Annotated in this window: 184 protein-coding genes, 1 tRNA gene and 1 pseudogene (2 of these 186 cut by a window edge); 102 read left to right on the plus strand and 84 right to left on the minus strand. The window is 62.6% G+C overall.

Annotated elements, in window-relative coordinates:
• The 3 genes from D886_RS0104570 to gnd all read right to left on the minus strand — a co-directional run.
• Nucleotides 1-548, minus strand: the 5' portion of a protein-coding gene (locus tag D886_RS0104570) for a glycoside hydrolase family 15 protein (RefSeq protein ID WP_027592765.1). It extends 1249 nt beyond the left edge of the window; only the first 548 of its 1797 coding nucleotides appear in the window; it begins with the start codon at nt 546-548; the stop codon falls past the left edge of the window.
• 147 nt (nt 549-695) lie between these two features.
• Nucleotides 696-2201 (minus strand): glucose-6-phosphate dehydrogenase, encoded by a 1506-nt coding sequence (zwf, locus tag D886_RS0104575; protein WP_027592766.1) that lies wholly within the window; start codon nt 2199-2201, stop codon nt 696-698.
• Nucleotides 2198-3181 carry a phosphogluconate dehydrogenase (NAD(+)-dependent, decarboxylating) gene (gene gnd, locus D886_RS0104580; RefSeq protein WP_027592767.1) on the minus strand — a complete coding sequence of 328 codons (984 nt, stop codon included), beginning with the start codon at nt 3179-3181 and terminating at the stop codon, nt 2198-2200. Before gnd ends, zwf begins: the two co-directional genes overlap by 4 nt.
• A 201-nt stretch (nt 3182-3382) precedes the next feature.
• On the opposite strand from gnd, the gene D886_RS28340 reads away from it, so the two are divergent.
• The 10 genes from D886_RS28340 to D886_RS0104635 all read left to right on the plus strand — a co-directional run bounded on the left by D886_RS28340 (nt 3383) and on the right by D886_RS0104635 (nt 17630).
• Entirely contained in the window at nt 3383-3550 is a 168-nt protein-coding gene (locus D886_RS28340) for a DUF6026 family protein (RefSeq protein ID WP_177323874.1), read from the plus strand.
• A 94-nt stretch (nt 3551-3644) separates the two neighbouring features.
• A complete protein-coding gene (locus tag D886_RS0104595) occupies nt 3645-4118 on the plus strand; it encodes an SgcJ/EcaC family oxidoreductase (protein WP_081717453.1) in 474 nt (157 codons plus the stop codon).
• Nucleotides 4119-4629: 511 nt separating this feature from the next.
• Nucleotides 4630-6189 (plus strand): glycogen synthase GlgA, encoded by a 1560-nt coding sequence (glgA, locus tag D886_RS0104600; protein ID WP_027592769.1) that lies wholly within the window; start codon nt 4630-4632, stop codon nt 6187-6189.
• A 14-nt stretch (nt 6190-6203) separates the two neighbouring features.
• Nucleotides 6204-7946: a malto-oligosyltrehalose trehalohydrolase gene (gene treZ / locus D886_RS0104605; protein ID WP_027592770.1), complete on the plus strand. Its 1743-nt coding sequence runs from the start codon at nt 6204-6206 to the stop codon at nt 7944-7946.
• Complete coding sequence (gene malQ / locus D886_RS0104610; RefSeq protein ID WP_027592771.1) at nt 7943-10012, plus strand: 4-alpha-glucanotransferase; 2070 nt, start codon at nt 7943-7945, stop codon at nt 10010-10012. Before treZ ends, malQ begins: the two co-directional genes overlap by 4 nt.
• Nucleotides 10009-12783: a malto-oligosyltrehalose synthase gene (locus D886_RS0104615; RefSeq protein WP_027592772.1), complete on the plus strand. Its 2775-nt coding sequence runs from the start codon at nt 10009-10011 to the stop codon at nt 12781-12783. The genes malQ and D886_RS0104615 overlap by 4 nt, the downstream gene beginning before the upstream one ends.
• Before the next feature lie 14 nt (nt 12784-12797).
• The gene (locus tag D886_RS0104620) at nt 12798-13064 is read left to right on the plus strand and encodes a DUF2934 domain-containing protein (RefSeq protein WP_027592773.1); all 267 of its coding nucleotides are present in this window, start codon (nt 12798-12800) and stop codon (nt 13062-13064) included.
• 159 nt (nt 13065-13223) lie between these two features.
• Nucleotides 13224-15377 carry a glycogen debranching protein GlgX gene (glgX, locus tag D886_RS0104625; protein WP_027592774.1) on the plus strand — a complete coding sequence of 718 codons (2154 nt, stop codon included), beginning with the start codon at nt 13224-13226 and terminating at the stop codon, nt 15375-15377.
• 64 nt (nt 15378-15441) lie between these two features.
• The gene (locus tag D886_RS0104630) at nt 15442-16236 is read left to right on the plus strand and encodes an endonuclease/exonuclease/phosphatase family protein (RefSeq protein WP_027592775.1); all 795 of its coding nucleotides are present in this window, start codon (nt 15442-15444) and stop codon (nt 16234-16236) included.
• Between the two features lie 317 nt (nt 16237-16553).
• The gene (locus D886_RS0104635) at nt 16554-17630 is read left to right on the plus strand and encodes an autotransporter outer membrane beta-barrel domain-containing protein (RefSeq protein WP_027592776.1); all 1077 of its coding nucleotides are present in this window, start codon (nt 16554-16556) and stop codon (nt 17628-17630) included.
• A gap of 128 nt (nt 17631-17758) precedes the next feature.
• Here the strand turns inward: D886_RS0104635 and glgB are convergent, their stop codons facing one another.
• The 3 genes from glgB to D886_RS0104650 form a co-directional block, all read right to left on the minus strand.
• Complete coding sequence (glgB, locus tag D886_RS0104640; RefSeq protein WP_027592777.1) at nt 17759-19969, minus strand: 1,4-alpha-glucan branching protein GlgB; 2211 nt, start codon at nt 19967-19969, stop codon at nt 17759-17761.
• Nucleotides 19970-23287 carry a maltose alpha-D-glucosyltransferase gene (treS, locus tag D886_RS0104645; protein WP_027592778.1) on the minus strand — a complete coding sequence of 1106 codons (3318 nt, stop codon included), beginning with the start codon at nt 23285-23287 and terminating at the stop codon, nt 19970-19972. It lies immediately after the preceding gene.
• 212 nt (nt 23288-23499) lie between these two features.
• Nucleotides 23500-25518: an alpha-1,4-glucan--maltose-1-phosphate maltosyltransferase gene (locus D886_RS0104650; protein WP_027592779.1), complete on the minus strand. Its 2019-nt coding sequence runs from the start codon at nt 25516-25518 to the stop codon at nt 23500-23502.
• A 141-nt stretch (nt 25519-25659) separates the two neighbouring features.
• Between D886_RS0104650 and D886_RS28345 the strand changes: the two genes are divergently transcribed.
• From D886_RS28345 to D886_RS0104670, 4 genes are all read left to right on the plus strand, one after another.
• A complete protein-coding gene (locus tag D886_RS28345) occupies nt 25660-25821 on the plus strand; it encodes a hypothetical protein (protein ID WP_003251307.1) in 162 nt (53 codons plus the stop codon).
• A 97-nt stretch (nt 25822-25918) separates the two neighbouring features.
• Complete coding sequence (locus D886_RS0104660) at nt 25919-26128, plus strand: hypothetical protein (protein WP_256214928.1); 210 nt, start codon at nt 25919-25921, stop codon at nt 26126-26128.
• A 143-nt stretch (nt 26129-26271) separates the two neighbouring features.
• A complete protein-coding gene (locus tag D886_RS0104665; protein WP_027592781.1) occupies nt 26272-35007 on the plus strand; it encodes a neuraminidase-like domain-containing protein in 8736 nt (2911 codons plus the stop codon).
• A gap of 70 nt (nt 35008-35077) precedes the next feature.
• On the plus strand, nt 35078-35308 hold the full coding sequence (locus D886_RS0104670) for a hypothetical protein (RefSeq protein ID WP_027592782.1): 231 nt from the start codon (nt 35078-35080) through the stop codon (nt 35306-35308).
• 123 nt (nt 35309-35431) lie between these two features.
• On the opposite strand, the gene D886_RS0104675 is transcribed toward D886_RS0104670, so the two are convergent.
• Complete coding sequence (locus D886_RS0104675) at nt 35432-37108, minus strand: AMP-binding protein (protein WP_027592783.1); 1677 nt, start codon at nt 37106-37108, stop codon at nt 35432-35434.
• 239 nt (nt 37109-37347) lie between these two features.
• Between D886_RS0104675 and D886_RS0104680 the strand changes: the two genes are divergently transcribed.
• From D886_RS0104680 to D886_RS0104695, 4 genes are read left to right on the plus strand one after another with little or no spacing between them, the layout of a single operon-like run.
• Complete coding sequence (locus D886_RS0104680; RefSeq protein ID WP_027592784.1) at nt 37348-38511, plus strand: isovaleryl-CoA dehydrogenase; 1164 nt, start codon at nt 37348-37350, stop codon at nt 38509-38511.
• A gap of 19 nt (nt 38512-38530) precedes the next feature.
• On the plus strand, nt 38531-40138 hold the full coding sequence (locus D886_RS0104685) for a carboxyl transferase domain-containing protein (RefSeq protein ID WP_027592785.1): 1608 nt from the start codon (nt 38531-38533) through the stop codon (nt 40136-40138).
• Nucleotides 40139-40141: 3 nt separating this feature from the next.
• Nucleotides 40142-40957 carry a gamma-carboxygeranoyl-CoA hydratase gene (locus D886_RS0104690; protein ID WP_027592786.1) on the plus strand — a complete coding sequence of 272 codons (816 nt, stop codon included), beginning with the start codon at nt 40142-40144 and terminating at the stop codon, nt 40955-40957.
• Nucleotides 40954-42906 (plus strand): acetyl/propionyl/methylcrotonyl-CoA carboxylase subunit alpha, encoded by a 1953-nt coding sequence (locus tag D886_RS0104695; protein ID WP_027592787.1) that lies wholly within the window; start codon nt 40954-40956, stop codon nt 42904-42906. The genes D886_RS0104690 and D886_RS0104695 overlap by 4 nt, the downstream gene beginning before the upstream one ends.
• 192 nt (nt 42907-43098) lie before the next feature.
• Here D886_RS0104695 and D886_RS0104700 read toward each other — a convergent pair whose 3' ends face one another.
• Complete coding sequence (locus D886_RS0104700; RefSeq protein WP_033693983.1) at nt 43099-43797, minus strand: LexA family transcriptional regulator; 699 nt, start codon at nt 43795-43797, stop codon at nt 43099-43101.
• Nucleotides 43798-43885: 88 nt separating this feature from the next.
• Between D886_RS0104700 and D886_RS0104705 the strand changes: the two genes are divergently transcribed.
• Nucleotides 43886-44197: a DUF6124 family protein gene (locus D886_RS0104705; protein ID WP_027592789.1), complete on the plus strand. Its 312-nt coding sequence runs from the start codon at nt 43886-43888 to the stop codon at nt 44195-44197.
• A 435-nt stretch (nt 44198-44632) separates the two neighbouring features.
• Nucleotides 44633-45148, plus strand: a complete 516-nt coding sequence (locus D886_RS0104710) for a DUF4880 domain-containing protein (protein WP_027592790.1) — start codon at nt 44633-44635, stop codon at nt 45146-45148.
• A gap of 38 nt (nt 45149-45186) precedes the next feature.
• On the opposite strand, the gene D886_RS26755 is transcribed toward D886_RS0104710, so the two are convergent.
• Nucleotides 45187-45774, minus strand: a complete 588-nt coding sequence (locus tag D886_RS26755) for a DMT family transporter (protein WP_177323875.1) — start codon at nt 45772-45774, stop codon at nt 45187-45189.
• A gap of 47 nt (nt 45775-45821) precedes the next feature.
• Between D886_RS26755 and D886_RS28745 the strand changes: the two are divergent.
• Together D886_RS28745 and D886_RS28175 are read left to right on the plus strand one after the other, a co-directional pair.
• Nucleotides 45822-46082 (plus strand): annotated as a pseudogene (locus D886_RS28745) (type VI secretion system contractile sheath large subunit); the annotation flags it as partial.
• Nucleotides 46083-47697: 1615 nt separating this feature from the next.
• Nucleotides 47698-47838 carry a hypothetical protein gene (locus tag D886_RS28175; protein WP_155951408.1) on the plus strand — a complete coding sequence of 47 codons (141 nt, stop codon included), beginning with the start codon at nt 47698-47700 and terminating at the stop codon, nt 47836-47838.
• Here D886_RS28175 and D886_RS27400 read toward each other — a convergent pair.
• The 8 genes from D886_RS27400 to D886_RS0104760 all read right to left on the minus strand — a co-directional run bounded on the left by D886_RS27400 (nt 47826) and on the right by D886_RS0104760 (nt 53291).
• Nucleotides 47826-48455, minus strand: a complete 630-nt coding sequence (locus D886_RS27400) for an integrase arm-type DNA-binding domain-containing protein (protein WP_050580723.1) — start codon at nt 48453-48455, stop codon at nt 47826-47828. The genes D886_RS28175 and D886_RS27400 overlap by 13 nt on opposite strands.
• 229 nt (nt 48456-48684) lie before the next feature.
• Nucleotides 48685-48760: transfer RNA gene (locus D886_RS0104730), tRNA-Gly, on the minus strand.
• A gap of 63 nt (nt 48761-48823) precedes the next feature.
• Nucleotides 48824-49384, minus strand: coding sequence for a CDP-diacylglycerol--glycerol-3-phosphate 3-phosphatidyltransferase (gene pgsA / locus D886_RS0104735; protein ID WP_027592792.1), 561 nt, complete (start codon nt 49382-49384; stop codon nt 48824-48826).
• 33 nt (nt 49385-49417) lie between these two features.
• Nucleotides 49418-51241 carry an excinuclease ABC subunit UvrC gene (gene uvrC, locus D886_RS0104740; protein ID WP_027592793.1) on the minus strand — a complete coding sequence of 608 codons (1824 nt, stop codon included), beginning with the start codon at nt 51239-51241 and terminating at the stop codon, nt 49418-49420.
• Nucleotides 51242-51246: 5 nt separating this feature from the next.
• The gene (gene uvrY, locus D886_RS0104745; RefSeq protein ID WP_027592794.1) at nt 51247-51885 is read right to left on the minus strand and encodes a UvrY/SirA/GacA family response regulator transcription factor; all 639 of its coding nucleotides are present in this window, start codon (nt 51883-51885) and stop codon (nt 51247-51249) included.
• A 63-nt stretch (nt 51886-51948) separates the two neighbouring features.
• The gene (locus D886_RS0104750) at nt 51949-52338 is read right to left on the minus strand and encodes a helix-turn-helix domain-containing protein (protein WP_027592795.1); all 390 of its coding nucleotides are present in this window, start codon (nt 52336-52338) and stop codon (nt 51949-51951) included.
• Between the two features lie 121 nt (nt 52339-52459).
• Nucleotides 52460-52891: a GNAT family N-acetyltransferase gene (locus tag D886_RS0104755; protein ID WP_027592796.1), complete on the minus strand. Its 432-nt coding sequence runs from the start codon at nt 52889-52891 to the stop codon at nt 52460-52462.
• Between the two features lie 13 nt (nt 52892-52904).
• Complete coding sequence (locus D886_RS0104760; RefSeq protein ID WP_027592797.1) at nt 52905-53291, minus strand: DUF488 domain-containing protein; 387 nt, start codon at nt 53289-53291, stop codon at nt 52905-52907.
• Nucleotides 53292-53419: 128 nt separating this feature from the next.
• Here D886_RS0104760 and D886_RS0104765 point away from each other — a divergent pair, with 128 nt between their 5' ends.
• On the plus strand, nt 53420-55036 hold the full coding sequence (locus tag D886_RS0104765; RefSeq protein WP_027592798.1) for an inorganic phosphate transporter: 1617 nt from the start codon (nt 53420-53422) through the stop codon (nt 55034-55036).
• Nucleotides 55037-55141: 105 nt separating this feature from the next.
• Here the strand turns inward: D886_RS0104765 and D886_RS0104770 are convergent, their stop codons facing one another.
• The 3 genes from D886_RS0104770 to D886_RS0104780 all read right to left on the minus strand — a co-directional run bounded on the left by D886_RS0104770 (nt 55142) and on the right by D886_RS0104780 (nt 57908).
• The gene (locus D886_RS0104770) at nt 55142-55837 is read right to left on the minus strand and encodes a glutathione S-transferase N-terminal domain-containing protein (protein WP_027592799.1); all 696 of its coding nucleotides are present in this window, start codon (nt 55835-55837) and stop codon (nt 55142-55144) included.
• 87 nt (nt 55838-55924) lie between these two features.
• On the minus strand, nt 55925-56422 hold the full coding sequence (locus tag D886_RS0104775; protein WP_027592800.1) for a PaaI family thioesterase: 498 nt from the start codon (nt 56420-56422) through the stop codon (nt 55925-55927).
• Nucleotides 56423-56525: 103 nt separating this feature from the next.
• On the minus strand, nt 56526-57908 hold the full coding sequence (locus tag D886_RS0104780; RefSeq protein WP_027592801.1) for an amino acid permease: 1383 nt from the start codon (nt 57906-57908) through the stop codon (nt 56526-56528).
• Between the two features lie 255 nt (nt 57909-58163).
• Between D886_RS0104780 and gcvA the strand changes: the two genes are divergently transcribed.
• Together gcvA and D886_RS0104790 are read left to right on the plus strand one after the other, a co-directional pair.
• Nucleotides 58164-59060, plus strand: a complete 897-nt coding sequence (gene gcvA / locus D886_RS0104785) for a transcriptional regulator GcvA (RefSeq protein ID WP_027592802.1) — start codon at nt 58164-58166, stop codon at nt 59058-59060.
• A 132-nt stretch (nt 59061-59192) separates the two neighbouring features.
• The gene (locus tag D886_RS0104790; RefSeq protein WP_027592803.1) at nt 59193-60437 is read left to right on the plus strand and encodes an aspartate aminotransferase family protein; all 1245 of its coding nucleotides are present in this window, start codon (nt 59193-59195) and stop codon (nt 60435-60437) included.
• Between the two features lie 3 nt (nt 60438-60440).
• Here the strand turns inward: D886_RS0104790 and D886_RS0104795 are convergent, their stop codons facing one another.
• On the minus strand, nt 60441-60743 hold the full coding sequence (locus D886_RS0104795) for a hypothetical protein (RefSeq protein ID WP_027592804.1): 303 nt from the start codon (nt 60741-60743) through the stop codon (nt 60441-60443).
• A gap of 220 nt (nt 60744-60963) precedes the next feature.
• Here D886_RS0104795 and D886_RS0104800 point away from each other — a divergent pair, with 220 nt between their 5' ends.
• Both D886_RS0104800 and fusA read left to right on the plus strand, forming a co-directional pair.
• Nucleotides 60964-61389 carry a hypothetical protein gene (locus tag D886_RS0104800; protein ID WP_027592805.1) on the plus strand — a complete coding sequence of 142 codons (426 nt, stop codon included), beginning with the start codon at nt 60964-60966 and terminating at the stop codon, nt 61387-61389.
• Between the two features lie 73 nt (nt 61390-61462).
• Nucleotides 61463-63574: an elongation factor G gene (gene fusA, locus D886_RS0104805; protein ID WP_027592806.1), complete on the plus strand. Its 2112-nt coding sequence runs from the start codon at nt 61463-61465 to the stop codon at nt 63572-63574.
• Nucleotides 63575-63778: 204 nt separating this feature from the next.
• Here the strand turns inward: fusA and D886_RS0104810 are convergent, their stop codons facing one another.
• Nucleotides 63779-65221, minus strand: coding sequence for a SulP family inorganic anion transporter (locus D886_RS0104810; protein WP_027592807.1), 1443 nt, complete (start codon nt 65219-65221; stop codon nt 63779-63781).
• Nucleotides 65222-65397: 176 nt separating this feature from the next.
• On the opposite strand from D886_RS0104810, the gene D886_RS0104815 reads away from it, so the two are divergent.
• From D886_RS0104815 to nuoN, 15 genes are all read left to right on the plus strand, one after another.
• Nucleotides 65398-66132, plus strand: coding sequence for a secretin N-terminal domain-containing protein (locus tag D886_RS0104815; RefSeq protein ID WP_027592808.1), 735 nt, complete (start codon nt 65398-65400; stop codon nt 66130-66132).
• 490 nt (nt 66133-66622) lie between these two features.
• The gene (aceA, locus tag D886_RS0104820) at nt 66623-67948 is read left to right on the plus strand and encodes an isocitrate lyase (protein ID WP_012273289.1); all 1326 of its coding nucleotides are present in this window, start codon (nt 66623-66625) and stop codon (nt 67946-67948) included.
• 906 nt (nt 67949-68854) lie between these two features.
• The gene (locus D886_RS0104825; protein WP_003251427.1) at nt 68855-69268 is read left to right on the plus strand and encodes an NADH-quinone oxidoreductase subunit A; all 414 of its coding nucleotides are present in this window, start codon (nt 68855-68857) and stop codon (nt 69266-69268) included.
• 10 nt (nt 69269-69278) lie between these two features.
• Nucleotides 69279-69956: an NADH-quinone oxidoreductase subunit B family protein gene (locus D886_RS0104830; RefSeq protein WP_012313769.1), complete on the plus strand. Its 678-nt coding sequence runs from the start codon at nt 69279-69281 to the stop codon at nt 69954-69956.
• A gap of 79 nt (nt 69957-70035) precedes the next feature.
• On the plus strand, nt 70036-71817 hold the full coding sequence (gene nuoC / locus D886_RS0104835) for an NADH-quinone oxidoreductase subunit C/D (protein ID WP_027592809.1): 1782 nt from the start codon (nt 70036-70038) through the stop codon (nt 71815-71817).
• A 2-nt stretch (nt 71818-71819) separates the two neighbouring features.
• On the plus strand, nt 71820-72317 hold the full coding sequence (gene nuoE / locus D886_RS0104840) for an NADH-quinone oxidoreductase subunit NuoE (RefSeq protein ID WP_027592810.1): 498 nt from the start codon (nt 71820-71822) through the stop codon (nt 72315-72317).
• The gene (gene nuoF / locus D886_RS0104845; RefSeq protein WP_027592811.1) at nt 72314-73693 is read left to right on the plus strand and encodes an NADH-quinone oxidoreductase subunit NuoF; all 1380 of its coding nucleotides are present in this window, start codon (nt 72314-72316) and stop codon (nt 73691-73693) included. Before nuoE ends, nuoF begins: the two co-directional genes overlap by 4 nt.
• Nucleotides 73694-73825: 132 nt before the next feature.
• Nucleotides 73826-76540, plus strand: coding sequence for an NADH-quinone oxidoreductase subunit NuoG (gene nuoG, locus D886_RS0104850; RefSeq protein WP_027592812.1), 2715 nt, complete (start codon nt 73826-73828; stop codon nt 76538-76540).
• Entirely contained in the window at nt 76537-77544 is a 1008-nt protein-coding gene (gene nuoH, locus D886_RS0104855) for an NADH-quinone oxidoreductase subunit NuoH (protein ID WP_027592813.1), read from the plus strand. The genes nuoG and nuoH overlap by 4 nt, the downstream gene beginning before the upstream one ends.
• Before the next feature lie 11 nt (nt 77545-77555).
• Nucleotides 77556-78104 carry an NADH-quinone oxidoreductase subunit NuoI gene (gene nuoI, locus D886_RS0104860; RefSeq protein WP_027592814.1) on the plus strand — a complete coding sequence of 183 codons (549 nt, stop codon included), beginning with the start codon at nt 77556-77558 and terminating at the stop codon, nt 78102-78104.
• A gap of 10 nt (nt 78105-78114) precedes the next feature.
• On the plus strand, nt 78115-78615 hold the full coding sequence (nuoJ, locus tag D886_RS0104865; RefSeq protein WP_027592815.1) for an NADH-quinone oxidoreductase subunit J: 501 nt from the start codon (nt 78115-78117) through the stop codon (nt 78613-78615).
• Between the two features lie 3 nt (nt 78616-78618).
• Entirely contained in the window at nt 78619-78927 is a 309-nt protein-coding gene (nuoK, locus tag D886_RS0104870; RefSeq protein WP_008096201.1) for an NADH-quinone oxidoreductase subunit NuoK, read from the plus strand.
• A complete protein-coding gene (nuoL, locus tag D886_RS0104875) occupies nt 78924-80777 on the plus strand; it encodes an NADH-quinone oxidoreductase subunit L (protein WP_027592816.1) in 1854 nt (617 codons plus the stop codon). Before nuoK ends, nuoL begins: the two co-directional genes overlap by 4 nt.
• Before the next feature lie 40 nt (nt 80778-80817).
• On the plus strand, nt 80818-82350 hold the full coding sequence (gene nuoM / locus D886_RS0104880; RefSeq protein WP_027592817.1) for an NADH-quinone oxidoreductase subunit M: 1533 nt from the start codon (nt 80818-80820) through the stop codon (nt 82348-82350).
• Between the two features lie 7 nt (nt 82351-82357).
• Nucleotides 82358-83827 (plus strand): NADH-quinone oxidoreductase subunit NuoN, encoded by a 1470-nt coding sequence (gene nuoN / locus D886_RS0104885; RefSeq protein ID WP_027592818.1) that lies wholly within the window; start codon nt 82358-82360, stop codon nt 83825-83827.
• Nucleotides 83828-83893: 66 nt separating this feature from the next.
• On the opposite strand, the gene D886_RS27640 is transcribed toward nuoN, so the two are convergent.
• Nucleotides 83894-84142 carry an ogr/Delta-like zinc finger family protein gene (locus D886_RS27640; protein ID WP_081717454.1) on the minus strand — a complete coding sequence of 83 codons (249 nt, stop codon included), beginning with the start codon at nt 84140-84142 and terminating at the stop codon, nt 83894-83896.
• Nucleotides 84143-84343: 201 nt separating this feature from the next.
• Between D886_RS27640 and D886_RS0104890 the strand changes: the two genes are divergently transcribed.
• Nucleotides 84344-84733 carry a helix-turn-helix domain-containing protein gene (locus tag D886_RS0104890; RefSeq protein WP_027592819.1) on the plus strand — a complete coding sequence of 130 codons (390 nt, stop codon included), beginning with the start codon at nt 84344-84346 and terminating at the stop codon, nt 84731-84733.
• On the opposite strand, the gene D886_RS0104895 is transcribed toward D886_RS0104890, so the two are convergent.
• From D886_RS0104895 to D886_RS0104900, 3 genes are read right to left on the minus strand one after another with little or no spacing between them, the layout of a single operon-like run.
• Nucleotides 84730-85092 (minus strand): hypothetical protein, encoded by a 363-nt coding sequence (locus D886_RS0104895; protein WP_027592820.1) that lies wholly within the window; start codon nt 85090-85092, stop codon nt 84730-84732. The genes D886_RS0104890 and D886_RS0104895 overlap by 4 nt on opposite strands.
• Complete coding sequence (locus D886_RS27645) at nt 85085-85456, minus strand: head completion/stabilization protein (protein WP_081717462.1); 372 nt, start codon at nt 85454-85456, stop codon at nt 85085-85087. Before D886_RS27645 ends, D886_RS0104895 begins: the two co-directional genes overlap by 8 nt.
• 12 nt (nt 85457-85468) lie before the next feature.
• Nucleotides 85469-85717, minus strand: coding sequence for a helix-turn-helix domain-containing protein (locus D886_RS0104900; protein WP_027592821.1), 249 nt, complete (start codon nt 85715-85717; stop codon nt 85469-85471).
• A 219-nt stretch (nt 85718-85936) separates the two neighbouring features.
• Between D886_RS0104900 and D886_RS0104905 the strand changes: the two genes are divergently transcribed.
• Nucleotides 85937-88003, plus strand: a complete 2067-nt coding sequence (locus D886_RS0104905; RefSeq protein WP_027592822.1) for a TonB-dependent receptor domain-containing protein — start codon at nt 85937-85939, stop codon at nt 88001-88003.
• 40 nt (nt 88004-88043) lie between these two features.
• Here the strand turns inward: D886_RS0104905 and D886_RS0104910 are convergent, their stop codons facing one another.
• Nucleotides 88044-88601, minus strand: a complete 558-nt coding sequence (locus D886_RS0104910) for an NADPH-dependent FMN reductase (RefSeq protein ID WP_027592823.1) — start codon at nt 88599-88601, stop codon at nt 88044-88046.
• A 157-nt stretch (nt 88602-88758) separates the two neighbouring features.
• On the opposite strand from D886_RS0104910, the gene D886_RS0104915 reads away from it, so the two are divergent.
• The gene (locus D886_RS0104915; protein WP_027592824.1) at nt 88759-88977 is read left to right on the plus strand and encodes a hypothetical protein; all 219 of its coding nucleotides are present in this window, start codon (nt 88759-88761) and stop codon (nt 88975-88977) included.
• Here D886_RS0104915 and D886_RS0104920 read toward each other — a convergent pair.
• The 4 genes from D886_RS0104920 to D886_RS0104935 form a co-directional block, all read right to left on the minus strand.
• On the minus strand, nt 88961-91210 hold the full coding sequence (locus D886_RS0104920) for an Orn/Lys/Arg decarboxylase N-terminal domain-containing protein (protein ID WP_027592825.1): 2250 nt from the start codon (nt 91208-91210) through the stop codon (nt 88961-88963). The two genes, D886_RS0104915 and D886_RS0104920, sit on opposite strands and share 17 nt — an antisense overlap.
• A gap of 71 nt (nt 91211-91281) precedes the next feature.
• Nucleotides 91282-92040: a DNA polymerase III subunit epsilon gene (dnaQ, locus tag D886_RS0104925; RefSeq protein ID WP_027592826.1), complete on the minus strand. Its 759-nt coding sequence runs from the start codon at nt 92038-92040 to the stop codon at nt 91282-91284.
• 59 nt (nt 92041-92099) lie between these two features.
• Nucleotides 92100-92546: a ribonuclease HI gene (rnhA, locus tag D886_RS0104930; RefSeq protein WP_027592827.1), complete on the minus strand. Its 447-nt coding sequence runs from the start codon at nt 92544-92546 to the stop codon at nt 92100-92102.
• 13 nt (nt 92547-92559) lie between these two features.
• A complete protein-coding gene (locus D886_RS0104935) occupies nt 92560-93333 on the minus strand; it encodes a class I SAM-dependent methyltransferase (protein WP_027592828.1) in 774 nt (257 codons plus the stop codon).
• A gap of 85 nt (nt 93334-93418) precedes the next feature.
• Here D886_RS0104935 and gloB point away from each other — a divergent pair, with 85 nt between their 5' ends.
• The 16 genes from gloB to D886_RS0105015 all read left to right on the plus strand — a co-directional run bounded on the left by gloB (nt 93419) and on the right by D886_RS0105015 (nt 117405).
• Complete coding sequence (gene gloB / locus D886_RS0104940; protein WP_027592829.1) at nt 93419-94198, plus strand: hydroxyacylglutathione hydrolase; 780 nt, start codon at nt 93419-93421, stop codon at nt 94196-94198.
• Nucleotides 94199-94298: 100 nt separating this feature from the next.
• The gene (locus D886_RS0104945; RefSeq protein ID WP_027592830.1) at nt 94299-95732 is read left to right on the plus strand and encodes a lytic transglycosylase domain-containing protein; all 1434 of its coding nucleotides are present in this window, start codon (nt 94299-94301) and stop codon (nt 95730-95732) included.
• Between the two features lie 177 nt (nt 95733-95909).
• Nucleotides 95910-97739 (plus strand): extracellular solute-binding protein, encoded by a 1830-nt coding sequence (locus D886_RS0104950; protein WP_218186926.1) that lies wholly within the window; start codon nt 95910-95912, stop codon nt 97737-97739.
• The gene (locus D886_RS0104955; protein WP_027592832.1) at nt 97736-99571 is read left to right on the plus strand and encodes an extracellular solute-binding protein; all 1836 of its coding nucleotides are present in this window, start codon (nt 97736-97738) and stop codon (nt 99569-99571) included. Before D886_RS0104950 ends, D886_RS0104955 begins: the two co-directional genes overlap by 4 nt.
• 1 nt (nt 99572) lies before the next feature.
• On the plus strand, nt 99573-100646 hold the full coding sequence (locus D886_RS0104960; RefSeq protein ID WP_027592833.1) for a microcin C ABC transporter permease YejB: 1074 nt from the start codon (nt 99573-99575) through the stop codon (nt 100644-100646).
• Between the two features lies 1 nt (nt 100647).
• The gene (locus tag D886_RS0104965) at nt 100648-101667 is read left to right on the plus strand and encodes an ABC transporter permease (protein ID WP_027592834.1); all 1020 of its coding nucleotides are present in this window, start codon (nt 100648-100650) and stop codon (nt 101665-101667) included.
• A 1-nt stretch (nt 101668) separates the two neighbouring features.
• The gene (locus D886_RS0104970) at nt 101669-103279 is read left to right on the plus strand and encodes an ABC transporter ATP-binding protein (protein WP_027592835.1); all 1611 of its coding nucleotides are present in this window, start codon (nt 101669-101671) and stop codon (nt 103277-103279) included.
• A 411-nt stretch (nt 103280-103690) separates the two neighbouring features.
• Nucleotides 103691-105733 carry a TonB-dependent siderophore receptor gene (locus tag D886_RS0104975; RefSeq protein WP_027592836.1) on the plus strand — a complete coding sequence of 681 codons (2043 nt, stop codon included), beginning with the start codon at nt 103691-103693 and terminating at the stop codon, nt 105731-105733.
• Complete coding sequence (locus D886_RS0104980) at nt 105720-107021, plus strand: ABC transporter substrate-binding protein (RefSeq protein ID WP_081717455.1); 1302 nt, start codon at nt 105720-105722, stop codon at nt 107019-107021. Before D886_RS0104975 ends, D886_RS0104980 begins: the two co-directional genes overlap by 14 nt.
• Nucleotides 107018-108352 carry a di-heme oxidoredictase family protein gene (locus D886_RS0104985; protein WP_027592838.1) on the plus strand — a complete coding sequence of 445 codons (1335 nt, stop codon included), beginning with the start codon at nt 107018-107020 and terminating at the stop codon, nt 108350-108352. Before D886_RS0104980 ends, D886_RS0104985 begins: the two co-directional genes overlap by 4 nt.
• Before the next feature lie 68 nt (nt 108353-108420).
• Nucleotides 108421-108936, plus strand: coding sequence for a sigma-70 family RNA polymerase sigma factor (locus D886_RS0104990; protein WP_027592839.1), 516 nt, complete (start codon nt 108421-108423; stop codon nt 108934-108936).
• On the plus strand, nt 108933-109895 hold the full coding sequence (locus tag D886_RS0104995) for a FecR domain-containing protein (protein WP_027592840.1): 963 nt from the start codon (nt 108933-108935) through the stop codon (nt 109893-109895). Before D886_RS0104990 ends, D886_RS0104995 begins: the two co-directional genes overlap by 4 nt.
• A gap of 91 nt (nt 109896-109986) precedes the next feature.
• Nucleotides 109987-112467, plus strand: a complete 2481-nt coding sequence (locus D886_RS0105000; RefSeq protein ID WP_027592841.1) for a TonB-dependent siderophore receptor — start codon at nt 109987-109989, stop codon at nt 112465-112467.
• 371 nt (nt 112468-112838) lie between these two features.
• Nucleotides 112839-115769: an aminotransferase gene (locus D886_RS0105005; protein WP_027592842.1), complete on the plus strand. Its 2931-nt coding sequence runs from the start codon at nt 112839-112841 to the stop codon at nt 115767-115769.
• 195 nt (nt 115770-115964) lie between these two features.
• Nucleotides 115965-116870 (plus strand): LysR family transcriptional regulator, encoded by a 906-nt coding sequence (locus tag D886_RS0105010; RefSeq protein ID WP_027592843.1) that lies wholly within the window; start codon nt 115965-115967, stop codon nt 116868-116870.
• 58 nt (nt 116871-116928) lie between these two features.
• Complete coding sequence (locus D886_RS0105015) at nt 116929-117405, plus strand: ester cyclase (RefSeq protein WP_027592844.1); 477 nt, start codon at nt 116929-116931, stop codon at nt 117403-117405.
• 15 nt (nt 117406-117420) lie between these two features.
• Here D886_RS0105015 and D886_RS0105020 read toward each other — a convergent pair whose 3' ends face one another.
• The 14 genes from D886_RS0105020 to D886_RS0105085 all read right to left on the minus strand — a co-directional run bounded on the left by D886_RS0105020 (nt 117421) and on the right by D886_RS0105085 (nt 131488).
• Nucleotides 117421-118113 carry a response regulator gene (locus D886_RS0105020; protein WP_027592845.1) on the minus strand — a complete coding sequence of 231 codons (693 nt, stop codon included), beginning with the start codon at nt 118111-118113 and terminating at the stop codon, nt 117421-117423.
• Nucleotides 118110-120764 carry a sensor histidine kinase KdpD gene (locus D886_RS0105025; RefSeq protein WP_027592846.1) on the minus strand — a complete coding sequence of 885 codons (2655 nt, stop codon included), beginning with the start codon at nt 120762-120764 and terminating at the stop codon, nt 118110-118112. Before D886_RS0105025 ends, D886_RS0105020 begins: the two co-directional genes overlap by 4 nt.
• A gap of 158 nt (nt 120765-120922) precedes the next feature.
• Nucleotides 120923-121474 carry a potassium-transporting ATPase subunit KdpC gene (gene kdpC / locus D886_RS0105030; RefSeq protein WP_027592847.1) on the minus strand — a complete coding sequence of 184 codons (552 nt, stop codon included), beginning with the start codon at nt 121472-121474 and terminating at the stop codon, nt 120923-120925.
• A gap of 10 nt (nt 121475-121484) precedes the next feature.
• Nucleotides 121485-123539: a potassium-transporting ATPase subunit KdpB gene (gene kdpB / locus D886_RS0105035; RefSeq protein WP_027592848.1), complete on the minus strand. Its 2055-nt coding sequence runs from the start codon at nt 123537-123539 to the stop codon at nt 121485-121487.
• A gap of 9 nt (nt 123540-123548) precedes the next feature.
• Nucleotides 123549-125243 (minus strand): potassium-transporting ATPase subunit KdpA, encoded by a 1695-nt coding sequence (kdpA, locus tag D886_RS0105040; RefSeq protein WP_027592849.1) that lies wholly within the window; start codon nt 125241-125243, stop codon nt 123549-123551.
• Between the two features lie 9 nt (nt 125244-125252).
• On the minus strand, nt 125253-125342 hold the full coding sequence (gene kdpF, locus D886_RS26765; RefSeq protein ID WP_033693985.1) for a K(+)-transporting ATPase subunit F: 90 nt from the start codon (nt 125340-125342) through the stop codon (nt 125253-125255).
• A 132-nt stretch (nt 125343-125474) separates the two neighbouring features.
• Entirely contained in the window at nt 125475-126521 is a 1047-nt protein-coding gene (locus tag D886_RS0105050) for an AI-2E family transporter (protein WP_027592850.1), read from the minus strand.
• Nucleotides 126522-126533: 12 nt separating this feature from the next.
• Nucleotides 126534-127328, minus strand: coding sequence for a DUF4892 domain-containing protein (locus tag D886_RS0105055; protein ID WP_027592851.1), 795 nt, complete (start codon nt 127326-127328; stop codon nt 126534-126536).
• A 109-nt stretch (nt 127329-127437) separates the two neighbouring features.
• Nucleotides 127438-128292 (minus strand): alpha/beta fold hydrolase, encoded by an 855-nt coding sequence (locus tag D886_RS0105060; protein ID WP_027592852.1) that lies wholly within the window; start codon nt 128290-128292, stop codon nt 127438-127440.
• Complete coding sequence (locus D886_RS0105065; RefSeq protein WP_027592853.1) at nt 128289-129077, minus strand: alpha/beta fold hydrolase; 789 nt, start codon at nt 129075-129077, stop codon at nt 128289-128291. Before D886_RS0105065 ends, D886_RS0105060 begins: the two co-directional genes overlap by 4 nt.
• Nucleotides 129078-129171: 94 nt before the next feature.
• Nucleotides 129172-129513, minus strand: a complete 342-nt coding sequence (locus tag D886_RS0105070) for a hypothetical protein (protein ID WP_027592854.1) — start codon at nt 129511-129513, stop codon at nt 129172-129174.
• 110 nt (nt 129514-129623) lie between these two features.
• Nucleotides 129624-130082 (minus strand): phosphohistidine phosphatase SixA, encoded by a 459-nt coding sequence (gene sixA, locus D886_RS0105075; RefSeq protein WP_027592855.1) that lies wholly within the window; start codon nt 130080-130082, stop codon nt 129624-129626.
• Complete coding sequence (locus tag D886_RS0105080; protein WP_027592856.1) at nt 130079-130426, minus strand: DUF4389 domain-containing protein; 348 nt, start codon at nt 130424-130426, stop codon at nt 130079-130081. Before D886_RS0105080 ends, sixA begins: the two co-directional genes overlap by 4 nt.
• A 36-nt stretch (nt 130427-130462) precedes the next feature.
• A complete protein-coding gene (locus tag D886_RS0105085; protein ID WP_027592857.1) occupies nt 130463-131488 on the minus strand; it encodes an NAD(P)H-dependent glycerol-3-phosphate dehydrogenase in 1026 nt (341 codons plus the stop codon).
• A gap of 137 nt (nt 131489-131625) precedes the next feature.
• On the opposite strand from D886_RS0105085, the gene D886_RS0105090 reads away from it, so the two are divergent.
• From D886_RS0105090 to fabB, 5 genes are all read left to right on the plus strand, one after another.
• A complete protein-coding gene (locus D886_RS0105090; protein ID WP_172960343.1) occupies nt 131626-133773 on the plus strand; it encodes a TonB-dependent siderophore receptor in 2148 nt (715 codons plus the stop codon).
• Nucleotides 133773-134663 (plus strand): ABC transporter substrate-binding protein, encoded by an 891-nt coding sequence (locus D886_RS0105095; RefSeq protein ID WP_027592859.1) that lies wholly within the window; start codon nt 133773-133775, stop codon nt 134661-134663. The genes D886_RS0105090 and D886_RS0105095 overlap by 1 nt, the downstream gene beginning before the upstream one ends.
• Nucleotides 134660-136591, plus strand: coding sequence for an ATP-binding protein (locus tag D886_RS0105100; protein ID WP_027592860.1), 1932 nt, complete (start codon nt 134660-134662; stop codon nt 136589-136591). Before D886_RS0105095 ends, D886_RS0105100 begins: the two co-directional genes overlap by 4 nt.
• Nucleotides 136592-136798: 207 nt before the next feature.
• Nucleotides 136799-137314, plus strand: coding sequence for a 3-hydroxyacyl-[acyl-carrier-protein] dehydratase FabA (fabA, locus tag D886_RS0105105; RefSeq protein WP_027592861.1), 516 nt, complete (start codon nt 136799-136801; stop codon nt 137312-137314).
• An 11-nt stretch (nt 137315-137325) separates the two neighbouring features.
• Nucleotides 137326-138546 carry a beta-ketoacyl-ACP synthase I gene (fabB, locus tag D886_RS0105110; RefSeq protein ID WP_027592862.1) on the plus strand — a complete coding sequence of 407 codons (1221 nt, stop codon included), beginning with the start codon at nt 137326-137328 and terminating at the stop codon, nt 138544-138546.
• Nucleotides 138547-138601: 55 nt separating this feature from the next.
• Here the strand turns inward: fabB and D886_RS0105115 are convergent, their stop codons facing one another.
• Nucleotides 138602-139606 (minus strand): amidohydrolase family protein, encoded by a 1005-nt coding sequence (locus tag D886_RS0105115; protein ID WP_027592863.1) that lies wholly within the window; start codon nt 139604-139606, stop codon nt 138602-138604.
• Nucleotides 139607-139721: 115 nt separating this feature from the next.
• Here D886_RS0105115 and D886_RS0105120 point away from each other — a divergent pair, with 115 nt between their 5' ends.
• Entirely contained in the window at nt 139722-140585 is an 864-nt protein-coding gene (locus D886_RS0105120; RefSeq protein ID WP_027592864.1) for a pirin family protein, read from the plus strand.
• Between the two features lie 229 nt (nt 140586-140814).
• Here the strand turns inward: D886_RS0105120 and D886_RS0105125 are convergent, their stop codons facing one another.
• The 4 genes from D886_RS0105125 to D886_RS0105140 all read right to left on the minus strand — a co-directional run bounded on the left by D886_RS0105125 (nt 140815) and on the right by D886_RS0105140 (nt 144535).
• The gene (locus tag D886_RS0105125; protein ID WP_027592865.1) at nt 140815-141540 is read right to left on the minus strand and encodes a dienelactone hydrolase family protein; all 726 of its coding nucleotides are present in this window, start codon (nt 141538-141540) and stop codon (nt 140815-140817) included.
• A gap of 64 nt (nt 141541-141604) precedes the next feature.
• The gene (htpG, locus tag D886_RS0105130) at nt 141605-143509 is read right to left on the minus strand and encodes a molecular chaperone HtpG (RefSeq protein WP_027592866.1); all 1905 of its coding nucleotides are present in this window, start codon (nt 143507-143509) and stop codon (nt 141605-141607) included.
• A 70-nt stretch (nt 143510-143579) separates the two neighbouring features.
• Nucleotides 143580-144062, minus strand: a complete 483-nt coding sequence (locus tag D886_RS0105135) for a PaaI family thioesterase (RefSeq protein WP_027592867.1) — start codon at nt 144060-144062, stop codon at nt 143580-143582.
• Nucleotides 144059-144535 (minus strand): PaaI family thioesterase, encoded by a 477-nt coding sequence (locus D886_RS0105140; protein ID WP_027592868.1) that lies wholly within the window; start codon nt 144533-144535, stop codon nt 144059-144061. Before D886_RS0105140 ends, D886_RS0105135 begins: the two co-directional genes overlap by 4 nt.
• A gap of 153 nt (nt 144536-144688) precedes the next feature.
• Between D886_RS0105140 and D886_RS0105145 the strand changes: the two genes are divergently transcribed.
• A complete protein-coding gene (locus D886_RS0105145) occupies nt 144689-144964 on the plus strand; it encodes a hypothetical protein (RefSeq protein ID WP_027592869.1) in 276 nt (91 codons plus the stop codon).
• Between the two features lie 67 nt (nt 144965-145031).
• Here the strand turns inward: D886_RS0105145 and D886_RS0105150 are convergent, their stop codons facing one another.
• From D886_RS0105150 to sdhC, 11 genes are all read right to left on the minus strand, one after another.
• The gene (locus D886_RS0105150) at nt 145032-145781 is read right to left on the minus strand and encodes a DUF599 domain-containing protein (protein ID WP_027592870.1); all 750 of its coding nucleotides are present in this window, start codon (nt 145779-145781) and stop codon (nt 145032-145034) included.
• A 223-nt stretch (nt 145782-146004) separates the two neighbouring features.
• Nucleotides 146005-147318, minus strand: a complete 1314-nt coding sequence (brnQ, locus tag D886_RS0105155) for a branched-chain amino acid transport system II carrier protein (protein WP_027592871.1) — start codon at nt 147316-147318, stop codon at nt 146005-146007.
• Nucleotides 147319-147813: 495 nt separating this feature from the next.
• Nucleotides 147814-148698 (minus strand): succinate--CoA ligase subunit alpha, encoded by an 885-nt coding sequence (gene sucD, locus D886_RS0105160; protein ID WP_003254203.1) that lies wholly within the window; start codon nt 148696-148698, stop codon nt 147814-147816.
• The gene (sucC, locus tag D886_RS0105165; protein ID WP_008091914.1) at nt 148698-149864 is read right to left on the minus strand and encodes an ADP-forming succinate--CoA ligase subunit beta; all 1167 of its coding nucleotides are present in this window, start codon (nt 149862-149864) and stop codon (nt 148698-148700) included. The genes sucD and sucC overlap by 1 nt, the downstream gene beginning before the upstream one ends.
• 172 nt (nt 149865-150036) lie before the next feature.
• Entirely contained in the window at nt 150037-151473 is a 1437-nt protein-coding gene (gene lpdA, locus D886_RS0105170) for a dihydrolipoyl dehydrogenase (RefSeq protein ID WP_027592872.1), read from the minus strand.
• A 93-nt stretch (nt 151474-151566) separates the two neighbouring features.
• Nucleotides 151567-152787 (minus strand): 2-oxoglutarate dehydrogenase complex dihydrolipoyllysine-residue succinyltransferase, encoded by a 1221-nt coding sequence (odhB, locus tag D886_RS0105175; RefSeq protein ID WP_027592873.1) that lies wholly within the window; start codon nt 152785-152787, stop codon nt 151567-151569.
• Nucleotides 152788-152829: 42 nt separating this feature from the next.
• Complete coding sequence (locus D886_RS0105180) at nt 152830-155661, minus strand: 2-oxoglutarate dehydrogenase E1 component (protein WP_027592874.1); 2832 nt, start codon at nt 155659-155661, stop codon at nt 152830-152832.
• 245 nt (nt 155662-155906) lie between these two features.
• Nucleotides 155907-156611 carry a succinate dehydrogenase iron-sulfur subunit gene (locus tag D886_RS0105185; protein ID WP_008091906.1) on the minus strand — a complete coding sequence of 235 codons (705 nt, stop codon included), beginning with the start codon at nt 156609-156611 and terminating at the stop codon, nt 155907-155909.
• A gap of 11 nt (nt 156612-156622) precedes the next feature.
• Nucleotides 156623-158395 carry a succinate dehydrogenase flavoprotein subunit gene (gene sdhA, locus D886_RS0105190; protein WP_027592875.1) on the minus strand — a complete coding sequence of 591 codons (1773 nt, stop codon included), beginning with the start codon at nt 158393-158395 and terminating at the stop codon, nt 156623-156625.
• Nucleotides 158396-158398: 3 nt separating this feature from the next.
• The gene (gene sdhD, locus D886_RS0105195; RefSeq protein WP_027592876.1) at nt 158399-158767 is read right to left on the minus strand and encodes a succinate dehydrogenase, hydrophobic membrane anchor protein; all 369 of its coding nucleotides are present in this window, start codon (nt 158765-158767) and stop codon (nt 158399-158401) included.
• Nucleotides 158761-159147, minus strand: a complete 387-nt coding sequence (sdhC, locus tag D886_RS0105200) for a succinate dehydrogenase, cytochrome b556 subunit (protein ID WP_077068487.1) — start codon at nt 159145-159147, stop codon at nt 158761-158763. The genes sdhD and sdhC overlap by 7 nt, the downstream gene beginning before the upstream one ends.
• Nucleotides 159148-159498: 351 nt before the next feature.
• Between sdhC and gltA the strand changes: the two genes are divergently transcribed.
• Nucleotides 159499-160788: a citrate synthase gene (gene gltA, locus D886_RS0105205; protein WP_027592878.1), complete on the plus strand. Its 1290-nt coding sequence runs from the start codon at nt 159499-159501 to the stop codon at nt 160786-160788.
• An 86-nt stretch (nt 160789-160874) separates the two neighbouring features.
• Here gltA and D886_RS0105210 read toward each other — a convergent pair whose 3' ends face one another.
• The 9 genes from D886_RS0105210 to D886_RS0105250 form a co-directional block, all read right to left on the minus strand.
• Nucleotides 160875-161480 (minus strand): START domain-containing protein, encoded by a 606-nt coding sequence (locus D886_RS0105210; RefSeq protein WP_027592879.1) that lies wholly within the window; start codon nt 161478-161480, stop codon nt 160875-160877.
• Nucleotides 161481-161513: 33 nt separating this feature from the next.
• Nucleotides 161514-161768, minus strand: a complete 255-nt coding sequence (locus D886_RS0105215; protein ID WP_027592880.1) for a YkgJ family cysteine cluster protein — start codon at nt 161766-161768, stop codon at nt 161514-161516.
• Between the two features lie 130 nt (nt 161769-161898).
• On the minus strand, nt 161899-162375 hold the full coding sequence (locus D886_RS0105220) for a hypothetical protein (protein WP_027592881.1): 477 nt from the start codon (nt 162373-162375) through the stop codon (nt 161899-161901).
• 61 nt (nt 162376-162436) lie between these two features.
• Nucleotides 162437-163879 carry a PLP-dependent aminotransferase family protein gene (locus tag D886_RS0105225; protein ID WP_027592882.1) on the minus strand — a complete coding sequence of 481 codons (1443 nt, stop codon included), beginning with the start codon at nt 163877-163879 and terminating at the stop codon, nt 162437-162439.
• Nucleotides 163880-164152: 273 nt separating this feature from the next.
• Complete coding sequence (locus D886_RS0105230) at nt 164153-164965, minus strand: OmpA family protein (RefSeq protein ID WP_027592883.1); 813 nt, start codon at nt 164963-164965, stop codon at nt 164153-164155.
• Nucleotides 164962-165315: a DUF4398 domain-containing protein gene (locus tag D886_RS0105235; protein WP_027592884.1), complete on the minus strand. Its 354-nt coding sequence runs from the start codon at nt 165313-165315 to the stop codon at nt 164962-164964. The genes D886_RS0105230 and D886_RS0105235 overlap by 4 nt, the downstream gene beginning before the upstream one ends.
• Nucleotides 165316-165324: 9 nt before the next feature.
• On the minus strand, nt 165325-166146 hold the full coding sequence (locus tag D886_RS0105240) for an ABC transporter substrate-binding protein (protein ID WP_027592885.1): 822 nt from the start codon (nt 166144-166146) through the stop codon (nt 165325-165327).
• A 235-nt stretch (nt 166147-166381) separates the two neighbouring features.
• Nucleotides 166382-167311 carry an electron transfer flavoprotein subunit alpha/FixB family protein gene (locus D886_RS0105245; protein ID WP_027592886.1) on the minus strand — a complete coding sequence of 310 codons (930 nt, stop codon included), beginning with the start codon at nt 167309-167311 and terminating at the stop codon, nt 166382-166384.
• Nucleotides 167312-168061 (minus strand): electron transfer flavoprotein subunit beta/FixA family protein, encoded by a 750-nt coding sequence (locus D886_RS0105250; protein ID WP_027592887.1) that lies wholly within the window; start codon nt 168059-168061, stop codon nt 167312-167314.
• A gap of 538 nt (nt 168062-168599) precedes the next feature.
• On the opposite strand from D886_RS0105250, the gene D886_RS0105255 reads away from it, so the two are divergent.
• Complete coding sequence (locus D886_RS0105255; protein ID WP_081717456.1) at nt 168600-170282, plus strand: electron transfer flavoprotein-ubiquinone oxidoreductase; 1683 nt, start codon at nt 168600-168602, stop codon at nt 170280-170282.
• Between the two features lie 72 nt (nt 170283-170354).
• Here D886_RS0105255 and D886_RS0105260 read toward each other — a convergent pair whose 3' ends face one another.
• The 5 genes from D886_RS0105260 to D886_RS0105280 all read right to left on the minus strand — a co-directional run bounded on the left by D886_RS0105260 (nt 170355) and on the right by D886_RS0105280 (nt 173673).
• Nucleotides 170355-170756 (minus strand): type II toxin-antitoxin system MqsA family antitoxin, encoded by a 402-nt coding sequence (locus D886_RS0105260; RefSeq protein WP_027592889.1) that lies wholly within the window; start codon nt 170754-170756, stop codon nt 170355-170357.
• 2 nt (nt 170757-170758) lie between these two features.
• Complete coding sequence (locus D886_RS0105265; protein ID WP_027592890.1) at nt 170759-171055, minus strand: type II toxin-antitoxin system MqsR family toxin; 297 nt, start codon at nt 171053-171055, stop codon at nt 170759-170761.
• Nucleotides 171056-171149: 94 nt separating this feature from the next.
• Entirely contained in the window at nt 171150-172475 is a 1326-nt protein-coding gene (locus D886_RS0105270; RefSeq protein WP_027592891.1) for an MFS transporter, read from the minus strand.
• Nucleotides 172476-172547: 72 nt separating this feature from the next.
• Entirely contained in the window at nt 172548-173027 is a 480-nt protein-coding gene (locus D886_RS0105275) for a response regulator (protein WP_027592892.1), read from the minus strand.
• Between the two features lie 169 nt (nt 173028-173196).
• The gene (locus tag D886_RS0105280) at nt 173197-173673 is read right to left on the minus strand and encodes a sigma-70 family RNA polymerase sigma factor (protein ID WP_027592893.1); all 477 of its coding nucleotides are present in this window, start codon (nt 173671-173673) and stop codon (nt 173197-173199) included.
• A gap of 229 nt (nt 173674-173902) precedes the next feature.
• On the opposite strand from D886_RS0105280, the gene D886_RS0105285 reads away from it, so the two are divergent.
• The 3 genes from D886_RS0105285 to D886_RS0105295 are packed head-to-tail and all read left to right on the plus strand — an operon-like array spanning nt 173903 to nt 178447.
• Nucleotides 173903-175075, plus strand: a complete 1173-nt coding sequence (locus D886_RS0105285; protein WP_027592894.1) for an efflux RND transporter periplasmic adaptor subunit — start codon at nt 173903-173905, stop codon at nt 175073-175075.
• Nucleotides 175076-177040, plus strand: coding sequence for a MacB family efflux pump subunit (locus D886_RS0105290; protein WP_027592895.1), 1965 nt, complete (start codon nt 175076-175078; stop codon nt 177038-177040). It abuts the gene before it with no gap.
• A 3-nt stretch (nt 177041-177043) separates the two neighbouring features.
• Nucleotides 177044-178447 carry an efflux transporter outer membrane subunit gene (locus tag D886_RS0105295; RefSeq protein ID WP_027592896.1) on the plus strand — a complete coding sequence of 468 codons (1404 nt, stop codon included), beginning with the start codon at nt 177044-177046 and terminating at the stop codon, nt 178445-178447.
• A 111-nt stretch (nt 178448-178558) separates the two neighbouring features.
• On the opposite strand, the gene D886_RS0105300 is transcribed toward D886_RS0105295, so the two are convergent.
• Nucleotides 178559-180184: a PvdJ/PvdD/PvdP-like protein gene (locus D886_RS0105300; protein ID WP_027592897.1), complete on the minus strand. Its 1626-nt coding sequence runs from the start codon at nt 180182-180184 to the stop codon at nt 178559-178561.
• A 198-nt stretch (nt 180185-180382) separates the two neighbouring features.
• Here D886_RS0105300 and pvdM point away from each other — a divergent pair, with 198 nt between their 5' ends.
• Entirely contained in the window at nt 180383-181729 is a 1347-nt protein-coding gene (pvdM, locus tag D886_RS0105305; RefSeq protein ID WP_027592898.1) for a pyoverdine-tailoring dipeptidase-like protein PvdM, read from the plus strand.
• 16 nt (nt 181730-181745) lie between these two features.
• On the plus strand, nt 181746-183035 hold the full coding sequence (locus tag D886_RS0105310; RefSeq protein ID WP_027592899.1) for an aminotransferase class V-fold PLP-dependent enzyme: 1290 nt from the start codon (nt 181746-181748) through the stop codon (nt 183033-183035).
• Between the two features lie 39 nt (nt 183036-183074).
• On the opposite strand, the gene D886_RS0105315 is transcribed toward D886_RS0105310, so the two are convergent.
• Nucleotides 183075-184037, minus strand: a complete 963-nt coding sequence (locus D886_RS0105315) for an alpha/beta hydrolase (RefSeq protein ID WP_027592900.1) — start codon at nt 184035-184037, stop codon at nt 183075-183077.
• 140 nt (nt 184038-184177) lie between these two features.
• Here D886_RS0105315 and D886_RS0105320 point away from each other — a divergent pair, with 140 nt between their 5' ends.
• Nucleotides 184178-185299 carry a cupin-like domain-containing protein gene (locus tag D886_RS0105320; protein WP_027592901.1) on the plus strand — a complete coding sequence of 374 codons (1122 nt, stop codon included), beginning with the start codon at nt 184178-184180 and terminating at the stop codon, nt 185297-185299.
• Nucleotides 185300-185685: 386 nt separating this feature from the next.
• Here the strand turns inward: D886_RS0105320 and D886_RS0105330 are convergent, their stop codons facing one another.
• The 3 genes from D886_RS0105330 to D886_RS0105340 all read right to left on the minus strand — a co-directional run bounded on the left by D886_RS0105330 (nt 185686) and on the right by D886_RS0105340 (nt 189244).
• Complete coding sequence (locus tag D886_RS0105330) at nt 185686-187077, minus strand: aspartate aminotransferase family protein (RefSeq protein ID WP_027592902.1); 1392 nt, start codon at nt 187075-187077, stop codon at nt 185686-185688.
• Nucleotides 187078-187241: 164 nt separating this feature from the next.
• Nucleotides 187242-188564, minus strand: a complete 1323-nt coding sequence (locus D886_RS0105335) for an ATP-binding protein (protein ID WP_027592903.1) — start codon at nt 188562-188564, stop codon at nt 187242-187244.
• Entirely contained in the window at nt 188561-189244 is a 684-nt protein-coding gene (locus tag D886_RS0105340; protein WP_027592904.1) for a response regulator transcription factor, read from the minus strand. Before D886_RS0105340 ends, D886_RS0105335 begins: the two co-directional genes overlap by 4 nt.
• A gap of 165 nt (nt 189245-189409) precedes the next feature.
• Between D886_RS0105340 and dsbD the strand changes: the two genes are divergently transcribed.
• The 8 genes from dsbD (at nt 189410) to D886_RS0105390 (ending at nt 198183) form a co-directional block, all read left to right on the plus strand.
• The gene (gene dsbD, locus D886_RS0105345) at nt 189410-191122 is read left to right on the plus strand and encodes a protein-disulfide reductase DsbD (RefSeq protein ID WP_027592905.1); all 1713 of its coding nucleotides are present in this window, start codon (nt 189410-189412) and stop codon (nt 191120-191122) included.
• Nucleotides 191122-191958, plus strand: coding sequence for a TlpA family protein disulfide reductase (locus D886_RS0105350; RefSeq protein ID WP_027592906.1), 837 nt, complete (start codon nt 191122-191124; stop codon nt 191956-191958). The genes dsbD and D886_RS0105350 overlap by 1 nt, the downstream gene beginning before the upstream one ends.
• A 1-nt stretch (nt 191959) precedes the next feature.
• The gene (gene dsbG / locus D886_RS0105355; RefSeq protein ID WP_027592907.1) at nt 191960-192721 is read left to right on the plus strand and encodes a thiol:disulfide interchange protein DsbG; all 762 of its coding nucleotides are present in this window, start codon (nt 191960-191962) and stop codon (nt 192719-192721) included.
• Between the two features lie 1147 nt (nt 192722-193868).
• Nucleotides 193869-194735 (plus strand): McbB family protein, encoded by an 867-nt coding sequence (locus D886_RS0105370; RefSeq protein ID WP_027592908.1) that lies wholly within the window; start codon nt 193869-193871, stop codon nt 194733-194735.
• Entirely contained in the window at nt 194732-195523 is a 792-nt protein-coding gene (locus D886_RS0105375) for a SagB/ThcOx family dehydrogenase (RefSeq protein WP_033693988.1), read from the plus strand. Before D886_RS0105370 ends, D886_RS0105375 begins: the two co-directional genes overlap by 4 nt.
• A gap of 3 nt (nt 195524-195526) precedes the next feature.
• The gene (locus tag D886_RS0105380) at nt 195527-196729 is read left to right on the plus strand and encodes a YcaO-like family protein (RefSeq protein WP_027592910.1); all 1203 of its coding nucleotides are present in this window, start codon (nt 195527-195529) and stop codon (nt 196727-196729) included.
• Complete coding sequence (locus D886_RS0105385) at nt 196726-197481, plus strand: ABC transporter permease (protein WP_027592911.1); 756 nt, start codon at nt 196726-196728, stop codon at nt 197479-197481. Before D886_RS0105380 ends, D886_RS0105385 begins: the two co-directional genes overlap by 4 nt.
• On the plus strand, nt 197482-198183 hold the full coding sequence (locus D886_RS0105390) for an ATP-binding cassette domain-containing protein (protein WP_027592912.1): 702 nt from the start codon (nt 197482-197484) through the stop codon (nt 198181-198183).
• A gap of 67 nt (nt 198184-198250) precedes the next feature.
• Here the strand turns inward: D886_RS0105390 and D886_RS0105395 are convergent, their stop codons facing one another.
• Nucleotides 198251-211204 carry a non-ribosomal peptide synthetase gene (locus tag D886_RS0105395; RefSeq protein ID WP_027592913.1) on the minus strand — a complete coding sequence of 4318 codons (12954 nt, stop codon included), beginning with the start codon at nt 211202-211204 and terminating at the stop codon, nt 198251-198253.
• A gap of 316 nt (nt 211205-211520) precedes the next feature.
• On the opposite strand from D886_RS0105395, the gene D886_RS0105405 reads away from it, so the two are divergent.
• Nucleotides 211521-212051 carry an RNA polymerase factor sigma-70 gene (locus D886_RS0105405; protein ID WP_027592914.1) on the plus strand — a complete coding sequence of 177 codons (531 nt, stop codon included), beginning with the start codon at nt 211521-211523 and terminating at the stop codon, nt 212049-212051.
• 40 nt (nt 212052-212091) lie between these two features.
• Here D886_RS0105405 and D886_RS0105410 read toward each other — a convergent pair whose 3' ends face one another.
• On the minus strand, nt 212092-213105 hold the full coding sequence (locus D886_RS0105410) for a GNAT family N-acetyltransferase (protein ID WP_027592915.1): 1014 nt from the start codon (nt 213103-213105) through the stop codon (nt 212092-212094).
• A 63-nt stretch (nt 213106-213168) separates the two neighbouring features.
• Nucleotides 213169-213969, minus strand: a complete 801-nt coding sequence (locus tag D886_RS0105415) for an ABC transporter substrate-binding protein (protein ID WP_027592916.1) — start codon at nt 213967-213969, stop codon at nt 213169-213171.
• 171 nt (nt 213970-214140) lie between these two features.
• Here D886_RS0105415 and D886_RS0105420 point away from each other — a divergent pair, with 171 nt between their 5' ends.
• Both D886_RS0105420 and D886_RS0105425 read left to right on the plus strand, forming a co-directional pair.
• Nucleotides 214141-214692 carry an exonuclease domain-containing protein gene (locus D886_RS0105420; RefSeq protein WP_027592917.1) on the plus strand — a complete coding sequence of 184 codons (552 nt, stop codon included), beginning with the start codon at nt 214141-214143 and terminating at the stop codon, nt 214690-214692.
• Between the two features lie 73 nt (nt 214693-214765).
• Nucleotides 214766-215050 carry a pyrimidine/purine nucleoside phosphorylase gene (locus tag D886_RS0105425; RefSeq protein WP_027592918.1) on the plus strand — a complete coding sequence of 95 codons (285 nt, stop codon included), beginning with the start codon at nt 214766-214768 and terminating at the stop codon, nt 215048-215050.
• Nucleotides 215051-215163: 113 nt separating this feature from the next.
• Here the strand turns inward: D886_RS0105425 and D886_RS0105430 are convergent, their stop codons facing one another.
• Nucleotides 215164-215856 carry an alpha/beta family hydrolase gene (locus D886_RS0105430; protein WP_027592919.1) on the minus strand — a complete coding sequence of 231 codons (693 nt, stop codon included), beginning with the start codon at nt 215854-215856 and terminating at the stop codon, nt 215164-215166.
• 49 nt (nt 215857-215905) lie between these two features.
• Here D886_RS0105430 and ccoN (D886_RS0105435) point away from each other — a divergent pair, with 49 nt between their 5' ends.
• From ccoN (D886_RS0105435) to fnrA, 15 genes are all read left to right on the plus strand, one after another.
• Entirely contained in the window at nt 215906-217330 is a 1425-nt protein-coding gene (gene ccoN, locus D886_RS0105435) for a cytochrome-c oxidase, cbb3-type subunit I (RefSeq protein ID WP_027592920.1), read from the plus strand.
• 13 nt (nt 217331-217343) lie between these two features.
• On the plus strand, nt 217344-217952 hold the full coding sequence (gene ccoO, locus D886_RS0105440) for a cytochrome-c oxidase, cbb3-type subunit II (RefSeq protein WP_027592921.1): 609 nt from the start codon (nt 217344-217346) through the stop codon (nt 217950-217952).
• A 5-nt stretch (nt 217953-217957) separates the two neighbouring features.
• Nucleotides 217958-218152, plus strand: a complete 195-nt coding sequence (locus D886_RS0105445; protein WP_027592922.1) for a cbb3-type cytochrome c oxidase subunit 3 — start codon at nt 217958-217960, stop codon at nt 218150-218152.
• Nucleotides 218149-219090, plus strand: coding sequence for a cytochrome-c oxidase, cbb3-type subunit III (gene ccoP / locus D886_RS0105450; RefSeq protein ID WP_027592923.1), 942 nt, complete (start codon nt 218149-218151; stop codon nt 219088-219090). Before D886_RS0105445 ends, ccoP (D886_RS0105450) begins: the two co-directional genes overlap by 4 nt.
• A gap of 454 nt (nt 219091-219544) precedes the next feature.
• Nucleotides 219545-220987: a cytochrome-c oxidase, cbb3-type subunit I gene (gene ccoN, locus D886_RS0105455; RefSeq protein ID WP_027592924.1), complete on the plus strand. Its 1443-nt coding sequence runs from the start codon at nt 219545-219547 to the stop codon at nt 220985-220987.
• Nucleotides 220987-221595: a cytochrome-c oxidase, cbb3-type subunit II gene (gene ccoO, locus D886_RS0105460; RefSeq protein ID WP_003254286.1), complete on the plus strand. Its 609-nt coding sequence runs from the start codon at nt 220987-220989 to the stop codon at nt 221593-221595. The genes ccoN (D886_RS0105455) and ccoO (D886_RS0105460) overlap by 1 nt, the downstream gene beginning before the upstream one ends.
• Before the next feature lie 5 nt (nt 221596-221600).
• Entirely contained in the window at nt 221601-221798 is a 198-nt protein-coding gene (locus D886_RS0105465; protein ID WP_027592925.1) for a CcoQ/FixQ family Cbb3-type cytochrome c oxidase assembly chaperone, read from the plus strand.
• A complete protein-coding gene (gene ccoP / locus D886_RS0105470) occupies nt 221795-222775 on the plus strand; it encodes a cytochrome-c oxidase, cbb3-type subunit III (protein WP_027592926.1) in 981 nt (326 codons plus the stop codon). Before D886_RS0105465 ends, ccoP (D886_RS0105470) begins: the two co-directional genes overlap by 4 nt.
• A 299-nt stretch (nt 222776-223074) precedes the next feature.
• Entirely contained in the window at nt 223075-224490 is a 1416-nt protein-coding gene (ccoG, locus tag D886_RS0105475; RefSeq protein WP_027592927.1) for a cytochrome c oxidase accessory protein CcoG, read from the plus strand.
• 15 nt (nt 224491-224505) lie between these two features.
• Nucleotides 224506-225033, plus strand: coding sequence for a FixH family protein (locus D886_RS0105480; RefSeq protein ID WP_027592928.1), 528 nt, complete (start codon nt 224506-224508; stop codon nt 225031-225033).
• Nucleotides 225034-225181: 148 nt separating this feature from the next.
• Nucleotides 225182-227626 carry a heavy metal translocating P-type ATPase gene (locus D886_RS0105485; RefSeq protein WP_027592929.1) on the plus strand — a complete coding sequence of 815 codons (2445 nt, stop codon included), beginning with the start codon at nt 225182-225184 and terminating at the stop codon, nt 227624-227626.
• Nucleotides 227627-227639: 13 nt separating this feature from the next.
• The gene (gene ccoS / locus D886_RS0105490; RefSeq protein ID WP_027592930.1) at nt 227640-227855 is read left to right on the plus strand and encodes a cbb3-type cytochrome oxidase assembly protein CcoS; all 216 of its coding nucleotides are present in this window, start codon (nt 227640-227642) and stop codon (nt 227853-227855) included.
• Nucleotides 227848-228531 (plus strand): sulfite exporter TauE/SafE family protein, encoded by a 684-nt coding sequence (locus D886_RS0105495; RefSeq protein WP_027592931.1) that lies wholly within the window; start codon nt 227848-227850, stop codon nt 228529-228531. Before ccoS ends, D886_RS0105495 begins: the two co-directional genes overlap by 8 nt.
• A gap of 310 nt (nt 228532-228841) precedes the next feature.
• Complete coding sequence (hemN, locus tag D886_RS0105500; protein ID WP_027592932.1) at nt 228842-230224, plus strand: oxygen-independent coproporphyrinogen III oxidase; 1383 nt, start codon at nt 228842-228844, stop codon at nt 230222-230224.
• A 186-nt stretch (nt 230225-230410) separates the two neighbouring features.
• Nucleotides 230411-230686, plus strand: partial view of a Crp/Fnr family transcriptional regulator FnrA gene (gene fnrA, locus D886_RS0105505; RefSeq protein WP_027592933.1) — the start only. It continues 459 nt past the right edge of the window; the window shows 276 of its 735 coding nt (coding positions 1-276); the start codon lies at nt 230411-230413; its stop codon lies beyond the right edge, outside the window.

A 230686-nucleotide genomic window follows, 5' to 3' on the forward strand; every position in this document is an offset into this window, starting at 1 on the left:
TGCGAGGGCTGGTGGCGCAGGCTGAAGACCTGGCGTTCACCGGCACGCACGCGAAAACGTGCAACGGTGTGGTGGTCGCGGGCATGCGGGGGCACGGTGCTGCTGAGGATCAACCGGTCTGGGCCGGCGACGGCGCTGAGGGTCAAGGGGTCGAGCCGTTCCACCCACGGCACGCTGCGGCCGTAGTCGAAACGCATCACCAGGTCCATTTCGAAGTTGGTTTCGCCAGCAAGCCCCTCGACGATGCGGATGACCGAGTTGACCTCGCCCAAAGGCATCAAGTCCAGCACGCGGGCCCGGCCTGAGGCGGTGACCCAGGTGGTTTCCAGCACCAGGGTGTCGTCCAGGTATTGCCGGCTGGTGTGTTCGACCGGGTCGCAGGGGGCCAGGCGCCAACGGCCGTTTTCATCGTTGCCCAACAGCGCTGCGAATACCGCCGGGGCGTCGAAGCGCGGCAGGCACAGCCAGTCGAGCGAGCCATCCCGGCTGACCAGGGCGGCACTGCGGCAATTGCCGAGCAGAGCGTAGTCTTCGATAGCTGCGGGCATTGGATCTCCTTCAATTGAGCCGGGGCTGTTGCCTGTACTGGCCTCTTCGCGGGCAAGCCCGCTCCTACAGGTTCTGCACAGTGCTCAAGACTGTGGGAGCGGGCTTGCCCGCGAAGAGGCCGGCACAGGCAACACCGCTTGATCAGGTCACCCCAGGCGGTGCCATTCTCGCTTGTCCCGGGTCAGCAGCTCATTGCCTGCCTCGGGCCCATCCTCACCCGCCGGGTATTCATGCACCTCCCCTTCCTTGGCCCAGGCATCGAGAAACGGCTGTACCGCGCGCCAGCCGTTCTCGATGTTGTCGGCGCGCTGGAACAAGGTCTGATCGCCGGTCAGGCAGTCGTAGATCAGCGTCTCGTAGCCCGTCGCCGGGGTCATCTTGAAGAAGTCTTTGTAGGCAAAACCCAGCTCGACATTCTCCATCACCAGCTCCGGCCCTGGGCGCTTGGCCTGCAAGTCGAACCACATGCCCTCATTGGGCTGGATCTGGATTTTCAGGTAGTTGGGTTTGGGCCGTTCCAGCTCCGACTCGCGAAACTGCGCATACGGCGCAGGCTTGAAGCAGATGGCGATCTCGGTGTCGCGCACGCTCATGCGCTTGCCGGTACGCAGGTAGAACGGCACGCCGGCCCAGCGCCAGTTGTCGATCATCACCTTCAACGCTACGTAGGTTTCGGTCTGGCTGTTTTCCGCTACGTTGGCCTCCTGGCGGTAACCGGCCAAGCGCTTGCGCCCCTGCTTGCCAGCGCTGTACTGACCGCGCACGGAGTTCTTCAGCGCCATCTTCGTCGACCACGGGCGAATGGCACCGATCACCTTGGCCTTTTCACCACGCACCGCATCGGCGCCAAAGGCGGCCGGTGGCTCCATGGCGACCATCGCCAACAGCTGGAACAAGTGGTTGGGGACCATGTCGCGCAGGGCCCCGGTGTTGTCATAGAACGCACCCCGGGTCTCGACGCCAACGGTCTCGGCGGCGGTGATTTGCACATGATCGATGTAGTGGTTGTTCCAGAACGACTCGAACAGGCCGTTGGAGAAGCGGCTGACCAGGATGTTCTGCACCGTCTCTTTACCCAGGTAATGGTCGATGCGGTAGATCTGCCGCTCGCCCATCACCTTCAGCAAACAGGCATTGAGTGCCTCGGCGCTAGCAAGGTCGGTCCCGAAAGGCTTCTCCACCACGACCCGACGGAAGCCCCCGCCGGACTCATCGAGCAAGCCGGCCTGGCCCAGGCGTTGGGCCACTTCGGGGAAGAAGCGTGGCGATGTCGCCAAGTAGAAAATCGCGTTGCCATGCCGGGTCGCGTCGATGCGCTTGGCGATGGCCTGGTAAGTGGCCGGGTCCAGAAAGTCGCCGGTCTGGTAGTCGAGCTGTTTGGCCAGGCGCGCCCAGAGCTTTTCGTCCAGGCACTTGGCGCCTCCCTCACTGCCCTTGTCCCGCTCCAGCATGAACGCGTGCAGGCGGTCGGCGAACGCTTCGGCAGTGGCCGCATTGTGGTCGACGCCGACAATGCGCAGGTTGCGGTCCAGCAACCCGTCGCGGCTAAGGTTGTACAGCGCCGGCATCAGCAGGCGCTTGACCAGGTCGCCATTGGCGCCAAACAGGAACAAGGTACAAGGCGGTGCAGCAGGGATCGTCTGTTTAGTCATTCGCCTTTATTCTCGACATGGCCACCGAAGCCCAGGCGCATGGCCGAGAGGATCTTGTCACCGTAAGTACCCTGCTGCTGGCGCGAGCGGAAGCGGGCGAACAGCGCGCTGGACAGCACTGGCACTGGCACGGCTTGCTCAACGGCGGCGTCGATGGTCCAGCGGCCTTCGCCACTGTCCGACACCGAACCACTGAACTGCGCCAACTGCGGGTCAGCCACCAAGGCGTCGGCGGTGAGGTCGAGCAGCCACGAGGTCACCACACTGCCACGACGCCAGACTTCAGCGATTTCGGCCACGTTGAGGTCGAAACGTTGTTCTTCCGGCAGCTCGTTGCCGCCTTTGCTGCGCAGCAAATCGAAGCCTTCGGCGTAGGCCTGCATCAGGCCGTATTCGATGCCGTTGTGGACCATTTTCACGTAGTGACCGGCGCCGGGCGGGCCGGCGTGAATGTAGCCATGCTCGGCGCGCTGGTGCTCGCCTTCGCGGCCATGGGTGCGTGGGATGTCGCCAACGCCGGGTGCCAACGCCTTGAACAGCGGCTCCAGGCGTTCAAACACGTCCTTTTCGCCACCGATCATCATGCAGTAGCCACGGTCCAGCCCCCACACACCACCTGAGGTACCGACGTCCAGGTAATGCAGGCCACGTTTGGCCAGTTCGCCCGCACGGCGCATGTCGTCTTTATAGAAGGTGTTGCCCCCGTCGATGATCGCATCGCCCGGTTCCAGCAGCTCGGCCAGTTGGGCGATGGTCTGCTCGGTAGGCTCCCCGGCCGGCAGCATCACCCACACCGCGCGCGGTGCCTTGAGTTTCTGTACCAGTGCACCGAGGTCGTGCGCACCTTGGGCTCCCTCGCCCTCCAGCCCCACAATGGCGTCACGGTTGCGGTCGTGCACCACGGTGCGGTGGCCGGCGCGCATCAGGCGCCTTGCAATATTGCCGCCCATGCGGCCCAGCCCGACGATTCCCAGTTGCATGAGCCGATGCTCCCCTTGCGAAATAGATGACGACTACAGTTCAGCGTTTCAGATTAGTCCAGCGTACCGCCGAAGGGTTCAGCGACGAACGGCAAGACCACGATAAACAAAAAAGTTCCCACGGGCGGTGAAAGAATTCAGAATGCGCCCCGCATGAAGCGACTACGCTTGAAAATGTCTCCACCAATTGCGAGGTGTGCAATGGGTACTTTGATGCCAGCGACTCCCATCCAGACACTCTACGTCTCAGTGCGCCGTGATGAACTGGCCCGCCTGAAGCAAGAACGCGATCAGCTGCAACAACGTGTCGCGCAACTCAGCCAAATGCTGGAACAAGCCAATATTGGCGAAAAATCCGTCAGCCGCTGACGAACTTTCTACTCGTTGACGGGGGCACGCCCTCCTTACCGTAGCATCCGCCGCAGGCCCGCTCCGGAGCCTGCATCCGCCGATGGATACGCGTATGTCCCCCGTTGCCTATTTGCTCCCTGCCGCCCTGCTCATCGCCTGCCTGCCGGCGCAGGCGAGCACGCCACAAACAAACCCGCCACAACAATGCCAGACGCTGACTGAGGCCGAGTCCCGCGCCTTGTTCGAGCAATGGAATGCCAGCCTGCAGACTGGCGATGCGGCGGCCGTCGCCAAACTGTACAGCGACGATGCGGTATTGCTGCCCACGGTGTCGAAGGTGCCTCGGCTGACCCCCGACGAGCGAATCGACTACTTTCAGCACTTTCTTGCTGATCGGCCAAGTGGCACGCTGGACACGCTTCACCTGACCCCTGGCTGCAACAAGATGACCCTGGCAGGGCTGTATACCTTCGACTTTGCCGCCAACGGCAAGCAGGTACCCGCGCGCTACACCTTCACCTACCGCTGGGACGGGCAGGCCTGGCTGATCAGCCACCACCATTCCTCACTGTTGCCACAAAGCTGAGGTCGCCTTAGCAAGACACCTGCAAATTGCGTGTTTTACCCGCCCCATAAGAGGGCGAGAAAACACGCGCGCGCCCCATGACGACGCGCCGCCCTTCCCGCCTGCCCCACCCTCGATCACCCCTGTTCACATCCAGTCACATTCGCCAACGTTTGCGTCTAAATCAGCCATAACGAAAGTGACCAGTGGGTCACCTTTTTTACTTCTTCTCTCCTACACTCAGCTTTCGGCCCGCCATTTGCTCAGAGGAAGAGTGACGTAGAAAAGTCGAACTTTCACAAACGGCGGTGGGTCAGCAATTAAGTAGGGCACGTGCAAAGGGGGCTTCCCCAGCCAGGGCCCGCCAACCCCAATCAGTCCAATCGCCGTCGGCCGGAATGCTGATCGCGTTGAGCCTGTGCGCACGACTCAGGGGCATGGATAGCACTACACAGTTTTGTATTAGAGAGAACCAACACGAGATAACACCACGGGTGCCAGCACCCGGCCAAGCATAGGGACGGAGAGAAGTATGATCAGTGCCGCTGTCGAGCCTCACGTAGATTCATTCAACCCGGACAACCGCGAGCCGCTTACCCCGGATTTCGCCACGACAGGCAAGGCACCCGGCGCCCAGCGCCAGCACAACCCGAACAAACGCAAGATTCTGTTCGTCACCTCGGAGATCGCCGACCTGGTCAAGACCGGCGGCCTGGGCGATGTCTCCGCCGCCCTGCCCCGCGCCTTGGCGCATTTGCATGATGTACGGGTACTGATCCCCGGCTACCGCCAGGTGATGGAAAGCGACAACCCGATTCACATTGTCGGCGAACTGGGCGGCCATGCGGCGCTGCCGCCGTGCAAGATCGGGCGTATGGACCTGGCTGACGGTCTGGTCATCTATGTGTTGATCTGCCCTGAGTTGTACCAGCGTGATGGCACTCCCTATGGTGCCAACAATGGTCGCGACTGGCCCGATAACCACATCCGCTTCGCCCGCCTGGGCCTGGCTGCCGCCGAAATTGCCGCAGGCGAAGGCATGATCCACTGGAAGCCCGAAGTGGTGCACGCCCACGACTGGCCTGCCGGCCTGGCCCCGGCCTACATGCATTGGCGCGGGCTGAACACGCCGACGTTGTTCACCATTCACAACCTGGCCTACCAGGGCGTCTATAGCCGTGGCTGCAGCCCGGAACTGGCGATCCCCGAGCATGCCATGCAGCAAGAAGGCATGGAGTTCTACGGCAAGTTGTCGTTCCTCAAGGCGGGCCTGGCCTACTCCAGCCACATCACCACGGTCAGCGCCACCTATGCCCGGGAAATCACCACGCCGGAGTTTGGCTGCGGCCTGGATGGTTTCCTCTCGGCCAAGGCCCAGCAAGGCCTGCTAGGTGGCATCCCCAACGGCATCGACGAAAGCTGGGATTCGGCCACCGACAAACACCTGCAACACAACTTCAGCATCAACGACTGGGCCGGCAAGGCGCGTAACGCCGAAGCGGTGCGCCAGTTGTTCGAGCTGGAACCTTCCGAAGGGCCGTTGTTTGCCGTGGTCTCGCGCCTGGTCTACCAGAAAGGCCTGGACCTGACCCTGGGCGTGGCCGACTACATCGTCGAGCAAGGCGGGCAGATCGCGATCATCGGCCGTGGCGAGCCGGAAGAAGAACAGGCCATGCGCGAACTGGCGCTGCGTCACCCAGGCCGCATCGGCGTGCGCATCGGCTTCAACGAAACCGATGCCCGGCGCATGTTCGCCGGCAGTGACTTCCTGCTGATGCCCTCGCGCTATGAGCCATGCGGCCTCAGCCAGATGTACGCGCAGCGCTTCGGTTCGCTGCCGGTGGCGCGTAATACCGGTGGCCTGGCCGATACCATCGAGTGCGGTGTCACCGGTTTCCTGTTCAACGAATCGACCGTCGAGAGCTACCGCGAGGCGCTCAGCCGCGCCTTCTATGTCTACGGCAAGAAAGACCTGCTCAACGCCATGCGCTGCCTGTCGATGACCCAGCCGTTCAACTGGTGCCAGGCGGTGGAACCCTACGCCCGCCTTTACGAGGACTTGGTCAAGCAGGCACAGGTCAGCCATTACTGAGCGGAGAACCGAAGATGCACAGGCATGGCGCACACTTGCTGGACGCCACGTCGGCGCGCTTCGCCCTCTGGGCGCCGGATGCGCGCAGCGTGAGCGTGGAACTGGAGCAGCAGCCTGCTGTAGCACTGCTGCCCGACAATGATGGCTGGTACACGGGGGTTGCCCCGTGTCAGGCCGGTGATCGGTATCGTTACCGGGTCGACGGCACATTGCTGGTCGCCGACCCCGCGTCGCGCTACCAGCCTGAAGGGGTGAAAGGGCCCAGCGAGGTGGTGGATGTTGCCAGCTATGCCTGGCAACACCCTTGGCAGGGCCGGCCGTGGCATGAGGCGGTCATCCAGGAATTGCACGTCGGCGTGCTGGACGGCTACACCGGGGTTGCCCGGCAGTTGCCGCGCCTGGCCGAAATCGGCATCAGCGCCATCGAGCTGATGCCGTTAGGGCAGTTCCCGGGCGAACGCAATTGGGGTTATGACGGCGTGCTGCCGTTCGCGCCGCAAAACACCTACGGCAGCCCGCAGCAACTGTGCGCGCTGGTCGACCAGGCGCACGGCGAAGGGTTGATGGTGTTGGTGGACGTGGTCTACAACCACTTTGGCCCGGATGGCAATTACCTGCACCAGTATGCCAGCCCGTTCTTTCGCGAAGACCGGCAAACGCCGTGGGGCGCGGCGATTGACTTCCGCCGCGCAGAAGTGCGTGAGTTTTTCATCCAGAACGCCTTGATGTGGCTGTGCGACTACCGCTGCGACGGCCTACGCCTGGATGCGGTGCATGCCATCGACCAGCCGGACTTTCTGGTCGAGCTGGCGCAGCGGGTGCGTGCTGCCGTGGCGCCCGGCCGGCATATCTGGCTGGTGCTGGAGAACGAGCACAACCAAGCCTTTTTGCTGGAGCAGGGTTTCGATGCCCAGTGGAACGATGACGGCCACAACGCCCTGCACGTGCTGCTCACCGGCGAGACCGAAGGCTACTACGCCGACTACAAACAGCGCCCCATCGACCAGTTGGCCCGCTGCCTGTCGGAAGGCTTCGTGTTCCAGGGCCAGGCCAACCGCCATGGCACACCGCGTGGCGAGCCAAGCGGGCATCTCGAGCCCAGCGCATTCGTGCTGTTCTTGCAAAACCACGACCAAATCGGCAATCGCGCACTGGGTGAGCGCCTGACCCGCCTCTGCCCGCCGCAGGCTTTGCGGGCAGCCACCGGCCTGTTGCTGCTGGCGCCAATGATCCCGTTGTTGTTCATGGGTGAGGATGATGGCAGTTGCAGCCCGTTCCTGTTCTTTACCGACTTCCATGACGAATTGGCCGATGCGGTGCGCGAAGGCCGCCGGGGCGAGTTCGCCCACTTCGCCGCCTTCGCCGACCCCGAGCAGCGTGAACGCATCCCCGACCCCAATGCCGCGCAAACCTTCGCTTCGTCACGGCCGCAAAACAAGGACGTCATTGCCGGTTGGCATGGCCTCTATCACCAGTTGCTCGACTTGCGCCGCCGCCACGTCATCCCGCACTTGCCGGGCAGCCGTGCGTTGGGCGCTGACGTGCACGGCGACAAAGCGCTGACCGCGCGCTGGCAGTTAGGCGACGGCAACACCTTGCGCATTGACCTCAACCTGGCCGCAAGCCCCCAAGCCGTCGCGCTGCCGCCCGCCGAAAGCCGGCTGTTCGACAGCAGTGACACCCGCCACCCCGATACGTCCCTGGCCGCGTACAGCTGCGTGGTCAGCCTGCTTTCCCCTGGCCAGGAGCGCCCATGAGCGAAACCGCCCTGCACCGTTTGGCGGCCCGCGTCGGGCTTAGCCGCGACTGGATCGATGCCAATGCCCGGCCGCAGCAAGTCAGCGATGACGTACTGCGCAATGTCCTCGAAGGCCTGGGCCACCCCGCCGCCGACGAAGCCGCCATCCAAGCCAGCCTGCGCGCCGTAGAGGCCGCCGAAGACAGCGAACACCTGCCGCCCTTGTTGACCGTCGAGCTTGGCCAACCCCTGGCGCTGGGCCGCTACTTCAGCGCCAACAGCACCGTGCGTTGCACCTTGGAAGACAACAGCCAGCGCACCTTCACCCTGGACAACCAGGGGCGCCTGCCTGCCGAGCTGCCCCTCGGCTACCACGCACTGGCGATCGACGGCCGCACCTGCACCGTGGCCGTGGCGCCTTCACGCTGCTACAGCCTGGCCGACAGCGTGGCGCAACCACCCCCACGCTGTTGGGGCCTGGCCGTGCAGTTGTACAGCCTGCGGCGCACTGGCGATGGTGGCTATGGCGACTGCCTGGCACTGGAACAACTGGCGCGCACCGCCGCCGAGCGCGGCGCCGATGCCTTGGCGATCAGCCCGATTCACGCGCTGTCAGCCATCGACCAGGAGCACTACAGCCCCTACTCGCCGTCCAGCCGCCTATTGCTCAATACCCTCTATGCCAGCCCGGCCGCCCTGTTCGGCGAGCGCGCCGTGCGCATGGCAATCGAAGCCTGCGGCCTGGAACAGGTGCTCGAAGACCTGGAGCAGCAGCCGCTGGTCGACTGGCCGCGCGCCGCTGCTGCTCGCCTGCGCCTGCTCGAAGCCCTGTACCAGGACTTCAGCCAGGGCGACCACCCGCTGCGCAAGGACTTCGACAGCTACCGCACGGCCGCTGGCCAAGCCCTGGAACACCATTGCCGCTTCGAAGTGTTGCAAGCGCAAGCGGTGGAGCATGGCCTGGGTGCTGACTGGCGCAATTGGCCCCGCGCCTGGCACGACCCCTACCACCCCGAAGTCGAGGCCTTTGCCAACGCCTACCCGGCCAAGGTCGAGTTCCACGCCTTTTGCCAGTGGCTGACCGAACGTAGCCTGCAACGCGCCCAGGAGGCCGCACGTGGCAATGGCATGACCATTGGCCTGATCGCCGACCTGGCGGTAGGTGCCGACGGCGCCGGCAGCCAGGCCTGGAGCCGCCAGGACGAGTTGCTGGCCAACCTCAAGGTCGGCGCGCCGCCCGACATTCTCAACCGTTCGGGGCAGGACTGGGGCATTTGCGCGTTCTCGCCCGAAGGCCTTAAACGCAACGGCTACCGCGCGTTCATCGAGATGCTGCGGGCCAACCTCGCCCACGCCGGCGGCCTGCGCATCGACCACGTCATGGGCCTGCGCCGGCTGTGGTTGATCCCGCGTGGCGCCAAACCCAGCGAAGGCGCTTACCTGAACTACCCGCTCGACGACCTGCTGCGCCTGTTGGCGCTGGAATCGGTTCGGCACCAGGCGGTCATCCTCGGCGAAGACCTCGGCACCGTGCCCGATGGCCTGCGCGAACAGCTGGCCGACAAGGCCGTGCTGGGCATGCGCGTGCTGCCTTTCGAACAGACCCAACCTGGCCACTTCAAGCCCATTCTCGACTGGCCCGACAGCGCCCTGGCCACCACCGGCACCCATGACCTGGCGCCGCTGGCCGGCTGGCTGGAAAACCACGACATCGACTGGTTCCATCGCCTGCACTTGATCGATGCCGCCACCGAACTGCAGTGGCGTCACGACCGCCAAAAAGAACACAACGGCCTGCGCCGTACCCTGGAGACCAACTACGGCCCGCTACCCGATAACGACGCGGTGATCGACGCCGCCATCCGCTACGTCGGCCACACCCGCGCCCCGCTGGTGCTGGTGCCCCTCGAAGACCTGCTGGGCTGCGACGAGCAACCCAACCTGCCTGGCACCACTGCAGGCCACCCCAACTGGCGCCGGCGCTTTGCCCTGCCGGTGCGCGAACTGCTCGACGACGAAGACGCCGCACGGCGCCTGGAACTGCTGGCCCAGGCCCGCGAACAAGCCTGGGAGCGTGACCGATGAAACCCCTGACCGCGACCTTACGCCTGCAATTTCACAGCGACTTCACCCTCGACCACGCGGTGCCGCTGGTGTCGTACTTCGCCCAGTTGGGCATCAGCCACCTGTATGCCTCGCCGATCCTCAAAGCCCGCGCCGGCTCACGCCATGGCTACGACGTGGTCGACCCGACCCAGGTCAACCCGGAGCTCGGCGGCGAGGCGGCGCTGCAGCGCCTGGTCGCTGCCCTGCGCCAGCACGGCATGGGGCTGATCCTGGACACCGTGTCCAACCACATGGCCGTGGGCGGTGCCGACAACCCCTGGTGGCAAAGCCTGCTGGCCTGGGGCCGGCGCAGCCCATATGCGGAGTTTTTCGACATTCAGTGGCACTCCAGCGACCCGCTGCTGGCCGGCCAGTTACTGCTGCCCTTCCTCGGCAGCGACTACGGCGCAGCCTTGAAGCAAGGCGAGATCCCGCTGACCTTCGACAAGCAGCACGGCGTGCTGGAAGTTGCCCATTACGACCATCGTTTCCCGATCTGCCCAATCGACTATGGCTGGATCCTTGCGCAAAGCCCTGAGCCCGCCTTGCAGGCGTTGGCCGCGCATTTCACCGCGCTGAGTGACAGTGCCCAACCGCTGAACGATGCCCTGCCCTTGCAGGCTGAGCTGGCACGCCTGGTAAACGACGGCGCCGACCTCGAATCGGCCCTGATCGCGTTCGATAGCCGCAGCGAAGCAGGCCTCAAACGCCTGCACCTGCTGCTTGAACGCCAGACCTATCGCCTGGCCAGCTGGCGCACCGCCGCCGACGACATCAACTGGCGGCGCTTCTTTGACATCAACGAGCTGGGCGGCCTGCGGGTCGAGCGCGCAGCAGTGTTCGAGGCCACCCACGCCAAGCTGTTCGAGCTGATCGAGCGCGGCCTGGTGGATGGCCTGCGCATCGACCATATCGACGGCCTAGCCGACCCCCGCGGCTATTGCCGCAAACTGCGCCGCCGGGTCGACAGCCTGTTAGCGCGGCGGCCGCTGAACGCGGCGCTGGAACACTTCCCTCTCTACGTGGAAAAAATCCTCGGCGCCGACGAGCACCTGCACCAGGACTGGCTTACCGACGGCACCACCGGCTACGAGTTCATGAACCAGGTCTCGCTGTTGCAACACGACCCGGCCGGCGAGGCGCCGTTAACCGAATTGTGGGCCAACGTCAGCGAGCGCCCAGACTTCCCCGAGGAAGTGCGCCTGGCACGCCACCTGGTGCTCAATGCCAGCCTGGCCGGTGACTGCGAATCGGTGGCCCAGGCCTTGCTGCAGGTGGCCCGCGACGACCTGATGACCCGCGACCTGACCCTAGGCGCAATCCGCCGGGCGTTGCAGGCGCTGGTCGCGCACTACCCGGTGTACCGCACCTACTTCAACGCCTGCGGCCGCCCTGCAGAAGATGAAGCCTTCTTCCAGCAAGCCCTGGCCAATGCCCGCCAAGACCTCAGCGAAGCGGACTGGCCGCTGCTCGACCAGCTCGAACAATGGCTCGGTGGCCAGCCCTGGCGCCGCCTGCCACCGGGCCGGCCACGCAAGCACTTGCGCCATGCCTGTGTGCGCTTCCAGCAACTGACCGCGCCCAGCGCCGCCAAGGCCGTGGAAGACACTGCCTTCTACCGCAGCGCCCGGTTGCTGTCGCGCAACGATGTGGGCTTCGAGGCCGAGCGTTTCAGCGCAGGCAGCGAAGTGTTCCATAACGAAGCCCAGCGGCGCCTGCGCGACTTCCCCGACAGCCTGTTGGCCACCGCCACCCACGACCACAAGCGCGGCGAAGACACTCGCGCCCGCCTGGCCGTGCTCAGCGAACGCGGCCCGTGGCTGGCCAGCCGGGTGGAGCATTGGCGCGAGTTGGCGGCGCCGCTGCGGGCGCAACTGGATGACGGCCTGGCCCCCAGCCCTGGCGATGAGCTGATGCTGCTGCAGACGTTGCTGGGCAGTTGGCCGCTAAACCTGGACCCGCACGATGACGGCGCCCTGCGCCAGTACGCCGAGCGCCTGCGGCAATGGCAACAGAAGGCCCTGCGTGAAGCCAAGTTGCGCAGCAGCTGGAATGCCCCGAACGAGGCCTACGAGGCCGCCTGCGCCAGCTACATCGACGGCCTGCTGCTGGATGACGAGAACCAGCAGTTGCGCAAGTCCGTGGCCGATGCCGCCCAGCTCATCGCCTGCCCTGGCGCACTCAATGGGTTGGTCCAGACGCTGTTGCGCATGACCGTGCCCGGCGTGCCCGACCTGTACCAGGGTAACGAATACTGGGACTTCAGCCTGGTCGACCCGGACAACCGCCGCCCCGTCGATTACGCGCTCAGGCGCCGCACCCTGGACGACGCCACTACCCCCGCCGAGTTGCTGGCGCACTGGCGCGACGGCCGCATCAAGCAGGCCTTGATCGCGCGGGTGCTGGACTGCCGCCAGGCGCATGCCGAGCTGTTCCGGCGTGGCGCCTACCTGCCGCTGAACGTGCAGGGTCGGCATGCCGACAAGGTGCTGGCCTTTGCCCGCCTGGGTGACGACGAACGCGCCATTGTCATTGCGCCACGCCTGGCCAGCAGCCTGCTCGGCGGCGCCCCTACACCGTTGATCCCGGCCCATAACTGGGACGATACCCGGCTGATACTGCCGTTTGCCTTGTCGCCTGCCAACTCGACGGGACTTTTCTCCAGTGCTGCGGTCATCCCTACAAAGGAGCTGCTGTTGAGCGCCGTACTGTCGGAATTTCCGGTCAATGTGTTGATACAACAATCTTGAGCATCAGGAGCGTCATGATGAGTGTCGATGAGAAACGTATCCGTGAATTTGCCTACCAGATCTGGGAATCGGAAGGTAAGCCTGTGGGTGAGGAGGAACGCCACTGGGAGATGGCGCGCAAGCTTGCCGAAGCTGAAGCACTTGCCCCCAAGGCAGCACCGCGCAAGAAAGCCGCGGCCAAGCCGAAGGCCCCCGCCGAGCCCAAGGTGGCCGCGTTGCCTGGGGTAAAACCAGCCGCTGCGAAAAAGCCCAGATCGGTGAAAAAGCCCTCTGCCGGTTAAACCTGCACCGGCCTCTTCGCGGGTAAACCCGCTCCCACAGGACCATAACAGCCTGATGTGTAGTGGTGGTCCTGTGGGAGCGGGCTTGCCCGCGAAGAGGCCAGCACAGAACCATACAGAACCAAAGCCCCCTTCCACCACGGTCACTCGAGGACTGCCATGAGCCCCCGTACCCCGAAGAAAACCCGCTCGGTCGCCCCCTCGCGCATTCGCGAAGGCATGCCCTTCCCCCTTGGCGCCACCTGGGACGGGCTTGGGGTCAACTTCGCCCTGTTCTCGGCCAACGCCACCAAGGTCGAGCTGTGCCTGTTCGACTCCACCGGCGAGCAGGAAATCGAACGCATCGAGCTGCCGGAATACACCGACGAGATCTACCACGGCTACCTGCCCGACGCGCACCCGGGGCTGGTCTACGGCTACCGCGTCTACGGCCCTTACGAGCCCAAGAACGGCCACCGTTTCAACCCCAACAAGCTGCTGATCGACCCGTACGCCAAACAACTGGTCGGCAGCCTGAAATGGTCCGAGGCGCTGTTCGGCTACACCATCGGCCACCCCGACGGCGACCTGTCGTTCGATGAACGCGACAGCGCGCCCTTCGTGCCCAAATGCAAAGTCATCGACCCGGCCTTCACCTGGGGCCGCGATCAGCGCGTGCAGGTGCCGTGGGAGCGCACCATCCTCTACGAAGCCCACACCCGCGGCATCAGCATGCGCCACCCGGCGGTGCCGGAAGAACTGCGCGGCACCTTCGCTGGCCTGGCCAACGACGAGCTGCTCAAGCACATCAAAGAGCTGGGCGTTTCCAGTATCGAGCTGCTGCCGATCCATGCCTTCGTCAACGACCAGCACCTGCTGGACAAAGGCCTGAACAATTACTGGGGCTACAACAGCATCGCCTTCTTCGCACCACACCCCCGTTACCTCGCTAGCGGCAAGATCGCCGAGTTCAAGGAGATGGTCGCGCACCTGCATGACGCCGGGTTGGAGGTGATCCTGGATGTGGTCTACAACCACACCGCCGAGGGCAACGAGCGTGGCCCGACGCTGTCCATGCGCGGCATCGACAACGCCTCCTACTACCGGCTGATGCCCGACGACAAGCGTTACTACATCAACGACTCCGGCACCGGCAATACCCTCGACCTGAGCCACCCGTGCGTGCTGCAGCTGGTCACCGACTCGCTGCGCTACTGGGCCGGCGAGATGCATGTGGATGGCTTCCGCTTCGACCTGGCCACCATCCTCGGCCGCTACCACGACGGCTATAGCGAACGCCACGGCTTCCTCGTCGCGTGCCGCCAGGACCCGATGCTGAGCCAGGTCAAACTGATTGCCGAACCTTGGGACTGCGGCCCTGGCGGCTATCAGGTGGGTAACTTCGCGCCGGGCTGGGCAGAGTGGAACGACCGCTTCCGCGACACCGTGCGGGCATTCTGGAAAGGTGACGAAGGCCAGTTGGCCGACTTCGCCTCGCGCATGACCGCGTCAGGGGACATGTTCAACAACCGTGGTCGGCGCCCCTATGCCTCGGTCAATTTCGTCACCGCCCACGATGGCTTCACCTTGCGCGACCTGGTGTCGTACAACGGCAAGCACAACGAGGACAACGACGAGAATAACCAGGACGGCACCGACAACAACCTGTCCTGGAACTGCGGCGCCGAAGGGCCTACCGAAGACCCTGAAATCAACGCCCTGCGCATGCGCCAGATGCGCAACTTCTTTGCCACCCTGCTGTTCGCCCAGGGCACGCCGATGATTGTCGCTGGCGACGAGTTCAGCCGCACCCAGCATGGCAACAACAACGCCTATTGCCAGGACAGCGAGATCGGCTGGGTCAACTGGGACCTGGACGAAGACGGCACCGCGCTGCTGGCCTTCGTCAAGCGCCTGACCCGGCTGCGCCTGGCCTACCCGGTGCTGCGCCGCTCACGCTTTTTGGTCGGCGATTACAACGAGGCGATCGGGGTCAAGGATGTCACCTGGCTGGCGCCGGATGGCAGCGAGATGAGCGTCGAGCAGTGGGAAGACCCCCATGGCCGCTGCCTGGGCATGCTGATCGACGGGCGTGCACAGGTCAGCGGCATCGCCCGGCCCGGCGCCGAGGCGACGGTGCTGCTGATCGTCAATGCCCACCACGATACCGTGCCGTTCCAGCTGCCGGCGGTGCCCGAAGGGGACTACTGGAGCTGCCTGGTCGACACGGATCGGCCAGAGCTGCGCAAGGGGCAGCACTTGCAGTTCGAGAGTACCTTCGAGGTGAAGGGGCGCTCGATGCTGTTGATGGTGTTGCAGCACGAGGAAGAGTGAACCCACCTACCCCAGGCAGGTCCTAGCATTAAACCGCCCCGATGATGACCTTGTGGGAGCCCCTGTGAAGCTCGAAGCCAGCAGCTCCGGTTTCGCCACTGTTGACCAGGCCCCAGCCGTGCACCGGCTGAGGGTGCTGACGGTCAACACCCACAAGGGCTTCACGGCCTTCAACCGGCGCTTCATCCTGCCGGAACTGCGCGAAGCGGTGCGCAGTACCCAGGCCGATATCGTGTTCTTGCAGGAGGTGCTCGGCAGCCACGATCGCCACGCCGCGCGCTACCCCGGCTGGTCGCAGACGTCCCAGTACGAATTTCTCGCTGACAGCATGTGGAGCGACTTCGCCTACGGCCGCAACGCCGTATACCCCGACGGCCACCACGGCAACGCCCTGCTGTCGAAATACCCGATCATCGAACACCGCAACCTCGACGTGTCGATCACCGGCCCCGAGCGTCGCGGCTTGCTGCATTGCGTCCTCGACGTGCCTGGCCCGCATCAGGTGCATGCCATCTGCGTGCACTTGTCGCTGCTGGAGAGCCATCGCCAACAGCAACTGCAGTTGCTGCGCAGGCTGCTCGAGTCTCTACCCGAAGGTGCACCCGTTATCATCGCTGGCGACTTCAACGACTGGAAGCTGCGCGGCAATCGCACCCTGGGCCTGCGCAACGACCTGCACGAAGCGTTCGAACGCCACCACGGCCACCTCGCACGTACCTACCCGGCGCGTATGCCGCTGCTGCGCCTGGACCGCATCTACCTGCGCAACGCGCAAAGCCATGCGCCGCAGATTCTGGGGCACAAACCCTGGACGCACCTCTCCGACCATCTGCCGCTGTCGGTCGAGGTCAAGCTGTAGCAATCATTCTTCATAGCCAGGCAGCGGCAAATAGCGAACCTTGCTATACCCGACTATTTAACTCAACAAATCAGCCACTTGAACCAAATCATGTGCAATGAACACAACCTTCACGCTTTCTTGACGCAAGCCGCTCCCTCTCCTTAGCTGAACATTATCTAGTTGTAAAGATCTCGCGCCGGGCCTCTAGCTCGCGCCTTCGTGCGCGTTTGCGAAAGCAGGCGTGCTGGTTTGGGTCGCCCACTGTTTTTGCCGTACAGCTCGTGACAACAGGCCAGGTCCTTGGGCTGTACCACAAAAATAAACGGAGATCCGCCATGAAAAGAACCTCGAATCCCTTGCGCTTCGACAGCATTTTCTACGCGGTTTCCACGTCGCTGCTTCTGGCAACCCCAGTGGAAACTTTCGCATTCGAACTGCAGGACGACCCAATCTCCCCCAGCTTCCTGCAGCAACCGGCGATGCCGCAGCTATCGCTCGACCCGGTCAGCGCCAGCGGCGTGAGCCTCGGCACATTGAACGCGTTTTCGGAGAAAATGACCGAACGCCACGGGCAGGCGGCACCGGACCTGGTCGCCAGCCAGTGGTCGCAGTTTTTCCCGGGTGCCACGCGCACCGGTGCACAACCGCCTGACCAGCTCGAAGCCCCCAGCCAGCAACTGCTGGTTGGCCCAGACCTGTTCCTGCGCGAGACCGGCGCAGGCAATGTGCACCGCGCGGGGATTTTTGTCGGCCACAACAACCTGCAAAGCAGCTTCAACGGTATTCGCCCGCTGCTGGGCGACAAGCAACGCAATGCGGTGAACCTGAGTGGCGAGAGCCTGGGGGTGTACTGGAGCATGACCCATGAACGGGGTTGGCACCTGGATGCCGTGGCCATGGGTTCGCGCATCGACATCAATGGCCGTGGCGAAAGCGGCCAGCGCCTGGACGACAGCGGCCATGCCATGACCTTCTCCCTGGAAGGCGGCTTCCCGATCGGCTTGGGCGGCGGTTGGGTGATCGAGCCACAGGCGCAGTTGATCAACCAACAGTTTTTCCCCGGCAGCCGCGTGCAGGAAGAGACGCTGCAGGCGTTCGACAGCCAGCCCAGCTGGAGCGGCCGGGTCGGTGCCAAATTGTCCGGGCGCTACGAAGTGCGCGGCATGCCCATTGAACCCTATGTACGCACCAACGTCTGGTATGACTTCAGCAATGCTGAAGAGGTGAAGCTGGACCAGGTCGACAAGATCTCCAGCTCGCGGTACTCGACCACTGTGGAATTAGGGTTGGGCCTGGTGGCCCGGGTGACGCCGAATGTGGCGCTGTTCGTGAGTGCGGATTACAGCAGCGATGTGGATGACAATGACCTCAATGGGCTGATCGGCAGCCTTGGGGTGCGGATGCGGTGGTGAAGGCTTAATGCGGCGGTGCCCTCTTCGCGGGTAAACCCGCTCCCACAGGTATATCACTGGTCCTGAGGGCAGTGAAGTACCTGTGGGAGCGGGTTTACCCGCGAAGAGGCCGTATCAGGCAAACCCTATCAGGCAGGCTTGAGGATCAACACGCCCAGCGGCGGCAAGTTGAGCGCCAGCGACAACGGCTGCCCATGGCTGGTGACGGCTTCGCTTACCACCGCCCCCAGGTTACCCACGTTGGACCCGGCATACAGTTCGGCATCGCTGTTGAGCAGCTCTTCCCAACGCTCGCCAAACGGCACGCCAATGCGATACCCCTCGCGCGGCACCGGGGTGAAGTTGGCCACCACCAGCAACGGCTCGCCATTGCTGCTCCAGCGCAGCCAGGCATACACGCTGTTTTGCGCGTCATCACCGATCAGCCACTGGAAGCCCTGGGGCTGGCAGTCCTGCTCATGCAGCGCAGGCACCTCGCGGTACAGGCGGTTAAGGTCGCCGACCAGGCGCTGCACGCCCTTGTGCTCAGGGTACTGCAGCAGGTACCAGTCCAGCTCGCTGTCGTGGTTCCACTCGCGCCACTGGCCAAATTCACAGCCCATGAACAACAGCTTCTTGCCCGGGTGCGCCCACATGAACGTGAGGTAGGCACGCAGGTTGGCGAACTTCTGCCAGCGGTCGCCTGGCATCTTGTCGATCAGCGAGTGCTTGCCGTGCACCACCTCATCGTGGGAAATCGGCAGGATGAAGTGCTCGGAATAGGCATAGATCAGCCCGAAACTCATCTCGTTGTGATGATAAGTGCGGTGAATCGGGTCGTTCTGGATGTAGTGCAAAGTGTCGTGCATCCAGCCCATGTTCCACTTGTAGGCAAAGCCCAGGCCGCCCTGCTGGATCGGCTGGCTGACGCCGGGCCAGGCGGTGGACTCCTCAGCGATGATCAACGCGCCTGGGGCTTCGTGCGCCGCGACGCCATTGAGGTGGCGGATGAAATCGATGGCCTCCAGGTTCTCGCGCCCACCATGGCGGTTAGGCACCCATTCGCCGGCCTTGCGCGAGTAGTCGCGGTACAGCATCGACGCCACCGCATCGACACGCAGGCCGTCGATGTGGAACTGCTTGAGCCAGAGCAATGCCGAGGCCAGCATGAAGCCACGCACCTCGTTGCGCCCAAGGTTGTAGATCAGCGTGTTCCAGTCCTGGTGGTAGCCCTCCAGGGGGTTTTCGTATTCGTACAGGGCCGTGCCGTCGAAGCGTGCCAGGCCGTGCTCGTCGGTAGGGAAATGCGCCGGTACCCAATCGAGGATCACGCCGATACCGCCTTGGTGGCAGGCATCGATGAAGGCGGCGAAGTCTTCGGCACTGCCGTAGCGTGAGGTGGGCGCGAACATCGACAGGGGCTGATAGCCCCAGGAGCCGCCGAACGGGTGCTCCATGATCGGCATCAGTTCGATGTGGGTGAAGCCCAGCGCCTGCACATAGGGCACCAGGCGTTCGGCCAGCTCGCGCCAGTTGTAGTAACGCGCCACCTCGCCGAGGTCATCCAGCTCGCACTGCCACGAGCCGACATGCAATTCGTAGATCGACAGGGGCGCGTTGTAGGCGTGACGTTGCGCACGCTGCGCCATCCAGTCGTGGTCTTGCCAAGGGTGGCTGAGCGCACCGGCGACCTTTGACGCGGTGCTCGGCGGCAGCTCGGTGGCACGGGCCAGCGGGTCGGCTTTCAGGGGCAGCACGCCCTCTTTGCCCAACACTTCGAACTTGTAGGTTTCACCCACGCCAAGCCGCGGCACGAACAGCTCCCACACCCCGGCGCTGTGGCGCAGGCGCATGGGGTGGCGGCGGCCGTCCCAATTGTTGAAGTCACCCACCACCGACACCCGCCGCGCATTCGGCGCCCACACCGAGAAGCACACGCCGTCGATGCCATCGGCCTGCATCGGCTGGGCACCAAAGCGCCCGGACAGGTCGCGGTGGTTGCCTTCGGCGAACAGGTAAAGGTCCATGTCACCCAACTGCGGGCCAAAGCTGTACGGGTCTTCGGTCACCTGCTCACCACCGGCCCAGCCGATCTGCAACAGGTAGGGCTGTGCGTCATCAAGGTGCGCGGTAAACAGCCCAGGCAAGCTGGCCTGCACCATTTCGGCGAGCACGCGGCCGTCGTGGCGCGACAGTACGCGGGCATTCAGGGCATTGGGCAGGAAAGCGCGGACCCACTGCCCGCCGGCGCCGTCGCCATGGGGGCCAAGTACCGCAAATGGATCGGCGTGCTCGGCGCGGGCCAGGGCGTCGAGGTCCCGTTGCCGAAGACCGCCGGTATCACGCGTGTTTGCATTCATCTATGACTCTCCCCAGGTACTGATCAGTCCATGCAAGCCATGCAAAGGCACGGCCAGCCAATTCGGTCGATTTTCAGCTTCGTATGTAATTTCGTACGCGGCCTTTTCCAGGCAGAACAATTCCAGCGCGGCGCGCTCGCCTTCGGCCTGTTGCCAGGCGTGGGGCATGGCAGCGGTAGCCAAGCCATAAGCCTCGACAAACGCATGGCGGGATTGGTGCAGGTAGTGCCTGGCAACCCGTTGCCGAGCCTTGCGCGCCGGGTCGGAAAGGTCCACCGCAGAGGCGTTGCGCAGAATCATCGCAGCAGCATAGTCGAAGGATCGCAGCACGCCGCTGACATCTTTGTAGGGGCTGTGACGCGCCCGGCGTTCTTCCAGTGGGCGCGCCGGTTCGCCCTCGAAATCGATCAGGTAAGCATCGCCCTGCACCACCAGTACCTGGCCCAGGTGCAGGTCGCCATGCACGCGCATCAACAGGCCGCCTTGGGCCTGGCGTGCGAGGTTGTCGATGTGCTGGGTCAGGCCGTCGCGCTGTTGCTGCAGGTCGTCGACCAACGCCTGGCTGTCGCTGTCCAGGCTGTCGCGGTGCTGGGCCAGCAGGTCGAGGGCGTGGGTCAGCTCGGCAGTGATCTGGGTGCTCCAGCGCTCGCTGTCCTGGGCATCGCTTGTGCGCGGCTGAAAGGCCGCATCTTCGGTTGGCGCTGCCAACAACACGTGCATCTCGCCCAGACGCTGGCCCAACAAGGCAGCAAAGCCATCGAGTTCGGCCAAAGCATCGGTGTGGGCTTCGCTGGCAGAACTGGTCGGTTCCATCTCGTCGCGGATGGCCCGTTCCAGGGTGTTCTGGGTCCAGGCCCAGGCATCGCCCTGATTGCTCAGGTAGCCCTGGGCGATCATCAACAGGTGCGGGGTGGCGTGCTCGTCCACACGGCAGACCCACCCCAGCAACGGCGAAATATTGGTAAAGCCCGCCGCAGTCAGGTAGGCGCTCATCTCAAGTTCTGGATGAATGCCTGGGTTGACCCGGCGAATCAGCTTGAGCACCACCCGATCGGCAACCACCACCGAGCTGTTGGACTGCTCGGCGCTAAGGTAGCGCACAGGGCTCTCTTCGGTGAGCCCCAGCTTGGCAAGCTGTTCAGTGCACTCGAAACGCAGCTCGCCCAGGCCATTGCCGCAGGGCAGCCGGTGGCGTTCCTGGCAGGCCCGCAGTACAGCGCGGATGAATGGTTCAAGGACGAAGGCGTCGGTGATCAAACCAACCTGTCGGCCACGGCGCACGCGCGACAATGCCAACTGCTGAGGCAAGGCACTGTTGATCTGCTCTTCGGGCAACAGGCCGAACGGCAGTTGATAGTGGTTGGCGACGCCATCGCTGAGCACTTCCAGTTCGCCGAGCAATACCGGCGTGGTGGCCGTGCCAAAACGCACGCCATAACGCAGGCGAACCTGGTCGATCGGCCCTTCCTTGCCGGCGAACCAGCGCCGTTTCGGCAGGTATTGCGGCAGGATCGAGCCTTCTAACATCTCGCTGGAAGGCGCCTCGAGCAGCTCTTCCAGGCGCTTGCGCAGCACCAGTGTGGTCAATTCGGGTAACCCCTCGGTGGCCTGAATATGCCAGCTGGGCATGCGGTCGTGCGACGCCAGCAGGAACCAGTAAAAAGCATAGGGCGGCAATGTCAGCAAAAACGGCAGCTGGCCGATCGGGGGAAAGGCGCTGCCGCCCAGCATCTCCACCGGTACTTTATCGGCGTATTGCGACAGCTCGAGTTCTGCGGCCTGGGCGGCGCGGGACACGTTGGCCACGCAAAGAATTACTTCGCTGTTGCCCTCTTGGTCGGTGTATTCGCGGATGTACGCGAGGATGCGCCGGTTGCTCGGCGTGAGCATGCGGATGCTGCCACGGCCAAACGCCTTCTGCTGGTTGCGCACCGCCAGCAGGCGGCGGTTCCAGTTGAGCAGCGAATGCGGGTCGTGGGACTGGGCCTCGACGTTGACCGTCTGGTAGCCGTACAGCGGGTCCATGATCGGTGGCAGCACCAGGCGCTGCGGGTCGGCGCGAGAGAACCCGCCATTGCGGTCCGGCGACCATTGCATGGGGGTGCGCACGCCGTCGCGGTCGCCCAGGTAGATGTTATCGCCCATGCCCAGTTCATCGCCGTAGTACAAGGTCGGTGTGCCGGGCATCGACAGCAGCAGGCTGGTCAGCAGTTCGATGCGCCGTCGGTCACGTTGCAACAGCGGCGCCAGGCGGCGGCGGATGCCAAGGTTGATGCGGGCGCGGCGGTCTTCGGCGTAGTAGTTCCACAGGTAGTCGCGTTCGCGGTCGGTGACCATCTCCAGGGTCAGCTCATCGTGGTTGCGCAGGAAAATCGCCCACTGGCTGTTGGCGGGGATTTCCGGGGTTTGGCGCAGGATGTCGGTGATCGGGAAGCGGTCCTCCATGGCCAGGGCCATGTACATGCGCGGCATCAGCGGGAAGTGAAAGGCCATGTGGCATTCGTCGCCATCGCCCTCGCCAAAGTACGGGCGGGTGTCTTCGGGCCATTGATTGGCTTCGGCCAGCAGCATGCGGTCGGGGTAGTTGGCGTCGATCTCGGCACGGATCGCCTTGAGCACCCGGTGGGTCTCGGGGAGGTTTTCGTTGTTGGTGCCGTCGCGCTCGATCAGGTAGGGGATGGCGTCCAGGCGCAGGCCGTCAACGCCCAGGTCGAGCCAGAAGCGCATCACCCCGATCACCGCCTTCAGCACCTGCGGGTTGTCGAAGTTCAGGTCTGGCTGGTGCGAATAGAAGCGGTGCCAGAAGTACTGGCCGGCGACTGGGTCCCAGGTCCAGTTGGACTTCTCGGTGTCGAGGAAGATGATGCGGGTGCCGTCGTACTTCTGGTCGTCATCCGACCACACGTAGAAGTCGCGCGCCTTGCTGCCCCGCTTGGCCAGGCGGGCGCGCTGGAACCACGGGTGCTGGTCGGAGGTGTGGTTGATGACCAGTTCGGTAATCACCCGCAGGCCGCGCTTGTGCGCCTCGGCGATGAAGCGCCGGGCATCGGCCATGCTGCCGTAGTCGGGGTGCACGGCTTTGTACTCGGCGATGTCGTAGCCGTCATCGCGCCGTGGCGAGGGGTAGAACGGCAGCAGCCAGAGCGTGTTGACGCCCAGTTCGGCGATGTAGTCGAGCTTGCTGATCAAGCCTGCGAAATCGCCGATGCCGTCGTTGTTGGCGTCGAAGAACGACTTGATGTGCAGCTGATAAATCACCGCGTCCTTGTACCACAGCGGGTCATCGATGAAGGCTGCTGGTCGGGAACGCTTGGCCATGGGTGACTCCTTTCAGTTCTGCGGATGCGCGCTACCTGGTTTTAGGGCTGCTGCGCAGCCCATCGCCGGCAAGCCAGCTCCCACAGGTTTTGTGCTGGTTTCACAGGCAGCACCGGGCCTGTCATTTGTCTGCAAAGCTTGCAGCCGACGCCGGCCCCTGTGGGAGCCGGCTTGCCGGCGATGGGCCGCACAGCGGCCCCCGGTTTGAAGGCCTAACGGGCCTTTTCTATTCGCCAGATACCAAACGGCTGATGCCAGGGCTCAATGCGCATCCATTGGGTCTTGCCATGCCACGTCCAGCGGTGGCCGTTCATCAGGTCTTCGCCAACAGTGTCGGCGTTGTCGTCCAGGCCCAACTCCCACAGCGGCAGCTCGAAGCTGGCTTCCTGGGCGTTGTGCGGGTCGAGGCTGATCGCCACCAAAATGAAGTTGTCGCGCTCGGGCGTACGCTTGGCGAAGTACAGGATGTTGTCGTTCCAGCAATTGAAAAACGCCACCCCAAGGTGAGTCTGCAAGGCGCGGTTCTGCCGGCGAATGCGGTTGAGCTGGGCGATTTCAGCAATGATGTTGCCGGGTTGGGTGAAATCACGCGGGCGGATTTCGTACTTTTCGGAGTCCAGGTATTCCTCTTTGCCGGGCAGCGGCGTGGCTTCGCACAGTTCGAAGCCCGAATACATACCCCACAACCCCGAGCCCATGGTCGCCAAGGCCGCGCGAATAAGAAAACCCGCCCGCCCCGAGGTGTGCAGGAAAAACGGGTTGATATCTGGCGTGTTGACGAAGAAATTGGGCCGGTAGCACAGGCTCCACGGCGGCTGGTTGAGCTCTTCGTAAAACTCGCGCAGCTCCTGCTTGCTGTTGCGCCAGGTGAAATAGGTGTAGCTCTGGGTGTAACCGACCTTACCCAGGCGCGCCATCATCGCCGGCTTGGTGAAGGCCTCGGCCAGAAAAATCACGTCCGGGTGCTGGCTGCGCACATTGGCTATCAGCCATTGCCAGAACGGCAACGGTTTGGTGTGCGGGTTATCGACGCGGAAGGTCTTCACGCCCTCCTCGACCCAGCCAACCACCACGTCACGCAGGGCCAACCACAGCGAAGGCACGGCCTCTGGGGCATAGAAGTCGACGTTGACGATGTCCTGGTACTTTTTCGGCGGGTTTTCCGCATAGCGGATGGTGCCGTCGGGGCGCCAGCTGAACCAGCCGGGGTGTTCTTTGAGCCAAGGGTGGTCTTGCGAGCACTGGATGGCGAAGTCCAGGGCGATTTCCAGGCCATGCTCTGCAGCCGCGGCCACCAGGCGGCGGAAGTCTTCGCGGCTGCCCAGTTCCGGGTGAATGGCGTCGTGGCCGCCTTCGGGGCTGCCGATGGCGTAAGGGCTGCCTGGGTCATTGGGCTCTGCCTGCAAGGCATTGTTGCGGCCCTTGCGGTGTTTTTTGCCAATCGGATGAATGGGCGGGAAGTACAGCACGTCAAAGCCCATGTCGCGGATCATCGGCAGGCGTTCGTGCACGTCGTTGAAGGTGCCATGGCGCTCGGGGCTGTCGGTGATCGAGCGCGGGAACAATTCATACCAGCTGGCGAACTGCGCCGCCGGGCGGTCGACGTCGACCGGGAATTCGCTGCTGCGCGTAAGGTAGCTGCGGTGCTCGGCTTCGGTCATCAGCCGTGTGGCTTCGGGGCCCAGCAACAGCGCCACCTGGTCATCCTCAGGCAGTGTCGGCAGCCGGGCCTGCAAGGCTTCGATCTGTTCACGCAAGAAGCCCTCGCTGCGCTCTGCGCCTTTGCCCAGCAGAAGACGGCCTTCCTCAAGCTCCAGCTTGACCTCGACGCCAGCGTGGTACTTCTTCTCCAGGTCGTGGCAATAGGTGGCGAACGGGTCGATCCACGCCTCGATGCTGAACAGGTGCGGGCCCAGCTCGGTTGGGGTGAACTCGCCCAGCCACAGGTCATTGCCGGGCGAATGCATAGGCACGCAGTGCCAGCGTCGGCTGTGGGCCTGGCGCCAGTTGAGCATCACAGCGAGGCGGTCATGGCCGTCGCTGTAAACCTTGCTGCTGACCGCGACCGCCTGGCCGCTGATGGCCTTGGTGGCGAACATGCCGCCGTCGAGCGCAGGTTGCGTGCTTTCGATCACGATGCGCGGCGCCAGCAGCGCCTGGGCCAGGCTGATGGCCTGGTCCGGGTGATCGTTCGCCATGGGCACGCTTTCGAAGGGCTCGTTTCGTGACATCGGACCTTGCTCCCTTAGGCTGGTGGCGGTAAGGGTTCAGAGCCGGGCGCGGGCGTAGGGGTTCAAATAAATTGAGCGAACGGCAGCCCCTGACAGTCAGAGCCTGCAGCACCTCTTCATTCACCCACGCGAGGTCAGGCCATGAACATTCCCATTCCACCGGAAACCCCCGATCCGAACATCGACGACCCCAGCTTGCCGCCACCCGTGCCGGAGGAGGACCCGGACGAGCTGCCGATCAAGCCGACCGTACCGCCGACGGTGGGCGACCCGCCGAGCCAGGAGCCACCGGTGAAGGCTTAAGGGTAGACCACCGCTACTGATATTTTTGCCAGTAGCGGTGCCTGCCGGTTGTGCTGATGATGAGTTCTCCTTACTGCGGGCAGGAGAACTCATCATTGTGGACATCACACGGCATGTAATCGACTGTTTCCAGAATGCTGGTGTGGTCGATCCCGACAAGGGCACTCGCCTTGCACACCTGGACAAGGACAAGTGTGAATTCGCGTTAATGTGGCTGGAGATATGCCACGGTATCCCTCTGGATCGCGATTACCGCACGCTAGGCGAGCTGGCCGAGGCGCTTGACGAGGCGATAAGGTTTCGCTGACACAGCCGGCTTATCAATGATTCCCCCTCTACGACCCACCCAACACCTGTCATTTTTGCTAGGTGTGCACGTTCTGCTCTCCCTATAGGCTTTGATCACTGGCCCTAGCCTGGGCCGCCGACCGCAGCGCAAGGGAGCTGGGTATGAACGACCTCACCACCGCGAACAGTAACGACACGCCCGCCGAGCGCTCGGACGCCGCCACCTACATGAACCTGTTTCCCGATACCCGGGAACGCTGCGCCCCAGCCTCGCCATGGGCAGACAATGAGCGGCCAGCCTACTTGGTCCATCTCAAGGGCCTGATAGAAGAACTGCAAAAAGAGGCAAAGGTCGCCGAGCCGGTGACGCTGCAGACTCGCCGCCCAGACCTGCTGCAACTCAAGCTGAGTAACAGGAACATCCGCAAAAGCCTGGCGAAGATCGACATCGTACTCGAGGTGCTCGAACGGCATGCGGGGGTGGCGCGCAAAGGCTTGCCAAGCGCTGTAGCCGAGGGCGTGTACAAGGGTAATGTTCCCTTCCACAACGCCTGGGAAGCGATCAAGGCCACCCTGGCCATGAAGCAGCTGCCCCTGTGGGACCTGCTGTACAGCGTGAACATGGGTATGCCCGCCTTCAGCTTCGATGCTGCAACGCTTAACGCCCAGCACAACGCCACGCTGCTGAGCAGCGGTTTCTCGCCGCAATTGCGGACCCTGCTGCTGCAGCCCGCCAGCGCGGCGAAGGACTTCTACAAGACGCAGTTCCACATCCCCGCCACGGGCCCGAAAGGCAACCTCGATACCACCTACCAACTGACCCGGGCACTGGGCCTGACACGCAGGGAGCTGCGCCGTCTGCTGGCCGTGAGTGCCCTCGGCAAACATAACACCTCGGTGACCCGCAGCCCTTACGTCATCAGCCAAACGGTGGCCGAGGCTTCGAGCAAAGCCTACGGCGCAGCGTTCATCAACGGTGGAGGCACCCCTCTGTATCTGGTGGAAGCCGGCGGGACCCAGAAGGCCGATGCGCCATCAAGCGGTGCAAAAAAAAACACCAAGAAGACCATCGCGATCGCTGGGATCAGCACCCAGCATATCGATCGCCTGCAACGCATCCTGCGCCTGCAGCGCGCACTTGGCCTGGCCCCCGACGAGGCCGATGCCCTGGTCATCGCGGCCTTGCGCGCCGAACGCCAACGCCCCGCCCAGTACCAGCTGACTGCCAGCACCCTGCGCGCAATGGGCCTGTTCCGCCATCTGCAACAAAAGTACCAGGTACAGCCGCTGCAGTTCGCAGCACTGCTGCACGAAATCCCCTGCTATGGCACCGAGCATCAGTTGTCGTTCTACGACAGCGTGTTCGCGCCCCGGCACGATAGCGAAGGGCAAAAACTGGCGGACGTCCTGGTGCTCGATGACCAGCCGTTCGACCCCACCACGGATGAGGGTGCCTTGACCGTCAAGCGCCTGGGGTTGGCGCTGCGAGTCGACCCCCTCGTGCTGCGCGCCATCCTCGACACCGTCACGACAGAACAAGAGCTGGACAAACCACAGCGCTCGCTTGCGGTGGTGTCGGCCTGCTACCGCCTGGCCACGCTCACGCGCCTGTTCGGCACCTCGCAGCTGGACGGCTGGATCGTCCTGAAGCTATTGATGAAGCAGTCCCCGGTTTACCAGCAGCAACTGGCCGGCCGCCCGAGCCTGGGGGCACAGCCGCAACCCTTGCAGGACGCGAAAAAGGTCGAGCTGTTCACCCAGCTGGTCGAGCAACTGCGGGCCCATGCACCCGCATACCGGCCCAGCGCGGGACTACCAGGCGGGCCAGACGATCCATCCGAAGCGCAGGATGTCGACGCACACTTCACTCAGTTGATCGCGTTGAACGACGCCGAAAAGGTGCAAATCTTCAACCGGGTCACGGCCCGGCTGAACCTGCTGGCGGACCTGCCCCTACCCGATCTCGTCGACGTGCTCGCCGACAAGCTGAACCACCTGGATGACACCACCAAGGTCGAGCTTGTCGCGCACGTCGCAGGCGCCTTGAAGTTACCACCAGCGCAGGCAGCGCTGGCTGGAAACGGGCAGGCTGCCAACGCACTAGCCCTGCGTTTGAGCGCACTGCCGCAGGACGCCAAGGCGAGCATCGCGAGCATCGCCAGCGCCGCCGTCGTTGTCACGCAACCGCAAGCGGACATTGTCGATGCCATCGCCGGGGTGATGGCAACGATGGAGTGGCTTGCCCAACAGAACGTCAACCCGCTGGACATGGCAGTGCTCCTCCACGACGGGCCACTGGAAGAGCCTAGGTTGAAAACCCTGTTCGACCTGTACGCGCCCATGGAGAAACCAGCCCTGGGCAAGACCGAGCTGCGCCAGGCCCTGAGCAACGCGCTAGGCCTGCCAAGCAAGGACCACCTGCTGCCACTGCTGCACTGGGTCGCAGTCGATGAAGACGTATTGGTAAACCGCATCGATGCCGTTCACCAAGAAGTGCAGAAGTCAAAAGGCAAACGCCAACCGCTCGAGTGTTTTACCGCAGACGACCGGGCGCAGTGGTTGACGTTGCAGCGCTACAGCCGCGCGGTCAGCCTGTTCGGCATCGGGCATGCCGCCCTTGACCAGATCATGCCGCACCACTTCAACCTCGGCGCCATCCCTCGCCCGCTCGATCTCACCACCCTGCACCAGCTTGGTGGCTACACGACACTGCTGGGCGGGCTGGCCACCGACAAGCACGAGCCGGACTTGTTGCGTTACCTCGAGCACGTGCGAACCCCGCTCGACGCCCCAGGCGAGGCCAAGGCCTGGGCCGACCTGGAAGCACTGCTAGGGCACGACCAGGGTGGCCTGGCCAAGCTCGGCATCCCTCTGCCCACCACGCTGCACGCCTTAGCCCGCGTACTGCAATTGACACAGCAAGCGAGCCGGCAAGGCTTGTCGGTGGATGGCTTGCTGGTCATCGGCGCACTCACCGCGTCGACCGATGACAACGCCTTCGAACAGGCGGCCATCGCGCTGCGCCAAAGCTGCTCCAGCCAGCAATGCCAGGCGTTGGATGCCCAGCTCAAGCTGGCCTGGCGCGATGCGCTGATGCAATGGATGCTGGTGCACTGGGCCGCCCCGCACAAGGACCTGAAGCGGATCAAAAGCCCTGAAGCCCTGGCCGATTACCTGCTGATCGACCTGCAGGTCTCTCACGAACCTCTTACCACCCGGGTGCTCTCGGCCATCGCCAGCCTGCAGCGCTACCTGCAGCAGATCCACTCACGCCTGGAGGACGGCTATGGCGACAAGGCAATCCCCCAGGCCATGCGCGACGAGTGGGATGATTTTTCTTGCAGTTTCGAGCGCTGGAAGCTGCGCAAAGATGCCCAGAACGAACCCCAGAACTTCATCGACCCCTCGCGCCGCGCGCGCACGAGCAGCGCCTTCGCCGAGCTTGAAACCCAGCTGGCCCAAGGTAAGTGCACACCGGCCGAAGTCCAGACCGCCCTGCTCGGCTACCTGAGTACCTTCGAGCACATCAGCAATATCCAGCCGCTTTCGGCGTACGCCAGCGGTATTGATCCTCTGAGCGATACCTACCACTTCATCGGCAAGAGCAATGTCGAGCCACCCGAGTACTACTGGCGCACGCTGGACATGAAACAACGCGACGCCGACAACGCACCGAGCATGCTGGCTTGGGGGGAGTGGCAGGAGATCACGCTGGCAATGAGTGGCGAGATGGTCAAGGGGCCATTGCTGGTGGACGAGGATATCAATAATAAAATCAACAAAAAGAGGGAGGAGTCTCCAACTGAAAAGAAAACCGCTGAGACCCTTGCAAAGGAACTTCTGGAGCTGGAAAAAAAAGCAGATGACGAACGCACGGAAGTCGACCTGATCCGTCCGGTCATCATCGCCGGCCGCCGGTATGTGGTGTGGGTCGAGCGTGACATTGCAGCAATTCCCATGGGACCGGACAAAAAAACGAGCGAGTACCATGCGCTGCGGGTGTGCTTTGCCTTCCAGCAGATCGACGGGAACTGGAGCCCGGCCAATGTGTTGATACGGCTGGATGGGCATGATGCGGCAGGACATTTTGATGAAGGTAAAGATAAAAAAGGCACTCAGAATAAATTCTTGAAGACCAAGAAGTTCCAGGCGGGTTTGATGGTGATGGTGAATCAACTGGGGGGGCGCGAAAATGACCCTTGGTTGATGGTGATGTTGTTCGATGTGGAGAAGGTCAAGGATTCGGAGGGCAACGTCAATACCAGCACCTGGGAGCGTGACAACGAATATTTCCTGATTGGCAAGGATCTCCTACTGCTCGACACCAAGACATTGGATGAGGACGATTCGAAAGGCAGGCCCATTGAGAAAAGACTGGTGAAAAACTGGATAACCCTTTTCCGTGACCCGCGCACGGTGCAGCATCCCTATATTGGGCCTCGACAGACCATAGAGGACCAAAAAAGCAAGCCGAAATGGAAAGGCATAGTGGGAACCCTTAATGTCAACGACATTATTAGTTTCAAAGCCCCCATCGAATTCGGCGAGCTCAATCCTAACAAAAAAAACAGAATAAACGAAAAAAAATACACAATCAGAATACCAATAACCTCCAAGTCCATTAGTTCGACTCAATACCCAGAGATCGCCTTGATACATGATAAACTCGGGGCTATTGGCACATTAAAAATCCTAGAGGCCATAGCTTTATACGCAACGACCATAACCGAGACGTACCACATCCACAAAACCGAAACAACCATAACGAACGAACTTGTCCAGAGTGTTATAATCACCACATATAGGATGAGCGACGACGAGAGTCCCGTAACGATATCCATCCCTCTATTTGACTCCAAATTCGACTCACACAACAAGCCCATACAGACCTTGCACACCAGCTCAAATTCCCACATCTCCTTTGACCGCTTAAACCCCAGCGAAGCTTACAAGGATTGTATTTTAGGCATAACCACAAGACACGAAAACCTCGATGAAACCTATGACATTAAACTTCAACACAAGAATCTGACCCCTGCATTCCCAACGCTTACAGCCACGGCATCGCCAACAACCGAAACCCTAGCTAACCTCAAACAACCTTTATCTATCGCAGACTCAAACACTCTCAAAGAATACAGTCTAACAGACCTAGAATCTGCCTTAACCAGCCCCACTCACTTGGACAATCTAAGCATAATAAAGCGCTCCATTTTGAGCGTCCGCTACACTTCAAACCCTGATTCCGAGGGCCCGCCCCAAGATGTTTCGAATCACTCTGCTGACAGGATTTCGGTCCATGCGGCCATCACGCGCGCGCAGCATGCAGGCCAGCTCAAGGCGGTCAGCGCGTACATCGCAATGGAAAAGTCCGCCATCCTGGCTGAAGTAAACGCGCCCCTTGACCCGTCCCTGCTGCAGCTTCTGGACTCGCTCATTCGCCTTCGGCACTTTCAACCTGAGGCCTGTGTTCGCATCCTGCTCCGTTTCGGCCCCGAGCATCCACCGGTCTTCACCGATGAAGTCTCCCTCGATGGCCAGAGCACGATTGCTTTTCAGCTCCCCATCAGCCGTGATCGGGCCATCTCAAGCTATTCATTTGACTTTGAGCTCTACTATCTTGCTAACCATTTGAAAACGACCCTGACTTACAAGCTGGTGGACGACGCCGACGATGCCGTGGACAGCGTACACATCAGACGTAACGCCGAGCAGGCCCTCTACCTGGATTTGTCCGAAGTCAATCAAGCGAACCCCGATAACGCCCTATCGGTCGATTACCTGCGCCTGAACACCCTGTTCGGCAAGCGCCTGGTCGCTGAGGCCACGCAGTCGGTCCAGCAGGTGCTGTCCTGGCCGACCCAGCACCTGCCCGAACCGCGCCTGGAACCTGGGGGCAGCAGCAGTACCGTCGACTTCCGCGGTGCCAATGGTATGTATTTCTGGGAACTGTTCTTCCATGCCCCGCTGCTGATTGCCTGGCTGCTACGTCAAAACCGCGACTACCGGGGTGCCTGGCAGTGGAGCACCGGCCACCTGTTCGACCCCTACCGTACCTGGAGAACGGACCAGAACACCCCACAGTACTGGTTGAGCAAGCCGATCCGAGATGGCCATGGCGCCTATCGAAAAAACACGAAAACCGACGATCCCGACCTGATCGCCTATGCCGAGCCCGAGCGCTACCGCAAAGCGCTACACCTGTTCGTGGTGGAAAACTGGCAACGCGAGGGCGACGAACTGTACCGCCAGCTCACCCTGGCCACGCTGGAGGCCGCCGCGCAATGCTACGACAAGGCCCTGCGCCTGATCGGCGTGTTGCCCGAGCACCTGTCGAGCGCCCCGGCCGATGCGCCAACGCTGGCACAAGCCACCCCGGACCGTTTCACCCCGCCGCTGAACAACAAACTGGTTGAACTGCGCAACCTGCTGCGCAACCGCCTGTTCAACCTGCGCCACGGCCTGAGCCTAGACGGCAAGCCCGTGCCGATCATGCTCGACCCCGACTTCCTGGAGCGCCTCGCCCAGGGCCACACCAGCGCCAGCGAGGGTCCGGTAGCCAGGCTCACGCCCCTGCAGGTGCCACCTTGCCGTTATGACGAGGCGCGCACATTCGCCCGGGAGGCCGTGGAACAGCTGATCGGCATGGGGCAGACCCTGCTGGGCTATTACCAGACCGAAGCCACCCAGCAGCTTGAATTGCTCAGCAAGCGCAACCTGATCAAACTGCTGGACTTCCCTTACCAGCTTCAGCAACAGGCGCTGGAGTTGGCCAAACGCGAGCGTGAGACGTTACTCAGCAGCAAAGCGATGGTGCAGCAACGTCTGGATTACTACCAGGAACTGAACGACGTCGGGGTTAAAAGCCTGGAGGAGTCTGCGCTCTCGCATTGGACCGATTCATATAACACCCGCATAGCCGCAGCTCCGTTCTATTACCTTACTTTCGCTCTGTCTTTTTTACCCACTATCGGTGGGGCTGCAATGGGTGGTTTTTCACCTGAAGAGGCACCCGAGGCGATCGCCAACCTACTCGAATCAGTATCAGAACTACTGGAAACGAAGGGTAACACCTTCGACAAGAGGGCTGAATTTCAACTCCGTGCCAAACAATGGCAGTACGAAGCCGGGCAAGCCACCCTCGAACTCACCGTCCTCGACAAACAACTGCGCGAAAGGGACGTGCAGCTCAAGGCCGCCCGCATTGCCCTGCAAGAAGCCCACGCCACCCGCGCAGCCCACCAGGCCGAATATGAGGTGATGACCTCGGTGTTCCCCAGCCGCACCACCTACCTGTGGCTGATCGGCCGGCTCTCGCAGATTTACGCCACCGCCTACGATGCCACGCTGTCACTGTGCCTGATGGCCGAGTCTTGCCTGCAGTATGAGCTGGGTGATTTCACGAGCACCTGGATCAAACCTGGCGCCTGGCTGGATAACTGGCGCGGCATGCTAGCCGGCGAGGCCCTGGCGCGGGACCTGATGCTGATGGACCTGTCGGCCATCCGCGAAAACCATCGGACACTGGACATTCATGCAGAGCTCTCCCTTGTCAATGACCTTGGGCTTACCAAAAAACAACTGCATCAGCAACTGCTTAAAGAAATCCCGATTCAGTTCAGCCTTGCCCCCCACCACTTCGATAAGCATTTCCCCGGCCATTACATGCGCAGGATCGAGCGCATCTTTCTCACGTTCACATACAGTCCGAAGACTAAACCTACCTCTCCCTCGGGCATGCTCTATCAGACCGCTAACAGGGTGTTGCTAAAGGATGATTCCGGCGGCGCTAACTACCTTTACGGCGTCGAAGGTGGCAACCTAGATAACATAAAGCTAAATCTGAGACCCGGCCAGAAGATTGCCATCTGGTCACATAAAGAGACCTTCCCCAACTATGACCTGCAACCCTCGATCCCCGATAAGTCTCGCTACCAGCCATTCGAAGGTACAGGATTGCTTTCCAGCTGGAGGCTCGAATTTCCGCGTGGCGCAAAAAATAATTCCAGTTTATTTGTGGGTGACACTTGTACGCTCGAGGATATTAATGTGCATATCATCTACTCAGCGCTGGACGGCTCGGCCGACTTTCGTAAGCATGTAAAAACTTTACTGCAGAAAACCGGTGTTAATGTCGTCGCCCCCCCCGCGCCGACTAAGAATCCATCGGGAACGACTAAAAATCCATCTGGAACGACTGAGAATCCACCTGGAACGACTGAGAATCCATCTGAAACGACTGAGAATCCATCTGGAACGACTGAGAATCCACCTGGAACACCTGACAACGGACAAAAGGCGAGCGATGACGCAGTCAATGCAAGCCTGGCTGCGCAGGGTCTTGAAATCCAGCGCCGAGCTAGCGCCTTGGCCGAGGCCATGACGGCTGATCTGGAGGCTGCTGCGTGGAGTCAGGCCGCGCAGGACGACGCCAACGCCGATGCACTCAAAGCCACCGAAGCTGCAGACCAACTGACGACGGCCAATACGGCGGTAACCGAAGCCCAAACCGCAGCCAGCAAAGCCAAGGCTGCCAGAGAAAAGGCCGACAACGCAACAACAGCGGATGACGCAGAAAAAGCGGCGAATAAAGCCAAAAGCGCGGCCGACGAGGCGAAAGCCGCAGCGAAGAAAGCCGCCGCCGCCCGCACGGCAGCCGAAGACGCTGACAGGCTTAAAAAAGATCAAGAGGCTGAACTGATCACCAAGAAAATTGCATACCTGGAAAAAAATATGAACAAGGAAATCAGAATCACCCGATGGACAGGGAACGGCAACGCCTATTACGACCGTGGCACCCTGATCAATATCGACAAAAAAAATAATAGATTCACATTAAAAAGCGAGGTTTATGACGAAAGCTACACATTCCCCATAACAGACGCGCCAGTTAATTAAGAACCCATCACGCTCAACGGCCCCAGACCGTAAATAGGCTATGCATTTAAACCAACACGAGGACACAACAATGAGCACAGAAAAAACAACACTTGAGGCATTCAAGATATTCTTAGACAATCAGCTAGACTACACAGGCGAAATCGACGAGAACACATCACTCTTGGACATTAACGGAGATGGTAAACGCTGGATCAAAGCCCTGCTTAGTGAGTTCGACGAGCTCGAAATTTCCATTAGCGATCTGTCCAAACTTGGGACCGTTGGTGAATTGCTGAATAAGATAAACGGGACTGAATAGCCCCCGTGCACCAGGCTGCGCACACACTGAGTGGTGTCTCAGTGTGTACGCAGCCTGGTGCACGGAGGGTCAGCGTCGGTTCATGTTCGCATTAGCTGTTATGAACAAGAAGGTTACTTTGAATCAACAGGTCCTGTTGATTTCCGAAACACTGATCTCCCGCATCCTGAACTTCTGCACCTTCCCCGTCACCGTCATCGGGAACTCGTCAACAAAGCGGATATGCCGCGGCACCTTGTAGTGCGCGATGCGTGCCTTGCACCAGCTCTGCAGCTCATCGACCGTGGCGCTGTGCCCGGGGTGCAGTTTGATCCAGGCCACGATTTCTTCGCCGTAACGGTTGCACGGGATGCCGATCACCTGGGCATCCGCGATTGCCGGGTGGGTATAGAAAAACTCCTCCAGCTCGCGCGGATAGATGTTCTCGCCGCCGCGGATGATCATGTCCTTGTTGCGCCCGACGATACGCACATACCCCTGTTCGTCCATGACCGCCAAGTCGCCCGAGTGCATCCAGCCGGCTGGGTCGATGGCATCCGCCGTGGCCTGCGGGTTGTCCCAATACCCGAGCATCACGCTGTAGCCCCGCGTGCACAGCTCGCCGATTTCGCCCCTGGCAACAATGCAGCCGTCGGCGTCCACCAGCTTGTTCTCCAACTGCGGCTGGGTGCGCCCGACCGTGGCCACACGCAGCTCAAGCTCGTCGTCCGGGCCGGTTTGCAGGGACACCGGGCTGGTCTCGGTCATGCCATAGGCAATTTGCACTTCAGCCATGTGCATCTGGTCGATTACCCGGCGCATCACTTCGATCGGGCAGGTGGCACCGGCCATGATGCCGCTGCGCAGGCTCGAGAGGTCCATGGCCTGACGGGCCGGGTGGTCGAGCATGGCGATGAACATGGTGGGCACGCCATAGAGGATGCTGGCGCGTTCTTCGGCCACGGCGCGCAGGGTGAGTTCGGCGTCGAAGGCGTCGTTGGGGTAGACCATGGTGCTGCCGTGGGTGATGCAACCGAGGTTGGCCATGACCATGCCGAAGCAGTGGTACAGCGGCACCGGGATGACCATGCGGTCGGCCGAGGTCAGGCCCAGGCTTTCGCCGACCATCAAGCCATTGTTGAGGATGTTGTAGTGGCTGAGCGTGGCGCCCTTGGGCGCGCCGGTGGTGCCGGAGGTGTACTGGATGTTCACCGGTTGGTCGAACTGCAGGCTCTGCTGCCGGGCCGTGAAGGCCTCGAGCGTGGTCTGCCCTGCCCGCTCGGCCAGCGCTTGCCAGGGCAAGAAGCCCTGCGGCGGTTGGGCAGCCAGGCTGATCACCCCGCGCAGCTCAGGCAGGCCTTCACTGGCCAATTCACCGGGGGCAACGCTGGCCAGCTCCGGCACCAGGCCCTGGACCATGGCGTGGTAATCCGACGTTTTGAAGGCATCGGCGCACACCAGCCAGCAGCAGCCGGACTGGCGCAGCACGTATTCCAGCTCGCCGACGCGATACGCCGGGTTGATGTTGACCAGGATCGCGCCAACCTTGGCGCTGGCCAGTTGCAGGATGCACCACTGGGCGCAGTTGGGCGACCAGATGCCCACGCGGTCGCCGGTGTTCACGCCCAGGGCCATCAAGGCGCGGGCGTGCACATCGACCTGTTCGGCCAACTGCCGCCAGCTGTAACGCAGGCCCTGGTGGCGCGCCACCAACGCTTCGCCATCGGCGCAGCGGGCCACGGTGGCATCGAAGGCCTGGCCGATGGTTTGGGTCAGCAAGGGCCGGTCCTGGCGACCGCGGGTATAGCTCGGTTGACTCATGGGTGTCCCTTCTTGTGGTTGTTCTGGGCACGACTGAAGCAAGCGGGAGATACTCTGGCGCAGATTTACGTTTACGTAAAGGTGATGAGGCGATTGACAGTGTCTGTTGGCAGGCTTACGTTAACGTAAAGGTGAGAACGACATCGCATCTATCGACCTAAGCCCGCTCCCACAGGGGACGATGAAAAGTCCATGAGCTACGGTGTTACCCAATTTCAAGAACAAGAAGGTGCCCCCGCATGCATTACCCCTCCCTGAACTTCGCCCTGGGCGAAACCATCGACATGCTCCGCGACCAGGTCAGCACCTTCGTCGCCGCCGAACTGGCGCCGCGCGCCGCGCAGATCGACCACGACAACCTGTTCCCCGCCGACATGTGGCGCAAGTTCGGTGACATGGGCCTGCTGGGCATCACCGTGTCGGAAGAGTACGGCGGCGCCGGCCTGGGCTACCTGGCCCACGTGGTGTCGATGGAAGAAATCAGCCGCGCCTCGGCCTCGGTCGCCCTGTCCTACGGCGCCCACTCCAACCTCTGCGTCAACCAGATCAACCGCAACGGCACCCATGAGCAAAAGCTCAAGTACCTGCCTAAGCTGATCAGCGGCGAGCACATCGGCGCCCTGGCCATGAGCGAACCTAACGCCGGCTCCGACGTGGTGTCGATGAAGCTGCGCGCCGAAAAACGCGGCGACCGCTACGTGCTCAACGGCAGCAAGACCTGGATCACCAACGGCCCCGACGCCAACACCTACGTGATCTATGCCAAGACCGACCTGGACAAGGGCGCGCACGGCATTACCGCGTTCATCGTTGAACGCGACTGGAAAGGCTTCAGCCGCAGCAACAAGTTCGACAAGCTGGGCATGCGCGGCTCCAACACCTGCGAGCTGTTCTTCGATGACGTCGAAGTACCGGAAGAAAACATCCTCGGCCAACTCAACGGCGGCGTGCGCGTGCTGATGAGCGGCCTGGACTACGAACGCGTGGTGCTGTCCGGCGGCCCGACCGGCATCATGCAAAGCTGCATGGACCTGGTGGTGCCCTACATCCATGACCGCAAGCAGTTTGGCCAAAGCATCGGCGAGTTCCAGCTGATCCAAGGCAAGATCGCCGACATGTACACCCAGCTCAACGCCAGCCGCGCCTACCTGTACGCCGTGGCCCAGGCCTGCGACCGCGGCGAGACCACCCGCAAGGACGCCGCCGGGGTCATCCTGTACACCGCCGAACGCGCCACGCAAATGGCCCTGGAAGCGATTCAGATTCTGGGCGGCAACGGCTACATCAACGAGTTCCCGGCGGGCCGCCTGCTGCGCGACGCCAAACTGTACGAAATCGGCGCTGGCACCAGCGAAATCCGCCGGATGTTGATCGGCCGCGAATTGTTCAACGAAACCCGCTGAGCACAAGGGACGGGCGCACATGGCTACCTTGCATACCCAGATCAACCCGCGATCGGCGGAATTCGCCGGCAACAGCGCGGCCATGCTCGAACAGGTCCAGGCCCTGCGTGGCCTGCTCGCGCACATTGCGCAGGGCGGCGGCCCCAAGGCCCAGGAACGGCACACCTCACGCGGCAAACTGCTGCCGCGTGAACGCATCGACCGCCTGCTGGACGCAGGCTCCCCCTTCCTTGAAATCGGCCAGCTGGCGGCCCACGAGGTGTATGGCGAAGACGTGCCGGCCGCCGGCGTGATTGCTGGCATTGGCCGGGTAGAAGGCGTGGAATGCATGATCGTGGCCAACGACGCCACGGTCAAAGGCGGCTCGTACTACCCGCTGACCGTCAAAAAGCACCTGCGCGCGCAGACCATCGCCCTGCAAAACCGCCTGCCGTGCATCTACCTGGTGGACTCCGGCGGCGCCAACCTGCCCCGCCAGGACGAAGTGTTCCCCGACCGCGAGCACTTCGGGCGCATTTTCTTCAACCAGGCCAACATGAGCGCGCTGGGCATCCCGCAGCTCGCCGTGGTCATGGGCTCGTGCACCGCCGGTGGCGCCTATGTGCCCGCCATGGCCGACGAAGCGATCATGGTGCGCCAGCAGGCCACCATCTTCCTGGCTGGCCCGCCGCTGGTGAAGGCCGCGACCGGTGAAGTGGTGAGTGCCGAAGACCTCGGCGGCGCCGACGTGCACTGCCGCATCAGCGGCGTGGCCGACCACTACGCCGACAATGACGAACACGCCCTGGCCCTGGCCCGGCGCAGCGTGGCCAACCTCAACTGGCACAAGCTGGGCAAACTGCAGTGCCAGGCGCCCATCGCCCCGCTGTACGCTGCCGATGAGCTGTACGGCGTGGTGCCGGCCGACGCCAAGCAACCGTTCGATGTGCGCGAGGTCATCGCCCGCCTGGTCGATGGCTCGGTGTTCGACGAGTTCAAGGCACTGTTCGGCACCACCTTGGTGTGCGGCTTCGCCCACCTGCACGGCTACCCGATCGCGATCCTGGCCAACAACGGCATTCTGTTTGCCGAAGCCGCGCAAAAAGGCGCGCACTTCATCGAGCTGGCTTGCCAGCGCGGCATCCCGCTGCTGTTCCTGCAGAACATCACCGGCTTCATGGTCGGCAAAAAGTACGAAGAAGGCGGCATCGCCAAGCACGGCGCCAAGCTGGTAACCGCAGTGGCCTGTGCCCAGGTGCCGAAGTTCACCGTGATCATCGGTGGCAGCTTCGGTGCCGGCAACTATGGCATGTGCGGCCGCGCTTACGACCCCCGCTTCCTGTGGATGTGGCCCAACGCACGCATCGGCGTGATGGGTGCCGAACAAGCCGCTGGCGTGCTGGCCCAGGTCAAGCGCGAACAAAGCGAGCGCAGCGGTCAGCCGTTCAGCGCCGAAGACGAAGCCAAGCTCAAGCAGCCGATCCTCGACCAGTACGAACACCAGGGCCACCCCTACTACTCCAGCGCCCGGCTGTGGGACGACGGCGTTATCGACCCGGCGCAAACCCGCGACGTGCTCGGCCTGGCGTTGTCTGCTGCGCTGAACGCCCCGATCGAACAGAGCCGCTTCGGCATTTTCCGGATGTGACCCATGAACGATTTCAGCACCCTAGAAGTGGTCAAGGACCCTCGCGGCTTCGCCACCCTGTGGCTCAGCCGCGAAGACAAGAACAACGCCTTCAACGCACAGATGATCCGCGAACTGATCGTCGCCCTCGGCCAGATCGCCGAAGACAGCAGCCTGCGTTTTCTGCTGCTGCGTGGCCGTGGCCGGCACTTCAGCGCCGGCGCCGACCTGGCCTGGATGCAGCAGTCTGCGCAATTGGACTTCAACACCAACCTCGATGACGCCCACGAGCTCGGCGAGCTGATGTACGCCCTGCACCGGCTCAAGGCGCCGACCCTGGCCGTGGTGCAAGGCGCGGCCTTTGGCGGCGCCCTGGGCCTGATCAGTTGCTGCGACATGGCCATCGGCGCCGAAGACGCCCAACTGTGCCTGTCGGAAGTGCGCATCGGCCTGGCCCCGGCCGTGATCAGCCCATTCGTGGTCAAGGCCATCGGCGAACGCGCTACCCGCCGCTACGCCCTCACCGCCGAGCGCTTCAGCGGCGTGCGGGCCCGTGAACTGGGCCTGCTGGCCGAGGTGTACCCCGCCCACGAGCTGGATGCCCACGTCGAGGCCTGGGTCGCCAACCTGCTGCTCAACAGCCCGCAAGCCCTGCGCGCCAGCAAAGACCTGCTACGCGAGGTCGACGACGGCGAGCTGAGCCCTGCCCTGCGCCGCTACTGCGAAAACACCATCGCCCGCATCCGCGTCAGCGCCGAAGGCCAGGAGGGCCTACGCGCCTTCCTCGAAAAGCGCCGCCCTGCCTGGCAAACCGACGACAACAAGGAGCCGCGCCCATGAGCCGCACCCCGTTGACCACCCTGCTGGTCGCCAACCGCGGTGAAATCGCCTGCCGGGTGATGCGCACCGCCAAGGCCATGGGCCTGACCACCGTCGCCGTGCACAGCGCCACCGACCGTGACGCCCGGCACAGCCGCGAGGCCGATATCCGCGTCGACCTCGGCGGCACCAAGGCCGCCGAAAGCTACCTGCAGGTCGACAAACTGCTGGCCGCCGCCAAAGCCAGCGGCGCCCAGGCCATCCACCCGGGCTATGGCTTTCTTTCAGAAAACGCTGGCTTTGCCCGCGCCATCGAACACGCCGGGCTGATCTTCCTCGGCCCACCGGCCAGCGCCATCGACGCGATGGGCAGCAAGTCAGCGGCCAAAGCACTGATGGAAGCTGCCGGCGTGCCCCTGGTACCGGGCTACCATGGCGAAGCTCAAGATTTGGAAACCTTCCGCGCCGCCGCCGAGCGCATCGGCTACCCGGTACTGCTGAAGGCCAGCGCCGGTGGAGGTGGCAAGGGCATGAAAGTGGTCGAGGACGAAAGCCAACTGGCCGACGCCCTGGCCTCGGCGCAGCGCGAGGCGCAATCGTCGTTCGGCGATGCCCGCATGCTGGTTGAAAAGTACGTACTCAAGCCCCGCCACGTAGAAATCCAGGTGTTCGCCGACCAGCACGGCAACTGCCTGTACCTCAACGAACGAGACTGCTCGATCCAGCGCCGCCACCAGAAGGTGGTCGAAGAAGCCCCCGCCCCCGGCTTGTCGCCCGAGCTGCGCCGGGCCATGGGCGAGGCCGCAGTGCGCGCCGCCCAAGCCATCGGCTATGTGGGTGCAGGCACGGTGGAATTCCTGCTCGATGCCCGTGGCGAATTCTTCTTCATGGAGATGAACACCCGCCTGCAGGTCGAGCACCCGGTCACCGAAGCCATCACCGGCCTCGACCTGGTGGCCTGGCAGATCCGCGTGGCCTGTGGCGAGGCGTTGCCGATCACGCAGGACCAGGTACCGCTGATTGGCCACGCCATCGAGGTGCGCCTGTATGCCGAGGACCCAGCCAACGAATTTCTGCCGGCCACTGGCACGCTGACGCTGTACCGCGAGTCGGCGCCGGGCGAAGGGCGCCGGGTCGACAGCGGGGTCAGCGAGGGGGACGTGGTGTCGCCGTTTTACGACCCGATGCTGGGCAAGCTGATTGCCTGGGGTGAAGACCGTGAGCAGGCACGCCTGCGCCTGCTGGCGATGCTCGATGAGTTTGCCATCGGCGGGCTGAAGACCAACATCGCCTTCCTGCGGCGCATCCTCGCGCACCCAGCGTTTGCCGACGCCGAGCTCGACACCGGGTTTATCCCACGTCACCAGGACGTTCTGCTGCCCGCCCCCCAAGCGCTGCCAGCGCCCTTCTGGGAAGCCGCCGCAGAAGCCTGGCTGCAAGGCCAGGCCGGCCAGCAACGGGACGACGACAAACGCTCGCCGTGGGCTGAACGCACTGGCCTGCGCCTGGGCTTGCCCGCGCGCAGCAGCCTGCACCTGACCAGCGCCGGGCAAGACCAGGCGGTGGCACTGGAACGTAGCGCGACATCCACCTGGCAACTCAACGGCGAGCAACTGGTACACGACCAGGCGGGCTTGCGCCGCCAGCACCTGGCGATACGCCGCGGAGCCACGTTGTACCTGCGCTGGGAAGGTGAAATGCATGCCATCGAAGCCTTCGACCCCATCGCCGAAGCCGAGGCCAGCCACAGCCACCAAGGCGGCCTGGGCGCGCCCATGAACGGCAGCATCGTGCGGGTATTGGTCGAGCCAGGCCAGGTGGTAGAAGCCGGCACAGCGCTGGTGGTGCTGGAGGCCATGAAGATGGAGCACAGCATTCGTGCGCCGCATGCCGGCACGGTGAAGGCGCTGTTCTGCCAGGAAGGGGATATGGTCAGCGAAGGGACCGTGCTGGTCGAGCTGGTGGAGTGAACCAAGGGGCCGCGCGCCCATGCCACAGGAATAATTGGCCCGAAACACCTGTAGGAGCAGCCTTGTGCTGCGACGCGCCGCGCGGGCGGCGCTCGATCTCACAGGCGCCACGACAACCCAGCCGTGCATCCAATAGCGGCCTTGCCTGGGCGCCGGGCCGTTCGGAAAGGGCTGCAAAGCAGCCCCAGTACGCTAGAAGCTGCCATGCACCCGCACAACCACCCCCAAAAACTCACAGCCGTCTTCGCATAACAGCGTTGGGTAATTGCTGTTCAATGCCTTCAGATACCGCTGCCCACCTTCCTCAGCCAGCTCACGGAAAATCGCCGGTTTGCCCGGCTGCCGAGCGATAACCAAACGCCCCGGCTCAACCTCCACCCCAGGGTCCACCAGCATCCGCATCCCCTGCGGCACACTGCGGCCACTGGCGGCGCTCATCGCTTCATTCTCAACGGTCAGCCAGAACGCCTTACCCTTGGCCAGGTAGTCCGTCTGCTCGAATACGCTCGCCTCTGCCCCCTCTAGCTCATCCCAGCCCAGCACCGGGTAGCGGAAGCACACGATGTATTGCATGAGGTCCAGGTCATCGTCGGTGTCATCCATGTCATAGCTGCCGCGGTCCTCGCCTACCTGGCCCACAATGCGCAGTTGCAAGCTGACGTTGTAGTGGGGCATGCCAATCTCGACGAACGTGCGGTTCATCGACTCGATCTTCGGCTGGCGCCGTTTGTTCACCCAATGCCCCACGCTGCCTTGAGACACGCCAACGCGTTCAGCAAGCTGTTCTTGGGTGAGCCCAAGCTCCTCCATCCGGTCACGGACGAGGGCAATCCATTTATCCATATTCATCGCTGGCACGATACGGACTGCCTTCAAGCGCTCAATAAACATCCTGTATTATTTATCAGAAAGCATGAAAATACTTAAGGTATTAGTATCGACCTGAACCTTTTCCCTATTGGCATTTGCAGGTATCAGGATGAAACCACCGAAAAACGAAGAAACAGATCTCGACAGCGAAGCGGCCCGCCGTGCCCTCGACTACTACCTCAACCCCAACCCGCCACGCCCCACCATCGAGAACAAAATCTGGACCCTGCACGAAGGCGTAACCGGTGACCAAGCCCAGGAGCACGCCATCGCCCTGCTCCGCTGCGCCGCCGCCACCGCACAAGAAACCGCCGTGCACCAGCACGGTACGCAGCGCGAGCTGACCTTCGCCTTGATGCACATGATGGACATGGCACGCGCACTGCTGGAGCACAAACGCACCGTGCAGACGGGTCTGTAGGTAAAAAATGAAGGGAGAGACGTGATGGCCGTGTAACGGCAATGGCCCCGATTGCCGGGACAAGGAAGCGCATCGGTAAAACTTTTTTACCGAATTAGCGAAATATCATTTGACTGGCAAATGATAACGATTATTATTGCACTCAGCTGATCGCGAGATCTGCTGGATAACCTGGAGCTTAGGTCGCTCTCAGATTATCTCCTCATCAGGCTAATCACGGTTTTTGACCCGGCTTTTTGCCGGGTCTTTTTTTTGGCTCTTCAGGCTAATGAAGATCGTGAATGGCCGGCATGATAGCAAAAGTGTGTCAGACCGTGAACGCTCATTACAAAACTTTGCGGAATCAGCACTTGAGAATCAATCTCGTTTCCACTACGCTGATTACGCATCAAGGAAGATGCCCCCATCCCTCCCCCATTGAGCAAGGAGCTGTCCATGACCCGTCTGCTGCTGCCCCTTGAGCACGAATCCCCTGCCGCCGCGCCCGATGCCGACAATGAACTGTTGCACGGCTTGAAACGGCTGCCTCGGCGTGTCCAGCAAGTGTTCCTGCTCAACCGCCTCGACCAACTGGACTTTGCCAGCATTGCTGCCCGGCTCGATTTGCCCTTGGCAAGCATCGAGCGGCATATGGACCAGGCACTGCAAGCAGGCCGCTCCCGCCGCGATGTGTTGGCGAGTGTTGCCGGGCAATGGTATGTGCGGTTACAGAGCCCCCAGGTGACCGCCTGCGAGCGAATCGACTTTCGCCGTTGGCTGGATGCGGACCAGGCTAACTTGCAGGCGTTTCACGATACAGAGCTGCGCTGGCGCAGCCTGCTGGCCCCAGCACGGCAGCTGGGCCATGACGGTTGGTACCGACAAGGCCGGGCGGCGCTGTCGCTGGGTGGGTGTTCGATTGCGGTTGGGCTGGGTGTGGCGGCGTTGGTGCTGTTTGGCTTTTGGGCCTGATGACGCTACGACATTCACATTCATTGGCTCGCGCTAACTCAGGCTACGAAGTGCAGCACCACCGCGCCCAGTAATACGAGACAGACGCCTGCAATCTGCATCAGCGTTAACCTGTCTTTGTAGAACAGATAACCCAGAATGGCCGCTATCCCGCCCGACATCGTACTTATCACAGTGACGATAGCTACAGCCCCAGTCAACGCACCGTACGAAAACGCCGTAAAACCCGCCAAGTTAAACAGGCTTGCGCAACAGAGCGCACAATAGCCTTTCAGGCCCGGTGAATCCGCAGGTTTGAGCTTGAACATGATGGGCGACAGAAACACCACCCCCACCAGATAGCTGATCCAAAGCATATTGACCGGGCCGATAGCAGGCAACGTGTATTTGCCTTGAACCCAGAAGCTGGTCCCGTACAACGCGGCAGCAACCAACGCAAAAACGTTCGCCGTCCCCGCCGACCTGTATTGCCTGCGGTCATTATTACCAGAGCCGCGCCCCACTATCGCAACGCCGCTGACGCATATCAGCAATCCCACCCATTGTATGGCAGTGATGTGTTCACCACCCATCCAGGCCAGTAACGTTGTAAACATGCCATAGGAGGTGACCAGTGGCGCGACCACGGCAGTCTTCCCTTGCGCAAACGCTCGCGAGAGAGCGACCGCCCCCATTGGCTGAAGAGGGCTTCATCACCCTGACCATGCGCAAGGACAGCGACAACGCGGCGTTCTTCTCTGCCAATTCGGTGCAGAAACCTAAGAACTTCCCCAAGACCCCCGAAGGCTTGCAGGCTCAGACCAACTACAAGCTCGGCACCCAGTTGCCCTATCTGTTCATCGTCAACCGCCTGGCTCACTACATCAAAGTGCTACAGCGCGAACAGATCGGCAGCTGGAAGGAGCGAAGCCGGCGCAGTCAGTACCTGCTTAACCCGCACGACACCCCCGACATGGCAGTTACGGCCCTTGGCTCGAAGGATATGCACCTTGGCGGAATCCGAAGTAACGGACATGTGATATCCGTAGAGGAGGACTTCCAGGGCATCCATCTTTTTGACGATACAATAGGATTTAGGCATGCCGTAGCCGAAAATCGTAAATCGATGACCTCCTTTATCGAGAGTGAACTCGATAAAATAAACAACGCCAAACTAAACGGGTTAGCGACCACACCACAAACCGGCTATGAGAAATCACTGAGCAACGCCACTGCCAAACTCACAGAGCTGGAAAACGAAGTGAGCACGCTCAAGAACCTGAAAAATGATTTTCGTGCTGGAATCGAGAAAAAATATCGCTCAGCACAATCCGCCTCGACGGAACTGGACGACCTCATCAGCGGAAAAAACAACGCAGATTTCTCGCTTGCCAAAGCAAAAGACGGCGATGAAATTAGTGGCCTCTTGAATGATTTTGAATATACATATCAGGATGAGCAGTTCAGTGGCATCACGGAGATCATTGACGCAGCAAGAATTAAAGCAGGTGCTATACCCGAGGGTGAAGCGAGCCTTGACTACTGGAAACGCTTGCTGACAGACCTGCAAGCGGATCTTAAAAAAAAGTACAACACCCTGCAAAGGGGCCACAATGCACAACTGGACCAGATTCAAAAAGCTGAACGTCAACTCAGCGTAAATTTCCACCACTATGAAGACAGCGTATTGGCTTCGCTGAGAAAAACACACGCTTCTTATAAAACCAGTTTGAAGGGCCTCACGGGCGCAACATCATTCAACCCCTCGGTCATTCCCGATCATACTGCTCCTGTATCGAGGTTGAATGCAATCGGCCATGGATACTCAGATAAAACCGGGTTGGCAGAATCACAAATAATCCGCTATGAACGTAGGGGCGGCAAAGCAAAGGGGATAAGAACATCACCCGAAAAATTCTACGGAATGCTGATCAATGATTTCAAAGAAAGAATGAAAGCCACGCCAGGAGAACTGCGCAGACTCACCCAAACCCCCTACAAATCCATTACTGCCACGGAATGGCATAATTTATTCAAGAAAAAATATGGAAGCATCCGCCTCATTAGCTGCAATTTGGCATTAGAGGTAAACGGCACTTCATTCGCTCGACGACTGAGCGCCATTTCCGGACTTCCGGTCAAAGCCTCAACAGAACGGATTTTTGCCACGATCACGGACAGCACAGCACTTTACACAAAATACAAATACGCGAAACTACTAAGAAAGACTAAAGGTAATTTCAGCCAATTCTTCAACGCTACGCTTTCGGAGCCAAGACATACGCTACATCTCCCCAAGCTTGACATGCCTGATTTTTACCGTTCCCCCACAAGACAGTACAGTAGTGGAATGTGGGAGGCACTGCCAGGGATTTCCTATAACATGCCTACCGTATCTGTAACCATTTGACGCAACAGACTAAGGTCTGTATGAAAAGTCTTGAGAAAGGTCAGGCAAGGTGAAAACAGCCGAGAAAGCGGAGTTTACGGGTTGTAAATGAGCACTGTAATCACACCCTCGACGGACCCACCCGTCGAGGGAAGGCCTTTCTCATTTCTGGAGGCCTTTCATGAAACTGGAACTCGCTCTATACCAGGCACTGATATCGATCAACGTCACAGACGACAAAGCCACGGCTGTCATCCAAGCACTGGAGAATGACTTGCTCACTCAACTTGCGACCAAAGCTGACCTGGCTCATCTGTTATGACGCACCTTCGGCTTGGGCAATGCCACGATGTCCAGGTCTGCAGCCGGGTTGCTGGCCAGCCCCTTCTCAACCATGGTGTAGCGAAACAACTGGTTCAGCCACGAGCGGCACTTCTCGGCAGTGGTCATCGCCTTGCGCCGCTCGATCTTACGCAGCACTTCCAGCACGTGCTGGCGAGACACTTCGATGATCGGCAGATCCCCCAGCCAAGGCAGAATGTCCTTGGTGAAGTGCCGCTCGATCTGCTCCAACGTGCTCTGCCGTCCACGCTTTAGGCTCAAAGCCCTGAAGACGTACCAGTTGTCGTAGACGGCGCGAAAGGCGTTCTCGGACGCAGAACAGGCTGCCAAGCGGGCTTCACGGCGGTTGGCGCGGGGATCAACGCCCTGGGCAACCAGTGCACGCGCCTGGTCCCGCGCCTCCCTGGCCTCCTTCAGGCTGACGGCCGGGTAGACGCCCATCGAGATGCGGGCCTGCTTGCCCAACCAGTAGAAACGGAAGTGCCACTGCTTGGCGCCCTTGGCACAGACGAACAGTGCAAGGCCAGCGGTGTCTTTGAGGGTGTAGTTCTTGCCGGTGGGCTTCGCCTGACGGACAGCGGTATCAGTCAATGGCATGTGTACATCTCCCGGTCTCGTAAGGTCGAGGAGATGTATATCGATGCCCAAGGCCCGGCTCAGCCATCAATCCGCTACGCCAACCACCCGGAATCGCTGTACTTAAAAATGTACTTAAATGTCGTGGCTGAAGGTGGATTCAGGCAGACTGCGCTGGAACGAAAAAAGACGCCGAAGCGTCTATTTTCAACGACTTACAGACTTCCTTGGAACTCTGTAGATCTATAATTGGAGCGGGAAACGAGACTCGAACTCGCGACCCCGACCTTGGCAAGGTCGTGCTCTACCAACTGAGCTATTCCCGCGTCGTGATGGGTGCCATTCTAGCGATATCTAAAACGGCGTCAACCCCTTGATTCAAAAAAGTTTTATTTTTGTTCCGAGCCTTCGCGCAAGTGCGGCCAGGCGGCCAGCAGGTAATGCGCCATCGACCACAGCGTCAGCCCTGCCGCCACCAGCAGCAGGCCGTAACCCAGAATCACCCACATCGTCACCGCAGGTGGGTTGCCCAGCAGAATGACCAGCGCCAGCATCTGCGCCGCGGTCTTCCACTTGCCGAGGTTGGACACCGCCACGTGCGCCCTCGCCCCCAGTTCGGCCATCCACTCGCGCAGCGCCGAAACGACGATCTCGCGGCCGATGATCACCGCTGCGGGCAAGGTCAGCCAGAAGTTGGCGTGTACCTGCACCAGCAGCACCAGCGCCACGGCGACCATCAGTTTGTCTGCCACTGGGTCCAGGAAGGCACCGAACGGCGTGCTCTGCTGCAGGCGACGCGCCAGGTAGCCGTCCAGCCAGTCGGTGGCGGCGGCAACGGCAAACACACTGCTGGCGGCCATATAGCTCCAGTGATAGGGCATATAGAACAGCAGGATGAAGATCGGGATGAGCAGGACGCGTAGAACGGTGAGCAGGTTTGGAATATTCATCGGTACGACTGGCTGCGGGTTGAGCCCGGCATTCTACTCGCTATGCAGGCTGGCATAAATCGACTCGGCAAGCTTTTTACTGATGCCGGGGGCTTTGGCGATCTCATCGATACTGGCGCGGTTGAGCTCTTGCAGGCCGCCGAAGTGTTTCAGCAGGTCGCGCCGGCGCTTGGGGCCGACCCCGGCCACGTCCTCTAGGCTGGACACGCGACGGGCCTTGCCGCGGCGCGCGCGGTGGCCGGTGATGGCGAAGCGGTGGGCTTCGTCGCGGATCTGCTGGATAAGGTGCAGCGCCGGTGAGTCGCCCTTGAGGGTGAACTCGTGGTGCACGTCGTTGAGGTACAGGGTTTCGAAACCGGCCTTGCGGGTCACGCCTTTGGCCACGCCGAGCAGGGTCAGGTCGGTGAAGGCCAGCTCCTGCATCACGTCGCGGGCCATGTTCAACTGGCCTTTGCCGCCGTCTACCAGCAAGACGTCGGGCAACTTGCCCTCGCCGTCCTTGATGCGCCCGTAGCGGCGGGTCAGGGCCTGGTGCATGGCGGCGTAGTCGTCACCGGCGGTGACGCCTTCGATGTTGAAGCGGCGGTAGTCGGACTTGATCGGGCCTTCGGGGCCGAACACCACGCAGCTGGCCACGGTGGCTTCGCCGCTGGAGTGGCTGATGTCGTAGCACTCCAGGCGCTGCGGCACTTCGTCCAGGCCCAGCACCTGGGCCAGGGCCTCGAAGCGCGCGGCCATGTGCTGGCGGTTGGCCAGGCGGGCGTTGAGGGCCTGTTCGGCGTTGGTCACGGCCAATTGCTGCCAGCGGGCCCGAGTGCCGCGCACCCGGTGGGTGATGGTCAGCTCGCGGCCGCGTAGGGTCTGCAGTGCTTCGCTGATGGCTTCGAAGTCTTCGTGCACCACGTTGACGATGAGTTCGCCAGGCAGCTCACGCTCAGCGTTGCCCACGTAGTACTGGGACAGGAACGCGGCCATGACTTCAGCCACCTCCTCCTCGATGCCCACCTGTGGGAAGAAGTTTTTGCTGCCCAGCACCCGCCCGCCACGCACGCTGATCAGGTGCACGCAGGCGCCACCGGGGTTGACGAAGGCCGCGATGACGTCGACGTCGCCGGTACCGCCTTCGATGTACTGCTGGTCCTGCACGCGGCGCAACAGGGCGATCTGGTCGCGCAGTTCGGCGGCCTTCTCGAAATTGAGGGCCATGGCGGCCTTCTCCATTTCGGCATTGAGCTCGTTACCCAACTGTTGGCTGCGGCCTTCGAGGAACATCACCGAGTGGCGGATATCGTCGGCGTACTCGTCTTTATCCACCAGGCCGACACACGGCCCTTTGCAGCGTTTGATCTGGTACTGCAGGCACGGCCGGGTGCGGTTGGCGTAGTAGCTGTCTTCGCACTGGCGCACCGAAAAGGCCTTTTGCAACAGGCTGAGGCTTTCGCGAATGGCGCCGGCGCTGGGGTACGGGCCGAAGTAACGGCCCTTGGCTTTTTTTGCACCGCGGTGGATGCCTAGGCGCGGGAAGTCGCCGTCAGACAGGAAGACATAAGGGTAAGACTTGTCGTCGCGCAACAGGATGTTGTACGGCGGCCGCCATTCCTTGATCAGGTTCTGCTCCAGCAGCAGCGCCTCGGTCTCGTTGGCGGTGATGGTGGTCTCGACCTGGGCGATACGGCCGACCAGCGCGGCGGTCTTGGGCGCCAGGCCGGTTTTGCGGAAATAGCTGGCCAGACGCTTCTTGAGGTTTTTGGCCTTGCCCACGTAGAGCAGCCGCGCCTCGGCGTCGAACATACGGTAGACGCCCGGGCGACCGCTGCAGGTCGCCAGGAACGCGCTGGCATCAAAAGCTTGGGGCATGAGGTTTACAGGCTTGCGTCAACCATACCGTGGCGAACGGCCAGCAAGGTCAGTTCGACGTCGCTGGTGACCGAGAGTTTTTCAAAGATCCGATAACGGTAAGTATTGACGGTCTTGGGCGAGAGGCACAACTTGTCCGAGATGATCTGCACCTTCTGGCAGCCGACGATCATCAAGGCGATCTGGATTTCCCGCTCGGACAAAGCATCAAACGGCGAGCCTTGCGGCTGGAACGACTTCAGCGCCAATTGCTGGGCGATTTGCGGGCTGATGTAGCGCTGGCCGGCAAAGGCCAGGCGAATGGCCTGGACCATTTCGTCGAGCCCGGCACCCTTGGTCAGGTAACCGGCCGCGCCGGCTTGCAGCAGGCGCGTGGGGAATGGGTCTTCCTCGCACACGGTGACAGCGACCACCTTGATGTCGGGGTGGCTGCGCAACAGTTTACGGGTAGCCTCCAGGCCACCGATGCCCGGCATTTTCACGTCCATCAGGACGACGTCCGGCTTCAGTTCCCGGGCCAGCTTCAGCGCCGCCTCCCCTGAATCCCCCTCACCCACCACCTGCAAGCCGTCGATGTCGGCCAGCATGCGTGTAATACCGGTTCGTACCAGATCGTGATCATCGACCACTAAGACCCTAATCAAGCACACACCTCGTCTACAGGGCGATTGGATCCCGCCACCTTAACAAAATTTTTCATGGCGGGCCTAACGCAAAACTTCTGTCAGATAGGCCTGACGGCCAAGTGTGAAAGGCCTCACTGTTTCACGGCTTTTAACCTCACCTGACAAACGCCCCAGCAAGTGCCAGAGCGCTGCTTGATCGGCGAGCGGCAATTGCCGAAAGGCCCCCAGCAATTCGGCCTCATCCTGGGTCATGTTTTCCAGCGGCGCGGGGGTGCGCACACCGCTGAGCACGTAGAGGGCATCCACGCCATGGGCGGCCACTGCGGCCAGGTAATCGGCACGCGGCGTGCGTTCGCCACTTTCGTACTTACCCTGGGCATTGGGCTCGACCCCGCCAATGTCACCAAACACCCGCTGGGTCATCCCCAACCGCTCACGTTCTTCCCGCAGTCGCGGACCGAATCCATTCATAGGGTGCATCTCCTTAGTCCCTAGACATCATCCAACGCCGCTCACCTTCCTGTAAGCAGCTGTAAATTCCTGGGTCCACTATGCCCATGGTCACCGGCCACGACAAGCCATCACTGAGCTATCAGTCGATTGCGCGCTGCATGCGCACGAAGCACTCATCCTCGCCCATTTCGACAAAGCCCCTGCGCTGATACAACTGCCTGGCCGGGTTGCTGCGGAACACCATCAAACGCAGCAGTGGCAGGCGCCGCTGCTGCGCCCAACCGGCGAGCGCCTCCAACACCCCACTGCCGATACCGCGCCCGCGGTGCTCGGGCAGCAGGTGCAACTCGCGAATGAACAGTGCCTGGCGGTCTTGGCTGAGGCTGCAGTAGCCCAGCAACGTGTCACCGTCCATCACCAGCCATTGCTCACGCCAGCTCCAGGCCTGGTCGAAGGCGTCTTCGAGCCACAACAGGTCGAACTCACGGTAGTACGGCAGCATGGCCCGGCGCGTAAGGTCGCGGGCAAAGCTGCGGTAGGCGTCGGTGGCAGGTACGAGGTTCATGGCCATTATTGTGCACTGCTCAGGTGGCGTAGCACACCGGCGAGCTGCCTGGGCCACGGCGTTCCAGCTCATCCTCCAGCCACTCGGCGAGCACCTGGGCATTGTTGTGCTCGGTGTTTTTGGCGGCATACAGCAAGGTCAGCGGCCCTTTGGCCGCCAGGTCCAGCAGTGGGTACCAGTGCTCGGGGTGAGCGGCCAGCTGTTGCTGGTAGCGCTGGGTGAAACCGGCGAAATCCACCTCCCCCTGGTGAAACGCCCTGCGCAATTCGTCCGAAGGTGCCACCTCGCGCAACCATTGGCCCTGCAAGTCTTCCTTGCGTTTGTTGCGCGGCCACAGGCGGTCGACCAGCACGCGCTGGCCATCTTCGTCGGCGGCCGCTTCGTAGACACGTTTGCAGCGGATCATGGCTTTCTCCCGCATTTACCGTCTGTCTTGAGCCTAGTGAATTCATTGACCGAGGTCACGGACCGGTCACGAATTGCTCCTAAGCTCACAGCCTTCGGCACCTTCGCCCGACGCCAACCGGAGCCCCCATGGCAACCCCGTCCCTGGCCAGCCAGCCGCCACTGGCCCAACGCGATTCCCGCCCGCAGCTGTCCCACAAGCCCGGGCGTGCCACCCTGGTTTTGTTCTTCGGCCTGCTACTGGCAGGCATCGCCTACACAGCCTGGAGCCTTAAACAGGACGTCAGCGCCAGCGGCACGGTGATCACCACCGTTACCCCCTTCCTGTTGTTGGGCCTGGCGCTGCTGATTGCCCTGGGCTTCGAGTTCGTCAACGGCTTCCATGACACCGCCAACGCCGTCGCCACGGTTATTTACACCCACTCTTTGCCGGCACCGGTGGCCGTGGTTTGGTCGGGGTTATGCAACTTCCTGGGGGTGCTGCTTTCCAGCGGCGCGGTGGCCTTTGGCATCATTGCCTTGTTGCCGGTCGAGCTGATTTTGCAGGTAGGTTCTTCGGCCGGTTTCGCCATGGTCTTCGCCCTGCTGCTGGCCGCGATCATCTGGAACCTGGGCACCTGGTGGCTGGGCTTGCCGGCGTCCTCCTCGCACACGCTGATTGGCTCGATTATCGGCGTAGGCGTGGCCAATGCGCTGATGCATGGGCGGGACGGCACCAGCGGCGTGGATTGGGCCCAAGCCAGCAAGGTGGGGTATGCCCTGCTGTTTTCGCCACTGATCGGCTTTGCCTGCGCGGCCCTGTTGCTGCTGGCGCTGCGCGCGCTGGTCAAGCGCAAAGAGCTGTACCAGGCACCGGAAGGCCAGACGCCGCCACCGTGGTGGATCCGTGGCGTACTGATCCTGACCTGCACCGGGGTATCGTTTGCCCATGGCTCCAACGATGGGCAAAAAGGCATGGGGCTGATCATGCTGATTCTGGTCGGCACGCTGCCGATGGCGTATGCACTGAACAAGACCATGCCCAGCGAGCAGGCCCTGCAGTTTTCGGCCGTGGCCGAAGTAACGCGCCAGGCCCTGGTGCGCCATGACCCGCAAGCGGCGCCCGCAGACCCGCGCCAAACCTTGACTGCGTTCATCGCCGAACCCAAGCCCAACCCGCAACTGGTACCAGCCCTGGCCGCCCTCACCGGCATGATCGGCGAAGAGGTGAAGGGTTACGGTTCGCTCAAGCGCGTGCCGGCCGAAGCCATGGCCAACGTACGCAATGACATGTACCTGACCAGCGAAGCCATCCGTTTGCTCGACAAGCACCAGCTGACAAACTTCGATGCCGACACCCGCAGCCATGTGCAACTGTTCAAGACACAGCTGGACGACGCCACGCGCTACATTCCTCTGTGGGTCAAGGTAGCTGTGGCCATCGCGCTGGGGCTGGGGACCATGGTCGGCTGGCGGCGCATCGTAGTGACAGTGGGCGAGAAGATCGGCAAGACCCACCTGAGCTATGCCCAAGGCGCATCGGCGGAGGTAGTTGCGATGTGCACCATCGGGGCGGCCGACATGTTCGGGCTGCCGGTCTCGACTACCCACGTGCTGAGCTCGGGTGTGGCCGGGACCATGGTCGCCAATGGCTCGGGGATTCAGCAGCGTACGTTGATCAACTTACTGATGGCCTGGGTGCTGACCCTGCCCGCGGCAATGCTGCTGGCAGGTAGCCTGTACTGGCTTCTTAACCAGATTTTCTAGGCTGCAATAAAGAACCTGTGGGAGCGGGCTTGCCCGCGAATGTGATGGTGGACCTACCACAGCATTCGCGGGCAAGCCCGCTCCCACAGGTTCAGGGATGCTCGATCATCCCGGGATTTTCAGGCCACGCTGAACCGCCGGCCGCTCCAAAAACGTCGCCAGCACCCGCTGCACTTCCTTGAACGCATCGAACCCGACCAGCTCACGGGCGTTGTAGCGCTCCACAAGGTTGCGTACCCAAGGGAAAATGGCGATGTCAGCGATGCTGTATTCGTCGACCATCCACTCGCGGCCTTGCAGGTGGCGGTCCAGCACACCCAGCAAGCGCTTCGATTCGTTGACGTAGCGATCCCGCGGGCGTTTGTCTTCGTATTCCTTGCCCGCAAAGAAATGGAAGAACCCGACCTGGCCGAACATCGGCCCGATGCCGCCCATCTGGAACATCAACCACTGCAGGGTCTGGTAACGGGTGGCGGGGTCCTGGCTGAGCAACTGCCCGCTCTTTTCCGCGAGGTACTGCAGGATCGCGCCCGACTCGAACAACGGAAGCGGCTGGCCGCCAGGGCCGTTCGGGTCGAGGATGGCGGGGATCTTGTTGTTGGCGCTGAGGGAGATGAACTCCGGGCTCAACTGGTCATCGTTGTCGAAACTGACCTTGTGCGGCTCGTACGCCAGGCCGATCTCTTCGAGCATGATCGACACCTTGACCCCATTCGGCGTCGGCAATGAATACAGCTGCAGGCGCTCGGGGTGCTGGGCGGGCCATTTGCGGGTGATGGGGAATGCGCTCAGATCGGTCATGGTCAACCTTGCCTGGGGAATGGAGCTGTCACTTTAGTGACATCCCGCGCGGCTGACCATCACCGCCCCTTCATCGACACAGGCGGCTCAAGCCTGGCCGTGGGCCTTGAGCTTGAGCTTTTCGGTGTCGACCCGAACGAACACCGAGTCCGCCGTCACCGTGAGTACATCGTCTGCCCAGACCTCACAGATAACCCGGCTCTTGCGCCCGACCTCGCCTTCTACGCGTGCCTTGAGCAGCAACTCAACACCCATGGGGGTCGGCTTCAGGTAACTGAGGTTGAGTGTGCCCGTGACGCAGTCGATACGCGGCAGGCTGCCCGGTTCGCGGCCTTCGTTGCGGTAGTGGTAGGCCATGGCGGTCCAGTTGGAGTGGCAATCGACCAGCATGGCCAGTAAGCCGCCATAAACCAGGCCGGGCCAGCCGATGAAGGTGCTGTCGGGCGCGTGGCGGCACAGCAGGTGGATGCCGTCGGCGTCCCAATGGCTTTGCAGGTGCAGGCCGCTAGGGTGGGAGCAGCCGCAGCCGTAGCAGGTGCCTTCCGGTGCAGCCAACTGCTGGAGGGAAAGGGTGTGCTCGTTCATACGCTTCCTGTGCTTGTTGGAATGGGAAGTGAGGCAAGCGTCGATGGTAGCGCCGTGCTGGGCCAGCGCCAATGAGAAAGGGGCGCCAAGCGCCCCCTCTGGATCAAGCAGTCTGTGCGACCACCTTGCCGCGCCGCTGGGTCAGCGACACCAGCAGGATGAACAGCGTCACCCCGGCAGTCATCAGCGTCTCGTAGCGGTAGGCATCGCTGAACAGCATGTAGCCCAGGACCATAACGATGGTGCCGATCACCAGCCAGGTCAGATAAGGGAACAGCCACATCTTAAGCTCCAGCGGCGTGCCCTCACGGTCTGCACGGGCTCGCATGCGCAGCTGAGACACGGCGATCACCAGGTACACCAGCAAGGCAATGGCGCCGGTGGTGGACAGCAGGAAACCGAACACCTTGCCGGGGAACACATAGTTGACGAAGCAACCGGCAAAGCCTGCCAGGGTCGAGAAGATGACCGCTACCGTTGGCACGCCAGCACCCGAAATGCGCTTGGTCATGCTCAGCGCCTGGCCACGGGCACCCAGGGAGTAGAGCATCCGCGAGGCCGTGTACAGGCCGGAGTTCATGCAGCTGGTGACCGCCACCAGCACCACCAGGTCGACCAGCAGCTTGGCGCCCGGCACGTTGAGCACTTCCAGCACCCGCTGGAACGAGCCCACCGCTTTCAGGGCCGGGTCGTTCCAGGCCACCAGCGACACCACCAGGAAGATCGAGGCCAGGTAGAAGATGGCGATGCGGTACACCACCAGGTTGGTGGCACGGCGGATCTTGTCTTTCGGGTTGGCTGTTTCGTCAGCGGCAATGGTGACGATCTCGGCGCCGAAGAACGAGAAGATGGTGATCAGCACGCCACCCAGGACAGTGCCAAAGCCATTGGGCATGAAGCCGCCATTGTCCCACAACCGGCTCACGCCCGAGACCTCGGCCAACGGCCAGAAGCCGAACACGGCCAGGCTGCAGACGATGATGAAGGCAACGATGGCAACCACCTTGACCAGCGCGAACCAGTACTCGAAGGCACCGAAGTTCTTCACGCTGATCAGGTTGGTACCCGACAGCACGACCATGATCAGGAAGGCGAACAACCACGAGGGCACGCCGGGGAAGTAGGCATGCAGGATGTCTGCGCCAGCAATCGCCTCGACCGGGATGATCAGCACCCAGAACCACCAGTACAACCAACCGATGGTGAAGCCTGCCCAAGGGCCGATGGCCTCGGAGGCGTAAGTGGAGAACGAGCCGCTGTTGGGGTTGGCGATGGCCATTTCGCCCAGCATACGCATCACCAGCAGCACCAGCAGGCCGGTCATGGCGTAGGAGATGAGGATGGCCGGGCCGGCGGTGGCAATGGCGTTGGAGGAACCGATGAACAGGCCGGCGCCGATGATGCCGGCGATGGAGATCATGGACACCTGACGGGACGTCAGGCCGTGCTGCAAGGACCGCTGTTTCTTGTTTTCTAGCGAAGCCATGGAGAACCCTCGAATGGGTCGCCGTCGTGGGACGGCTAAAAAATGGAGCAGAATTCTTATTAATTTCTGGTGTGCGTTTTTTGTTGTTTTGTAGATGCCGGCGGTGGCTACTTCCCTCCTCTTCGCACGACCGGTTGTAATCGTTGATCCAGGTCAGTATTAATCTATAGGCCTGGGTCAACAAACGACCTTTTCGAAGCACATGATTCCAATACGGAATGAACTTCTTCCTTTTTTGCTCGGTACGCGCCTGTCATGTCCAAACGCCTGATGCCCTCGACCACCGCCCTCCAGTGCTTCGAAGCGGCTGCCCGCCACCTGAGCTTCACCCGCGCGGCGCAAGAGCTGCACCTGACCCAGAGCGCGGTCAGCAAACAGGTCGCGCAACTGGAGGACATGCTGTCGCACTCGCTGTTCCAGCGCATTCGCCGGCGCCTGCACCTGACCCCGGCCGGTGCGCTGTACCTGACCGAGGTGAACAAGATCCTCACCCAGATCGACATCTCCAGCCGCTACATCCTCAGCTATGGCGATGAGACCGAAGTGCTGCGCATCGCCACCCAGCCGACCTTCGGCGCGCGCTGGCTGGTGCCCAGGCTAAAGGGGTTTGGTGATCGCTATCCGCGTATTCACCTGGATATCCGTAACGAACTGGAACCCTTCGACCTGGTGCAGTCCAAGGCCGACATCGCCTTCTTCTTCGGCCAGGGCACCTGGCCTGGGGCGACGTGTATCGAGCTGTTCAGCGAAGAAGTGGTGCCGGTGTGTGCCCCAGAGCTGCTCGCCAACCACCGTTTCACCAGCGCCGAAGCGCTGACCGAGCACCGCCTGCTGCAGTGTGTATCGCGCCCGGAGGCCTGGCATGAATGGTTTTTGGGGCTGGGGTTGCACAGCCAGAACAGCTACCACGGGCCGCGCTTCGACACGTTCTACCTGTGCATCCGGGCTGCAATCGCCGGCTGTGGCATTGCCCTGATTCCACGGTACCTGGTGGCGGAGGAGTTGAACGAAGGCAAGCTGGTGGTGGCTTGGGACCACCCAGTGCCGAGCAATGGCAGGCACTTCATCGCCCATGCCGAGCATGCGGCGGAGGTGCCGAAGGTCAGGGCCTTCGTGCAGTGGATTCGCGAGCGGGTGGCTGAAGGGGATTGAAGCCAGTGCAGATAACACAAAATCTTACAAGATCACGAATCCAAGGAATGATCGCAATCAAATAATTCGTTTGCGCAATACAGCCCCGGCACGCTTCGATAGTGGGAAACTCGAACAAGGTCCGCGTGCACCATGAATCAGGAAAGTATCAGCCAGTCCATTGCCATCGTTCACCCAATTACACTTTCCCACGGCAAGAATGCGGAAGTCTGGGACACCGACGGCAAACGTTATATCGACTTCGTCGGCGGTATCGGCGTACTCAACCTGGGCCATTGCAACCCAGCCGTGGTCGAAGCGATCCAGGCCCAGGCCACCCGCCTCACCCACTATGCCTTCAACGCAGCCCCCCACGGCCCGTACCTTGCCCTGATGGAGCGCCTCAGCGAGTTTGTCCCGGTCAGCTACCCGCTGGCCGGCATGCTTACCAACAGTGGCGCGGAAGCGGCGGAAAACGCCCTGAAAGTGGCCCGTGGCGCCACCGGCAAGCGCGCGATGATTGCTTTCGACGGTGGCTTCCATGGCCGCACCCTGGCAACCCTGAACCTCAATGGCAAGGTCGCCCCATACAAACAACGCGTCGGCGATCTGCCGGGCCCGGTCTACCACCTGCCCTACCCCAGTGCCGACACCGGCGTCACCTGCGAACAGGCACTCAAGGCCATGGACCGGCTGTTCAGCGTCGAACTGGCGGTTGAAGACGTGGCGGCTTTCATCCTCGAACCGGTCCAGGGTGAAGGCGGCTTCCTCGCCCTCGACCCGGCATTCGCCCAGGCACTGCGCCGCTTCTGCGACGAGCACGGCATTTTGATCATCATCGACGAGATCCAGTCGGGCTTTGGCCGTACCGGCCAGCGCTTTGCCTTCCCGCGCCTGGGCATCGAGCCCGACCTGCTGCTGCTGGCCAAAAGCATCGCGGGCGGCATGCCACTGGGTGCGGTCGTGGGCCGTAAAGAATTGATGGCATCGCTGCCCAAGGGTGGCCTGGGCGGGACCTATTCGGGCAACCCGATTGCCTGCGCAGCGGCGCTGGCGAGCCTGGCGCAGATGACCGACGAGAACGTCGCCACCTGGGGCGAACGCCAGGAACAGGCGATTGTCAGCCGCGTCGAGCGCTGGAAAGCCCAGTACCCGTTCATCGGGCGGCTGACCGGTGTCGGCGCGATGCGCGGCATCGAGTTCGTCAACGCCGATGGCAGCCCGGCACCGGCCCAGCTGGCCAAGGTCATGGAAGCAGCGCGGGCCAAAGGCCTGTTGCTGATGCCCAGCGGAAAGGCGCGGCATATCATCCGCCTGCTCGCACCACTGACCATCGAAGCCGAGGTGCTCGAAGAAGGCTTGGATATCCTCGAGCAGTGCCTGGCAGAGTTGAACTGAGGCTTACAGGCCCAGCTCTTCAGGGGTGAGCATGTCGGACTCGAAGGCAATCCAGCCCCCTTCGAGTTCGGCGTGGCCGTTGACGATCGGGCCGTAGTAGGTCAGGCCGTTTTCCAGGGTAACGCAGATGTGCGTGGCCGGCTTTTCGGGAGCTGCGAGCGTACCGACGAAATGCACCTTCTTCAGGGTTTCGGTCACCGCTTCAAGGCCCACGCGCATGCTGGGGTTTTCCGAGGCCTCGATGTCGCCCCCGCGGTCTTCAGCGCTGATGGTCACGGTGGCGGTGTACGGGAACTTGCTGCTCAAGCGGGGTTACCTCAATTAGATGTGTAGGCGTTTTGGCGCGTAGAGTACGGCAGCCTTTGTCTATTGTCTCTACTGGCCTCTTCGCGGGTGAACCCGCTCCCACAGGTACAGCGTCATGCCTGGCACCTGGGTGGCCGCCATCAACAGATCAAAATGGCCTCCCCCGCCCCGATCTGTTAGGGTGCCCGCCGATGCACGCCACACCACACGAGGATCCCGAGTGAGCGCCGAAGAACCCCTGATCGCCGACCTGTTCGAGGTCGACAAACGCCTGTCCCTCAAGCCCGTCGTGGACTTCAACACCTACCTGCGCAACGCGTTCGCCGAAGGCCCGTGCCAGTGCCATCGCTGCCGTGACGGTGGCGACCAGAGCAGCTACAGCCACGCGCACAACTTCACCCTCGAAGGTCGCCCGCTCAACCGCCGCTTCGCCAACACCGCAGGCAGTGACGTGCTGCTGGTGCTGAAAAAAGCCTGGCTGTCGTACCACAAAGAAGACCTCAACCTGGTCGGCGCGCTGGACATGGCCAAGCTCAAGACCTTCACCGACGGCGCCCTGCACGAGCGCTTGCTGGCCCTGCTGCCTGCTAGCGGCCTGGCCCGTGAAGTGGACGGCCAATGGCTGCTGCAGGCTCAGGCCGACTGACGGCCCGGCGGTAAAGCAGGATTCTTCCGGTCTGCTAACGTGGGAGAATCCGCCCATCCGCAGGTAGTCCGCCATGGCCCGTACAACGCCCATCGAGCTGTATCGCAATATCGGCATCGTCGCCCACGTGGATGCCGGCAAGACCACCACCACCGAGCGCATCCTGTTTTACACCGGGGTCAATCACAAGATGGGCGAGGTGCACGATGGCGCCGCGACCATGGACTGGATGGCCCAGGAACAGGAGCGAGGCATCACCATCACCTCGGCAGCCACCACGGCCTTCTGGCAGGGCTCGACCAAGCAGTTCCCCGACAAGTACCGCTTCAACATCATCGATACCCCTGGCCACGTCGACTTCACCATCGAGGTAGAACGCTCGCTGCGTGTGCTCGACGGCGCGGTGGTGGTGTTCAGCGGCGCCGACGGGGTCGAACCGCAATCGGAAACCGTGTGGCGCCAGGCCAACAAGTACCACGTACCGCGCCTGGCCTACATCAACAAGATGGACCGCCAGGGTGCCGACTTCCTGCGCGTGGTCAAGCAGATCGACAAGCGCCTGGGGCATCACCCGGTGCCGATCCAGCTGGCCATCGGCAGCGAAGAGCACTTTATCGGCCAGATCGACCTGGTGAAGATGAAGGCCATCTACTGGAACGATGCCGACAACGGCACCACCTACCGCGAAGAAGCGATCCCTACCGAGCTTCAGGCGCTCGCCGACGAATGGCGCGCGCACATGATCGAAGCCGCGGCAGAGGCCAACGATGAGCTGACCATGAAGTTTCTCGAAGGCGAGGAACTCAGCATCGACGAGATCAAGGCCGCCCTGCGCCAGCGCACCATTGCTAACGAAATTGTGCCGACCATCCTTGGCTCGTCGTTCAAGAACAAGGGCGTGCCGCTGATGCTCGATGCGGTCATCGACTACCTGCCCGCACCGTCGGAAATCCCGGCAATCAAGGGCACCCACCCGGACGATGAAGAACAGCACCTTGAGCGCCACGCCGACGACAAAGAGCCCTTCTCGGCCCTGGCCTTCAAGATTGCCACTGATCCGTTTGTCGGCACCCTCACCTTTGCCCGAGTGTATTCCGGGGTGCTCAGCTCCGGTAATGCCGTGCTCAACTCGGTCAAGGGCAAGAAGGAACGCATCGGCCGCATGGTGCAGATGCACGCCAACCAGCGCGCCGAAATCAAGGATGTGTGCGCCGGCGACATCGCCGCATTGATCGGCATGAAGGATGTCACCACCGGCGATACTTTGTGCGACATCGATAAGCCGATCATCCTAGAGCGCATGGACTTCCCCGACCCGGTGATCTCCGTAGCCGTGGAGCCTAAGACCAAGGCCGACCAAGAAAAAATGGGCATAGCCCTGGGCAAGCTGGCCCAGGAAGACCCTTCGTTCCGCGTGCGCACCGATGAGGAAACCGGCCAGACCATCATCTCCGGCATGGGCGAGTTGCACCTGGACATCATCGTCGATCGCATGCGCCGCGAGTTCAACGTCGAGGCCAATATCGGCAAGCCGCAGGTGGCCTATCGCGAGAAGATCCGCAACACCTGCGAGATCGAAGGCCGCTTCGTTCGCCAATCCGGCGGCCGCGGCCAATACGGCCACTGCTGGATCCGCTTCGCCCCGGGCGACGAAGGCAAGGAAGGCCTGGAATTCATCAACGAGATCGTCGGTGGCGTGGTACCTCGGGAGTACATCCCGGCCATCCAGAAAGGTATCGAAGAACAGATGAAGAATGGCGTGCTCGCCGGCTACCCACTGATCAACTTGAAGGCTGCCGTGTTCGACGGCTCCTACCACGACGTCGACTCCAACGAAATGGCCTACAAGATAGCCGCGTCCATGGCCACCAAGCAGCTCTCGCAAAAAGGCGGGGCAGTGCTGCTAGAGCCGGTGATGAAGGTTGAGGTGGTGACCCCCGAGGAATACCAGGGCGACATCATGGGCGACCTGAGCCGGCGCCGCGGGATGATCCAGGATGGCGACGAGACGCCAGCCGGCAAGGTGATACGCGCCGAAGTGCCGCTGGGCGAAATGTTCGGCTATGCCACTTCCATGCGCTCGATGACCCAGGGCCGCGCCAGCTACACGATGGAGTTCATCCGCTATGCCGAGGCACCGGCCAGCATTGCTGAAGGGATCGTGAGGAAGAACCGCGGGGAATAATTCATTCACCTGTACCGGCCCCTTCGCGGGCAAGCCCGCTCCCACAGGAACTCCATTCGCCTTGAATCCGGTGGCATACCTGTGGGATCAGTGCAGGCAGTAACCCTTCTCAGAGCTCACAGGGCCTCCATCCGCCTTGAATCCGGCCCATACCTGTGGGAGCGGACTTGCCCGCGAAGGGGCCGGTGCAGGCAATAACCCTTCTCAGAGCTGCTCGCCAGCCCGCTTCAACAGCTTCTTGCACCGCTCCGACAAGTGCACCACGCGTAGATGCTTGCCCGCCTTGGTATACCGCTCACGCAAGGTTTTTAGCGCCGCAACTGCCGAATAATCGACAAAGCTCAAATGCTGGCAGTCCAGCGTAACCTGCGCCGGATCCTTCGCCGTATCGAACTGGTTGAGGAACGAGGCGGTCGAGGCAAAGAACAACGTGCCATGTACCTGATAACGCTTGCCGCCGCCCGCTTCCTCATGGCTGTCGGCATACAGCTCCCGCGCATGCTGCCAGGCAAAGTTCACCGCCGCGATGACAATACCAAACAGTACCGCTACGGCCAGGTCGGTGAACACCGTGACGATGGTCACCGCAATAATCGCCAGCACATCGTTCACCGGCACCTTGTGCAACACGCGCAACGAAGCCCAGGCGAAGGTCTGCTGGGCAACCACGAACATCACCCCCACCAGGGCTGCCAGCGGAATACGCTCGATCAGCGGCGACAAGAACAACACGAACAGCAGGATCATCACCCCGGCAACCACGCCCGATAGCCGGCCGCGGCCATTGGAGCTGAGGTTGATCACCGTCTGCCCGATCATCGCGCAGCCGCCCATGCCACCGCACAGGCCCGAAACCATATTGGCGGCGCCCAGGGCCACGCACTCACGGTCTGGGAAGCCACGGCTTTCGGTGATTTCGTCGGTGAGGTTGAGCGTCAGCAGGGTCTCCAGCAGGCCGACCATGGCCATCAGCACCGCGTAGGGGGCGATGATTTTGAGCGTTTCAAGGTTCCACGGCACATCTGGCAGCGTCACTTGCGGCAGGCCACCGGCGATGTGCGCCATGTCGCCGAGGGTGCGGGTCGGCAAACCCAGCAGGTACACCAATAGGCCTACCCCCAGGATGGCCACCAGCGCGGGCGGTACGGCGCGGGTCAGCTTGGGCAGTATGTAGACCACCAGCATGGTCAGCGCCACCAGGCCGACCATCAGGTACAGCGGCGAACCGCTGAGCCACTGACCGCCCTGCTTGAAGTGCTCCAACTGAGCCAGGGCGATGACGATCGCCAGGCCGTTGACGAAGCCCAGCATCACTGGGTAAGGCACCAGGCGCACCAGCTTGCCCAGGCGCAGCAGGCCAAACAAGATCATCACCACCCCGCCAAGCAGCACCGTGGCCAGCAAGTACTGCACCCCGTGTTGCACCACCAACGCGATGATCACCACCGCCATCGATCCGGCAGCACCAGAAATCATGCCCGGACGGCCGCCAAACAGTGCAGTCAGGGTACAGATGATGAAAGCGCCATACAGGCCCATCAGCGGGTTGAGGTGCGCCACTAAGGCGAAGGCGATGCACTCAGGCACCAGGGCGAACGAAGTGGTCAGGCCGGCGAGCAGGTCGGCGCGCAGTCGTACGGGTTTCATGAAGTTCCTGTGAGGCGGTCCAGGCGGAGGGGCTGGCAATCGAGGGGCGCGATGTTACGGAATTTGTCTGACAGCGGCCACCGCTCAAAAGTGCAGGATGCCGCCCCTTGATGCATAACCTGCACAACCTGGGCAAATTTGCCATCATGTTGATACCCACTGCGGAGATCATGGACATGCCGCTACGCCCGCTTTTCACATCCTTGCTGCTGGCTGCCACCCTCAGCGCTCACGCCGCCACCGAAGTCCTCCCCTTGCAGTACCGCAGCAGCGCCGAACTGCTGCCCGCTGCACAATCGTTCATCGGCAAGGACGGCACCGTCAACGCCTTCGAGAACAAGCTGATCGTCAATGCCAGCCCGGAGCGCATCGACGACCTGCGCAGCCTGCTGCAACAGTTGGACACCGCGCCCAAGCGCCTGCTGATCAGCGTCGACAACAACGACAGCAACTTCCAGGACACCCGCGGCAACGCTCACGTCATCCGCTACGGCACCAGCAACCGCGAAGGCGGCATGCAGCAGGTTCAGGCCAGCGAAGGCCAGGCCGCGCTGATCCAGGTTGGCCAGAGCATCCCGGTCACCAGCACCAGTACCGACGGTTATGGGCGTATTCAAAGCAACACCGAATACCGCAATGTGACCCAAGGTTTCTACGTTACCCCCAGCCTGAGCGGCGAAACGGTTCGTCTGCAAATAAGCACCAATAATGACCGCATCAGCCAGGAACGAGCAGATGTAGTGAAAGTGCAAAGCACCGACACGACAGTCACCGGCAAGCTCGGGGAATGGATCACCTTGGCGGGGTTCAACCAGCAGAGCCAGTCCGATCGTAGCGCGTCAAGCCACACTTACAGTACCCAGCGCGGTGAAAACATGACTTTACGTGTAAAAGTCGACCTTCTGGACTGATCCCAGGCAATTCAAGGCCTCGACCAATGGCCTAGAAACTGACTGCCGAGTCGTATTAGACCAAAGATGTAGTAAGCGAAAAAAGTCACTACAAAACATTTGACAGGTACTTTTTCTCAAGGGCATGATGGCCTCGCTCCCGCTAATCAGGGGCCCTGGCAAGGGCCTTCGAGGCGTGCTCCTCCCACCCCTGGAGGCGCCTCGTGTCTATACGGCCCACAAGGCGGTTCGACGGGATTGCGACTGCAACGAAGAAGTTGTCCCGAGGGACGGAAGCGCATCACCGCAGTTCTGGCAATCGCGTAGCACCGCAGCAAGGCAACCACGAGCCGACCTGCAGCGCACACCTTCGCCTGGCCTGCACCCCCTTCCCCTTCGAGCCTTCGCGTTCGCCGCCGCACGCCCCCGAACAGGACAGCCGCCAGGCCTCTGATCTGCACCCGAGCATCAGCACAATTACCCCAAGATCGATGCGACGAGGTTTATTTCCATGGCACTGACACGCGAACAGCAAATTGCAGCCCTCGAGAAAGACTGGGCCGAAAACCCGCGCTGGAAAGGCGTGACCCGTACCTATACCGCCGCTGATGTCGTTCGCCTGCGTGGCTCCCTGCAGCCGGAGCACACCCTGGCCCGTCAGGGCGCAGAAAAACTGTGGAAGCTGGTCACCCAGGGTGCCCACCCGTCCTTCCGCCCAGAAAAAGATTTCGTCAACTGCATGGGCGCCCTGACCGGCGGCCAGGCAGTACAACAGGTCAAAGCCGGCATCCAGGCTATCTACCTGTCCGGCTGGCAAGTTGCCGCCGACAACAACTCGGCCGAGTCCATGTACCCCGACCAGTCGCTGTACCCAGTCGACTCGGTACCGACCGTGGTCAAGCGCATCAACAACTCGTTCCGCCGCGCCGACCAGATCCAGTGGAAAGCCGGCAAGAACCCGGGCGACGAAGGTTACATCGACTACTTCGCGCCAATCGTAGCTGACGCCGAAGCCGGTTTCGGCGGCGTACTGAACGCCTACGAGCTGATGAAGAACATGATCGAAGCAGGCGCCGCCGGCGTGCACTTCGAAGACCAGCTGGCCTCGGTGAAAAAATGCGGTCACATGGGTGGCAAGGTACTGGTACCCACCCAGGAAGCTGTACAGAAGCTGGTTGCCGCGCGCCTGGCAGCTGACGTTTCGGGCGTGCCGACCATCATTCTGGCCCGTACCGACGCCAACGCCGCCGACCTGCTGACCAGCGACTGCGACCCGTACGACCAACCGTTCGTGATCGGCGAGCGCACCCGTGAAGGCTTCTACAAAGTGCGTGCAGGCCTCGACCAGGCAATCTCCCGCGGCCTGGCCTACGCACCGTATGCCGACCTGATCTGGTGCGAAACCGCCAAGCCGGACCTGGACGAAGCCCGCCGCTTCGCCGAAGCGATCAAGAAGGAATATCCGGACCAGATCCTGTCGTACAACTGCTCGCCTTCCTTCAACTGGAAGAAAAACCTGGACGACGCGACCATCGCCAAGTTCCAACGCGAGCTGTCGGCCATGGGCTACAAACACCAGTTCATCACCCTGGCTGGCATTCACAACATGTGGCACGGCATGTTCAACCTGGCGCACGACTACGCCCGCAACGACATGACTGCCTACGTGAAGCTGCAGGAGCAGGAATTCGCTGATGCCAGCAAAGGCTACACCTTCGTTGCGCACCAGCAGGAAGTGGGCACTGGCTACTTCGATGACATGACCACCGTGATTCAAGGTGGGGCTTCGTCGGTGACTGCGCTGACCGGTTCGACTGAGGAAGAGCAGTTCCACTGATAACAGTGAACTGTTGAAGGAAGGCCCAGGGTTCGTGAGGACCCTGGGCTTTTTTTTTGAAGTGATCGTCACGAAAAATTCAGCGCGTATGAGATCGAGCGCCGCCCGCGCGGCGCTTCGCAGCACAAGGCTGCTCCTACATCTGTTTCGGGCCAATCAATCCTGTGGAATGCGCGCCCCCTCTTTGCGCATGGCACGATATTGTGTCGGGCAAACAAGGCGGTCGCGCGCAAATGCCACATGCCCACTGGCCCGAAACAAATGCAGGAGCAGCCTTGTGCTGCGAAGCGCCGCGCGGGCGGCGCTCGATTTGCGCATCACCAATAATCTCAAGACCTGCGCTTGGCAACCTCACTCACTTTCCGCTGGAGGCAAAGCAGGCCCCAGTATCCGGACTATGCTTGTGGCAACCCAACAGCAACCCACCCTCCACAACCTGAGCGACATCCACCGCTTCATCGGCCCGCCACGGCTTAACCGATAAAGTATTGATCCAGAGCGGTGCGCAAGGCGCTGGAAGCTGTTAGAACGAGCCTTTTTCGCATTTGCAAGTAGCCAACCCGCCCGGGCAACTTTGCAAGGCTCACAAGAGGAGAATTTCACCGCACCAAGCTCAATGCGATTAATTATCATTACATAACTAGGAATTCGTTACATCGCGCAAGAAACATAATTAACAAAAACGCGCGCAATGCCCGAAATTCAAGGCTTTCAGCCAGTTACGAAAGATTTTTGTTCTTAATCCTACGAATAAATTGCCACAGAAATTTTACTTGCACCGGGTTTACCCATAAAATCAGCGCGATTGATTCAGCTGCGACATTTGGTCACTGCATGTGCGACACCAGGTCGCCGCTCTACTTATTTCAGACTGCAGAGCTGGGTCTCTGTATAAGGATCTCTAGCATGTCCGATTCGGCAGGACTCATCGCCCACAACTGGGGCTTTGCCATCTTCCTTTTGGGTGTCGTCGGCCTGTGTGCCTTCATGCTCGGCCTGTCCAGCCTGCTCGGTAGCAAGGCCTGGGGCCGCGCCAAGAACGAACCCTTCGAATCCGGCATGCTGCCCGTCGGCAGCGCCCGCCTGCGCCTGTCCGCCAAATTCTATCTGGTCGCGATGCTGTTCGTGATCTTCGATATCGAAGCCCTCTTCCTCTTTGCATGGTCTGTGTCCGTCCGCGAAAGCGGCTGGACCGGGTTCGTCGAAGCGCTCGTTTTCATAGCAATTCTGTTGGCAGGTCTTGTCTACCTTTGGCGCGTCGGTGCTCTTGATTGGGCTCCCGAAGGTCGCCGCAAGCGGCAAGCGAAGCTGAAACAATGAGGCTTTGGCAATGCAATACAATCTCACCAGAATCGATCCGGATGCGCCCAACGAGCAGTACCCGGTAGGTGAACGGGAAACCGTCACCGACCAACTGCTCGAGGACCAGGTCCACAAGAACATCTACATGGGGAAACTCGAAGATGTGCTGCGTGGCGCGGTCAACTGGGGTCGCAAGAACTCCCTCTGGCCGTATAACTTCGGCCTGTCCTGCTGCTACGTGGAAATGACCACGGCCTTCACGGCGCCCCACGACATCGCCCGCTTCGGCGCCGAAGTCATCCGGGCCTCGCCGCGTCAGGCCGACTTCATGGTCATCGCCGGTACCTGCTTCATCAAGATGGCGCCGATCATTCAGCGCCTGTACGAGCAGATGCTCGAGCCGAAGTGGGTCATCTCCATGGGTTCGTGCGCCAACTCCGGTGGCATGTACGACATTTACTCGGTCGTTCAGGGGGTCGACAAGTTCCTCCCCGTGGATGTTTACGTGCCTGGCTGCCCGCCTCGCCCTGAAGCGTTCCTGCAAGGCTTGATGCTGCTGCAGGAGTCGATTGGCCAGGAGCGACGCCCGCTTTCCTGGGTTGTTGGTGATCAAGGCATTTACCGTGCCGAGATGCCTGCCCAGAAAGACCTGCGTCGTGAACAGCGTATCGCGGTAACCAACCTGCGCAGCCCCGACGAAGTCTGATCCAGCGACCTGCCGCCCGCTCCCCAAGGAGCCGGCGGCCTGGCTTCATTCTCTACGTTGACTCAAAGCGACCGAGACCATGACAGCGGACACCGCTATTTATATTCCGCCTTACAAGGCTGACGACCAGGATGTGGTCGTCGAATTGCACAACCGTTTTGGTGCCGACGCATTCGTCGCCCAGGAAACCCGCACCGGCATGCCGGTGCTGTGGGTAAAACGTGCACAGCTCAAAGAAGTACTCAGCTTCCTGCGCAACGTCGCCAAGCCGTACAGCATGCTGTACGACCTGCATGGCGTCGACGAGCGCCTGCGCACCCAGCGCCGCGGCCTGCCCGCCGCCGATTTCAGCGTGTTCTACCACCTGCTGTCGGTCGAGCGTAACAGCGACGTGATGATCAAGGTGTCGCTCAGCGAAGGCGACCTGAACCTGCCGACCGTGACTGGCATCTGGCCAAACGCCAACTGGTACGAGCGCGAAGTCTGGGACATGTTCGGCATCGACTTTGCCGGCCACCCGCACCTTAGCCGCATCATGATGCCGCCCACCTGGGAAGGCCACCCGCTGCGCAAGGACTACCCTGCCCGCGCCACCGAGTTCGACCCCTACAGCCTGACCCTGGCCAAGCAGCAGCTTGAAGAGGAATCGGCACGTTTCAACCCGGAAGCCTGGGGTATGAAGCGCCAGGGCGCCAACGAGGACTACATGTTCCTCAACCTCGGCCCCAACCACCCCTCTGCCCACGGTGCGTTCCGTATCGTCCTGCAGCTGGACGGTGAAGAGATCGTCGACTGCGTCCCGGACATCGGCTACCACCACCGTGGCGCCGAGAAGATGGCCGAGCGCCAGTCCTGGCACAGCTTCATCCCCTACACCGACCGTATCGACTACCTCGGCGGGGTGATGAACAACCTGCCGTACGTACTGGCGGTAGAGAAGCTGGCCGGCATCAAGGTGCCGCAGAAGGTCGACGTGATTCGCATCATGCTCGCCGAGTTCTTCCGCATCACCAGCCACCTGTTGTTCCTGGGTACCTACATCCAGGACGTCGGCGCCATGACCCCGGTGTTCTTCACCTTCACCGACCGCCAGCGCGCCTACACCGTGATCGAAGCAATCACCGGTTTCCGCCTGCACCCGGCCTGGTACCGCATCGGTGGCGTCGCCCACGACCTGCCGCGCGGCTGGGACAAGCTGGTCAAGGACTTCGTCGACTGGCTGCCTAAGCGCCTGGACGAATACACCAAGGCCGCCCTGCAGAACAGCATCCTCAAGGGCCGTACCGTCGGCGTCGCCGCGTACAACACCAAGGAAGCGCTGGAATGGGGCACCACCGGTGCCGGCCTGCGTTCCACTGGTTGCGACTTCGACCTGCGTAAAGCGCGCCCGTATTCTGGCTACGAAAACTTCGAGTTCGAAGTACCGCTGGCCCACAACGGCGATGCCTACGATCGCTGCATGGTCCGTGTCGAGGAGATGCGTCAGAGTATCCGCATCATCGACCAGTGCCTGCGCAACATGCCGGAAGGCCCGTACAAGGCGGATCACCCGCTGACCACGCCGCCGCCGAAAGAGCGCACCCTGCAGCACATCGAAACCTTGATCACGCACTTCCTGCAAGTCTCGTGGGGCCCGGTCATGCCGGCCAACGAGTCGTTCCAGATGATCGAAGCGACCAAGGGCATCAACAGTTACTACCTGACGAGCGATGGCGGCACCATGAGCTACCGCACCCGGATCCGTACCCCGAGCTACCCGCACCTGCAGCAGATCCCTTCGGTGATCAAAGGCAGCATGGTCGCCGACCTCATTGCGTACCTGGGCAGTATCGACTTCGTTATGGCTGACGTGGACCGCTAAGCATGAACAGCACGCTTATCCAGACAGACCGTTTCGCCCTGAGCGAAACCGAGCGCTCGGCCATCGAGCACGAGATGCATCACTACGAGGACCCGCGCGCGGCGTCCATCGAAGCCTTGAAGATTGTCCAAAAGGAACGTGGCTGGGTGCCGGACGGCGCCATTCACGCCATCGGCGAAGTGCTGGGCATCCCGGCCAGTGACGTCGAGGGCGTGGCTACGTTCTACAGCCAGATCTTCCGTCAGCCGGTCGGCCGCCACATCATCCGTGTGTGCGACAGCATGGTCTGCTACATCGGTGGCCACGAGTCGGTGGTCAGCCAGATCCAAAGCGAACTGGGCATCGGCCTCGGCCAGACCACCGCCGACGGGCGCTTCACCCTGCTGCCGGTCTGCTGCCTGGGCAACTGCGACAAGGCCCCGGCCCTGATGATCGACGATGACACCTTTGGCGACGTGCAGCCTACTGGCGTTTCCAAACTGCTGGAGGGTTACGTATGACCATTACTTCCTTCGGCCCGGCCAACCGCATCGCGCGTTCGGCCGAAACCCACCCACTGACCTGGCGTCTGCGTGACGACGGCGAGCCGGTCTGGCTTGCCGAGTACCAGGCCAAGAACGGCTACGCTGCTGCCCGCAAGGCACTGAGCGAGATGTCGCAAGACGACATCGTGCAGAACGTCAAAGACTCCGGCCTCAAGGGCCGCGGCGGCGCAGGCTTCCCCACGGGTGTGAAGTGGGGCCTGATGCCTAAAGACGAATCCATGAACATCCGCTACCTGCTGTGCAACGCGGACGAAATGGAGCCGAACACCTGGAAGGACCGCATGCTGATGGAGCAACAGCCCCATCTGCTGGTCGAGGGCATGCTGATCAGCGCCCGCGCCCTGAAGGCCTACCGCGGCTACATCTTCCTGCGTGGCGAGTACACCACCGCAGCGAAAAACCTAAACCGCGCCATCGACGAAGCCAAGGCCGCTGGCCTCCTGGGCAAGAACATCCTGGGCTCGGGCTTTGACTTCGAGCTGTTCGTGCACACCGGTGCCGGCCGCTACATCTGCGGTGAAGAAACCGCACTGATCAACTCGCTGGAAGGCCGTCGCGCCAACCCACGTTCCAAGCCGCCCTTCCCTGCCGCCGTTGGCGTATGGGGCAAGCCGACCTGCGTGAACAACGTCGAGACCCTGTGCAACGTGCCGGCCATCGTCGCCAACGGCAACGACTGGTACAAGTCGCTGGCCCGCGAAGGCAGCGAAGACCACGGCACCAAGCTGATGGGCTTCTCCGGCAAGGTGAAAAACCCTGGCCTGTGGGAACTGCCATTCGGCGTCACCGCCCGTGAGCTGTTCGAAGACTACGCCGGCGGCATGCGCGATGGCTTCAAGCTCAAGTGCTGGCAGCCAGGTGGCGCCGGTACCGGCTTCCTGCTGCCCGAGCACCTCGACGCCCAGATGTACGCCGGCGGCATTGCCAAAGTGGGCACCCGGATGGGTACTGGCCTGGCCATGGCGGTCGACGACAGCATCAACATGGTCTCGCTGCTGCGCAACATGGAAGAGTTCTTCGCCCGCGAATCGTGCGGCTGGTGCACCCCATGCCGTGACGGCCTGCCGTGGAGCGTGAAAATGCTGCGCTCGCTGGAGCAAGGCCAAGGCCGCGCCGAAGACATCGAGACCCTGCTGGGCCTGGTCAACTTCCTCGGCCCAGGCCGTACCTTCTGTGCTCACGCACCGGGTGCCGTCGAGCCGTTGGGCAGTGCCATCAAATACTTCCGCTCCGAATTCGAGGCCGGTGTCGCCCCAGCCAGTGCTGCCGATGCCCTGCGCCCGAACCTGGCCAAGCCAGTACCGAGCGGGCCGATCGTGGTCGGCGCATAACAAGATGAGCTGCGGGTGGTCCGTGCCACCCGCCAGCCTGCAGGCCGGCCCGAACGATTCGCGGCGGGCCGCAGGCGTACAGATTTCCATTAGCCACGCCCGCTCACGCGGGCCAACGAAGAACTTTGAACAATGGCCACTATCCACGTAGACGGCAAAGCGCTCGAAGTCAACGGTGCAGACAACCTGTTACAGGCGTGTCTGTCGCTCGGCCTCGACATCCCTTATTTCTGCTGGCACCCCGCGCTTGGTAGCGTTGGCGCCTGCCGGCAGTGCGCGGTCAAGCAGTACACCGACGAAAACGACACCCGTGGTCGTATCGTCATGTCCTGCATGACCCCTGCCTCCGACGGCACCTGGATCTCCATCGAAGATGAAGAGTCCAAGGCGTTTCGCGCCAGCGTCGTCGAATGGCTTATGACCAACCACCCGCACGACTGCCCAGTGTGCGAGGAAGGCGGTCACTGCCACCTGCAGGACATGACGGTAATGACCGGCCACAACGAGCGCCGCTACCGTTTCACCAAGCGTACCCACCAGAACCAGGACCTCGGCCCGTTCATCGCACACGAGATGAACCGCTGCATCGCCTGCTACCGCTGCGTGCGCTACTACAAGGACTACGCAGGGGGTACCGACCTGGGTGTCTATGGCGCCCACGACAACGTGTACTTCGGCCGCGTTGAAGACGGCGTGCTGGAAAGCGAGTTCTCCGGCAACCTGACCGAGGTCTGCCCGACCGGCGTGTTCACCGACAAGACCCACTCCGAGCGCTACAACCGCAAGTGGGACATGCAGTTCGCACCGAGCATCTGCCACGGCTGCTCCAGTGGCTGCAACATCAGCCCCGGCGAGCGCTACGGTGAACTGCGTCGCATCGAAAACCGCTTCAACGGCTCGGTCAACCAGTACTTCCTGTGCGACCGCGGCCGCTTCGGTTATGGCTACGTCAACCGCACCGACCGCCCACGCCAGCCACGCCTGGCCGATGGCACCAAGCTGAGCCTGGACGCCGCACTGGACAAAGCCGCCGACCTGCTGCGCGGCCGCACCATCGTCGGTATCGGCTCGCCGCGCGCCAGCCTCGAAAGCAACTACGGCCTGCGTGAGCTGGTCGGCGCCGACTACTTCTATTCGGGCATGGAAGCGGGCGAACTGGCCCGCGTGCGCTTGGCCCTGAACGTGCTGAACAACAGCCCGCTGCCGGTGCCGACCCTGCGCGACATCGAAGACCACGACGCTGTGTTCGTGCTTGGCGAAGACCTGACCCAGACCGCCGCCCGCGTTGCCCTGTCCGTACGCCAGGCCACCAAAGGCAAGGCCGAAGCCATGGCCGAGGCGATGAAAGTGCAGCCTTGGCTGGACGCCGCAGTGAAAAACATCGGCCAGCACGCGCTGTATCCGCTGTTCATCGCCAGCCTGGCTGAAACCAAGCTGGATGACGTCGCTGAAGAATGCGTACACGCAGCCCCGGCTGACCTGGCCCGCATCGGCTTCGCCGTGGCCCACGCCATCGACCCGAGCGCCCCGGCAGTTGCAGGCCTGGACGAAGAAGCCAAGGCCCTGGCCCAGCGCATCGCCGATGCCCTGGTTGCGGCCAAGCGCCCATTGGTAGTTGCCGGTACCTCGCTGGCCGACCCGGCGCTGATCGAAGCTGCCGCCAACATCGCCAAAGCCCTGAAGCTGCGCGAGAAAAACGGTTCGCTGAGCCTGGTCGTGCCTGAAGCCAACAGCTTCGGCCTGGCGATGCTGGGCGGTGAATCCGTCGATGCCGCGCTGGACGCGGTCATCAGCGGCAAGGCCGACGCCATCGTGGTCCTGGAAAACGATCTGTACACCCGCGTCTCGGCCGCCAAGGTCGATGCCGCCCTGGCTGCAGCCAAGGTCGTGATCGTTGCCGACCACTCCAACACCGCCACCCTGGAACGCGCTCACCTGGTACTGCCGGCAGCCTCGTTCGCCGAAGGTGACGGTACCCTGGTCAGCCAGGAAGGCCGCGCCCAGCGCTTCTTCCAGGTGTTCGACCCGCAATACCTGGACAGCAGCATCCTGGTCCACGAAGGCTGGCGCTGGATGCACGCCCTGCGTGCGACCCTGCTGAACAAGCCGGTCGACTGGACCCAACTGGACCACGTCACCAGCGCCTGCGCCGAGGCAGCCCCGCAACTGGCTGGCATCGTCAACGCAGCGCCTTCCGCCGCGTTCCGCATCAAGGGCATGAAACTGGCCCGTGAGCCGCTGCGCTATTCCGGCCGTACCGCCATGCGCGCCAACATCAGCGTGCACGAGCCGCGTACCCCGCAAGACAAGGACACCGCGTTCGCCTTCTCGATGGAAGGTTACTCGGGCTCCGTCGAACCGCGCCAACAAGTGCCGTTCGCCTGGTCGCCGGGCTGGAACTCGCCGCAAGCCTGGAACAAGTTCCAGGACGAGGTCGGTGGCCATCTGCGTGCCGGTGACCCGGGCGTGCGCCTGATCGAATCGCAAGGCGACCGCCTGAACTGGTTCAACGCCATTCCGGGCGCGTTCAACCCGGCCCGTGGCACCTGGACCGCCGTGCCGTTCTTCCACCTGTTCGGCAGCGAAGAGAACTCCTCGCGCGCCGCTCCGGTACAAGAGCGCATCCCTGCTGCCTACGTTGGCCTGGCCAAGTCCGAAGCGGACCGCCTGGGCGTCAACGAAGGTGCGCTGCTCAGCCTCAACGTGGCGGGCGTGGCACTGCGTCTGCCGCTGCGCATCAATGAAGAGCTGGGCGCTGGCCTGGTCGCGCTGCCGAAAGGCCTGGCCGGTATTCCGCCTGCCATCTTCGGTGCATCCGTCGAAGGCCTGCAGGAGGCAGCACAATGAGCTGGTTCACCCCCGAAGTGATCGATGTGATCATCCAGGTCGTCAAGGCTATCGTGGTGCTGCTGGCCGTAGTCGTCTGCGGTGCGCTGCTCAGCTTCGTCGAGCGCCGCCTGCTGGGCTGGTGGCAGGACCGCTACGGTCCGAACCGGGTCGGCCCGTTCGGCATGTTCCAGATCGCCGCCGACATGCTGAAGATGTTCTTCAAGGAAGACTGGAACCCGCCCTTCGTCGACAAGATGATCTTCACCCTGGCGCCGGTCGTGGCCATGAGCGCCCTGCTGATCGGCTTCTCGATCATCCCGATCACACCGGGCTGGGGCGTCGCCGACCTGAACATCGGCTTGCTGTTCTTCTTCGCCATGGCCGGCCTGTCGGTGTACGCCGTGCTGTTCGCCGGTTGGTCGTCGAACAACAAGTACGCGTTGCTGGGCAGCTTGCGGGCATCGGCACAGACCGTCTCGTACGAGGTGTTCCTGGGCCTGGCGCTGATGGGCGTGGTGGTGCAGGTGGGTTCGTTCAACATGCGCGACATCGTTGAATACCAGGCCCAGAACCTGTGGTTCATCATTCCGCAGTTCTTCGGCTTCTGCACCTTCTTCATCGCTGGCGTCGCCGTGACTCACCGTCACCCGTTCGACCAGCCGGAAGCGGAACAGGAACTGGCCGACGGCTACCACATCGAGTATGCCGGCATGAAATGGGGCATGTTCTTCGTCGGTGAGTACATCGGCATCATCCTCATCTCGGCGCTGCTGGTGACCCTGTTCTTCGGCGGCTGGCACGGTCCGTTCGACCTGCTGCCTCAGGTGCCGTTCCTGTGGTTCGCGCTGAAAACCGCGTTCTTCATCATGCTGTTCATCCTGCTGCGCGCCTCGATCCCGCGCCCACGCTATGACCAGGTGATGGACTTCAGCTGGAAGTTCTGCCTGCCGCTGACCCTGATCAATTTGCTGGTGACCGCTGCGATCGTGCTTTACAACACGCCAGCCGTCGCGGCCCAGTGAGGATTTGACCCATGTTCAAGTATATCGGCGACATCGTTAAGGGCACCGGCACTCAGCTGCGCAGCCTGGCCATGGTGTTCTCCCACGGGTTCCGCAAGCGCGACACCCTGCAGTACCCCGAAGAAGCGGTGTACCTGCCGCCGCGCTACCGCGGCCGCATCGTCCTCACCCGCGACCCCGACGGCGAGGAGCGCTGCGTAGCGTGCAACCTCTGCGCGGTGGCCTGCCCGGTCGGCTGCATTTCGCTGCAGAAGGCCGAGACCGAGGACGGTCGTTGGTACCCCGAGTTCTTCCGCATCAACTTCTCGCGCTGCATCTTCTGCGGCCTGTGCGAAGAGGCGTGCCCGACCACCGCGATCCAGCTGACTCCGGATTTCGAAATGGCCGAGTTCAAGCGTCAGGACCTGGTGTACGAGAAAGAAGATCTGCTGATCTCCGGCCCCGGCAAGAACCCTGACTACAACTTCTACCGTGTTGCGGGTATGGCGATCGCTGGCAAGCCGAAAGGCTCTGCACAGAACGAAGCCGAGCCGATCAACGTGAAGAGCTTGCTCCCATAAGGACAGAAAGATGGAATTCGCTTTCTACTTCGCATCCGGGATCGCCGTGGTCTCCACCCTTCGGGTGGTGACCGGCACCAACCCCGTGCACGCCCTGCTCTACCTGATCATTTCGCTGATTTCCGTGGCAATGATCTTCTTCGCCCTGGGTGCGCCGTTCGCCGGCGCCCTGGAAGTGATCGCCTACGCCGGCGCCATCATGGTGCTGTTCGTCTTCGTGGTGATGATGCTCAACCTGGGGCCGGCGTCGGTTGCCCAGGAGCGCGGCTGGCTCAAGCCTGGCATATGGGCCGGGCCGGTGATCCTCGCCGCCCTGCTGCTGCTCGAGCTGCTGTACGTGCTGTTCGTCACCCCAAGCGGCGCAGCCATCAGCGGTACCACCGTGGACGCCAAGGCCGTGGGCATCAGCCTGTTCGGCCCGTACCTGCTGGTGGTCGAACTGGCCTCGATGCTGCTGCTCGCCGCAGCCGTCACCGCCTTCCACCTGGGCCGCAACGAGGCGAAGGAGTAAATCATGGGTGCTATCCCTCTCGAGCATGGTCTGGCGGTCGCCGGCATCCTGTTCTGCTTAGGTCTGGTTGGCCTGATGGTCCGCCGCAACATCCTCTTCGTGCTCATGAGCCTGGAAGTCATGATGAACGCCTCTGCCCTGGCGTTCATCGTCGCCGGTGCCCGTTGGGTCCAACCCGACGGCCAGGTGATGTTCATTCTGGTGATCAGCCTGGCAGCCGCCGAGGCCAGTATTGGCCTGGCTATCCTGCTGCAGCTGTATCGCCGCTTCCACACTCTCGACATCGATGCTGCCAGTGAGATGCGCGGATGAACCTTATCTTCCTGACTTTCGTCTTCCCCCTGATCGGCTTCTTGCTGCTGTCGTTCTCGCGCGGGCGGTTCTCGGAGAACCTGTCCGCCCTGATCGGCGTCGGCTCGGTGGGCCTCTCGGCCGCGACAGCCGCCTACGTGATCTGGCAGTTCAACGTCGCCCCGCCTGAAGGCGGGGCGTACAGCCAGCTGCTGTGGCAGTGGATGTCGGTGGACGGCTTTGCGCCGAATTTCACCCTGTACGTGGACGGCCTGTCGGTCACCATGCTCGGCGTGGTCACCGGCGTAGGCTTCCTGATCCACCTGTTCGCGTCCTGGTACATGCGTGGCGAAGCCGGTTACTCGCGCTTCTTCTCGTACACCAACCTGTTCATCGCCAGCATGCTGTTCCTGGTGCTGGGCGATAACCTGCTGTTCATCTACTTCGGCTGGGAAGGCGTGGGCCTGTGCTCGTACCTGTTGATCGGTTTCTACTACAGCAACCGCAACAACGGTAACGCAGCACTCAAGGCCTTCATCGTCACCCGTATCGGCGACGTGTTCATGGCCATCGGCCTGTTCATCCTGTTCGCCCAGCTGGGTACCCTGAACGTGCAGGAACTGCTGGTGTTGGCACCGCAGAAGTTCCAGGCGGGTGACACCTGGATGGTCCTGGCTACCCTGATGCTGCTGGGTGGCGCGGTCGGTAAATCGGCCCAGCTGCCGCTGCAGACCTGGCTGGCCGACGCGATGGCGGGCCCGACCCCGGTTTCGGCACTGATCCACGCCGCAACCATGGTGACCGCGGGCGTATACCTGATCGCCCGTACCAACGGCCTGTTCCTGCTGGCGCCGGACGTCCTGCACCTGGTCGGCGTAGTCGGCGGTGTGACCCTGGTACTGGCCGGCTTCGCCGCGCTGGTTCAGACCGACATCAAGCGTATCCTCGCCTACTCGACCATGAGCCAGATCGGCTACATGTTCCTGGCCCTGGGCGTTGGCGCCTGGGACGCGGCGATCTTCCACCTGATGACCCACGCCTTCTTCAAGGCCCTGCTGTTCCTTGCCTCTGGTGCGGTAATCGTTGCCTGCCACCACGAGCAGAACATCTTCAAGATGGGCGGCCTGTGGAAGAAACTGCCGCTGGCCTACGCCAGCTTCGTGGTCGGTGGTGCTGCCTTGGCTGCCCTGCCAATCGTCACCGTGGGCTTCTATTCCAAGGACGAGATCCTCTGGGAAGCCTTCGCCAGCGGCAACACCGGTTTGCTGTACGCCGGCCTGGTCGGTGCGTTCATGACCTCGCTGTACACCTTCCGCCTGATCTTCATCGCCTTCCACGGCGAAGCCAAGACCGAAGCCCACGCGGGCCACGGCATCAGCCACTGGTTGCCGCTGGGCGTGCTGATCGTGCTGTCGACCTTCGTCGGCGCCTGGATCACCCCGCCACTGGCCGGTGTACTGCCTGAAAGCGCCGGCCATGCCGGTGGCGACGCCAAGCACTCGCTGGAGATCGCCTCGGGTGCCATCGCCATCGCCGGTATCCTGCTGTCGGCCCTGCTGTTCCTGGGCAAGCGTCGTTTCGTCAGCGCCGTCGCCAACAGCAGCATCGGCCGCGTCCTGTCGGCCTGGTGGTTCGCTGCCTGGGGCTTCGACTGGATCTACGACAAGCTCTTCGTCAAACCTTACCTGCTGATCAGCCACATCCTGCGCAAGGACCCGGTTGACCGCAGCATTGGCCTGATCCCTCGGATGGCCCGTGGCGGCCACGTCGCCATGAGCAAGACCGAGACCGGCCAGCTGCGTTGGTACACCGCCTCGATCGCCGTCGGCGCCGTGCTGGTACTCGGCGCTGTGGTAGTGGCCGCGGTATGACTATGAATCTTGCGACTTTGCCAAAGGAAACCAACCCGTCATGATTTTGCCTTGGCTGATCCTGATCCCCTTCATCGGCGGCCTCCTGTGCTGGCTGGGTGAGCGCTTCGGCGCCACCCTGCCGCGCTGGATAGCGCTGCTGACCATGTCCCTGCTGCTCGGCATCGGCCTGTACCTGTGGGGTACCGGCGACTACACCCTGGCCCCTGCTCCGGGCGCCGAACCTGCCTGGGCACTCGAATACAAAGTCGAGTGGATCAAGCGCTTCGGCATCAGCATCCACCTGGCCCTCGACGGCCTGTCGCTGCTGATGATCCTGCTGACCGGCCTGCTCGGTGTGCTGTCGGTACTGTGCTCCTGGAAAGAGATCCAGCGCCACGTCGGCTTCTTCCACCTCAACCTGATGTGGATTCTGGGCGGCGTGGTCGGTGTGTTCCTGGCCCTGGACCTGTTCCTGTTCTTCTTCTTCTGGGAAATGATGCTGGTGCCGATGTATTTCCTCATCGCGCTCTGGGGTCACAGCTCTGCAGACGGCAAGAAGACCCGGATCTACGCAGCAACCAAGTTCTTCATCTTCACCCAGGCCAGCGGCCTGATCATGTTGGTGGCGATCCTTGGCCTGGTGCTGGTCAACTACAACACCACCGGCGTACTCACCTTCAACTACAGCGACCTGCTCAAGGCCGAATTGCCGGCCGGTGTCGAGTACGTGCTGATGCTGGGCTTCTTCATCGCCTTCGCGGTCAAGCTGCCGGTGGTGCCGTTCCACTCCTGGCTGCCTGATGCGCACGCCCAGGCACCGACTGCAGGCTCCGTGGACCTGGCGGGTATCTTGCTGAAGACGGCGGCCTACGGCCTGCTGCGCTTCGCCCTGCCGCTGTTCCCGAACGCCTCGGCCGAGTTTGCACCGATCGCCATGACCCTGGGCCTGATCGGTATCTTCTACGGTGCCTTCCTGGCCTTCGCGCAAACCGACATCAAGCGCCTGATCGCCTTCTCCAGCGTTTCGCACATGGGCTTCGTGCTGATCGGTATCTACTCCGGCAGCCAGCAAGCCCTGCAAGGCGCGGTGATCCAGATGCTGGCCCACGGCCTGTCGGCTGCTGCGCTGTTCATCCTGTCCGGCCAGCTGTACGAGCGCCTGCATACCCGTGACATGCGTCAAATGGGTGGCCTGTGGCACCGCATCGCCTACCTGCCTGCGATCAGCCTGTTCTTCGCCGCCGCATCGCTGGGCCTGCCAGGCACCGGCAACTTCGTCGGCGAGTTCCTGATCCTGATCGGCAGCTTCGCCAGCGTGCCGTGGATCACCGTGATCGCCACCACCGGCCTGGTCTTCGGCTCGGTCTACTCGCTGATCATGATCCACCGCGCCTACTTCGGCCCAAGCAAAAGCGACACCGTGCTGGCCGGCATGGACGGCCGCGAGCTGATCATGGTGCTGGGCCTGGCAGTGCTGCTGATCGTGCTTGGTGTGTACCCGCAGCCGTTCCTCGACACTTCTGCCGCCACCATGAGCGGTGTGCAGCAGTGGCTTGGTTCCGCTTTCACTCAACTCGCTTCGGCCCGGTAAGAGCGCTATGGAATTCACCACTCAACACTTCATCGCATTGGCGCCGATGCTGATCACCACCGTCACCACGGTGGTGGTGATGCTGGCGATCGCCTGGAAGCGCAACCACTCGCAGACCTTCCTGCTGTCCACCGTGGGCCTGAACCTGGCCTTGCTGTCGATCTTGCCAGCACTGAAGGTCGCGCCCCTGGCGGTCACTTCGCTGATCACCATCGACAAGTTCGCCTGCTTGTACATGGCGATCATCCTGGTGGCCACGCTGGCCTGTGTCACGCTGGCCCACGCTTACCTGGGCGAAGGCGCCAAAGGCTTCCCGGGCAACCGTGAAGAACTCTACCTGCTGCTGCTGATGTCGGCACTGGGTGGCCTGGTGCTGGTCAGTGCCAACCACCTGGCCGGCCTGTTCATCGGCCTGGAGCTGCTATCGGTGCCGGTCTATGGCCTGGTGGCGTATGCCTTCTTCAACAAGCGTTCGCTGGAAGCCGGCATCAAGTACATGGTGCTGTCGGCTGCAGGTTCTGCCTTCCTGCTGTTCGGCATGGCACTGCTGTACGCTGATGCCGGTAGCCTGAGCTTCGACCAGATCGGTAAAGCCCTGGCAGCCACCAACATGCCAAGCCTGGTCGCACAACTGGGCCTGGGCATGATGCTGGTCGGCCTGGCCTTCAAGCTGTCGCTGGTGCCGTTCCACCTGTGGACCCCGGACGTGTACGAAGGTGCTCCGGCGCCGGTCGCTGCGTTCCTGGCCACCGCCAGCAAGGTTGCGGTATTCGCCGTGGTCGTGCGCCTGTTCATGCTCTCCCCTGCTGCCAGTAGCGGCGTGCTGAGCACCGTTCTGGCGGTGATCGCGGTGGCTTCGATCCTGGTCGGTAACCTGTTGGCACTGACCCAGAGCAACCTCAAGCGTCTGCTGGGTTACTCGTCGATCGCCCACTTCGGTTACCTGGTCATCGCCCTGGTCGCCAGCAAGGGCCTGGCCCTGGAAGCCATGGGCGTGTACCTGGTCACCTACGTGATCACCAGCCTGGGTGCCTTCGGCGTCATCACGTTGATGTCCTCGCCTTACGGCGGCCGTGATGCGGACGCCCTGTACGAGTACCGTGGCCTGTTCTGGCGCCGTCCGTACCTGACTGCCGTGCTGACCGTGATGATGCTGTCGCTGGCCGGCATCCCGCTGACTGCAGGCTTCATCGGCAAGTTCTACATCATCGCCACCGGCGTCGAGTCGCACCTGTGGTGGCTGGTCGGCGCCTTGGTGATCGGTAGCGCCATCGGCGTTTACTACTACCTGCGCGTCATGGTCACCCTGTACCTGGTCGAGCCAAACCTGCGTCGTCACGATGCCCCGCTGAAGTGGGAACAGCGCACCGGCGGCGTCATGCTGCTGGCCATCGCTATCCTGGCCTTCGTGCTCGGTGTCTACCCGCAACCGCTGCTGGAAATGGTTCAGCAGGCCGGCCTGCAACTGATCGGCTGATCAGCCCTGCAATACAAAACACCCCGCTCATGCGGGGTGTTTTTTTTTTCTGCGCCAATGGGCTACCTACTCGACCGCTTCAGGCAATGCGGCCCTGCGCAGGTCGCCATTGGCCGATGGCAAGTGGACTTCAGGGTTGGGCATCCCGCTGGGAGAAAGTTCATGGGTCATTTCAAACTCGGCTCGCACTGACCAGCCACAGGCCTCGGTGGTGCATTGCAGGTAGGCGACCCGAAGAAATATATGGCGCCCCTCACTGGTACGTATGCGCATACGGCTGTTGCAATGCGGGCAGACCAGCTTATACGTACTCACGGTAGGCACCTGCTGGCATTACACACGCTGTTGATCTGTGAGAATGATCGTTTAGTTTTGTCAGTATTTACTGCATAAGTGACTGTATTCTTCGGCTTGATGCTTCTCATTGCAGAAATGCTCCTTAAAAACGCAGGGCTGTATTCATAGCGATTAGTTTAAGCCCATGGAATATCATTAAACCAGACATGGATATTTGTTATGAGTACTAACTTGCTCTCGCCTGTACTTACGCGCCTGAAGCTTTTGATGGGGTGCGAGACCGATGCTGAGCTATCGAGAGCGCTGGCCATCAGCCCACAGACGTTGAGCAGCTGGAAGGTACGCGACAGCATTCCATACTCAATATGCATAGCAATCGCCAGGCAGCATGCGTGCTCCCTCGACTGGCTGCTGCTGGGTGAACCCGTACAACATCGCAACGCTGACAAGGATGACTGGGAGCGGGACATGCTCGAGCGGCTACGCACGCTTTCTGCAGACGACCGCCAGGCGGTGCTGCTGCTCATCCAGGACAAACAACGTATCCAACAACTGGAACAGCAACTGAGCGCGCTTGCCAAACACCTGCCTGACACCATCAGCCGTTAACCTCTGCGTCGCCAACGCTGGATGATTTCCTTCGGGTCCAGCGCATCCAGCGAAACCATGACCTTTAGGCTAATCGGGATTACCACCACTGCTGCCACGAAGGCAGCCATGCCACGGGTAAGCATGGGTGCCAGGGACGTCACCAAGGGCTCGAACAGGTGGCCCACACCTACGGTCACGAACACCAGCAGCCCTTTCTTGCAGATCGTCAGGCGCGTGGATGTATTGGTGATCAAGCGGTCTCGGGCCGCGCTGACCAACAGGGCCCCCAGCAACGCGCTGAACAGGACCGTGCCATCCATGCCCACGAGCTCCAGAGCAGCCACGAACAGGCCCTCGAACACTGTGCATTCACGCATAAGCACCTCCCCTGCGCGACGCCTTCCGCTGGGGAACTGCGCGCAGATCTCGCAGGATCGAGGCCTCTACAAAGCGCGTGTAACAAACCAGCAGTGCCCGCCCATGATCGTGCCCGGACACATCCTCCAGACGCTTATAGCCCCGCTCACGCAGTGCCGCGCGCCAACGTGCGAACTCTCGCGCTGCATCGATAGCGGCGCATTGTGCTGCAACCTCGAAATGCGCCTGGCTGGTATCGGGCCGAAGCTGCAAGCGCTCACGCAATGCCGCCAGCTCCAGGCGCGGCCAGAACGGGTCATGGCAGTCCGGGAACCGGGGCCCTACGGCAGCAGGTTCAAGATGAGTTGCTGTACGCTGATTCATGTTCATCCCCCCTCACTGCTCGGCCAGCATGCCGTAGCGAATCGCCCTGATGACGGCCGCCACACGTGTAGGCACATCGAACTTGCGCAAGATATTGGCAACGTGAAAGTTCACCGTTGACTCCTTGCACTCCAGTATCTGGCCAATTTCCCACGAGCTCTTGCCGTAGGCACACCACAGCAATACCTGCCGCTCACGCGGCGTCAGGTGGATGGGTGAATCCGAGAGGGATTCGGGCGAGTGTCGTGCGTTGTCATTCATCGTTGAACTCCACGAGTGTTTGAGAGAGGCATCACTGCCGATCTGCAAACACCTTACGAAGCCCCCCGCACCCTCTCCAGCCAAGCAACTTGTAAAGAACTTGCCTACAAAACCGTCTGACGAAGGTTGCGCAAGATTTACTGCAGTTCTTCGTGCTCCAAGCGCCGTTTCGCTCGTCTCAACGCCGTTGTCCATTCGCCTTTCGCCTGGAGTCGTACAATGCGTTCCGTTTTACCCCTCTCGTCTTGCCTTGGCCTGCTGGCTGCCATCACCGCCACGCCACCGGCCCTGGCCGCACAATCGGTCGAGTTGGGCCAGGTGCTGATCACCGACGAGGAGCAAAGCGAACTGACGGCCGCCAGCGAGCGTTTGCGCGAAATCCCAGGCGCCAGCAACCTGGTGGACATGCAGCGTGTGGGGCAAGGCCGGGTCGCCAGTAACCAGGATGTACTCGCCTACCAGCCTGGCGTGTTCGCCCAGTCGGCGGGCAATGACGGTATCAAGCTGTCGATCCGTGGGTCGGGCATCAACCGGGCACCTGGGGCGCACGGTTCCGGTGTCTACACGATGTTCGACGGTTTGCCGCTCACCGGCCCAGGCGGTACCCCATACGAGCTGTTCGAACCGCTGTGGCTGAGCCGTGCCGAGGTTTTGCGCGGGGCCAATGGCTTCGATCAAGGCGCCCTGGCCCTGGGGGGCGCCATCAACTACGTCACCCATACCGGCTACGATGCCGCGCCCTTGCAGGTGCGATACGAGATCGGCAGCCGCGGCTACCAGCATCGGCACATCAGCTCTGGGCAGGTGCTGGGCAACCTCGATTACTACGTGGCGCTGACCGACTCGGAATACGACGGCTATCAGGCGCACAGCAGTGGCAGTGCCAAAGGTATTGCCGCGAACGTCGGCTACCGTTTCAACCCGAACCTGGAAACGCGTTTCTACCTGCGTTACCGGGAAACCGAGAACGACCTGGCCGGGCGCCTGACCAAAGACCAGATCAAGCATGACCCGCGTGCCGCCAACGCGGCGTACCTTGCGCGCGACGACAGCCGCCCGCAACCGGGCAGCACCTGGGTGGCCAACAAGACCACCTTCTACCTCGAGGACGATGCCCGGGTGGAAGCCGGGCTGGTCTATCACGACTTCCCCATGGACCTGCGCGAAGGCCCGATGCGCCTGAAGGTCGCTTACACCGATGTCAGCGGCACCCTGAACTACTTCCGCCGCGACACCCTGCTGGGTCGCGAGAGCAAAACCACCCTAGGCTGGCGAACCACCAAACACCTGCCCAACAGTGGTGCTTCGCAATTTGCCCGCACCAGCGGCGATAACTTCGGCGCACGCAGCCGCGACTTCAGCTACCAGGGCTCGGACACCGTGTTACATGCAGGCAACGATCTGGAGCTGATCCCGGACCTGTGGCTGACCACCGGCCTGGCGATGATCTATACCCGCCGCGAAAGCGACGTCAGCTACCCGCTCACGGGTGGCAAGGTCAGCCAGCATGACTGGGACTACGCGCCGCGCCTGGGCCTGCGCTACGACATCAGCCCGCAACTGCAGGTTTACGGCAACCTGAGCCGCTCGGTCGAGCCGCCACACCCCTGGTCGCTGATCTGGAGCTCACCGGTAGCGACGCAGCCGATCGACCTGCAAAATCAGACAGCCACCACGCTGGAGCTCGGCGCGCGCGGCGACTCGGCGTTGGGGCGTTGGGACCTGGCCTGGTATTACTCGCAAGTGCGCCACGAACTGTTGGCCGTGGAAATCGTGCCAGGCCTGCCGGCCAAAGAGTTCAATGCCAGCGCCACCGTGCACCAGGGTGTCGAGGCAGGCCTGGACACTACGCTGTGGGAGCAAGCAGGCACAGGCAAGTTGAGCCTGCGCCAGGCCTACACCTTCAGTGACTTCCACTACCGTGACGACGAGCAGTTCGGTGACAACCGCCTGCCGGGCATCCCGATGCACTACTACCAGGGTGAGCTGCGTTATGACTGGCCCAGCGGCTTCTATGCCGGGGTCAACACGCAGATGGCGTCGAAGGTGCAGGTGGATTATGCCAACAGCTATCACGCCGACGCCTATGCCTTGCTCGGCGCGCGCCTGGGCTGGGACTCACCGAAACAGGACTGGCAGACCTGGCTGGACCTGCGCAACCTGACCAACAAACGCTACGCCGCGACAGTAACGCCAGGCTACAACGACGCCGGGCAGGACACTGCCCGCTCGACGCCGGGTGAAGGGTTTGGGGTTTATGCGGGGGTTTCATACAGCTTCCGATAAACGACGGGGCCGCCATGCGCCCCCGCACCTGAACAGGGCTTCAGACCGCCCTGTTCAACTTCACCCACGCCGCGAACTTGTCGACAAACCCCTGCAGAAACGGCCGCGTCTTATCGTTGAGTTTGCCGGATTCCTCGAACAGGTTCGCCGCGCCCCCTAGGTACGCCTCAGGCATCTGCATGCAAGGCATATCGAGAAACACCAGCGACTGGCGCACGGCATGGTTGGCACCAAAGCCGCCAATGGCCCCCGGCGACACACTCACCACTGCCGTCGGCTTGCCGCTCCAAGCGCTTTCGCCATAAGGCCGTGAGCCAACATCGATTGCGTTCTTCAGGCAACCCGGCACCGAACGGTTGTACTCCGGCGTGACGAACAGCACTGCGTCACTGCGGCTAATCTCGTCACGAAAGCGCTTCCAGGACGCTGGCGCGGTGGCCTCGACGTCTTCGTTATACAGGGGCAGATCGCCAATCTCGACAATCTTCAAGGCAAGGCTGGACGGCGCCAGCTCTGAAAGTGCGCGGGCTACCTTGCGGTTGTAGGAATCCTTGCGCAAGCTGCCGACGACGACCGCTACCGAATACACCTGGCTCATGGCGATTTCCAACCTTTGCTGGCTAAGAGGACGTTGTAGTTATAGATGACCGTTTCTCGGCGCTTTGGTTTTTTTTCCACCCGGCGAAAACTTCCGGGTATCTTGTACGGTCTATGTTTCCAGACATTTCTTACGTAATTCAGAGGTTTTCACCCAAATGGCAGCAGTAATGGTCGGCCAATTCCACGCCCGTGACGCCGAAGGCCGCATCTACCCCGTCCACGAGTTCCAAGAGTCGACCCTCCAAGTCGACGGCAGCACATTGGGCGCGCCAATCACCACCTATCGCCTGGCCATCGGCGATCGGGTCAACCACCTGGGCGAAAACCGTTTCGAGCTGGCACAGACCGGCGTCGAGATCATTCGTATTCCTTGATGCAATCCACGGTGTAGCGACCGTTTTCGTTCTGCAGGCCATGCACGTCGGCGACGAAACCGGGGAAGCCATCGTTGAACGCCCGGGCAAATGCCAGGTAGTCGAGTATCGAGCGGGTCGCTTCGGTGAACCGCTCTCCCGGCATGATCAACGGAATGCCAGGCGGATACGGCACCAGCATCACCGCCGCTACCCGTCCCAGCAGGGCCTCGATCGGGACGGCCTCCACTTCGCCGCGCACCATCTGGTCATACGCCCGGGCCGGGCTGACAGCCACCTCCGGCAAACGCGTGAACAGCCGCTTGAGCTGCTTGGCCGTGGCATTGGCGCGGTAGCATTCGTGCAACTGGTCACACAGGTCGCGCAGCCCTATCCCCTGATAACGTGAGGCATCGGCTGCCACCACACTGGGCAGGCAGGCGCTCAACCGCGTGTTGCCATCGTAGTGGCGCTTGAACTCCAGCAACTCGGTCAGCAAGGTGCTCCATTTGCCCTTGGTGATGCCCATGGAGAACAGCACCAGGAAGCTGTACAGGCCGGTCTTTTCTACCACCAGCCCACGCTCCCAGAGAAACTTGCTGACCACCGCTGCCGGAATACCCTGTTCGCCCAGCACACCGCCTGCGCTCAAACCGGGCATGACCAAGGTCACCTTCAGCGGGTCGAGCAGCACGTAGTTGCCCGCCACCTCCCCAAAACCATGCCACTCTGCCCCTGGCTGCAGCAGCCAGTCCTGCGCGGCCAGGTGCTGGATGCCTTCTGCCGTCGGCGGCTGCCAGATGCTGAACCACCAGTCGGCGGCAGCGATGTGCGTACGCAGATTGGCCAGCGCGCGGCGAAAGCTCAGCGCCTCGTCGAACATTTCTTGCAACAGCGAACGCCCGGCCGGCCCTTCCATCATGGTCGAGGCCACGTCCAGCGACGCCAGAATGCTGTACTGCGGCGAGGTCGAGATGTGCATCATGAACGCTTCATTGAAGCGGTCCCGGTCCAGCTGGCGCCTGGCGCCGTCCTGCACATGAATCATCGACGCCTGGCTGAACGCCGCCAGCAACTTGTGCGTGGAATGGGTGCTGAACACCAACGGGCTGTCTGCCGCGCAGGCGGTGCCCATGGCGTAGCGCCCCTCGAAGAATTCATGAAACGCCGCATAAGCGAACCAGGCCTCGTCAAAGTGCAGCACCTCGACGCTGGCACCGAGCGTCTGCTTGATCAGCCCGGCGTGATAGCACAGGCCGTCGTAGGTGGAATTGGTCACCACCGCCAGCTTGATGCGCTGCCCGCGGTCACGGGCCAGGGGGTTGGCCTGGATCTTTGCCTGGATCGAAGCTGGGCTGAATTCACTGAGCGGGATCGGGCCGATGATGCCCAACTCATTGCGTTCCGGACAAAGATAGATCGGGATGGCCCCGGTCATGATGATCGCGTGGACCACCGACTTGTGGCAGTTGCGGTCCACCAGCACCAGGTCATCACGGCCGACCATGGCGTGCCAGACGATCTTGTTGGCGGTGGAGGTGCCGTTGATCACGAAGAAGGTGTGGTCGGCACCAAAATTACGCGCGGCCCTGGCCTCTGCCTGGGCCAGCGGGCCGGTGTGATCCAGCAACGAACCCAGCTCCGGCACCGAAACTGACAAGTCCGAGCGCAGGGTGTTTTCCCCAAAAAACTGGTGGAAGGCCTGGCCTACTGGGCTCTTGTGATAGGCCACGCCGCCGCCGTGGCCCGGTGTATGCCAGGAGTAATTGGATTGCGCGGTGTGCTGCACCAGGGCTTTGAAAAAGGGCGGCAGCAGGCCGTCGAGGTAGCTGTGGGCAGCGCGGGCCACCTGGCGTGCGAGAAACGGCACGGTGTCTTCGAACAGATACAGAATGCCGCGCAGCTGGTTCAGCTCGCTCATGACCTCGGCGGGGGCGTTTTCCAGGGTGACCTGTTCGCCCAAGGCGAAAATCGGCAGGTCTGGCGCACGTAAGCGGGCCAGGCGAATCAGCTCGGCCATGTTCTGCAGCAGGTGGGTGTTTTCGCCCACGCCTTCGGCTGCGATCAGCATGCAGGCAAGGCCGTGGTGGGTGGCGGCGACCAGTCGCGCTTCGGCGTGGTCCGCTGCGGCCAAAATGGCAAAGCCATCCTGGCTCAACTCTTCGGCAATCCCCCGTATGCGGTCACCGGCGACGCTGTCGGCCTTGATCGCACGGTGGACGATGAGGATGGGGAACTTGAGGTCCTTGTACATCAGGCAACTACCTCTGAAGGACGGGGTGTCCTTTTCAGGGTAGTTGCAGGTGCGACCTTGTGTGGTGGGGTTTAGCCCGCAGAGGCCTCGGTCAACGCCTGCCACATCGAAGGCGCCCCGGCCGACTTGGCGATTGCCGCCAGCCGCTCGGCATGCGCCTCGAGCTCTTCGGCACTGGCCATGATCACCCGCCCCGGCGCACGGCCGGCAATGCGGCGAATCTCGCTACCGCCACTGCCCTGCCCTTCGTTATCACCTTCAGCGCCATTGCCAGCCAGCGACAGGCTGGTCTGGCCACCGGTCATCGCCAGGTAGACGTCGGCCAGCAGTTCCGAGTCGAGCAAAGCGCCGTGCAGCTCACGGCCCGAGTTGTCGATGTCGTAGCGTTTGCATAGGGCGTCGAGGCTGTTGCGCTGCCCCGGGTGCCGGGAACGCGCCAGCAGCAGGGTATCGAGAATGGTGCAATGCTGCGAAAGGTCGGCGCGGTCGTGCTGGCCCAGCAGGGCGAACTCGTTGTTGATGAAGCCAACGTCGAACGCCGCGTTGTGGATGACCAGCGTGGCGCCCTGGATGAAGTCGAAGAACTCCTCGGCGACCTCGGCGAACCGTGGCTTGCCGATCAGGAAGGTGTCGGTGATGCCGTGAACACCAATGGCGCCTTCGTCACTCTCGCGATCGGGTTGCAGGTAGACGTGGAAATGCCGCCCGGTCAGGCGACGGCCAATGACCTCGACACAACCGATCTCGATGATGCGATGGCCTTCACTGACCGGCATACCGGTGGTTTCGGTATCGAGAATGACCAGGCGTTTATCTTGCTGCTGCTCCACGCGGGGGCTCCCACTTGCTTCAGTGACAAAAGTGACAAAGCCGGGGATTGTACCCCAGCTCAGCGCGCGGCGCGCACCTCATCCACCCCACGGTTGGCCAGCTGGTCGGCGCGTTCGTTGCCCGGGTGGCCGATGTGGCCGCGCACCCACTTCCAGCTCACCTTGTGCCGGTTGACCTGTTCGTCGAGCAGTTGCCAAAGGTCGGCGTTTTTCACCGGCTCCTTGGCGGCGGTCTTCCAGCCGCGCTTCTTCCAGTTGACCATCCATTCGTTGATGCCCTTCATCACGTACTGCGAGTCGGTGGTCAGCACCACCTCGCATTCACGCTTGAGCGACATCAGGCCCTGGATCGCGGCCATCAGCTCCATGCGGTTGTTGGTGGTCTCGCGTTCGCCGCCCCACAGTTCCTTCTCGACGCCCTTGTAGATCATCAGCACGCCCCAGCCGCCAGGGCCCGGGTTGCCCTTGCAGGCGCCATCGGTAAACATTTCGACGCTATCGCTCATGTACCACTCTTGTTCAGTGCTTTTCAGAATCAGGATTGGCCGCCGTACGGTTGACCTTGGCCAGCGGCAGCGGCAGCAGTTTGCCCATGGGTTCGCGGCGCTCCAGGCGCAACGGCCGCAGGCCGACCACCATCTTGCGCGCCACCAGCAGGTAGACGCCGCCGCCCGAGGTTTGCCAGTTGCCTGCCGCGCGTTCCCAGCCCGCCAGGCGTTGCTGCCAGGCCGGCGAGGCAAGCGGCGGACGATAGCACCCGAAGCGGCGTTTCTCCAGCGCGAAGCCCAGCAGGTTGAGCCAGTCGCCCACTCGGGAAGCCGAGATACAGCGCGCCTTGCGCAGGGCGCCATGGCTGAACAGGTGGCGCATGCCCCAACCGCTCCAGGGGTTGATACCGACGATCAGCAGATGCCCACCCGGGCGAACGGCGCTGGCGGCCTCGCGCAACAGGCCATGGGGTGACAGGCTGAAGTCCAGGCCATGCTGCAGCACCACCACGTCGGCGGCGTGCTCGCTCAACGGCCAGGCTTGCTCCTCACAGACGATCTCCACCCCCGGCAGCGGTGCCCCAAGGCGCACGTTGCGTTGTACCTGAGGGGCGCTGGGCGGTGCTTCGGCGCAGGGCCCATAGTGCACAAGGTAACCGCCGAAGAAGCGCCCGAGCTCTTCTTCCAGCAGTTTTTCTTCTTCCTTGAGCATCAGTTGCCCGAGCGGGCCGTTGAACCACTCACGGGCCAGGCTGATCAGCTCGACCCAGTCGGGGTCGGCCTGGGCAAAGGCTTGGTCGGTCATTGCGTTCTCCCTCGAAGGTTCTCGCGCCACGCCATCGCGGCTAAGATGCCCTCATGTCCCACGCTTGGCGATACGGATCCGCACCATGATACAGATCGATGCTCTCCCCGCTTTCTCCGACAACTACATCTGGTTGTTACAGGATACTGCCAAACGCCGCTGTGCGGTGGTCGACCCTGGCGATGCCGGCCCAGTGGAAGGATGGCTGGCGGCCCACCCCGACTGGGTGTTGACCGATATTCTGGTCACCCACCACCACAACGACCATGTCGGCGGTGTCGAACGGCTCAAGCAACTGACCGATGCCAAGGTCTACGGCCCGGCCAACGAGCGCATCCCCGCCCGCGATGTAGCGCTGACGGACGGCGATGCAATCACGGTACTGGGCCTGCCCTTCCAGGTCATCGGCGTGCCCGGGCACACCCTTGGCCATATCGCCTTCTATTCGGCGCAACCGGCAACGCCCCTGCTGTTCAGTGGCGATACCCTGTTCGCGGCCGGCTGTGGGCGCATGTTCGAGGGCACCGCCGAACAGATGCACCCGTCGCTGCAGCGCCTGGCCGCCCTGCCCGAGCACACCGAGGTGTATTGCGCCCACGAATACACGCTGAGCAACCTGCGTTTTGCCAAAGCCGTCGAACCGCAGAACCTGCACGTTCTGCAACGCTTCGACGAGGTTACCCAGTTGCGCGCCGAAAATCGCATCACATTGCCATCAACCATCGGTTTGGAACGGCTGACTAACCCCTTTATTCGCACGACTGAAACATCCGTTAAACAAAAAGCAGACGAATGGAAGGGACATTCAAACACCACGCATGTCGCTGTTTTTGCTGCCTTGAGGTCTTGGAAGGACACCTTCTGATAACCTCAAGATATATCGCATGTGCGGCACAACGGTTGACCCGGCGGGTAGCGGTTTCTAGAATCGCCGAAATTTTTCGCCCGGAAACCTGTCCCAGCCGATGCCTTCCCGTAGCCGCAGAACCTCTCATTCCGTCGCCCTGACGCGCCTGGCCCAGATCAGTGCGCTGGCCCTGGCCGCCACCTTGGTGGGCTGCCAGAGCACCCGTCAGCTCGACGAATCCGATAGCGTTCGCGCGCACAACTACCAGGCGCGGATCAAGCACAAACCGGCACCGCTGCTGGTCAAACCGGCCGAGCAGGCGCCGCAGGACGTGTGGGAACGCATGCGCCAAGGCTTCGCCCTGCAGGACAGCATCGACGTCAACCCGCGCATCGAACAGCAGCGCCTGTGGTTTGCCAGCAACCCACGCTTCATCGAAAGCGCGGGCGAGCGTGGCAGCCTCTACCTGCACTACATCGTCGAACGCCTCGAAGAGCGCGACATGCCGCTGGAACTGGCCCTGCTGCCAGCCATCGAAAGCGCCTACAACCCGATGGCCTACTCGCGTGCCCATGCAGCGGGCATGTGGCAGTTCATCCCGTCCACCGGGCGCCACTTCAACCTGCGCCAGACCAATTTCTACGACGGCCGCCGCGACGTGACCGCGTCGACCAACGCCGCACTGGACTACCTGAGCCGCCTGCACGACATGTTCAACGGTGACTGGCTGCTGGCCCTGGCGGCCTACAATGCCGGTGAAGGTACCGTCAGCCGTGCGATCGAACGCAACGAACGGCTCGGCCTGCCGACCGACTACTGGAACCTGCCACTGCCGCAGGAAACCCGCGACTACGTGCCCAAGCTTTTGGCCCTGTCGCAGGTGGTGTCCACGCCTGACGCCTATGGCGTCAACCTGAACCCGATCGCCAACGAACCCTACTTCGAGGCGGTGGCCATCAATGATCGCCTCGACCTGTCGCGCGTTGCCGCCTTTGCCGACATCGACGAAGACGAACTGATCCAGCTCAACCCGGCCTTCAAGAAGCGCATGACCGTGGACGGCCCCCAGCAGCTGCTGGTACCGACTGCCAAGGCGCAATTGCTGTCCGCCAGCCTGTCCAACCTCAAGCCTGAGCAATTGGTCAGCCTGCAACCGAACAAGGCCGTGTTCGCCCGCGCCGTGGCCGAAGCCAAGGCACCCGCGACGGCCGCGCGCAGCTACCGGGTAAAACGGGGCGACAACCTGGGCAGCATCGCCAAGGCCAACCGCGTGTCGGTCCGGGACATCAAGCGCTGGAACCGCATGTCGGGCAACAGCCTGAAGGCAGGCCAGGTATTGGCACTGCGCGGTGGTAATGCGCCGAGCGCCGCGGGCAACCGGGTAGCGGCGTCTTCGCAGCGTTCAACCCAATACAAGGTGCGCAAGGGCGACTCGCTGTACCTCGTGGCCAAGCGCTTCAATGTCGAGATGAAGCACCTCAAGCGCTGGAACCCGCGCAGCGGGCATGCGCTCAAACCCGGTCAGACGCTGACTGTTTACCTGTCGCATTGATGTAACGCCAGGGGCCGCGCTGCGGCCCTTATGCGACGCACGGCCGCTTCTACAGGTACAGCGTTACCTGCACTGGGCTTTCCCGCCAATACCGCCTTCAAAACCTCTCTTTTTCCAACCCCACCAAGCTGTTACTGTACTCGATCAAAGCCCAACGCCTCTGGATCGGATGCCGACTTGATACGTCCCCTCCTGCTGTCAATCAGCCTGGCCTTGAGCTTTCCCGCCGTCGCGATGGTGAGCGAAAGCCACGGATACGCGCAGTTCGGCACGCTCAAGTACCCAGCTACATTCACCCACTTCGACTGGGTCAACCCGCAAGCGCCTAAAGGCGGCACCTTGCGGGCTATGGCATTCGGTACCTTCGACACGCTCAACCCTTACACCTTCAAGGGATCGAGCCCGATTACCACGCCAAACTTCCAGCAATATGGCATCAGCGAGCTGAACGAGCCGTTGATGATCGGCACCGGGCAGTACGACCCGTCGGGCGACGAACCGACCTCAAGCTACGGCCTGATCGCACGCTCGGTGGAGTACAGCGAGGACCGCAGCTGGGTCGTGTTCAACCTGCGCCCGCAGGCACGCTTCCATGACGGCCACCCGATCACCTCGGCGGACGTCGCGTTCTCCTATCGCACGCTGCTCAAGGATGGCCACCCCCTCTACCGCACCAACCTGCAGGAAGTGCAACGGGTAGACATACTTGGCCCCTTGCGTATCCGCTTCGTCTTCAAGCGCGCCGGCAACCCGCTGCTGATCCTGCGCCTGGGCGAAATGCCGGTGCTGCCCAAGCATTACTGGCAGGGCCGCGACTTCAAGGCGACCACCTTCGAGCCGCCGCTGGGCAGCGGCCCCTACCGCATTACCCAGGTTGAGCCTGGCCGGCGGCTGGTGTTCGAACGGGTGAAGAACTACTGGGGCAAGGACCTCGCCGTCAACCGTGGCAAGTACAACTTCAAGCGGGTCGAATACGAGTTCTACCGTGACGCCACCGTGGCGTTCGAAGCGTTCAAGGCCGGCGAGTTCGATATCTATATCGAACACCAGGCCAAGAACTGGGCCAATGGCTACAACTTCCCGGCGGTGCGCCGCGGCGATGTGATCAAGGCACAGATCCCGCACCGTATTCCGACCCAGACCCAAGGCCTGTTCATGAACAGCCGCAGGGCCACGTTCAGCGACCCGCGCGTGCGCCAGGCACTGGGCCTGATGCTCGACTTCGAGTGGACCAACCGCGCCCTGTTCAGCAGCGCCTACCGCCGTTCGACCAGCTACTACCCCAACAGCGAATTCGCCGCCAGCGGCCTGCCCACCGGCAAGGAATGGCTGCTGCTGGCACCGTTCCGCGACCAACTGCCCGAAAAGCTCTTCAGCGAGCCCTACAAGGTCAGCCAGACCGATGGCCGCGGCATCAACCGCCAAACCCTGCGCCAAGCCCTGGCCCTGCTCGGCGAAGCGGGCTGGAAGCTCAGCGGCCAGCGCCTGGTGGACAGCAAAGGCCAGCAGTTGCGCCTGGAGCTGCTGCTGGTAAACCCGAACCTCGAACGTATCCTGCAACCTTATGTCGAAAATCTGTCCAGCATCGGTATCGACGCACGCTTGCGCACCGTGGACCGCGCCCAGTACAAACAACGCCTGGACCAGTTCGATTTCGACATGATTCTGATGACCCTGAACCAGACCTTGAGCCCAGGCCTAGAACAGTGGCTGTACTTTCACTCAAGCCAAGCCGCGACCAAGGGCAGCAAGAACTATGCTGGGGTCAAGGACCCGGTGGTCGACCACCTGCTCGACACCTTGCTCGCCGCGCGCACCCGCGACGACCAGGTCGCCGCCGCCCGCGCCTTGGACCGCGTGCTTTCATGGCAGTACTACATGATCCCCAACTGGTATCTCGACAATCACCGCCTGGCCTACCGCAACCGGTTCGCCTTTGTCACCACGCCGCCCTACACCCTCGGGCTGAACAGCTGGTGGATCAAGCCTTCGGAGAAAGCCAAATGATGCCAACGCACCGCCTGCGCCAGCTGGCCGGCAGCCTGCTGCTCGCGTGCCTGAGCCTGCCCACGCTGGCCGCCCCCCAACACGCACTGACGCTCTACGACGAGGCGCCGAAATACCCCGCCGACTTCAAGCATTTCGACTATGTGAACCCCGATGCGCCCAAGGGCGGCACGTTCCGCCAGTCCAGCTTCGGTGGCTTCGACAGCCTTAACCCCTTCATCAACAAGGGTGTGGCCGCCGAAAACATCAGCGTCATCTACGACACCCTGATGCGCCAGAGCCAGGACGAGCCGTTCACCGAATACGGCCTGGTTGCCGGCAAGATCGAAAAAGCCCCGGACAACAGCTGGGTACGCTTCTACCTGCGCCCCGAAGCCCGCTTCCATGACGGCCACCCGATGCGTGCCGACGATGTGGTCTTCACCTTCAATGCCCTGATCAAGGACGGCGCGCCGCTGTACCGCCAGTACTACGCCGACGTTGCCGAAGTGGTCGCCGAAGACCCGCTGCGGGTGCTGTTCAAGTTCAAGCACCAGAACAACCGCGAACTGCCGCTGATTCTCGGCCAGCTGCCTGTGCTACCCAAACACTGGTACGAAAACCGCGACTTCAACCGCGGCAACCTGGAAATACCGCTGGGCAGCGGCCCGTACAAAGTCGCCGAGGTCAAGGCCGGGCGTACCATCCGCTACGAGCGGGTCAAGGACTACTGGGCCAAGGACCTGCCGATCAACCGTGGTCAGTTCAACTTCGATGCCATGACCTTCGACGCTTACCGCGACACGGCCGTAGCGCTGGAGGCATTGAAGGCTGGGGCGTTCGACTACGCGCTCGAGGTAAGCGCAAAAAACTGGGCCACCGCCTACAACGTCCCGGCGGTCCGCGATGGCCGCTTGATCAAGGAAGAGCTGCCCAACGGCAACCCCACCGGCATGCAGGGTTTCATCTTCAACCTGCGCAAACCGGTCTTCCAGGACATCCGCGTGCGCCAGGCGCTGAGCCTGCTGCTGGACTTCGAGTGGACCAACAAGCAGCTGTTCAACGGTGCCTACACCCGCACCGGCAGCTACTTCGAAAACTCCGACATGGCCGCCAGGGGCGTGCCCTCCCCTGACGAGCTGAAAATACTCGAACCGCTGCGCGGCAAGGTGCCCGAGCAGGTCTATAGCGAGGCGTTCCACAACCCGGTCACCGACGCCAGCGGCATGATCCGTGAACAGCAGCGCCAGGCCTACAAGCTTCTGCAGGAGGCCGGCTGGAAAATCGTCGACGACAAGATGGTAGACAAGGACGGCAAGCCGGTGTCCATCGAGTTTCTGCTGGCCCAGACCGAATTCGAGCGCATTCTGCTGCCGTTCAAACGCAACCTTGCCGACTTGGGCATTGACCTGAACATCCGCCGGGTCGACGTTTCGCAATACATCAACCGCCTGCGCTCACGCGACTACGACATGATCGTCGGCGGTTACCCGCAATCCAATTCGCCAGGCAACGAACAGCGCGAGTTCTGGTCCAGCGCCGCCGCCGACAACCCCGGCAGCCGCAACTTCATCGGCCTGCGTGACCCGGCCATCGACCAATTGGTGGAACAGTTGATCAACGCCGACTCACGCCAGAGCCTGATCAACCACGCACGAGCGCTCGACCGCGTACTGCTGTGGGGCTACTACGTGATCCCCAACTGGCACATCAAGACCTGGCGCGTGGCCTACTGGAACCACATCGGGCACCCGAGCGTGTCGCCCAAGTACGACATCGGCATCGACACCTGGTGGATCAAGCCTGGCGTGACCCCAGCCGTCACCGATGCCTCCGCGGGCGAGGCCAACTGAGATGCTGGCCTATATCCTGCGCCGCCTGCTGCTGATCATCCCGACTCTGTTCGGCATCCTGATCATCAACTTCATCATCGTCCAGGCCGCTCCCGGCGGCCCGGTCGAGCAAATGATCGCCAAGCTCGAAGGCTTCGAAGGCGCCACCAGCCGCATCGCCGGCGGCGGCGCCGAAGTCTCGGTGGCCGGCTCCAGCTACCGCGGCGCGCAAGGCCTGGACCCGGCGCTGATTGCCGAGATCGAGCGTATGTACGGCTTCGACAAGTCGCCGCCCGAACGCCTGTGGATCATGATCAAGAACTACGCCCAGCTGGATTTTGGCGACAGCTTCTTCCGCGATGCCAAGGTCATCGACCTGATCATCGAGAAGATGCCGGTGTCGATCTCGCTAGGGTTATGGAGCACCCTGATCATGTACCTGGTGTCCATCCCCCTGGGCATCGCCAAGGCCGTGCGCCACGGCAGCCACTTCGACGTCTGGACCAGTTCGGCGATCATCGTCGGCTACGCCATCCCGGCGTTCCTGTTCGCCATCCTGCTGATCGTATTGTTCGCCGGTGGCAGCTACTTCGACTGGTTCCCGCTGCGGGGGCTGACCTCGAACAACTTCGATGAACTGTCCACTACCGGCAAGGTGCTGGACTACTTCTGGCACCTGGTGCTGCCGATCACCGCACTGGTCATCGGCAACTTCGCCACCATGACCCTGCTGACCAAAAACAGCTTCCTCGACGAGATCAACAAGCAATACGTGGTCACCGCCAAGGCCAAGGGCCTGAGCCGTTCGCGGGTGCTGTACGGGCATGTGTTCCGTAACGCCATGCTGCTGGTGATTGCCGGTTTCCCTTCGGCCTTCATCGGCATCTTCTTTACAGGCTCGCTGCTGATCGAGGTGATTTTCTCGCTCGACGGCCTGGGCCTGATGAGCTTCGAGGCGGCCATCAACCGCGACTACCCGGTGGTCTTCGGCACCCTGTTCATCTTCACCCTGCTGGGGCTGGTGGTGAAACTGATCGGCGACCTGACCTACACCCTGGTCGATCCACGCATCGACTTCGCCAGCCGGGAGCACTGACATGGCACTGTCCCCTCTCAACCGCCGGCGCTTCGAGCGCTTCAAGGCCAACCGCCGCGGCTGGTGGTCGTTGTGGCTGTTCCTCATCCTGTTCGGCCTGAGCCTGGGCGCCGAGCTGATCGCCAACGACAAACCGATTGCCGTGCGTTACGACGGCGAGTGGTACTTCCCTGCGTTCAAGCGCTACCCGGAGACCACCTTTGGCGGCGAGTTCCCGCTGGAGGCCAACTACAAGAGCCCGTACATCCGCGAACTGCTGGCCAAGAAAGACAGCTTCGTGCTGTGGGCGCCAATCCCCTTCAGTTACCAAAGCATCAACTACGACCTCAAGGTCCCGGCCCCCGCCCCGCCTTCGGCGGACAACTGGCTGGGCACCGATGACCAGGGCCGTGATGTGATGGCGCGGGTGATCTACGGCTTCCGCGTGTCGGTGCTGTTCGCCCTGACCCTGACCATCCTCAGTTCCATCGTCGGCGTCATCGCCGGTGCCTTGCAGGGCTTTTATGGCGGCTGGGTCGACCTGGCCGGCCAGCGCTTTCTGGAGATCTGGTCGGGCTTGCCGGTGCTGTACCTGCTGATCATCCTCGCAAGCTTCGTGCAGCCCAACTTCTGGTGGCTGCTGGGGATCATGCTGCTGTTCTCGTGGATGAGCCTGGTGGACGTGGTGCGCGCCGAGTTCCTGCGTGGCCGCAACCTTGAATACGTGCGCGCCGCCCGCGCCCTGGGCATGCGCAATGGCGCGATCATGTACCGGCACATTCTGCCCAACGCGATGATCTCGACCATGACCTTCATGCCGTTCATCCTCACCGGCGCCATCGGCACGCTGACCGCCCTGGACTTCCTCGGCTTCGGCCTCCCGGCCGGCTCGCCGTCGCTAGGCGAGCTGGTCGCCCAAGGCAAATCCAACCTGCAGGCGCCATGGCTGGGCATCAGCGCATTCGCCGTGCTGGCGGTGATGCTGAGCTTGCTGGTGTTCATCGGCGAATCCGCCCGCGACGCCTTCGACCCAAGGAAATGACATGAGCGAACATAACCTGATCGAAGTGCGTGATCTCGCGGTGGAGTTCGTCACCGGCGAGCAGGTCAACCGGGTGGTCGACGGCATCAGTTTCGACATCCGCAAGGGCGAGACCCTGGCCCTGGTCGGCGAGAGCGGCTCGGGCAAATCGGTGACCGCCCACTCGATCCTGCGCCTGCTGCCCTACCCCCTCGCCCGCCACCCCAGCGGCAGCATCCGCTACGAGGGCAAAGACCTGCTGCAGCAGAGCGAGAAGGCCTTGCGGCATATCCGGGGCAACCGCATTGCCATGATCTTCCAGGAGCCGATGACCTCGCTGAACCCGCTGCACTGCATCGAGAAGCAGATCAACGAAATCCTGCTGCTGCACAAAGGCCTGACCGGCAAGGAAGCCACCGCACGCACGCTGGAGCTGTTGGAACTGGTTGGGATTCCCGAACCGCGCAAGCGCCTCAAGGCCCTGCCCCACGAGCTGTCGGGTGGGCAGCGGCAGCGGGTAATGATCGCCATGGCGCTGGCCAACGAGCCAGAACTGCTCATTGCCGACGAACCCACCACCGCGCTGGACGTGACCGTGCAGTTGAAGATTCTCGACCTGCTCAAGGAGCTGCAGGCACGCTTGGGCATGGCGCTGCTGTTGATCAGCCATGACCTGAACCTGGTGCGGCGCATTGCCCACCGCGTGTGCGTGATGCAGCGCGGGCAGATTGTCGAGCAGGCGGATTGCGCGACGCTGTTCAGTGCACCGCAGCATCACTACACGCAGATGCTGATCAATGCCGAACCCAGCGGCCAACCTGCCCACAACCCAGTCGGCGCGCCCTTGCTGGAGGTGGATGACCTCAAGGTCTGGTTCCCCATCAAGAAAGGCTTCTTGCGGCGCACCGTGGACCATGTGAAGGCGGTGGACGGCATCAACTTCAGCTTGCCCCAAGGGCAGACGCTGGGGATTGTCGGCGAGAGTGGCTCGGGTAAGTCGACGCTCGGGCTGGCCATCTTGCGCTTGATTTCAAGCCAGGGCGGCATTCGCTTTCACGGCCAGGACCTCGCCGGGCTGAACCAGAAGGCAGTACGCCCGCTGCGGCGAGAAATGCAGGTGGTGTTCCAAGACCCGTTTGGCAGCCTCAGCCCACGCATGTGCGTGGCAGACATCGTGGGTGAAGGGTTGCGGATTCACCGCATCGGCACCGCTGAAGAGCAGGAAGCGGCGATCATTGCTGCGTTGGAGGAAGTGGGGCTCGACCCGCGGACACGGCACCGCTACCCGCATGAGTTCTCGGGCGGGCAGCGCCAGCGCATTGCGATTGCCCGGGCGTTGGTGTTGAAGCCGGCGTTGATCCTGCTGGATGAACCCACCTCGGCGCTGGACCGCACGGTGCAGCGGCAGGTGGTGGAGTTGCTGCGCAGCTTGCAGCAGAAGTACAACCTGACCTACCTGTTCATCAGCCATGACCTGGCAGTGGTCAAGGCGCTGAGCCATCAGTTGATGGTGATCAAGCAGGGGCAGGTGGTGGAGCAAGGGGATGCGCAGGCGATCTTCCACGCGCCGCAGCATGCGTATACGCGGCAGTTGTTGGAGGCGGCGTTTTTGGAAGTTGAGACGGCGGGCTAGGTTTCGGAGCGTTGTTTGATCCTCAAGGCATACGCCTTCCACTGTAGGAGCAGCCTTGTGCTGCGAAGAGGCCCGTGACCCCACCGGGAATCTTCAGCGCTGCCACCGGCCTCTTCGCAGCACAAGGCTGCTCCTACACAGATCGCGCATGACCGGAGGGGCACCATTGCGACCTCCCTCCCTACCGATCTCGGCATACGCTATATATTTTTGTATACATCGTTGTAACCCCCCGTAAACAGCGCTAGGATTCCCCGCGGTTGGCCATCTGCCATCCTGCTATCTCTTATTACGATCGCTGACTGATCACGCCCTGGGGAGGTCGTGGTCGGTTAATTTCGCCTATCGCTATATACAACAATATATAACGTCGCCAGGCCCGCCACTGCCATGGCCGACCCAGGAGCAGTAATGAAGCCGCTAACACCGCGCACCGTCATGGTTGCCGTCGCAGCCCTCGGTGCTCAACCCGCTGTCGCCGAACAGAACAACACCTTCAACCTCGGCGAAATCCAGATTTCCGCACCACGGGACGAAACGCTGTCCACGGGTGGTAGCGTCATCGACTTGAAAGACATTCGGCTGCACGACCGCGAGACCGTCGGCAGCGCGCTCACATTGGCCCCTGGGGTCAACCTCGGTTACATCGGCGGTCGCGCCGAGCAGGTGGTATTCGTGCGCGGTTTCGATCGCTTGCAGGTGCCGGTATTCATCGATGGCATTCCCACCTATGTGCCTTACGACGGCAACATCGACCTGGGCCGGTTCACCACCTACGACCTGTCACGCATCCAGGTGGACAAGGGCTTCGCCTCGCTGCTGTACGGCCCCAACACCCTGGGCGGGGCGATCAACCTGGTGACCCGCCGCCCCACGCAAGCGTTCGAGGGCGAAGTGGGTGGGGGGCTGGAGCTGACCGATCACGGTAACGTGAATGCCTACCGCAGTTACGCCAACGTGGGTTCCAACCAGGGCCTGTGGTGGGTTCAGGGCGGCGTGTCCTATGTCGATTACGACTACACCCTGCTGCCCGATGACTTCAAGCCAACCAACAACCAGCAGGGCACGGGGCGGCGCGAGAACAGCAACCACCGCGACAGCAAATTCAGCTTCAAAGTCGGCTTCACCCCCAGTGAAACCGATGAATACGTGCTCGGCTACGTTCAGCAGGAAGGCAGCAAGGGCCAACCGCCGTATGCCGGCGACCTGCCGACCACCGGCCAACGTGCGCGCTGGTGGGAGTGGCCGCGGTCGGACAATACCAGTGTGTTCATCGCCACCAAGACCGGTTTTGGCGAGCACGCCCTGAAAACGCGCGTGTACCACGACACCTTCAAGAACTCGCTGGAAAGCTTCACCTATCGCAATGGCGTGGTCGGCGCTTTGCAGCCGGGCTTCCCCAGTAAATACGATGACGAGAGCAGCGGCTTTTCGGTGGAAGGCGACTTGGCCTTGAGCGAGGCCAACCGCCTGGGCATTGCCTATCACTTCAAAGACGATGTGCATCGCTCGCGTGATGGCGCCAACCCCCAGACCCACTTCCGCGACCAGACTCAGTCGATTGCCCTGGAAGACACCCTGCGCCTGAACGACATCTTCAGCGTGGTGGGCGGCGTCTCGTACAACTACCGCAAGAGCCTGGACGCACAGAACTACGGCACCAACGCCAGCTCGCCATCGCAGGCCACGCGCTACGACGAACCTACCGGTAGCAACGACGCCGTCAACGCGCAACTGGGCCTGTTCGCCAATACCAACCCGCTCCTGGGCACCCACGACGACGGCCAACTGCGCCTGACCGTGGCACGCAAAAGCCGCTTCGCGACCATCAAGGACCGCTACTCGACGCGCTTCGGCACGGTGATCCCCAGCCCCGACTTGAAGTCTGAGCGGGCGACTCACTATGAGCTCGGCTACAGCGGCCAGATCGCCCCGCAATGGAAGCTGGACGCCGCGCTGTTCGTGGCCAACATCGAGGACTCCATTCAAAACGTCACGGTACCCGCGCAGCCTAACTGCGCCGCGCCCTGTGGCCAGTACCAGAACATTGCCAAAGCGCGAAACCAGGGTGTGGAGCTTGGCATCAACGGCGACCTGGGCAACTGGGAATTGGCGGCAAACTACACCTGGCTCGACCGCGAGAACCTCAGCGACCACGACCTGCACCCTACCGACACCCCACGCCACAGCGCGTTCGGCTCGGCCTCGTGGCATCTGGGTGACTGGCAACACACTGCCAGCGTGGAGGCTGCATCGCGTCGCTACAACACCTCGGACGGCAACCAGATGGCGCCCGGCTACGCGGTGTACAACCTCAAGAGCGGCTACCGCTTCAGCAACGATGTGCTGATCGAGGGCGGCATTCGCAACCTGTTCGACCGGCTGTATGAATACAGCGAGGGCTACCCTGAAATGGGCCGTCAATACTTCGTGCAATTCAATGTGCCGCTGTAACCGCTGGCTGGCGGGCCTGCTGCTGACGGTCAGCACGCTGCTGAACGCCGCCCCGCAAACCGTGGTGGTCATGACCAGCTACCCCGAGGAGGTGATGACGCGGATCGAGGATGGCTTTGCTCAAGCCCACCCGGGCTATCGCCTGCACATCCTCTGGCGCCAGGGCTTCGATGCCCTGCCCTATCTGCTGCAAGCACAACAGGGCGGTGTCGATGTCTATTGGGCACCGTCGCCGGGCAACTTCGCCCGGCTGGCGAAAGCCGGTAGCTGGCAACCCCTGGGGATCAGCCTGAAGGGCCTGCCGGCACAGATCGGTGGTTTGTCATTGCGTGACCAAGGCCCGCTGTACCAGGCAACCGAGCTCGCGGGCTATGGCTTTGCCATCAACGCCACGTCACTGGGCGAACTGGGGGTTCCGGTACCAAGGGATTGGCCAGACTTGCTCGACCCACGACTGCGCGGGCGCATTGCGCTGCCAGACCCAGGCCGGGTCGGCTTTGCACCGGTCCTGCTGGATATCGTCTTGCGCGCCTATGGCTGGGAACGTGGCTGGGCCCTCTGGAGTGAACTGGCCGGCCAGGCGCGCCTGGTAACGCGGGGTGGCACCCTGGTCAGTGATGAAGTGACCAGCGGGCGTGCAGCAGTCGGGTTGTCGATCGATTTCTTTGTCGCCTCGGCCAAAGCCAATGGCGAGCCGGTGGATTTCATCTATCCGGCCCATGGCGGCCTTAACCCCGCATTCATCGCCATTACAGCCCACAGCCAGGCATTGGCGGGTGCCCGAGCGTTTGCGCAGTTCGTGCTGTCGGAAGCAGGCCAAGGGCTGCTGGCCGATGCCGATATCCGCAAACTGCCCGTTCGTCCCAGTGTTTATCGGCAGTTGCCAGCGGACTACCATGACCCGTTCGTAGCTGCGGGCCTGGGTGCCTATGACTACGGCAACGGCAGCTCACGCGAACGCCTGGCCTTGATCAGCTCATTGTTCACCCACTGGCTCGGCATGCCCCATGAAGCCTTGGGCGAGCTCTGGGCTCGGCTGCACGCGGCCGAAGACGCTGGGCTGGACGTCACCGCCATACGCCAACAGTTGACCGCACCGCCCCTGGATGCCGAACACGCCGAGGCGAAGCCCTTACTGGCACTGTTCGCGGCGCGCCAGGACCAGGGCATGACGCAAGCGCCGGCCAGCGACGCGGACGAACTCGGCCGCCGGGAAATCAACTGGCAGTTCCAGGCCGCGCTTCACCGGGCAGAGGCCGCCCGTTTGCTCGATGGTTTGGGGCAGTGACTGCCGTGCGCGCCGCTTGGTTAACGATGGGTGTGCTGACGAGCCTGCTCGCCAGCGCCGCGACCACGCACACCGCGGCCAACCGTGAAGCCTACTCCCAGCCGTTCACCGGGCTGGACGAAGGCCAACTGGAACGTTTCTTCCGCGGGCGCAGCCTGTTCCGCCAGGCCTGGGTGGTTGCACCGTCCCGAGACGAGGCGGTGGATGGCCTTGGGCCGCTGTACAACCGGGTGTCGTGCATCGCCTGCCACCCCAAGAACGGCCGCGGCCAGGCGCCTGAACACGGGCAGCCGATGCGCAGCATGTTGCTGCGCTTGGCCCTGCCAGGGCACGACGGCCATGGCGGGCCAAAGCCGCACCCCATATACGGCGATCAGCTGAACGACCAGGGTGTGCCTGGCGTGCCGGGTGAAGGGCGCGCCCATGTGCACTGGGAGGAGCAGGCGGTGTCGCTGGGCGATGGCGAAACCGTCATGCTGCGCAAGCCGCGTGTCGAGCTACGTGAGCTGGCTTATGGGCCATTGGACGCGGTGTTAACGTCGGCACGCGTGGGTTCGCCGGTCATTGGCCTTGGTTTGCTGGAGGCTATCGATGAGCGCACCCTGCACGCCATGGCCTCCGAAGCCAAACCAGATGGCGTGACGGGGCAGGTCAATCAGGTGTGGAGTGTCGAGCGACAACGCACCGAGGCAGGCCGCTTTGGCCTCAAGGCCAACCAACCGGACCTGCGCCAACAAATCGCCCACGCCATGCTGGGTGATCTTGGCATCACGTCCCCGCTCGCCCCCGTGCAGAACTGCACGCCCACTCAACTGGCCTGTGCCCAAGCAGCGCACGGCGGCGAGCCGGAGCTGGACGCCCTGCAACTCGGCGACCTGCATTTCTACCTCGCTCACCTGGCCGTACCGGCCCGTGGACAACAGGCCGAACCTGCGGTCATTGAGGGCGAAAAACTGTTCGCTGCCAGTGGCTGCACCGCCTGTCACCGCCCCGAGCTGATCACCGGCACACACCCGCTTTATCCCGCCCTGACACAGCAACGCATCGCGCCGTATACCGACCTGTTACTGCACGACATGGGCCCCGGCCTGGCCGATGGCCGTGAAGACTATCTCGCTAACGGCCGGCAGTGGCGCACGGCGGCGCTGTGGGGGCTTGGCCTGAGCGAACGAATTACCCCCGGCAGCGGCTATCTGCACGACGGCCGAGCGCGCACCCTGGAAGAAGCGATTGTCTGGCATGGCGGTGAAGCAGAAGTGGCCCGACAACGCTATGCGGCGCTGGGCAAGGGCGAGCGGCAGGCGATACGTGCGTTTCTTGAATCCTTGTAGCGCTTGCAAAAAAACCACAGCCCGCACGACAATAAGATTCATTACCACTCGCGAACCATTCCATCACCATGCCCGCCAACGATCTATCCCTGCGTAGCGCCGTCAATGATCTGTACTGCGAACATCACGGCTGGCTCAATGGCTGGCTGCGCAAACGCCTGGGCAATGCGTTCGATGCCGCCGACCTGACGCAGGACACCTTCGTGCGGGTGATCAAGGCACGCAGTGCGCTGGACATTCGCGAGCCACGCCCCTACCTGTCGCGAATCGCCAACGGCCTGCTGATCGATCTGTTCCGACGGCGCTCACTGGAGCAGGCCTACCTGGAGGCCTTGGCTAGCCTGCCGGAGGCGTTGCAGCCTTCGCTGGAGGAACAGGCGATCCTGTTGCAGGCACTGGTAGAAATCGACCGCCTGCTGCAAGGGCTTGGCCCGAAGGTGAAGCAGGTGTTCATGCTGTCGCAGTTCGACGGCCTGACCTACCCGCAGATTGCCGAGGACATGAACATCAGCGTGCGCAGCGTCAACAACTACATGGCCAAAGCCATGGAGAATTGCTGTTTGATGCAGTTGCAACTGGCATGAGCCTGTCGCCCGCCGAGTTGAACGCCATCAGTGTCGCCGCCCGCTGGTACGCGCGGCTGCACTCCGGCATCGCCACCGACGCCGACCGCAGCGCCTGGAACGACTGGCTGGTTGCCGACCCGGCCCACCGTCAGGCCTGGCAACGCATGGCCGCCGTGGGCGAGCAGATGGCCCGCGTGCCCAGCGCCCTGGCGGCCCCTGCCTTGCGCGGCGCCGAGCGCTCTCGGCGCCAGCTGTTGCGCAGTGTCGTGATACTGGTGCCGGCCACTTCGCTGGGCTGGCTGGGTTGGCGCAGCGACACCTCGCAACAACTGCTGGCCGACTACCGCACCGCCGTGGGTGAACGCCGCGCGATTCGCTTGCCCGATGGCGGCTCGCTGCTGCTGAACACCGACACGTCGGTGAACCTCAAGTACGACGGCCAGCAACGAGTGCTGGAACTGTTGCGCGGCGAAATTCTGGTCACCACGGCGGCCGACCCCGCGCAACGGCCGTTCAGTGTGCGCACCCGGCATGGCCAGGTACGGGCGCTGGGCACGCGTTTTCTGGTTCGCTCCCAAGCCTTGGAGGGTGACGTGGCCGTGCTCGAGAAGGCGGTGGAAGTGAGGGCATCCAGCGGTGCGTTGGCAGTGCGTGTGGAAGCTGGGCAATCCATTGCGTTTTCTGACCGTTCGGTGGGGGCAATACGGCGCAATGACGCCTCTGTAGGGGCCTGGCAACAAGGCAGCATCATCGCCCTGGACCGTCCCTTGGGCGAACTGCTGGCGGACCTCTCGCGCTATCGCACCGGGGTGCTGCGCTGTGATCCCCGCATTGCCCAGTTGAAGGTTTCTGGCGCGTTCCCCATCGATGACACCGACCGGGCATTGGCGGCACTGGAGACCGGGTTTGCGCTGCGCGTCACGCGCTACAGCCGTTTTTGGGTCACCGTATCGCCGCCCCCTTCCCCAGCGGGCTGAAAAAACTTTCGCGGGTTTTGCACTTTTCTTACACGACGTTCGGCTCATCCCCCAAAGGGTTCTATTGATCGTTTTCAGGGGGAGGATTGGTATGTCTGCTGTGTTCAAGCGTGGTCGTCTGGCGACTGCAATAAATGTCGGGCTGTTGGCGGCAACCACCGCCGGCGCCTGGCCCATGACGACGTATGCAGCGCCGCAGCCGACGCAGCAAAATGCCGTACGGTCGTACAATATTGCGGGGGGCAGCCTGACTGAAGTCCTCAGCCGCTTCGCCAGTGCGGCGGGCGCCGCGATTTCGTTCGATGCCCGGCAAACAGACGGTTTGCAGAGCCCCGGCCTCAAAGGTGCGTTCGGTGTCAGCGAGGGCTTTACCCAGATTCTGGCAGGCAGCGGCCTGCAGGCCGAGCCGCGGTCAAACGGCACTTATGTGCTGCAGGCGGTGCCGTCGTCGGGCTCGGCACTGGAGCTGGGGGCCACCAACATCACCAGCCAGGTGCTGGGCGCAACCACTGAGAACAGCGGCTCGTACACCACGGGCGCGGTGACCATCGGCAAGGGCGAGCACTCGCTCAAGGAGACGCCGCAGTCGGTCACGGTGATGACGCGCAAAATGATGGACGACCAGAACCTGTACACCATCGATCAGGTCATGGAAAAGACGCCCGGCATCACCGTGTACGACTCGACCATGGGCGGCAAATACTTCTATTCGCGCGGGTTCCGCATGTCGGGCCAGTACCAGTACGACGGCGTGCCGCTGGACATGGGCAACCTCTATGTTCAAGCCGACAGCTTCAGCAGTGACATGGCCTACTACGACCGGGTCGAGGTGCTGCGCGGCGCAGCCGGCATGATGAAAGGGTCGGGCGGGACCGCTGGCGGGGTGAACTTCGTGCGCAAGCGTGGCCTGGCGGCGGCGCATACCGACATCACCCTGTCCGGAGGCAGTTGGGACAACTATCGCGGGCAGCTCGACACCGGTGGGCCGCTGAACGCAGCCGGCACCTTGCGTGGCCGGGCGGTCGTGGCGGAGCAGAGCCGGCATTACTCGGTCGACGACGCCAACCGCAAGGACCAGGTGTACTACGGCGCCCTCGACGTCGATGTCAGCCCCGACACGACGTTGGGCCTAGGCGTTGCCTACGAGGACGTGGATGCCAACCCCTGCTGGGGCGGCCTGCCACGCTACCGGGACCGCAGCGACCTGAACCTCAGCCGCTCGACCTGCCTCGACCCTTCGTGGAATACCTGGCGCAGCCAGCGCACCACGGTGTTCACCGACCTCACCCACCAGCTCGACGAAGACTGGAAGCTCAAGGTGGCGAGCGTTTATACAAAGAACACCCAGGACATCAAGTACGCCTTCGCGTCCGGTGCGGTGACGCCTGGCATTGATACCACTGGCATGCTGGGCAGTATGTATGACTATGACCAGGTCGATTACGGCCTGGATGCCTATGTGGATGGCAAGTTCGCTGCCTTCGGCCAGCAACATGAACTGGTGCTGGGCATGAACGCCAGCCGCTCGAAGAAAGATGACTTCTACTCGGTGGCGTTCCTTGCGCAACGGCAGAACGTGTTCAACCCCGACAAGTTCATCCCTGAGCCAGATGACAGCTACTTCATCGAGCACTCGTCGCGCGGTGGCCCGGTCAAGTCCGTGACCACACAAAAAGGCCTCTACTCGACCCTGCGCCTGAAACTGGCCGACCCGTTGACCCTGGTGATGGGGGGCCGGGTGAGTTGGTATAACGCCGAGACCGATACCGTCTTCATCGACACCGCCACGCCGCCGCAGCACTCCAACGCCCGCGAGACCGGGCAGGTCACGCCCTTTGCCGGCGTGCTGCTGGACCTGAACGAAAACCTGACGGCCTACGCCAGCTACTCGGACATCTTCACCCCGCAAGGCAGCTACCGGGACGAACAAGGTTCGGCGCTCAAACCGCTGGTGGGCCAGAGCTATGAACTGGGGATCAAGGGGGCCTGGTTCGACGGGCGTTTGAACGGCGCCTTCAACCTGTTCCGCACCGTTCAGAAGGACCAGGCGCAGACCGACTACAACTCGTCGTGCCCCTCCTCGGATGGCTACTGCTATGTCAACGCTGGCAAGGTCCGCGCCCAGGGTTTCGAGGCCGAGATCAGCGGCGAAGTCATCGAGCGCCTGCAATTGCTGGCGGGCTACACCTACACCCAGACCAAGACCCTCGACGATATCGACACCAGCCTGAACGGCGCGGCGTTCAACAGCTATGTGCCTCGGCACGTGCTGCGCCTGTGGGGCGAGTACGCACTCGGTGGCGCTTTTGAGCGGTTCAGCCTGGGTGCCGGGGTGAATGCGCAGAGCGATAACTTCCGGGTTTCGCCTGCCAGTGGCGAGAAGATCAGCCAGGCGGGGTATGCGGTGTGGAATGGCCGGATCGGTTACCGGATCGACGATACCTGGTCGGTGGCGGTTAACGGCAACAACCTGTTCGACAAGCGTTATTACGCCAGTATCGGGACAGAGACGTTTGGTAATTATTTTGGGGAGCCGCGTAATTTCATGGTGTCGGTCAAGGCCAGTTTTTGATGTGAGGGTGGGTGGCGGTAGATTGAGATAGGGCCGCCTGGTGCATGGCGATGGATTTGCAGCGCCTATCAGATCGAGCGCCGCCCGCGCGGCGCTTCGCAGCACAAGGCTGCTCCTACATTTTTGGGGCCAATTATTCCTGAGGCGGTCGCGCGCAGATATCACAGGCCTCACTGGCCTGAAACAGATGTAGGAGCAGCCTTGTGCTGCGAAGCGCCGCGCGGGCGGCGCTCGATCTCATAGGCGCCGCAAAACTCAAGACATGCACCCACACCCAATCATCAAAAATTCTGACAACAATCGTCTTCCATCATCAGCCAAAACGGGCATAAATTCCCTACCGTCAACCCCAGCACCAACGGTAGAGCCCAATGCCCAGCCACCACCAAACGCCCGCCTCCCCTGCCCTGGACATCCTGATCCAGCGCTCCGCTCTGCCCAGCCCTGCGCTCAGCGAGGCCCAGGCACACGCCTTGCTGAAGGCACACTACGGCCTGGCGGGCAACCTGTCATCGCTGGGCAGCCAGCAAGACTTGAACTTCCGCGTGGATGCCGCCCAGGGCCGTTTTGTGCTCAAGGCCTGCCACGGCAGCTATGCCCAGGTCGAACTGGAGGCGCAGCATGCCGCGCTGGGGTACCTGCGCGAACAGGGCTTGCCGGTACCCGCAGTGCGCCCGGCGCAAAACGGGCAGGCATTGCTGGCCCTGGACATCGATGGGCAACCGCTGCGGGTGCGCCTGCTCGACTACATCGACGGCCAACCGCTGACCCGCCTCAAACACATGGCACCGCGCCTGATAGCCGAGCTGGGCGGGCTTTGCGCGAAAGTGGACCAAGCCTTGGCCGAGTTTGATCACCCCGGCTTGAACCGCACCCTGCAATGGGACCCGCAGCACGCGCAGGCGTTGATCCAGCACCTGCTGCCGGTGTTGCAAGACGCCGGGCAACGCGCCCGTGTCGAGCAAACCACTCAACTGGCTGCCGAGCGCCTGGCGCCGCTGGTGGAGCAGCTGCCAAGCCAAGCCGTGCACCTGGACATCACCGATGACAACGCCGTGTGGGCCCGCGATGACGAGCGCCAGTGGCAGGTGCAGGGTGTCATCGATTTTGGCGACCTGCTGCGCACCTGGCGCATTGCCGACCTCTCGGTGACCTGCGCGGCACTGCTGCACCATGCCGAAGGCGACCCACTGCGCATTCTGCCGGCGGTGCGGGCCTACCAGGCCCTCAACCCGCTGAGCGAAGCCGAACTGCGTGCCCTGTGGCCGCTGGTGCTCAACCGCGCCGCGGTATTGGTGCTGAGCAGCGAGCAACAGCTGGCTGTAGACCCGGGCAATCAGTACATCCGCAACAACATCGCGCACGAATGGGAGATTTTCGACACCGCGGCTGCCGTGCCATTCGCACTGATGGAGGCGGCTATTCTGCTGGCGGCCGGTGTTCAACCCAGCCGGCCCGACCTGGCCAGTTGCGCGCCCCTGCTGCCTGAACGGGTCGGCCAGCCGGTGGCTCGCCTCGACCTGGGCGTGCTCAGCCCGCACTGCGAAGCGGGCAACTGGGAACAACCAGGCTTCGACCAACGCCTGCTGGCTGCACAACCGGCCCCGGCGTGCACGCTGCATGGCCAATATCGCCTGTCACAAACCCATATCGACCGCGCTGAAGAACCTGCCACCTGCGCGCTGGGTGTCGAATTGCATGTGCCCAACGCCAGCACCGTGCAGGCGCCGCAGGCCGGTACCTGGCAGCGCCATGGCGATGGCCGCGGTTGCCTGCGCACACCCCACTGGAGCTTGTGGCTAGGTGGCCTGGAGGATGCTCCGGCAGATGGGCAGGCCCTGGCAAAAGGTCAAAAATTGGGCAGCAGCGGTGGCTTGCTCAGCATTCAGCTGTGCCTGGATAACGGCGCCCGCCCGCCGTTTTTCGCCACCCCCTCCCAGGCCGCTGCCTGGCTAGCGCTGTGCCCGTCGCCTGCCGCGCTGCTGGGCTTTGATTGCGACGCCGAACCGCTGCCCGATGCACAGGCGCTGCTGGCACGTCGTGATGCCAGCTTCGCCCGTTCGCAAAAGCACTACTACGCGCAACCGCCCCATATCGAACGCGGCTGGCGCAATTACCTGATCGACATGCAGGGCCGGTCTTACCTGGACATGCTCAACAACGTGGCCGTGCTTGGCCATGGGCACCCACGCATGGTGGCGGAATCGGCGCGGCAATGGTCGCTGCTGAACACCAACTCGCGCTTCCACTACGCGGCCATCGCCGAGTTCTCCGAACGCCTGCTGAAGCTGGCGCCAGCAGGCTTCGACCGGGTGTTCCTGGTCAACAGCGGCACCGAGGCCAACGACTTGGCCATCCGCCTGGCCTGGGCCTACAGCGGCGGGCGCGACCTGCTCAGCGTGCTGGAGGCCTACCACGGCTGGTCGGTGGCTACAGACGCCATTTCCACCTCTATCGCCGACAACCCGCAAGCCCTGGAAACCCGGCCAGACTGGGTGCACCCGGTCGAGGCACCGAACACGTTCCGTGGGCGCTTCCGTGGTGCCGACAGTGCCGCCGACTACCTGCGCGACGTCGACGCCAAGCTGGCCGACCTCGATGCCCGTGGCCGCCAACTGGCCGGCTTCATCTGCGAGCCGGTGTACGGCAACGCCGGGGGCATCTCGCTGCCAGCGGGCTACCTGCAGGACGCCTACGCCAAGGTGCGCGCCCGCGGTGGCGTGTGCATCGCCGACGAGGTGCAGGTGGGTTATGGCCGACTGGGCGAGTACTTCTGGGGCTTCGAGGAGCAAGGGGTGGTGCCCGACATCATCACCATGGCCAAGGGCATGGGCAACGGCCAGCCGCTGGGGGTAGTGATCACCCGGCGCGAAATCGCCGAGGCGCTGGAGGCGCAGGGTTACTTCTTCTCATCGGCGGGGGGCAGCCCGGTCAGTTGCCGCATCGGCATGGCGGTGCTGGACGTGATGCAAGAGGAAGGGCTGTGGGACAACGCCCGCGACACCGGCCGCTACTTCAAGGCGCGCTTGCAGGCGCTGGTCGACAAGCACCCGCTCGCAGGTGCGGCGCATGGCTCGGGCTTCTACCTGGGGCTTGAGTTGGTACGCGACCGGCAGACGCTGGAGCCGGCGACCGAGGAGACCTTGCTGCTGTGCGACCGCTTGCGTGACCTGGGCATCTTCATGCAGCCGACCGGCGACTACTTGAACATCCTCAAGATCAAGCCCCCGATGTGCACCACCCGGGCGAGCGTGGACCACTTTGTCGACAGCGTGGACCGTATCCTGTCGGAAGATCTGTAACCTGCCCGAGAGGGATTGTTATAGGCTGTGAGACTAGTGCCTTCGCACTATCCCGATCCCCTGTAGGAGCAGCCTTGTGCTGCGAAGAGGCCATAGGACCGCACAGTGAATCTTGCTGCTGTCACCGGCCTCTTCGCAGCACAAGGCTGCTCCTACACGCTACGCGGCTCAACCGATCAATCAGGTTTTCTGACAATGGCCTTCACCAGCGACTCACTTGCCGTTTTTCTGGCCGTACTGGAGGCAGGGTCATTTTCCGCAGCAGCGCGCAAGCTGGGCCGCGTGCCTTCGGCCGTGAGCATGGCCATCGCCCAACTGGAAGCCGAGCTGGACCTGGCCCTGTTCGACCGGGCCACGCGCAAAGCCTTGCCAACCAGCGCCGCCTTGGCCCTCGAACCTCAGGCACGGCAGGTGATCTGCCAGCTCAACCTGCTCGACGCCCAGGCCCTGCAGCTGCACAAGGGGCTGGAAAAGCGCTTGACCATCGCCATGGCCCCCGAGCTGCAAACCGGCCGCTGGAGCCAGCCGCTGGAAACCCTCGCGCAAGAATTCCCAAGCCTTGAGATCGAAGTGCGTTCGGCCACGCAAGCCGAAGCGATTCGTTTGCTGCATGACGGCAGCGTGCAGCTGGCGCTGGTTTTCGAACGGCCCGGCATCGATGAACGTGAGTCGTTTCTTGAAGCCGGCAGCCAGTTGCTGGTCGCCGTCGCGTCCCCCCGCCACCCCGCCGGGCGCAACAGCGGCACGCCACTGCCCGAAGAAGCCTTCGCCGAGCAACGGCAAATCATCGTGGCCTCCGGCAAAGCCACCGGCTCCGACCCGCGCATGGTGTTGTCGCGGCGCATCTGGCTGACCGACAGTTATCTGGCTACGCTGGATCTGGTGCAATCCGGCCTGGGGTGGGCCTACCTGCCGCAGCCGCTGGTCGAACCGTTGATTGCCTCGGGCGCCTTGGCCGAGGTGCGCTTCGACAACATGGCCAGCCGCTTACGGCTGTGGGTCGACATCATCTGGGTCAAACCGCGGCCCCTGGGCCTGGGCGCGCGGCGCTACCTGGAAGTTGTACGGCAACTGTTCGAAAAGGAGCCGCCAAGGGCCTGACCACGCGCAATGGCCGTCCGGCCGACAACCCGCGGGCACGCCCGCAAGCGAGGCAAACATGCGTCCTTTGATTAGAGCGTTCTACCTGCTGTCGCTGTTCACCTTCGCCAGCCTCGCCCAGGCGGCCGAAACCCCCAGGCAGATCGTCGACGCCTACATGGCAGCCTGGAACGCCCATGACGCCGAAAAGGCCGCCAGCTACCTGGCCAAGGACGCCGAATACTTCGACGTCACCGTCGGCACCCCGCAAAAGGGCCGCGAAGCCGCACGCGACAACGTGATCAAGGTGTTCGTGGGCGCCGTGCCAGACCTCAAATGGAAGATCAACGGCACGCCGATCGTCGACAAGGACGGCATCGCCTTCCAGTGGACCTTCAGCGGCACCAACACTGGCGCCTGGGACGCGCAAACGCCCGCCACCCACAAAGCGCTGTCGTTCGATGGGGTGAGCTATGTGAAGGTCAAAGACGGCAAGATCATCTACCAAGGGGACTACTACGACGCCCTGGGCTTGCACAAGCAGTTAGGGTGGTAACAGCGGCCGGCATCATCAGGCGGGCGCGACCAACCGGTAACCGACGCCCGCCTCGGTGATGATGAAACGCGGCGCCATGGGGTCATCCCCGAGTTTTTGCCGCAGGTGCCCGACCACGATCCGCAGGTAGTGGGTATCGTCCACATGGGTCGGCCCCCAAATGTCCTTGAGCAACTGCTGCTGGGTAATCACCCGGCCCGGGTGCCCGGCCAGCTGGGCCAGCAACGCATACTCCTTGCGGGTCAGCGCCACCTCGACGCCCTCCAGGGTCACACGGCGGAAGGCAAAGTCCACGGTCAACGGCCCGAAACTGGCCGCCACCTCGCCCCCGCCGGCCTGCGGCACCTGGCGCAGCAAGGCGCGCACCCGCGCCAGAAACTCCTGAATACCAAACGGCTTGGTCACGTAGTCATTCGCGCCGCCGTCCAGCGCATCGACCTTCTGCACCTCACTGGCACGCACCGACAGCACCAGCACCGGCACTGCGCTCCACTCACGCAGTTCGCGCAGCACTTGCTGGCCGTCCATGTCCGGCAGGCCGAGGTCGAGCACCACCAGGTCGGGCTTGCCCAAGGCGGCCTGCGCCAGGCCCTCGCTGCCGGTGGCGGCCTCGATCACCTTGTAGCCCTGGGACGTCAGGCTGATGCGCAAAAACTTGCGGATCTGCGGTTCATCGTCGATGACCAGGAGGGTGGCGGACTGGCTCATGGGGCTTCGCTTTCGGCTTCAGGTTGAGGGGGCAGCGGCAAGCATAAAGTGATGCCGGTGCCCTGGCCATCGATCCCTTCACCCACCAGGATCTGCCCGCCATGGGCGCCGATCATGCCCTGGCAGATCGCCAGGCCCAGGCCAGTGCCCTGCCCGCCCCGGTCACCGCGGGCGGCGGTGTAGAACATGTCGAAAATCTTCTCCCGCTCGGCCACAGGAATGCCTGGGCCCTGGTCGCTGACGGCAATGCGCAGTTGTTCGCCCTGCACCGACACCTGCAGTTCCAGCCGACCCTGGGCCGGCGAGAAGCGTGCAGCGTTCTCCAGCACGTTGACCAAGGCCTGCTCGATCAGCGCCGCATGCACGAACAGCAACGGCAGCTCGGCCGGCACATCGGTGTGCACGCGCAGGGGCGCAAGCACCACCCGCAGGCGGTTCAGCGCACTGCCGACGATGTCTGCGGGGGCCACCCAGTCGCGGGCCAGCTTGAGGCCGCCATGGCCCAACCGGGTCATGTCGAGCAGGTTCTGGATGTAGCGGTCCAGGCGCTCGGCCTCGTTGCGGGTGCCTTCCAGCAACTCGCGGCGGTCGTCCTCGGGGATCGCCTCACCCAGCGCCAGCAAGCTGTCAATGCTGCCGCGCATGGCGGTCAAGGGCGTGCGCAGGTCGTGGGAGACCGAGGCTAACAAGGCACTGCGCAGTTGCTCGGTTTCGCCATGCAGGCGCGCCGCTTCCAGTTGTTCGGCCAGGCGGGCGCGGGCCAGGGCTTGGGCCAGGGGTTGGCCGAGGGCCATGAGCAGGCGCCGGCGCTGGGCGCTGAGCGGGTCGCCAGAGCGCGGGCGCACGCCGAGCAAGGCCAGCGGGTGGTCATCGACCGCTAGCGGCCACCACCACCAGCGGCCATTGGGCAAGGTATCGCTGCCATGGCCAGCCGCCTGCCCGTGCTGCCAGGCCCACTCGGCGGCGGCGCGCTCGTTGTCACTGAGGCCCTGGGCCTCGCCACTGGCCAGGTGCAGCTGGCCTTCGGGGTTACGTTCGAGCAGGCAGACTTGCACATCCTGCCAGCCGTCAAGGTGTTGGCCGGCGGCGTTGAACACCGCTTGGCGGTCGGCGGCAACGGTCAGGCGGCGGGATAAATCAAGCAACTGGCTGGTCTGCGCCTGCGTCTCGCGCAGCGCCTGCAACTGGCGGCGCTGGCGGGCCGCAAGGTTTCCGGTGAGGGCCGCCATCAGCAGGAAGAACACCAAGGTCAGCACGTCTTCCTCGCGCTGGATGCTGAACGAGAAATTGGGCGGGATGAACAGGAAGTCGTAGGTCAGAAACGACAGCGCGGCGCAGGCCAAGGCCGGCCCCAGGCTGCTGCGCACCGCTACCAACAGCACGGCGGCAAGGAACACCAGGGAGATATTGGGCAGCGCCAGCACGCTGGACACGGCCCACGACAAACCGGCCGCCAGCAGTGTGGCAAGCAGGGCCAGCAGGTAGTGGCGCCACACCCATACCCGTTGCACCGCCGCACTGGCCGGGGCCGGCTGGGCATCGCGGTCGAGCACGTTGATCTCCAGGCCGTGGCTTTCGCGCAGCAGCCGCGCCGCTACACCGGCGCCGAAGAAGCGACGGCGCAGGCGATCACGTGACTGCCCCACCAGCACCAGGCTGGCCCGCCGCTCGCCGGCATGCTGGATCAGCGTGCGCGCCACTTCACCGGCGCGCAGCAGCACCACTTCGCCGCCCAGGCGCTCAGCCAGTTGCTGCGCGGCCTGCAGGCGTTGGCGTGCGGCTTCGTCGCGCAGCTTACCGTTGTCGACGTGCACCAGGCTCCAGGGCAAGTGCCGGCGTTGTGCTACGCGGCTGGCGTGGCGCACCAGGCGTTCGGCCTGGTCGTCGCCATCGATGCCCACCAGCAGGCGCCCGCGCAGGGCCGGAGCCTCCTGCCCGCGCTGGCGGTAGCCGTGGGCTAGGTCGGCGTCGACCTGGGCGGCGGCGGTCTGCATGGCCAGCTCGCGCAATGCGGTGAGGTTGGTCTGGGAAAAATAGGCATCGATCGCAGCCCGCGCCTGCTCTGGCACGTACACCTTGCCTTCGCGCAAGCGCTCCAGCAATTCGCGCGGTGGCAAGTCGATCAAGACCAATTCGAACGCTTCCTGCAGCACCCAGTCCGGCAGGGTTTCGCGCACCTGCACGCCGGTGATGTCGCGGACCTTGTCGTTGAGGCTTTCCAGGTGCTGGACGTTGACCGTGGTGTACACGTCGATGCCGGCGGCGAGCAGTTCCTGAACGTCCTGCCAGCGCTTGGCGTGGCGGCTACCGGGGGCGTTGGTGTGGGCCAGTTCGTCGACCAGGGCCAACGCAGGTGCGGCCTTGAGCAGGCCGTCAAGGTCCATTTCCTCAAGGGTGACGCCACGGTACTCGCTGCGCAGCAGGGGCTGCTGGGGCAAGCCGCCAAGCAGCGACTCGGTTTCGGCGCGGCCATGGGTTTCGACGACCCCGGCCAGCAGATGTACGCCCTGGCGTTGCTGGCTGTGGGCGGCTTGCAGCATGGCGTAGGTCTTGCCCACCCCCGGTGCGGCGCCGAGGAACACCTTGAGCCTGCCGCGGCCTTCGCGCGGGAGGTTGGCCAACAGCGCGTCTGCGCGGGCGGAATCACTCATGTTTCATCCTTCGATTGTGCGGCGATCGGTGAATCTGGGCCTGCTCTGCAGGCCTTCGCGGGCAAGCCCGCTCCTACAGGGACCGCGCCACATTCTGCAGCTGCGCTATTACTGTGGGAGCGGGTTTACCCGCGAAGGGCCGCAACGCGGCCCAACTGTCAGCGGCCCAATATCTCCAGGGCCTGGTTCAGCGCCAGTACATTGACCACAGGCGGCCCGATCAATGGGTGGAGGGTGGCCTCTTCCACCAGGGCTTGCAAGCCTTCAACGGGCACCTTGCGGGCCGCTGCCACACGCGCTACCTGATAAGCCACCGCCTCCGGCGGCAAATGCGGGTCCAGGCCACTGCCCGAGGTGGTCAGCAAGGCTTGCGGCACAGGCCCTTGCTCAGCCCGGTACAGCTTCGCGGCCTCGCTGCCTACCCGCTCGGCCAGCGCCGGGTTGCTCGGCGACAGGTTGCTGGCACTGCTGGCAACCGTGGCATAAGCCCCTGCCGAGGGCCGCGAATGGAACCAGCCATCGCCTTGGAAATCCTGGGCGATCAGTGCCGAGCCGCGCACCTCGCCGCGCGCGTCACGCACCAGGCTGCCATTGGCCTGTTCAGGGAAGGCGACCTGGGCAATACCGGTCACCGCCAAGGGGTACAACGCGCCGGTGACCAGCGTCATCAGCAAGGCCAGGCTCAAGGCCGGGCGTATATAAGTGTTCATGGCGGCCTCCTCAGACCAGGTGCAAGGCATTGAGCAGCATGTCGATCAGCTTGATCCCGGCGAACGGCACGATGATCCCGCCCAGCCCGTAGATCAGCAGGTTGCGCCGCAGCAGGTGGGCCGCGCTCGCCGCGTGCACCCGCACACCGCGCAGCGCCAGCGGGATCAACACGATGATGATCAGCGCGTTGAACACGATCGCCGACAAGATCGCGCTCTGCGGGCTGGCCAGGTGCATCAGGTTGAGCACGCCCAGCTGCGGGTAGATGGCCGCGAACAACGCCGGCAGGATGGCGAAGTACTTGGCCACGTCGTTGGCAATCGAGAAGGTGGTCAAGGCGCCACGGGTCACCAGCAGTTCCTTGCCCACCTGGACCACGTCCAGCAGCTTGGTCGGGTCGCTGTCCAGGTCGACCATGTTGGCCGCCTCACGGGCTGCCTGGGTGCCGTCGTTCATGGCCATGCCCACATCGGCCTGGGCCAGCGCCGGGGCGTCGTTGGCGCCGTCGCCGCACATGGCGACCAGGCGGCCGTCGTTTTGCTCCTGACGGATGCGCGCCAGCTTCTTCTCTGGGGTGGCCTCGGCCAGCACGTCATCGACCCCGGCCTCGGCGGCAATGGCAGCGGCCGTCAGCGGGTTGTCACCGGTTACCATCACGGTGCGGATACCCAGCTTGCGCAGCTCGGCAAAGCGCTCGCGAATACCCGGCTTGACCACGTCCTTGAGGTGGATCACCCCAAGCAAGCGCTGGTCGACACACACCAGCAGCGGCGTGCCGCCACTCTGGGCAATGCGCTCGACCTCGCGGGCCAATGCCGGCGGCATTTCCAGCCGTTGCAGGCCAACGAATGCCAGTACCGCATCGACAGCACCCTTGCGGTAGCGGTGCTGCTGGAAGTCGACACCCGACAACCGTGTCTCAGCGCTGAAGGCGATCGGTTCCAGCTGCTGCCCGGAGGGTTCGACGAAGTCGTGCAACTGGCGCAGGTACTCGACGATCGATTTGCCCTCGGCCGTGTCATCGGCCAGCGAGGCGAACAAGGCGCCCTCCCCCAGCTCCTTGGCGGTGACGCCCGGCGCGGCATGCAGCGCGCTGCAGCGGCGGTTGCCGAAGGTGATGGTGCCGGTCTTGTCGAGCATCAGGGTGTGCACGTCGCCCGCAGCTTCCACCGCGCGGCCGGAACGGGCAATGACGTTGAGCCGGACCAGGCGGTCCATGCCGGCAATGCCAATGGCCGACAGCAAGCCGCCGATGGTGGTGGGGATCAACGTCACCAGCAGTGCGGCCAGGAAGATCAACGGCAGGCTACCGCCGGCAAAGTGGGCGAACGGCTGCAGGGTCACGACCACGATCAGGAAGATCAGGGTCAGGCCAATCAGCAGGATATCCAGGGCAATCTCATTGGGCGTTTTCTGCCGTTTGGCCCCTTCGACCAAGGCGATCATTCGGTCCAGGGTCGATTCGCCAGGGTTGCTGGTGATGCGGATCAGCAACCAGTCAGACACTAGCCGCGTGTTGCCGGTGACCGCAGAACGGTCGCCGCCGGACTCGCGGATCACCGGGGCCGACTCACCGGTGATGGCCGCCTCGTTGACCGCCGCGATGCCTTCGATTACCTCACCATCACCCGGGATCAGTTCACCCGCGATCACCTTGACCACATCGCCCTTGCGCAGCGCGGTCGCGGCAACCGTTTCGAATGCGCCAGCGCTGTCGCGACGTTGGGCGTTCAGCCCCTGGCTCCCGGCCTTGAGGCTGTCAGCGCGGGCCTTGCCACGGCCTTCGGCGAGGGCTTCGGCAAAGTTGGCGAACAGCACGGTAAACCACAGCCACAGGGCAATTTGCACCGCCACTGTTGTGCTCACGCCACTGCCGGGGGCAAAACACAACACAGTGGTCAGCGCGGCAGTCAGCGCCACCACCAGCATCACCGGCGAGCGCTTGAGCTGCCGAGGGTCCAGTTTAACGAAGGCCTGGATCAGGGCCGGGCGCCAGAGCGCGGCGAAGCGGGTCTGGTCCTTGGCGCTGTGGGGGGCTTTTACTTCAGGAATGGGCATGTTCATGGTGGTTCCTCAGAAGCCCAGGCTCAGGTGTTCGGCAATTGGCCCGAGGGCCAAGGTCGGCAGGAAGGTCAGGCCACCCACCAGCAGGATGGTCACCAGCAACAGGCCGGTGAACAGCGGGCCGTGGGTGGGGAAGCTGTTCAGCCCCTGGGGTGCGCTCTTTTTCGCCGCCAGGCTGCCGGCCAAGGCCAATATCGGCAGGATGTAGCCGAAGCGGCCGACCAGCATGGCCAGGCCGATCATCAGGTTGTGGTACACCGTGTTGGCGCCAAAACCGGCAAAGGCCGAACCGTTGTTGGCGGTGCCGGAGGTGTAGGCGTACAGCAGTTGGCTAAAGCCATGGGCACCGGGGTTGCTCACCGCCGCCGCCGGGCCCGGCAGGCTGGCGGCGATGGCGCCCAGCACCAGCACGCCGACCGGCATCACCAGCAAGGTCGCCACCAACAGTTGCACCTCACGCGCCTGCAGCTTCTTGCCCAGGTACTCCGGGGTACGGCCAATCATCAGGCCGGCCAGGAACACGGCGATCAGCACGAACAACAGCATGCCGTAGAGCCCCGCACCGACGCCGCCGAAGATCACCTCGCCGACCATCATGTTGACCATCGCAACCATGCCGGTCAGCGGGTTGAGGCTGTCGTGCATGGCATTGACCGAGCCATTGGAGGCTGCCGTAGTGGTCACTGTCCACAACACCGAACCGGTGGTGCCGAAGCGGCTTTCCTTGCCTTCCAGCGGCGCGCTTTGCTGCACCTGCGCGCTCTGCAAGGCCGGGTTGGGCTGGTATTCGGACCATAACGCGGTAGCGCCACCCATGAGGAACAGGCTCAGCATGCAGGCAAGAATCGCCCGGCTCTGGCGCAGGTCTTTCACGTAATGGCCGAAGGTGAACACCAGCGCCGCCGGGATGAGAATGATCGACGCCACCTCGAACAGGTTGCTCCACGCCGTGGGGTTTTCGAACGGGTGTGCCGCGTTGACGCCGAAGAAGCCGCCGCCGTTGGTGCCCAACTGCTTGATGGCGATCTGGCTAGCCGCCGGGCCGAGGGGGATGGTCTGGTCAGTGCCTTGCAGGGTCAGTGCGTGCGCATAGTCGGCAAAGGTCTGCGGCACACCCTGCCACACCAGCAGCAGCGCCAGCACCAGGCACAGGGGCAACAGCCCATAGAGCGTGGCCCGGGTCATGTCGACCCAGAAGTTGCCCAGGGTGGCGGCCGAACGGCGGGCAATGCCGCGGCACAGGGCCACAAGTACTGCCAGGCCAGTGGCAGCACTGACGAAGTTCTGCACTGTCAGGCCCAGCATCTGGCTCAGGTAGCTGACCGATGACTCGCCGCTGTAAGCCTGCCAGTTGGTGTTGGTGACGAAGCTTACGGCGGTGTTGAACGCCAGCGACCACTCCTGCCCGGGCAATTGCTGTGGGTTGAGCGGCAAGTAGCCCTGCAACAGCAGCACGACAAACAACAGCAGGAAGCCGGCCAGGTTGAAGGCCAGCAACGCCAGGGTGTATTGCTTCCAGTTCTGCTCCTGGTCGGCGCGTACGCCTGCCAGTCGATAGCAGGCCTGCTCTACCGGGCTCAACACCGGTGACAGCCAGGTGCGTTGGCCTTCCATCACCTTGTAGTAGAACCGCCCAAGCCAAGGTGCCGGTAGCAGCACGATGGCGAAAAACGCCAGTAACAAGGCAAAGTCGTAACTGTGCATGGCCACTCCCTAGCTGCGATCGGCGCGCAGCAGCGCCATCAGCAGGTAAATCGCCAATGCCACTGCCAGCAGCAGTGACAGCCCGTCGAGCATGTTCATGTGTGGAGCTCCCCGTGGTGCGGCGCTTGGGCCGCTTTGGGGAAATTGTCCGAGGGAGGGGCGTAAAGGGGCGAGATCGAGGGATGGATCAACGCATAAAGAATGTGTAAAAACGCGCCCCGTTCGAAGGCGCTACGGTGTTTGCTGCCCGGCGTTGCGGCTCCAGTCCAACAACAGGCTATACCCCACCGCCAGCAAAGTCGGCCCGATGAACAGGCCAATGAAGCCAAAGGCGATCAACCCGCCGAACACACCCAGCAGCACGATGACCAGCGGCAGGTTGCCGCCACGGCTGATCAGGTAGGGCTTGAGCACGTTGTCCACGCCACTGATGACGAAGGTGCCCCAGATACCCAGGAACACCGCCATGCCGTACTCCCCTTTCCACGCCAACCAGGCCGTCGCGGGGATCCACGCCAGGGGTGGCCCCATGGGGATCAGGCTAAGCATGAAGGTCACCAGGCCCAGCACGATGGCCCCGGGGACGCCGGCAATCAGGAAGCCGATCAGCGCAAGCAAGGCCTGGGCCGCTGCCGTGCCGATGACGCCGTTGACCACGCGTTGCACGGTGCCCGCCACCAGGTCCAGGTAGTACTCGGCGCGGTCACCGGTCAAGCGCTGCAACAGGCGCAGCACGAACGCCGACAGGCGCGGGCCGTCACGGTAGAAGAAGAACACGAAGACCAGGCTCAAGCTCAGTTCGAGCATGCCGCTGCCAATCTGCGCACTGCGCGCCAGCAACCAGTTGCCCACTTGGCCCAGGTAAGGCTTGATCGAAGCGATCAAGGCCGCACCTTGCTGGTCGAGCGATTGCCACCAATTGACCATGCGCTCACCCACCAGGGGAATGCTGCCCAGCCAGGCCGGCGCCTCGGGCAGGCCATCCACCTGCACATCACGGACAAACGCCGTGGCATCACGAATGTGATCCGCCAGGTTGAAACCCAGCCATACCAGCGGCAACGCCACGATAAGGATCCAGGCCGCCGTCAGCAGGCTGGCGGCCAACGTTTCGCGCCCGCCCAGCGCACGCGTCAGCAAGCGCATCAGCGGCCAGCTGGCAAAGGCCAAAATGGCGCCCCACAGCAGCGCCGAAATGAACGGTGCCATGACCCACAACGCAGCGCCGAGCAGCGTCAACAGGACGATCTGGATCAGCAGGCGGTCATTATTGGCCATGGCGGTGCTCGTTCAACGGATCAGTTCCAGGTGCAGGCCATCGGTAGGGGCGTTGCCGACCTCGAGCCGGTTGCTGCGCACGCCCGCCTTGACCAGTTGCTCACGCCACGCTTCGGCCTCTTTGCCGCTGAGGCTGGCGCGCAAGGTGCTGTCCAGGTTGAGGCTACGCCCCAACAACGCCACCCAGGCAGGTTGCGGCGTGCTCAGGTCAGGGTAGTCGAGCTTGCCGGTGTCGCGCATTTCGCGCAGCACCGTGGCGGCCGTGGGCAGCAGCTCACCCAGCGGGCTGGCAGCAACGAACTCTTCCACGTGCAGGTAGGCGCGGCGGTTGCCGCGGGTGACGCTGTACAACGCCACCAGTGTGTCGGCCTCTTCTGCAGAACGGCGCAGGAGGATGAACGCCTGCTGCTCGTCACCGCCATTGAGCCGTGCATTGGCGAATACATCATTGGCCCAAAGGCTGGCTTCGCCGCAGTCGCGGCCCTGGCACCAGAACAATGGGTAACCACCGTCGTGTTGCAGTGCTTCGCGGGCGCTGGTGAACGCTTCGCGGGCCGTGCGCTCCACCGGCAGTTCATAGGTGACCGAGCTGACCTGGCCACGGCTCTCGACCTTGTCGTCGACCCGCAGGCGGCCGCTGATCTTGCGCAAAGGCCCCATGGGGTACACGCGCTCCTGCTCCACTGCAGGGCGTTGGTCGACCACTTTGGCATCCACGGGAACGGGCAGGCTACCTGCCCACAGCAAGGGGCTGGCGAGCACGAAGCAGGCAGCGAGGGTAGTACGGAGGGTTACGGGCGCGCTCATCGGCAGCCCAGTCGGCGCGGGGCGCCGAAGCTAAGGTCCAGCGTGTCTGGCATGTGCATGGTTGTCTCCCTGTTCAACCCGCCAAGCCTCGGCACTTGTCCGGTGCAAGTCAAGCAAAGCCAAAGAAGCGATTGAAACAGTCTGCGACAAGGGCCGCGCCCTGCTCATCGTTCAGGTGCAGGTGATGCCCCCCAGGCAGCGTCACCTGTTCAAAGGGTAGCTGCTCCAGCAACTCCGTGTGGCGCGCCAGCATGCCGTCGGCGGCCACCACCAGGCAGGCCGGGCAACTCACCCGCCTGACAAAGGCCATCGCTTGCGCGTGGCTCAGGCGAACAGGGGACGGCAAGGTCAGGCGGCTGTCGCTGCGCCAGCTGTACCCCCCCGCTACTGGCATCAGCCCACGTTGGGCCAACAGTTCGGCTGCCTCGCAGCTGACGGCGACCATACCCTTCATGCGCGCCTGCACGCCCTGCTCCAACGCCGGGTAGACGGATTTACGTTTGCCATCCAGGCGCAGCTGCGCCTGCAATGCCATGCCCAGGCGTTCACCGGCGTCCTGTTCGGCCCCGGTGGGCGGAATGACGCCATCGATCAGCGCCAGGTGGCTGATCCGCTCCGGCAAGGCGCCCGCCAGTTGCACCGAGATGATCGCCCCCAGTGAATGGCCCAGCAAGGCAAAGCGCTGCCAACCCAACTGCTCGGCCACCCGCAACACATCGTGGGCGTAGTCGGCCAGGGCGTAACTGGCGCCAGGCGGGCGATGCTCCGAGTAACCATGGCCCGCCAGGTCCAGGGCGACGATGCGCAGGCCCTGCAGCCGCGGCGCCAGCAGGGCGAAGCTGTTGGCGTTGTCCAGCCAGCCGTGCAGGGCAATCACCGGCAGCCCATCCTCAGGGCCGAACAGGTGCGCAGCCAGTTCGATATGGCCCAGGCTCAGGCGGATTTCCTCCATGTGCGCGCTCATTCGTGGCTCCAACGGTCGAACAGGCCTTTGATCAGGCTGGCGGTGTCGGTCGGGCGTTCCAGGGGGAACATGTGCCCGCCCGGCACGCTGTGGTACTCGCCTTTGGCCATGCCGCGCACGGCCAGCGTGTGGTGCCGGCGGATCACGTTGCTGCGCTCGCCGCGCACCATCGCCAGTGGTACCTGCAGTTGCCGGGCAGGCGCTGGGCTGGCATGGGGGATGCTGCGGTAGATACTGATCTCGGTAGCCGGGTCGAAACGCAGGCGCAGCCCTTCTTGCGCGGGCTCCAAGCCATGCTCCAGGTAGGCTTCCAGGCAGTCGGGGTCAAAGTGGCGGAACAAGCGTTTGCTGGCGAAATAGTCCCGTGCGCTGTCGCGATCGGCAAACGCCTCGCGCCGCCCCAAAGTGCGGCCGGCCGGGGTGATGCGGTCGATAAAGCCAAAACGCTTGGCAGTGCGCAGCAGCCATTGATCGGCGCGGGTCAGCACCGGCGAGTCCAGCATCACCACCCCGCGGTAATACTCAGGGCAACGCAAGGCGGCATGCAAGTGCAGTACCCCGCCCAACGAATGGCCAACCCCCCAGACCGGCGCATCCTGCTGCGCCAGGTGGTGCAGCAATTCATCGACCAGGTTCTGCCAGTTTTCATTCACCGGGAAGCGCGGGTCGTGGGCATGCTGGGGCAGGTGGTGAACGTGATAGTCCGGCGCCAGGGCAGCGAACAGCTTGCCGTAGGTGGCAGACGGGAAACCATTGGCGTGGGCAAAGAAGATGTGCTGCGACATGGCGCCTGGTCCGGACGGTGGGAGGATGGCCCATTGTCGGCATCGCGGGGCCGCTCGGCAATGTCCGGAAAGGTCATCGGCGAGGGCTATCAGGTCATCGGGTACGCACAAAACTGGCCAGCGAACGCTGCAGGCAGGCCTGCATATAGGCCAGCTGGCTCTCGAGCACTTCACGCGCCAGGCACTGGTCCTCATAGTCGAGCTGCAATCGGCGCAGCGCCAGGCAACTGGTCTGCAGCAAACGGGACACCCGCAGGCAGGCTTCCTGCAGCTCGCCCAGGTCGTCTTTAGCATCGCCCACCTTGCCCATCAGGTGATAAAGCTTGGCGTCGGCCGAGTCGCGCAACACGCTGTACCGGGCAAAGTCCAGCACCACGCCTTCCTGCACTTTGTCTACTGTGGGTTGCAAGTCCAGTGAACGTAACAGCGCTTGCATATCACCCTTCATCAACTGCTCCCTGCCTGGCCACTCATTCGATGTGGCGCCACGCTAGCAAGCGGTCGAGTGAAGCGGCAACTGGCAGAAATGCCAGTTGCCAAGAGGCGTCAGGCTGGCGAACTGATTGCGCGCAAGGTCATCAGGCCTGCCAACGGCCACTCCCCTTCCAGCTCCGCCAGGCTGGCGGTGCTCATGGGCGCCGGTTGCTGTACATGGCCATGCTCCAGGGCACAGACCAAGGCCCCCACCAGCGGTTGGTGGCTAACCAACAGCACGTGCTCCAGGCCGAGCTTTTCGATTTCACCGATCACCTGCTGCACATTGCTGTCCGGCGTCAGCCAGGCCGCGGTGCGCACTGGCGCGGGGAAATCCAAGGTGTCATGCACCAGCGCTGCCGTTTGCTGGGCACGGACATAAGGGCTGGCGATGATGGCCTGCAACGGCTGCCCAAGCAGGCGCGCGGCACTGTGCAGCACCTGCTCGCGGCCATGGCTGGTCAGGCGGCGTTCGGCGTCGCTGTTGGCCCGAGGCTCTGCCTCACCGTGGCGCAGCACCCACAGCTTCACAGCTTGGGCTCTTCGTCACGCACCGGGTGCGGCGCGGGTGCCACAGCATGGGGCGCCTCACCTTCCGGGGCCCGCGGGGCTGGCCAGTCGGCGAATGGCCAAGGCTTCTGGTCGCTGTGAAAGCTGCCGAAGCGGCCGATCTGCGCCAGGTACTGGCTGAGGCTATCGCCGAAGTTCATCAGGCTGGCGCTGGGGGCACCGTAGACCAGGCGGTAGATCAGTTGTACCAGCACCAGGCCGCCCAGCAGCAGCTCGGCCAATTGCCAGACCACCAGGAACACCAACATCCACAGCACCCGCAGGATGATCGACTCGCGCTGGGCGCGTTCGGGCGTATCGTTCATGTGTCGCTCCTTGTTCCGGTCGAAGCCGCTGACGGCTTAATTAAAACCACTGATGGAAATGAAATCGACGTCGGTCTTGGGTTCGGCGCGCATCAGGTGCTCGATCACCTGGTTCAAGGTACGGCCCTCGAACAGGATGGCGTGCAGGCCCGCCACCAGCGGCATGTACACCTGAACTTCCTGCGCCTTGGCCTTGAGCACCTTGAGGGTGTTCACCCCTTCGGCCACTTCGCCCAGCCGATTGACGGCCTGCTCAAGGCTCAGGCCTTGGCCCAGGGCGTGGCCGACCTGATAGTTGCGGCTCTTGGGCGAGGAACACGTAACGATCAGGTCACCGACACCGGCCAGGCCCAGGAAAGTCATGGGGTTGGCACCCTGGCTCACGGCGAAGCGAGTCATCTCGGCCAGGGCACGGGTAATCAGCATGCTCTTGGTGTTCTCGCCCATGCCCAGGGCCACGGCCATGCCGGCAATAATGGCGTAGACGTTTTTCAGTGCCCCGCCCAGCTCGACCCCGAAGCGGTCGGCACTTGCGTAGACGCGGAAGGTACGCCCGTGCAATACGGCCTGCACCTGTTGGCAGAGTTGTTCATCTTCGCTGGCGACCACGGTGGCGGTCAGCGCATGTTCGGCGATTTCACGGGCCAGGTTTGGCCCCGACAGGACGCCGATGCGGGCTTGAGGTGCGATTTCTTCGATGATCTGGCTCATCAGCTTGAAGCTCTGCGCCTCAATGCCCTTGGTCAGGCTGACCAGGCCCTTGCCGCGCAACAACTCGGCATGGGGCGCCAGCACGCTGCGCAAGGCGCTCGACGGCAAGGCGACGAACACCAGGTCGCAGGCCTGCAAGGTGGCCAGCAGGTCGTTGACCGGCTCTACGCCGTCGTGCAGGCGAATGCCTTTGAGGTAGCGTGGGTTCTCGCGGTTGACACGCATGGCCTCGGCCTGCTCGGGGTCGCGCATCCATTGGCGCACCGGCACACCGTTTTCCGCCAGCAGGTTCGCCACGGCGGTGCCGAAGCTGCCGCCTCCCAGAACTGCAACAGGCTGCTGTTCAGTCATATCTAATCCGTTAAAGCCAAAAGTTAAGTGGCGACGCTGCATTATACGGTGCGTATTCGACAGGGCCAGTGCCAGCGCCTACGAAAGGGCCGGCAAGGAAACCCAGATCACTGGCAAAAGCCCTGCGGTCGGTTAACATGCCTGTTTCATCCCTGAAACAAGGTCGTACCGTGTTCCCAGGCACGCCTCCTTACCCGCGTCTTCTGCTTCTGACTGCCCTGCTCGGCGGCCCGGCCATGGCCGACGATCTGTTCATCGACAACACCGACCTGCCGCAGGTTCTGACCGCCACCCGGCTCAAACAATCCCCGGCGGCGGTCCCTGGCAGCATGACCGTGCTCGACAGTGAGCTGATCCGCGCCAGCGGCGCCCGCGATATCCCCGAACTGCTGCGCCTGGTGCCGGGCATGATGATCGGCTACGGCGCCGGCAACCAGCCGACGGTCAACTACCATGGCAGCAACGTCAACGACGCGCGGCGCATGCAGGTGCTGATCGATGGCCGCTCGGTGTACCGCGCGGGCCTGGCGACGGTGGACTGGAGCGACATCCCCCTGGCCATGGAAGACATCGAGCGCATCGAGGTGTTCCGCGGCCCCAACACGGTCAGCTATGGCGCCAACGCCTTGATGGCCGTGGTCAACATCCTCACCCGCAACCCGGCCGACAGCCATGGCACGCGCCTCAAGGTCACCCGCGGCGAGGATGGCATCAACGATTTCTACGCCAGCCATGGTTTTGGCTGGGACGGCGGCGACATGCGCCTGTCGGTGTCCGGCCAGCAAGACGATGGCTTCGATCAGGACCAGTACGGCCAGGACTACCGTGACAGCCGCCGCCTCACCCGCTTCAACCTCAGCGCCAGCCACACCCTGGCCCCCGACCAGACCCTGGAATGGCAACTGGCGGCCAAGGAAGGCAGCAACCAGCGCCCCTATACCTACCAGCCGGTGTTCCCCTACGTCACCGAGCGCGGCGACAACACCGACGCCAACGCCAAGGATTACGCGGGTTCGGTACGCTGGAACATCGACTTCAACCCCGAGCACAGCCTGTACGTCCAGGGTTCGGCCCAGCACTTCGACCGCCAGCAAGTCTGGCGCGCCTGCGATGCGGCGCTGTCGTTCAGCCCAGAGCTGACCCGCCTGTGGCAGTTGAACCCGAATTTTGCCGAGCTGGTGGCGCGCGGCGCAAACGCTCCACCGCGCAGCAGCAACCCCGAAGAACAGGCGCTGGTCGATGCCATCAAGGACCAGTGGAACAACCAAGGTGGCCGCGATGTGGTCTGCGGCGATGTCGACCAGAGCACCCGCGAAACCCGCTACGACCTGGAAATCCAGGACACCCTGAGCCTGACCGACAGCCTGCGCCTGCTCAGCGGCATGAACTACCGCTATGATCGTGCCGACTCGCAGACGTACTTCAATGGCAGCCTCGTCGACCAGACCTGGCGCCTGTTCGGCCAGCTGGAATGGCGGGCCGACGAACACTGGATCATCCAGGGCGGGGCGATGTTCGAAGACGCGCGCCTGTCTGGCAGTTCGCTGACCCCACGGGTGGCGGTCAACTACCTGATCACCCCGCGCCATGGCCTGCGTGCGGTCTATTCCGAAGCGGTTCGCTCCCCCGACATGTTCGAGAACAACGTCAACTGGAGCTACACGGTCAAAAACCTCAACCCCAGTGCGTTTGGCCAGCCGCACGGTGAGTATTTCGTCAAGACCCGCGGCCCGGGCGACCTCGAGCAAGAGCGCATGCGCTCGCGCGAGCTGGGCTACAACGGCTATTTCAGCGACATCGACCTGAGCATGGATGTGAAGCTGTTCTACGACGAGATCACCGGGATGATCAGCGAGCCTTTGAAGAACAACCAGTACATCGCCAGCAACAGCAACAAGGCGCGCTTCACCGGCAGCGAGGCGCAACTGGACTGGCGCCCCACCCTGCGTGACCGCCTGCGCGTGACCTACGCCTACGTCGACGCCTGGGCCAGCAACCCCGACGACCGCCGCCTCAGCGCCCGCAACAGCGGCTCGGCGGGCTGGATGCGCGAGTGGGGCGACGGCTGGTCGAGTGCGCTGTTCTATTACGGTGACGATGCCCTCAACCAGTACCGCTACGAGCGCCTGGACCTGCGCCTGGCCAAGCGCTTCCGGGTACAGGGCAGCAACCTTGAGCTGGCGGCGCTGTGGCAACAACGCCTGGACGATGAGCCCACGACTGCGCTGCAAAACCGCTACGACAGCCGCCACCGCCTGAGTGTCAGCGCGGAGCTGGAGTTCTGATGGCCCGCTTGCTGCGCGTGCTGCTGCTTTGCCTGTGGCCCCTGGGGCCGCTGTCCGCCGGTGAAATCTTGCTGGTCGGTGGCGAGGATCAGCCCGGCATTCGCAGCTTCGTCGCCGCATTCGAAAGCCATCGCCCGCATGACCGGGTGCGTTTCCAAACCACTGCCGACTTGCCCCGCCCAAGCCAGCTCAAGGGCGATCAACGCCTGGTGCTGCTTGACAGCGCCGCGCTGGATTGGCGCCTGAGTGAAAACGCCGGGCCACCAGCATTGGCCATGCGGGTCAGCCGAGTACAGGCTGAACAGCGCCTGGGAAAGTCGCGCCCCCCCTTCCTTACACTGCTGTGGAGCGACCCGCCCCTGGCCCGGCAACTGCGCCTGGCGCGCTACCTGCTGCCACAGGCGCAACGCATCGGTGTGCTTTACGGTAGGCAAAGTGCCTTTTTGCTTGATGAACTGCGCCATGCCGCCCGCCCGCTGGGCCTGGAGATCATTGCCCAGGACTGGCCCGACCAACGTGACAGCCGGCCCCTGCAACAGCTGTTAGGCAACAGCGATGTGCTGCTGGGCCTCGACGACCCCGCCCTGTACAACCCCAAGACGGCGAAAAACCTGCTGCTCAGCAGCTACGGCCGGCAAATGGCGTTGATTGGCCCAAATGCCGGCTTCGTTCGCGCAGGCGCCCTGGCCAGCACCTACAGCGACCAGGACGACTGGCTGGCCGTGCTCGACCATTTGCTCGACCAGCCACCCGCGCGCTGGCCGCGAAGCCTTTACCCGGCGCGCTACGGCGTCAGTGGCAACCAGCAGGTGGCACGCGCCCTGGGCCTTGAACCGATCGACCCGAACGCCGCTGCCAAGGCCCTGGCCGAAGGAGAATCCAACCCATGAGCAGACGCCTGAGCTGGGACATCCACACCCGCACCCAGATCATCAGCCTTGGCCCGGCCCTGCTGCTGACCTTGCTGCTGATCAGCTTCTTTACCTTCGTGCGTATCCAGGACTTGCGCCAGGAACTCAACCACACCGGCCAACTGATCGCCAACCAGCTGGCGCCCGCCTCCGAATACGGGGTTATCTCGGGCAACAACGAGGTGCTCGAAGGGCTGATGCGCGCCACCCTGAGCATTCCGCACGTGCGCTTTCTCGAGGTGCAGGACAGCCGCAACCACATCCTGGTCTACGTCGAGCAGTCCGACGAAAGCGCCAACCGGGCGCAGCAAGTGGAAGTGTTCCAGGCGCCAATCCGCCTTCAGCAAATCCGCCTGGACACCGACTTCCTGCAGCCCGGCAACACCTCCACGCCGGCCATTGGCGACGACTACCTGGGGCGGGTGATCGTCGGCATGTCCGATGACGCCTTCAGCCAGCGCCAGCAGGAAATCGTCATCAAGGCGGGCATCCTGGCCTTGTTCGCCCTGCTGTTCACCTTCCTGCTGGCCCGCCGCCTGGCCATGAGCCTGGCCAAGCCGATCAGCGACATGGGTCACGCGGTCAAGGCCATTCAGCAAGGCGAGTACAACACGCCCCTGCCCGTGGTGGATGACAGTGAACTGGGCCATCTGGCGCACCACATCAACAACCTGGCCAACGCCCTGGAGCAAGCCAGTGACGAGCAGAAGCGCGCTATCGCCCAGTTGACCCAGGCGCGCGAGGAAGCCGAACAGGCCAACCGGGCCAAGTCGGACTTCCTGGCGATGATGAGCCATGAGCTGCGCACCCCCATGAATGGTGTACTCGGCATGCTGCAATTGCTCGAAACCACACCGCTGACCAGCGAGCAGGCTGAGTACACCGCCGTTGCCAGCGAGTCCACCGGGCACCTGCTCAAGGTCATCAACGACATTCTCGATTTCTCGCGCATCGAACGCACCGCACTGGAGCTGGAGCGCATCGACTTCAACCTCGGCGAGCTGATCGCCAGCAGTGTCCAGTCGTTCCAGCACAGTGCCCAGCAACGTGGCCTTGGCTTGCACCTGAACATGCCGACGGGCATCGAGCACCTGAACGTGAACGGCGACCCCACGCGTATTCGGCAGATTCTGCTGAACCTTGTCGGCAATGCCCTGAAATTTACCGAGCAGGGCCAGGTGCAGGTCGAAGCGCGCTGCCAGGTGCTGGACCGCCAACTGCTGTGGTTCACCTGCAGCGTGCGCGACACCGGTATCGGCATCGACAGCGACCGCCTGGAAATGATGTTCGTGGCCTTCCAGCAGGCCGACAGCTCGATTTCCCGGCGCTATGGCGGCACGGGCCTGGGCCTGTCGATCGCACGTACGCTGGCCGAACGCATGGGCGGCAAGCTGCGCGGTGAGAGCCGCGAAGGCCTGGGCTCGACCTTTACCCTGGAAATGCCCTTGGCCCTGGCCGCACCGGCCCAGGCGCCACTGCCCGGGGCGGTGCGTGAACAGCGCCCGCTTACCGGCAGCGAGCGGGTGCTGCTGGTGGAGGACAACCCGGTCAACCAGAACGTCATCGAAGCCATGCTGCGCAGCCTGGGGCTTGAGGTGAGCGTGGCGGCAGACGGTATCCAGGCGGTCGAACAGGTCAGCCAGCAACCGTTCGCCGCCATTCTGATGGACTGCCGGTTGCCGAACCTGGATGGCTATGAAGCCACCCAGCGCATCCGCCTGCTGCCAAACGGCATCCACGTGCCGATCATCGCCTTGACCGCTAACGCCTTGCAGGGCGACCGTGAGCGTTGCATGGCCGCGGGCATGGACGACTACCTGAGCAAACCCTTGCGCCGCACCGAGCTGCAGCGGGCGCTGCAACGCTGGTTACCCGGTCAGACAACCGCGACTGGCGATAAATGCTAAAGTGCGGCAGTCTTAAGGACTGGACAGGACGTTCTTCGGACCTGAAAATAGACGTTTCAGTGAACACCTGTACTTCTTTCGCCAGGTGCACTGTGACTTTCACCACAACGCAATAGTCTACCTGTAGGCTGCCGCCCCGGAGTCATCGCTTTTCGGGCCGGCCGGGAAGATTCATCCCCTGCCGCAGGGGGTTATTGAGGAGCTCGCATGACCAAACAACACGCCTTTACTCGGGAAGACCTGCTGCGCTGCAGTCGCGGTGAGCTGTTCGGCCCAGGTAATGCGCAACTGCCCGCGCCGAACATGCTGATGGTCGATCGCATCACCCATATCAGCGAAGAAGGCGGCAAGTACGGCAAAGGTGAATTGGTCGCCGAGCTGGATATCAATCCGGACCTGTGGTTCTTCGCCTGCCACTTCGAAGGCGACCCGGTGATGCCGGGCTGCCTGGGCCTTGACGCCATGTGGCAGCTGGTCGGTTTCTTCCTCGGCTGGCAAGGCCTGCCGGGCCGCGGCCGTGCGCTGGGTTCGGGTGAAGTGAAGTTCTTCGGCCAGGTATTGCCTACCGCCAAGAAAGTCACTTACAACATTCATATCAAGCGCGTCCTGAAGGGCAAGCTGAACATGGCCATCGCCGATGGCTCGGTCAGCGTCGACGGCCGCGAGATCTACACCGCCGAAGCCCTGCGGGTCGGCGTGTTCACCTCCACTGACAATTTCTAAGGGTTATTCGCATGCGCCGCGTCGTTATCACTGGTCTGGGCATCGTATCGTGCCTGGGCAATGACAAAGAGACCGTCACCGAAAACCTGCGTAACAGCCGTCCGGGTATCCGTTTTAACCCGGAATACAAGGAAATGGGGCTGCGCAGCCAGGTTTCCGGGTCGATCGACCTCAACCTCGAAGAACTGATCGACCGCAAGGTCTACCGCTTCGTCGGCCACGCCGCGGCCTACGCCTACCTGGCGATGCAGGACGCGATCAAGGACGCCGGCCTGACTGAAGAGCAGGTTTCCAACCCGCGTACCGGCCTGGTTGCCGGCTCCGGCGGCGCCTCGACCCTGAACCAGATGGAAGCGCTGGACACCCTGCGCGAGAAAGGCGTCAAGCGCGTCGGCCCATACCGTGTTACCCGCACCATGGGCAGCACCGTTTCGGCTTGCCTGGCCACGCCGTTCAAGATCAAGGGCCTGAACTACTCGATCTCCTCCGCCTGCGCTACCAGTGCACACTGCATCGGCACCGCGCTGGAGCAAATCCAGTGGGGCAAGCAAGACATCGTCTTCGCCGGCGGTGGTGAAGAAGAGCATTGGAGCCAGTCGTTCCTGTTCGATGCCATGGGCGCCCTGTCGACCAAGCGCAACGAAACCCCGGAACTGGCCTCACGCGCCTACGACAACGACCGTGATGGCTTCGTCATCGCAGGCGGTGGCGGCATGGTGGTAGTCGAGGAGCTGGAGCATGCTCTGGCCCGTGGCGCCAAGATCTACGCCGAAATCGTTGGCTACGGCGCGACCTCCGACGGCTACGACATGGTTGCCCCAAGCGGCGAAGGCGCCATCCGCTGCATGCAGCAGGCACTGTCCACCGTCGACACCCCGATCGACTACCTGAACACCCACGGCACCTCGACCCCGGTCGGTGACGTTGCCGAGATCAAAGGTGTTCGCGCCGTGTTCGGCGACAAGGCACCGAAGATCAGCTCGACCAAGAGCCTGTCGGGCCACTCGCTGGGCGCCGCTGGCGTGCACGAGGCGATCTACTGCCTGCTGATGATGGAAAACAACTTCATCGCCGGCTCCGCCAACATTGACGAGCTGGACCCGGAAGTCGCCGACCTGCCGATCCTGCGTCAAACCGAAGAAAACGCCAAGATCGATACGGTCATGAGCAACAGCTTCGGCTTCGGCGGCACCAACGCTACCCTGGTGCTCAAGCGCTGGGAAGGCAAGTAAGGCCTTGAAGCAGTAATGAAAACGCCCCGACTGGTTCGGGGCGTTTTCTTTTGTGTTACCTAGCCTTGGGCAACACAGCCAGAAAATTATCCTTGGCCACCTTGTGCGCCACCGCCTCCGGCAACGCATCCAGAAACGGCTTGAACCCGTGCATCTGCTCGCCAAGGCTCCCAAACTTGCCCACCACATCCGACCCGAGCATGAACCGCTCCGGGTAACGTTCTACCAACGCCACCCAAACCTTGCGCGGCACACCTTTGTCATCCAGCAGATAAGGCTCGAGCACGCTCCACGACAGGTCGACATACAGGTTCGGGTAATCCTCCAGCAACCGCGTCAGCACCGGCAGCAGAAAGTCCATCTGCGTCTGATGCCGATGAATTTCCATGCTGCTGCCAGCATGCGCCCAGATGAAACGCGTGTGCGGGTGATTGCGCAGCGGCTCTTCGATTTCGGCCAGGTACAGTGGGTTGCGCTCACGCTTGGAGGTGATGTTGGAGTGCAGCAGCACTGGCAAGTCCCGTTCGGCCGCCAGGTGATAGATGCGGGTCATGGCCTCGTTGTTGGCGCGCGGGGTGTCACCGCTGGTCAACGCCGTCAGGTCGTCGTGGCGGGTGAACACCTCGCCAATGCCCTGCCAGAGCCCAGGGTAGAGATCAAGCATGCGCTCGATATGGCTGACCGCGTTCTTGTCCACCGGGTTGAAGCCGGTCAGAAACGGATGAAAGCGCTTGCGCTGCGCTGCGGGCAGCCCTTGCACCGCTGCCGCCACGTAGGTATCGGTCGCGCTGTACCAATAGGCATCGGCGTCGTCCCCGGCGTAGTAGCGAGGGCGCTTGGGTTCGTCCTCGTGCCATTTCTTGGCCACCGGAATACCAGAAATCATCGACTGCTCGATGCCGGCTTCATCCATGGCCTTGATCAAGGCCGGCATGCCCTCCGTCTCCTGGAAAAAGTCGACGTAGTGCAGGTGGGCATCACTGTAGCGGTAATCACGCGCCTGCGCCGACAGGCACACCCCTGCGCACAACAACGCGCCAGCCAGCATTCTGGCGATCATGGGCAGCTTCCTTCTCCTGGTTCGAACAGGGTAGACCGACCGCCAAGCGCAGCAGTTCAGCCCTGCCCGGCAAACCGCTATGCTTGGAGCACTTGCAACCTGCCTGGAGCCCCTCATGAGCAGCCCCCTGGTCATCCGCCCACGTGCCGAGTCGGTCGAGGGCCAGCCGATTTTGCGCCCGCTGCCCTCGGCCCAATGCCGCAGCGTCGGCCCGTTCGTGTTCTTCGACCATATGCTCGAAACCGACTACGCCCCAGGCCATGGCATGGACATACGCCAGCACCCGCATATCGGCCTGTCGACGCTGACGTACCTGTTCGAAGGCGAGATCCTGCACAAGGACAGCCTCGGCTCCGAACAGCACGTGAAGCCGGGCGATGTCAGCTGGATGACGGCAGGCAGTGGCGTGGCGCATGTCGAGCGCACCCCTGCCGGTGCACGTGCCCGCGGCTCGCGCCTGCATGGCCTGCAGGTGTGGCTGGCGTCACCCCGCGCACTGGAGCAAGGCACGCCCCATTACAGCCATCACCCGGCGGCTAGCCTGCCGGTGAGCGACAGCCTTGGTGTGCGCATCTGCATGATTGCGGGCAGTGGCTTTTGCCTGGAATCGCCGGTGCCCGTGCTCTCCCCTACCCTTTACGCGCATGTGCAGATGCAGCCCGCCACTGCATTGCGGGTACCTGATGAGCCAGTGCAACGGGCGCTCTACCTGCTGGATGGCGAGTTGATGCTCAATGATGAGGAGGTTGAGCCAAGCAGCCTGGTGGTACTGCCCGAGGGTGAGCAGATGACATTGTATGCAGAGGGTGAATGCCAGCTGGTGTTGATCGGCGGCGAGCCACTGGATGGGCCGCGGCGGATGAACTGGAATTTCGTGGCGAGCGATCCGGCCTTGATCGAGCAGGCCAGGGTGAGGTGGGCTGCGGGGGATTGGCCTACGGTACCGGGGGAGACCTCGCGGATCGAGTTACCCAGATAAATGGGGGGCCGCTTTGCGGCCCAATCGCTGGCAAGCCAGCTCCCACAGGGTCCTCACAGGGTCTGAGCCTGCGCAGATACCTGTGGGAGCGGGCTTGCCCGCGAAGAGGCCGGGACAAGCACCACAAGACAGTTGCTCCCACAGGTGCGGCGCTAGACTTGGAGGCTACACAGTTCGGGTGGGAGCCGGCTTGCCGGCGAAAGGGCCGCGCAGCGGCCCCCATGCACTGTCAGCGCTGGAACACTTCAGTCAGCAGATTGTGCATCGAGCGGAACGCCCGCTCCGATGTCTTGCGGTCGTACTGCATCTTGCCCGGTACATTGGCATTCGGGTCAGTGAACGAGTGCACCGCACCACCATAGCTAAGCAGCTGCCAATCGACCTTGGCCGCGCTCATCTCCTCCTCGAACGCCGGCAGTTGCTCCTTCGGCACCAGCGGGTCCGCTGCGCCATGCAACACCAGCACCGAGCCCTTGATACGCTTGGCATCTTCAGGATTCGGGGTGTCCAGCGTGCCATGGAACGACACCGCCGCCTTCAGGTCGGCGCCCGTACGCGCCAGCTCCAACGCACAGCAACCGCCGAAGCAGAAGCCGAAGGTGGCCACCTTGCCAGGGTCCAGCAGTGCCTTCGACTGCGCCAGCAACTGCGACAGCGCTTCATTCATGCGCTTGCGCAGCTCGGCGCGGTCGTTCTTCAGGGGCATCATCGCCGCACCTGCCTCGTCGGCATTGGACGGCCGCACCGACTGCCCATAGAGGTCGGCAATCAGCACCACATAGCCCTTCTCGGCCACTTCCTTGGCAATGCGCTCGGCACCTTCGCCAATACCCATCCAGTTCGGCGCCATCACCAGGCCAGGCTTAGGTAGCGCACCGGGCTCATGGACCAGACGGCTTTCATACGTTTTGCCGGACAGGTGATAAACCAGCGATTCGACGATTACCTTGCTCATCAAGCACTCCTTAAGGCTTCACCATGAAAAAAGCCCGCCGAAGCGGGCTTTCCTTTGCATCAACTCAAGCAGATAGCTCGACCAGCAGCTTGTTCAGGCGACGAACGTAGGCCGCCGGGTCTTTCAAGCTGTCACCGGCCGCCAGGGCCGCCTGATCGAACAGGATGTGCGACAGCTCGGCGAAGCGGTCTTCGCTCTGCTCGTTATCCAGCTTCTCGATCAGCGGGTGGGTCGGGTTGAACTCGAAGATCGGCTTGGAATCCGGCACCTTCTGCCCGCTGGCTTCGAGGATCTGACGCATCTGCAGGCCCAGGTCCTGTTCGCCGATGGCGAGGATAGCCGGCGAGTCGGTCAGGCGGTGGGAAACACGCACCTCGGCAACGCTTTCACCCAGCGCGCCTTTCAGACGCTCGACCAGGCCTTCTTTGTCCTTGGCGACTTCTTCCTGGGCCTTCTTGTCTTCCTCGGAGTCCAGCTTGCCCAGGTCCAGGTCGCCGCGGGCAACGTCGACGAAGCTCTTGCCGTCGAACTCGTTGAGGTAGCTCATCAGCCACTCATCGATACGGTCGGTCAGCAGCAGGACCTCGATGCCTTTCTTGCGGAAGACCTCCAGGTGCGGGCTGTTCTTGACCTGCGCGTAGGTCTCGCCGGTGAGGAAGTAGATCTTGTCCTGGCCTTCCTTGGCACGGGCCAGGTAGTCGGCCAGGGCAACGCTTTGCTCACCGCTGTCGTCATGGGTGGAGGCGAAGCGCAGCAGGCCTGCGATCTTCTCTTTGTTGGCGAAGTCCTCGGCCGGGCCTTCCTTCAGCACCTGGCCGAAGTTTTTCCAGAAGCCCTTGTACTGCTCAGGCTCGTTCTTCGCCAGCTTCTCCAGCATGTCCAGCACGCGCTTGGTCAGCGCGGTCTTCATCGAATCGATGATCGGGTCTTTCTGCAGGATCTCGCGCGACACGTTCAGCGACAGGTCGTTGGAGTCGACCACGCCCTTGATGAAGCGCAGGTACAGCGGCAGGAACGACTCAGCCTGGTCCATGATGAACACGCGCTGCACATACAGCTTCAGGCCACGCGGTGCTTCACGCTGGTACAGGTCGAACGGCGCGCGGGCCGGCACGTACAGCAGCGAGTTGTATTCGAGCTTGCCTTCGACCTTGTTGTGGCTCCAGGCCAGCGGATTTTCGAAGTCATGGCCGATATGCTTGTAGAACTCCTGGTACTCCTCGTCCTTGATTTCGGTACGCGGACGGGTCCACAGGGCGCTGGCGCGGTTGACGGTTTCCCATTCCTCGGCGGGCTGTTCTTCGCCTTCGGCAGCGGCTTGCTCCTTTGGCAACTGGATCGGCAGGGCAATGTGGTCGGAGTACTTCTTGACCAGGTTGCGCAGGCGCCAGCCATCAGCAAACTCCTGCTCGTCCTTCTTCAGGTGCAGGACGATGCGGGTACCGCGCTCTGGCTTGTCGACGGTTGCGACTTCGAACTCGCCCTCGCCTTTCGACGACCAGTGCACACCCTCGGAGGCTGGCTGGCCAGCACGACGGCTATAGACGTCGACCTTGTCAGCCACGATGAAGGCCGAATAGAAGCCCACACCGAACTGACCGATCAGGTGCGAGTCCTTCTTCTGGTCACCGGTGAGGTTCTTCATGAAGTCGGCGGTGCCGGACTTGGCGATGGTACCCAGGTGGGTGATGACGTCTTCGCGGCTCATGCCGATGCCGTTGTCGTCGAGCGTGATCGTACCGGCGTCCTTGTCGAAGCTCAGCCGAATGCGCAGATCCGCGCCGCCCTCGAGCAGTTCCGGCTTGGCCAAGGCCTCGAAGCGCAGCTTGTCAGCGGCGTCGGAGGCATTGGAAACCAGCTCACGCAGGAAGATTTCCTTGTTGGAATACAGCGAGTGAATCATGAGGTGCAGCAGCTGCTTTACCTCGGTCTGGAAGCCCAGGGTTTCCTTTTGTGTTTCCACACTCATGGTCTTCAAAACTCCGATCAGATGACAGTGGGCGCCTGGCAGCCGGTTCGGCCTGCGTTAATGGCGGATGTCATGCAGATGGGGGCTGCCCAGACGATTTCAAGGGCTTTTCCGGTTCGATCTTGAAATGCGCCCGCGCAGTGGCAATTGGCGACTGCCGATCACCCTGCCAGGCGGTGATGGCGACATTGGTCACCCGCCGCCCCTGGCGCCACAGCTGGCACTGGGCATACGTGTCGCGAAAATGCCCGGCGCGCAGGTAGTCGATGGAGAAGTCGATGACCTTCGGAATGCTCGCACTCTCGCTGAAGATCAGCAGATACAGCGCTGCGGAAAGCTCCATGAAGCCTGCGATCACCCCGCCGTGGATCGCGGGCAGTAAAGGGTTACCAATGTTGTCTGCACTGGCGGGCAGGCGAAACAACAGGTCCTCGCCCTCGCGCTCGCATTCGATGCCGATCAAGCCAGCATAGGGAATCAACGCCAGCAGGGGCCGGTAGTCACCGACCGCATGGGCCGCATTGAGCTGCTGACGGATTTCGAGCGGGATCATGCGTCACCTTCCTTGAGCCGGTTGCCAAAGCCGAGGCCGCCCTTGACTTGCGGCCCCAGGCGCATGAACGTGCCTACCACCTGGCAGATCGGCCGGTCGGGGTCGTCCTGGTAGGCGCTGCCACGGGTGAAGATCACATCCCGGGTAACCCGATAACACTGGGCGTGGCCAAAGATGTCCTTGCCGGCTTCGGCCGCGTGCATGTAGTCGATGCGCAGGTCCAAGGTCGGGCACACCTCGAATCGCGGCAGTGCACACAGGGTGGCCATGCCGCAGGTGGTGTCCAGCAACGTGGTCAGCGCCCCGCCGTGCACCGCGCCGGTTTGCGGGTTGCCGACGATCACAAGCGACCACGGCAGGATCAACGTCATGCCGTCGGCGTCGGCATGTGCCACGCGCATGTGCAACAACTGACAATGCTTCAAGGCCGACAGAAAACGTTCGGCCATGGCCATCAAGCTTGAATCGCTCATCGCAAGTTCCCGGGCCGCTGATGCAACGGCATAAAAACGTTAAAAAGTCTATATAGAACGGGGGGTTATATATCTGTAACCTTCGCGGAACTTCTTCCGCGTAGTTGCACTCGAAGGAACAAGTCACTTATTCCACCAAGGAGATACACCCCCATGCGTAAACCTTTTGCTTTTGCTCTCATGCTGGCTGCTACCATGGGCCTGGCCGCTTGCGATAAAGCGAGCGAAGATAAAGCCCAGGACGCGCAGCAACACGCTGAGCAAGCCCAGGAAAAGATGGGCGAAGCTCAGGATAAGATGAACGAAGCCGCCAAGGAAAACGCCGAAGCCGCCAAAGATCAGGCCGAAGCGCAGCAGAAGGCAGCTGAAGAAGCCGCTCCGTCGACGGAAGCAGCACCTGCTACTCCGGCCGAACCTGCCAAGCAGTAATCGGCGCGTACAAAAAAACCCGACAATGTCGGGTTTTTTTGTACCTGCAGTTTAAAGATTAAACGTTTCAGGCACCGGAAACGGAACTTTCTTTAGCGGTATCAATCGGCGCACTTTCCGTGGGCGTGTACACCATCACATCCAGCACATCGGAATGGAACTCGCGGCGGTACAGAATCAGCACTACGCCGACACTCATGCCCATAAATAACCATGGGCTGATAAACCAGCTCAACATGGCCATGCCAAAGTAATAAGCGCGCAACCCGAAGTTGAACTGGTTGGCCGCCAGCGACAGCACCCTCGCCGCCCGTGAGGCAAATGCCTTGCGCTCCAGTTCATTGACCAGGCGCTCACCAATCATTGGCGCAGAGCCGACCAGCACGGCTGCAAAGTTGTACTGGCGCATGCACCAGCTGAAGGTGAAAAAGGCATAGACGAACACGGTCGCCAGGCACAGCAGCTTGATTTCCGACATGCCCTGGGACGCCTGCTGCACCAAGGGCAGGTCAGCCAGCAGCGACAACGCCCGGTCCGAAGCGCCGAGCACAGTCAGAATACCAGCAAGAATGATCAGGGTGCTGGAGGCAAAAAACGAGGCATTGCGCTCCAGGTTGCCGATCACGCTGGCGTCAGCAATGCGGTTGTCGCGCAGCAACATGCGGCGCATCCAGTCTTCACGGTACAAGTGCAGCACGCTGGCCAGGCAGGCGGTGTCGCGGCCTTTCCAGATGGCATAGCGGGTATAGCCGCCCCAGCAGGCGACAAACCAGGCGATTGCCAGCAGGTTGTTGAGATTGCTTTGAATGAAGTTCATGCAGGTTTCCCGAAAGCCAGGTGCACAAGAGTAGAGACCGCATTTCGACGCCCGCAAGCCCGGAAAGACACACCGCTGTCACAAATTGTTTTTGCCTGCCCAGCCCATCGCCGGTGCACACAAACAAAAACCCCGCGCCCTTTCGGACGCGGGGTTTTCAAGTTTGAACCGCTGGCAGGCACCCTACGGCTTGTGGCCGGTGCCGCCCTCAGGCTTCAACCTATCAAGCCAGCGCTTCGCGCGGCTTGCCCAGCATGCGGTCGCAGACCACAGCAGCGGCCAGGGTGACCACCGACGGCACCAGCCAGGCCAGGCCTTGATCGCTCAGCGGCAGGTGTGCAGCGGCGTCCGGCAGGACATGCGCCAGGCTGCTGCCTTTGATCGCGTCGACAATACCGAACACCAGCGACACCAGCATGACCGGCGCAAGAATGCGCGTTGGCGAGTTCCACAGGTCCTTCACGAAGCTCAGGCCCACCACCACGATGCACGGCGGGTAGATCGCCGTCAGCACCGGGATCGAGAACATGATCAGCTTGGTCAAGCCCAGGTTGGAAATCAGCAGCGAGAAGCCCGCCAGGATCACCACCAGTGCGCGGTACGACAGCGGCAGAATCTGGCTGAAGTACTCGGCGCACGCGCAGGTCAGGCCAACCGCGGTCACCAGGCACGCCAGGGCGATCAGCACGGCCAGGAAGCCGCTGCCCAGCGAACCGAAGGTGTGCTGCACGTAGGCATGCAGTACGGCTGCGCCGTTGGTAGCGTCAGCCGCGATTTCGTGGCTGCCGGCACCCAGGCGGAACAGGCTGATGTACACCAGTGCCAGGCCCACACCCGCAATCAGGCCGGCGATGATGGCATAGCGGGTGATCAGCTTCGGCGATTCGACACCGCGCGAGCGGATCGCATTGACGATGACGATACCGAAGACCAGCGCGCCCAGGGTGTCCATGGTCAGGTAACCATCGGAGAAGCCCTTGGAAAACGCCGCGGCGGCATAGGCCGGTTGCGCTTCACCAATGGTGCCGGCAGGCAGCGCGAACGCGGCGATGCCCAGCACGGCCAAGGCGATGATCTTCAGCGGTGCAAGGAAACGCCCCACGGTATCGAGCAGTTTGCCCGGATACATGGACACCGCCAGAACCACGATGAAATACACCAGGCTGTAGATGAACAACGCCAACGGGCTTTCACCGGTCAACGGCGCCACACCGACCTCGAACGACACGGTCGCGGTACGCGGCGTCGCGAACAGCGGGCCAACCGACAGGTAGCACACGGCGGCCAGCAGGCCACCGAAGAACTTGCCGATCGGGCTGCTCAGGGCATCCATGCCGCCACCGACCTTGGCCAGCGCGACCACGGTGATGACGGGTAGGCCCACGGCGGTCACCAGGAAGCCAAGGGCCGCCATCCACACGTGCGGGCCAGACTGCAGACCGACGATAGGCGGGAAGATGATATTGCCGGCGCCCACGAAAAGCGCAAACGTCATAAAGCCAAGCGCCAGGATATCCTGGCCTTTTAGAACTTTCATTTAAGGTAGTACCACACTGCTGAAATCGGGATTCGAGAGGGGATTTCCCTATGGATGAGGGAAATGCTGCCCGGCTTGGTGAGCCAGACCCGTTTAGCGTGTCGTTCCCTTTTGGGGGACGGGCACAGAGTGAACGCGTAGATTAACTGTTTTAGCAGTTAAACGCACTGGCACAGTGCTGCTTGTCCGATGTGCGTATGTGTTTGTCGTCTGTGCGGCCGGGGACGGGGTAATTATCGCAGCGGGGCGGAAAGTGTCTGTGTGAAAATCCCTATCAAACCCATCGAAAAACCCACTTCATGCCTCTCCCCTTGTAGGAGCAGCCTTGTGCTGCGAAGGGGCCAGTGTGGGCAATAGAGATTAAGGGTGGCTGCACCGGCCTCTTCGCAGCACAAGGCTGCTCCTACAGAATCGGCTAGCTGTGGATTGCCACAACCCGTAAACGACAAAGGCCACCCGAAGGTGGCCTCTGTGCGCGTGGGGGGGTGAAGCGTATTACTTCTTGGCTTCCCAGCCAGTCAGCTCGGCCAGGGCCTTGCCGATGTCGGCCAGCGAACGCACGGTTTTAACACCTGCGTCCTGCAGCGCAGCGAACTTCTCGTCCGCAGTGCCTTTGCCGCCAGAGATGATGGCGCCAGCGTGGCCCATGCGCTTGCCCGCAGGTGCGGTAACACCCGCGATGTAGGAAACGACAGGCTTGGTAACGTGGGCCTTGATGTAGGCCGCGGCTTCTTCTTCAGCCGAACCGCCGATCTCACCGATCATGACGATCGCTTCGGTCTTCGGGTCTTCCTGGAACAGCTTCAGGATGTCGATGAAGTTGGAGCCTGGGATCGGGTCACCGCCGATGCCGACGCAGGTCGACTGGCCGAAGCCGGCGTCGGTGGTCTGCTTAACGGCTTCATAGGTCAGGGTGCCGGAACGCGAAACGATACCGACCTTGCCTGGCAAGTGAATGTGACCTGGCATGATGCCGATCTTGCACTCGCCTGGGGTGATGACGCCTGGGCAGTTAGGGCCGATCAGGGTAACGCCCAGCTCGTCGCACTTGACCTTGGCATCCAGCATGTCCAGGGTAGGAATGCCTTCGGTGATGCAGACGATCAGCTTGATGCCGCCGAAGGCCGCTTCCAGGATCGAGTCTTTGCAGAACGGAGCCGGAACGTAGATGACCGAAGCATCAGCGCCAGTCGCTTCCACAGCTTCCTTGACGGTGTTGAACACCGGCAGGCCCAGGTGGGTGGTGCCACCCTTGCCTGGGGTAACGCCGCCGACCATCTTGGTGCCGTAGGCGATGGCTTGTTCGGAGTGGAAAGTACCCTGCGAGCCGGTGAAGCCCTGGCAGATGACTTTGGTGTCTTTATTGATCAGGACGCTCATTACTTGCCCTCCGCAGCTTTGACAACTTGTTGAGCAGCGTCGGTCAGGCTGGTTGCCGCAATGATGTTCAAACCGCTTTCTGCCAGTACTTTAGCGCCCAGTTCGGCGTTGTTGCCTTCGAGGCGAACGACGACCGGAACTTTAACGCCGACTTCTTTCACTGCACCGATGATGCCTTCGGCAATCATGTCGCAGCGAACGATGCCGCCGAAGATGTTGACCAGAACGGCCGCGACATTGCTGTCGGACAGAATGATCTTGAAGGCTTCGGTAACGCGCTCTTTGGTAGCACCACCACCTACGTCGAGGAAGTTGGCTGGCTTGCCGCCGTGCAGGTTGACGATGTCCATGGTACCCATGGCCAGGCCGGCACCGTTGACCATGCAGCCGATGTTGCCTTCCAGGGCCACGTAGTTCAGCTCGAAGCTGGCAGCGTGGGCTTCACGAGGATCGTCCTGCGACGGGTCGTGGAAGGTTTTCAGCTTAGGCTGACGGTACATGGCGTTTGCGTCGATGTTGATCTTCGCATCCAGGCAGTGCAGGTCGCCGTCGGCCTTGATGACCAGCGGGTTGACTTCCAGCAGGGCCAGGTCGTGTTCTTTGAACAGCTTGGCCAGGCCTACGAAAATCTTGGCGAACTGTGCAACTTGCTTGCCTTCCAGACCCAGCTGGAATGCCAGTTCACGACCCTGGAACGGCTGAGCGCCGACCAGCGGATCGATAGTAGCCTTGATGATCTTCTCAGGAGTTTCGTGAGCGACTTTCTCGATGTCCACGCCACCTTCGGTGGAGGCCATGAACACGATGCGGCGGCTCGAGCGATCGACTACAGCGCCCAGGTACAGCTCTTTGGCGATGTCAGTGCAGGATTCGACCAGGATCTTGGTCACTGGCTGACCGTTGGCGTCGGTCTGGTAGGTTACCAGGCGCTTGCCCAACCATTGCGCAGCGAACGCCTTGGCGTCTTCCTTGCTGCGAACCAGCTTGACGCCGCCCGCTTTACCGCGACCACCTGCGTGAACCTGGGCTTTAACAACCCACTCGGAACCGCCGATCTTGTCGCAAGCTTCTGCTGCAGCTTCAGGGGTATCGACAGCGAAACCCTTGGAAACTGGCAGGCCGTATTCAGCGAACAGCTGCTTACCCTGATACTCGTGAAGATTCATGCTTTTTACCGTCTTCGTTAGGTACTGCGCTTCGGCGCTGCGCCATTGCTGGCGCCGCACCACCTGTGACCGTTAACCCCGGGTTATCCCGTGTAGTCCGATCCGGCGGACTTTCCGCGGTGAGTCATGCACGCAAGACTCACGACGGGCAGCCCGCCGTGGTTTCTTATAATTAACGCTTCTTACGGTTGGCCACGTGAATGGCGCCGCCATTCACTGCCAGCGCTGCTTCATGCAACGCTTCGGACAGGGTTGGATGGCTGAAGACCATCATGCCCAGATCCTCGGCACTGGTGCCGAATTCCATTGCGATTGCGCCCTGCTGTACCAGTTCGGCAGCCGATGGGCCAATCACGTGCACACCCAGTACGCGGTCGGTCTTGGCGTCAGCGATAACCTTGACGAAACCACCGGTGTCGTTGGCTGCCATCGCACGGCCGCTGGCCGCGAACGGGAAGGTGCCTACGTTAACCTCAACACCCTCGGCCTTCAAGGACTGTTCGGTCTTGCCGACCCACGCGATTTCCGGGTGGGTGTAGATAACCGATGGGATCAGGTCGTAGTTCATCTGGGCCTTGTGGCCTTTGATGCGCTCGACAACCATGATGCCCTCTTCCGAGGCCTTGTGCGCCAGCATCATGCCACGTACCACGTCACCGATGGCGAACACGCCCGGCACGCTGGTAGCGCAGTGATCGTCGACGAAGATGTAGCCACGTTCGTCGATGGTGACGCCGCTGTCGGAAGCCAGCAGATCAGTGGTCACTGGACGACGGCCGACCGCAACGATCAGCTTGTCGAAGGTGATCTTCTGTTCGCCTTCGGCATTGGTGTAAGTCACTTCGACTTCGTTGCCGTTGACTTTCGAGCCGGTGACGCGAGCGCCCAGCTTGATGTCCAGGCCTTGCTTGGTCAGGGTCTTCTGGGCTTCTTTCGACACGGCGGTGTCGGCAGCCATCAGGAAGGTGTCCAGGGCTTCCAGGACGGTGACTTCAGCACCCAGGCGAGCCCATACAGAGCCCAGCTCCAGGCCGATCACGCCCGCACCGATCACACCCAGACGCTTTGGAACCGACTGGAATTCCAGGGCGCCGGTGGAGTCGACGATGACGTTCTGGTCGACAGGAGCCGGCGGAATGTCGATCGGACGCGAGCCGGAGGCCAGGATCACGTTGTCGGCTTCGATGATTTCGGTGGTGCCGTCAGCTTTGGTGACTTCGACTTTCTTGCCGGCCAGCAGTTTGCCGTGGCCCTGGATCGAAGTAACGCCGTTAGCCTTGAACAGGGTAGCAACGCCACCGGTCAGGTTCTTGACGATGCCAGCCTTGCGGCCAACCATCGCGGCGACGTCCATCTTCACTTCGCCAGTGGAGATACCGTGGACGTTGAAGCTCTCTTTGGCTTCCTTGTACTTCCAGGAGCTGTCCAGCAGCGCCTTGGACGGAATGCAACCTACGTTCAGGCAGGTGCCGCCCAGGGCCAGTTTGCCCTCGGCGTCGGTGTATTTCTCGATACAGGCAGTCTTCAGACCAAGTTGGGCAGCCTTGATGGCAGCCACATAGCCGCCAGGACCTGCACCAATCACCACTACGTCGAATTTCTGGGTCATAAAAGATTCCTTATCAGCTACAAGCTACAAGCCGCGAACCGCGCGGCCCCGCCTCTTTCGAAGCCAGGGGCCGAACGGTACGCAGCCAGAGGGTTAGATGTCCAGCAGCAGGCGAGACGGATCTTCCAGCAGGTTCTTGATGGTGACCAGGAAGGTTACCGCTTCCTTGCCGTCGATCAGGCGGTGATCGTACGACAGCGCCAGGTACATCATCGGGCGGATGACCACTTGACCATTGATGGCCATCGGGCGCTGGATGATGTTGTGCATGCCGAGAATGGCAGCCTGCGGCGGGTTGACGATCGGGGTCGACATCATCGAACCGAAGGTACCACCGTTGGTGATGGTGAAGGTGCCGCCGGTCATTTCTTCGATCGACAGTTTGCCATCACGGGCCTTCTTGCCGAAGGTGGCGATGCCGTTCTCGATTTCAGCCAGGCTCATCGACTCGGCGTTACGCAGCACCGGTACTACCAGGCCACGGTCGCTGGAGACGGCAACGCCGACGTCGGCGAAACCGTGGTAGACGATGTCGTTGCCGTCGATCGAGGCGTTGACAGCCGGGAAGCGCTTCAGGGCTTCGGTGGCAGCCTTGACGAAGAACGACATGAAGCCCAGGCGTACGCCGTTGTGGGTCTTCTCGAACAGGTCTTTGTACTTCGAACGCAGGGCCATGACTTCGGTCATGTCGACTTCGTTGAAGGTGGTCAGCATCGCCATGTTGGACTGGGCTTCGACCAGACGCTCGGCGATCTTGGCACGCAGACGGGTCATCGGCACGCGCTTCTCGGTGCGATCGCCAGCGGCGGTCACAACCGGGGCAGCAGCGGCAGCGGCAGGCTTGGCAGCCGGCGCAGCAGCAGGTGCAGACTTCTTGTTGGCGACTGCAGCGACAACGTCTTCCTTGGTGACGCGACCGCCTTTGCCGGTGCCGGCAACGGTAGCCAGGTCGATGCCGTTCTCTTCAGCCAGCTTGCGTGCGGCAGGCGCGGCAACCGGGTCGTCTTCGCCAGCATCGGCGGCAGCGGCAGCCGGGGCAGCAGCGGCCGGAGCAGCAGCAGGCGCAGCGGCAGCGCCACCTTCAACGATCGAACCCAGCAGCTCGTCGGACAGGACGGTATCGCCCTCGCCCTTGACGATGTCACCCAGCACGCCATCGGCGGTGGCCAGGACTTCCAGGACGACTTTGTCAGTCTCGATGTCGACGATCAGCTCGTCACGCTTGACGGCGTCGCCCGGCTTCTTGTGCCAGGTGGCAACGGTGCCGTCGGCGACCGATTCCGGGAAGGTTGGGGCTTTGATCTCGATAGCCATTATCAGTGTTTCCTTAAATTCGGTTTCAGGTGCGCGAAGGCGTTAAACAGTGAAGGCGTCTTGCAGCAGTTTTTCCTGCTGTTCGGCGTGCTTCGAAGCGTAACCACAGGCTGGCGCGGCAGACGCGTCGCGGCCGGCGTATTCCAGGACCAGTGCCTTGTTGTGGCGGCCCAGGATACGGCGCATGTGGTGCTGGCTGCTGTACCAGGCGCCCTGGTTCATCGGCTCTTCCTGACACCAGACTGCATGCTTGAGGTTGGTGTACGGCGCCAGGATTTCGACCAGGTCGTCTTCCGGGAACGGGTACAGCTGCTCGATACGCACGATGGCGATGTCTTCGCGGCCTTCGGCACGGCGTTTTTCCAGCAGGTCGTAGTAGACCTTGCCTCCACACAGCACCAGGCGCTCGACCTTGGCTGGATCCTGGGTGTCGATTTCCGGGATCACGGTCTGGAACGAGCCTTCTGCCAGGTCTTCCAAGGTCGAGACGGCCAACTTGTGGCGCAGCAGCGACTTCGGCGTCAGGACGATCAGCGGCTTGCGCAGCGGACGGATGACCTGGCGACGCAGCAGGTGGTAGATCTGAGCTGGGGTGGTCGGTACGCAGACCTGAATGTTGTGCTCGGCGCACAGCTGCAGGTAACGCTCCAGACGCGCGGAGGAGTGCTCCGGGCCCTGCCCTTCATAGCCGTGCGGCAGCAGCATGGTCAGACCGCACAGACGGCCCCACTTGTGCTCGCCGCTGGTGATGAACTGGTCGATCACCACTTGCGCGCCGTTGGCGAAGTCGCCGAACTGGGCTTCCCAGATCACCAGCGCGTTCGGCGTGGTGGTCGAGTAGCCGTATTCGAACGCCAGTACCGCTTCTTCCGACAGGAAGGAGTCGTACAGGTCGAAGCGCGGCTGGCCTGGGAACAGGTTCTGCAGCGGCACGTAGGTGCTGGCGTCCTTCTGGTTGTGCAACACCGCGTGGCGGTGCGAGAAGGTGCCACGGCCGATGTCCTGGCCGGTCATGCGGATCGGGTGACCTTCGAACTGCAGGGTGGCGTATGCCATGGTCTCTGCATAACCCCAGTTGATCGGCAAGCCACCGGCCTGCATCTTCTGGCGATCTTCGTAGATCTTCGAGACCTGACGCTGAACCACGAAACCTTCTGGCAGCTCGAGCAGCTTGGCCGACAGGTCTTGCAGGGTCTTGAGGTCGAAGCGGGTGTCGTGACGCGCAGTCCAGGCATGGCCCAGGTACGGACGCCAGTCGACGAACAGTTCGCGGTTCGGCTCCTTGACCAGGCTCTTGACCACGTGCAGGCCGTTGTCCAGGGCGTTACGGTACTCGTCGATCTTGGCCTGAGCACGCTCGGCATCGATGCGACCAGCCTGGATCAGCGCTTCGGCATACAGCTCACGGGTGGTGCGCTGCTTGCTGATCTGCTGATACATCAGCGGCTGGGTACCGTTCGGCTCGTCGGCCTCGTTGTGGCCGCGACGGCGGTAGCAAACCAGGTCGATGACCACGTCACGCTTGAACTGCATGCGGTAATCGATGGCCAGCTGGGTCACGAACAGCACGGCTTCCGGGTCATCACCGTTGACGTGCAGGATCGGCGCCTGAATCATCTTGGCAACGTCGGTGGCGTACTCGGTGGAACGCGAGTCCAGCGGGTTGCTGATGGTGAAACCAACCTGGTTGTTGATCACGATGTGCACGGTACCGCCGGTCTTGAAACCGCGGGTCTGCGACATCTGGAAGGTTTCCATCACCACGCCCTGGCCTGCGAACGCAGCATCGCCGTGGATCGAGATCGGCAGCACTTTGTCGCCAACGGTGTCGTTGCGGCGGTCCTGACGGGCGCGCACCGAACCCTCGACCACTGGCGAAACGATCTCCAGGTGGGACGGGTTGAACGCCATGGCCAGGTGAACTTCGCCACCGGTGGTCATCACGTTGGAGGAGAAGCCCTGGTGATATTTCACGTCACCGGAGCCCAACTCGTTCATCTTCTTGCCTTCGAACTCGTCGAACAGCTCGCGCGGGTTCTTGCCGAAGGTGTTGACCAGCACGTTCAGACGGCCACGGTGGGCCATGCCGATCACGACTTCCTTGGTACCGTAGGAGCCGGAGCGCTGGATCATCTCGTCCAGCATCGGAATCAGGCTTTCGCCGCCTTCCAGGCCGAAACGCTTGGTGCCTGGGTATTTGGTGCCCAGGTACTTCTCAAGGCCCTCACCGGCCGTGACGCGCTCGAGCAGGTGAGCCTGCACGTCAGCGGAAAATTCCGGACGGCCGCGCACGCTTTCAAGGCGCTGCTGGAACCAGCTGCGCTGCTCGGAATCGACGATGTGGGTGAACTCGGCGCCAATGGTGCGACAATATGTCTTCTGGAGCGCCTCGGAGATCTCGCGTAGGCTCGCTTCCTCTTTGCCGATGAACAGGTCGCCGGCACGGAAGGTCGTATCAAGATCGGCATTGGTCAAGCCGTAGTGATTGATCGACAGGTCTACGGGCGCAGGGCGCTGCCACAACCCCAACGGGTCGAGCTTGGCAGCCTGATGGCCGCGCATACGATAGGCCTGGATCAGTCGCAGAACTTCAACCTGCTTCTTCTCGTGTTCACTGCTCACGCTCCCGGCGGATACCGGTTGGGCGCGGCGCTGGTTCTTTGCCAGCAGTACGAAATGGTCGCGGATTGTCGAGTGCGATACATCGGTAGCGGTGCTGCCGTCGGCTGGCAACTTCTGGAAGTAAGTGCGCCACTCTTCTGGCACAGCGTTAGGGTCGTGCAGGTAAAGCTCGTAGAGCTCTTCCACATATGCAGCGTTACCACCTGAAAGGTGGGCGCTTTCCCACATGCGCTGCATCACGCTTTCTTGCATGCTTGGTCACCCTCGGTTAGGGGACGATCGGCGAGAGCCACAGCAAACCTGGAAAAGTCCGAACACAGCGACTGAACCACGCCACTTGGATCTTGCTGATTTTCCGGGTACCAGCCCGGAAAGCCCCTGCTGGTCTCATATCTTCATAGGTAATGAGCGCGGGCTTTGTGGGCCCTTGCTCGAGTTTTACCTCAGTGCGGGCTCACCACCCGCACCTCGGCTTACTGCAGGTACAACGCTTTGAATCAGGTACCGCTTTGCAGCAGCATGTTACGTACGTGACCGATTGCCTTGGTTGGGTTCAGACCCTTAGGGCAAACGTTTACGCAGTTCATGATCCCACGGCAGCGGAAGACGCTGAACGGGTCATCCAGGGACGCCAGGCGCTCCTGGGTCTTGGTGTCACGGCTGTCGGCCAGGAAGCGATAGGCCTGCAGCAAGGCAGCGGGGCCCAGGAACTTGTCTGGGTTCCACCAGAACGACGGGCAAGAGGTCGAGCAGCAAGCGCACAGGATGCACTCGTACAGACCGTCCAGCTTGTCACGCTCTTCTGGCGACTGCAGACGCTCGATGGCCGGAGCCGGGGTGTCGTTCTGCAGGAATGGCTTCACCTTCTCGTACTGCTTGTAGAAGATGCTCATGTCGACGACCAGGTCACGAATGACCGGCAGGCCCGGCAGCGGGCGCAGCACCAGCTTGTTGCCCTTGACCACGCCCGACAGCGGGGTGATGCAGGCCAGGCCGTTCTTGCCGTTCATGTTCATGCCATCGGAACCGCACACGCCTTCACGGCAGGAGCGACGGTACGAGAAACCCTCGTCCTTTTCCTTGATCAGTGCCAGTACGTCCAGGACCATCAGGTCCTTGCCGCCGGTATCGACGTCGAACGACTCCATCTTGGGCGCCGAGTCGGTGTCGGGGTTGTAACGATAAACTTCGACTTTCAACATAGCAGCCACCCTTAGTAAGTCCGGATTTTAGGCTCGAAGGCCGGCACGGTCTTCGGCGCAAAGTTGACGCCGCGCTTGGCAACGCGCTTCTCACCCGGGTAGTACAGGGTGTGGCACAGCCAGTTTTCGTCGTCACGGTCTTCGAAGTCTTCACGGGCGTGAGCACCGCGCGACTCTTTACGGGCTTCGGCCGCAATGGCAGTAGCTTCGGCAACTTCCAGCAGGTTCTGCAGCTCCAGCGCTTCGATACGCGCGGTGTTGAAGGCCTGGGACTTGTCGTTGATCTTCACGTTGGCGATGCGGTCACGCAGGCCAGCCAGCTGCTCGATACCCTTCTGCATGTATTCGCCAGTACGGAATACACCGAAGTAGTTCTGCATGCAGCTTTGCAGCTCGCGCTTCAGGCTTGCCACGTCTTCGCCAGTGGTACGCTCGTTGAGCTTGTTCAGGCGGTTCAGGGCAACATCGACGTCGGTGTCGCTGGCATCGCGGTACTCGACGCCTTCGGTCAGCGCCTTTTCCAGGTGCAGGCCGGCAGCACGGCCGAACACGACCAGGTCGAGCAGCGAGTTACCGCCCAGGCGGTTGGCGCCGTGGACCGATACGCATGCCACTTCACCTACGGCGAACAGGCCCGGAATGATGTGGTCCTTGCCTTCGGCGTCCATGGTGATGGCCTGGCCATGAATGTTGGTGGCAACACCACCCATCATGTAGTGGCAGGTCGGCACGACCGGCACCGGCGCGACCACTGGGTCGACGTGGGCGAAGGTCTTGGACAGTTCGCAGATACCTGGCAGGCGGCTGTGCAGCACTTCCTCGCCCAGGTGGTCCAGCTTCAGCAGTACGTGATCCTTGTTCGGGCCCACGCCGTTGCCGGCGATGATTTCTTTGACCATGGAACGGGCAACGACGTCGCGGCCGGCCAGGTCTTTCGCGTTCGGCGCGTAACGCTCCATGAAGCGCTCGCCGTGGGCGTTGATCAGGTAGCCACCCTCACCGCGGCAACCCTCGGTGACCAGTACACCGGCGCCGGCGATGCCGGTTGGGTGGAACTGCCACATTTCGATGTCCTGCACCGGCACACCGGCACGCAGGGCCATGCCGACACCGTCACCGGTGTTGATCAGGGCGTTGGTGGTCGAGGCGTAGATACGGCCTGCACCGCCAGTAGCCAGAACGGTGGCCTTGGACTTGATGTACAGGGTTTCGCCGGTTTCGATGCAGATGGCGATCACACCAACGAACGCACCGTCCTGGTTCTTCACCAGGTCAACGGCGTAGTACTCGTTGAGGAAGGTGGTGCCGGCTTTCAGGTTGCCCTGGTACAGGGTGTGCAGCAGCGCGTGACCAGTACGGTCGGAAGCGGCGCAGGTACGAGCAGCCTGGCCACCCTTGCCGAAGTCCTTGGACTGGCCACCGAACGGACGCTGGTAGATACGGCCGGTTTCGGTACGCGAGAACGGCAGGCCCATGTGGTCCAGCTCGAAGACCGCAGCCGGGCCTTCCTGACACATGTATTCGATAGCGTCCTGGTCACCGATGTAGTCGGAACCTTTGACGGTATCGTACATGTGCCAGCGCCAGTCATCGTTCGGGTCGGCCGAAGCGATGGCGCAGGTGATGCCGCCCTGGGCGGATACAGTGTGCGAACGGGTCGGGAAGACCTTGGTCACTACGGCAGTCTTGTGACCACCTTGAGCCAGCTGCAGCGCTGCGCGCATGCCGGCGCCGCCGCCACCAATAATGATGGCGTCGAAGGAAATAGTTGGAATGCTAGCCATGGATCAGATACCCCAGAGAATCTGCACACCCCAGACGAAGTAAGCGAACATCGCAACGCCGCATACCGCCTGGAACAGGAAACGAATCGCAGTTGCCGACTTGCCGAACGCCATTGGCGTCAGGTAGTCGGTGGCAATGGTCCACATGCCGACCCAGGCGTGAGCGCCCAGGGCAACGAGGGCCAGCAGACTGAAGATCCGCATCGCGTTGTTGGAGAACAGACCGTGCCACTGGGCATAGTCGATACCTGGGTGGGCTACGACGTAACCGATCAGGAAGAGGAAGTAAGCCGCGAGAACGACCGCAGAGACGCGCTGTGCCATCCAGTCATAGAGGCCCGAACGCGACAGGTTCGTGACATTGGTTACCATACCCAAACTCCCACCAGAACGATCACCACCACGGAGATGACAATCACGATTTTCGAGCCCAGTTTGCCGCCTTCCAGCGTCTCACCGATGCCCATGTCCATGATCAGGTGGCGAACACCTGCCACCAGGTGATACAGCAGGGCGGACAGCAGGGCCCAGGTCACCAGTTTGGCCAGCGGACTGGTCAGACACGCCTTCACCTCACCGAAGCCTTCCTCGGAACCCAGGGACTTGCCCAATGCATAAAGCATGATGGCCAGGCCGAGGAACAGGATGACGCCGGAGATACGGTGCAGAATGGACGTGTACGCGGTGATCGGGAGCTTGATGGTCCTTAGGTCTAGGTTTACAGGTCGTTGGCTTTTCACGGCTTTTTTCACACTGAAGAGCCCCTAGCGAACAGGGCAAAGTTGTTGGTAAGTGTACTGGTCAGGTACCCACCACCCAGGGAACGGCGACCCCCAGCAGTTCGGGCTTGCAAGCCCCTGGCGGTCGGGTGCCGAGTATAGACAGTTAGGCTGCTTATGACAACGTGATGGGGTAGCCCAAATAGCGCATTGCCTTTGGCGAGCAAAAGGCGTAAATGGGCGACAATTTCGAGAAAAATCAGGCCTCAGGCCCCGTTTCAACCAGCCTTTAGGCAAATTGACATCTGAATTTATCCCTCTATAGTGGTGCGGGCCCTGCGTGGGGGGTCTGTCTGATGATTTCAAGCATTAATAGGAGGCCACATGGCTGACAAAAAAGCGCAGTTGGTCATCGAGGGCGCTGCCCCCGTCGAGCTGCCCATTTTAACCGGCACCGTTGGTCCTGATGTAATCGACGTCCGCGGGTTGGGGGCCACTGGTCACTTCACCTTCGACCCTGGTTTCATGGCGACTGCCTCGTGCGAGTCGAAGATCACCTACATCGACGGCGACAAGGGTATTCTGCTGCACCGCGGCTACCCCATCGAACAGCTCGCCGAACAATCGGACTACCTCGAAACCTGCTACCTGCTGCTCAACGGCGAACTGCCGAATGCCGAGCAGAAGGCCCAGTTCGTCAGCACCGTGAAAAACCACACCATGGTTCACGAGCAGCTGAAGTCCTTCTTCAACGGTTTCCGCCGCGACGCTCACCCCATGGCGGTGATGTGCGGTGTGGTCGGCGCCCTGTCGGCGTTCTACCACGACTCCCTGGACATCAATAACCCGCAACACCGCGAAATTTCCGCGGTGCGACTGGTCGCCAAGATGCCGACCCTGGCCGCGATGGTTTACAAGTACTCCATGGGTCAGCCGATGATGTACCCGCGCAACGACCTGTCGTACGCGGAAAACTTCCTGCACATGATGTTCAACACCCCGTGCGAGATCAAACCGATCAGCCCGGTGCTGGCCAAGGCAATGGACCGGATCTTCATCCTCCACGCCGACCACGAGCAGAACGCCTCCACCTCCACCGTACGCCTGGCAGGCTCCTCGGGTGCCAACCCGTTCGCCTGTATCGCCGCCGGTATCGCCGCACTGTGGGGCCCTGCCCACGGCGGTGCGAACGAAGCCGTACTGACCATGCTCGATGAAATCGGCGATGTCTCGAACATCGACACCTTCATCGCCAAGGCCAAGGACAAGAACGATCCGTTCAAGCTCATGGGCTTCGGTCACCGCGTTTATAAAAACCGCGACCCACGCGCCACCGTGATGAAGCAAACCTGCGACGAAGTCCTGCGTGAGCTGGGCATCAAGAACGACCCGCAGCTGGAACTGGCCATGCGCCTGGAAGAGATCGCCCTCACCGATCCTTACTTCATCGAGCGCTCGCTGTACCCGAACGTCGACTTCTACTCGGGGATCATCCTCAAGGCGATCGGCATTCCGACCAGCATGTTCACCGTGATCTTCGCCCTGGCGCGTACCGTCGGCTGGATCTCGCACTGGAAAGAAATGCTCTCCAGCCCGTACAAGATTGGCCGCCCGCGCCAGCTGTACACCGGCGAGCAGAAGCGCGACATCGTCGCCCTGACCGACCGCAAGTAAGCTCCTCGAGCCGAACGCAAAAAGGCTGCCCTCGGGCAGCCTTTTTTATTGCCTTTGTCCTGTACCAGAACAGGCAGCGCGAACCCTCAGTTTTTCTCAGCCCGCTCACGCAACCCTTTCAGGGTATTGAACGGCGCATCGACCACGAACTTGTTAGCCACCATCGCCGGTACACTGCCGCCCGGCTCGGTGTGCACCTGGTAGGTCACTTCTGTCGTGTCACCCTTGGGCACCAACTTCCAGAAGCCCTCGACTTTCGCCACCCGCACGAACCCCTTCTCCTCCGGGAGATAGGTCGGCTCTTCCTTCAGGTTACGCGTCAGGCTACCGTCCGCCTCCTTGACCGTGGTGATGTGCAGCACCGAGTCCCGCGGGGTGACCGGCCATGGCGTGTTGAACTGGGTGTAGGTCCAGCTCTGGTCACCTTCATGCTTGAGCAGCTTCTGCGACTTGCACTCATGAATCCAGGCACACGCCCCGGCTACGTCCTCTTGCAGCGCCTCGACCTTGGCCAGCGGCGCCTTGATCACGGTAACGCCCCGGTAGGCCTTGTACTTGGAGCCCGCCACTTCACTGGTGGAAACCTTGATCCCCTCCTCGTCCTTGGCCACCTGCCAGTTCTCGGCCCAGGCAGCGGGCGCCAACAACACACCCATGCCACACAGCAGTGCAATACGCTTGAACGATCTCATCATCTTTATCCTTATTGTCGAAGATCCAGCCTGTCACGCCGCCGTCATCTGCTCCCACCAACCGAGAATCCTGATTGCCTCATCGCGATCACTGCCGCACACCTCGATATCTGCCTTGAACCCACCGCACACCGCCGGCCGCTCGGGCTTGCCGAACAGGTCGCAGAGGTTGTCGACGGTCAGGTGCAGGCAGCGCTCGCCGGCCGGCTTGCCTTGGGGCATGCGCGGCATTGCAGAGCTGATGGACGGGGCGATGCAGCAAGCACCGCAACCCTCACGGCAGTTCATGGTTATTCACCAAAATCAGGTCTCCCTGGAGCAAAACGGGACGAACGTCACCGGATAGTAACCGCTCAAACATGCGTTTGAAATTGCTGGCCCGACGAAATATGCCGTGACCCAGCAGTCAGTTGCCTGGCTATTGGCGGTACTCGAACTCGATTGCCGCTCCTTCCACATCGCGGCGGCTTTCATTGCGTAATTGCAGTTGCATTTCGTTGCTGATCAAGCGGCCGTTGAGCTGGAACGGGCTTTCATCGCTCTGCGGCTTTTCAGTGAACATGGCCGGCAGCAAAGGTTTGCGTCGCGTGGCCGAACTGCCCACATTCGGTTCAAGGTCGTTGACCATGTCGACAGGCAAACTCAGATCCAGCGCGGGCTTGGGCAACGGTGTAGCCACCACCTTGCTGACCGGTTTATGCGCCGTACGCTTTTTGGCAGGCTTGGCAGCTTTGCTAGCGGCCTGTTTCGACACAGGCTTGGCCACCGGCTTTTTCACGGGTTTGGTTTGGGAAGCCTGCGCCTGGCCGGCAGGCTGCGCAGCCTGGGCGACGCCGCTGAAACAGCAGATCGGCACCAGGCAAAAACTCAGAGCGATACAGCGCAACAGTTTCATGGACATCGGCAGTCAGGCTGGAAAATGCATATGCTCCCTGTTCCGCCTGCGCCTGACAAGCCTACAAAAGTGAACCTGTAGTCTCTCTGCACAATTGCTGGGCCAAAAGCCCCAGGGTAATCACCGCCCGCTCGGCCTCTTTGTTCCACGGGATACCGCAGTTAAGCCGGATGCAGTGGTTGAATTGCTCGGTGTTACTGAAGATCAACCCCGGCGCGATACTGATGCCCTGCTCCAACGCCCGCACATGCAGGTCCTGGGTATTGACCCGCCCCGGCAGGCTCACCCAGAGAATGAAACCACCGGTAGGCCGGGTCATCTGCGTGCCTTCTGGGAAGTGCTGCTGCACCGCCAACTGGTAAGCACTGAGGTTCTTGCGGTACTCCTGGCGGATGTAGCGCAGGTGCCGGTCATAGCCGCCGTTTTCCAGGTAAGCGGCCACCCCCATCTGCGTCACGCTGCAGGCCGAATGGGTGGTGAAGGTCTGCAGGCGCTGGATTTCGTCCTGGTACCGCCCCGCCACCATCCAGCCGACACGCACCCCTGGCGACAAGGTCTTGGAAAAGCTCGAGCAATAGATCACCCGGTCCAGCCGGTCGAACGCCTTAAGCGCCTTGGTCTTGCCTTGTTCGAACATCAATTCGCCATAGATGTCGTCTTCGACGATCTGGATATCGAAGTCCGAAGCCAGGCGCAGCAACTGTTTTTGTCGCTCCTCAGGGATGGTGCCGCCCAGCGGGTTACTCAGGCGCGACGTCAGCACCAACGCCTTGATCGACCACTGGTTGGCGGCCAACTGCAAGGCTTCCAGGCTGATCCCGGTGGACGGGTCGCTTGGAATTTCGATCACTTTCAGGCCCAGCAGGTCAGCCAACTGCAGCAAACCGTAGTAAGTCGGCGACTCGGCGGCGATCAAGTCCCCCGGGCGGGTCAGCACGCGCAGCGACATCTGCAAGGCATCGACGCAGCCATGGGTCACGATGATTTCACGCGGGTCGACCAGCACACCGGCATCGCGCATGCGGATGGCGATCTGTCGGCGCAGCGGCTCGAAGCCTGGGCTGAACATGTAACTGAACGCACGTGGGCTATGGAAGCGGGTCACCTTGGCAATCTGCTGATGCAGGGCGCGCACCGGCAGGTAATCCACATGAGGCACCGCAGCACCGAACGGAAACACGCCGTCGCGGCGCGCTTCGGTCAACACCTGCTGAATGATGCTGGCCCGGGTCACCAGGCCAGGGCGCTCGACCCGGGCGATATCCGGTGTTTGCGCGGTCAAGGCTGGGGTCTGGTGAACGTAGTAGCCCGACTGCGGGCGCGCGCGGATCAGCCCCTGGTCTTCAAGATTGGCATAGGCCTGCAGCACCGTGGCATGGCTGACATTGAGCTGGGCGCTCATCTTGCGCACGGAGGGCACGCGCTCGCCCGGCTGGTAGACACCGCGGCGGATGTCCTCGGCCAGTTGCTGGGCGATACGCTGGTAAAGCAGCAGGTTGGTCATGGCGATATCTCGACGCGCGGACGGGCTCGTTATTGTTGTGCGACTCACTGACGGCACAGAATACCGTAACAGTTGCGAAGTGTACTGGGACAGATTGCAGAATAGCCAACACTACAGTCGCGTGACAGTACCCCAGCGCAGGAACTCACCCACTCACCGATAATCGGTGTAGGAGCAGCCTTGAGCTGCGAAGAGGCCGGTAATAACAGCACAATTTCTAGGGCTGCTACCTGCCTCTTCGCAGCGCAAGGCTGCTCCTACAAGGATTGGGGATCAACGCGCGGGGGCGAGCTTGCCTTTGTCGTCAGAAAAGACGATTTCTACCCGGCGATTCTGCGCCCTGCCCCGCTCCGAGGCATTGGCTTCGATCGGGTACTGGTCACCATAGCCTTCAACCTGCAGACGCTTTTCGTCGATGCCCAGGTCCACCAGCATGTCAGCCACCGCCTGCGCGCGATCACGCGAGAGCTTCAGGTTGTCTTCCGGGGCGCCGGTGCTGTCGGTGTAACCCTCGATGCGCACCACACGGCGCGGGTTGAGCTGGAGAAACTGCACCAGTTTGAGCACCGTACGGCTGGCCGAATTCTTCAGGTCGGCACGCCCGGTATCGAACAGCACATCGCCCAAGGTCATCACCAGGCCACGGTCCGTCTGCTCCGAAGCCAATGCGGCAATCTGCGACTCGACCCACTTGCCTTGCTGCTGCACGCTGGCAAGCTTCGCTTCACGCAGCGCCAATTGCAGGCGTTGGCGCTCCAGGTCGAGCTTGGCCAGGCGCTCCTGGTTCAATGCAAGCTTGGCATGCTCGCTGGCAATTTCGCTGTAGCGCTGGCTCAGGTAGGCGTAGTGGCGCACATCGGTACCGGTGCCGATATAACTGGACAGGCGCTCGGCACGCGCCAGCGACTCACCGGCACGAATTACATCGCGCGGCGCACTGCGCAGCACGTCGGAGTCGTCTTTTACCTTCTGGAAGGTGGCACTGGCTTCATCCAACGCCGCCTCGCTGCGATGGCTGGCGCACCCGTGCAAGCCTGCCGTCAACGCCAGCAACACCAGCGCCGTCATGGGTGTATGGCGCATCATGGCTGCACCTCCAGCTGTTTGCGCAGGCGCGTAACCCGCGATTGCAGCACTTGCAGCTGCTCTTCACTCTTCTGGTTCAGCACCTGAGCCTCGGCCAGGCGTGCATCCAGCTCGGCCTGCTCGGCACGCATGCGCGCATCGCGAAAATCTTCGGTAAGCATGTTGGTCTTGGCCCGGGCCAGCTTGTCTTCGGCCAGCTTCAGCGCCTCGACCTGCTCGGTGGCGCCAACGGCCTTGGCCTGTTCCAGCGCCTGCTCGGAAATGCGCAGTTGCTCGTTCGGCGCCGGGTCGTTGGCGCAACCCGCCAGGCCGAGCATGGCCAGAGCAAGGAATAGTGGTTGGATTCTCACGCAATCTTCCTAATGTTTGGGGGCGTCCAGCGGCACCTGCATCTGCGCCTTCCAGCGCTCGACATTTCGTTGCAGCACAGCCTCGGACGCACCGGAGATCGGCAATTCTGTCAGTTTTTTCGCCAATTGCCCACGTAACCAGCTGTCATTGCACGCCGAGTTGTGCGACACGGCCAGGTACAGCCCTGGGCGATCGACTGGCAGGCCGCGGGCAATCAGGTCGTTGCTCATGCCCAGGCTCTGGGTCATGGCCATGCCGGAGTAGCGCCCGGCGAGCACATAGTCCACCTGCCCCAGCACCAGTTTCTGGAATGCCTGGGTCAGGTTTTGCGCAGGCTGCAACTTCAGGTGGGCTTTGGCGAACGCTTCAAAGGCCGGCGTGAGTCGCGCGCGCTCGGACAAACTGCCCTGGTACTTGGCCAGGTCTGCCGGGCCATCGAAGGCCAGCTCGGCGTCATGCCGCGTCCAGACCAGGTATTCGTTCAACTGCAACGGCGGGTGGATGTAGTCCAGTGCGGTCAGCTGACCGACCTGCAGGGGTGTATCGAGCAGCAGGTCCATACGCCCACTGCGCACCTCTTCCAGCGCCTGATCGCGTCGCCCTGCACTCAGCACGTCCACCTTCACACGCAGCTCACTGGCCACCTGCTGCAACAGGTCGACATTGGCGCCGATCAGGTGCTTGGGGTCTTTCGGGTCCTGCCAGGAATACGGGGGCGCATCGGGGCTGCCGGTCGCGACCAAACGTTCGCACTTGCCTGCCGCCATCGCGACGGGCGCCAGCATCGCCGCCATGCATGCCAGTACACCGCCTGCTTTACGCAGCACCATTGCTCACTCCTTGTATTGCTTGGCCCGGCCCATCAGGTACACGCCGCACCTGTAGGAGCAGCCTTGTGCGGCGAAAGGGCCGGCATGACCAACAAATTTTTGTGGTTGTGACTGCCTCTTCGCAGCACAAGGCTGCTCCTACAGGAACCGCGACAAGCACTGCATCGGAAAAGGCCATAAAAAAACCCGGCCCTCAGTACGAGGGCCGGGCTTCTTTATAAGTGAAGCAGGCGGATCAGACCAGCTTTTCCAGCTCCGGAACCGCTTCGAACAGGTCAGCGACCAGGCCGTAGTCGGCCACCTGGAAGATCGGCGCTTCTTCGTCCTTGTTGATCGCAACGATCACTTTGGAGTCTTTCATGCCGGCCAGGTGTTGAATCGCGCCGGAGATACCGACGGCGATGTACAGCTGCGGTGCGACGATCTTGCCGGTCTGGCCGACCTGCATGTCGTTTGGCACAAAGCCTGCGTCGACCGCGGCGCGCGAGGCACCGACGGCGGCGCCGAGCTTGTCAGCCAGGCTGTACAGGTGCTTGAAGTTGTCACCGTTGCCCATGCCACGGCCGCCGGAAACGACGATCTTGGCAGCGGTCAGCTCTGGGCGATCAGACTTGGCCAGCTCTTCGCCGACGAAGGTGGAGATACCGGCGTTGTGCGCAGCGCCAACAGTTTCGACAGCAGCGGAACCGCCTTCGGCAGCAACGGCGTCGAAACCAGTGGTACGCACGGTGATGACCTTGACCGCAGCGCTCGATTGCACGGTGGCAATGGCGTTGCCGGCATAGATCGGGCGCTTGAAGGTGTCGGCCGATTCAACCGAGATGATCTCGGAGATCTGGTCGACGTCCAGCAGTGCCGCGACGCGCGGCAGGATGTTCTTGCCGTTGGTGGTGGCCGGGGCCAGCACGTGGCTGTAGCCCTTTGCCAGCTCGACGATCAGCGGCGCGACGTTTTCTGGCAGGACGTGGGCGTAGGCTGCGTTGTCAGCAACCAGTACCTTGGCAACACCCGCGATCTTGGCAGCAGATTCGGCAACGCCGCCGACGTTCTGGCCAGCGACCAGCACGTGCACATCACCACCGATCTTGGCGGCTGCGGCGACAGTGTTCAGGGTGGACGGGGCTACAGCACCGTTCTCGTATTCAGCGACAACCAGGATAGTCATTTAGATTACCTTCGCTTCGTTCTTCAGCTTCTCGACCAGTTCGGCCACCGACTTGACCTTGATACCTGCGCTGCGTGCAGCCGGCGCTTCGACTTTCAGGGTCTTGTTGGTGGAAGCGAGCGATACGCCCAGCGCGTCTGGCGTAACGGTCTCCAGCGGCTTCTTCTTGGCCTTCATGATGTTCGGCAGCGACGCGTAGCGCGGCTCGTTCAGGCGCAGGTCGGTGGTGACGATCGCTGGCAGGCTCAGCGATACGGTCTGCAAGCCGCCATCGATTTCACGGGTGACGTTCAGCTTGTCGCCAGCGACTTCAACCTTGGAGGCGAAGGTGCCTTGGGCGTAGCCGGTGAGCGCAGCCAGCATCTGGCCGGTCTGGTTGTTGTCGCTGTCGATGGCCTGCTTGCCGAGAATGACCAGCTGTGGCTGCTCTTTGTCGACAACGGCTTTCAGCGCCTTGGCCACGGCCAGCGAATTCAGCTCATCAGCGGCTTCGACCAGAATGGCACGATCGGCACCCAGTGCCAGCGCAGTACGCAGCTGCTCCTGGGCAGTGGTCGGGCCGACGGAAACGACGACGATCTCGGTCGCAACGCCCTTCTCTTTCAGGCGTACGGCTTCCTCAACGGCGATTTCGCAGAAGGGGTTCATGGACATCTTGACGTTTGCAAGGTCGACGCCGGAGTTGTCCGCTTTGACGCGAACCTTGACGTTGTAGTCGACCACTCGTTTGACAGCTACAAGAACCTTCATGGATTCCTCGTTACTCTCCGGTGAATAGAAAGTCGCCTGGGGACATGCCCGGCGATGCGCGTGGGTACAAGGGCACCTCTAAAAACGTACCGGGAGAAGCAAACTTCAAGGTGACCGAGCAGTCTTGTCGCGACGCTTGCGGCAAATACCCGCGGGTCATTTTCTGTGGTGGCGTGTAAACTCCACTACATACCGTGAATTGGCCCGAAAGCCTTACTCCACACCTGGTCTTTAGAGGTGTACCTGCGCCCGGCGGTAAGCCTACGGCGAACGTAAAACCGCTCGTATCTTGACCGCAACACCCAATCCGGTCAATACGGCAAATCGGTCACCCTCCAGCCGTACGCCTGTGATTTTACTGGCCTGCGGCAAATTCAAACAAACGTTTGTATTGGACCCGCCAAGTGGTGTAGATATAATGCGCGGCCAAGACAAAACGGTGTAGTCCATCCTCTGCGCTGCTACAGCTCCGCTCCCGTGAAGCGCGGTGCGCATGATCACCCCACACCCATAAGACAAAGCAACAGCACGAGCCTTGATGAGTAGGAGAGAACCAGTGGAACGCGAATACATGGAATTCGACGTGGTCATCGTCGGCGCCGGCCCGGCGGGGCTGTCCGCCGCCTGCCGCCTGAAGCAGAAGGCCGCCGAAGCCGGTAGCGAGATCAGCGTCTGCGTGGTCGAAAAAGGCTCCGAAGTCGGTGCGCACATCCTCTCCGGCGCGGTGTTCGAGCCGCGCGCACTGAACGAACTGTTCCCTGACTGGAAGGCACTCGGCGCGCCGCTGAACACCGAGGTCAAGCGTGACGATATCTATGTGCTGAAGGATGCAGGCAGCTCGACCAAGGTCCCCGACCTGTTCGTGCCCAAGACCATGCACAACCACGGCAACTACATCATCTCCCTGGGCAACCTGTGCCGCTGGCTGGCCCAGCAGGCCGAAAACCTGGGCGTTGAAATCTACCCAGGCTTCGCTGCCCAGGAAGCGCTGTTCGATGAAAACGGCGTGGTGCGCGGCATCGTCACCGGCGACCTGGGTGTCGACCGCGAAGGCAACCCGAAAGACGGCCTGTACACCCCTGGCATGGAACTGCGTGCCAAGTACACCCTGTTCGCCGAAGGTTGCCGCGGCCATATCGGCAAGCAGCTGATCAAGCGCTTCAACCTCGACAGCGAGTCCGACGTCCAGCACTACGGCATCGGCCTCAAGGAAATCTGGGAAATCGACCCAAGCAAGCACGAGCAGGGCCTGGTGGTGCACACCGCAGGCTGGCCGCTGGACGTGATGAGCGCCGAAAACACCGGTGGGTCGTTCCTCTATCACCTGGAAAACAACCAGGTGGTGGTAGGCCTGATCGTCGACCTGTCCTACAGCAACGCCTACCTGTCGCCGTTCGATGAGTTCCAGCGCCTGAAGCACCACCCGGTGATGAAGCAGTACCTCGAAGGCGGCAAGCGCATCAGCTACGGCGCCCGCGCCATCTGCAAAGGCGGCCTCAACTCGTTGCCGAAGATGGTATTCAACGGCGGCGCATTGATCGGCTGCGACCTGGGCACCCTGAACTTCGCCAAGATCAAGGGCAGTCACACCGCAATGAAATCCGGCATGCTCGCCGCAGAAGCGGTCGCCGATGCGTTGATCGCAGGCAGCGAGGGCGGCGACGCACTCACTACTTATGTCGATGCCTTCAAGGCCAGCTGGCTGCACGAAGAGCTGTTCGCCAGCCGTAACTTCGGCCCGGCGCTGCACAAGTTCGGGCCGATCCTGGGTGGTGCGTTCAACTACATCGACCAGAACTGGTTCGCCGGCAAGCTGCCCTTCACGCTGCACGACACCAAGCCGGATTACGCCTGCCTCAAGCTCGCAGCCGACTCGAAAAAGATCGACTACCCGAAACCGGACGGCAAGCTCAGCTTCGACAAGCTCAGCTCGGTATTCCTTTCCAGCACCAACCATGAAGAGGAACAACCCTGCCACCTGAAGCTGACCGACCCGAACATCCCGATCGCCAGCAACCTGCCGCTGTACGACGAGCCGGCCCAGCGTTACTGCCCTGCCGGCGTGTACGAAGTGGTCAGCCAGGATGACGGCAGCAAGCGCTTCCAGATCAACGCGCAAAACTGCGTGCACTGCAAGACCTGCGACATCAAGGACCCCGCCCAGAACATCACCTGGGTAACCCCTGAAGGCGCCGGCGGGCCGAACTACCCGAACATGTAAGGCCCCCTGCCCTTGCGGCACTAAAAAGCCCCCGCCTCGTCAGAGCCGGGGGCTTTTTGCTGCCTACCTGCATCAGGCAGTGCGTACTTCTTCGAACAGTTCCGGGTGGCGATCCAGCAGTTTGAACAGCTTGACCAACGCCACGGGTGGCCTGGTTTTACCGTTTTCGTAACGGGAGAACGCATTGACGCCACCCCCGAAAATCTCCCCTGCTTCACGCTGGTCGAGATCGAATTTCTTGCGCACTGAGACGATGAAACCCGGGTCGACCGCCGCAGCGTTGACCTGGCGATTGAACGCCGACATCAGGTCACTGATGCGCAAAGCTTCATCATGGCTCAGCACTGCCTCACCACAGGCAGCACAGTAGTCGCCACTGACATTCGGAATAAGGGTCGCTTCACCCTTGTATCGATAGGGCATGTCCTGAGTGTCGGGCGCAAGCTCCGCACCGCCGCAGATTGGACATCTCATGGTTACATCTCCTTGAAAGACACGATGAGAACGTCGTCCACCACAGACAGTTTGAGGTACACGTACCCCTTGACCGTAAGCGGACGATAAACATCCTGCCAAACGCGATGATCAACGTAGCTGGTCATGCTTTTGTAAAAGTCTCTGCGCTCCAAGCCATTGATGACATCGAGCATATCCGGGTATTCCATCCCCAGTGCCTGGGCGTCTCGCAACGAGGCGGTAGTCGGGCTGATACGTCCAGCACTGACCAATGCCCTTATCCGCTGCAGCGGACAGTGAGGCGTTCTCTTTTCCATGAGAAATTAACCTTCCAGGTTAAATTTGGCTAATAGGTTATTCCAATAGCCCCCACCCGGAAGTCTGCCTCACCACCTGCCAGCCGCTACTGGCTCATTTGTCACCGCACATGATTGGCATGGGCTCCGCCGCAAACGCCAAGGGCTCGCGACGCCCGAAGTACAGGGCAGTAAGCAGCCCCACCATGCCCATGATCAGACAAAACCCGACACACACCCATGGGCTCCAAGGCATCAAGGCGATCAGCGCCAGCGGCGTGGTGCTGGCCCACAGGGCATAGGCGACGTTATAGGTGAAGGAAATGCCCGACACCCGGATCTGCGCAGGGAACAGCCCGACCATCACCGACGGCACCACGCCCACCACGCCACAGCACAGCCCTGCCACGGCATAAGCCAGCCAGGTTGCGCCCCACTGGCCCACCAGGCTTGCATACAACACACCGATGCCCAGCGGCAGCAGCAGGCTGTACATCATCAGGGCACGCCAGGCGCCCAGGCGATCGACCAGCAGGCCGGCCAGCACACAACCGATATTAAGGAAGACAATACCCGCACTGCTGAGGGCAAAGGTGTGCCCGGCAGTCATGCCAAAACGCTGTTGCATCACCGTCGGCGTGATCACCACCAGCACCACCACCGCCGACGTCAGCACACAGGTCAGCAGCGCCGCGGGGATCAGCGCCCGGCGATGCTCGCCCAGGACGCGCCGCAGCGGAAACGCCACCGGCTGCTCCTGACGCTCGCGCAAGGCCAGGAACACGGGCGTTTCACTGAGCCACCGGCGCAGCCACACACCTATCACGCCAAACACCCCACCCAGCAGGAAGGGGTAGCGCCAGGCATGGTCGAGAATTTCTTCGGGGGTAAACACCTGCGCCAGCAGCGTGGCCGTCAGTGCGCCCAGCAAGTAACCGAAGGTAAGCCCAGCCTGCAAGAAGCCCAGGGCATAGCCCCGTCGCCCAGGTGGCGCATGCTCGGCAACGAACGTCCAGGCACTGGGCACTTCGCCGCCGACAGCCGCCCCCTGCAGAATGCGCAGCGCCAGCAGAATCAACGGCGCGGCGTAGCCGATATCGGCGTACGTCGGCATCACACCGATCAGCAGGCACGGCAGGGCCATCATCAGGATGCTCAGGCTGAACACCCGCTTGCGCCCCAGATGATCGGCGAAATGCGCCATCAGGATGCCGCCCAGTGGCCGCGCCAGGTAACCGGTGACGAAGATCCCGAAGCTTTGCAGCAGGCGCAGCCATTCAGGCATTTCTGGCGGGAAAAATAGCTTGCTGAGGGTCAGGGCGAAGAACACGAAGATGATGAAATCGTAGATTTCCAGCGCGCCACCCAGTGCCGCCAGGCCCAAGGTCCGGTGGTCGCCACGGCTGAAGCGTGGCGGGCGAGCGGTATCGATGGCAGTCATGGCAGAGTCCGCAGATCGGCAAAGGGCAAGAGGATAGCAAATAGCTGCCCCCTTGCCCCGCCCACATCGGCGCTAGCGGCTGAAGACCGTGTGCGCGAAGTTCACCCGCGGGCGCGGGTGCAGCGCGCTGGCGGGCACGGCAGCTGGCAGGGGCAGCTTGCCGACCAAAAGCGGCGCATCGATGATCGCCATGAACGATTCCAGTGCCTCGTTATCGGGCGCTTGCGGCAGGCTCACGCTCACGGATTGGCGCTCGGTTTGCGGCACCGAAGGCACTTGCAACTGCTGGGAGTGGTAAAGCAGGGCGTGCTGGATTTGCGTGCTCACCCGGCAGAAACGCGCCAGGTCGACGCCGACGTGGCTGGCCAGTTCGATGTTGCCAAGCAACAGATGAAAAGGCTGCAAGGCAGATTGCACCAGGCGTTGCAGCTCCTCGAAGCTGTCCACGGGCGCAATCCGGTAATAGCCCAGGCCATTGAGCAACTTTTCCAGCTGCAAGCGCTGGCTGGGGTGCTCGTCGGCGATGAGGATGCGCAGGGTCTTGTTTGCCATTTTCGGACCTGGGCAGTTAGGTAAAAAGGGACACTCCCTGACCATACTGCGCCAGTAACGGCAATCGCCAAAGCTTTGCCTGGCTGGGGTCTACCTAGATAGTTGTCGGGAAACCCGCAGAAATCAAGTCGATGCTTGACGGAATTTTCATTCGTCTTTCACCAGACTTTCAGGATTCCCACTCACGCATGCGCACCCGGCAGTGCTTCATGGCATTGACGATGTGCTTTTCCACCACGCTGCGAGACACCCCCAGGTGCTCGGCAATCTGCTGATGTGACAGGCCATCGAGCTTGCGCAACAGGAAGCAGTCGCGGCAGACCTTGCCCAGTTCATCCAGGGCGCGCTGCATCAGCGCCAGGCGCTGATCGAGCTGCATGTCATGGGTGGGTGCCGGGCTGTGCCAGCGCTCGTCGCTGTCGAGCACCTCCAGTGGCTCGGCCTGGCGAACCTGATGCCGCCGGTGGCGGTCGACCACCAGGTTGAGCGCGGTACGGTACAGAAAGGCACGCGGGTGCTCGATCCGTTCCGCATCGGTGCGCTCCAGCACCCGCAGATAAGCATCGTGCGCAACATCTTCGGCCGCCTGACGACTGCCCAGGCGCGCGGAAAGGAAGCCCACCAGTTCGCGATAGTAATGTTCCACGACGTTACCTGAGAGGGCCCTGCTGCTTTTTCTGAAAGCCATTTCACAAAGCTGTGCAGGACCGAAGTGATGTCAACGTGCGATCTTACAAATTATAATTATTCTCAGCAACACGACATCCTCCTGCCCTGTACGCTAAATCCCGCCCGCTAGCCTTCGTCTATCTGGGACCTCAGTGCGCGCCGCTTCTTGCGCTGCGCGTGGCCTTCACTCCTGGCTGGAAGTCTGCATGCGACGTTTACCCCACACCCGCCGTCGGCTACTGCTCAGTGGCTTGGCCCTGCTGAGCCTCGGCAGTTTGCTGGCCTGGAAGACCCTGCCCTTCGGCGCGCAGCCGATCAGCACAGTCGCCGTCACCCGTGCCGATATCGAAAGCAGCGTGACTGCCCTGGGCACCCTGCAGCCGCGACGCTACGTGGACGTGGGCGCCCAGGCTTCCGGGCAGATCCACACGCTGCACGTTGAAGCCGGTGACCAGGTACGCAAAGGCCAACTGCTGGTCGAGATCGACCCGTCCACCCAGCAAGCCAGGCTCGATGCCGGGCGTTATTCGATCGACAACCTCAAGGCACAACTGGCCGAGCAACGTGCACAGTTTCAACTGGCCCAGCAGCAGCTCAAGCGCCAGCGTGACCTGGCGGCCGCCGGTGCGACCCGTGACGAAGACGTGCAGACGGCCGCTGCCCAGCTCAAGGTGACTCAGGCCCGCATCGACATGTTCCAGGCGCAGATTCGTCAGGCCCAGGCCAACCTGCGCAGCGACGAGGCGGAACTGGGCTACACGCGCATTTATGCACCCATGGACGGCACCGTGGTAGCGGTCGATGCCCGAGAAGGCCAGACCCTCAATGCCCAACAGCAGACCCCTCTGATCCTGCGCATCGCCAGGCTTTCACCAATGACCGTCTGGGCCCAGGTGTCGGAAGCCGACATCGGCAAGGTCAAGCCCGGCATGACCGCTTACTTCACCACCTTGGCCGGCGGCAAGCGCCGCTGGACCAGCACGGTCCGGCAGATTCTACCGATCCCGCCCAAACCCCTGGACCAGAGCAGCCAGGGCGGCGGCAGCCCGACCAGCGCCACCAATGGCACCACCGGCAGCCAGGTGGTGCAGTACACCGTGCTGCTGGATGTCGACAACCCGGATGGCGCCCTGATGGCCGAGATGACCACGCAGGTGTTCTTTGTCGCCGGCCAGGCCAGCCAAGTGCTGACCGTGCCGCTTGCCGCACTGGACGACAACAATGGCTTGCGCCTCGCCCGGGTACTCAACAGCAAAGGCGAAGTGGAACAGCGCCAGGTCCAGACCGGCCTGAGCGACCGGCTGCGGGTGCAGGTACTTGACGGCCTCAGCGAAGGCGAGCGCCTGGTGATCGGCGCCCCCAGCATCAGCGGAGGTTGAATGACTACGCCCCTGATCGAACTGATCGACATCCGTAAATCCTACGGCGGCGTCGATACCCCCAAGGTCGACATCCTCCAAGGCATCAGCCTGAGCATCCACCCCGGCGAGTTCGTCGCCATTGTCGGCGCCTCCGGCTCCGGCAAATCGACGCTGATGAACATCCTCGGCTGCCTCGACCGGCCAACCGCTGGCAGCTACCACTTTGCGGGCAAGGACGTGGCCGAGCTGGACAGCGACGAACTGGCCTGGTTACGCCGTGAAGCCTTTGGCTTCGTCTTCCAGGGCTACCACCTGATCCCCTCGGGTTCGGCCCAGGAGAACGTCGAGATGCCGGCCATCTATGCCGGTATCGCCGCCAGCGAGCGGCACGCGCGCGCCACCGCCCTGCTCACCCGCCTGGGCCTGGCCAGCCGCACGGGCAACCGCCCGCACCAGTTGTCCGGCGGCCAGCAACAACGCGTATCGATTGCCCGGGCACTGATGAACGGTGGCCACATCATCCTCGCCGACGAACCCACCGGCGCGCTCGACAGCCACAGCGGCACCGAAGTCATGGCGCTGCTCGACGAACTGGCCAGCCAGGGCCATGTGATCATCCTGATTACCCACGACCGCGACGTGGCGGCGCGGGCGCAGCGGGTCATTGAAATCCGCGATGGCCTGATCATCAGCGATTCGGCCGCCGAGCAGCCACCGCCCCCCACACGCCAAGGGCTGCAGGCCGACGACCTGCGCCAGCGCCTGGGCCGCGGCGCCACCCTGCGCGGGGCCTGGAAAGGTGAGCTGGTCGAAGCCTTGCAGGCCGCTTGGCGAGTGATGTGGGTCAACCGTTTTCGCACCGCCCTGACCTTGCTCGGCATCGTCATCGGGGTAGCCTCAGTGGTGGTCATGCTGGCCGTCGGCGAAGGCAGCAAGCGCCAGGTCATGGCGCAAATGGCGGCGTTTGGCTCGAACGTGCTCTACCTCAATGGCAAGCCGGCAACGCTGGGTGAACAGGCCGGCACCATCACCCTCGATGACGTCGCGGCCATCGGCGAGCTGCCCCAGGTCAAGCACGTCATGCCGGTGATCGGCGACAAACTGATGGTGCGCCACGGCAACAACAGCCAGCAGTTTTATGTCGGCGGCAACAACATCTGGTTCCCGGAGATCTTCAACTGGCCGGCGGTCGAGGGCACCTTTTACACCGAGGCCGACGAAGCCAGTGCCGCGCCTGTGGCGGTGATCGGCCAGAAGGTGCGGGAAAAGATGCTGGACCCTGGGCGCGACCCGCTGGGGCAATACATCCTGATCGGCAATGTGCCTTTCCAGGTCGTCGGCATTCTCGCCGGTAAAGGCGCCAGTTCCGGCGACCAGGACAGCGACGGGCGCATCGCGGTGCCCTATTCCGCCGCGGCTATCCGCCTGTTCGGCCAGCGCGACCCAGACTACATCGCCGTCGCCGCGCATGACTCCACCCGGGTCAACGAAGCCGAAGTGGCCATCGATCACTTGCTGCGCCAGCGTCACCAGGGCCGTCAGGATTTCGAGCTGACCAACGACGCAGCACTGATCCAGGCCGAGGCACGCACGCAGAACAGCCTGTCGCTGATGCTGGGCGCAATCGCGGCAATTTCGTTGTTGGTGGGTGGCATCGGGGTGATGAACATCATGCTCATGACCGTGCGCGAGCGTACGCGTGAGATTGGCATCCGCATGGCCACGGGCGCGCGCCAGCGCGACATCCTGCGGCAGTTTCTCAGCGAGGCCGTGATGCTGTCGATGGTCGGCGGCGTGGCCGGCATCGTCCTGGCCCTGGCCATCGGCGGCGGCCTGATGCTGGCCGAGGTTGCCGTAGCCTTCGCCCTGCCTGCCATATTCGGCGCGTTCGCCTGCGCTGTCGTCACCGGCATCGTGTTCGGCTTCATGCCGGCCCGCAAAGCCGCCCGACTCGACCCGGTCAAAGCCCTTACCAGCGAATAATCCATGACCTTGCCAAGCCGTATCAGCCTATTGACCTTGTGCCTGAGCCTTGCCGCCTGCAGCACGCCGCCCACGCCTGACAGCGGGATTGCCGCGCCGCACGCCTGGCAAGGCGAGGCCGCGCCGTCATCCACCGAGCTGCCATCAGCACAGTGGTGGCGCGCGTTTGCCAGCAGCGAGCTGGACCGCCTGGTCGAGCGCGCCCGGCTCAACGCTTATGACCTCGCGGCCGCCACGGCGCGTGTGCGCCAGGCCCAGGCCCAGGCCGTCATCGCTGGCGCGCCATTGCTGCCCGAACTGAACCTGGGCCTGGATGGCAGCCGCCAGCGGCTGTTGAAGGGTGAAGGCAACGACCAACTGGACGTCAGCAGCAGCGAACGCACCAGCACCGCGTTCGACCTCAAACTCAGCGCCAGCTACGAGATCGACTTCTGGGGTGGCCTGCGCGCAGCACGGGCCAGCGCCTTGCGCAGCCTCGATGCCAGCCGCTTCGACCGGCAGACGGTCGAGCTGACCTTGGTCAGCGCCGTGGCCGACAGCTACCTGCAAGGCCTGGCCCTGGAAGCGCAACTGAACATCGCCCGGCTCAACCTGCGCAATGCACGTGACGTGCTGGGCCTGGTCGAAGCCCGCCAGCGCACCGGCTCGGCCACACGCCTGGAACTGGCCCAACAGCGCAGCCTGGTGGCTGCCCAGGAGCGGCAAGTGCCGTTGCTCGAACAGCAGTGGCAAGACAGCCGGGTCACCTTGGCGACGCTGCTCGGCGACCCGGTGCAGGCCCTGCCGCCCAGCCGTGAAGCGTTCGATGCGCTGCAGTGGCCGTCCATTGGCAGCGGCGTCCCTAGCGAACTGCTGGCCCGTCGCCCCGACATTGCCGCCGCCGAAGCGCGGCTGGCAGCGGCCAGCGCCAACGTACAGGTGGCCAGGGCGGCGATGCTGCCCAAGCTGACCCTAGGGGCCAACCTGGGCAGTGGCGCCAATACCTTTGCTCATGTGCTCGACAGCTCGTTTTATACCCTCAGCGCCGGGCTGGTCGCGCCGATCTTCAACAACGGCCGGCTGCGCGCTTCTCGCGACCTGGCCGAGGCCGAGCAAGCTGAGTTGCTGGAGACGTACCGGGGCAGCATCCTGGCCGGTTTCGCCGATGTCGAGAAAGCGCTCAATGCGATTCACGGCGTGGACCGCCAGCGCCGGTGGCAGGACGAGGAGGTACAGGAGGCGCGCCTGGCTTTCGAGCTGGCCCAGCAGCGCTATGGCGCGGGCGCCGAGACCCTGCTCAGCGTGCTTGAAACCCAGCGCACCCTGTACCTGGCCCAGGATCAGCAGGCGCAGCTGCGCTTGGCACGGCTGCAAGGGAGTGTGGCGCTGTACAAGGCGTTGGGGGGTGGGTGGAAGGTTGAGCGGTAGTGTAGGGCGATGGATTTGCTGCGGGTTCGAGATCGAGCGCCGCGCGGGCGGCGCTCGATCTAAAACCCACCGAAAATCCCTCGCCCTACACCCCGATCCCATCCCCCCCCCTCAAAGCGACCGCTGCGCCACCTTCAGATTGCGCGCATACCAAGGCCGCTGGGGCACCTTCGGTCGCAACTTGTCGAACAGGTCTTCATCGCTGTAGATGATGCGCAAAGCCAGCTTCATCGTCTCCGGGTCCATCTCGACGCTGCGCCCCGGCCGCAAGCCCGGCACCGTCGAGCAACCATGGGTGTCAGGCCCTAGCCAAGGGTCTGCCACTTCGACCCAGCGCCCTGGCGCAAACCAAGGCACGCCATTGATTTCCAGGCGCCGCACCTCGCCGGGGTGAACCCGCTCATGGGCGCGGAACCAGTCCTCGATGCGGTCATCGATCCAGCCATGAAAGTGCCAGAACACGGGGTTTACATGGGATGAAAACGGGTCACCCAGAAAGTCGTTTTCGGCCGCGAACCAACGCGCTGCAAAGTCGTCAGGCGTGCGCGCCGTCGGCACCGGCATGCCGTTGGCCGGGTCACGCGGCACCGAGGCCCAGCGCATGTGCAGCCAGTCATGCAGGCCCAGTTCCACCTCTGAACCGAACTGGCCCAGGGTCAGTGTGCTCAGGTAGTCCGGGTCGCTGTAACGCGACTCCCAGACCTGGAAGTTGCCATGGTAGGTATCCGGGTGCTTGATGTCGCGCACCCACTGGGTGTATTCCGCATCACCACTCGCCAACCAGGTGGGCGGCAAGGCGTTGCCGTCATGGTTGTCCCAATAGCGGGCGAACCCGGCACGGTCGCGCTCAAGCTCCGGCTGTGGCTGCGGAAACCGCGTCCATGAAGGCAGGTCCTGCAAGGCGCGGGCACTGCCAAGCATGTGCCGGTGCATGAAAAAGAAATCCTCACCCGAGCCGTTGCGGTCCTTGTGCCGGCCGCGCGCGTCACGCTCCCGATCACGCGGCCCCGGCTGCCAGCCCAAGCCGCGCAGGGCCGCTTGTTTGTCTTTGTCCAGCTTGTGCCATTTGTCACGCGAGGAATGCCACAACTGGTGGAACAATCGGTGCTCCGGGGTGATCAGCCAGGCCAGCAGTTGCGGGCTTAACGGCCTGCGCTCGCGCGCCTCGGGGAAGGTGTGTTTCAGCGCCAGAAAGTGGTTGTCTTGCACCGGCAACGACAACGCTCGGTCCAGTGGCGCAATGCGCCCGTTGAGGGTCGCGGGCCCGGCATTGCCGAAGCGGCCCCAAACCTCGTCGATGACGATATGGCATTCGTAGCGGGCCTGTACCTCACCTGGCCGGTTCGAGAACAAGCGCCAGCGTAAAGTGCCCGGTTTGCCTGCCAGCAGGTCGCCCACCACACGGTAGCGCGGTTGTTCATCGCTGCGTAGGCGCTCGGGGGTATCCAAGTAGCCGCGCAACGCCCGCCCACTGGGCGCAACATCCAGGAACAGCTCCAGCTCGCCCTCAGGCAACCCTTGCAGGCCCGCGTCCTTGCCATGCAAGGTCCAGCGCCAGATCCCGCGCAAGGTGTCACCCAACTGCTGCAGGTGCGTATCAGCCCGTTCGACGACCGCCTCGCCAGGGGTTTCCGGAAACGCCTCGGCGGCCCGCTGGCGCTGTACATACAACGCACCGGGCACCACCACGCCCGTCAATGCCACACCGGCGATGAACCCGCGTCGAGAAATCGTCATTGCAACTACCTGTGCATTTATTGCGGCCGTGGAGCACAGCCCGTCCAAGGCTAGAACGTTGTCCACACCGCGAAATTTACCGATGCCGCCGCAGGGGTGCCGCCACGGCTGGGTAAATTTCCACAGGGTGGGCTCGTTCACTCCAGGTAGCGGCGGCCTCTGTGCCCATCCCTCGACGGTGAACCTACTGAGACCAAGATGACGACTCCACGCTGGAAAAAAGCCCTGTTTATCAGCCTGGCCGCGGCCGTGACCGCAGGTGCCGGATTTGCCGCCTGGCACTACTTCACCACGCCGGCCGACTACTCCAGAGAGGTGGTGCGCCAGGCCAACGACCTGCAGGAACGCATCATCTCGTTCGACAGCCATGTCACCCTGCCGCTGACGTTCGGCACTGAGGGCAGCGAGGCCGACAAGGATGGCAATGGCCGCTTCGACCTGGCCAAGGCCGCCCGCGGGCGGCTGTCTGGCGCCGCGCTGACGATCTTCGCCTGGCCCGAATCGTGGACCGGCGACGATGGCCCGCACCGGCCGACCGCAGGCTTCGTCGAAGCCGCACGCCACACCCAGGAGGTGCGCTATAACGCCATCGACGCCATGGTCCGCGACTTCCCCGAACAGGTCGGTATCGCCTACACCCCGCAAGACATGCGACGCCTGCACGGCGAAGGCAAGTTCGCGGTGTTCCTCAGCATGCTCAATGCCTATGCCCTGGGCGACGATATCGACCAGCTCGACCGCTGGGCCGCCCGCGGCGTGCGCATGTTCGGCTTCAGCTACGTGGGCAACAACAGCTGGGCCGACTCTTCGCGCCCGTTGCCGTTCTTCAATGACACCGCCGATGCTTTGGACGGCCTTTCGCCGGTCGGCAAACGCGCCGTACAGCGGCTTAACGACCTGGGTGTGATCATCGATGTGTCGCAGATGTCGAGCAAGGCACTGGCCCAGGCGGTCAGCCTCAGCCGCGCGCCGGTGGTGGCGTCGCACTCTGCGCCACGCGCCATGGTCGACATTGCCCGCAACCTGTCCGACAAGGAAATGCAACTGATCAAGGACAGCGGCGGCGTGATTCAACTGGTGGCCTTCTCCACCTACCTAAAGCCACTAAGCATGAAAACCCAGGACAAACTCAACGCCCTGCGCGCCCGCTACGACTTGCCACCGCTGGCCAACCTCAACTACGCGCTGATGCCGGGTGACCCGGTCATCGCCGGCTGGCCCGAGCAGAAGGTGGGCCAGTACGCCAACGCGTTGTACGGCATCCTCGACGAAGAGCCACCGGCCACGCTCAAAGACTTCGGCGACGCCATCGACTACACGGTGCGCAAGGTCGGCATCGACCATGTGGGGCTGAGCTCGGACTTCAATGAAGGCGGCGGCATCGACGGTTGGCACGACGCAAGCGAAGCGCGCAACGTCACTGCCGAACTGATCACCCGGGGCTATTCCGAGGCCGATATCGCCAAGCTCTGGGGCGGCAACTTCCTGCGGGTGTGGGAGCAGGTGCAGCACGCCGCGCAACCCGCCACCACTTCGTCCCGATAACCCTGCGAGCGCCTTCATGAACGACCGCCGTACCTTCCTCAAGCAGGCAGGCCTGCTGGCCGCGGCCCTGCCCTTGGCCAGCCAGTTGCTGCCGGGCGCTCAGGCCGCGCCATTACCACCCGCTGGCAGCGACGCCTGGGCCGCCTTTCGCGGCCTGTTCGACCTGGACCCCGCCTACGCGCACTTCGCCAACTTTCTGATCACGTCACACCCAAAGCCGGTGCGCGAGGCCATCGAGGCCTTGCGTGCGAGCTTCGACCGCCACCCGGCGCGCAGGGTTGACTGGGACAGCCAGGCGGAGTGGAAGCACGAGGCCGCAGTGCGTGAATGGGCCGGTCGCTACCTTGAGGTAACCCCCCGACAGATCGCCCTGACCGGCAGCACCACGGAAGGCCTGGGCCTGATCTATGGCGGCCTGAAGCTTGCACCTGGGCAGGAAATTCTCACCACCGTGCACGAGCATTCGGCGGCGCGCCAGACGATGAGTTTCCGCACTGCACGCGATGGCACGCCGGTGCGCCGCTTGCGCCTGTTCGAGAACCCGTCACAGGTCAGCACCGACCAGGTACTCGGCGCCCTGGCTGCGGCCATCAGCGCCAAGACGCGGGTACTGGGCATGACCTGGGTCCATTCGGGCAGTGGTGTGAAGCTGCCGGTGGGTGAGATTGGCGCACTGGTGCGCGAGGTCAATCGCCAGCGCGACGAGAAGGACCACATTATTTACGTGATCGACGGGGTACATGGCTTTGGCGTCGAGGACATGCGCTTTGCCGACCTGAACTGCGACTACTTCATCGCCGGCACCCACAAGTGGATGTTCGGGCCACGTGGCACCGGGATCATCTGCGCGGCCTCCACCGAGCTCAAGCAGCTGAACCCGACCATTGCCACGTTTTCCGAGAATGAAGACTTCGCCACCATCATCACCCCAGGCGGCTACCATGCCTTTGAGCACCGCTGGGCGCTGGGCAAGGCCTTCGAGCTGCACCTGCAGCAGGGCAAGGCGAATATCCAGGCGCGTATTCATGGGCTCAATGACTACCTCAAGCAGCGTCTTGAGGCGGTTGAAGCGGTCGAACTGGTGACGCCGCGCAGTGCCCAGTACTCGGCTGGGTTTACCTTTTTCAGGGTCAAGGGCCAGGATGCGGATGACGTGGCCGGGTATCTCAACAGCCAGCGCATTGTCGTCGATGCCGTGTCACGTGATGCTGGGCCGGTGGTGCGTACCGCGCCTGGGCTGCTGAACACCGAGGCCGAGATCGACCGCTTGGTCGATGTGCTGGGGCGGCGGGTGCGTAGTTCGTGACGAATGCTGGGGGCGCTTTGCGGCCCCAGTGCCCCCAAACTAACCCCCAACCTTCTGCAGCCAGCCCCCCACATCCTGATAAATCTCCCCCACCTGCCCCACGATCCCGGACATGCGCAAGAAGTCATGGGTCAGCCCCTCGACACGGGCAAACGTCACCTCGGTACCCCCCGCCACCAGCCAGTCACGGTAGGCAAGCCCTTCGTCATGCAACGGATCGTACTCGGCCACGAACAGGTACGCCGGCGCCAATGGCTCACGCACCGTCGACAGCAAGGGCGACACACGCCAGTCCAGACGCTGCTCCGCCTGCGGCGCATAGTGCTGGTAGAACCACTCCAGGGTAGGCGTTTCCAGCAGGTACCCCTCGGCATGCTCGCGGTGAGAGTTGCGCTGGCAGGAAATGTCTGTCACCGGGTAGAACAGCAACTGCGCCAGCGGCTTGAACGCCAGCGCTTCGGGCTGCTCGACGGCCGTGATGGCCAGCACGGCGGCCAGGCTGGCACCGACGCTGTCCCCGGCCACCACCACCCGACGGTTGTCCAAGCCCAACGCCCCAGCCTGCTCGGCCAGCCAGTTGGCGGCATCCAGCACATCGTGCAGCGCCACCGGAAACTGCTGCTCCGGCGCCAATCGGTAATCCGGCGCCAACACCGCAAACTCTCCCATGGCTGCCAGGCGGCGGCACACCGAATCATGCGAGTCGAGGCTGCCCACCACATAGCCACCACCGTGCAGGTAGAAGATCACCGGCTGCAAGGCATCACCTGCGTCACCCGTGCGGTACAGCCGCGCTGGCAGGCTGGCGCCATCGCGCGCCAGGACCTGCAGCTCGCTCACCGCCACGCTGCCGGGCGGGCTTGGGTCGAGCACCTGCGAACTGCCCTCGAACTCGGCCCGGGCCTGGGCCACGTCCATCGCGTGCATGGGCAGGCTTCTGCCCGTCAACCGGCCAAATTCGACCAGCTCCAGAAATCCCGCCAGATCAGGTTGCAATGCCATGTCGGATCCTTGCTTGAACAATATGACTGCTGTCCCTACGGGACGTAGAAGGCCCACCGAAAATTAGCCGTAAGCGCCGCTAAATCGATGGCGGACACACTCGTTATCCCTGCACAACGAAATCCCGTCAGAGGCTAACCGTGGACCTTCAGAGCATCCTCAGCAAACTGTTCGCAAACGCCCATGCCGTCGGCATCGAAGGCGTGTTCCAGTTCGTCTTCGGCCACGACCGGGCCTTCTGGTCGGAAGTGCGCGACACCAGCCGCACCGGTGCAGGCCGGCACAGCACCCCGGATGTCACCATCGAGGTGGCCGAGCGCGACTTCCTCGGCATCATGGGCGGCACGGCCAACGTCGAGGAGCTGTTCGCCAGCGCACGCCTGAAGATCACCGGCAACATGGGCCTGGCCACCTTGCTACCGCAAATCATCAACAACGCCCGCAAAGGCGCCGCAGCGACCAAGGTGGCGATGAACCAGCGCTACCCAACGCCGGCACGCCTCAGCGAGCGGGTCTCGGCCGCGCTGCCGGTGCAGCGCGAGGTGCAGCGCATTGCCCGCGCCGACATGCCCCTGCAACGGTTTCAAAGCGACTACCTGGCGCACGGCATACCGGTGGTGCTCAGCGATGCCCTGCAGGACTGGCCACTGTTCACCATGGGCCGCGAAGCGTCACTTGAGCATTTCGCCGAACTGCAAGGCATTACCCGGCACGGTGACTACGTCAAGAAAACCTTCTCTACCGACCGCGACTTCCGCTCGACCTCCATGGCCGATTTCATCGCCTCGCTGGACACCCCGGCCAAGCCTGGCGAAACGCCGGCTTACATGGGCAACAACATCGTCCCGGAAAAACTCCTGACCCTGATCCGCTTTCCGGACTACTTCGAGCGCCAGCGCTTCATCTCGCCACGCATCTGGATCGGCCCAAAGGGCACCCTGACGCCCCTGCACCGCGACGACACCGACAACCTGTTCGCCCAGGTGTGGGGGCAGAAGTCGTTCATCCTGGCTGCGCCCCACCACCGTGCGGCGCTGGGCACCTGGTCGACCAGCCCCAAGGGCGGCCTGGACGGCTGCGATTTCAACCCCGACGCACCGGACTACCAGCGTTTCCCAGCCGCGCGTGACGTGCCGTTCCTGCGCGTGGTGCTGCAGGCCGGTGACCTGTTGTTCCTGCCTGAAGGCTGGTTCCACCAGGTGCAGTCGGTGTCGACGTCGTTGTCGGTGAACTTCTGGGTGAATTCCGGGCGCGGCTGGTAGCCGCACCTGCGGGGTTAATTTGCAGTGGCGTCGGCTCGTTCCTAGAGAAACCGCTTGCAAGAGGACTCCCGCATGGCCAACCCCACCCGCCTGTCCCAGGCGCTGCAGCAAGGCTTGCGCCGGCTGGTCAAGGGCCGCTCGCCGAGCACCAGCGCCTAACACATTCGACTGATGCGGTAATGCCGGGGGCGCTGTGCGCCCCAATCGCCGGCAAGCCGGCTCCCACAGGGTTCCTCACAAGGTCTGAGCCTGCGCAGTTACCTGTGTGGGCTTGCCCGCGAAGAGGCCGGAACAAGCACCACAAGACAGTTGCTACCAAAGCTCGCGCCGAACCCGGTGGGAGCCGGCTTGCCGGCGATTGGGCCGCAAGGCGGCGCCGGTAATGATCAGACAGCAGCCCTGAGGGCTTCGGCAAACCGCTGCGCCACGTCGTCGATCTGCTCGCCACTGATGATCAACGGCGGCAGGAAGCGCACTACTGCGCCATGGCGACCACCCAGCTCCAAGATCAGGCCACGCTTGAGGCACTCACGCTGCACCTTCGGCGCAAGCTCACGGTTGGCCACAGGGTGGCCCAGGGCATCGCGCTGGCCCTGCGGGTCGACCAGCTCCACCCCAAGCATCAACCCACGCCCACGGATATCACCCAGTTGCGGGTAATCCCGCTGCAGGTGAAGCAAATGCTGGCGCAGGCGCTGGCCCATGGCCTCGGCATGCTCGGCCAGGCGATGTTCGACCAGGTAATTAATCACTGCGGAACCTGCTGCCATGGCCATCTGGTTACCACGGAAGGTGCCGGCATGGGCGCCCGGCTTCCAGGTGTCCAGCCAGTCGCGGTACACCACCACCGCCAGCGGCAGGCTGCCGCCAATTGCCTTGGACAAGGTCACCACGTCCGGCACGATGCCGGCATGTTCGAAGGCGAACATCCGCCCGGTGCGGGCGAAGCCGCTCTGGATCTCGTCGACGATCAGCGCCACCCCGGCTTGCTCGGTGATCCGCCGCACGCCCTTGAGCCACTCGATATCGGCCGGGATCACCCCGCCCTCGCCCTGCACCACTTCAAGGATCACTGCCGCCGGCAGCGGCACACCGCTTTCTGGGTCGAGCAGCAGGTTTTCCAGGTAATGCAGGTTAGCCTTCACCCCCGCTTCGCCACCCAGGCCGAACGGGCAACGGTAGTCGTACGGGTACGGCATGAACTGCACACCGTTGCCCAACAAGGCACCCAACGGCTGCTTGGGCCCGTGGCTGCCCATCAGGCTCAGCGCACCTTGGCTCATGCCATGGTAGGCACCTTGGAAGGCCAGCACGGTGCTGCGCCCCGTGGCGCCGCGCACCAGTTTCAGCGCCGCCTCAACGGCATCGGTCCCGGTCGGGCCGCAAAATTGCACCTTGGCTTCCCGGCGCAGCGCCTCGGGCAGCACGCCGAACAGGTCCTGAACAAAGCGGTCCTTGACCGGCGTGGTCAGGTCGAGGGTGTGCAGCGGCAGTTCGTCGGCCAGTACACGCTGGATCGCCTCGATCACCACCGGGTGGTTATGGCCCAGGGCCAAGGTGCCGGCACCGGCGAGGCAGTCGATGAACTGACGGCCTTCGACATCTTCGACATGGATGCCACGGGCGCGCTTGAGCGCCAACGGGATGCGCCGCGGGTAGCTGCGGGCGTTGGATTCCTGTTGCTGCTGGCGTTGCAGCAAGGGCGAATCGGTGAACGCATACAGGGGTTGCGGCGCACTGGCCGGCAAGACCTGGGCAAAGCTGGAAGCGGTCGACATGGGTAGATCCTCGCAAGCAAGCGAAAGTGCCCCGCCACGCCCCTGTAAGCAGATGTGTGCGGGTAGTTGTCGCTTGGAGAACGCTTCAGCGCAAGGAGGATTTAGCGGTTGTTGTGGGATTTTTACAGCCTGGGCCGGCCAATAGGCCGGCCCAGGCCAGCAGATCAACGCCCCGAACGCGCCGGTACCTGCAACAGCACCCGCAAGCCATCGCTACGGCTGTCGAAACGCAGGCTGCCGGCACAGCGCTGGACGATTGCCTGGACGATCGCCAAGCCCAAGCCACACCCGCCACTCTGGCCGTTGCGCCAGAAACGCTCGGTCAGGTGCTGCAGGTCCGCTTCGGCAATGCCGGGCCCGTGGTCGCGCACCATGAACCCCACCTGGCCGTCAGTCATCTGCACCTCCAGCTCCACCGCGCTTTCGCCACCATGGCGCAGGGCGTTGTCCAGCAGGTTGCGCAAGGCCGCAACTGCCAGCGGCGCGGGCATGCCCAGGTAGATTTGCGTGGCCTCCTCGGGCAGACGCAATACGATGCGACGGTTATCGCCACCGCCGGCATCCTGCACCGCCTGGCGGGCGACCTGATCGGCGCTGCACTGCACGCCATCCTCGAACGACAGGCTGCCTTCCACACGCGCCAGCATCAGCAGTTGCTCAAGCGTGCGGTGCATGCGGTCGGTACCTTGCTCGGCATGCTCCAGTGCCTGCTCACGCACCGCGCCGTCGGTCATCCGCGCCACCTGCAGGTGAGTCTTGATCGCCGTCAGCGGGCTGCGCAGCTCGTGGGCGGCGTCATCGGTCAGGCGCCGTTCGCGCTCGATGGTTTGGGCGATCCGCAGGAACAACTGGTTCTGCGTGTCCAACAGCGGCTGCAGCTCGCTGGGCAGGCCCGCCACCTGCAGGGGCTCAACGCTGTCGGCGCGCCTTCGACGCAAGGCATCGCGCATCCGGTTGAGCGGCTCAAGGCCCTTGCCCAAGCCGATCCACAACAGGCCGAGGCTGCCGAGCAATGCCATCAGCACCGGCGCCGAGGCGGCCAGCAGGATCGACTGGTTGAGGGCCTCGCGCTCCATGTGGCGGTCGGCGGTGGTGATGCGCACATCGCCGTGGTTAAAGGTGAACGTACGCCACAACGCCCCGTCGATGGTCTGGTCACGGAAGCCGCTGCGCTGGTCATCCATGGCGCCATCATGCTTGTGGTTGCTGGCCAGGATCTCGCCGCGCAGCGAGCTTACCTGGCACGCCATGCCATCCGGCACGCTGAACTGGTCGGCGGAAAAATGCGCGTCCTCGCCCTTGGCCGCCAGCGGCTGCGGCAACTGGTCGATCAACCCGGCCACCATGCGTGCCGAAGCCACGAGGCGCTGGTCGAGGGAGAACATCATCTGCTGGCGCAAGTCGCGCAGCATCCACGCGGCAGCCAGTACCCAGATAATCACGAAGGCGCTGCCCAGGATCAGGCTCAGGCGTACCCGCAGGCTCATGAAGCAGCCTCTTCCGGTGCTTGCGCCGGGCCAAGCCGGTAGCCCAGGCCGCGAACGGTCTCGACGATACCGTTGCCAAGCTTGCGGCGCAGGTGGTGGATATGCACGTTGAGGGCGTTGCTTTCGACCTCGTCGCTGAAGCCGTACACGCAGTCCTTCAACTGCTCGCTGGACAGCACCCGCCCAGGGTTCTGCAGCAATGCCTGGAGCAGCGCCTGCTCACGACGGGACAGATCGACCGGCTGCCCGGCCAGGAAGGCTTCGCAGCTGCTAGGGTCGTAACGCAGCGGCCCATGCTCGATGACATTCACCGCGCGCCCGGCCACCCGGCGCAGCAGGGTGTGCAGGCGCGCTGCCAGCTCGCGCAGGTCGAACGGCTTGAGCAGGTAGTCGTCGGCACCGGCTTGCAAGCCATCGACCCGGTCGGTGACCGCATCGCGGGCGGTGAGCACCAGCACAGGCAGGGTCTCGCCCTGCTGACGCAAGCGCCGCAACAGCTTCAGGCCATCTTCGTCGGGCAGGCCGAGGTCGAGGATCATCACATCGAACTGCGCGGCCTGGAGCATCGCCCGCGCACCTGCAGCATTGGCTACCCGGTCCACGGTCAGGCCCTGGGCGGTGAGGCCGGCGCAGATGCCGCTGGCGATCAGGTCATCGTCCTCGCAGAGCAGAACGTGCATGGTGGGGGCTCCGGGGTAAGTGAGGCAGATACTGCACCACGGGTGGATTAAGTGGGGATTATGGACCTTGAGCGTGCGTTTAGGGGGGATGTAGGACCGGGTTAACCTTGGGTTAATCGACCCAGGCCAGCATGGCCCACTTCATCGTATAGCCAAGGCGAAGACATGCGCGCCCTCTTTCTGTTCCTGGCCCTCCTGCTGGCCGGCCCCCTGCAAGCCAACCCGTTCGAGGTCAAATCCGACTTCCTGCCGGTCGACCAGGCCTTTGTCCTGAGCCACGACCGCCAACCCGACGGCCAGATGCGCCTGTTCTTCCAGATCAAGCAAGGCTACTACCTGTACCAGAAGCGGCTGAAGTTCGACGGGCTGAGCCCCGAGCAGCAGCCACAGCTGCCCCCCGCGCTCAACCACCATGACGAATTTTTCGGCGACAGCGCGGTGTACCGAGACCAGCTCGAACTGCTGATCCCGGCCAGTGCGCAAGGCCAACTGCGCCTGGGCTGGCAAGGCTGTGCCGACGCCGGCCTGTGCTACCCACCGCAGACCACCGCCATCGACTTGGGCGGCAGCGTGGCCCCCGCCGCCGATCAGGCCAGCGACCAGGCCCTGGCCAGCAACCTGCAACAGGGCAACCTGGCCTGGGGCCTGCTGGCCTTCTTTGGCCTCGGCTTGCTGCTGGCCTTTACACCCTGCTCGCTGCCGATGCTGCCGATCCTTGCCGGGCTGGTGCTGGGCAATGGCGCCAGCGCCCGGCGCGGCTGGCTGCTGGCCGGGGTCTACGTGCTGAGCATGGCCTTGGTGTACGCCGCCCTGGGGGTGGTGGCCGCGCTGCTCGGCGCCAGCCTGCAGGCCTGGTTGCAGCAACCCTGGCTGCTGGGCAGCCTGGCGGTACTGTTCGTGTTGCTGGCGCTGCCGATGTTCGGCGCTTTCGAGCTGCAGTTGCCCGCTGCCTTGCGCGATCGCCTCGACCGCGCCGGCCAAGGCACCCGTGGCGGCAACCTGTACGGCGCAGCATTGCTCGGGGCGCTTTCCGGCTTGCTGCTCGGCCCGTGCATGACCGCACCGCTGGCCGGCGCGCTGTTGTATATCGCCCAGAGCGGTGACGTGCTGCAGGGTGCGCTGGTGCTGTTCAGCCTGGGCCTGGGCATGGGCGTGCCGCTGCTGTTGCTGGTGACCCTGGGCAATCGCTACCTGCCACGCCCCGGCGCGTGGATGAATCGGATCAAGGGCGTGTTCGGCTTCGTGTTCCTGGCCATGGCCCTGTATACCGTGCGCAGCCTGCTGCCAGACAGCCTGCTGCTGGCCCTGAGCGGCGCCTGGCTGATCGCCCTCGCCTGGGCCGCGTGGCCGGCCCTGCAGCGGTTGCCGGCACTGCGCGCGGTGCCGTTGCTGGGCGCGCTCTGGGGTGCCCTGTTGCTGGTCGGCGCGGCCGCCGGGGGGGATGACCTCTGGCAACCCCTGCGACCGTTCGCGGGGGGTGCCGCGCCTGCGGCCGGGCAGCACGCCGAGGATGCCTTCGTCACCGTCAACCGCCCCGAGGACCTGCAACGCGAGCTTGCGGCTGCCAAAGCCCGTGGCCAGTGGGTGATGGTCGACTACTATGCCGACTGGTGCGTGTCGTGCAAGGTCATGGAAAAAAACGTCTTCACCCGCGCCGACGTGCAAGCCAGCCTGGCCGGCGTGCACCTGCTGCGCCTCGACGTGACCGCCGATACCCCGGCGAGCAAGGCATTGTTGCAACGCTACCAGGTACCCGGCCCGCCCAGCATCATCTGGGTCGGCCCGGAAGGCGACGAACGCCGCGCGCGGCGCATCACCGGTGAAGTGGATGCCGCCGCGTTCCTGCAACACTGGACCCAGACCAGGAGCCAAGGCTGATGCTGACCGTAACCCTCGGGCCACTGACCATGGCCCTCAACCACCTGCTGATGCTCACCGCCCTGGTGATCGCCAGCGTGGTCGGCTGGTGGGTCGCCCGACGCGGTGGCGAAAGCCCGGAGTCGGCCCTGTTCAACCTGTTTCTGATAGGGGTGCTGTGCGCGCGGCTGGGCTTCGTCGTGGCTTACTGGCCGATGTACCAGGATGACCTGGTGCAAGTCATCGACATCCGCGACGGCGGCTTCCTGTTCTGGTCTGGCCTTGCCGGCATCGTGCTGGCCGCGCTATGGCAAGGCTGGCGTCAACCAGGCCTGCGTCGCCCGCTGGGCTGGGCATTGTTCAGCGGCGCGCTGTTCTGGGGCCTGAGCAGCCTGGGCAGCCACCTGTACAGCAAAGGCACCGAGCTGCCTGAGTTGAGCCTGCGCAACGCTGGCGGGCAGCCCGTGGCGTTGCACAGCTACCGCGGCAAGCCACTGGTCATCAACATCTGGGCCACCTGGTGCCCACCTTGCCGCCGTGAAATGCCCGTGCTGCAACAAGCCCAGGGTGACTATCCCCACGTAACCTTCCTGTTCGTCAACCAGGGCGAGACGCCTGAGAATGTCAGCACCTTCCTCGCCACCACTGGCTTGAGCCTGACCCACGTGCTGTTCGACGGCGCCGGGCAACTGGCCCAGCGCGTCGGCTCGATGGCCCTGCCCACCACGCTGTTCTACGACAGTGATGGGCGGCTGATCGGCAGCCACCTTGGCGAGCTGTCCCGGGCCAGCCTGCGCCATGCCTTGGAACCTTTCGACCGGGCCACCGCGCCCACCCCTGCCGCACAAGGAAACTGACATGCGATTGACTGCACTGCTGCCCCTGTCCCTGGCCCTGCTGGCCGCCCCGCCCTTGCACGCCGAAGACGCACTGCCCAAGGCGATCCAGCAACTGCAAACCAAGGGCGCCGTGATCAAGGGCAGCTTCGACGCCCCCGACGGCCTGCGCGGCTACGCCGCCGAATACCAGAACAACGGCATCGCCCTGTACCTGACGCCTGATGGCAAGCATGTACTGGTCGGCAGCCTGTTCGACGAACAAGGCCAAGACCTCAGCGCCGCACCGCTGGACAAGCTGGTGTATGGGCCGATGAGCAAGGAAATCTGGGCGAAGATGGAGAAAACCGCCTGGATCGCCGACGGCAAGGCCGACGCCCCGCGCAAGGTGTACCTGTTCAGCGACCCCAACTGCCCGTACTGCAACATGTTCTGGGAACAGGCGCGGCCGTGGGTCGAGTCGGGCAAGGTGCAGCTGCGCCACATCATGGTTGGCATCATTCGCGAAGACAGCCCCGCCAAGTCGGCGGCATTGCTGGCGGCAAAAGACCCGGCCAAAGCATTGGCAGAGCACGAGAAGGCCGGCAAGGCCAGTACGCTCAAGCCGCTGGAGAAGGTGCCAGAGGCCGTGCAGCAGAAGCTGGCGGCGAACATGGCGTTGATGGAAGAAATGGGGCTGCAGGCGACCCCGGCGATTTTCTACCAGGATGAGCAGGGTAACTTGCAGAGCCAACAAGGGGCGCCGCGGCCGGAGGTGCTTGGGAAGATTTTGGGTAAGCGCTAGCGCATGTGTTGAGTTTTGCAGTGGGGCAGAAATCGAGCGCCGCCCGCGCGGCGCTTCGCGGGGCAAGCCCGCTCCCACATTTGTTTCGGGCCAGTTATTCCTGGGGCAAATGCGCGCGGCCCCTTTAGTGCCCGCCTCAATATAGAGTCGAATCAACAAGGCGGTCGCGCGCGGAAGGCACAGGCGAAACTGGCCCGAAACAACTGTAGGAGCAGCCTTGTGCTGCGAAGCGCCGCGCGGGCGGCGCTCGATGTCCGCCGCCCCGCAAAACCCAAGGCGAAACCCTAACCCTACAGCCCCTCAAGCTCCGCCATCAGGTCACTCAGCCGGTCGACCTTGTCGTCATCCAGCACACGCCCCTGCAACCCCTCCACATACACCGCCAGTTCCGGCGCCGTGCCCGCCATGATCGAAGAGCATTACCCCTACCTACTTCATGCACATAAGCCCTTTCGACTTTAGTACTACTTCTCTTTCGTACGTCAGCTTGCATAGTTGAAAACAGCCACATGGAAATATAATGAAACACTACAACTTACTCATTTGCAACTGAACACAGAGCCAGCAACACCAGTGTCAAAATATAAAAATCAAACCAATCTAGGAAACATCCTTATTGCGATCAGAACCATCAGACACAGGAATCAGAAAATTCCGACTATGATTCGAGAAACGAAAACCAAATAACTGCAACGCTAACCCTTTGCAGGAATATCCTTAAAGAACACTCTTACACAAAGCTATTCTGGCAAACAAAGCAGGCAACAGCGCCTGCGACCCTAAAACCCACAAACCATTGACATTATGCAAATCCAAATCTAATCCTCTAAGTGCCCTGGCAATCGGGGCGACAACAAAAACAATCGAGGATATATCAATGGAAATTCAATACGGCATCAACCTGTTGGAACTAGCTCCTGATGCAAACTGCGAAATGGAAGCGACATTTTTCGGTGGTTCAGGGGGTGCCGGCGGGTGTGGCGGTAGTGGCGGTTGTGGAGGTGGCGGTGGATGTAGTGGTGGCAGCGGTGGTTCAGGAGGTAGCGGCGGCAACGCGGCAGACAATAGCGAGAACGCTAGCCACTAACTAAAAGGCGGCGCTCTTGATGATTTATCGAGAGCGCCCGCCCCTGCCCAGGCGACAACTATGAATACGCTGAGAATTTACAACTACGAAATCCTCAACTTTGACACTGAGCCTATGGTCTTCTCTGCCACGGGCTTTACGAAAATCACTGAACCTAACATTACAAATGCGCTGAAACGTATCGAAAAAATTCGATCAAAATACATTCACTACGACGCATTACAACAACTACTTCGCGATGAAAACCTTCATCCCGACACCGCCACTCAATTCCTGAAATCGCTACTAATTATTAGCGAAAAAGCAGAAACACCCCACATTAAAAACACAATAATATATCACGACCTAAACATATCAGATAACCTGAAGCTCCACCTGGAGAAAACAAACGAAAGAAATATACAATTCAAAGATCTCCCAACCAACGACCTACCTCATTCGGACTCACCCACCTTATACGTGCTCGCCTGTTTAAAACTTTGCCCTCAATCGCTTAGAAACACCTATACCGAACTACTAAAACAGAATCCAGAATGCGCAATTAGCGTTGGCTTTGTCAGTGGAAATCATTTCCACTTGACCGAGCCTCACATACCAGCGATTGGGAATCCTTGCGCCTACTGTACGCTCGACCGCATCGCTCATTACGAGTCAAACAGGACCAGCCAGCACTACTGGAGCAAGATTTGGACGTTCTGTTGCGCTAACAACCTTGACCTTCCCAGAACAGAGACTGACGAGTTTCAAAACACCTTAATTCTCGGAGCCATCATTTCCTTCGCAAACAAACTGACGCAGGCCCCTAAATCCAAGATCACGCAAGATCAAACATTACTCTCAAGAACCCTTAACTTGGACAACGGCACATACACTGAGGACTGCAGCATTCACTGGCCACTCTGCCAATGCCTAGGAGACAAACCATGAGCATTAGCCACGATCACTACCTGAAATACACCTCCCCCAGCGTACTGGATGAAACCTTAGCATTCCACGCCAAAGGCAATTACGTAATTCACAAGACCACCCACCACTTGAGCACCCTCCATCAACTACCACCCAGCGCGCTCGGAAAACTGACCGGCAATGAACTTCAACTCAATATCCTCGCCTGCGAAAACGGACAAGGAAATATCGAACTTACAGGACTCCCCTCGCCCCACCCCCTGCAGAGAAACAGCTCCTGCGAACGATTTAATGAACGTCCACTCCACTTTGACACTGTCCGAGCACTCCTTGCCCCCTTACTTGAAAAGGACAGTACCACGGGTAAGCGAGGCTACCCAAGTGGCGGAGCACTTTACCCTGTTGAGGTTTTTTGCATTAAATTAACTAACACCATTCAACAATGGCCATCCGAGCAGAGCGCACTGCACTTACTTCCCTCATCAAGATCCTTTGAAGTGCATACACCCGACCTCAATTCAAAGCCACTCGCGCGTGCAATTCTACCGATGACTGCCGACATAGGCTCGCCCTCGCTGGCGCTGATTTACTTCATTTACTTACCCAAGGCGCTGTTCAAGTATCGCTACAGAGGGTATCGCTTAGCGCTCATGGAGGTGGGTTCAATGTACATGCTCACAGATCTGCGTTGTAAGGAGCTGAAGCTTGGCAGTAGGCCTTGGTCAGGCTTCACCGACCATCAAGTATCAAAGTACTTAAACTTAAATCCCACCCTCTTTTTACCTGCATGCATCCAACTAATTGGTTGACCCATGAATACGTATAACGAGATCCACAACCCTACCTTTGCTGATTTTAAATTACTCCGACCCAGCGCGACCCTCCACTTCCCGCACAGCATCGAATGCGGTAGCCGCTGGCAAACATTCGGCTCCAGCAGCGGCTGGACCACTGACATAGCATCAAGCGCCTTAGGTGAGCATTTCGAACGCAAGCATTTCTATTTGGACGTACCGGTGCACGACACTGGTACGCTCGATGACGGATTGACATCTCAAGAATACGACGATTTTATCAAAGCATTCTCCCAGACAAAAAACCACCGAACGAGGGCGGACTTGGCTTTACATGTCTTTGATCGTACAAATGTTTATAGGATCGTTGACTTTACACGCTGCAAAGTACCGACCGCATGCATCTCAATATCAGCGTGCCTAAATCCCATCGACAATCACTTTTACCCCATGAGGGACACCTGCGGCTGCAGCGCACATATTAGTGTAGAGCGCGCACTTCTTGGCGCTCTTAAAGAGGCTATGGAACGCCAGTTTCTGCTCCGATTCTGGTTAACCAACACCTGCACTGAGAAAATCGGACATGACGAATCCTGCGCCATGCTTCTTGGGCGCTCTTGTTTGTCGCTTTTTAAGGAGCTGTGTAAAACGGGGGAAATCTGCGTACTCGATCTAACTGATAAGCGCTTCCCCGGTAGCTGCATTTTTCTGTCTTACGGAAATCAAAATGACAACGCTAAAGTCAAATATTGCGCTGGCATGGCGTATGCGGAATCGCTAGACAAAGCACTCGAAAAGTCGATTGTTGAATTATGGCAGACCTTTCGCTTCATGCTGTCATTCGACCAGGCAAACATCGGCAAGACTGAAACCTTAGACCCTTACATCAAGCACTTTCTAGAGTGCAATCGATATGAGACATTTGGCAAGACCTCTTCCCCCACCAAACTGGCAGCTCTCCAACATCACAAAATACAACCCGACACACTGAGCCTTAGCAGCTTGCTCCCTGCTGTACGCCGCCTCGAAATCAATGGCTATTTTTATTTAGCCTCCCTACCAACAAAAGGGCCGACCCTCTACTTTTGCAAGTACCTTTCACCCAAACTATTCCTCCACATGAACAATGCCAGCAACTTCAATCTTGAGAACACCTACTCCGCCCCCTTCCTTGATCAAATTATTAAAAATCGTCTAACAGAAATGGTACCCTTCCCATGACCCACTCAGTCCAGCACATTACTTCCACTGCGGCAAGTATATTTAAGCTTACAAAAACCCTCACCCTCGAAAACCTGAGAGAACCCACTGCACTTCTATGGACAGCTATTGCACCATCGGTGATGTTCATTTTCGCAACCCAAAACAACCGAGCACTCCCCCCTTTAGAAGAAAACTTCCTAGCCTCAGCCGCGTGGTTTTACTCATATATTTCTGCAAGCGTCGCCTTTTTTGGATTCAGTTTTTACTTAATAGGAAGAAGGGAAAGTGGGTTTCTCCGATCCTTTATTTATCAACGGAACGCAATCAGGCTCTTCCTCGCCTCACACACCCTAAGCTATTCATTACTCAGCTTCGTCTACTCCTCGCTTTTCTACATCGTCGCCAAACCCTTGCACGGTCCTTATTCGGCCAACGAGTTCTTTTACCTTACAGCATGTTTCTATACCAGCTATCTTATATTTACCTGCATTGGCCTGGTGATCATTGCACTGCCGATTAAATTCAGCACTGCCAGCACCCTATTCTCGCTCATGTCATTTCTCATGCTGCTTTCCGGCTATTTAGGTGCAGCTCAACACAGCACTCCTCACGCAGTGACACTGCTCAGCCCATTGTATTTAAGCACCCAAATCTTCCTGGGCGACGTCTCACTGCCTATCAGTTTTCTCTCAGCGTTTAGCGCCTCAACGCTTGGCATCTACCTCACGGGAAGATTCTTCAGAACCCAGCCTGTCTGGAGCAGATATTAAATGAACCTATTATCTATCGATAACTTAAAATACCAACACAACCGCAAGACACTCATGGAGAACTTATCACTCACGGTAAAAAAAGGCGAACTCGTTGGCGTCCTCGGCATTAATGGTGCCGGAAAAACAACACTATTTGATCTGATCTGTAAAATGAGAAAACCCAGCCACGGGACGATTATCAACCGCGCCGAGCGCCAAGTTTACTTGACGCAGATCCTGACACCACCTCCTTTACTTCGTATGCGTGAGATTTTCAGCATCATCAGTTGCCTAAATTCAAACCATGCGCTCAGCCAGCGCGAAGTTTTTTCCCGCCTAGCCCACTGGTCACCCTCATTGTCCAAACGCTATGCGGATATATCGGAAAAGAAAGCCGCCACGTGCAGCTATGGTGAGATTCGCAGTTTTTTCACGCTGACGCTTCTGCTGATGGGCAGTGACTTGATCATCCTCGACGAGCCCACTGCAGGGGTGGACCCTGAGTTCCGACATTATATTTGGCTCGGCATCAAGCACGCCTGCGAGGAAGGCGCAAGTGTGCTGGTTTCCTCACACTACACTCAAGAAATCTCAGAGAACTGCCACCGTTTTTACATGCTTGCCCATCACCGGCTCGAAGCCTTCGACAATGGCGATCAATTTTTGAATCGCCACAACGCAGCCACGCTCGATGAGGCGTTTATCAATGCCGCGATGTAGTAGCTGAGGTTGCTGGGTGGGGAGACTTGGCATGCCCGCGAAGGGGCGCAAAGCGCCCCTCAACTTTTTACAGCCCCTCAAGCTCCGCCATCAGGTCACTCAGCCGGTCAACCTTGTCGTCATCCAGCACACGCCCCTGCAACCCCTCCACATACACCGCCAGTTCCTCCACCGTGCTGCACTCGAACATCGCCCGCAGCGGCACATCCAACTGCAACTGCTTCTGCACCCGCGAAGCGATCTGCGTGGCCAGCAGCGAATGCCCGCCCAACGCGAAGAAGTTGTCGTGTACCCCCACCCGCTCGGCCTTGAGCACATCGGCCCAGATACCGGCCAACACCGTTTCCAGCTCGTTGCGCGGCGCCAGGTAGGCCTGGCTGTGCTGGCTGCCGATGTCGATGGCCGGCAGTGCCTTGCGGTCGAGCTTGCCGTTGGCGTTGTGCGGCAGGCTGTCGAACCAACCCCAATGCAGCGGCACCATGTACTCCGGCAATGCCGCGCGCAGGCGCTGCTTGATCTGTTCGAGCAACGCCGCATCAGGGGTTACGCCCTGATGGGCCACCAGGTAGCCGACCAGGTGCTTGCCGTTGGCGCCTTCCTGCACGCCCACCGCGGCATCACGGATTTCGGCCTGTTCATGCAGGCGCGCTTCAATCTCACCCAGTTCGATGCGGTACCCGCGAATCTTCACCTGGTGATCGATGCGGCCCACATACTCCAGCACCCCGTCCAGGCGCTGGCGCGCCAGGTCGCCGGTACGGTACAGGCGTTCACCCGGCGCGCCATGGGGGTGCGGGATAAAGGCCAGGGCGGTACGCACGGGGTCGCCAACATAGCCACGGCCAACGCCGGTACCGGCAACGCACAGCTCGCCAACCGCGCCCAACGGCACCAGGGCCTGGTCCTCGCCGAACAGGTACAGGCGGTTGTTGTCGGTCGGGGTGCCAATCGGCAGGTAACTGCCGCGGGTGGACTCGACATCGACACGGAAGAACGCCACATCGTCCGAACACTCCGCCGGGCCGTAGGCATTGACCAGGCCAATGCCTGGGTAACGCTGTAGCCATTGCGCGGCCAGCTCTGGCGGCATCGCCTCGCCGGTCGGCAGCATCCAGCGCAGGCCGTTGAGGGCCTGGTGATCGTTGGCCAGCATGCCCTGGATCAGCGACGGCACGCTTTCCAGCACGGTGATGCCGGTAGCCTGCACATGCGCCAGCAGGCCTTGCGGATCATGGGCGATGGCATTGGGCACGATCTCCAGCCTGGCGCCGAACAACGGCGCGGCCAGGAACTGCCAGACCGAGATATCGAAGCTCTGCGAAGCGGTCTGGGCAATTACGTCCTGCTCGTTCAGGGCCAGGTAAGGCACCTTGCTGAGCTGGTTGTTGAGCATGCCGCGCTGCTCGACCATCACCCCTTTGGGCAAACCGGTGGAGCCCGAGGTGTAGATGACATACGCGAGGTTGTCGGGCCCACTATGAATACCCGGGTTGTGGCTGGCGATGTTGCTGGCCTGGATGTCTTCCCACACCAACAATTGCGGCCGCGCCACACCCTCCAGTGCGTTCAGCAACTGCCGCCCCTGCTCGGCACAGGCCGCGCTGCATACCAGCACCGGTGTGCGGCTGAGCGCGACGATGCGCTGCAGGCGCGCGGCGGGCAGGCCGGGGTCCAGCGGCAGGTAGCCGGCACCGGCCTTGAAGCTGCCGACGATCATCCCCAGCAATGGCAAACCGCGCTCGGCCAACAGCGCAACCGGCTGATCGACGGTTACGCCTGCGCCGATCAGGGCATGGCCCAGGCGGTTGGCCGCAAGGTTCAGGCCCGCGTAGTCAAAGGACGCGTCCAGGCAACGCGCCACCGTGCGTTCTGGGTGCGCGGCGACCTGCGCCTCGAACTGCTCGACATAGCTCTGTTCCAGCGCATAGGCGTGCTCGGTGCGGTTGCAGTCTTCAATCAGGAAGCGTTGCTCTTCGGCACCCAGCAGCGGCAAGTCGCTTACCTCGCCCTCGAAGCCCTGCACCAGCGCCAACAGCAGGCGCTTGAACTCGGCCAGCAGGCGTTCGACGGTCGAAGTGTCGAAGTAACGTTGGTCGAACGACAGGTGCAGGCCCAGGTCATCCCCCGGGTAGCACACCGCCGTCAACGGGAAGTTGGTGTGGGTGCGGCCCGAGTCGGAGCTGGCGTTGAGGTGCTGGGCGTGGTCCAGCACTGCGGTTTCCACCGGCGCGTTCTCGAACACGAACAGGCTGTTGAACAGCGGCTGGCCCTTGGGCAGTTCGCTGCATTCCTGGATCGCAACCAGCGGCAGGTACTCGTACTCGCGCACTTCCATATTGTGCTCGAGCACGCTTTGCAGCCACTGGCGTACGCTGCAGCGCTCGCCGGCGGCGGGCAGTAGCACGCGCAAAGCGATGCTGTTGATGAACAGGCCAACGGTGCGCTGCATCTGCGGCATGCTCACCGGGCGCCCGGCCACGGTGACGCCGAAGGCCACGTCGCGCTCGCCGCTGTAGCGCGCCAGCACCAGGGCCCAGGCCGCCTGGGCAAAGGTGTTGATGGTCAGCTGATGGGCCTGGGCCAGTTCGCGCAAGCGAACACCGTCAGTGACGTCCAGGCGGGTGTAGCAGTCGCCGACGATCATGCCGTCACCGGCGTGGTCGTGGCGCAACGGGCGGTCGCTGGGGATCGCCGTGGCCCGTTCGAAGCCGGCCAGGTTGGCCTGCCACCACTGGCGCGCTTCGTTCAGGTCCTGGCGTTGCAGCCAGCCGATGTAGTCACGGTAGCGTGGCGGCACCGGCAACTGGGCCGGGCGGCCTTCGCCAAGGGCCTGGTAGACCTCGAAGAAGTCGTTCATCAGCAACGAGCGGCACCAGGCATCGATCAGGATGTGGTGGTTGCTCATCATGAACCAGTAGCGTTCATCGGCGACGCGCACCAGGCGCAGGTGGAACGGCGCTTCACGCAGCAGTTCGAAACCGGCCTCGCGCTCCTGTTTGTGCAGGGCTTGCAGGCGGGCTTCCTGGGCACCGTCGTCGAGGCCGCGCCAGTCTTGATAATCCACTGCCGTCTTGCCGGGCTTGTGGATGATCTGCAGCATCGCCTCGCCGGCGTTCCAACTGAACGACGCCCGCAGGGCCTCATGGCGCGCCACCACCGCCTGCCAGGCCTGGGCGAAGCGTTCGGCGTCGAGCGCGCTGTTGATGCGGTAGCGGTCCTGCATGTAGTAGATGCCGGTGCCTGGCTCCAGCAGGGTGTGCAGCAGCATGCCTTCCTGCATCGGCGTCAGCGGGTAGACATCGTCGATCTCGGCGGCAGCGACCGGCAAGTTGTCGATCTGCTCCTGGGTCAGGTGCGCCAAGGGGAAGTCGGACGGCGTGAAGCTGCCGTTGCCGTCGGCCAGGCAGTGGCCGACCAGTGCCAGCAGCTCCTGGCGGTAGCCTTCGGCCAGGGTGGCGATGGTCTGCTCGTCGTAGCGCTCGGTGCTGTAGGTCCAGCGCAATTGCAGGGCACCGGCATAGACCTGGCCGTCGACACTCAGCCAATTGGGCAGCGGCGCCTCCAGGTCATGGGCCAGGCCCGCCGGTGCATCCAGCGGCTGGAACAGCGCATCGGCGTCAAACTGCTGGTCGAACTGCCCCAGGTAGTTAAAGGTGATGCGGGCCTGCGGCAGTGCGGCCATGCGCTCGCGCCCGGCCGCGTCGGCCAGGTAGCGCAGCACGCCATAGCCCTGCCCTTTGTGCGGCACCTGACGCAGTTGCTCCTTGACCCGTTTGATCGAGCGGGCGCGCGCTGCATCGTCATCACCCAGCACCGGGCAAAGGCTCAGCGGGTAGGCGTTGGTGAACCAGCCGACGCTGCGGGTCAGGTCCATGTCTTCGAACAGCCCGTCGCGGCCGTGGCCTTCGAGCTGTACCAGCACTTGGCTGTCACCGCTCCACCGGCACAAGGCCCGGGCCAGGGCTGTCAGCAGCAGGTCGTTGACTTGGGTGTGGTAGGCCGCGGGTGCCTGTTGCAGCAACTGGCGGGTCTGCTCGGCATCGAGGCCGATGACCAAGGTGCGGGCGTGGCGGTGCAGGTTGCCACCCTGCGGGTGATCACACGGCAGTTCGTGGCGCACAGTGCCGAGCTGGGCGTGCCACCAGTCCAGCTCGTCGCGCAGCGAGTCGCTGCCGGCGTAGCTGGCCAGGCGTGCGGCCCAGTCGCCCAGGGTGTGGGTCTTGGCCGCCAACGGCTGGCCACGGTACAGCGCCTGCAAGTCTTCGAGCAGCACGCGCCAGGACACGCCATCAACCACTAGGTGGTGAATCGCCAGGAGCAGGCGTTGGCTGCCCTGCCCGTCCGTCACCAGCAAGGCGCGCAGCAGCGGGCCTTGCTCCAAGTCGAGGCTGCGCTGCAGGTCGGTGTACAGCGCCTGGCACTCATCGAAGTCGGCAACCGTGGCCGCCCACAGCAACTGCTGAGGCGCAGGCTGGGCATACTCGGCCTGCCAGCGACCATTGGCCTGGCGGAAACGCAGGCGCAGGCTGTCGTGGTGCTGCACCAGGGCGGCCAGGGCCTGCTCCAGTGCCGCGCTGTCCAAAGGCTGGCGCGCCGCCAACAGTACAGCCTGGTTCCAGTGCTGTGGCTGGGCGACTTCGCTGTCGAAGAACCAATGCTGGATTGGCGTCAGCCCAGTTTGCCCCTCGTGCAGGCCCTGCTCGATACCGCTTGGCGCGGCGCTCAGGCTGACCACCGTGGCCAGGGTCTGGATGGTCTGGTGCTGGAACAGGTCACGCGGGGTGAACTGCAGGCCCAACTGACGGGCCCGGCTGACCACCTGAATCGAGAGGATCGAGTCGCCACCGAGTTCGAAGAAGTTGTCCTGCACGCCAACGCGGGCAACGTTGAGCACGTCGCGCCAGATCTGCGCCAGCTGCGCTTCCACTTCGTTGCCTGGAGCCTGGTAATGCTGGTGCGCCTGCTCCAGGTCCGGCAACGGCAGCGCCTTGCGGTCGAGCTTGCCGTTGCCCATCAGCGGCAGGCTGTCGAGCAGCACCAGGTGTGCGGGCACCATGTAGTCCGGCAGTTGCTGGCGGGCATCGGCCTTGACCGCGTCGCGCAGCGCGGCCTGGGCGTCGCTGTTGGCACCGGCCTGCTTGCACACCAGGTAACCCACCAGTTGTTTGCCGCCCGGCAGGTCGAGGGCCAGGACCACCGCCTCGTCGACATCGGCATGCGCCTGCAGGCGGCTTTCGATTTCGCCCAATTCGATACGGAAGCCGCGAATTTTCACCTGCTGGTCGGCACGGCCAACGTACTCGACCAAACCATCGACGCCCAGGCGCACCAGGTCGCCGGTGCGGTACAGACGCCCGCCCTGTGTGCTGAAGGGGTCGGCAACGAAGCGCTCGGCGCTCAGCCCCGGGCGGTCGTGATACCCCTGGGCCAGGCCGGCACCGCCGATGTACAGCTCGCCGATGCCGCCTTGTGGCAGCAAGGCCAGGTCCTCATCGAGGATGTACGCATTGCGGGCGCCAATCACGCGGCCGATCGGCACACTGCCCAGGTCGGCCGGCAGCGTGGGTGGCGCCAGGCAGGCCAGCGGCATGACCACGGTTTCGGTCGGGCCGTAGGCGTTGAAGAACTGTTGCGGCGTGAACGCCTGGCGAATGCGCTGCAGGTGCTCGCCGGTCAGCGCCTCGCCGCCGGTGATCACCAGGCGCACCGGCAACTGCTCGCCCTGCCCGGCCAGGTACTGGGCCAACTGGCTGCCATAGCTTGGGGTGAAGCCAAGGATGCTTACCTGTTGCTCGCGCACCAGTTGGCAGATCTCTTCAGCGCCCCACTGGCCTTGGGCACGGATCACCACGCGGGCACCACACAGCAGCGGGGTCAGCAGGCGTTCGCTGGCCGCGTCGAAGTTGATCGAGTAGAAGTGCAGTTCGCAGTCGTCGCTGCGCATGCCGAAGGCCTCGATCACGGCCTGGCAATGCATGGCGATTTCACCATGGCTGACCACCACGCCCTTGGGCTTGCCGGTGGAGCCGGAGGTGTAGATCAGGTAAGCCTGGTGCTGCGGCAGGTTGAGGTTATCCAGCGGGGCATCGCTGAAGGCGGACAAGCCTGCAGTATCGTCTTCCATGCTCCAGCGGGCCACGCCGTCTGGCAGTTCGCCAAGGGTTTCCAGCAGCGCGCGCTGGCTGAGCAGCAGGCCGATGCGGCTGTCTTCGATCATGTAGCGCAAGCGGTCGAGGGGGTACTCGGGGTCGAGCGGCACATAGGCACCGCCCGCCTTGAGGATGGCCAGCAGGCCGACGACCATTTCCAGCGAACGCTCCAGGGCCAGGCCGACGCGTACCTGCGGGCCGACACCGCGCTCGCGCAGGGCGCGGGCCAGGCGGTTGGCCTGCTGGTCCAGTTCGGCGTAGCTCAGGTGCTGGCCCGCGAAGGTCAGCGCAGGGGCCTGTGGTGTGCGCGAAGCTTGGGCGGCAAACAGGCCGTGCACGGTCTGGTCGAGGGCAAAATCCTGCTCGCCTTGTAATTGCCCAACCAGCACTTGCTGCTCGCCTGGGCTCAGCATCGGCAGCTCGCACAGGCGCTGTTGTGGGTCGTCCAGCAGGCCGATCAGCAACTGCTGCCAGTGCTCGGCCATGCGCGCAATGCGCGGCGCGTCGAACAGGTCGCGGCTGTAGGTCAGGCAGCAGCCCAGGCGGCCATCGAGGTCAGTGACTTCGAGGTACAGGTCGAACTTGGTGGCGCTGGCGTCGTTCACCAGGTAGTCGACCTGCATGCCCACCAGCTCGCGGCTTTGCTGGAACGCCCAGCGCTGGACGTTGCACATCACTTGGAACAGCGGGTTATAGGCGCTGCTGCGCGGTGGCTGCAGGGCTTCGACCAGCTGGTCGAACGGCAGGTCCTGGTGCGACTGGCCTTCGATGGCGGCCTGGCGCATCTGCTCCAGCAGCTCGGCGGCGGTCATCTGGCCGTCCAGTTCGCAGCGCAGTACCTGGGTGTTGAGGAAGGCGCCGATCAGCCCCTCGCTTTCCGGGCGGATGCGGTTGGCCACCGGTGCGCCGATGCGCAGGTCACGCTGGCCGCTGTAGCGGTGCAGCAAGGCCGCCAGGGTTGCCGTCATGGTCATGAACAGAGTCAGCCCGCGCTGGCTGTTGAACGCATGCACGCGCGCCACCAACGCCGGGTCGAGCTCGAACCGGTGCAACTCGCCACGGTGGCTCTGCACCGCTGGGCGTGGGCGATCGGACGGCAATGCCAAGACCGGGTGCTCATCGCCCAGGCGGGCTTTCCAGTAGGCCAGCTGCCGCGCGCCTTCGCCGCTTTCCAGCCAGTGCCGCTGCCACACGCTGTAGTCCAGGTATTGCACCGGCAGCGGCGTCAGTGGCGACTCGCGATCATCGACAAAGGCTTCGTACAGCTCGCCCAACTCGCGGGCGAAGATGTCCATGGCCCAGCCTTCGGTGACGATGTGGTGCAAGGTCAGGACGAAGTAATGCTCACGTTCCTCGGCCTTGACCAGGCAGGCGCGCAGCAGCGGGCCACGCTCGAGGTCGAACGGCTGGTGCGCCTGGTCGTCGGCGAGCTGTTGCAGGCGCTGTTGGCGGGCCTCGGCGGGCAAGGTGCTGAAGTCTTGCCAGTCGAGGTGCACGCCGCTGTCTTCGGCCACGCACTGGTACGCCACGCCGTCGATGCTGGGGAACGTGGTGCGCAGGGTTTCGTGACGCACGATCAGCGCCTGCAGCGCCCGCTCGAATGCGTCCACGTGCAGCGTGCCACGCAAGCGGGCCATGCCGCCGACGTTGTAGGCGGGGCTGTCAGGCTCCATCTGCCAGAGGAACCACATGCGCTGTTGCGAGTACGACAACGGCACCGCTTGGCGGCGGTCGACACGGGCGATTTCGCCTTGCAGGTTATGCGCGCCGGCCTCGCGCAGGCGCGTGATCTCGGCGCAGAACGCGCCCAGCTCGCTGGCATCGAACAGCACTTTCAGCGGCAGCTCGACATCGCACGCCTGACGGGTCCGCGAGACGATCTGGGTGGCGAGCAGCGAGTGGCCTCCCAGGGCAAAGAAGTCGTCCTGCAGGCCGACACGCGGCAGGTTGAGCACTTCACGCCAGATCGCCGCGACCTGCTGCTGCACGGCACTTTGCGGCTCGACATGCTCGCGCTGTTGCCACACCGGGGCGGGCAGCGCCTTGCGATCGACCTTGCCACTCGGGCCCAACGGCAGGTGTGCCAGTGGGATCAACTGCGCCGGCACCATGTACGCCGGCAGTTGCTCGGCCAAGGCGGCCAGCAGTGCAGCCGGCTCGGCCGCACCGCTGTAGTAGCCGACCAATTGCGCGCCCACAGCGTCCTTGTGGATCAGCACCAGGGCCTGCTCGACACCCGCTTGCGCCAACAGGCAGGCCTGGACTTCTTCGGGTTCGACGCGGAAGCCGCGCACCTTCACCTGCTGGTCGAGGCGCCCCAGGTATTCCAGCGCTTCCAGCTGGACTTGCCAGCGGGCACGGTCGCCACTGCGGTACAGGCGCTGGCCGTCGCCGTCGGCCTGGGGCACGAAACGCTCGGCCGTCAGGCCCGGGCGGCCCAGGTAACCTCGGGCCAAGCCTGCGCCGCCCAGGTACAGCTCACCCGGCACACCGGGCGCGGTGAGTTCCAGTTCATCGTCCAGCACGCGGCACAGCACGTTGCCCAACGGGCGGCCGATCGGCGAGCGCTCGCCGTCTTCGGCCTGGCAGTGCCAGTGGGTGACGTTGATCGCGGTTTCGGTCGGGCCATAACGGTTGTGCAGTTGCACCTGGGGCAGCAGTTGCAGCACACGGTCACGCAGGTTGGCCGACAACGCCTCGCCGCCGGAGAACAACCGGCGCAGGCTGGTGCAAGCTGCGGCCTGAGGCTCTTGCACGAACACCTGCAACAGCGGCGGCACGAAGTGCAGCGTGGTCACGCCATGCGCTTGCACCAGCGCAGCGATGCGCTGCGGGTCACGATGCTCGCCAGGGCCTGCCAGCACCAGCCTGCAGCCGGTGACCAGCGGCCAGAAGCACTCCCACACCGAGACGTCGAAACTGATGGGCGCTTTTTGCATCAGCACGTCGCTGTCGTTCAGCGCATAGGTGGCCTGCATCCACTGCAGGCGTTCGGCCAGGGCCGCATGGGTGTTGCCCACGCCCTTGGGCTGGCCAGTGGAGCCCGAGGTGTAGATCACATAGGCCAAGTTGTCGCCGTGCAGGTGCAGGCCGGGGGCATGGCTAGGCCAGCTGTCCAGGTGCAACTGGTCGAGGGCGATGGCGCTGACACCTTCGACCTGCGGCAGCTTGCCCAGCAGGCCGCTGTGGCTCAGCAGTAGGCTGGCCTTGCAGTCGCCGAGCATGTAGGCCAGCCGCTCGGCCGGGTAGTCCACGTCCAGCGGCACGTAGGCGCCACCGGCCTTGAGGATGGCCAGCAGGCCAACCAGCAGCTGCGGCGAACGCTCGACGGCAATGGCCACACAGGTATCGGGGCCAACGCCTTTGTCACGCAGGTAATGGGCCAGGCGGTTGGCTTGCTGGTGCAACTCGGCATAGTCGAGGCTGCCGCCCTGCCAGGCCAGCGCGGTTCGCTGCGGGGTCAGCCGGGCCTGCTCGTTGAGCTGGTCGACCAGCAGGCGCTGGGGCGCCGCCTCCGGTGCCTGGCCCCAGCCGAGCAGCTGTGCGCGGTGCTGTTCATCGAGCAACTGCACCTCGCCCAGCGCCAGCTGCGGCCGGGCGCAAACCTGCTCGAGCAAGGCCAACAGGTGGGCGGCCAGGCGTTTTACCGTGCTGGCCTCAAACAGTTCGGCGGCATAGTCGAAGGCCAAGGTCAGGCGGCCTTGATGGTCCTCTTCACTGTGCAGCTGCAGGTCGAACTTGGCTTCGCGGCTGTGCCACGGCAACTCTTCGGCAAGCAAACCTGGCAAGCGGCGCAGCGCCGAAAGGTCACGCTGCTGGTGGTTGAACATGACCTGGAACAGGCCCTGCTCGCGCGCCTCGGGCAGGGCTTCGAGCAGCTGTTCGAACGGCAGGTCCTGGTGGGCCTGGGCCTCAAGGGTGGCCTGGCGGGCCTGGGCCAGCAGGTGATCGAAGGGCAAGCGGCCATGCAGTTGCGCACGCAGCACCTGGCTGTTGATGAAGAAGCCGACCAGGCCCTGGGTTTCCAGGCGCGGGCGGTTGGCATTGGGCACGCCGATGCGCAGGTCTGCCTGGCCGCTGTAGCGGTGCAGCAGCGCTTGCCAGCCGGCCAGCAGCACCATGAACAGGCTCGCCTGCTGCTCGCGGGCCAGGGCGTCGAGCGCTTCGGTCAGCTTGGCCGGCACCTTCAGGGTGTAGCGCGCCGCGCGTTTGTCACGCTGGCTGGCGCGCGGCTGGTCGGTGCACAGGTCGAGCACCGGCAGTTCATCACCCAGCTTGGCTTTCCAGTACTGCAACTGGCGTTCGGCCTCGCCGTCGGCCAGCCATTGCCGTTGCCAGGTGCCGTAGTCGGCGTAACCCAGGGGCAGCGGCGCCAGCGTGGCCGTTTGGCCCTGGCAGTGCGCGGCGTACAGTTTGGCGAACTCGTCGAGCAAAATGTTCAGCGACCAGCCATCGGCGACGATGTGGTGCAACGTCACCCACAGCTGGTGGTCTTCATCGTCCAGGCGCGCCAGGGTCACGCGCAGCAGTGGGCCTTGGCACAAGTCGAACGGCTGCTGGGCCTCTGCCTCGCGGCGCGCGGCAACTTGCTCGGGGGCCTGGCCTTCGAGGTCCAGACGACGCAGGCCGAACGGCTGCTGGTCCTGAATTCGCTGCAGGGCTTGGCCATCCACTTCGCTGAACACCGTGCGCAGCGATTCATGGCGCGCCACCAGGGCCTGGAACGCAGCCTCCAGTGCGGCGACGTCCAGCTCACCGCGCAGGCGCAGGCCGGCCGGAATGTTGTAGGCCGCCGATTGTGGCTCCAGTTGCCACAGCAGCCACAGGCGGTTCTGTGCCAGCGATTGCGGCAGCGACTGGTCGCGCGCCAGGGTGGTGATGGCCTGGGCTTGGGCGCCACCCTCAGCGAGGACCGCGGCCACCGCAGCGCTGTACTCGCCCAACAGCGGGGCTTCGAACAGGGTGCGCAGGCTCAGGTTGATGCCCAGCTCATCCGCCAGGCGCGCGGTGGCCTGGGTGGCTGCAATGGAGTTGCCGCCCAGCAGCAGGAAGTGGTCGTCCGCCGCCACGGCTTCGACCTTGAGCACATCGCGCCACACGGCGGCGATTCGGGCCTGCAGATCATCTGCCACCGCGCCGCTTGCGGGTTGCTCACTGGCCTGCGGGAAGCGCGCGTAACAGTCGAGGCTGCCATCGTCCATGCGCTGGCGGCAGGCCGAGCGTTGCAGCTTGCCGCTGGAAGTCTTGGGCAGCGCGCCCGGGTTGAGCAACAAGACCACGGCCGGCGCCTGGCGGCAGGCGTCGGCAATGACCTGGCGCAGGGTTTTGATCAATGCCTGGGGCTCGAGGGCTTTTTGCACGTTGCGGCTGATCTCCACCGCCACGCCGATACCCTCCTCGCCCTGGTGGTCCACGGCAAACACCGCCACGCGGCCTTTGCGCAGCACGTCGACTTCGCGCTCCAGAGTTTTTTCCAGGTCTTGCGGGTAAAGGTTTTGGCCGCGGACGATGAGCATGTCTTTCAAGCGCCCGGTGACAAAGACTTCACCCTCGCGCATAAAGCCCAGGTCGCCGGTACGCAGCCAGGTCTGGCCATCGCGTTCGACGAACGTGCGCGCGCTGGCCTCGGGGTTGCGCCAGTAGCCCAGGGCGATGCTCGGGCCACCGGCCCAGATTTCACCCACCTGGTTGTCGCCCAGCGCTTCGAGGCGCTGCGGCTCGACGATGCGCACCGCATGCCCGGGCTGCGGGTAGCCACAGCTCATCAGCACGCTGCCGCTGCCGTTTTCGGCGCGGTTGGCGGCGAAGGCTTCGGCGTCCAGCGCCAGGGCGCCGATGCCCTGGCCACGCCGGCTGCCGCTGACAAACAGGGTCGCTTCGGCCAGGCCATAGCTGGCAAAGAAGCTCTGCGGGTCGAAGCCACAGGCCTGGAACTTGTCGGCGAAGGTTGCCAGGCTGTCCTGGCGAATCGGTTCGGAGCCGGAATAGGCCACGCGCCAACGGCTCAGGTCGAGCCCGGCCAAGGACGCCTCGCTGACCCGTTCGCTGCACAAACGGTAGGCGAAGTCGGGGCCACCGCTGATGGTGCCGCCGTATTCGCTGATCGCCTGCAACCAGCGCAGCGGCCGGGCGAGGAAGTAGCCCGGCGACATCAGCACGCACGGCACGCCGCTGAAGATCGGCTGCAGCAAGCCGCCGATCAGCCCCATGTCGTGGTACAGCGGCAACCAGCTGACGATGACATCGTCGGGGTTCACATCGATACCGAAACCGTGACGGATCAACTGCTCGTTGGCCACCAGGTTGCCGTGGCTGACCTGCACGCCCTTGGGCAGCGCGGTGGAGCCCGAGGTGTACTGCAGGAAGGCGATGTCATCGCTGGCCAGGGCAGGTGCCTGCCAGGCATCGGCCAGGGCCGGGTCAAGGCCATCCACGGCCAGCAGTTCAGGGGCGTTGTCCGCCGCCAGCGCGTCCAGGCCCTGCAAGCTGTCGTGCAGGGCCGCGACGGTCAGCAGCAGGCGCGGTTCGGCATCGTCGATGATCGACAGCAGGCGCTCCTGGTGATGGTGACGGGTGGATTCCGGTGGATACGCTGGCACGGCGATGACGCCGGCGTAGAGGCAACCAAAGAACGCCGCGACATAGTCCGGGCCACTGGGGAACAGCAGCACCGCACGGTCACCGAACTCGGCCCGGGCCTGCAGGGCGGCGGCGATGGTGCGCGCGCGGCGGTCCAGGTCCCGGTAGCTGAGCACGGCCTGCTCGCCAGGAGCGTCGGCGAGAAAGCGCAGGGCTATCTTGTCCGGGGTCTGCGCGGCGCGTTGCGCCAGGGCCTGGACCAGCGAGAGCGGGAGTTCGAAGGCGTCCGTCATGGGGTGTTCCTGCCAGTGTCTGGTGAAGTCGGGCCGGCTGCGCCGCACACGTCGGCGGGCAGCACTCGGCGGCCGGATGTACACAGGGGAACGGATGGGCGGGGGAAGAAATTAGCGGGGTTTGCCTTCAGAGGTGTGGCGCGTGGGAGACCCGCAATGTGCCACACGTCTCAATCCTTGCTTAGAACCGAAACGTACAGATACTAATTACGTTTCGTATTTGACAATCATTATCATTCTGAATAGCTTGTCGCACGTCTCGGGAAGCTTCCCAACTTTGGGTGCCTCCTCTCCCCTCTGTGACAAGGTGATTTCCATGGCGGAACAACTATCCACAAGTAAGTGCGATTCACCATTACTCCAGGCCTTCGTCGACAATCGCAGCATTCTGGTCAAGATCGCTGCGCGCATCACCGGCTGCCGCTCACGCGCGGAAGACGTGGTGCAAGATGCATTCTTCCGGCTCAGCGCCGCCCCGCAGATCACCTCGTCCTTCAAGGCGCAGCTCAGCTACCTGTTCCAGATCGTGCGCAACCTGGCCATCGACCACTACCGCAAGCAGGCGATGGAGCTGAAGTATTCCGGCAGCGAAGAGGAAGGCCTGAACGTGGTCATCCAGAACGCTTCGCCCGAAGCCACGCACATCAACCTCGCCGCCCTCGATGACATCGCCGAAGCATTGAGCGAGTTGCCCCAGCGCACCCGTTATGCGTTCGAGATGTACCGTTTGCACGGCGTGCCGCAAAAGGACATCGCCAAGGAATTGGGCGTGTCGCCGACCTTGGTCAACTTCATGATTCGCGATGCCTTGGTGCATTGCCGCAAGACGGCCAACCGTCAGGTTTGAATAGCTGAAATGGCTGGGGTGCGAAGCGCCCCCAGCAATCTCAGACCAAGGTACACTGATCGAAAAACCGCTCCCGCCCCAGAATCATCAGCGCCGCGCGCTTGTGCGGGAAGTCGAATTCTTTGTCGCAATGGAAACACTGATCGTGCATGTAGCCGATCATCTTGCCGTTGTCCGCCCGCGGCTCTGCCACCACCCGTTGGGTGCGCGGGTCATCGAGGAACAGGTAGTGCACCAGCGCCGATAACCAGCTGGCCACCTTGTGCGGCCCACGGTGCGCCTCCTCCCCTACCAACATGTGAATGCCGCGGTCGTAATCATCAGCCGAGTAGAACGGCGCAATCCGGTCTTCCTTTGCCCAATACGCCTCGAAGTAGGCGAACGGCTCATCGTCGAAGCAGCCGATGAGCGTGAGGGTATGCGGGTCGGCTTCCAGCTTTTCCAGGTATTCACGGTGCTGCTGTAAAGAGCCGCTTTCCTGCCAGAACGCGTCGACCCGAGGGTTGTTCTGCCAGCGGCTGAAGCGCTCCAGGTCCTGATCGATTTCCAGTGCGCGCAGCGACACCCAACTGCCCAGGCGCGCATCGAAGCGCCGGTACACTTCGCCGCGGGGCTTGGGCGCCCGGCGCGGATGGCGCTTGCCGTTGCTGATCTGCATCTGCTGCGGGTAAACACTCGCAGCCGTGTCGCCGAGCCAAGGCTGGGGCAACTGCCAGAACAGCGCACGCTCGCACAAGTACACACCCGGCTGCTCGCCGGGCAGCAACAGGCCGCTGGCAAGCGCCTGTGGCACGCCCTCGGGCAGGTGCCAGGCCAGGCGCTGGCAGGCGACATCACGCGAAAGCAGCCAATAGCAGGCGGCCCACAGGGCCTGGTAAGGGCGCTCTGGGCAAAGGCTTTGCACGTGCACTTCCAGGCACGCACCCGGCACCAGCCGCAACTGGATCAGCGGGCGCCCCTCAAGGGTCAGGCTCAACCAGCTATCGCCCTCATCGGCGCTGAGGGTGCGCCAGCGTGGCGGTGACAGTGGCTGCGAAGCGGCATCGAACGGCATGGTCTTGGCTCACGAAGATGAAAAGAAGGCTCACCGTGGAAAACGTTGCCGCTGCAGCGGAATTTAGTCGCGCGGCGCCTGCACCGTGATCCGGTAGGGCTGGAAGATACGCGTCAGTTCCCCGTTGTCGCGCAGGGCACGCATCAGCGCCGCGAACGACTGCTCGCCGATGGGCGCGCCCGGGCGTAGCAAGGCGTAGTGGTGATAGACCTGGTCGATACGCTGCGATGCCACCAGTTGCGCCTGGCTGCCGGGGTTGCGCTGCAGAAAGTCGCTTAGGTACGAACGGGTGACCAGGGCGATGTCGGCACGGCCAGCCTGCACCATCAGCAGGTTGCTGTCGTGGGAATAGGTCAGGGTCGCGTTGAAGGCTTTACGCAAGTAGTCAGGGTCGGCATTGAAGCGGGCGAAGGCGTAGTGATAGCCGTTGAACAGCGCCAGGCGCTTGCCGCGCAGCTCATCGAAGTACCGAGGGTCACGGCCATTGGCCTGGCTGGCGACGAACACCTCAGCATCCTCCAGGCCCATGTCCACGGCCTGGTGAGCAATGCCCTGCCAGCCCCACTGCGGGTTCTCGAAGATCGCCATGTCGGTGCGGCCCTGCTGCAAATCGCCAAAGCGCCGCTGGATGGACGTGGGCACCAGCACAAAATGGTAGCCCTGTTGCGCACGGTTCAGGGCTGCAACCAACTGCGGCAACAGACCGGTGTCGGCCCCCTGCTCGGGGCGCACGGTGTAAGGCGGGAAGTGCGCGGCGCCGATCTTCACTTCGATCGCGTCGGCAGCCCAGCCTGGTATTGCCAGCCAAAGCGCGGCCAGCATCAGCAGAATGGGCAAGGCCTTTAAGCCGGGCGCTGGGGTCAAGACGCACACTCATCAAGGTTCGTACCTGGTTGCGCCTAAGCTAGGCGTTTTCCGGGCAGGGCACAACTGCTGGTCGCCGGCCTTAGTGCCAAAGCAGGCGGCAAATTGCCAGGGGGTGCCGTAAGGCCAGACATTGGCTACGCTCTAGCAGGATCTGCAAGGGAGCCTGGTATGGGCCATTGGTTGGTGATCGACCTGGAAGCCACCACCGACGATGGTGGGTGGCCGGTCACAGAGATGGAAATCATTGAAATCGGTGCAAGCCTGGTAACCCGCGAAGGCCGCGAAGTCGACCACTTCCAGCGTTTCGTACGGCCCCGGCGGCGGCCACAGCTGACGCCGTTTTGCCGCGAGCTCACGCACATCAGCCAGGCCAGCGTCGACAGCGCCGCGCCCTTCCCTGAGGTGTGGGCGCGCTTCGAGCGCTGGCTGGGGCACCACCGCGGGCAGTTGCAGGCCTGGGTCAGCTGGGGCGACTACGATCGCCAGCAGTTGCTGCAGGAATGGCAACAGCATGGGCTCGACAGCCTGCTGCGCAACGTGCCGCACATCAACCTCAAGCAGCGCTTCGCCAAAGCCCGTCACCTGCAGCGGCCGACCGGCCTCAATGGCGCCTTGCAACTGGCCGGCATGCACTTTTGCGGGCAGCAGCACCGGGCCCTGGAAGATGCGCGCAATACCGCGCGGCTACTGCCCTTGAGCCTGCCGGCCAATGGCACCTGAAAGCAGATGACGACGGGGATGGCCTTGGGCATACTGGCCAGCCCTTTTTCATCCCCCTGTTCAGGAGTCGCCCATGTTCCAGGTCAACGAGTACTTCAACGGCACCGTCAAGTCGATCGCATTCGCAAGCGAAGAAGGTCCGGCCACCGTGGGTGTGATGGCACCGGGCGAATACGAGTTCGGCACAGCCAAGCGCGAAATCATGCATGTGATTTCCGGTGCTTTGACCGTCAAGCTGCCGGGTAGCGACAACTGGGAAACCTTCAAGGCTGGCGACAAGTTCAATGTGGCCGCGGACAGCAAGTTCCAGCTGCAAGTGAAAGTGGATACCGCCTACCTGTGCGAGTACCGCGACTAAGCGCTGGCCTGCACCGGCCTCTTCGCGGGCAAGCCCGCTCCCACAGGGACATCACAATGCTTGAGTCCTGTGCCACACCTGTGGGAGCGGGCTTGCCCGCGAAGAATCCAGCACTATTTCGACAAAAAGCCCGCCACCTTCTCAGCCGCCGCCTGCAAATGCTGCGCATGGCTGAACCCCGAAGCCTTCAACGGCTTCAGGTCATGATCGCCCGCCACCAGCCAGCTCACCTCGATCGCCGGTGACAGTGCATACCCCGCCACAGCCTCACGGTTACCCAGCGCATCCCGTTCGCCCTGCACGATCAACGTCGGTGTCTTGAGCCCCGCCAGGTGCTCGACCCTGGGCTTCTCCGGCTTGCCCACGGCATAGAACGGATACCCCAGGCACACCAGTGCATCCGCTTCGAGCTCGTCAGCCAACAAGCTGGCCATACGCCCGCCCATGGACTTGCCACCGATGGCCAGCTTACCTGTGACCAAAGGTCGCACCTGCCGGTACACCTCGCGCCAGCATTCCAGCAGCACCTTCTGCGGATTGGGCGGCCACTTGCCGCCGTTCACCCTGCGCTCGGCCATGTACGGGAACTCAAAGCGAATCACCCCGACCCCAAGCGCCGCGAGCCTTTGCGCCATCTCGTCCATGAACCCGCTGTCCATCGGCGCACCGGCACCATGGGCCAGGATCAGACAGCCTTTGTAGCCGTCATCCCCTTGAATTTGCGGAAGATCGCAGCGCAAGCCTGGGACATTTCCGACCTTCGCCCATTGATCCCCGTCAATACCGGCACTTTGCCCATTAATCATGCTTGCCTCGCTCTATAGCCTGCCAATAACCGTGGATGGGAACCCATACATGAACACAACCAGCAGTACCGCCTACAACTACAAGGTGGTCCGCCAATTCGCCATCATGACGGTGGTGTGGGGAATCGTCGGGATGGGGCTCGGCGTCTTCATCGCCGCCCAGCTCGCCTGGCCGTCCCTCAACTTCGACCTCCCCTGGACCAGCTTCGGCCGCCTGCGCCCCCTGCATACCAATGCGGTGATCTTCGCCTTCGGCGGCTGTGCACTGTTCGCCACCTCGTATTATTCGGTGCAACGTACCTGCCAGACCACCCTGTTTTCACCCAAGCTGGCCGCGTTTACCTTCTGGGGCTGGCAACTGGTGATCCTGCTCGCGGCCATCAGCCTGCCGCTGGGCTACACCAGCTCCAAGGAATACGCCGAGCTGGAATGGCCGATCGACATCCTGATCACCATTGTCTGGGTCTGCTACGCCATCGTGTTCTTCGGCACGCTGATGAAGCGCAATACCAAGCATATCTACGTGGGTAACTGGTTCTTCGGGGCCTTCATCCTGACCGTGGCGATGCTGCACATCATCAACAACCTGGAGCTGCCGGTCAGCCTGACCAAGTCGTACTCGGTCTACGCGGGCGCCACCGACGCCATGGTCCAGTGGTGGTACGGCCACAACGCGGTGGGCTTCTTCCTGACCGCAGGCTTCCTGGGCATGATGTACTACTACGTGCCCAAGCAGGCCGAGCGGCCGGTGTATTCCTATCGCCTGTCGATCGTGCACTTCTGGGCACTGATCACCCTGTACATTTGGGCCGGCCCGCACCACCTGCACTACACCGCGCTGCCCGACTGGGCACAGTCGCTGGGCATGGTGATGTCGCTGATCCTCCTGGCACCGAGCTGGGGCGGCATGATCAACGGCATGATGACCCTCTCTGGCGCTTGGCATAAGTTGCGCAGCGACCCGATCCTGCGCTTCCTCGTGGTATCGCTGGCGTTCTACGGCATGTCCACCTTCGAAGGCCCGATGATGGCCATCAAGACGGTCAACGCCCTGTCGCACTACACCGACTGGACCATCGGCCACGTCCACGCCGGCGCCCTGGGTTGGGTGGCGATGATCTCGATCGGCGCGCTGTACCACACCATCCCCAAAGTGTTCGGCAAAGAGCAGATGCACAGCATCGGCCTGATCAACGCGCACTTCTGGCTGGCGACCATCGGCACCGTGCTGTACATCGCCTCGATGTGGGTGAACGGCATCGCCCAGGGCCTGATGTGGCGCGCGGTCAACAGCGACGGCACGCTCACCTACTCGTTCGTTGAAACCCTGGTGGCCAGCCACCCTGGCTTCATCGTGCGCTTCGTCGGCGGTGCGATCTTCCTCAGTGGCATGTTCCTGATGGCCTGGAACACCTGGCGCACGGTGCGTGCGCCCGCCACTGACGCCGCCCCTGCGAACGCCCAGCTGGCCTGAGGAGACACGCCTGATGAAACATGAAGTCATCGAGAAAAACATCGGCCTGATGGCGCTGCTGATGGTGTTTGCCGTCAGCATCGGCGGCCTGACCCAGATCGTCCCGCTGTTCTTCCAGGACGTCACCAACAAGCCGGTCGAAGGCATGAAGCCCTACACCGCGCTGCAACTGGAAGGCCGCGACATCTACATCCGCGAAGGCTGCGTCGGCTGCCACTCGCAGATGATTCGCCCATTCCGCGCCGAGACCGAACGCTACGGCCATTACTCGGTCGCCGGCGAGAGCGTATGGGACCACCCGTTCCTGTGGGGCTCCAAGCGCACCGGCCCGGACCTGGCCCGCGTGGGCGGCCGCTACTCGGACGACTGGCACCGCGCGCACCTGTACAACCCGCGCAACGTGGTGCCCGAGTCGAAGATGCCGTCCTACCCGTGGCTGGTCGCCGAGCAGGTCGACAACAGCCACACCGAAACCAAGATGCGCACCCTGCGAACCCTCGGCGTGCCGTACACCGACGCGGACATCGCCGGTGCCCGCGACGCGGTCAAGGGCAAGACCGAGATGGACGCGCTGGTCGCTTACCTGCAGGTGCTCGGCACCGCGATCAAGAACAAGAGGTGAGTGCGATGGAAATAGACATCGGCATGATCCGCGGGCTGGGCACCCTGGTGGTGATGATCGCCTTCATCGGCCTCTCGCTCTGGGTATTCAACCGCCGCCGCGACCGTGATTTCGCCGAAGCGCGCCTGCTGCCCTTCGTCGACGACCGCCTGCCCCCTGCCGGGCAGGAACCTGCTGCCAAGAGGAGTTCCGGGCAATGACCACCTTCTGGAGTACGTACATCAGCGTACTGACCATCGGCAGTTTGATCGGCCTTACCTGGCTGCTGCTGTCGACCCGCAAGGGCCAGAGTACCGACACCACCGACCAGACCATGGGCCACAGCTTCGATGGCATCGAGGAATACGACAACCCGCTGCCCAAGTGGTGGTTCTGGTTGTTCGTGGGCACCCTGGTTTTCTCGGTCGGCTACTTGATCCTCTATCCAGGCCTGGGTAACTGGAAAGGCATCCTGCCGGGCTACGACAACGGTTGGACCGGGGTCAACGAATGGCAGAAGGAAATGGACAAGGCCGATGCCAAGTTCGGGCCGATCTTCGCCAAGTACGCGGCCATGCCGGTCGAGGAAGTGGCCAAGGACCCGCAAGCCCTGAAGATGGGCAGCCGCCTGTTCGCCTCCAACTGCTCGGTGTGCCACGGCTCGGACGCCAAAGGCGCCTATGGCTTCCCCAACCTGACCGATAAGGACTGGCGCTGGGGCGGCGAGCCGGAGACCATCAAGGCCTCGATCATGAACGGTCGCCACGGCGTGATGCCGGCTTGGGCCGAGGTCATTGGCGAGCAGGGCGTGGCCGATGTGGCCGCATTCGTGCTGACCAACCTGGATGGCCGCAGCTTGCCGGAAGGGGTCAAGGCCGACCCGGCCAAGGGCAAGGAAATCTTCGCCGGCAACTGCGTGGCCTGCCACGGGCCCGAAGCCAAAGGCACCCCAGCCATGGGCGCGCCTGACCTGACTCACCCGCAGGCGTTCATCTACGGCTCGAGCTTTGCCCAGTTGCAACAGACCATTCGTTATGGTCGCCAGGGGCAGATGCCGGCACAGGCCGAGATCCAGGGCAATGACAAGGTGCACTTGCTGGCGGCTTATGTGTATAGCCTGTCGCACGGTGACGCGCCTGAAGCAGTGACTGTTAAGTAATACCCGGGGGCCGCTTTGCGGCCCATTCGCAGCGCAAGGCTGCTCCTACAGGCGATCGCGTGCTTCTTGTAGGCGCAGCCTTGTGCTGCGAATGGGCTGCAAAGCAGCCCCCACGCCCCCCCCCGCCATACCCCTCCCCTTGCACCCCCCCCTAACCGAACTAAGCTTGTTGCCTCAGTGGGCTTCGCTGCCAATCCAGCGAAGCAGACGCGGCGCATAGCCTGGTGCCGTCCGACAAAAAAGCCTGACCGATCGATCAGAAAAAGATGAAAAACGGTACACATTACAAATATTTATTTGTGTACAATCGTTCGAACCCAACACCGCTGGACACAGGTGGACGGGCTTGGACACGGGTCGGCGTACCAAAGTTGCGTTGCGGTAACCCGAGGGGTTATCGATACTGGCGCCGATTTTTCGACCAACAAGAACATCAAAACCGTGGAACCTTAGAATGAGCACAGCAATCAGTCCGACTGCTTATAACTATAAGGTCGTCCGCCAGTTCGCCATCATGACGGTGGTCTGGGGGATCCTTGGCATGGGCCTCGGCGTTTTCATCGCCTCGCAACTGGTATGGCCGCAACTGAACCTGGACCTGCCCTGGACCAGCTTCGGCCGCCTGCGCCCGTTGCACACCAACCTGGTGATCTTCGCCTTCGGCGGCTGTGCGTTGTTCGGCACCAGCTACTACGTGGTGCAGCGCACCTGCCAGACCCGGCTGATCTCCGACAGCATGGCGGCCTTCACCTTCTGGGGTTGGCAAGCGGTGATCGTCGGCGCACTGATCACCCTGCCGATGGGCTACACCACCACCAAGGAATACGCCGAGCTGGAATGGCCGCTGGCGATCCTGCTGGCCATTGTCTGGGTGACCTACGGGCTGGTGTTCTTCGGCACCATCGTCAAGCGCAAGACCAAGCACATCTATGTCGGCAACTGGTTCTACGGCGCATTCATCGTGGTCACCGCGATGCTGCACATCGTCAACCACATCTCGCTGCCGGTCAGCCTGTTCAAGTCGTACTCGGCCTACTCCGGCGCCACTGACGCCATGATCCAGTGGTGGTACGGCCACAACGCCGTGGGCTTCTTCCTCACCACCGGCTTCCTGGGGATGATGTACTACTTCGTGCCCAAGCAGGCCGAGCGGCCGATCTACTCGTATCGCCTGTCGATCGTGCACTTCTGGGCGCTGATCACCCTGTACATCTGGGCCGGCCCGCACCACCTGCACTACACCGCCCTGCCCGACTGGGCACAGTCGCTGGGCATGGTGATGTCGATCATCCTGCTGGCGCCAAGCTGGGGTGGCATGATCAACGGCATGATGACCCTGTCCGGTGCCTGGCATAAATTGCGCACCGACCCGATCCTGCGCTTCCTCGTGGTATCGCTGGCGTTCTACGGCATGTCCACCTTCGAAGGCCCGATGATGGCCATCAAGACCGTGAACTCGCTGTCGCACTACACCGACTGGACCATCGGCCACGTCCACGCCGGCGCCCTTGGTTGGGTAGCGATGATCTCGATCGGCGCGGTTTATCACATGATTCCCAAGCTGTATGGCCGGGCGCAGATGCACAGCGTCGGCTTGATCAACGCGCACTTCTGGCTGGCGACCATCGGCACCGTGCTGTACATCGCCTCGATGTGGGTCAACGGCATCACCCAGGGCCTGATGTGGCGCGCCATCAACGATGACGGCACGCTCACCTACTCCTTCGTCGAAGCCTTGCAGGCCAGCCACCCGGGCTACATCGTCCGCGCGCTGGGCGGTGCATTCTTCGCCTCGGGCATGTTGCTGATGGCCTACAACGTGTTCCGCACCGTACGCGCGGCCAACCCGGTTGAAGCAGATGAAGCCGCCAAGATCGTCGTCGTGGGAGCGCACTGATGAAGCATGAAGCCGTCGAGAAGAACATAGGCCTGCTGGCCTTCTTCATGGTCATCGCCGTCAGCGTCGGTGGCCTGACCCAGATCGTCCCGCTGTTTTTCCAGGACGTCACCAACAAACCCGTTGAAGGCATGAAGCCGCGCACCGCGCTGGAGCTTGAAGGCCGCGACATCTACATCCGCGAAGGCTGCGTGGGCTGCCACTCGCAGATGATCCGCCCGTTCCGCGCCGAGACCGAGCGCTACGGCCACTACTCGGTGGCCGGTGAAAGCGTGTGGGACCACCCGTTCCTGTGGGGCTCCAAGCGCACCGGCCCGGACCTGGCCCGCGTGGGCGGCCGCTACTCCGATGACTGGCACCGTGCGCACCTGTACAACCCGCGCAACGTGGTGCCCGAATCGAAGATGCCGTCCTACCCGTGGCTGGTCGAGAACAAACTCGACGGCAAGGACACCGCGAAGAAGATGGAAGTGCTGCGGACCCTCGGCACGCCGTACACCGACGCCGACATCGCCGGCGCGCGGGACGCGGTCAAGGGCAAGACCGAGATGGACGCCATCGTCGCGTACCTGCAGGGTCTTGGCACCATCATCAAAAGCAAACGGTGACGCTGATGGATATCGGGATGATTCGCGGCCTGGGCACCGTCGTGGTGATGGTGGCCTTCGTAGGCCTGGCGCTGTGGGTGTTCAACCCACGGCGCAAGCAGGAGTTCGACGAGGCGACCCGGTTGCCCTTCGCGGATGACCCCGAAGCCACCCGGCACGTCGAGCAAGCGCAAGCAAAAGTTTCTGGGAGCAAAAAACAATGACAACCTTCTGGAGTCTGTACGTCACCGTCCTGACCCTGGGCACCATCTTCTCACTGACCTGGCTGCTGCTGTCCACCCGCAAGGGCCAGCGCGAAGAGGTCACCGACGAGACCGTCGGGCATGCCTTCGATGGCATCGAGGAATATGACAACCCGCTGCCCAAATGGTGGTTCTGGCTGTTCGTCGGCACCATCATCTTCGCCCTCGGCTACCTGGTGCTGTACCCAGGCCTGGGTAACTGGAAAGGTATGCTGCCGGGCTATTCGTACCTGGACACCGACAAGCAGACCGAGTTTGCCAACGGCCAGCCGGGCTGGACCGGCGTGCACGAGTGGGAAAAGGAAATGGCCAAGGCCGATGCCCGCTTCGGGCCGATCTTCGCCAAGTTCGCGGCGATGCCCATCGAGGAAGTCGCCAAAGACCCGCAGGCCCTGAAAATGGGCGCACGGCTGTTCGCTTCCAACTGCTCGGTGTGCCACGGCTCCGACGCCAAGGGCGCCTACGGGTTCCCCAACCTGACCGACAACGACTGGCGTTGGGGCGGTGAGCCGGAAACCATCAAGACCACCATCATGGGCGGTCGCCACGGCGTGATGCCGGCCTGGTCCGAGGTGATCGGCGAGCAAGGCGTTGCCGATGTGGCAGCCTTTGTGGTCAGTAAGCTCGATGGCCGCACCCTGCCGGAAGGCGCCAAGGCCGATGCCGAAAACGGGCAGAAGATCTTCGCCGCCAATTGCGTGGCCTGCCACGGGCCAGAGGGCAAGGGTACGCCGGCTATGGGTGCACCAAACCTGACCCATCCACAGGCGTTCATCTACGGCTCGAGCTTTGCCCAGCTTCAGCAGACCATTCGCTACGGCCGCCAGGGGCAGATGCCGGCGCAGGAACAACTGCAGGGCAACGACAAGGTGCACCTGCTGGCAGCTTATGTGTACAGCCTGTCTCATCAGGAGCAGGAGCCTCAAAAGGCTGAGTAAGCAGGTCCGGCCTCTTCGCGGGTAAACCCGCTCCCACAGGTATCTCGCCGAGCCTGAGGGCAGCGGGGTCCCTGTGGGAGCGGGTTTACCCGCGAAGAATCCAGCACAAGCTGACCTGGATCAATTGACACCCGCCATATCACGATTCATACCACGAACCCAACGCGACTAAAGGTCGCAGTGCAACCCCTGGGTGCCATCACAGGCGTATCATGGGTCGCAGAGCGCTAGCAGATTGCGCGAGACTGCGGCCGGCATGCACTGGCCGCGGCATTTCTCCACTGCCGTGGGACTTGATGATGAGCAAGCAAATTCCGGTACATGACGTCACCCCGCCTGCCAACAAAGGGAAGGATTCCGTCGACCTCTACGCCTCCCGCGAGAAAATCTACACCCGCGCCTTCACAGGCGTCTTCCGCCGCCTGCGCATGGTCGGCGGTGCAGTACTGTTCCTGCTCTACTTCGGCACCGTGTGGCTGAACTGGGGCGGTCACCAGGCCGTCTGGTGGAACCTGCCCGAGCGCAAGTTCTACATCTTCGGCGCCACCATCTGGCCCCAGGACTTCATCCTCCTGTCAGGCATCCTCATCGTCGCCGCGTTTGGCCTGTTCTTCGTCACCGTGTATGCCGGCCGGGTGTGGTGCGGCTATACCTGCCCGCAAAGCGTGTGGACGTGGATTTTCATGTGGTGCGAAAAAGTCACCGAGGGTGATCGCAACCAGCGCATGAAGCTCGACCGCGCCCCCATGAGCGGCAACAAGTTCCTGCGCAAATTCGCCAAGCACAGCCTGTGGCTGCTGATCGGTTTCGTCACCGGCATGACCTTTGTCGGTTACTTCTCGCCGATCCGTGAGCTGGCCATCGAGTTCTTCACCGGCCAAGCCGATGGCTGGGCCTACTTCTGGGTCGGTTTCTTCACCCTCGCCACCTATGGCAACGCCGGTTGGCTGCGCGAGCAGGTGTGCGTGTACATGTGCCCCTATGCGCGCTTCCAGAGCGTGATGTTCGACAAGGACACGCTGATCGTGTCCTACGACCCGCGCCGTGGCGAAACCCGTGGCCCGCGTAAAAAAGACATCGACTACAAGGCCCAAGGCCTGGGCGACTGCATCGACTGCACCATGTGCGTGCAGGTCTGCCCCACCGGCATCGACATCCGCGACGGCCTGCAGATCGAGTGTATCGGCTGCGCCGCGTGCATCGACGCCTGCGACACCATCATGGACAAGATGAACTACCCCAAAGGGTTGATCAGCTACACCACCGAGCACAACCTGTCCGGGCAGAAAACCCACATGCTGCGCCCTCGGCTGATCGGCTATGCGCTGGTGCTGCTGGTCATGATCGGCGCCCTGGCCACCGCCTTCGCCACCCGCTCGCTGGTCGGCTTCGACGTCAGCAAGGACCGCGTGCTGTACCGCGAAAACGCCCAGGGCCGGATCGAGAACGTCTACAGCCTCAAGGTCATGAACAAAGACCAACGCGACCACGTCTACGTGCTCGATGCCGCCGGCCTGCCGGACCTCAAGCTCGAAGGCCAGCGCGAGATCCGCGTGGCCGCCGGTGACATCGTCAGCCTGCCCGTGCAGCTGTCGATAGCGCCCGAGAAACTGCCATCGACCACCAACGAAATCACCTTCATCCTCAAGAGCGCCGATGACAGCGACGCCCAGGTTGAAGCCAAGAGCCGCTTCATCGGCCCACAGATCCGCTGAGAGAGATTATCGACAATGCCTGCCGCCACCGCCGCCAGCCCTTGGTACAAGCACCTCTGGCCCTGGATCATCATCGGCATCCTCACCACCTCGGTGTGCCTGAGCCTGACCATGGTCAGCATCGCCGTGCGCAACCCGGACAACCTGGTCAACGACAACTACTACGAGGCTGGCAAAGGCATCAACCGCTCGCTGGACCGTGAGCTCCTGGCCCAGACCTTGAACCTCAAGGCCAGCGTGCATTTGGATGAGCTGACCGGCGAAGTCGACCTGCGCCTGACGGGCGACAGCGACCCGCAAACGCTGGAACTGAACTTGATCTCGCCCACCCAGCCGAACAAGGACCGCAAGGTGGCGCTAACCCGTGCCGAGGCTGGGCGCTATGTCGGGCAACTGGACGACAAGGTCGAAGGGCGGCGCTTCGTCGAGTTGCTGGGCAGCCAGCAAGGGCAGGTGTGGCGGTTGTTCGAGGAAGAGAAGGTGGAGCATGGTGTGACTCTGCAGCTGGGCGATGAAGCGTTGCTAGGCGCAGAACACAAATAATCGCGACACCACTGCCCCTGTGGGAGCGGGTTTACCCGCGAATGCGTCAGACCTGTAATCACCACTGCCTGATCTATCGCATTCGCGGGTGAACCCGCTCCCACAGGGTTCGATGCAAACCAGCTGATTTGTGTAAGGCAACAGCCCAATGACCCAACCCACCCCCTGCTACCACTGCGCTCTGCCCGTCCCCGCCGGCAACCGCTTCACCGCCGTGGTCCTCGGCGAGCCACGGCAGTTCTGCTGCCCAGGCTGCCAGGCAGTGGCCGAGTCCATCGTCGCCGGGGGCCTGGAGCACTATTACCAACACCGCAGTGACACCAGCGCCAACCCCGAAGCCTTGCCCAGGCAACTGCAGGATGAACTGGCGCTCTACGACCGCAGCGACGTGCAACAAACCTTCGTCCGCCACGCCGGCGAACTGGCCGAAGCCACCTTGCTGGTCGAGGGCATCAGTTGCGCCGCCTGCGGCTGGCTGATCGAAAAGCACCTGCGCAACCTGCCCGGGGTCACCGAAGCACGCCTGAACCTGTCCAATCACCGCCTGCTGCTGGCCTGGGACGACCACCAGCTGCCCCTCTCGCGCCTGCTCGCCGAGCTGCGCCAGATCGGCTACGCCGCCCACCCCTACCAACCCGACCAGGCCGCCGAACAGCTGGCCCGGGAGAACCGCAGCGCCTTGCGGCGCCTGGGTGTCGCCGGGCTGCTGTGGTTCCAGGCGATGATGGCAACCATGGCCACCTGGCCCGAATTCAACATCGACCTGTCGCCCGAGCTGCACACCATCCTGCGCTGGGTCGCGCTGTTTCTGACCATCCCGATCGTGTTCTACAGCTGCGCGCCGTTCTTCAAAGGCGCAGCGCGCGACCTGCGCACCCGTCACCTGACCATGGACGTCTCGGTATCGTTGGCCATCGCCCTGGCGTTCGGCGCCGGGATCTGGACCGCGATCAGCGGCAGCGGCGAGCTGTATTTCGATACTGTCGGCATGTTCGCGCTGTTCCTGCTGACCGGTCGCTACCTTGAGCGACGCGCCCGCGAGCGCACCGCGGCGGCCACCGCGCAACTGGTCAACCTGCTGCCCGCCTCGTGCCTGCGCCTGGACGTTATCGGCCGTGCCGAGCGCATCCTGCTCAGCGAACTGCAGCGCGGCGACACGGTGCAAGTCCTGCCCGGCGCGGTAATCCCCGCCGATGGGCGCATCGTCGAAGGCCGCTCCAGCGTCGACGAGTCACTGCTGACCGGCGAATACCTGCCGCAGCCGCGTCGCGTCGGCGATCGGGTCACCGGTGGCACCCTGAACGTCGAGAGCACCCTGAACGTGGAAGTCGAAGCCCTCGGCCACGACTCGCGGCTGTCGGCCATCGTCCGCCTGCTGGAACGCGCGCAGACCGAAAAACCGCGCCTGGCCGAGATCGCCGACCGCGCTTCGCAGTGGTTCTTGCTGTTTACCTTGATAGCCGCCGTGGCCATCGGCCTGTGGTGGTGGCACCTGGCCCCGGACCGCGCCTTCTGGATCGTGCTGGCCATGCTGGTGGCAACCTGCCCTTGCGCACTGTCCTTGGCCACGCCCACGGCCCTTACCGCCGCCACCGGCACCCTGCACAAACTCGGCCTGCTGGTGACCCGCGGCCATGTGCTCGAAGGCCTTAACCAGATCGACACGGTCATCTTCGACAAGACCGGCACGCTCACCGAAGGCCGCCTTACCTTGCGCAGCATTCGTCCGCTGGGCGACCTGGCCGCCGACCGTTGCCTGGCCCTGGCCGCCGCCCTGGAAAACCGCTCCGAACACCCCATCGCACGCGCTTTCGGCCGCACCGCCGCGCCTGCGGACGATGTGCAGACCGTACCGGGCCTTGGCCTGGAAGGGCTGGTTGACGGCCAGCGCCTGCGTATCGGCCAGGCCACGTTCGTGTGCGCCCTGAGTGGCGCAGAAATCCCCGGCGTGCCCGAGCCACGCGGCCAATGGCTGCTGCTGGGTGATCGCCAAGGGCCGCTGGCCTGGTTCGGCCTCGATGACCGCCTGCGCGATGACGCCCCGGCCTTGCTCGCTGCCTGCAAGGCGCGGGGCTGGCGGACGCTGCTGCTGTCGGGTGACAGCTCGCCGATGGTCGCCGAAGTGGCGGCGCAACTGGGTATCGACCAGGCCATCGGCGGCCTGCGCCCGGACGACAAGCTGGACCGGCTCAAGGCGCTGCAAGCCGCTGGCCGCAAGGTGCTGATGCTGGGTGATGGGGTCAACGACGTGCCGGTGCTGGCTGCCGCCGACATCAGCATCGCCATGGGCAGCGCCACTGACCTGGCCAAGACCAGCGCCGATGCGGTGCTGCTGTCCAACCGCCTGCAGGCGCTGGTACAGGCCTTCGACCTGGCCCGCCGCACGCGCCGCAACATCCTCGAGAACCTGCTGTGGGCGACCCTGTATAATGGCCTCATGTTGCCGTTTGCCGCGCTCGGCTGGATCACCCCCGTGTGGGCGGCCATCGGCATGTCGGTGAGCTCGCTGATCGTGGTCCTCAACGCCCTGCGCCTGACCCGGCTGCCAGGCGTGGCGGCCACCAGCAGCCACCCGCAACCCGCCACCGCCTGATCAGGAGCCGCCCATGCCAGCCCTCTATGTCATGATCCCGGCCGCCCTGCTGCTTGTCGGCGTTGCCGTGTACATCTTCTTCTGGGCGGTGGACAGCGGCCAGTACGACGACCTCGAAGGCCCTGCCCACAGCATCCTGTTCGACGACCAGGACCCGCGCCACCAGGCTGCGGTCAAGCCGGACGACAGCCTGGCCGAAGACGACAAGGAACCCCCACCCCGTGCCTGACCTGCTGCCCCTGCTCGGCTCGGCGCTGATCCTTGGCCTGCTCGGTGGCGGCCACTGCCTGGGCATGTGCGGCGGCCTGATGGGCGCGCTGACCCTGGCCATCCCGCCCGAGCAACGCGGCCGACGCTTGCAGCTGCTGCTGGCGTACAACGTCGGGCGCATTCTCAGCTATGCCTGCGCCGGCCTGCTGGTAGGCCTGGCTGGCTGGGCCGTGGCCAGCAGCCCGGCCGCCCTGGCGCTGCGGGTGGTAGCCGCGTTGCTGTTGATTGCCATGGGGCTGTACCTGGCCGGTTGGTGGAGCGGGTTGACCCGTATCGAGGCCCTGGGCCGAGGGCTGTGGCGGCATATCCAGCCAATCGCCTCGCGTTTGCTGCCGGTGTCGAGCCTGCCGCGCGCCCTGTTGCTGGGGGCCTTGTGGGGCTGGTTGCCGTGCGGGCTGGTGTACAGCACGTTATTGTGGGCTGCGAGCCAGGGGAATGCGGGGTACAGCGCGGCGTTGATGCTGGCCTTCGGGCTGGGCACCTGGCCGGTATTGCTGGCCACGGGCTTGGCGGCGGAGCGGGTCAGCAGCCTGCTGCGACGGCGCAGCGTGCGCATGGCGGGTGGGTTGCTGGTCATCCTGTTTGGCCTGTGGACGCTGCCTGGGCCACACCAGCATTGGTTGATGGGGCATTGAAGCGGGCTGCTGTGCAGCCCATCGCCGGCAAGCCAGCTCCCACTGCTACAGCACAAGCCTTGAGGCAGTGAGGCCCCTTTGGAAGCTGGCTCCCACAGCTACAGCACAAGCATTAAGGCAGTGAGGCCCCTGTGGGAGCTGGCTCCCACAGCTACAGCACAAGCATTAAGGCAGTGAGGCACCTGTGGGAGCTGGCTTGCCGGCGATGGGCCGCTCAGCGGCCCTAAAGGCTCTTGATACAAATCAACACAGATTCCTACAGACGGCCATAGACTCCGGACACTGCTCGCTCTATCCGGGGACCGCCCACATGCTCGACGACCTACGTTGGGACACCGACCTGATCCGCCGCTACGACCTGGCCGGACCACGCTACACCTCCTACCCGACCGCCGTGCAACTGCACAGCGAAGTGGGCTCGTTCGACCTGCTCCACGCCCTGCGCGAGAGCCGCCGGGCGGTGCGCCCGTTGTCGCTGTACGTGCACGTGCCGTTCTGCGCCAACATCTGCTACTACTGCGCCTGCAACAAAGTCATCACCAAGGACCGTGGCCGCGCTGCGCCCTACCTGCAACGCCTGGAGCAGGAAATCCAGCTGATCGCCTGCCACCTGGACCCCAAGCAACGGGTCGAGCAACTGCACTTCGGCGGCGGCACGCCCACCTTCCTCAGCCCCGTGGAATTGCGCCAGCTGATGGCCACCCTGCGCCAGCACTTCAACCTGCTGGACGATGATTCCGGCGACTACGGCATCGAAATCGACCCACGCGAAGCCGACTGGTCGACCATGGGCCTGCTCCGCGAGCTGGGCTTCAACCGTGTCAGCTTGGGCGTGCAGGACCTGGACCCGGCCGTGCAGCGGGCGGTCAACCGCCTGCAGAGCCTGGAGCAGACCCGCACCCTGATCGAGGCAGCGCGTACCCTGCAATTCCGCTCGATCAACCTGGACTTGATCTACGGCCTGCCCAAACAGACCCCGGAAGGCTTTGCCCGCACGGTCGAAGAGGTGATCCGCCTGCAACCCGACCGCTTGTCGGTGTTCAACTACGCCCACTTGCCCGAGCGTTTCATGCCTCAGCGACGCATCGACAACAATGACCTGCCGAGCCCGTCAGCCAAGCTCGAAATGCTGCATGCCACCATCGACCAGCTGACCGCCGCCGGTTACCGCTACATCGGCATGGACCACTTCGCCCTGCCCGACGATGAGCTGGCCATGGCCCAGGAAGAAGGCACCCTGCAACGCAACTTCCAGGGCTACACCACCCACGGCCATTGCGACCTGGTCGGCCTGGGGGTGTCTGCCATCAGCCAGATCGGCGACCTCTATTGCCAGAACAGCAGCGACCTCAACACCTACCAGGACAGCCTCTCCAACGCCCAACTGGCCACCCAGCGCGGCCTGCTGTGCAACCACGACGATCGCCTGCGCCGGGCTGTGATCCAGCAGTTGATCTGCCATTTCGAACTGGATTACGAGCCGATCGAACAGGCCTTCACCATCGATTTTCGCGGCTACTTCAACGACCTTTGGCCAGAACTGCTGACCTTGCAGCGTGATGGCCTGATCAGCCTGGACGACAAGGGCATCCGCATCCTGCCCGCCGGCCGCCTGTTGGCGCGCTCGGTGTGCATGGTGTTCGACGCCTACCTGGCGATGCAAAACCGCCAGCGCTTCTCACGGGTCATCTGAAAAGCGAGACGTTCAACCGCATGGACAAGTGGGCTTGTGCGGCACACTATGGGTACACGAAAGGCCTCGACGCGCACCCGCCGAGGCTTCGCCAGCACGCACCACAATAGCGCACGCTGGCCTACAACCTACGCCGTGAGTTACCCTTACGTCTTATGTGTGCTTTCCCACAAGGATCGATTGAAAATGTCCGAGCCAGTTAAACTGCGCCCACATACCCAGGCCCATTGCAAGGATTGCAGCCTGGCCCCCCTGTGCCTGCCTCTTTCGCTGAACCTGGAAGACATGGAAGCACTGGATGAAATCGTCAAACGTGGACGGCCGCTGAAAAAAGGCGAGTTCCTGTTCCGCCAGGGTGACAATTTCGGCTCGGTCTACGCCGTACGTTCCGGCGCCCTCAAAACCTTCAGCCTCAGCGACAGCGGCGAAGAGCAGATCACCGGCTTCCACCTGCCCAGCGAA

It is taken from the genome of Pseudomonas sp. LAIL14HWK12:I7 (assembly GCF_000483465.1).
GTDB lineage: Bacteria > Pseudomonadota > Gammaproteobacteria > Pseudomonadales > Pseudomonadaceae > Aquipseudomonas > Aquipseudomonas kermanshahensis.

What these genes read in the sequence shown, in the direction of transcription:
- D886_RS0105180 (WP_027592874.1), bottom strand. Translation starts at nt 155,661, where the DNA reads ATGCAAGAAAGCGTGATGCAGCGCATGTGGGAAAGCGCCCACCTTTCA.
- D886_RS0104705 (WP_027592789.1), top strand. Translation starts at nt 43,886, where the DNA reads ATGAAACCACCGAAAAACGAAGAAACAGATCTCGACAGCGAAGCGGCC.
- dsbG (WP_027592907.1), top strand. Translation starts at nt 191,960, where the DNA reads ATGCGATTGACTGCACTGCTGCCCCTGTCCCTGGCCCTGCTGGCCGCC.
- brnQ (WP_027592871.1), bottom strand. Translation starts at nt 147,318, where the DNA reads ATGAAAGTTCTAAAAGGCCAGGATATCCTGGCGCTTGGCTTTATGACG.
- D886_RS0105270 (WP_027592891.1), bottom strand. Translation starts at nt 172,475, where the DNA reads ATGACTGCCATCGATACCGCTCGCCCGCCACGCTTCAGCCGTGGCGAC.
- D886_RS0104980 (WP_081717455.1), top strand. Translation starts at nt 105,720, where the DNA reads ATGTGCCGCTGTAACCGCTGGCTGGCGGGCCTGCTGCTGACGGTCAGC.
- D886_RS0105245 (WP_027592886.1), bottom strand. Translation starts at nt 167,311, where the DNA reads ATGACTATCCTGGTTGTCGCTGAATACGAGAACGGTGCTGTAGCCCCG.
- D886_RS0104635 (WP_027592776.1), top strand. Translation starts at nt 16,554, where the DNA reads ATGAAAAGAACCTCGAATCCCTTGCGCTTCGACAGCATTTTCTACGCG.
- D886_RS0105115 (WP_027592863.1), bottom strand. Translation starts at nt 139,606, where the DNA reads ATGATCGCCAGAATGCTGGCTGGCGCGTTGTTGTGCGCAGGGGTGTGC.
- D886_RS0104680 (WP_027592784.1), top strand. Translation starts at nt 37,348, where the DNA reads ATGCATTACCCCTCCCTGAACTTCGCCCTGGGCGAAACCATCGACATG.
- D886_RS0105185 (WP_008091906.1), bottom strand. Translation starts at nt 156,611, where the DNA reads ATGTTGAAAGTCGAAGTTTATCGTTACAACCCCGACACCGACTCGGCG.
- dsbD (WP_027592905.1), top strand. Translation starts at nt 189,410, where the DNA reads ATGCGCGCCCTCTTTCTGTTCCTGGCCCTCCTGCTGGCCGGCCCCCTG.
- D886_RS0104905 (WP_027592822.1), top strand. Translation starts at nt 85,937, where the DNA reads ATGCGTTCCGTTTTACCCCTCTCGTCTTGCCTTGGCCTGCTGGCTGCC.
- D886_RS0104675 (WP_027592783.1), bottom strand. Translation starts at nt 37,108, where the DNA reads ATGAGTCAACCGAGCTATACCCGCGGTCGCCAGGACCGGCCCTTGCTG.
- D886_RS0104685 (WP_027592785.1), top strand. Translation starts at nt 38,531, where the DNA reads ATGGCTACCTTGCATACCCAGATCAACCCGCGATCGGCGGAATTCGCC.
- odhB (WP_027592873.1), bottom strand. Translation starts at nt 152,787, where the DNA reads ATGGCTATCGAGATCAAAGCCCCAACCTTCCCGGAATCGGTCGCCGAC.
- pgsA (WP_027592792.1), bottom strand. Translation starts at nt 49,384, where the DNA reads ATGAATATTCCAAACCTGCTCACCGTTCTACGCGTCCTGCTCATCCCG.
- nuoF (WP_027592811.1), top strand. Translation starts at nt 72,314, where the DNA reads ATGACCATTACTTCCTTCGGCCCGGCCAACCGCATCGCGCGTTCGGCC.
- ccoN (WP_027592924.1), top strand. Translation starts at nt 219,545, where the DNA reads ATGAGCACAGCAATCAGTCCGACTGCTTATAACTATAAGGTCGTCCGC.
- nuoK (WP_008096201.1), top strand. Translation starts at nt 78,619, where the DNA reads ATGGGTGCTATCCCTCTCGAGCATGGTCTGGCGGTCGCCGGCATCCTG.
- aceA (WP_012273289.1), top strand. Translation starts at nt 66,623, where the DNA reads ATGGCACTGACACGCGAACAGCAAATTGCAGCCCTCGAGAAAGACTGG.
- gcvA (WP_027592802.1), top strand. Translation starts at nt 58,164, where the DNA reads ATGTCCAAACGCCTGATGCCCTCGACCACCGCCCTCCAGTGCTTCGAA.
- D886_RS0105375 (WP_033693988.1), top strand. Translation starts at nt 194,732, where the DNA reads ATGAGCATTAGCCACGATCACTACCTGAAATACACCTCCCCCAGCGTA.
- kdpC (WP_027592847.1), bottom strand. Translation starts at nt 121,474, where the DNA reads ATGAACACTTATATACGCCCGGCCTTGAGCCTGGCCTTGCTGATGACG.
- D886_RS0105480 (WP_027592928.1), top strand. Translation starts at nt 224,506, where the DNA reads ATGCCTGCCGCCACCGCCGCCAGCCCTTGGTACAAGCACCTCTGGCCC.
- D886_RS0105250 (WP_027592887.1), bottom strand. Translation starts at nt 168,061, where the DNA reads ATGAAGGTTCTTGTAGCTGTCAAACGAGTGGTCGACTACAACGTCAAG.
- D886_RS0104895 (WP_027592820.1), bottom strand. Translation starts at nt 85,092, where the DNA reads ATGCGTGAATGCACAGTGTTCGAGGGCCTGTTCGTGGCTGCTCTGGAG.
- D886_RS0105080 (WP_027592856.1), bottom strand. Translation starts at nt 130,426, where the DNA reads ATGAACGATACGCCCGAACGCGCCCAGCGCGAGTCGATCATCCTGCGG.
- D886_RS0104990 (WP_027592839.1), top strand. Translation starts at nt 108,421, where the DNA reads ATGCCCGCCAACGATCTATCCCTGCGTAGCGCCGTCAATGATCTGTAC.
- D886_RS0104765 (WP_027592798.1), top strand. Translation starts at nt 53,420, where the DNA reads ATGGCAACCCCGTCCCTGGCCAGCCAGCCGCCACTGGCCCAACGCGAT.
- D886_RS0105215 (WP_027592880.1), bottom strand. Translation starts at nt 161,768, where the DNA reads ATGAACTGCCGTGAGGGTTGCGGTGCTTGCTGCATCGCCCCGTCCATC.
- pvdM (WP_027592898.1), top strand. Translation starts at nt 180,383, where the DNA reads ATGACGACTCCACGCTGGAAAAAAGCCCTGTTTATCAGCCTGGCCGCG.
- D886_RS0104935 (WP_027592828.1), bottom strand. Translation starts at nt 93,333, where the DNA reads ATGACCGACCAAGCCTTTGCCCAGGCCGACCCCGACTGGGTCGAGCTG.
- D886_RS0104695 (WP_027592787.1), top strand. Translation starts at nt 40,954, where the DNA reads ATGAGCCGCACCCCGTTGACCACCCTGCTGGTCGCCAACCGCGGTGAA.
- D886_RS0105095 (WP_027592859.1), top strand. Translation starts at nt 133,773, where the DNA reads ATGGCCCGCTTGCTGCGCGTGCTGCTGCTTTGCCTGTGGCCCCTGGGG.
- ccoO (WP_027592921.1), top strand. Translation starts at nt 217,344, where the DNA reads ATGAAACATGAAGTCATCGAGAAAAACATCGGCCTGATGGCGCTGCTG.
- D886_RS0104830 (WP_012313769.1), top strand. Translation starts at nt 69,279, where the DNA reads ATGCAATACAATCTCACCAGAATCGATCCGGATGCGCCCAACGAGCAG.
- kdpF (WP_033693985.1), bottom strand. Translation starts at nt 125,342, where the DNA reads ATGAACATGCTCGACGGGCTGTCACTGCTGCTGGCAGTGGCATTGGCG.
- D886_RS0104770 (WP_027592799.1), bottom strand. Translation starts at nt 55,837, where the DNA reads ATGACCGATCTGAGCGCATTCCCCATCACCCGCAAATGGCCCGCCCAG.
- D886_RS0105010 (WP_027592843.1), top strand. Translation starts at nt 115,965, where the DNA reads ATGGCCTTCACCAGCGACTCACTTGCCGTTTTTCTGGCCGTACTGGAG.
- zwf (WP_027592766.1), bottom strand. Translation starts at nt 2,201, where the DNA reads ATGACTAAACAGACGATCCCTGCTGCACCGCCTTGTACCTTGTTCCTG.
- gloB (WP_027592829.1), top strand. Translation starts at nt 93,419, where the DNA reads ATGATACAGATCGATGCTCTCCCCGCTTTCTCCGACAACTACATCTGG.
- fabA (WP_027592861.1), top strand. Translation starts at nt 136,799, where the DNA reads ATGACCAAACAACACGCCTTTACTCGGGAAGACCTGCTGCGCTGCAGT.
- nuoC (WP_027592809.1), top strand. Translation starts at nt 70,036, where the DNA reads ATGACAGCGGACACCGCTATTTATATTCCGCCTTACAAGGCTGACGAC.
- D886_RS0105240 (WP_027592885.1), bottom strand. Translation starts at nt 166,146, where the DNA reads ATGGTGCTGCGTAAAGCAGGCGGTGTACTGGCATGCATGGCGGCGATG.
- D886_RS0105410 (WP_027592915.1), bottom strand. Translation starts at nt 213,105, where the DNA reads ATGCCGTTCGATGCCGCTTCGCAGCCACTGTCACCGCCACGCTGGCGC.
- D886_RS0105430 (WP_027592919.1), bottom strand. Translation starts at nt 215,856, where the DNA reads ATGATTAATGGGCAAAGTGCCGGTATTGACGGGGATCAATGGGCGAAG.
- D886_RS0105025 (WP_027592846.1), bottom strand. Translation starts at nt 120,764, where the DNA reads ATGAGTGATTCCGCCCGCGCAGACGCGCTGTTGGCCAACCTCCCGCGC.
- D886_RS0104750 (WP_027592795.1), bottom strand. Translation starts at nt 52,338, where the DNA reads ATGAATGGATTCGGTCCGCGACTGCGGGAAGAACGTGAGCGGTTGGGG.
- fusA (WP_027592806.1), top strand. Translation starts at nt 61,463, where the DNA reads ATGGCCCGTACAACGCCCATCGAGCTGTATCGCAATATCGGCATCGTC.
- D886_RS0105445 (WP_027592922.1), top strand. Translation starts at nt 217,958, where the DNA reads ATGGAAATAGACATCGGCATGATCCGCGGGCTGGGCACCCTGGTGGTG.
- D886_RS0105290 (WP_027592895.1), top strand. Translation starts at nt 175,076, where the DNA reads ATGACTACGCCCCTGATCGAACTGATCGACATCCGTAAATCCTACGGC.
- nuoN (WP_027592818.1), top strand. Translation starts at nt 82,358, where the DNA reads ATGGAATTCACCACTCAACACTTCATCGCATTGGCGCCGATGCTGATC.
- D886_RS0104955 (WP_027592832.1), top strand. Translation starts at nt 97,736, where the DNA reads ATGATGCCAACGCACCGCCTGCGCCAGCTGGCCGGCAGCCTGCTGCTC.
- htpG (WP_027592866.1), bottom strand. Translation starts at nt 143,509, where the DNA reads ATGAGTGTGGAAACACAAAAGGAAACCCTGGGCTTCCAGACCGAGGTA.
- D886_RS0104775 (WP_027592800.1), bottom strand. Translation starts at nt 56,422, where the DNA reads ATGAACGAGCACACCCTTTCCCTCCAGCAGTTGGCTGCACCGGAAGGC.
- D886_RS0105085 (WP_027592857.1), bottom strand. Translation starts at nt 131,488, where the DNA reads ATGACTGAACAGCAGCCTGTTGCAGTTCTGGGAGGCGGCAGCTTCGGC.
- nuoI (WP_027592814.1), top strand. Translation starts at nt 77,556, where the DNA reads ATGTTCAAGTATATCGGCGACATCGTTAAGGGCACCGGCACTCAGCTG.
- rnhA (WP_027592827.1), bottom strand. Translation starts at nt 92,546, where the DNA reads ATGAGCGATAGCGTCGAAATGTTTACCGATGGCGCCTGCAAGGGCAAC.
- D886_RS0104650 (WP_027592779.1), bottom strand. Translation starts at nt 25,518, where the DNA reads ATGTCACGAAACGAGCCCTTCGAAAGCGTGCCCATGGCGAACGATCAC.
- D886_RS0104595 (WP_081717453.1), top strand. Translation starts at nt 3,645, where the DNA reads ATGTCCCCCGTTGCCTATTTGCTCCCTGCCGCCCTGCTCATCGCCTGC.
- sdhA (WP_027592875.1), bottom strand. Translation starts at nt 158,395, where the DNA reads ATGGCTAGCATTCCAACTATTTCCTTCGACGCCATCATTATTGGTGGC.
- D886_RS0104780 (WP_027592801.1), bottom strand. Translation starts at nt 57,908, where the DNA reads ATGGCTTCGCTAGAAAACAAGAAACAGCGGTCCTTGCAGCACGGCCTG.
- D886_RS0104910 (WP_027592823.1), bottom strand. Translation starts at nt 88,601, where the DNA reads ATGAGCCAGGTGTATTCGGTAGCGGTCGTCGTCGGCAGCTTGCGCAAG.
- D886_RS0104670 (WP_027592782.1), top strand. Translation starts at nt 35,078, where the DNA reads ATGAGCACAGAAAAAACAACACTTGAGGCATTCAAGATATTCTTAGAC.
- D886_RS0104965 (WP_027592834.1), top strand. Translation starts at nt 100,648, where the DNA reads ATGGCACTGTCCCCTCTCAACCGCCGGCGCTTCGAGCGCTTCAAGGCC.
- D886_RS0105230 (WP_027592883.1), bottom strand. Translation starts at nt 164,965, where the DNA reads ATGATGCGCCATACACCCATGACGGCGCTGGTGTTGCTGGCGTTGACG.
- D886_RS0105405 (WP_027592914.1), top strand. Translation starts at nt 211,521, where the DNA reads ATGGCGGAACAACTATCCACAAGTAAGTGCGATTCACCATTACTCCAG.
- sdhD (WP_027592876.1), bottom strand. Translation starts at nt 158,767, where the DNA reads ATGGTAACCAATGTCACGAACCTGTCGCGTTCGGGCCTCTATGACTGG.
- D886_RS27645 (WP_081717462.1), bottom strand. Translation starts at nt 85,456, where the DNA reads ATGAATCAGCGTACAGCAACTCATCTTGAACCTGCTGCCGTAGGGCCC.
- D886_RS28345 (WP_003251307.1), top strand. Translation starts at nt 25,660, where the DNA reads ATGAACATTCCCATTCCACCGGAAACCCCCGATCCGAACATCGACGAC.
- D886_RS0105395 (WP_027592913.1), bottom strand. Translation starts at nt 211,204, where the DNA reads ATGACGGACGCCTTCGAACTCCCGCTCTCGCTGGTCCAGGCCCTGGCG.
- D886_RS0105285 (WP_027592894.1), top strand. Translation starts at nt 173,903, where the DNA reads ATGCGACGTTTACCCCACACCCGCCGTCGGCTACTGCTCAGTGGCTTG.
- nuoM (WP_027592817.1), top strand. Translation starts at nt 80,818, where the DNA reads ATGATTTTGCCTTGGCTGATCCTGATCCCCTTCATCGGCGGCCTCCTG.
- D886_RS0105425 (WP_027592918.1), top strand. Translation starts at nt 214,766, where the DNA reads ATGTTCCAGGTCAACGAGTACTTCAACGGCACCGTCAAGTCGATCGCA.
- D886_RS0105315 (WP_027592900.1), bottom strand. Translation starts at nt 184,037, where the DNA reads ATGGCATTGCAACCTGATCTGGCGGGATTTCTGGAGCTGGTCGAATTT.
- treZ (WP_027592770.1), top strand. Translation starts at nt 6,204, where the DNA reads ATGCACAGGCATGGCGCACACTTGCTGGACGCCACGTCGGCGCGCTTC.
- D886_RS0104890 (WP_027592819.1), top strand. Translation starts at nt 84,344, where the DNA reads ATGAGTACTAACTTGCTCTCGCCTGTACTTACGCGCCTGAAGCTTTTG.
- D886_RS0105015 (WP_027592844.1), top strand. Translation starts at nt 116,929, where the DNA reads ATGCGTCCTTTGATTAGAGCGTTCTACCTGCTGTCGCTGTTCACCTTC.
- sucD (WP_003254203.1), bottom strand. Translation starts at nt 148,698, where the DNA reads ATGAGCGTCCTGATCAATAAAGACACCAAAGTCATCTGCCAGGGCTTC.
- D886_RS0105125 (WP_027592865.1), bottom strand. Translation starts at nt 141,540, where the DNA reads ATGAGCAAGGTAATCGTCGAATCGCTGGTTTATCACCTGTCCGGCAAA.
- D886_RS0105020 (WP_027592845.1), bottom strand. Translation starts at nt 118,113, where the DNA reads ATGAGCCAGTCCGCCACCCTCCTGGTCATCGACGATGAACCGCAGATC.
- D886_RS0105005 (WP_027592842.1), top strand. Translation starts at nt 112,839, where the DNA reads ATGCCCAGCCACCACCAAACGCCCGCCTCCCCTGCCCTGGACATCCTG.
- D886_RS0105275 (WP_027592892.1), bottom strand. Translation starts at nt 173,027, where the DNA reads ATGGCAAACAAGACCCTGCGCATCCTCATCGCCGACGAGCACCCCAGC.
- D886_RS0105340 (WP_027592904.1), bottom strand. Translation starts at nt 189,244, where the DNA reads ATGCACGTTCTGCTCTGCGAGGACGATGACCTGATCGCCAGCGGCATC.
- nuoL (WP_027592816.1), top strand. Translation starts at nt 78,924, where the DNA reads ATGAACCTTATCTTCCTGACTTTCGTCTTCCCCCTGATCGGCTTCTTG.
- glgA (WP_027592769.1), top strand. Translation starts at nt 4,630, where the DNA reads ATGATCAGTGCCGCTGTCGAGCCTCACGTAGATTCATTCAACCCGGAC.
- D886_RS0104755 (WP_027592796.1), bottom strand. Translation starts at nt 52,891, where the DNA reads ATGGCCATGAACCTCGTACCTGCCACCGACGCCTACCGCAGCTTTGCC.
- nuoE (WP_027592810.1), top strand. Translation starts at nt 71,820, where the DNA reads ATGAACAGCACGCTTATCCAGACAGACCGTTTCGCCCTGAGCGAAACC.
- D886_RS0104815 (WP_027592808.1), top strand. Translation starts at nt 65,398, where the DNA reads ATGCCGCTACGCCCGCTTTTCACATCCTTGCTGCTGGCTGCCACCCTC.
- nuoG (WP_027592812.1), top strand. Translation starts at nt 73,826, where the DNA reads ATGGCCACTATCCACGTAGACGGCAAAGCGCTCGAAGTCAACGGTGCA.
- D886_RS0104970 (WP_027592835.1), top strand. Translation starts at nt 101,669, where the DNA reads ATGAGCGAACATAACCTGATCGAAGTGCGTGATCTCGCGGTGGAGTTC.
- D886_RS0104810 (WP_027592807.1), bottom strand. Translation starts at nt 65,221, where the DNA reads ATGAAACCCGTACGACTGCGCGCCGACCTGCTCGCCGGCCTGACCACT.
- D886_RS0105310 (WP_027592899.1), top strand. Translation starts at nt 181,746, where the DNA reads ATGAACGACCGCCGTACCTTCCTCAAGCAGGCAGGCCTGCTGGCCGCG.
- nuoJ (WP_027592815.1), top strand. Translation starts at nt 78,115, where the DNA reads ATGGAATTCGCTTTCTACTTCGCATCCGGGATCGCCGTGGTCTCCACC.
- D886_RS0105050 (WP_027592850.1), bottom strand. Translation starts at nt 126,521, where the DNA reads ATGGCCAATAATGACCGCCTGCTGATCCAGATCGTCCTGTTGACGCTG.
- D886_RS0105120 (WP_027592864.1), top strand. Translation starts at nt 139,722, where the DNA reads ATGAGCAGCCCCCTGGTCATCCGCCCACGTGCCGAGTCGGTCGAGGGC.
- sucC (WP_008091914.1), bottom strand. Translation starts at nt 149,864, where the DNA reads ATGAATCTTCACGAGTATCAGGGTAAGCAGCTGTTCGCTGAATACGGC.
- D886_RS0104710 (WP_027592790.1), top strand. Translation starts at nt 44,633, where the DNA reads ATGACCCGTCTGCTGCTGCCCCTTGAGCACGAATCCCCTGCCGCCGCG.
- D886_RS0104615 (WP_027592772.1), top strand. Translation starts at nt 10,009, where the DNA reads ATGAAACCCCTGACCGCGACCTTACGCCTGCAATTTCACAGCGACTTC.
- D886_RS0105385 (WP_027592911.1), top strand. Translation starts at nt 196,726, where the DNA reads ATGACCCACTCAGTCCAGCACATTACTTCCACTGCGGCAAGTATATTT.
- treS (WP_027592778.1), bottom strand. Translation starts at nt 23,287, where the DNA reads ATGGCCAAGCGTTCCCGACCAGCAGCCTTCATCGATGACCCGCTGTGG.
- D886_RS0105225 (WP_027592882.1), bottom strand. Translation starts at nt 163,879, where the DNA reads ATGACCAACCTGCTGCTTTACCAGCGTATCGCCCAGCAACTGGCCGAG.
- ccoO (WP_003254286.1), top strand. Translation starts at nt 220,987, where the DNA reads ATGAAGCATGAAGCCGTCGAGAAGAACATAGGCCTGCTGGCCTTCTTC.
- D886_RS0105370 (WP_027592908.1), top strand. Translation starts at nt 193,869, where the DNA reads ATGAATACGCTGAGAATTTACAACTACGAAATCCTCAACTTTGACACT.
- ccoG (WP_027592927.1), top strand. Translation starts at nt 223,075, where the DNA reads ATGAGCAAGCAAATTCCGGTACATGACGTCACCCCGCCTGCCAACAAA.
- D886_RS0105100 (WP_027592860.1), top strand. Translation starts at nt 134,660, where the DNA reads ATGAGCAGACGCCTGAGCTGGGACATCCACACCCGCACCCAGATCATC.
- D886_RS0104945 (WP_027592830.1), top strand. Translation starts at nt 94,299, where the DNA reads ATGCCTTCCCGTAGCCGCAGAACCTCTCATTCCGTCGCCCTGACGCGC.
- D886_RS28340 (WP_177323874.1), top strand. Translation starts at nt 3,383, where the DNA reads ATGGGTACTTTGATGCCAGCGACTCCCATCCAGACACTCTACGTCTCA.
- D886_RS0104790 (WP_027592803.1), top strand. Translation starts at nt 59,193, where the DNA reads ATGAATCAGGAAAGTATCAGCCAGTCCATTGCCATCGTTCACCCAATT.
- D886_RS0105260 (WP_027592889.1), bottom strand. Translation starts at nt 170,756, where the DNA reads ATGAGATGTCCAATCTGCGGCGGTGCGGAGCTTGCGCCCGACACTCAG.
- gnd (WP_027592767.1), bottom strand. Translation starts at nt 3,181, where the DNA reads ATGCAACTGGGAATCGTCGGGCTGGGCCGCATGGGCGGCAATATTGCA.
- D886_RS0104665 (WP_027592781.1), top strand. Translation starts at nt 26,272, where the DNA reads ATGAACGACCTCACCACCGCGAACAGTAACGACACGCCCGCCGAGCGC.
- D886_RS0105220 (WP_027592881.1), bottom strand. Translation starts at nt 162,375, where the DNA reads ATGAAACTGTTGCGCTGTATCGCTCTGAGTTTTTGCCTGGTGCCGATC.
- D886_RS0104690 (WP_027592786.1), top strand. Translation starts at nt 40,142, where the DNA reads ATGAACGATTTCAGCACCCTAGAAGTGGTCAAGGACCCTCGCGGCTTC.
- D886_RS0104620 (WP_027592773.1), top strand. Translation starts at nt 12,798, where the DNA reads ATGATGAGTGTCGATGAGAAACGTATCCGTGAATTTGCCTACCAGATC.
- lpdA (WP_027592872.1), bottom strand. Translation starts at nt 151,473, where the DNA reads ATGACCCAGAAATTCGACGTAGTGGTGATTGGTGCAGGTCCTGGCGGC.
- D886_RS0105145 (WP_027592869.1), top strand. Translation starts at nt 144,689, where the DNA reads ATGCGTAAACCTTTTGCTTTTGCTCTCATGCTGGCTGCTACCATGGGC.
- uvrC (WP_027592793.1), bottom strand. Translation starts at nt 51,241, where the DNA reads ATGCCCCAAGCTTTTGATGCCAGCGCGTTCCTGGCGACCTGCAGCGGT.
- D886_RS0105330 (WP_027592902.1), bottom strand. Translation starts at nt 187,077, where the DNA reads ATGTCGACCGCTTCCAGCTTTGCCCAGGTCTTGCCGGCCAGTGCGCCG.
- glgX (WP_027592774.1), top strand. Translation starts at nt 13,224, where the DNA reads ATGAGCCCCCGTACCCCGAAGAAAACCCGCTCGGTCGCCCCCTCGCGC.
- D886_RS0105465 (WP_027592925.1), top strand. Translation starts at nt 221,601, where the DNA reads ATGGATATCGGGATGATTCGCGGCCTGGGCACCGTCGTGGTGATGGTG.
- D886_RS0105390 (WP_027592912.1), top strand. Translation starts at nt 197,482, where the DNA reads ATGAACCTATTATCTATCGATAACTTAAAATACCAACACAACCGCAAG.
- D886_RS0104920 (WP_027592825.1), bottom strand. Translation starts at nt 91,210, where the DNA reads ATGTACAAGGACCTCAAGTTCCCCATCCTCATCGTCCACCGTGCGATC.
- D886_RS0105265 (WP_027592890.1), bottom strand. Translation starts at nt 171,055, where the DNA reads ATGGAAAAGAGAACGCCTCACTGTCCGCTGCAGCGGATAAGGGCATTG.
- D886_RS0105065 (WP_027592853.1), bottom strand. Translation starts at nt 129,077, where the DNA reads ATGTCGCAGCACATCTTCTTTGCCCACGCCAATGGTTTCCCGTCTGCC.
- ccoN (WP_027592920.1), top strand. Translation starts at nt 215,906, where the DNA reads ATGAACACAACCAGCAGTACCGCCTACAACTACAAGGTGGTCCGCCAA.
- kdpA (WP_027592849.1), bottom strand. Translation starts at nt 125,243, where the DNA reads ATGCACAGTTACGACTTTGCCTTGTTACTGGCGTTTTTCGCCATCGTG.
- D886_RS0105070 (WP_027592854.1), bottom strand. Translation starts at nt 129,513, where the DNA reads ATGCAAGCGCTGTTACGTTCACTGGACTTGCAACCCACAGTAGACAAA.
- ccoS (WP_027592930.1), top strand. Translation starts at nt 227,640, where the DNA reads ATGCCAGCCCTCTATGTCATGATCCCGGCCGCCCTGCTGCTTGTCGGC.
- D886_RS0105485 (WP_027592929.1), top strand. Translation starts at nt 225,182, where the DNA reads ATGACCCAACCCACCCCCTGCTACCACTGCGCTCTGCCCGTCCCCGCC.
- gltA (WP_027592878.1), top strand. Translation starts at nt 159,499, where the DNA reads ATGGCTGACAAAAAAGCGCAGTTGGTCATCGAGGGCGCTGCCCCCGTC.
- D886_RS0105420 (WP_027592917.1), top strand. Translation starts at nt 214,141, where the DNA reads ATGGGCCATTGGTTGGTGATCGACCTGGAAGCCACCACCGACGATGGT.
- nuoH (WP_027592813.1), top strand. Translation starts at nt 76,537, where the DNA reads ATGAGCTGGTTCACCCCCGAAGTGATCGATGTGATCATCCAGGTCGTC.
- D886_RS28175 (WP_155951408.1), top strand. Translation starts at nt 47,698, where the DNA reads ATGAAACTGGAACTCGCTCTATACCAGGCACTGATATCGATCAACGTC.
- D886_RS0104915 (WP_027592824.1), top strand. Translation starts at nt 88,759, where the DNA reads ATGGCAGCAGTAATGGTCGGCCAATTCCACGCCCGTGACGCCGAAGGC.
- D886_RS0105055 (WP_027592851.1), bottom strand. Translation starts at nt 127,328, where the DNA reads ATGAGCGCGCCCGTAACCCTCCGTACTACCCTCGCTGCCTGCTTCGTG.
- ccoP (WP_027592923.1), top strand. Translation starts at nt 218,149, where the DNA reads ATGACCACCTTCTGGAGTACGTACATCAGCGTACTGACCATCGGCAGT.
- D886_RS0104760 (WP_027592797.1), bottom strand. Translation starts at nt 53,291, where the DNA reads ATGATCCGCTGCAAACGTGTCTACGAAGCGGCCGCCGACGAAGATGGC.
- D886_RS0105000 (WP_027592841.1), top strand. Translation starts at nt 109,987, where the DNA reads ATGTCTGCTGTGTTCAAGCGTGGTCGTCTGGCGACTGCAATAAATGTC.
- D886_RS0105380 (WP_027592910.1), top strand. Translation starts at nt 195,527, where the DNA reads ATGAATACGTATAACGAGATCCACAACCCTACCTTTGCTGATTTTAAA.
- glgB (WP_027592777.1), bottom strand. Translation starts at nt 19,969, where the DNA reads ATGAATGCAAACACGCGTGATACCGGCGGTCTTCGGCAACGGGACCTC.
- D886_RS0105210 (WP_027592879.1), bottom strand. Translation starts at nt 161,480, where the DNA reads ATGAGATCGTTCAAGCGTATTGCACTGCTGTGTGGCATGGGTGTGTTG.
- ccoP (WP_027592926.1), top strand. Translation starts at nt 221,795, where the DNA reads ATGACAACCTTCTGGAGTCTGTACGTCACCGTCCTGACCCTGGGCACC.
- D886_RS0105255 (WP_081717456.1), top strand. Translation starts at nt 168,600, where the DNA reads ATGAGTAGGAGAGAACCAGTGGAACGCGAATACATGGAATTCGACGTG.
- D886_RS0105335 (WP_027592903.1), bottom strand. Translation starts at nt 188,564, where the DNA reads ATGAGCCTGCGGGTACGCCTGAGCCTGATCCTGGGCAGCGCCTTCGTG.
- hemN (WP_027592932.1), top strand. Translation starts at nt 228,842, where the DNA reads ATGCTCGACGACCTACGTTGGGACACCGACCTGATCCGCCGCTACGAC.
- D886_RS0104900 (WP_027592821.1), bottom strand. Translation starts at nt 85,717, where the DNA reads ATGAATGACAACGCACGACACTCGCCCGAATCCCTCTCGGATTCACCC.
- D886_RS27400 (WP_050580723.1), bottom strand. Translation starts at nt 48,455, where the DNA reads ATGCCATTGACTGATACCGCTGTCCGTCAGGCGAAGCCCACCGGCAAG.
- D886_RS0105135 (WP_027592867.1), bottom strand. Translation starts at nt 144,062, where the DNA reads ATGATCCCGCTCGAAATCCGTCAGCAGCTCAATGCGGCCCATGCGGTC.
- D886_RS0105295 (WP_027592896.1), top strand. Translation starts at nt 177,044, where the DNA reads ATGACCTTGCCAAGCCGTATCAGCCTATTGACCTTGTGCCTGAGCCTT.
- D886_RS0104700 (WP_033693983.1), bottom strand. Translation starts at nt 43,797, where the DNA reads ATGTTTATTGAGCGCTTGAAGGCAGTCCGTATCGTGCCAGCGATGAAT.
- D886_RS0104975 (WP_027592836.1), top strand. Translation starts at nt 103,691, where the DNA reads ATGAAGCCGCTAACACCGCGCACCGTCATGGTTGCCGTCGCAGCCCTC.
- fabB (WP_027592862.1), top strand. Translation starts at nt 137,326, where the DNA reads ATGCGCCGCGTCGTTATCACTGGTCTGGGCATCGTATCGTGCCTGGGC.
- D886_RS0105140 (WP_027592868.1), bottom strand. Translation starts at nt 144,535, where the DNA reads ATGAGCGATTCAAGCTTGATGGCCATGGCCGAACGTTTTCTGTCGGCC.
- kdpB (WP_027592848.1), bottom strand. Translation starts at nt 123,539, where the DNA reads ATGAACATGCCCATTCCTGAAGTAAAAGCCCCCCACAGCGCCAAGGAC.
- D886_RS0105300 (WP_027592897.1), bottom strand. Translation starts at nt 180,184, where the DNA reads ATGACGATTTCTCGACGCGGGTTCATCGCCGGTGTGGCATTGACGGGC.
- D886_RS0105150 (WP_027592870.1), bottom strand. Translation starts at nt 145,781, where the DNA reads ATGAACTTCATTCAAAGCAATCTCAACAACCTGCTGGCAATCGCCTGG.
- D886_RS0105060 (WP_027592852.1), bottom strand. Translation starts at nt 128,292, where the DNA reads ATGAGCGCGCACATGGAGGAAATCCGCCTGAGCCTGGGCCATATCGAA.
- malQ (WP_027592771.1), top strand. Translation starts at nt 7,943, where the DNA reads ATGAGCGAAACCGCCCTGCACCGTTTGGCGGCCCGCGTCGGGCTTAGC.
- D886_RS0104825 (WP_003251427.1), top strand. Translation starts at nt 68,855, where the DNA reads ATGTCCGATTCGGCAGGACTCATCGCCCACAACTGGGGCTTTGCCATC.
- D886_RS0105350 (WP_027592906.1), top strand. Translation starts at nt 191,122, where the DNA reads ATGCTGACCGTAACCCTCGGGCCACTGACCATGGCCCTCAACCACCTG.
- D886_RS0105090 (WP_172960343.1), top strand. Translation starts at nt 131,626, where the DNA reads ATGCCTGTTTCATCCCTGAAACAAGGTCGTACCGTGTTCCCAGGCACG.
- D886_RS0104995 (WP_027592840.1), top strand. Translation starts at nt 108,933, where the DNA reads ATGAGCCTGTCGCCCGCCGAGTTGAACGCCATCAGTGTCGCCGCCCGC.
- D886_RS0104960 (WP_027592833.1), top strand. Translation starts at nt 99,573, where the DNA reads ATGCTGGCCTATATCCTGCGCCGCCTGCTGCTGATCATCCCGACTCTG.